This window comes from Alloprevotella rava (genome assembly GCF_014195585.1).
GTDB lineage: Bacteria > Bacteroidota > Bacteroidia > Bacteroidales > Bacteroidaceae > Alloprevotella > Alloprevotella rava.
In genome coordinates this window covers 1-230,686 of sequence record NZ_JACICA010000001.1, presented here as the reverse complement: position 1 = coordinate 230,686, position 230,686 = coordinate 1, and the positions used below count along the sequence as shown (strand labels likewise).

The window sequence follows — 230,686 nt, the reverse complement described above, 5'->3', positions numbered from 1 at the left end:
AGCGTTTTTGCAAACGTGCAATCTTCTGATTGACGCGGTGGCGCAGAGTTTCCAACGTACGCTCGGGATGATAATAGTCGAGTTGATAAATTTCGATGATATGATAAAAGTCGAGCATCGAAAATTCTTTATAACCGCCATAGCGATAACACCAGATGTTCCAAGCAAAGAGCGGCCAGATGATTTCGGAGTAGAGTTGTAGGAATGTTTCGAAGTCGAAGAGTCGCCGATCGTTGAGCGTTGCCATGACGCAGACATTATGGAGCGCGGGAGCATAGCACTGAAAATTCTCAATGGCATATACATAGGTATGGAACACATAAGGATTTTCGCAAACCTCCTTCGACACGAGCGTAGTTCCCTGCATGAGATAGTCATAATCTGCATCCACGCAAGCAATCATATATGCACCTAATTGTGGTCCCAACTCATTGGCGAGAACTTCCTTCTTACCCTTGCTCAGCTTAGTGCGCGAAGGGAGCATCACTTCAAAATAGTAACGCTCCGTTTCCAAAGGGCGCAGCAGCGTACTCCAAAAGAAGACATCGTCATAGCTTTCCACATAAACAACAATCTTCTTCCTTTCTTGCTTCGACTGCAAGCGATTCATCGCTTCTATATAAGCTGAATTCAAATTTTGGGATAATCTCCGAGCCATAGTAAGAGAGAATTAGTCAAGCGTAATATCACTGACCTCTGTCACGGCATCTTGCCAACCATCCATAATGACAGCGGGAGAATGAGTAGTGAGAACGATTTGCGCATTGGGGTTGAGTTCGCGAATAAGCCCAACGAGTCGTTTCTGCCATTCAAAGTGCAAACTGGCTTCTGGCTCATCCATGAAAAGAACGTAAGGCTGCTGATCCTCTGTCAAAGCCGTCAGAAGAATAACAAGAACTTGTTTCTCACCGCTTGAAAGAACATAAGGTTGCAGCACCTCTCCATACTGGGAGAACTGAAGTTCGTTGCTTTTTCGGTCTATTTTCTTCCCCGTTTCAGAGAAGAGATCATCAACGATGTCGAGAAAGCGCGTTTTGATACTTGCTGCATCCGTAGCTTTCTGCCGCGCTTCGGGGTCGCCACTGGTGAGAAGTTCAATCATGCGGTTTCCCACATTCACTTGATAGTCGAGGTAGCGCCGCTGAAGCAAATAGAGCTGCCAGTCGAGTTCTGTTGCCACATGAACATCCGTGAGTTGCTCCAGATGGTCGCTTTTAACCAACTGACGGTCGAAACTCCTGATAATATCATAACGAATACCCGTTGCATCAGAAGGTGCAAACTCCATTGTCAATCCCGTCGAGGTATCAGCCGGAGAGAGTTCGCCAGAAACAGGAAGTTCGCGCAGGTGCTGAATCAAACGATTCAGAATTGTACTCTTCCCTTCTCCGTTGCGTCCACTTAAGATATTAACATCGGGGTTTAGTTCCCAAAGAATGTGTTTGTGCCCAGACCAAAGACTCGGAATATCTATGCGACGAATATAGTTAGCATATTTCATAACTCAACATATTTATCAGTTGCAGCAAAGATACTGAGTTTCTGGCAGATAGGCAAATTAGTAAACATTCCAATACTTCCTTCGCTGCATCTCCTCCGTTTTTCTTAACAGTATTTTTCTCTTTCCTAACTTTTTTGCTTAAAAGTTGCAAAAACATTTATTTTTCCGTTTCTTTGCAAATATCATTATATTTAATGATTATACCGTGGATACACAGCTTTGAGCGTAACACTCTTAATCTTAGGAGAACCCACCTCGAAACTGCAAAACACATGTTCATTCTTAATTCTCATCACTAAATCTTAACTCGTATGGAAAATTCATTTCTGAGGCACTTGTTTCGAGGAGGCCTAATCCTTTCTGCCTTCATTGGTGCATCTGCTTGTCCCTTATCGCTCCATGCTGCCACAGTACGCAGTATTGAAGTAACAAACGAGAAAATTTCTGGCGTTGTTGTTGATGCTGAAACTGGGGAAGCGTTGCCAGGTGTTGCTGTTAGTGTAACAGGACGCACTGCGCGTGCCGTCACTGATGCTAAAGGACATTTCTCCATTGATGCTACAACTGGTGTCAACCTTCGTTTCAGTTTTATCGGTTATGAAACAGCTACAATGAAAGCTGTTAATGGCATGACGGTACAACTCCGCATCAAGGATAACAACCTTAACGAAGCTGTCGTTGTGGGATATGGAGTACAACGTCGTAACAGTATGACAGGCTCCATGCAAACTGTAAAAGGTGCCGACTTGACTAGCACTACAACCACACCTAATGTGGGCAATATGCTCGTGGGCAAAGTACCCGGTGTAGACGTTGTTCCTGGTTCAGGACAACCTGGTTCTATGGGGTCTATCATCATTCGCGGTAAATCGACTATCAATGGTAGCACCGACCCTCTTTGGGTGATTGATGGTGTTATTGTGGGTTCTGACCCAGGTGACATCAACCCTGACGATATACAGAGCTTCACTATTCTGAAAGATGCAGCCTCAACAGCAATCTATGGTAGCCAAGGCGCAAACGGCGTAATTGTTGTTACAACAAAACACGCAGCTATGGGCAATATTAAAATAGGCGTCACAGCTAAAACAGGTATCTCTGTACTCAACAATGGACACGTTCACATGATGAACGGGCAGGAACTATATGACTACTATTCTTCTTTCAGCAATGCTGCTGAAATTGCTTTCCCACGCTGGAATAATGATTTGCGCAACAGCAATTTCGATTGGTGGAAAGAAGCTACACACATAGGGTCTACCCAAGAGTATGGTCTCACCTTGAGCGGTGGTACAGAAAAAATGCGCAATTTCTTCAGCATCGCCACTTATAAAGAGAACGGAGCAGTGAGAGGTTACGACTACACACGCTTCAATCTCCGTTATAAATTGGAGTTCCGCCCCTACACATGGCTGACAATCAGACCTTCTTTTGATGGAAGCAAGACAAATATCGAAGATCGCCAGCGCGATGTCACGTCTATGTACTCCATGTTGCCTTGGGATAACCCTTATGATGAAAAAGGAAAACCTGTTAAGAACTATTCCGACACATGGGTCAACAGCAATTCCACAAACTATCTCTACGAATTGCAGTACAACTGGGCGAAGAGCAACGAGTATCGCTTTAATGGCAACATCGACTTCGATATTCGCCTTACAGATTGGTTGACATTCTCAAGTGTTAATAGCTATCGGTGGTTCACAGAAAAGGATAAATCTTACACCGATCCACGCACCTCTGGTGCAGAAGATATAGGACGTGTAAGCGAAAGCTCTTCTATCGGCGAACGTCGCTACACTAACCAACTCCTACGCTTCGACAAGAGTTTTGGACTTTGGGGTATCAATGCATTGTTAGGTTATGAATTCAACGATGGCAAATTCTCACCTTCAAGTTCTTCAGGAACAGGCATTATGAAAGGTTACTCCGAACTTGATGTCACCACAACTCCTGAAGCTGTGGGAGGAAACGACTACGAATGGGCCGTACAGAGCTATTTTCTCAACGCTAATGCTCAGTACGACAATAAATACATGGCTCAATTGAGTCTGCGTAGAGATGGCGCCAGCAATTTTGGAGCAAACAAGAAATATGGTAACTTCTACAGCATCAGTGCAGGTTGGGTTATCTCTCAAGAAAAATGGTTTACGCCGACATGGGTCGACTATATGAAGCTACGTGCTGCATACGGATCTGTTGGACAGCGCCCGCATACGCTCTTCCCGCAGTACAGCCTCTATAACATTGGCTCTAGCTACAACGGCACGCCTGGTGCGCTCCTCTCGCAAATTGGCAATCCAAACCTGACATGGGAAAAGACATTCACAACAGGTATCGGACTTGATTTGAACATCCTCAAATGTCTCCGTCTAACTTTCGACTATTATCACAAAAAGACGAACAACTTGCTCTATCAAGTTCCCATCAGCGGAGTTGTGGGCGTTACGAGCATTTGGAACAATATCGGTGAGATGACCAATAACGGCTTCGAGTTCTCTTTGGGTTGGGACATCATCAACCGTGACGATCTCTATTGGGGCTTCAACGCCAACTTTGGAACAAATAAGAATGAGATTAAAAAGCTTTACAGTGGTACCAGCCAAATCATTCTGAACGACAACCCCAGCACGGCAACGACACTGCTCAAACCGGGACTTAGCATTGACACCTATTATCTGCGCGAATGGGCAGGTGTAGACAAAGACAATGGGCGTCCCATGTGGTATAAGACAGATGACAACGGCAATCGCGTCATCACTCACAACTATGCAGAAGCAAATCCTGTCACGCTCAACAAGGATGCAAATCCCGACTTTTATGGTGGTTTCAGTTCAAACGCTCGCTGGAAGGGCTTTGATGCACAAATCGTATTCGGTTTCTCCGTTGGCGGATACCTCTACAACTACTCTCGTGAAGAATACGATTCTGATGGCGCTTATACCGACCGCAATCAGATGAGACTCAAAAAGGGCTGGAGCCGGTGGACAAAACCTGGCGAAAACGCTACACATCCCTTGGCTTCTTACAACAACGACACCAATTCCAACAAACGTTCTTCCCGCTATCTGGAAGATGCAAGCTTCTTGAAGTTGCGCAGCTTGAATATTGGCTACACTTGGAAGTTGCCACAATGGTCTATCGAAAGCCTACGCCTCTATTTCTCTGCCGAAAATCTTTTCACCATCACGAAATATTCAGGTGTTGACCCAGAGCTCCCCGCTAGCAACCTACGCGACAATTCTGGTGCGCGCTTTGCGTCACGCAGTATGAATGCGGGGCCTGCTGTTTATCCATCAGTGCGCCGCTTCTCTCTTGGCTTAAATATCAATTTCTAAAACATCACGTTGAAGTTGACAAAATATAGAACATTATGAAAAAGATCATATAATCTATGGCACTGATTACTGCCATCTGTTTCAACTCCTGTAACATAGACCGCTATCCTGCCAGCAGCATGGACGGCGATGAAGCCATTGGCAATATTGACGAGAATTTCCCCTCACTGCTCAAAGGTGCTTATGGCTACCTCAAAAACTGGTCGGACGTTATGCACCGCTGTGGCGAATATGCAGGCGACAATATGATGATTCGCGGTACTTCCACCGATGCTTTCTATGAGTTTATCTCTTTCTCCCGCACCCCTAACAACTATCGCTTACAGAGTTTTTGGGATCGCAGCTATAAAGTGATTGCTCAAACATCGAACCTCATCAAGGAAGTGCCCGAAGGAAAGAGTGATGAAATTGACACGCAATTAGGCGAGTGCTACTATCTCCGCGGTATGCTCTACTTCTATCTCTGCCGTGCATACGGCCGCCCCTATTATCAAAATCCAGAGCAGAATCTGGGCGTACCCATTGTCAATGGAACTCCCGACAATCCTGCAATGGCAACTCTGCCCGATCGCTCCACTGTGAAGGAGACTTACGAACAAGCCATCAGCGATCTCAAGAAAGCAGCCAGTCTCATGAAGAAAGACATTCATGGTGAGCAGGCTCACATCTATGCCAGCCGCGAAGCTGCTTGGGCCATGCTGAGTCGCATCTATCTCTACATGAGTGGTACGTACGAGAGCCCGAATCAGGAATACGCACGCGAGTGTATCACCTATTCGGACATGGTTATCAACTCCGGTAAGTTCAGTCTTCTCACTCGCGAGGAATATGGCAAGAGCAATACTCTTCTTCCAGAAAAAAACACTGAAGACATCTTTGTCATCAAGCGTATCGGATCAGAATTTCCAGGCTACGACTACTACTTCGGCATCGGTGGTATGTACGCCAACATTGGCGGTATGGGCTGGGGCGAGATGTACGCCAGTGCAAAATATCTGGATCTGCTCAACGAAACAGGGCAAAACGATTGGCACGAAGGAACCTACACCGACATCCGCGCTAAGTTTATCGAACCGCAATATACGGACAAAAAGACTCCTGTATTCCGCTTTATCAAAAATGTGTATAACAACGATGGAACGCAAACGAACTACAACTACGTTCAAATCCCTTACACGAAAAAAACAGGCGATACAGGCGATACTATCATATGCCAAGAAAATAATGAGCAGAGCTATACACTCACTCCCGTTGACCCCAGCCAACGCCTCTATAGCATTCAGTATTCCGACGGAAAGACCTATCAAGGTGTGCTCGACTACGAGATGAAGCTCAACCGTGTTTATCCTATGTTCTACATCGTCAAGTGTTCTCGCGAAGGCGGAGAAGAGAATCATCTCTATTCTCCCATCATCAGCCGTCTCGATGAGATTTATCTCAACCGCGCAGAAGCCAACGTGAAACTCGGAAATCTCGCTCAGGCTATGCAAGATATCAACACAATCCGCGGACGCAGCATCGTGGGAGGCGAATACAACGCATCGCAATTCACAGCTATAACGGCAAAGACATTAGTAGACAAAGAGCGTCAACTCGAACTGGCTTACGAAGCAGAACGCAGTTATGATGTATTCCGCAATGGAGGCACGCTGACGCGCCACTATCCAGGGCCACACCATCCTATGGTTGATATCCCAGCTACAGACTATCGCGTGGTATATTTCATCCCGCAAACAGCTATCGACAGCTACAAAGGTACGTTGACACAGAATCCTGCATCCAACTAACCCTCACCTTCATAAAAAAGGTAAAACATTATGGCTCGCAGCAAAGTGCTGCGAGCCATTTTTAGTATCGAAAAACAATAATGATGATATATATGGCTTCTACACTCCTACCAGAAAAAGCTTATTTTTATTGTCACGTTGTCACAGAGAAGAGAATCTATTGATAAACAAATATTTAAGTGCGTGACAACAAACTTTTTTCGTCATTTTGTTGTCACCCCGTTGTCACGCACATAATATCAATATTTTCAATCAGTTACAACTAAAATGTGACAACGTGACGACGTGACAACAAAAAACAAGATGTAGGAAGAAGAGAGCATCAGCATATATTTTCGCTTTATTGTAGGCGCTCGCAGCTACAATAAGGGAGTTGGCTGACGCAATAAGGATGTCAGCTGATAGGCTTATTGTATTTCCGAACACGATAAGGATATTTGCGATGGAGCATTTCAAAGTTTCAGAAAGGCTTCACTCTCTACCAGCCTGAATATGAAGGAAAAAGAATGAAGCTTCTGAAACTTTTTCTCAAACTCTGGGGCGTAGATATTGCAGGTAATAGGCGAATGAAGCTCTCTTCTGAAGACGTGTTTACACGTTTCTTGGTCATAAAGAGAGCAGAAAAAGAAACTCCTGCTTTGTTATTCAGGAAATTAGCCGTACTTTTGCACCGCTTTTCCGCATAGCCGCTGGCAGAGAACGAATGAACTGTATATGCTATGCTGGGACCGACAAACAATATTTAATTCCCAAATCAAAAATGGCAGATTTAATTAAAATTGCTGAAGAAGCTTTTGCTACGGGCATCCAGATGCCAACTTTCAAAGCTGGTGACACTGTAACTGTGGCATACAAAATTGTCGAGGGTAACAAGGAGCGTGTACAGTTGTACCGCGGCGTTGTTATCAAAATCGCAGGTCACGGTAACAAGAAGCGCTTTACAGTTCGCAAGATGAGCGGTACTGTAGGTGTTGAACGTATCTTCCCTATGGATAGCCCCGCTATCGAAAGCGTTGAGGTAAACAAAGTGGGTAAGGTTCGCCGTGCTAAGCTCTACTACCTGCGCAACCTCACTGGTAAGCGTGCTCGCATCCGTGAAAAGCGTACAGCTACGGTTAAGCAATAAGCCGCTTCTGCTTTTTTGCAAAGCAAGTAAAAAGAGACCATCCTTTCGAAGATGGTCTCTTTTTTTATTGTGGACAATATAGAAAACAAGCTCTTCTGCTTGTTCCCAAACCTTTTTCAATCCATGCTATATGTGTGAATACTACTGCCTTGAGCACTCGGCAAATAGTTGATCCCCCACCAACACACTTGGAGGAATATGAAACTGACAAGCAGCATAACAAAAGATGTGCGCAGATGGCGAGGATTGGACCGGCGAAAATGAATATAGATGAGGTAGCTAAACCATGTGATAGCCGCCCAAGTTTCTTTGGGGTCCCAACTCCAATAATGTCCCCATGCTTCTTTTGCCCACAAAGCGCCAAAAAGCATACCGATAGTCATAAAGGCTAAGCCAATATAGGAGAGATTATCGGTGAGTTCTATCTCTTTTTCCTCTACAGCAGAACGCTTGAAGAAAAGCAAATAGATACTCATCAAAGCAGCTGCTCCAAGAAGGGCGTAGGCAAACATGTAGATGATTACGTGAGGGGCAAACCACGGACTTTGCAGAGCAGGCATCAACGTCTTGTTGTGGATTTCTGGTTTGAAGAGATTGATACAGACAAAGACAGTGGAGAGCAATGTACTGAAAGCTAAAATCCACTTATACTTCCAACGACTATACACGATGAAACCTGCCAATGGGAGAAAGAAACTATACCAAAGACGCGTTTCTCCCATGGTGCGAAGCGGTGGACGCTCCAACGAAAACCACATGAGAGTGATGAAACTAAAGAAGATAATAAGGCCAATAGTCGTAAAGCTGTAAACCAACAAAGGACGCTTTTCTTTCCATGCGAAAAGCGCACCTGCCGCCCAGAAAAGTATGGCGGGAATAGCGAAACATATAAATGATGACCAGGACACGGTGTTTTAATGTGCTAATTAAGAAATGTGCTAATGTGCTAATTATTATTTGCGCCTACTCCCCATAACAAACATGAGAATCGCACCAAGGAGAAGGAGGGCTATACCCACATAAACATAAGGAAGCCAGGGATCACGAACGAGTTCGAAGACAGAATACCGACTCCATCGCCCGCGATCGTGGTCGTAATCGAGTTGATATATCTTCCATCCGCTGACGCTGAGTGGCTTATTAACATCTATCGTATCGCGGAGTTTACGCCCATCTTTCGTGTAAACCGTTACATCCGAAGCAAAGCGGCGCGGTTCAAGTTGCGGCATAGCAACAGCGGTTTTCGCATCGAGCGGGAGCACTTGCATGGGGAAATAGAAACTGCCACAACTCACCCAACCACTAATGCGATGATGGGTAGTAGGATTGATGACTTCCACCATAGCTGCAGGAATTGCACCGGCTGAGCCCCAAGCAACAGCTTTCAGTTTACTCCCTTCGGGTACAAGAGCTGCAAAAGGCAAATACTGCTTAACATGTATCTCCCAACCATTCAAACGGCCGTGAGCAAGACTATCTTCGAGACTCAGCACATCGGACTTTCCACGCGGAAGTGCATCTCCGCTTTTACTATCGATAACGATGAGCTTCGGCGGATATGTGTCCATGATAAAACTATTGAGTTGCACCGCAAAGTCGAGCTCATGAACGTTATTCTTATCATCGAGCCCACGCCATTCGGGAACTTCTGCTTCCAACTCCGCTCCCAATCGCAGGCGTTGCATATCCGCACTTCCGAGTGTCCCACAAGTGAGGACAAGGAAGAGTCCGAAATGTGACACAAGAAAGGGGACTCCTCGCCAAGTGAAATGGCTGATTTGTCGAAGAATAACAAGTCCAAGTATGTAAGTCATCCACATATATACGAGAACAAACGCCCAATGGCTCAACATCTTAGTGATTCCCAAAGGGTCAGAAGAGAAAGCTTCGAGCCCTACTTGCTTCGTTAATCCCATAATAAGCGTGAGCAGTGCAACCCAAACGATTGCTCCCACAGCCGCTTGGCTACTACTCATCCAACGCAGCACGTAGAAGCGGTTTCTTAAAAGCCAGCTACCCAGAATGAGTAATACCCAAAATACTAAAAAGATAAGATTGACGGGAAATGCAAACAAATCCCATTTAATCGGACCTATTGTAAACTGTAGCAATAGTCCCGTTAAAACAAGCCCGCCTCCAATAAATAGAGCTTCTTTAATTTTCCAAGGTTTTATCCACACGATATTTTAATGTGCTAATTTAGTAAATGTGCTAATGCGGGGCGACAAGGTCGCTTGAATGTGCTAATGTGGCTTGAATGTGCTAATATGCTAATGATCTAACGGGACACACGGTGTAACCCACATTAGCACATTGTCTCATTAGCACATTAGCACATTTTCTCACATTAGCACATTTCCTAATTATCACATTCTTTTAGTGAATTCTTCCCTTCGCCTTTGCTTCCTGAATCCATTTAGGAACAACGGTAGTGAGGAACTTCTTCTTGTCGCCATTCATCTTGGCCATATCCAAGCCGATGTACTCCTGCGCCTTGGCTTTCGTACTGATGTCTGGCATTGGAACTTCACCCGTGAAACCGTGCTTCGCCAAAACTTTTGAGATAGAGAAGCGAGCTTTGTGAGCAAAGTCGAGAGCCGAAGCAAGAATGCGCATCACTTCATCCGTTGCGTGGAATGAAGCACCATGGGAAGCCACTGCGTAGTCCCAACGCCACTGACCAGAACGAAGATCTTGCAGAGTTTCTTTCATTTCATTTTCCGTAGCACCCTTATCCCAAGCAAACTTCGCTTCAATGTGTGCTTTAGCCAACTCTGCTTCAACGCGGTCACGAATCTCATTAACTTTACGCTGATGCTCGTAGACATAGCCTTTCAATTTCTCAGCACTCTCGCGATGACATACCTGACAAGTGCGGTCTATATTAGCCAACGGACTTGTAATCTGATGATCCGAGAACTTAACGCCACCTTCTGCCTTATAAGGCATATGGCAGTCAGCACAGGACAAACCACGCTTACCATGCGTACCTTGCATAAAAAGCGTATAGCCCGGATGCTGCGCTTTCAGAATCGGAGCGCGACTCAAAGCGTGCGTATAATCTGTAAACTTAATCTTATCAAAATAGCGTTCTATATCTTCGACGCTGTTTCCCTCATCCATCGGAAAAACAAGATAACTCGTACCCTTCTGGAAATAGTATTCTTCATGACATTGTGCACAAACAAGCGAACGCATTTCTTGATGTGGACGCGTGTTGACATCTTCGCCGTTGTGAGTGCGTGCCCATGCCTCCTTCAAAGCAGGACGACTCACACAAAGATTCATCGTGACAGGGTCGTGACAATCGGAGCAACCGATAGAATTCATCATCTGACTACCATGTGCCGACCATGGTGCTTTATAGAAGTTTGCCACCCCCATTTCACGCATCAAGCGAGGAACATCTGGTCCCTTACATGTCCAACACGTTCCGGGTTGTTTCTCCCCCTTATCACCAGGTATCATCGGAGCACCAGTGCGCAAAATCTCGCGCATATCCTCAATAGCGTGCGAATGACCGCGCGGAGAATTATACTCCCAAGAGAAAGCGTATCCCGCCCAAAGAATCACCATATTGGGGCGCTGAGCCAAGACATCCTTTCGTTGACTCCCATTAAACTCACTTTCAAACGTAGTATCTGCTGTCATCTTCCACGTTTCATACTCACGCGGAAAATCAACTGCAAAAGAATCGTTGAGAGAAACAATACTGTCCTTCATCGGGAATCGGCGGTTGTTAAAAATACTTGCCACTTCGGCGCGACGCTCCATCAGCGACGCTGCCAGAAGTCCCAGACAGAAGACAATGAGCATGGCACCACCAAAGAGAGCCCAGCCTTGCCATGTTTTGAGTTTTCGCTGTTGTTCTGACATAATAATATGATTTTTTAGTTTTTACAAATAGAAAAAAATATTACCGTCCGCCAACGGTTTTATGAAGCCATTGCGGAGCTGTTGCAGGCGGATAAGGAACAATAGCATTGGGAGTGCTCGAAAGCCCCACCCGTCCATGCGGTGTTTCGCGGTGGCAATCCCAACAAGCTTTCCCCTCGTTACGCTGCGCCATCATGTAGTCGATACGCCCCGTATTCACCAGTTCGGTGTTCAACTGGGTATGACAACGTATACAGTTATCCATTATCACTTCCGCACTCGCTTCTTTGAGCATGATAACATCTTTCTCGCTTTTGGTCACAAAGGCAGCCACGTGTCCAATACCATCTTTCGCTTTGAAATAGTACTTTGCAAACACACTGCTGTGCGGAACATGACAATCGTTACACGTTGCAGTATGAGCATGCGAACTATGTGCCCATGTAGCATAATAAGGTGTCATCACATGACAGTTCATGCACGCTGCTGGGTCATCCCCCAAATACGTTGTAAAGCGGAGAGTATATAAAAACAGGCTTCCAAGTCCTGCTATGCAGCCGACAAGTAGAATCAAACCTACTTTCTCTGCACGTGAAAGACGACTCTTGAAATCGTTCCACAGGGCTTTCATCTTACAAAATAATCCCATATAAGAGTCTTAATAGTTGTTCCTTTTGCAAAGTTCAGTTTACATTTTTAATCCTGCAAAAGAAAAAGGAGCTTTTTTATACATCCTCATTAATTAGGAGACCATTTTTAAGTTTTTATAACTTTTTACGGGATGAAATAGTATTTCATCCATACTCCCGCAAGACATTTAAAGTTTTTTATCTCCGCTTCATACAATAACATAAACGGCAACTCCGCTAACTTTTGTTTGGAGCCCCCCCTCAGTCTCTCTCGTTTCACTCAAAGCAAAGCACCCTAAGATTTCATTTTCCTAACAGAAATCCTTATCTTCGTAGCACCAAACCCATGAAGACGACAATTTATAAAAGCTAAAGGAGCGTTACTTGACGCTTCTCGCTGCATATTCTCCTGCGCTAGGTGCAGGATCTTTACTAACCTAAATAAATTATCATGTATTTTTCAATTCTCCGAACTGTCGACGAGACAGGCCGACAATGCGTGTCCAAAATGGACTTCAACCAATTCGCACAACGCATTCAGCAACCAGCAAAGGCGCAACACATTGCGGCTTATCGCGAACGCTATCTTCTCCAACCCTCAGCTTTCAGCAGCAGTGATGGTGCCGATGTCGCTCAACTCGACTTAGGCTGTGCCGCTTTCGTACACCCCGCTTTTCTATTCTCGCGCAATCGCGACGGACTGATTAGTAGGAAACACTACAATGGTATTATAGTTCTCGAAACACTCCCCCTTGCGTCTACCGAAAAAGCCGAAAAAGTGCGGGAGGCGGTTAGCCAACAGCCGCAAACGCTCGCCGCCTTCTTAGGCATTGATGCACACAGTGTGAAGATTCTTATGCGTGCTACATTGCCCAATGGAGACTTACCGCAAGTTCCTAACGATATCCAAAGCTTCCATGCCCACGCATGGCAGTGGGGCGTACGCGTTTATGCACCGCTCGTGGAGCATTGCAGCGGTCGCCTTTCTCTCCGCAATGCGGCTCTCTCTCAGCAGCGTTTTCTCCTTTCTGCCGATGCTGCGGCCTTTTTCCGTACCGATGCCGTGCCGTTTATTCTCCAGCAGCCTCATCAGATGCCCCAACCACTCACGGAGACGCCCGATAGCAAGCGCCCAGCAACCGCCCAACTCTCTACACTCATGGCGCAACGTCGCTTCCATTTGCTCCTCAACGAACTCTTGCGCAAACAGGCAGATCACCTCTCCGACGAGCAGCTGCTTCCGCTTCTGGGCGAGGCTTGCTGCGCTGATGGCCTTGCGGAGGAGGAAACCATCCATCAAGCGCAGTGTTTCTTCCATCGCCTCGAACCGGACTATGTGCGCTGTGTGCTCCATAATGTCTACGATCGTTCGTGCACCCCGGCAAATACTATTGGGCTGAATCGCTTGCAGGAGATAGCTCTTCGCCTCGAAGAATTTATGCAACGACGCTACGAAGTGCGCTTCAACACCTTGTTGGGGCAACTTGAGTATCGCTGTCGCCATTCTTCGCAACCCCATTTCTGTCCCGTTGACGAACACGTGCAAAGCACTATGGAACTGGAGGCACAGAAAGAGGGAATCAATCTCCTCTCGCCCGACATGACGCGTTACCTCCGTGCTCGCCCACTGCATTTCAATTCTGTGCAGCACTACTTCGACCATTTGCCGCAATGGGACGGAAAAGAGCGCATCGCCCAACTAGCACAACGCATTCCGTGCAACAATCCACGTTGGTCGCAACTCTTCCGTCGCTGGCTGCTCGGCATGGTGGCTCATTGGCTTCATTTCGACGAACGCCACGGCAACCAGATTTCTCCACTGCTCGTAGGCCCACAGGGCTGTCATAAATCCACATTCTGCAATCAGCTCCTCCCGCCCGAACTGCGCATAGCTTACACCGACAGTCTTGATCTCACTAGCCGACGCGATGCTGCCCTCGCCCTCAACCGCTACTTGCTCATCAACATCGATGAGTTCGACCAATATCGCGAGTCGCAGCAAGCTCATATCAAATACTTGCTGCAAGCTCCCTCCATCAGTGTGCGCCGTCCTTATGCCACCACAGCCGTCACTCTCCCACGCTATGCTTCGTTCATCGGCACGAGTAACCGCACTGACCTCTTGACCGACCCAACAGGTAGTCGCCGCTTCATCTGTGTGAACATCACCGCGCCCATCGATGTAGAAACTCCCATCCACTACGAGCAACTCTATGCCGAACTTCTCCATGCGCTCTATCACCGCGAACGCTACTGGCTCGACACTTCGGAAGAAACCTACGTGCAAGAGCAAAACCAATCGTTCGAGCAACTCCCCTATGTGGTCCAACTCTTCCAAGCCTATTTTCGCCAGCCCACTCCCTCCGAAACTGGCGAATGGCTCACCCCTACCCACATCATCGAACGCCTCCAGAAGTATTCCCGCATAGCAATACCGATGGGGCAGATAAATAACTTTGGACGATATTTGCAAAAAATGAAGTTGGAAAATCGCCGCACGCGCACATCACGTTTATACTATGTAGTTGAAGGCTCTCCAGAGGTTTCATAATTTCGTTGTCACGTCGTCACGTTGTCACGCCTAGCAGATATTCACCTTATTTTCAGCATATTAAAAGCATTTTTCAAGTGTGACAACAAATTTCATCCAGTATTTTGTTGTCACACTTCAATATATGCTTCACAACACTGATAATCAATCACATAAAAACAAAGTGTGACAACGTGACGACGTGACAACAAAAAATTAAAACTACTGAAGAGTGACACTCTGCTCTGTACTGAAAAAGGTTGACAGTTCTGTTTGTTAAAATATCTTTTGGTTGACAGCTCCTGAAGTTTTATGGGAGGTTGTCATTGTTATTCCTAAATCTGTTTTAGGTTGACACTTGCCTTATGGTGGTAAAGATAAGGATTTTTAATTTATTTGGCTTTCTATTTTATTTGCGATGGCTGCTAGAGGTATGAAAAACACCGAGGGGGTGCTGTCGGCAGGGGGCGAGTAGCCCCCGAGAGACATTGTGCTATGCTGCTTGTTCTAATAAGCGTTTCATTTCTTCGAGAGGTGTCCTCATTTCTAAACTTTGATGGGGGCGTACTCGATTGTATATATCAACGGCTTTTTGCACGAGTTGCTTTACTTCCTCGAAGCTCTTTTCTTCTGTTTCAAAGAGCCATCCGTTCTTTACGGTGTTGTTGATTCTCTCTGCTAGGGCATTGTGTAGAGGGTCGCCTGTTTGAGTCATACTGGCTCTTATTCCGAGGTCTTTCAATAGCGCAATGTATTCATTGCAGCAATATTGAGTGCCTCGGTCGGAGTGGTGGATGAGCCCTGCTGGGTTGACATGGTTGACTCTATAGAAGTCGATAGCTTTCTTCATGGCTTCTATGGGGCCGTCTTTGGATAAGGTGGGATGGAGCTGCCAACCTACTATGACTCTTGAGGCGGCATCTGTTACCAGTGAGAGGTAGGCCCAACCTTGTTGAGTGGCAACATAGGTGATGTCGGCAACACAGAGTTGACCGAAATGGGTGGGCTTGAGTTTTGGGGTTGTATTAAGTAAGTCATCGAAAATGAAATAATTATGATTTGAAAAGGTTGTCCGAGGACGTTTGCGGTAGCGCTGACACAGGCCGTTGGAACGGAAGAGATTGTAGCATTGGTCGCGACCAATGGAGAACTTAGATTGGAACTTGCGACGACACAGTTCGTAGAGTTCGCGCATGCCTGCTTTGGGGAGGTCCTTGCGTAGCTCTGTGGCATATAGGACGATACTCGTTCCTAGGATTTCCTCTTCTTTTTCTTGATTTATATACTTGTAATAACCTTGTCTGCTTATGCCAAGATAATCGCAGAGAAAGGAGACATTACGCCGCGCGGACGTATCCTCTTCCTGGCTCTGAGACAAAGTATAGATTACTTGGCATCGCGTTTTTTTCGGATGGGGATATTAAACATTTTCTCCGCTAAATCTATCATGGTGGAGTTGGCCAAACATCGCAATTCGGATTCAGAAAGAGCCTTCTTAAGGCGCTTAATCTCTGCCTCATAGGCTTTGCGCTCTTTAGAGAGTTGAGACTGGAGTTCATCGACAGTATTCGGGATTTTTGTTTCTTTCATAAGTCGTTCGATTGTGGAGAGATCAGGAGTGCCATATTGCTTGCAAATATAGCGGAAGGTGGTATAAGGAACTCCACGACTACGTGAAAAATTTTTAGCGTCCATACCGCTTTGCAGGTAAGAACGCAACAACAGGACTTTCTCTGTTTCGCTGTACTTTAATCTTGACATAATCTTTTTTTGAGTTTATGAACTGTCAACTTATTTAGTACAGGACACTCTCTTCAGTAGTTTCTCTTTTTCTCCTTATTGTATTCTCCAACGCAATAAGGCTCTCAGCTCACTCCCTTATTGCATCAACCAGCGCAATAAGGAAAGTTTCCAGCGAGACATACCCACAACATTCTCCCACTATCCCCCAGCGGGAACACACCATGCGTAACTGCGAGTGATACCCGAAGGGCGAACCCGTGGATAGAGTGCTCTCGCTACTCTCCGACACCGGCGATGTCGCACAGCAGCCACAAAGACTTTCTCAACTACTTCTTTATCTCCTAAAGCAGAAAAGATACAACTAAAAATAAAAAGCAAGATATATTATGAAATAAAATAGCCCAATTCTTTATTCACATATCATAGAAGTTTATGATCTTCATTCCAAACTCTATATATCCTCAAACATATAACTTGATATTCTTAAGAAAACATTATACCTTTGTATAGTAATAAACAAATTCTTAATAATCATATGACTGAAACAGAGAATATTTTTAATGGAAATAATGATATTTATGCCTATCTTGATGAATGTGGTGGATATGGTTTTAAACAATACAATCAAGATTCTCCACTTTTCATTATTGTTGCTATAATTGTAAAAAGTTCAGATATAGAATTAATAGACAAGAAACTACAAGATATTAGAAATAAAGATTTTAATAACTCTGAAATCAAGTCTAATAACATAAAAGGGAATCATAAACGTAGAGCTAAAATTTTAGATAAAATAAAAGATTTACCCTTTAGTTTTTTCGCTTTTATTGCTGATAAACGAGCAATTTTTACAGATCATGGAATAACCAAAAGTAAAGCAACCTTCTATAAGTTTCTCAATGAAAAAGTGTATGAAGAACTACGCTCTACTTACCCATCTTTAAATATAATCACAGATGAAATTGGAAATAATGAGTATGTACGAGAATTTACGAACTACGTAAATTCAAACAGAAAACCTATAACACTTTTTGACAAAGAATTTTTCAAGGTTGTTAATAGTAAAACAACTAATGCTATCCAATTAGCAGATTTAATAGCTGGAACCTTATCATATATATATGATGATGAGAAAAAAAAGAAGGTTCCCAACAATATTCATTTTCTTAATATAATAAACACAAAAATAGCAAAAATAAGATTCTTCCCTCAAAGCTATGACAAGAGCCTCTTTGAACATGCAGAGGGATCACCAGACTATGATAGAAATATAGTACAAATAGTATATAGAAAAGCTATTGACTTCTGTAATAGAAACATAAATTCCAATAATGAAGATATTAAACGCCAAGTTTTTGTTTTGAACTATCTCCTATTCCGATATCAATACAACTCTTACAGAAAATATATTCAAACAAAAGAGCTAATGAGGGCAATGGAATTAAATAATTTCCCAAAAATCTCAGAACAAGTTTTTAGGAATAAGGTGATAGGAAAATTACGAGATAATGATGTAATTATTTCAAGTTCTACAAAGGGATATAAACTCCCTTCTTCAGAAAAAGAAATATGTAATTATTATCATCATGTCAATAGTGTTGTTATCCCAATGATTCATCGCTTAAATTTATGTAATGAATCTCTAAAAATGGCAGAAGGAAGCAAAATAGATTATTTAGACAAGACTAACTTTAAAGCTTTAAAAAAATTAACATCAGTATATAGAAACATCATTCACAAACCAGATCTTTAAATCAAAGACTCTTTTCCCAAAGATGAGCTAAAATAAGTAAAAAAAACACAGTCTCAAATAATAATGCCTATTTTACATGACATTTTGAAAAAGGACAGGAAATACATAAAAGAACAATAATCCTGCCTCCGCATAAGAAACAAGAGGAGAGTTTGGAAAATTCGGACGTTTACAGTAACTTCGCGGGATAACTTACAGATTATGTCGACAATAATTTTTCCTGCACCAATATATGGTCCTGTCCATAGCCGAAGGATGGGAATTTCTTTGGGCATCAATTTGATGCCGCACGATGGAAAAGTTTGCACGTTCGATTGTGTCTACTGCGAATGTGGCTTCAACAAGGATCGCGTTGCACAGTCCCAACGCCCCACACGGCAGGAAGTGCAGCGTGCGCTCGAAGAGCGTTTGGAGCAGATGCAGGCGGAAGGACAAGTGCCCGATGTGCTGACCTTTGCTGGTAACGGCGAACCTACCACCCACCCCGACTTTTTGGGTATCATAGAGGATACCATCGCGCTGCGCAACCGCTTTTGTCCGAAAGCAAAAGTGAGTGTGCTGAGTAATACCTCTTTGGCAGCTCGTCCCAACATCCACAAAGCACTCATGCTCGTGGATAACAATATCCTCAAACTCGATACGATCAACCTGGAGTATATACAACTCGTCGATCGTCCTTTGTATCCTTACAATGTTGAAAAGGTAATCGAATCGCTCAAGGCTTTTAATGGACACGTCATTGTGCAGACGATGTTCATGAAAGGAACAGTGGAAGGGAAGAATGTGGACAATACGGGCGATGAATACGTGTTGCCATGGCTGGAAGCAGTCAAAGAAATCAAGCCGCAGCAGGTGATGATTTACACCATCGACCGCGAAACGCCCAACCACAACTTACAGAAAGCTACCCATGAGGAATTGGATCGCATCGTGGCCATGATTGAGAAAGAGGGGATTCCTGCCACAGCTTCCTATTGAGAATCTTTCGCCCACAACTGATACGACAAGACATTGAAGTTTACAGACAACATCCACCAGCTCATTGTTCGCCATCATCTGCTTCATGATGGCGAGCGCATTTTGGTTGCCCTCAGTGGCGGGGCAGACTCTGTTGCTCTTCTGCTGGCGTTGCGCGACTTGGGCTATCGTGTGGAGGCGGCTCATTGTCATTTTCATTTGCGCGATGAAGAAGCCGACCGCGATGTCTCCTTTGTGGAGCAACTCTGTAAGCAATTAGATGTACCTCTCCATCGCACCGATTTCGACACAAAGGCGGTGGCGAAAGCGCAAAAAGTGAGTATCGAAATGGCGGCGCGGGATTTGCGCTACACATGGTTCCGAAAATTGCTCCGTGAGCGCGACATCCGCTTTGTGGCTGTTGCCCATCATCAAGAAGACAACACCGAAACACTCTTCCTCAACCTCCTACGCGGTGCTGGTTTGCAAGGACTGACGGGAATGTCCGTTCGCACAACGGATGTTATCCGGCCGCTCCTCGGCGTGACTCGACAAGAGATTGAGACTTACTTGAAAGAAAAAGGCGAAGCATTTGTTGTTGATAGCACAAATGCGGACACCTATTATAAGCGCAACAAATTGCGACAAGAGATACTCCCTTTGTTGCGCCAGATGAATCCATCGCTCGACCGCACCCTCGCGGAAACCATGCAGCGTATAGCCGAAGCCGACAACATCATGAGAGAACAGTTTGAAAAGTTCCGAAAAGAGAACGTGCGGGAAGAGCAGTTTGGCATCTCCGTTGGAGTTGCCCCCTTGTTAGAATCCCCCGCACCGCAAACATATCTTTTCCTCCTTATGAAGGAATACGGCTTCAGTTCTTCCCACATTTCCGACATTTTCTCCACGCTACCAGGCGAATCGGGCGTTTTCTTCACGAGCGCCACAGGGTGGGCCACTCTCCATCGGGGACGGCTCATGCTTTCGCCCATCATCGAAGCTGTCCCCTCTACTCCACTCTGCGAGGGCAAAACAGCATTACCTGCTGGGCGCACTTTGTCCGTAGAAAAATGCGCAACAGTAGAGATTAGCAGAGTTCCAGAAATTGCCACCCTTGATGCCGATAAAATCCAAGGGGAGTTGTTCATCCGCAGTCTCGAACCTGGCGACCGTTTCCACCCATACGGTATGAACGGAAGTAAACTTGTGAGCGATTACCTCACCGACCGTCACTATTCGCGCATACACAAACGCGCAGCCCTCATCGTCTGCGATGCCACCGGTCCTCTCTGGCTTGTTGGCGAACGCATCGACCGCCGCGCGGCCATATCGAAAACCACCTCCCGCTGCTTAAAACTCGTCCTTTTACACAAATAAGTGCAGAAAAGTGTGAATTTACTACACTTTTCTGCACTTATTTGTGTAAAACGGATATGAAAAGAAAATCACACACGCTACAAAATCTATGACTTCCTCTAAATCTCATCAAAGGAAATAGGAACCATTCTATTTCTCTTTTTTAGTTCTCCATAGTTCCTAATAGGGATAGAAAAAGGAAAGGATGAAAAAAGTGAGAAGCGTGAGTAGTAAGAAATAAGGAGGGATAAATTGCCTATGCAGCTTCTTATGTTTTTGACTTCCTGCAACGTAACGAAACATACAATAAGACAAACTCGCACTAACAAAGCCCACCATCGCGCCTGCCAGGAGGTCGCCAGGATAGTGTCGACCCAGATAGATGCGCGTATAGCACATCATCAGTGCCCACGCAAAGAGGAGCAGCGAGAGCGAACTTCGGCGAAACAAATAGTGAATGAAAAACGCAAAGCCGAAAGCATTGGCGGCGTGGGCAGAGGGGAAACCGTAAGCCCCACCCCGATCATTTGCCACTACATGAATGAACTGCGACAAGGGATTATCCAGATTGCATGGGCGCAAGCGATGAAAGATGGGACGCAGCAGCGTAGCCGTAATTTGATCGGCGAAAAATATCGTCAGAAATATAGCCACAAAGATTAGAGCCGAAACGCGCCACTTGAAATTGCGTAAAATCACGAAGACAAAAGCTGCGTAGAAAGGTAGCCATATCCACCGTGAGGAATAGAGCCACATAAAATTGTCCCAATACGGAGTGTGCCATCCGTTGAGAAAGAGCATCAACTGTGTGTCCAGATCTGTAAAGAAATCAAGCATCTTTGTTAGCGTTTAGCAATATCATCGTAGAGTTTTTGCAGAAAAGCTTTTGCCGGCTGCAAGTTCTGCCCTTTGCTCCGCCCAGTGTCGAGCATCACGCGGTGAGCTTGGTTGTCGTAGATAAGTTGGTTATCGGTGGTGACGAGGCCGAAAGCATCGGGCACAGCAAAGAAAGCGAAATGCGGAGCATGCGGATTGAAGAGATTCTTACTGAAGGCGAACTCTTTGTGCGACAAGCCCAACTGCGCCAAGAGCGTGGCGGCGATATCCTGCTGACCTCCAATAATATCTATGCGCTTCGGTTCTCGAACAGCTCCTCCTGTCAGGATGAGCGGAATACGATAGCGGTTGATGTCAAAATTGCTAATATGAGGGGGATAGCACCCGAGATGGTCGGGAACAAGGATAACGAGCGTATTCTTCCATGCGGGCAACGTTCGGAAGTTGCGAAGAAAATCTCCGATAACACTGTCAGTGTAGGCAAAGGCGTTGAGGCGCTCGTCGCTTAGGCGGTGGTACGGCACATCGAAAGGTTCGTGGCTACTGCTCGTTTGTACCACACGGAAGAAAGGCTCTTTCTGTGGATTTTCGCTGCGGAGTTCTTCCCACACCTTGCGGAAAAGCAAATGGTCATGGACGCCCCATTTCGAGAGACGGTCGCCCACGGGGAAATCTTGGTCGGAGACAATATCCGTAAAACCTTGCGCCACGAGATAAGAGCGCATTTTGGTGAAATCTGCATCACCGCCATAGTAGTATTTAGGACGATAACCCACTTTCAGAAGAGCGCCACAGATGGATGGGAGATGCGCCGTTTTGCTGGGATACTTCATGATGCTCATCGTAGGTTGAGCTGGATAGCCGCTCAAGATGCTAACCAGTCCGCGGTCGGTGCGGAAGCTATTGGCGTAGAAATTCGTAAAGAGAACTCCCGTTCGGGCTATCGAATCAAGATTGACCGCCACATTAGGCAGTCCGCCCGTTTCCTTCATGAGGTGGTTGGAGAAACTCTCCATCACAATGATCATCACATTGGGGCGTTGCATAGTTAGCAGGGAGTCGGAAAGTGCCATATCCGCTTCGGGCGGCTCTTGCATAGAGCGGAAGAGGCGCGTTGCCTCACGATCGTCCATGAAGCGGTATTGTTTCCCGAAATCCTCTTGTCCTACCAGTGATTCCATCAAACTAAAAAGCGGATTCACAGCGGCATGATTGAGAACAGGGTCGCCACTGTAGAAAACTTTTCCTACGTTCATCGTCGACGTTGTTATCCCACCGCGGATAGGGAGAAACAGAGCGGCTGTGAGAAGAAACAGAGCCAAGCTCTTCCAGGCTCTATTGTGAATTCTCTCAAACTGCGGCCAACGCTTCGGGCGAAGCAAGAAGAAATAGAATACGGCATAAATGGCGACACTGCAAAGAGCCATTAGCAACAAGCCGAGGAGCAAGAATCCAAAGCTCACACTGGCCACCGCCTCCTGCGGCGACGAGAAGAAATAGAACAACGGCGTTGAATCAAGTGGGAATCCCCAATAGCCATAGAGCACAAGATTCAAGATAAAAGCCATCCCTACGATAGTAGATACACAGCCAAAATAAGCCATCAACGTTCGCCGCGGCCACTGCTCTTTTCGCCAGAGCGTGGGGAGTAGCAGCAAAGCAGGAATGACGGAGAGATACCCTGCCATACTGAAATCAAGCGGGAGTCCGTGGTACATAATGCTCAACCAATCTGTTGCGCGGAGGTGCTGCACGTTTTGTCCATACACAAGGAGAAAGAAAGGTTTTTGCAGAACAAAACAAACGACCCATAGAAAGTAGACACCGAAAAATCGGCCTATCCTCGTTTTCATTACGTCTTTATTTTTCAGCAAAGTTAACAACAGATTCAATTTCCTGCAAAGAGTAGACTATAAAATTCGGTAAAACACAATAAGGACGAGCATTGCGGCAAAGCGTCTTTCCCGTTTAGAGAGAAAGAAAGCAGAGCCTGCAAAGCTCATCCTTATCTTATTGAAAATTCTATTTATACTGGTGTGGCTTAAAAACGACCGCTGGGGGACAGGACAGCCGGGCCAGGACCGCCACCGGGACGTCCACCGGGACCGGGACGTCCGCCAGGTCGTTCTTTACGCTCACTTTCGCGCTTAGCATCAGCATCTTTTGAAGAACTGCCACCTGGGAAGATGTTCAACTTATATATAAGGTGTACCATGAAATAAGAATTGATGGCATTGTTCCAAGAGTCGCTACGCAGCTGAGCATTGAGCACGCGGCTGATATTGCTTTGCTGCTGAAGGATGTCATAGAATTGCACGCTGAGTGTCAGATTCTTTTTCTTGAGAAAACTCTGACTGAGCTGAGCATTCCAAAGCAGTTCATTTGTATTCATGGAGCTTACCGAATATCCACGGCGACTGCTCATACGGATGTCCGTGGAGAGACTCATTCCCCAAGGTGCGTTGAAATTGGCCTCTGCTCCATAGCTGAATTGCCAAGTGTTGAGATTGCTTGACGTTTGGATGCTGTTGCGCGAGTGCTGATAGTTCAGCATACCGATAAAACCTGCATCAAAAAAGGAGGCGCGATAGTTGAGCCGCAAGTGCTCACCCATGCTCAAGGTCTTATTGACATTTTTCTGCGCATTGGCAGAATTGAACACATTATTATAATACGCAGTGTTGTGCTGACTACGCACGCCAGTGGTCTGCAAATAGGCCGCCACAAGACTGCGCGTGTGACCCGCACCACTCACGCGGCTCACATAGCCTACATCGTGATTGAAGTTGAAATTAGTGAATGCAGAGAGTGTCCAAACCTTGTCTTTACCAAAGCCGAAATTATACATACCATGTGCTCCCATACTCCAGATACCTGCTATGTTTTCGGGACGAGAATAGCGCACACCCGTGGCGTCATTGTAGACAACGCGCGTGGAGATGGCATTAGACGTTTGCGTGAAGTCGAAGCCGAAGAACATTCCTGCTTGCTGCTCTGGATTGTAGCCACGATACTGAACCTGCAACCAATTTACCCACGAGGGCTTCAAGCCGGGATTACCCATAGTAATGAGCAACGGATTGCTATCATCCACCACATCAAGCAGGTTCGTCATCGAAGGTTGAGATGCAGAGCCTCGGTAGTTGAACTCAAATTGATTGGTCTTGGAGAACTGGTAGCGGAAGCGCAATTGCGGGGAGATGTTGAACACCTTGCGCACCACGGTGGTGTCGATGTTCTGTCCGGGGCGTTCGTACGCCAATTTTGTGCGTTGTGGATTGAAACTTACGCCAGCATCGAAACGGACGATTTTATTGTTATAGCGCACACCCAGATTCACACTATTATTGAAATAACGATAGGTGGCATACTGTGAATTGTAGTCATCGCGCACTGCCTGCAGAACTTGAGCATCGGTGGGCAGTGTTCCCAGCGGCGGATAAGCCAGCGGGTTGCCCCATGTGAGCGAGTCGATCTCGTTCAGATTATAACGGCTGCGGTCGCTATCCTGATAACGGAAGGAGTATTCATAACGCACCTGCGCGTTCCAGTTTTTAGCAAACGGTTCGGAATAGCCAAAGCGCAAACCATAATTATAGTTTTTATTGGGCGTCCAACTATACTGATTGAGGAAGCTTGCGGCCTTGCCGTTATAGTATTGTATATCCGAGATGGAATAGGTACTACTGTGTCCCTTGCTGTAATTATAGTTGACACGGAAACTCACATTGCGACCATTGCTTCCTAAGCGACGAATGATGTTCATGCTTCCACCCACAGAATTATTAACGCTACTACCTTTCGAGAGCCGTTCGCTACGATTGACGGCAATACTGGTGAGGGCAGCGGCAGGATTGGTCGCAAAGATGCTATCCAGCGGCGAACCGCTCAAACCATAAGGGTCGCTCTTGAAAGTAGCACTCCGGCTTTTAGCACTGTTATGGCTGTCGCTATGCGAGAACGTGGGGCGGATATCTACATAAGTCATTGAGTCGGGATTCCACTCTAACTTCAATTCTCCACCAGCGTAAGTTGAGGACGAGAAGCTTCTGGAGAGGCTGTTCGCAAAGCTACTAGAAGAGCCACTCGTGAGGAATATCTCCGAATTGGTCTTAGCGAGAAGATCAACGCCCGTGTGGCTGTAGCGAACGTTTCCGCCCAGTTCCAAACGGCCTGCTTCGCGCTTTTTCTTACCATTCTCCCATTCGAAGTCCAGACCGAATATTTTGCTTGAAGTAAGTCCGTTACTTCTGCCAAAGCCACGCGGTCCGCCGAAGCCTTGGTCGCCAGTATTGTTGAGCGAACCGAAAAGAGAAATACGGCTGTTGTCGGAGAAGCGAGTGGCAAAGAATTTCTCAGCATAACGGTCCTTATTACCCCACCCCAAATCGGCATTAACAATCCACGACTCATTCAGCTCGCGCTTCGTCATGATGTCTAGCACGGTAGTTTCTTCACCATCGTCGATACCTGTTTGCTCTGTGTAGTCGCTTTTCTTGTCATACGCCTTCAGCTTACTGACCATCTCAGTAGGCAGATTCTTCATCGCCACCTTTGTGTCACCCTTGAAGAAGTCTTTACCGTTGACGAGAAAGCTTTTGACGGTTTTTCCGTTCCACTTAATCGTTCCGTCGTCGCTCACTTCCACGCCGGGCAACTGCTTAACGAGCGATTCGAGGGTGGAACCCGTTGGCGTGCGATAGGCCGAGGCGTTGAACATGGTTGTGTCGCCCACCTGCTGCATACGTGCGGCAGTACCAGTGACTACGGCCGACTGCAAGGTGTACTTGTCGCCTGCCAAACCTATGATGCCTAAATCAATAGAATCGTTGTTCTCCGTGAGCGTTACCATGCGGTCGGCTTTCGAATAGCCCACAAAGCTAACGCGCAAAATATACGCGCCAGGTTGTGCCACACGAAGTTTGAATGCACCGATGCTGTCGGTCATTGTCCCAATGATTTTCGTACTGTCAAGCTTCATCAGCGTAGCCGAAGCAAACTCAAGTTTGTTCATATTGCGCTCGTCCTCCACGCTACCCGTAATCACATATTTTTGGGCCAAAAGCGTTTGAGAGACGATGAGAGCGAGCAATGAAAAAAGAAGGCGTTTCATGCATTTACTTTCTCGTGAATAATCCTATTTCAATCATACAGACATAGTCCCCTCAAGGGCGATGTCACTTTCTTAGGACGAATGGTGAAGAAAAAGGTTTAATTGCGATTCCCATTTTTATAAAAACCATAATAAAGAAAACTCTAACTAATCTATCTATCCAACAAAAAAAGAGATGTTTTAGTTGTTGAAAATTTACAAGAAACATTTGGTGTTGAACAATTTTCTATGAATCTTTGTAGCGCTAATTATGATAAAGCATATAAAAGTATACTAATAATTATTATCATGCTATGTCATCTATACCTACAGTAGATAAGACACTTATCGGACAATTAGTAAAACATGTCTTAGTAGAAGTTCCAACTTTAGAAACTCCAGGAATTTGCTTTGGAATACAAAAGAATCTTTACGATACAACGTATCATACCCATCTTTACCAGAATGGACATGCTTATGGTCCGTCTCATACTGACACGAGTTGCTTTGACAAACTACGGAATTATGGTTTTTCTCATGCTGTCGTATATGAATCTACAACAGGGGAGTTCGTTTCCTATGAAGGTGTACCAGAGGACGGTGAGGTTACAGAAAAAAATAAGGATCGAAGTTTCCATTCAAATAGCGAAAGAAAAAAAGATATTAACAAATGCATAACATCTTGTTCATTTTAGCTGTTTTATTGAGTGTCCCATCATATGCCCAACAATGTATGAGAGGAGATAAAGGCTTATTGTTGTCTCTTCCCTCGCTGCAATATGTGTCACTGGATGAAATGCGTGCGTCCTTTTTCCATGCAGCTCCGCATTGGGAATCCATACGACCTCTTGATAAAGAGTTGAATTCTAAAAATAAATCGTGCGAGAAACTTATTGGGTGGCCTCTGGGGACAGTCATGTTTGTCAGTACTCCATCAACGAGTCTTCCTTCGGGAAACAAGCATATCAATGCAGATTGGTTCTTTCATCTACGAACGGAAGAAGAGCCTTATGATTTTTGTATGTCCAAATCAGATGCTTCGTTAATGAAGGAAGATACAAAGAGACTTGTCTCTGAACAAACAAAGTCAGATACAGCCAAAATTCCAGCTGTTTGGCTCAATGGTAAATTCTGCTTCATAACAAATCCTCTTCCATACTTTGGCTTTGTAGTCTCTAACGAATTCGGTTGTTTTGAGGTGGTAAAAGGACAACGGAAATATCAGGCTTTTAAAACATATAAAAGTGCGTACTTTACCAAGGCCAACGAATATGCACTTTTCAAGAATAATGTCTCCTTTGTTTTCGATGGTGGGATATATTGGAACATTAAGCGATTGTTTGCTCAATCGTGCGTGATGAGTGAAGAGTTAAATGCTAAAGGTCAGCATTACAAATTATCTTCAGACACCGCTGATTACAATCTGATTGCCTATGTTTCATCTACAGGAAATATCAGCCTAGATATTCTGACACCTGAAACTCTTTCAGACAATAATAAGAAAGATGTGGCTCTGCTTACTGACTACTTCACCCACTTACCAAAATGGACACTAACTCCCCTCTATGTATCTGACGGCAGGATTCTTTCTGGACGTTACTATCACATTCAAAAAAAAGGAACAACATGGCGAATTATGGACTATCTCGAGGCAGCCGTGCGCAAAAGAATCCGGATAGAATTATAGAGAACATATTAGATTCTTTCGAAATATGAAGTGATAAATAGATAAAACAATAAAAGGTACATGTTTTTGATATAAACAAGCGGAATTTATCAGCATCTCAAATTAGCAAATTGAAAGATGCATTGAAACAAAAAGGCTGCAAAGTCCTAGATGAAAATGGATGTATTCATGTTGAAATAACTTTATAATACCAAATGTATGAAATATAGTAAGATCTTATTATCCCTCTTTTTTTTACTTTCAGTGGGAGGAAAAGGGCAGCAGGTAGACTATGCTGCGTCTTTCTCGTTGCGCAACTTGGACACCACCCCCTGGATACAGCTCATTCCAGAAGATTTTGAGATGTCCTTCCAAATAAAAAATGGCAAAAAACAATGTGTGCTGAATATGACTACAGACGAGTTTGTTACAGCCAGAGAAGGATATATCGCTTATTTCTATCATGGAGAAACGGACAAGATTTTTTCTACGGACAGTGTTTTTCAATTGACCCTACAACCTGATTCGCGGAAAATACTTGATGTGCCTGCCAATGTTTCAAGCAAACAAAGTCATGCAAGTGATTGGAACAATTGGATAAGCAAAGGAGAATTAGAGCCTGTAACTTACAACGTCCGTTTGTTAAATGATGGTTATGGCATTCTCACTTCCTCTGTCGACACATCTGAGCGAGTCCTTGTGCCAACGACAACAAAAACAATCTTGAACAAGTATCCCATAAAGGTCTGGAAGCGTTTTTTCAATATTTTACGAGGATATTATAATGATTCTCCTGTTGATGAAATGTCTTTAATTAAAGCGAAAAGCACAAAATACGCTCGTCTTTTGTGCTCACTACTCCGTTCTCATCCTAATTTTCTCCCGGGATATTATGAGCTGCAAGCTATAGCAATGGACAAGGTTGACATGATAACTTATTTGAATAAGGGACTATCTATCTACCCTACCGATATACGCCTTTTAACTTTTAGAGCTTTGGCAGCAAAAGAAACTGGTGACAAGGAAAATGCAGAGTTTTTTTTCCGAAAGGCAGAGCGCTTGTGTAAAGAACATCTTAGCGTCCAGCCAAGAGATTGGAACACTCACATCCGACTTCTCTTCATCAACTATCAGTTGACGGCTGATAAAGAACAACTACGCTCACATGTCAATCTATTAAAAAAACAAATTCCCCATCTCACGAAGGATGAAGGAGAACGCATTGATGCCTTTTCGCAGATAATCAGCAAGTAAGAATTCTTTTTAATACCTCTTCAAACCCTTTTCTTTTTAATGGGATTTGAAGAGGTAACAGATGTTGGAATAAAGACCCGTGATGTGAGTTGTATCAACATGATTCTTGTAGGGAATATAATAGTAGAGATAAGTAATCATGAAAGTCTCATTGAAAAGGAAGGGTTCTATTATCAACTAGTTGCATCTCAAACCGGAAAGTTGAAGGAAGATTAATCTCTGCTCTTTTACGCCTCTTTCTTCTTCATAGCGCGCTGCGTTTGGAGGAGCACGCTAAGCACCACAAGGCCTATGCCCAAATAGAACGAAAAGTTCAGTTCGCGCCCTTCACCAAAGAAGATGAACGCCATGCAAATGGTGTAGATGGGTTCGAGGTTGTAGCTCAGTTCCACCGTAAAAGCGGGAAGCGTTTTGAGGGCGGCAATCTGCAAGAAATAAAGGGCAACGGTGCAGAACAAGGAGAGGCCGAAAATCCACATAAGATCCACCGTTTGCGGAAGCACGAAGAGCGTGGGCACATCCGTAAATGCCGCGAGATAGAGCGGAACAAGCAACGTGAGCACTACGAAACCGCCCATCATCTGATAAGCCAACGCATCACGCGAACGCACTTCTTGAGAGTATTTCTTGAGAAAAATAGCGGCCACTGCTGCCGTGAAAGCGGCCACACTACCTATGGCGATGCCCAAGCGGTAGCGGCTGTCAAGCGAGAAGATGCAAAGGAGACCGGCAACCGTGATGAGAGAATAGACAAGCTCACGAGGAGAGAATTTCTTATGGAAAACGAGCGGCTCGACAATGGCGGTGAAGAAGCCCACAAGGGCGTAGCACACCACACCAATGGAAACATTGGCATACTGAATACTGGCGTAGAACAGCACCCAGTGGATGCCCAACAAACCACCGCAAGCAGCCAACTGAAAAGCGCGCTTGAGAGGGATGCGCGGAAAACCGATGAACACGACCAAGATGAGTGTGGTTAGCATCATTCGCCACCACGACAACTGGGCAGCATCGAGCGACACCAACCTACCGAACAATCCAGTGAAACCTGCCAGCAGGACAGACATATGCAATTGCAAGAAAGCTTTTCCTTTCTCCGATAGCATCATAAGGGGCTATTTGTTAAGCGTTATATAATTTTTTCGGAGCAAAAGTAATAAAAAAATCTAAAGACTACACACGAGCTGCTGCGTGGGCAGTTCGCTTTTCGCATTGTCCTATTTTATCTCTATCTTTGTCCGTATGAAACGATTAGTAGTGTTGCTCTTTCTGCTCGGCAGCATCATCCCGATGACGGGCCAAACCATAGTGGAACTCCGAAAAGGAGCTACCACCGTGCGTTCCAAAAACCTTCACGACTACGATGTGCAGACAAAGGACGCGCGCCAAGAACGTGAGGATTCGCTCAAGTATGCCGACAATCTGAAGTGGGCATACAATTATCTGCATTCCGATTCGCTCAATGCAGCCGAACATCTCTTCCGCGAATGCTTGCGGCTTCGTCCGAAAGCACCAGGCAACAATATTTTGCGGCGCAGTTTGGGACAGATTGCACTTGCGCAAGGACGCTATCGCGAAGCCATAGAGACTTTCACCGAGGTGCTTCGCCTCAATCCGTCGGATCATGGGGCACGCATGGACAGGGCTACAACTTATCTGCAAGATAACAACCCGCAGGCGTGCATCACCGACTGCGATTTACTGATGCCAGCAGCACAGACCGACTCGCTGCAGGAGCGGCTCTACTTCTTGCGCGGAGCGGCTCATCTGCAAAACCGACAGTACAGCAATGCGCGCAACGATTTGGAAAAGGTGCTTTCGTTCAATCCTTCCAATACGAATGCGCCCATTCTTCTGGCTATGGCGCTCGAAAAGGAAGGGCGGCCGAAAGAGGCGCTCCAACGCATCAGCATCTATATCAATGCGCATCCCCAGGACCTCAACGCGCTGCTCTATCGCATCCATCTGGAGGAGGAACAGCAAAACGTTCCTGCGCTCCGCAACGACTACGACCAAGCGCTGCGCCTTGCGCCCGACAATCGCGAGCTCTATGTGGGGCGAGCTGGCGTACTGATTCTGCAAAAGGATTTTGGTGCGGCACGGAGCGACCTTGACAAGGCGGTGAATCTCGGTATGCCGCGCGCGGCGCTCCGTGAGCTTTACAAGCAATTGCAATAACATCCGTCGGTTTGTTTCATCTTTTTCTGACTGAATGAAGAAACTTTTTCTCACACTCCTACTCTTCCCTACCGTTTTCTCTCTCCTTTCGGCTCAGTCCGTAAAGGTGGAGAAGAAGGATTACCGCGCCGTGTGGCTCACAACGCTCATGGGGCTTGACTGGCCCAAGACGCGCGCCAACAACGCTGAGGGCATCACCCGCCAGAAGCAGGAACTCATCGACATCCTCGATCGGTTGCAGCAGGCAGGTATCAACACGGTACTTTTCCAAACTCGATTGCGCGGCACAACGGCTTACCCCTCGGATATAGAGCCGTGGGACGGAGCTTTCACAGGCACGCCGGGCAAGAGTCCCAACTACGATCCGCTGCGCTTTGCTCTTGACGAGGCGCACAAACGAGGAATGGAGCTCCACGCTTGGGTTGTGGCGTTCCCTGTTAATAAAGTGGCAGATATGAAACGACTGGGCAACCGCTCGCTACCGCGCCGCCATCCGGAGCTTTGTCAGCTCAGCAACGACCAGTACCTCATGGATCCCGGCGTACCGGCGACGGGCGACTACATTGCTTCTATCTGCCAAGAGATTGCACAAAACTATGACGTTGATGGGATTCATCTCGACTACATCCGTTATCCCGAAAACGGCATCCGTTTTAATGATGCGCAGACTTATAAACGCTACGGACAGGGGCTACCGCTCAATCCTTGGCGTACGGAAAACGTGACACGCGTGGTACGTAAGATTCGCCGCGCTTTAGATAGCGTCCGACCGGGTATAGTGCTGAGTTGCTCGCCCGTAGGAAAGTACGCAGACATGGCTCGGCAGAGTTCGCGGGGCTGGAATGCGCGCGATGCGGTGCATCAGGATGCGGTGGCATGGCTCAACGAGGGAACGATGGATGTACTCTTCCCGATGATGTACTTTGATGGGGATAATTTCTACCCCTTTGTGCTCGACTGGAAAGAGCGTGCTCAGCGCGGCGCGATTGTTCCGGGATTGGGGCTATACTGCTTGTCGGCGAACGAAAAGAACTGGCCACTCGTTGCGCTGCAACGGCAAATCAATTTCTTGCGCACGCAGCGTCTCAACGGCTTTTGCCTCTTCCGCAGCAAGTTTCTGACGGACAACGTAAAGGGCGTGTTCGACTGGCTCTCCCACAGCTACGACAACGACCCACTGCAAGCCATGGGTGGCATCTTCGAAACGCTTCGCCAACAAAAGAAATCGGCAGCTCTGTCTCCTTCGACGGATTGGCAAAAAGTGCCTCGCATCAACGTGGATGCAGAAGTTTTTGTCGTGGTGGACAATATGGGACGAGAAATACGTCGCTTCCGCCCCGACTCGGTATTTAGCACAGCCGATCTCCCGCACGGCTTTTACCAACTCCGTGCGCTCGGACGAAAAAAAGCCAACCATAAAATCATGGACTTTAGAAAATAACGAAAAGATGAAACACGCGCTTTTATTACTGGTATTATTCGGAAGCCTTTCTTATTCCGCCATGACCTCCAACGAACTCCTCCACCGCGACAAACTGACGCGGCGTGACAGTGCGGCTTTAGAACTCGTTCAACTTTGGAGTTACGCTCAAGGGGCGCATGATGTGCTTCTGCAAAGTCCCTCTCCAATGTTGGTCAATAATATGGCTGTGGCCGACTCCATTTGCTTCGACCGCGCCATCCAGTTCATTCGTCACTACGGCTACCCTACTCCCACTCTTTTGGGCAAATATGCGTGCCTGGAACAAACACAAGTGCTCATCCCTATACTGCTGCGCAACCGCGATCGCCTTGCAGCTCCCGACATCCGCGAACTGTTGCAAAACGAAGCGAAGGCGCACCGCCTCAGTCGCAAAGTGCTCAACACTTTATTAGAGGAATAAGGCACTGACTTTATAGAACAAAAACGGAAGACTTTACCCGCGGGGGATAGAAGTCTTCCGTTTCTTTATAACTCAACCCGACTGACGGGCAGAAGGGACTTAGGCAATGGTCAGAAGAACTGCGCCTTCGAGCACACTATCGCCTGCCTTAACAGCAATACCGCTAACAGTACCATCTGCCTCGGCCGCAATATTATTCTCCATCTTCATGGCTTCAAGAACGAGAACATTCTCGCCCTTCTTCACCTGCTGACCAACAGAAACGTTTATTTTCGTAACAACACCTGGCAGCGGAGCTTTCACAGGCGTACCTTCGCCAGCACCTGAAGGAGCGGCTTCAGTAGTAGCCGGAGCGGCAGCGACAGGAGCTGCTGGAGCTGCGGACGGAGCTGCAGTTGTTGTTACATCGGGCAGGTTGTCCTCAGCGAGCTGCGAGTTCTGCATCTCTACATCAAAGGGGATGCCGTTGACAACCACCTTGGCCAGCTGACCTTGAATCTCGTTAATGGTCACGTCATACTGCGCACCATTGACTTTATACTTATATTGCTTCATAAATTTATGATTCGTTACGGAATGAATGGTTAGAAAACTTCGCCAGTAGGCACTGCGGCATCATCGGAATTGGATGTGCTACCCACTGCTGGGCGCAACAAACCTACAGGATTACCCCAAGAGGAGCGATTATGCTGCAACGTGATGACATCTGGCTCGTCATCGTGGACAACTTCGATGTCATTCTCCAGCAGAGCCAGTGAGATGACAGCAGCATAGGCGGGCATTTCGTTTTCTGCCACCTGCGGATATTCTCCATCAACGAGGAAATCCGTAATCGTACTGTCTTCGCCACCTACACGGATGCAAAGTTCACGACCATTGATGTTATATTTGAACGTCTTCATTTTGAAAATGTGCTAAGAGGAACATACGAAAATGTGGAAATGGGAGAATCGCACAGAAGTACAACTTCGCCCACTCTCACATTTACACATTTTATAAAGGTATATTACCGTGCTTCTTCACAGGACGCGTTTCGCGCTTGTTCTTCAGCTGCGCCAAAGCGCGAATCACGCGGAAGCGAGTGTTACGTGGCTCGATGACATCGTCAACATAACCATATTCGGCAGCCTTATAAGGATTGGTGAAAAGCGTATTGTATTCTTTCTCCTTTTCTGCCAAGAAAGCCTTGGGATCTTCCTGTGCTTTGGCTTCTTTACCATTGAGAATGGCAACCGCACCAGAACCACCCATCACGGCAATCTCTGCGCTGGGCCAAGCATAGTTGAGATCGGCCTTGAGCTGCTTACAACCCATCACGATGTGGGAACCGCCGTAGCTCTTACGCAGTGTAACCGTCACCTTGGGCACTGTGGCTTCACCGTAAGCATAGAGCAATTTTGCACCGTGGTCAATAACGGCGTTGTACTCCTGGCCTGTACCGGGCAAGAAACCTGGCACGTCAACGAGACTAACAATAGGAATATTGAAACAGTCGCAGAAGCGCACGAAACGAGCTGCCTTACGGCTGGCATTGCAATCGAGAACGCCAGCGTAAACACTGGGCTGATTAGCCACAACGCCCACACTCTGACCGTTGAAACGAGCAAAACCTACGATGATATTACGGGCAAACTGGCTATGCACCTCCAAGAACTCGCCATTGTCGACAATCGCTGAGATAACCTTATACATATCATAGGCCATATTGGGATTGTCGGGGATAAGTTCGTTGAGCGAATCCTCTTTGCGGTCAATCGGATCGGTACATTCCTTCTCAGGAGCTTTCTCCATATTGTTCTGAGGAACATATTCGAGCAATTTGCGAATCAAAGCCGCAAATTCTTCTTCGGTCTTAGCTGTGAAATGAGCCACACCGCTAACACTGCTGTGAACACGAGCACCACCCAAATCTTCCTGGCTTACATCCTCGCCCGTCACTGTCTTTACCACTTTCGGGCCAGTAAGGAACATATAGCTAACGCCCTCCAACATCACAACAAAGTCGGTCAAAGCAGGGCTATATACAGCACCACCCGCACAAGGACCGCAGATACCGGAGATTTGAGGAATCACACCGCTCGCTTCGATATTGCGTTGGAAAATCTCGCCAAAGCCCGCCAGTGCGTTAATACCTTCCTGGATACGCGCACCGCCTGAATCGTTCAAACCGATGCAGGGGCAACCTTGCTTCATGGCCAGATCCATCACTTTGCATATCTTTTCTGCCATTGTGATTGATAGCGAACCGCCATTCACGGTGAAGTCTTGAGCAAAGACATAAACAAGGCGACCATTGATAGTACCCGAACCAGCCACTACACCGTCGCCCAAGAATTTCTTCTTCTCCATTCCGAAATCGGAACAGCGATGGAGTTTGAACATATCCAATTCTTCAAAAGAACCCTTATCGAGGAGCATATCGATACGTTCACGAGCCGTAGCCTTACCTTTGGCGTGCTGCTTGTCAATAGCAATCTCGCCTCCGCCCATGCGGGCTTTCTGACGCAGTTCGACGAGCTGCTTAATTTTTTTCATTTGTTCACTCATAGAGCTTTATTTTATGTTTTAGCTTACACCTTTATTATATATCTGTGCAAAAATACGATAAAGCCCGCAAAGCACAAAGAAACGCGCTTTTTTTTAGACTTTGACGATTCAGAGCATTGAGTTATCCAACATTTTTCAGCCATCTGTCGCCTCTTTTTCTTATTAGCGACTAATAATGAAGGCTGCGGGCAAAAATAAGAAAAGAGAAAGCATACAATTCTCTTTAGAAAGGGGCTAACACATCTATAATTGTAAACACAATTCTTATTTTAATACGACGAGAATGGCTTGAAATTAAAATTGAAATAGAGAGGTTATCGTATTTGTCCTACTGGTTTGACCTGCCCAATAAGGATGTCGAAAAATACAATAAGGATATTTTCAAACGCAATAAGGATGCCAGCTGACAGCCTTATTGTATTTTCAAACAGGATAAGGGAAAGTAGAGCCTTTCCTCAGTAAAAAAAACACTTTTTAGACTTATCAACCTACTCCCAAAGGCAATTTTTCACTAAATCTATAAAAGCTCACGTTCGCTCAAAGACATTTTTCAGCTAAAACAATAAAATCTCGCGCTAGATGAAGAAAACAGATTGTCAAATAATTCGGCAGTAAAACAAAACTCAACACCTTTTGCACAAAAAGTCGTAACTTTGCCGCAGAAAAGACTATGCTTATGACAGGAGAGAAGCAGAAACAATTCAACGCCTTGGGCGAACAGCCTGTAGGGAAACTTTTGATGCAATATGCCATACCGGCCATCGTTGCCATGGCGGCATCGTCCATTTACAATATCATCGATGGTATTTTCATTGGACAAGGTGTCGGCCCTGAGGCCATTATGGGATTGGCGCTAACAGGGCCTGTTATGCTGCTTACGGCTGCTTTTGGAGCTATGGTAGGCGTGGGTGGTTCGACGCTGATGTCTATTCGCCTGGGGCAGAAAGACTACAAAACGGCACAGGACATTCTGGGAAATGTGCTCTTCATGAACCTCACCATGGGGCTTTCGCTGGGATTTATCTTGCAGGTGTTCCTCACTCCCATCTTGCGCTTTTTCGGAGCGAGCGATGTGACGATTGGGCCCGCTCACGATTTTATGACTGTTATACTTGCAGGCAATGTTGTGACTCACATGTATTTGGGACTGAACGCTCTGCTTCGTTCCACCAACCGCCCGCAGAAAGCCATGATGGCAACTATCGGTACGGTGGTGTGTAACTGTTTACTTGCACCACTCTTCATTTTCGTGTTTCATTGGGGCATTCGTGGCGCAGCACTCGCCACAGTGTGCTCGCAGCTCATCATGCTGATGTGGCAGTTCCATCTCTTCGCTGACAAATCAAACCTCGTACATCTGGAACCAAAACTCCCCAACATTCGCTGGAACATTATCAAGAAATCACTTATCACGGGTCTACCGCAATTTTTGATAAATCTCTGCGCCTGCCTTGTGGCAATTCTCATCACCCGCAGCCTGACGCAATACGGTAACGAAACCAGCATTGGAGGCGATATAGCCGTAGGTGGATATGGCATTTCCAATCGCCTTGTACTTTTCATCGTCATGATTGTCATCGGCCTGAACCAAGGAATGCAGCCCATTGCAGGTTACAATTATGGTGCACAAAAATACGACCGTTTATTGGAAGTCCTCAAAAAGGCTATTATATTTGCAACATGTATCACCACAACGGGATGTTTGGCGTGCTTCATCTTTGCAACGCCATTGGCCACTCTCTTCGCAAAGGATTCGCCCGCCCTGATTCAGCAAGCAGCCCACACGCTGCGCATCATGGTGGCCACATTCCCGCTCGTCGGCATTCAGATTATGTCGGTGGCATTCTTCCAGAGTATCGGCTTCTCGGGAAAGAGCATATTCTTCGCTCTCACGCGCCAGCTCATCTTCCTCCTCCCGATGATTCTGATTTTGCCCCACATCTTCAGCAATCCCGTTAATGGTGTTATCTTCTCTCTCCCTGCTGCTGATATTTTGGCGTTCTTAATTGCCATCACGCTACAGGCGCAACAAGTGAGAAAACTCAAAAGACTGGTAAAATAAAAGAGCAAGAGAAGAAAGCAACGTTTCAGAAACTTCGCTACTCGGCTCGCTCAACTTATAACTAAAATTTATGGAACCATTTATCATCACTATCGGACGGCAACTTGGAGCTGGCGGCCGCGCCATCGGACATTTTCTGGCGAAAGAGTTCGACATGGACTACTATGATAAAGAAATCCTTGCCGTAGCGGCAAAAGAGAGTGGCTACTGCGAAGAAATCTTTGAGAAAAACGATGAAAAGAAAGGTTTCTTCGGTAATGCCTTCCGCTCCGTCATTCCTATGATTGGAACGGGCGAATACTACAACAATTCTATCTCAGAAGAGGCGCTCTTCCGCCTTCAGAGCGAAGCCATTCTTAAAGCTGCCAGCACGCGCAGTTGTGTTTTCATTGGCCGCGCTGCCGACTATATTCTGCGCGATAATCCGCGCTGCATCAACATCTTTCTCACGGCCAACTATGAAGACCGCATATCGCGCGTGATGGAACGCCACAACGTGGAGCGCAAAGCAGCTCGTCGCTTGCTCGAAAAGGGAGAAAGCGAACGTGCCGAGTTCTATAATTTCTATAGTTCGCGCACATGGGGCGAAGCCGACACATACCACCTTTGTCTCAACACCAGCGTTGTAGGTATTGAAAAAAGCGGCGAAATCATCAAGGAGTTCGTGAAAGCAAAGTTTGGGCTATGAAACGCATCGGTCTGCTTTCCGACACTCATTCTTATTGGGACGAACGCTACGAGAAGTATTTCGCCGATGTTGATGAAGTCTGGCACGCGGGCGATATTGGTTCTACAGAACTTGCCGAACGCTTTCAAGCCTTCAAGCCTTTCCGCGCCGTTTGTGGAAACTGCGACGGTGGCGACCTCAGACGCATGTTCCCCGACCTCTTGCGGTTCAAATGCGAAGCTGCCGATATCATGATAAAACACATCGGCGGCTACCCAGGCAACTACGATCGCTCCATCGTTGGGAGAATGTACACCAGTCCGCCCGACCTCTTCATCTCTGGACATAGCCACATTCTCAAAATCCTCTACGACAAAACGCTCCGCTGCCTACATATCAATCCCGGTGCAGCAGGCTTGCAAGGATGGCAAAAGGTGCGCACACTTGTCCGCTTCACCGTCGACGGAAAAGAATTTAAGGACTTAGAAGTGATTGAGTTGGGCGAAAAAAGAAAAGATAAATAGGTATAACTACAACCATAATAATTATGATTAAGAAAACGACATTTGCACTCTCGGTTATGCTCTTCATGGTAGCACAGAGTGCAGTAGCCGAAAACTATCCTACAAGTGAGGAGATGGAAGCTAGTAACAACAAACTAACGATGATAATGCTCATCTGGGTAGGCTTAGCATTCCTTGGATATTTCATCTACAGAACATTACCCATCATCAAAGCGCTCTTCGGAGTCATACGAGGCGGTTTCCGCATGGATAAAAAAACCACATTGAGCGAAGAGCAACAACGAAAAATCCTTTTAAGCGGAGTCTATTCAAAGCAAAAAGGCACTTACATGAATTCTCTCAAAACAGGTGGTAACTCTTGGAGTGATCGCGACTTACTCTCCACTGCTTACGGCATCTTTGATGGAGAATCGGCCAAAGCAAAACTCGACTATTTCAAGTTGGCAGGCTCGCGTCGCTTCTTCCCTTTTGTTGTCGAATCTTTGAAATTGAAAGACAAACAAGCCATTCAGCAATATCTCATTCAAAATTTAGAAAATGAAGAAGATGCCATCGACTGCTGGGAGCAGGTGCAAAACGCTTTTGAAGCTATGCCATCAATGATCAAAGAAGGCATCATCAAGGACGAAGCCGACTTTGCCCGCATCGGTCCCGACGCTTGGGATTCTGGTCGTTTGGTTTTTGTGGCTCGTTTGTGTCTCGAACAGAAATACATTACTGAAGCAGATGTTTGGCACTATGTTGATGCTGCCGATGACATTGCCCATCAGTCGCTCACATCCTGGGAAGACTACGGAAAAAGCTATATCATAGGCCGCTGTCTCTGGTGCGGCACAGCCAACTACTTTGCAGTGATGGCAGGTCACGCCAAAGAAATGTTCACAGACCCCAAGAGCCCCTGGCAACAAATTCCGTTCGCGGAATAACATTTTAATAATTAAAAATAGCTTTATGAAAAAGTACTTATTCTTACTCTTGGCAATGCTGCCAATGCTTTTTGTTTCTTGCTCATCCGATGATGACGAAACTGCATCTCTAAAAGGAACCACATGGGTATGTCCCGATGAAGGCGAAGGTGTTAGAACCTTAGTTTTTAATAAAACAGAATTCTTATACACTCTACAGAGCAAAGAAGAAACAGAATCTGTCAAAGGAACTTACACATACAATCCGCCCCTCATCACTCTTACATCAAAAGACCCAAAGACAAACAAGGAAGAGACGATGACGGGATCAATAAAGAATGACAAATTGTCGATTGGAGAAATTGTCTATACCAAGCAAAAGTAGAAAACAATAGTTTGAAATAAAAACCGTGCAAACCAAGTAATTCTTGATTACTCCAAGCACAAACAAATATTAGGCCGTAAGAAAAGAGAATCTTACGGCCTATATTGTTAGTAGGTGCGGAGACGTAGCCTCTACTCATCATCTGCACTTCAGCAACTCCACCTTCAAACAGATATCACCAACACTCAAACCAAGACAACCGAATCTCCACTCAATAAAGCGTTATAAATGAAGCTTTATTCAAACTATTCAAAGGGTTGAAGAATTTTTTGCGTAATAAAAAATAAAAATCAGAGGGAGATAGCGATAGTTCAGAAGCGATGGTAAAACATTCCGCAAAAGAGGGGCATATAAGCTATATGGATAACCCCAAAATATCCTTATTGCGTTGGGAAATACAATAAGGATGTCAGCTGACAGAATAAGGATGCCAGCTGGCGCGCTTATTGTGGCGAAGACAACAATAAGAAGGGTCGGAAGTACACGCGCTCACACTCCTCCTGAGAGTTTGTATTTCTGTTGTCACGTCGTCACGTTGTCACATTTTGAGTATAACCATTTGAAAATCTATCTATTATGCGCGTGACAGCAGTGTGACAACAAAAATTCATTGTCACACTGTTGTCACGCACTTAAGCACTTATATATCAACACCTTTCCTCCTGTGTGACAACGTGACAACAAAAAACAGAGTTTTTCTTGGGAGGAGGAGAAGAAAAAGCTTGTTACGCACCCACTGTCCCCGGCGGGGACACACCATGCGTAACCGCGGGTGATGCCCGAAGGGTGAACCCGTGGAGGTGAAGCTCTCCCATCCTCCGACACCGGCGGTGTCACACAGCATCCACCTCTAATCGTAAGGTTTTCTCCCTCTACGCTTGCAGTGCGACGCATCCTGCGTCGGACAGATGAGATGTGCCCAGAAAGGCGACTCACAGAATGCAGAAGACGAGAGAAAGGACAGCGAGGCAAGCAAAGAAAAGCATATTGCGAGAAGTCTTGCCAAGGATTTTGTTCAATTCGCGCCCACGATTGATACGCACCATCTCGCGCCAAGTAAGAAAATGCGGGAGTAGGTAAAGCATTGCGAGCGGGGCATATAGGCGACCATAGAAAGCAAGGGCGGAAAAGCACAACACACCGAAGACACCTTGCAACAAATAGAACCCACTGCCAAAACACCCACCAAGTACGGCTATCAAGGTGCGCTTGCCACAGGCGCGGTCCGTATCGCGGTCACGATAATTATTGAGCACGAGAAGCGTATCGGTAATCAGTCCCACCGCAGCACTGAGCCACCACACTTCGGGAATGAGCCTTCCTGTCAGCAAGAAATAAGTACCCGTTACGGGGACAAAGCCAAAAAAGACATAGACGAGGACATCGCCCAGTCCGCAGTAGCTCAGCAGCGTGGTATAAAGGAAAGCAAACACTAAACAAGCCAAGCCCACGAGCAGGAAATAGACCGTAACCAGCGAGAGATTGTCCGCCACAAAGGCCGAGGGACTTGTGATGAGCGAGGCGTAGAAAGTGGCCAAGCCCACAATAGTTGCGAGCACCAACATGAGAGCTATTCCGCGCTTCATCGAAGACGGACTTATCCAGCCCTGCGCGCAAGCGCGTTCAGGACCAAGGCGTTCTTCGCCATCCGTCCCCTTCAAGAAATCAAAAAGGTCATTGATAAAATTAGCTGCTATTTGCATCAACGCGGCAAAGAGCATACAGCCCAACGCGGCCAGAAGACGGAACGAGCCAGAGGCAAAAGCCAAAGCGGAGGAGGTGACAACGGGGATGAGCGCTGCCGAGAGCGTCTTTGGGCGCGCGGCCAATAGCCAAGCGCGAGCACTGTTCTTTCTAACTTGTTCCATAAGGGCAAAAATACTGAATAATTCTGGGAGGGACAAGAAGCCGCGCGAAAGCGAAGAAGCCGGACTTACTGGCGAATCCCAACGAGTCCGACTTCTACTGTTCTTTTTCTCTGCCCCTATTGCAGATACATCAGCAGTTGTTTGAGGCTTTTCTCATCTCTCCAACTCCAGAAGCGGTCGGCCATCAAGGTGCGGAAAGCCTGCTTCATTTCGGGGCGCACAAATTTCTTGACTTGCGTCTCGTTGGCGGGTATCTCCTTGCCCGACAGCCAAAAATAGTATTTTTCTTGCAAAGGATAGCCTACATCGGACTCCCGCTTGTCGCGGTCAAGTTCAAAGAAAGTGTTGACATTCACGCCCGAAGCGCTGGGAATGTCTAAATCAAAGAAACCCTCGCTATTGGAGCTATACGTTTCTTCTTTGAGGCGATTCATATCCACCGTAGTGACGCAAAGCAAATAGTTATAGCCCTGACGAGCCACTACACGCCCCATCTGATTATTCACTTTCTTATACTCCACAGTATCGAGCCGCAGTCCTAACACATTATTGAGATAGGCCTTATAAATCGTGTCCTTGCGAACAAAACAGAGAGAGGCATCTTTCAGAAAGATATTGACGCTATCATCTATGTGGCGATTGAACGTTTGGAGTATCCTACCTTTTTGGAAAGCTTCATTGAGAAAAACCGTCTTTGAGCGGCGCAACTCTTTCTGCTGCTGAGCAAAAGCTACAACAGTGACCAAAAAAAGAAGAAGGGAGAAACAGGTATGGCGCATAACTAAAAGGATTATGTGAAACAAGAATCGAGTAGGAAGAAAGGAGAAGGGTACATTTGCAAACTCAGAAATAGCAAATCAAAACCTTCTACTCCCCCTCGAAACTAACTGCTGCAAATATATAAAAATTGCGTCATTTCAGCAAAAAGGGAAAGAAAGCGGGAGGGTTTCCGCTAAAAATGTTTAACTTCGCCGCACTTAAAACTAAGTAACTCCTTACATATTTCTTTCTAACTTATGGAATGGTTAATTAAAATCATCAACAACCCTGTGCTGCCTGCGCATTTGGCACTCCTCTTTGCGCTGGTTATTTGGTTGGGTGTAAAGTTGGGCAAACTTAAACTGGGCGGAATTTCCCTCGGCGTAACCTTCGTGTTGTTCGTCGGAATCCTTGCCGGACACCTCTACCACACGTTTGTAGTGGCTCCCTCCAACGGAGAAATGGCAACAGCCATGGCCAACCAAACGCTCATCATCAATTTCATTAAAGAATTTGGTTTGGTGCTTTTTGTCTACTGCATTGGTCTGCAGGTGGGCCCTGGCTTCTTTGCCACATTCAAAAAAGGCGGGGTTGAGATGAATCTTCTCTCCACTGCACTGATTGTACTCAACATTGCTGTCATGCTGGCGCTCTATTTCATTTGGTTCTACTCCCCTGGAGATCCACTGAACAAAAAGAATCTCGCCATGATGACGGGTACTCTCTATGGTGCGGTTACTAACACGCCAGGTTTGGGTGCTGCCAACAACATCCTTCCTCGTTTGCTGGGCGGAAGTGCCGACTACGATCCAGGTTTCAACATAGGTAGTAGCTACGCTTGTGCCTACCCGCTAGCCGTTGTGGGTATCATCGGTGCCACCATCGCTATTCGCTACATCTGCAAAGTTAGTCTCGACAAAGAGGCCAAAGAATATGAACACGCCAACGAGGCAGATCCTTCTTCAGTTCCCGAACATTTCATTCTGCGCGTTACTAACAAAGCCGTAGTGGGCCATACGCTTCAAGAACTTCACAACTTTGTGAAGGGCGACTTCGTTTGCTCTCGTGCAAAGAAAGATGGCGAAATGTTCATTCCGAAAGAAAGTACTGTAATGGAAGAAGGAATGAAACTCTACATCGTTACTGCTACTTCAGACAAGGAAGCTATCATCGCCTTGATGGGTGAACTCCTCGACGAGGACTGGCAAAAAGAGACAGAAGGAGAGAAACGCTACATTTCACAACGACTCATCGTGTCAAAACCTGAAGTAAACGGTTTGACATTCCACGACTTGCATTTCTCTTCCCTTTATAATGTAAACGTGACACGCGTGACACGTGCTGGTATGACACTCTTTGCGCGCAGAAACTTCCGTCTGCAAATGGGTGACCATATCCGCGTGACGGGTACGGAGGAGAACATCAACCGCGTTCGCGAGATTGTGGGCGACACGCAAAAGCGTCTCGAAGCTCCCAATGTTGGAATGTTGTTCCTCGGCATTCTGCTCGGTATTTTCCTAGGACAGATACCTATTCCTATCCCCGGAATCAGCGAACCCGTAAAGCTCGGTCTGGCTGGTGGCCCGTTGGTGCTCGGTATCCTTATCGGAGCTTTCGGCTACAAGTTTAAGATCACGGCTTACACCACAAACAGTGCCAACTTGATGCTCCGCGAGGTGGGCCTCGTACTCTTCTTGGCTGGTGTGGGCGTTCAAGCGGGTGCTACATTCTGGAACACGGTCGCCAATGGTGGTTACCACTACGTTTGGATGGGTTTCCTCATCACGGTGATCCCAATTATGATTTGCGGTCTTTATGGACGCCTCAAGATGAAGTTGAACTACTTCACATTGATGGGTCTCATCGCTGGTACGAATACTGACCCCCCTGCTCTTGCATTTGCCAATCAAACGGCCAATAATGATGCGCCAGCAGTGGGCTACTCCACGGTTTATCCGCTCTCTATGTTCCTGCGAATCCTTACGGCTCAGCTCATTCTCTTGATACTCATTCCGCTCGTTTGATGCACACAAATAAAAGAGCAGTCCTCTGCGGACTGCTCTTTTTCTTTTCTACCCTATCAGACACTGTTCCATTTCCAACAGTGCCTTTTTTCTATCTGTACCTCCAGCGTAGCCCGTGAGCGAACCATCGGAAGCAATGACGCGGTGGCAAGGCACAATCAGCGATATGGGGTTTCGCCCTACTGCTCCACCAATGGCGCGCGCCGAAGTGTGGCAAGTAAGAGCCAACTGGGCGTAGGTAGTGGTGGCGCCATACGGAATTGCCAAGAGGTGTTGCCACACTTGTTGCTGAAAAGGAGTCCCCAACAGTCGCAGAGGTGGCACAAAATCGGGCCGGCTACCCGAAAAATAAATATCCAACCAATGGTGCACCTCGCGAAGTATAGAAGTCTCTTTCTCCACAACCTCCTCGCAGAGCGTTCTGCCGAAGTATTTCTGACTCTCAAACCAGAGTCCTATCAATGCGTCCTCACGGCTGGCCAACACGATACGCCCCAGTGGCGAATTGTAGGATTGAGTGTATGTCATATCAGATAATTTTCAATCAGAATACACACAAATGTAGGGAGAAATCCTTAAGAAGCATCGCTAAGTCCCTAAAATATGTCAATATCTCTGCACTACTGGGTGTTTTTCGTATCTTTGGCATACTTTTGTCTATAAGCCTCAGCAAACAATAAGTACTAACTAAAATAAATTCCGACACTTATGATTTGGATTATATTTGGCATCTTCGCCTTGATCAGCTATTTGGTTCAGTCGAACCTAAAATCGAAATTCAAGCAATACTCTCGTGTTCCCATCGCCAGCGGAATGACGGGCGCACAAGTAGCGGAGAAAATGCTACGCGATAACGGAATCTATGATGTGCGCGTTACGTCTGTTCCGGGGCAACTCACAGACCACTATAACCCTACCGACAAGACCGTGAACCTTAGCGATGGCGTTTATAATAGCTGCTCGGTTGCTGCCGCTGCCGTTGCAGCTCACGAATGTGGCCATGCTGTTCAGCACGAAAGAGCTTACGCTCCGCTACAACTCCGTTCTACCCTCGTGCCCGTGGTAAACTTTGCGTCGCAATGGGTGCAGTGGGTGCTTTTAGCAGGTGTTGTACTGGTCAACACAATGCCTGGAATCCTCTTGGGAGGTATTGCGCTCTTCGCGCTGACCACTCTGTTTAGCTTCATCACCCTCCCCGTTGAGATTGACGCCAGCCGACGCGCCACGCAATGGCTTGCAGGAGCGGGTATCACCAGTAGAGAAAACTATCCGATGGCTGTTAGCGCACTCCGCTCTGCTGCTTACACCTACGTTGTTGCAGCGCTCGGTTCGCTCGCCACACTCATTTATTACGTTCTCATCTATCTGGGCAACCGCGACTAAGAGATTCTGAAAAATTTCGTATAAAGAACGAGACACAACCACAAAGGCTCTCCTCTTGCTGGTTGTGTCTCGCTTTTTGTTTTTATTGCTGACCGCTTGCCCTATGCTTTTCAACAGCACACCAGAAGAGATGCACGCGTACGATAGAGCTAAGCGCAAATATCCTTATTGTATCACTGCTTTCTTACACCATAGCGCTTGAGCAGCTCATTTTTTCGTTCTTCAGGTGTTTGGCATCGGTATTTCATGTGCCAATCGTCCAGCTTGCTCTTGTATAAATAGCTCAGTTTCAAAACAACATCGAGCGTGGTGTCTGTAAGTTCTTTCACTTCCAGTAAGGTTTCTGACTCTTCTATCCCATAAGTTCCTCTACCTGTGGGATAAAAGTAATGGAATTTCACGAAAATGGTACCAAAAAAATTATCTATACGATAATTATCCAGGGATACCGATGCACTTCCACATAATCCTCCACCAGGAGAAAATACTAATGTATTCCCATCTGTAAGCGATATCCAACGCTGCTGTAGCTGCGTAAGGTTTACATAAGAATAGACCACACCTGGCAGAGCATCTGCCTGGACAATGAGGGCATAACGATCGCCAGGACGCAATGTGCCTATCCGGCTCATCATCTTCCACGGCTTTTTCAGAATGGTGAGCGAAATCGTGTCCCGCTGGTCGGTGACAAAAACAAGGGAGGTGTCCTGTTGGCTGATTAGCGTGGCATAACTGGAGTAGTCAGGGGCTATCCCGATAACAGCCTCTCTTTGCGAGAAGGCGGATGTTTCCAAACAGAAAAGAGCTGCTAAAAGAGCCGTGCGTAAAGAGTGTAACATAAATCTATCGGTTTTGAAATTTCGGCAAAAGTAATAAAAAAAGCAGTCCGACAAGCATTGCTTACATCGGACTGCAACATTTATGGAATAAGGATAATATTACTTCTTCGTACCTTCGTATTTACCGTTCAAAAGAGCTTTCATCATTTCGTACATACGGCCGAAAGAGAAATCAAAGTTGAGTTTCAGCTTCTTATTGGCGAACGTACCAGAGATTTTGCTATGATTGATGGCAGCACTCTTGCCGTTCATCATGCCAGCACCTTCAACAGGATCTGCCGCGAAAGAAGCAGTAGAACCATTGAGCGTCAACTTGACATTAGTAAGCTTCAGATTTGTCATCTTAGAAGCCGGACGACCAGAACTTGCAGGGCTACCCGTAATTTCAGCAAAGGTGATGTTCACCAAGTTGTTTCCAGCCTTTTCTACTTTCACTTCTGTATTATCAGTAGCATAAGGAGCATTACTCAAAGAAACGGTGAATACACCAGAGTAGGTACCACAAACATCTTCAGCCGTGAGGGGTTTGTCTTCATCCTTTGAGCAACTCGTAGCCATCAAGCAGAGGCCGAGTCCCAGAATGGAGAAAAATTTAGTTAGTTTCATAAAAATTTTAAGTTAAATTAAATTCGAGTGCAAAAGTAGAGAGTTTCCATTTTCCTTACAATACCCCTTTTTAGGTATAAAAGAAAGGAGCAAGCGCCGGCTACTTTCAACCGAGCGATTACTCCTTATTATCACAGGAATTAGGATTTTTACAATTCGAGACGCTCTTCGAGCTTGCTCTGTACGGTTGCATCGAGCACCGCAACGGCTGTAACATTGACGATGTCGCGCACGCTGCTTTCGAAGTCTGTAAAGTGGATAGGTTTGTTCAGTCCCATCTGAATAGGGCCTATCACTTCTCCATCGTCAGCCATATTGATAGCTTTCACCATCTTATAAGCCGAATTGGCCGCCGAGAGAGTTGGGAAAACAAGTGTGTTCACATCCTGCCCTTTGAGGCGCGTAAAGGGATATTTCTCATCGCGCAGCTGGCGGTCGAGGGCGAAGTTCACCTGCATTTCTCCATCAATGGCCAAGTCGGGGAATTCTTGCTGCATCCGACTCACTACATCGTGGACCACAGCAGGCTTACCTTCATTGTCCGAACCAAAGTTGGAATAACTCAACATGGCCATAATCGGAGTGCGGTTGAAGAAGCGCACCGTTGAAGCCGAGAGCTTGGCGAGGTCGTAGAGTGTTTCCGCATCAGGGTCGCGGTTGATGAGCGTGTCGGCAATAAAGAAGATGCCTTTTTTAGAGGAAATCAGGTGCATCGTACCGAAGTGCGAGTAGCCCTCCCGTATGCCAATCACTTCCTTTGCTACCTTGATCGTATTACTATATTTAGTGTATAATCCAGTAATGAAAGCGTCAGCGTCGCCAGTTTCCACCATCATCATGCCAAAGTAGTTGCGCTCATACATCTTGTCCATCGCTTCCTGCAAGGTGTATCCCTCTCGCTGCTTCTTTTCGGCCAACAGGCGAGCGTAGTGGTGGCGGCGGTCAATCTGCGAATCGTCGCGAAGATTCAGCAGCTGGCAACCCGTCAAATCGAGGTGGAGTTCAGTCGCTAAGGCTTTAATCTTAATTTCGTTACCCAAAAGGATAGGTTCGCAGAAGCCCTCCTCCTTTGCCTGCACTGCGGCCTGTAGCATAGTGGGGTGAGTGCCCTCGGCATAAACCACGCGCTTCGGGTGGAGCTTTGCCGCGGCATATAGATTCTGCGTGAATTTCGTTTCCTGCCCCATGAGTTCGCGCAACTGCTGACGATAAGCGCGCCAGTCGGAGATGTCCTTTCGTGCCACGCCACTATCGATAGCGGCCTTTGCCACCGCCATGCTCACCTCCGTAATGAGGCGCGGATCAACGGGCTTCGGAATAAAATAGTCAGGGCCAAAAGTGAAGTTGCGCACATGATAGGCACGATTCACAATATCGGGCACAGGACGACGAGCCAGTTCGGCAATGGCGCGCGCCGCAGCCATTTTCATTTCTTCGTTGATGGCCGTAGCAGCAACATCCAATGCACCGCGGAAAATATAGGGGAAACCAATCACATTATTAATCTGATTGGGATAGTCCGTGCGCCCCGTCGACATCAGCACATCGGGACGAGCCGCCTTGGCATCCTCGTAAGAAATCTCGGGCACAGGATTGGCCAGCGCAAAGATGATGGGGTTCTTCGCCATGGTGCGAACCATCTCTTGCGATACGATATTTCCTTTTGAAAGACCTACAAAAACATCAGCCCCTACCATTGCTTCGGCCAAGGAATGTACATCCGTGCGGGTGGTGGCAAACTCGCGCTTTTGTTCGGTGAGATTAGGGCGATCTGCCGTTATCACACCTTTAGAATCAAGCATCACGATATTTTCCTTACGCACGCCGAAAGCACAATAGAGACGGGAACAACTGATGGCGGCTGCTCCGGCACCGTTGACCACAACTTTCACATCCTCCATACGCTTTCCCGCCACATCCACGGCGTTTAGCATTCCGGCGGCCGAAATAATGGCCGTGCCGTGCTGGTCGTCGTGCATCACGGGAATATCGAGTTCATCCTTGAGTCGGCGTTCAATCTCGAAACACTCTGGTGCTTTGATGTCTTCCAAGTTGATACCGCCAAATGTCGGGGCGATGGCTTTGACTGCTTGTATAAACTTTTCGGGGTCTTTCTCGTCCACTTCTATATCGAAAGCATCCACGCCAGCGTAGATTTTGAAGAGGAGTGATTTTCCTTCCATTACGGGTTTGCCGCTCATAGCACCGATGTCGCCCAAACCGAGGACTGCTGTACCGTTACTGATCACGGCAACGAGGTTACCTTTGTTGGTATAGCGATAAACGTCGTGCGGATCTTTTTGTATCTCAAGACATGGCTCAGCCACGCCGGGCGAATAGGCCAGAGAGAGGTCGGTCTGTGTGCGATAAGGCTTTGTAGGAACAATCTCAATCTTGCCGGGCTTTCCCATAGCATGATAATGCAGGGCAGCTTCTTTAGTAATTTTCACCATACTTATCTGGTTTATTATTTATCATGTATCTCTATTTTGCAAAGATACATTTTTTCATCAGAAAGCACCTACTGACTAACAGGTGTACCAAAAGAAACCTCGTTTTTAGAATATTTTTTTACTGCCAAAAGTAAAGAAAGGCTAACACTTATAGACGAAGAGAAGTTTTTATCTTATTTTTGCAGACAACACATTTGGAAACATACATTTTTAAGATAGATATGAGAACAACAAATGATAAGGCGCTGCTGCGGGAGCGAGTGATTGATGCGGGGCAGGAACTGTTCCACAAAAACGGGATCCGCGCCGTCACGATGGACGATGTGGCGCATAAACTCCACATATCCAAGCGCACACTCTACCAACTTTTCGACACCAAAGAGAGTCTGCTCATTGCGTGCCAGCAAAAAGCGATGGCGGAGCACCAACAACAGATTAGAAATATCATGGCGGAGACGGACAATGTTATAGAAATCATTCTCTGCGACCTCCAACTCAATATGAAGGAGATTCAGAAATTTTCAAAAGAGTTTCTCAACGACATCCCCCTCTACGACAAACTGCGGGAGAACATACGGCAGCACCGAAAGGAGAACAAGGCCAACGCGCTTGAGTTTATCGAGCGCGGCATCAATCAGGGACTTTTCCGCCCCGAGATCAACGCAGAAATGGTCTATGAGGTGGGCGTGGTTATCATTGACCTCTTGGTGGAGAAAGGGTATTACAACACTGTTTCTCCCTTTGAAATGCTCTCCTCCTCCACAATCGCTTATCTCCGCGGTATTTCCACAGAAAAAGGCATTGAACAGCTCAACGAGTTTGTGAACAAATACAAATCAGAAGAATAAAGTTTTTTTGTGGATACTTAGCAGCGTCGGTCAACACACATAAGATGTCGACCGACGCTGTCGTTATTTCTCAATATTTATAAAAGCACAGCTTTGAGCGCGGGAATCACATGGGAGAGCGCATCAATGAGTTGCTGGCGTTCGATACCTTCAGCTTGCGCCACAAACAAGGTGTCGTAGCCCGCCACCGTACCTGCCACTTCGGGCAAATGATGGCTATCAATGTCGGCAGCAAGTCCTGCCGCATATCCCGGACGTGTGTGGAGAACGGCTAAAGTGCCCGAAAAGGTAATGCCTACAACGCCCGTATTCTGTAAGTATTCCGGTAAAGCCTCAATAGGTATCGGGCGGCGGTAGCCTTCTGTTTTGGGTAGGATCAACTGATAGCCGTCGGGCGTCTTTTGCCGCAAAGCGTGAAGCTTCTGCAAATCGCTCGACACCGTAGGCTGTGAAACCCTAAAGCCTGCGCGCGCCAATTCGCGCTGTATGTCAACTTGCGACCTCACCACTTTGTTGGAAAGGATAATCCTCAGAGCCTCCAACCGCGTTATTTTCTTTGCCATTTCTCTTATTACCTTTTCGAATAGCAAAGATAAAGCAAAGATTAGAATTGGGCAACATCCGATTTTCTCAATTCTCCCATTCATCCACCTTATCCTACTCGTCCGAAAAAACCGATAGCTGCGCCTCACATCCCGCAAGCAAAACCGCCCTATTCCTTGACAAAACAGTTTCTCAATCTAACGCACTAAAAGTTGGGAGAAAGCCAAAAATTGCACAAAAATATCAACTCCCACCTTTGAGGTTTGGAAAAACAACTCCATTTTGATGCTCAACAACATAAAAACAGCCACTTTCCTCATTAAAAGGCTCATATTTTTCCTTATTCTGTCGGCCGATACAATAAGGCTGTCAGCTGACAGCCTTATTGCGTTTAAAAATATCCTTATTGTATTCCTCGATAGCCTTATCGGACGGGCGATTCAGCAGAACGAATCTGCCGTCCGCCTTATTTCAAATTGGATTTCAAAGGATTCTCGGAGCCACAGATTAAGAAATTGCTTGACAACAAGCCGCAAAAGAATCGAAAGAACCGCATGCTTGGTCAGCGAGAAGAATGCAGGCAACAATAGCTTCATTCCATCGTTTTCCCCTCTTATTACTTTCTTCACGCAAGGGAGGAAGCTGCTCGCCGCTTGTATTGAACGGATATTCTTTGTAAATTTGTGGCTAATTTAGAAAATCAGAATAACAAATATACACTCGATGAAACATTACACATCAAAAGGACTTAGGCATTGCACAGCTTTGGCGCTCGCTCTACCGCTCATGGCGGGCGTTCCGGCTATGGCCTTCGTTCCTTCCTCTATGGTCACCATCAGTCAGACTGCAAACGTAATCAGCGGAGTGAACCAACTGAACACTACCACCTTTGAAGTGCGCTATCAGAACGGACAGGTGCTCACCATCGACTTCTACGGCGAAAACATCTTCCGCCTGTTCCAGGACAACAAGGGCGGAAAGATGCGCAACCCGCAAGCACAGCCGCCCGCACAAATCCTCGTGGACAATCCGAGAAAGAGCGTGGAGCACATCAACCTGACAAAGGACAACGGCTACTATATCATCGCGACGCCGAAAGTACAGCTCCGCCTGAACGCTACTTCGGGGCTTTTCTCCGTGCTCAATGGTGAGGGAACGGAAGTGGTGCGTGAGATAGCAGCTGCCGACCTCACCGACGCAAAAACCACCCTCACATTTGCCGCTCAACCCAACGAATACTTCTATGGCGGCGGCGTGCAAAATGGACGTTTCTCCCACAAGGGAAAGGCAATCGCCATCGAAAACACGAACAACTGGGTGGACGGCGGTGTGGCTTCCCCCACTCCTTTCTATTGGTCGACAAAGGGCTACGGCCTTTTGTGGCACACGTTCAAGCCAGGTCGCTACGACTTTGGGGCAGAAGATGCTAAAAAGGTGACGCTTTCCCACTCTGAGGACTATCTCGATGTTTTCCTCATGGTGAGTAAAGAGCCAACGTCCCTACTTTCCGATTTCTACCAGCTGACGGGAAATCCCGTACTGCTGCCGAAATTTGCTTTCTACCAAGGCCATCTCAACGCCTATAATCGCGATTACTGGACGGAGAATGCAAACGGCTTCATGGCTTATGAGGACGGCAAACGCTACAACGAGAGCCAGAAGGACAACGGAGGTATCAAAGAAAGTCTCAATGGCGAGAAAAACAATTATCAGTTTTCAGCTCGCGCCGCTATAGATCGCTATCTGCAAAACGATATGCCGCTCGGATGGTTCTTACCTAACGACGGCTACGGAGCAGGCTATGGTCAGACGGCTACACTTGATGGCAACATTGCCAACTTGAAAAGCTTTGGCGATTATGCGCGCTCAAAGGGCGTACAGATCGGTCTGTGGACACAAAGCGATCTCCACCCGAAAGACGGCATCGAAGCGCTGCTACAACGCGACATCAAGAAGGAAGTGGGCGTGGCAGGCGTCCGCGTCTTAAAGACTGACGTGGCTTGGGTAGGTGCCGGCTACAGCTTCGGCCTCAACGGTGTGGCCGATGTAGGCGAAATCATGCCGAAGTATGGCAACGATGCGCGCCCCTTTATCATCAGCCTCGATGGTTGGGCAGGTACGCAGCGCTACGCGGGAATCTGGTCGGGCGACCAAACGGGTGGCGACTGGGAGTATATTCGCTTCCACATCCCGACCTTCATCGGATCGGGGCTTTCTGGTCAGCCTAACATCACAAACGACATGGACGGTATCTTCGGCGGTAAGAACCTACCGGTGAATGTGCGCGACTTCCAATGGAAGACGTTCACGCCGATGGAGCTGAATATGGACGGTTGGGGCGCAAACCCGAAATATCCGATGGCGCTTGGCGAACCGGCCACTTCTATCAACCGCGCTTATCTGAAGCTCAAATCAATGCTGATGCCCTATACTTACAGCATCGCAGAGGAGGCTATTTACGGTAAGCCGATGGTTCGCGCACTTTTCCTCGACTATCCTAACGACTACACGCTCGGCACGAAGACGGAATACGAGTATCTCTACGGTCCGAGTTTCTTAGTAGCTCCTATCTATAAGGGCAGCAAAGCCGACAAGGAGGGCAACGATATACGCAACGGTATATACCTGCCCGAGGGAAAATGGGTGGACTACTACGACGGACAGATTTTCTTCGGCGGCCGCATTATCAACAACTACGATGCGCCGCTTTGGAAGCTCCCCGTCTTTGTGAAAGCGGGCGCTATCATCCCGATGACGAACCCCAACAACAATCCTTCTGAAATCCGCAAGGACTATCGCGCTTACGAGCTTTATCCCGATGGCGCAAACTGCTTTACAGAATACGACGACGACGGTGAGACGCAGGCTTATCTCAAGGGCGATGCTACGCATACCGACATCATGAGCAACTTGGTGAAGGATGTGCTCAAGGTAAAAGTGGAGAAAACTGTGGGCAACTATACAGGCTTTGAAGCTAACAAGGAAACGGAATTCTTCATCAATGCTACGCGTGCCCCCAAAAAGGTGGTGGCAAAAGTGGGCGGTAAGAGTGTGAAACTCACAAAGGTTACAAGTTTGCAGGCTTATGAGAACGGTCAGAACGTATTCTACTTCAATCCGAAACCCAATCTAAATCGTTTCGCCACACCAGGCTCTGATTTTGCGAAAAAGGAAATCACGAAGAATCCGCAGTTGCTCGTCAAAATTGGTAAGACTGATGTAACGAAGAATGCAGTGGAGCTGCAAGTGAAAGGTTACGAATTTGCGCCCGTCAGTGCTCTGCTGAAAACATCTGGCTCACTTTCTGCCCCCAACGTAACATTTACGGACGACAACGTAAAGACATACACGCTCACGCCTTCATGGGAGAAAGTGGAGAATGCAGACTACTACGAAATCGAGTATGACGGCCAACTCTACTCTACTATTACTGATCAGGAGCTTACCTTCGAGGGCTTGAAACCCGAAACTGACTACAGCTTTAAGGTGCGCGCTGTCAACAAGGAGGGCTTCTCCCCTTGGTGCACAGTGAAAGCTCGCACAAAGGCTGATCCTTATCAGTTCGCCGTGAAGAATATCATGGGACAGACCACTTGTGAGAACCAAGCCGGTATGGGTGTTAACAAACTCTTCGACTACGACCAACGCTCAACATGGCACTCAAAGTGGGGCAAAGGCGAGGCAGTGCCTTTCACGCTTACGCTGGATCTCCGCTCTGTGAATGAGCTCGACAAACTGGAGTATCTCCCACGCGAAGACGGCGGCAACGGTACGCTGACAAAGGGAACAATCTCTTCCTCCACAGACCGCCAAACGTGGTCGAAGCCTATTGACTTTACGTGGAACCGCGATGGAGCAACGAAGACCTTTGCTTTCGAAGGCAATCCATCAGCTCGCTACATCCGTTTGAATGTGACGGAAGCCGCTGGCAACTTCGCAAGCGGACGCCAAATGTATGTGTTCAAAGTTCCAGGTAGCGAAAGCATCTTGCAAGGCGACATCAACCATGACAAACGTATTGACGAGAACGACTTGACAAGTTACATGAACTACACAGGCCTGCGCCGCGGTGATGCTGACTTCGATTATGTGGGCAGTGGCGACATCAATAAGAATGGTCTTATTGACGCCTACGACATCTCTATTGTGACAACTCAGCTTGACGGAGGTGCGGCACAACGCGCCAGCGACAAGGTGAGCGGAAAGCTGCTCTTGACTGCCAACAAGAACACCTTTGCTGCTGGCGATGAGGTTCGCATCACGGTGAGCGGTAAGGATCTGAAATGTGTCAATGGTTTGAGCTTCGCGTTGCCTTATAGCACGAGTGATTTTGAATACCAAGGCATCGAACTTCTCAATATGAAGGACATGGTGAACCTCACTTACGACCGCTTACATACTAACGGTCAGAAGGAGCTATTCCCCTGCTTCGTGAACCGCGGTAACAACTTTTTGCTGGAAGACGGCAACCTATTCGTCATCAAGCTCAAAGCTAAGAAAGCAGGCAAGTTCAGCCTCAAAGCTAAGGACGGTCTTCTCGTAGATCGTAGCTTGGGCACTTGCAATGCCTTCTGAATCACGAAAGACTGAATACTTCCCAACAGCCACCAGTCCTTTATCGGCTGGTGGCTGTTTCCTTTTTGGCAGTACATCCATACAAAACGACCTACATACAGAATATGAAACACTCTATCTACCTGCTACTCCTGTTCTTCTGCCTCACGGCGTGCAACAGCAGCAATAGCAAACTCAAAACAATCATTGCACAGAGCCAATCAGCTTATCCCGAAGAAAGCAAGGACGGGACTACCATCTGCGAGGGCTTTTCGTTCGACGACAATGATAATCTCGTGATTTCTTACACCCTTCGAGAAAATCCCGACATCAATTATGTTGTTCCAAAACTCAAGGATGAACTTGTCAAGAAAAGTGCTATTGTTACCTTAAAGCTGGATGTTGCCAATAATGCTAATACGCTCGAAATTCTGGAACTGACAGCGAAAGAAAAGAAAAATCTTGTTCTCACCTACAAAGGCAACCTCACTCACAAAACCAAGCGCATTGCTCTCTCTACAAAAGAACTGGAAGAAATCATCCATTGCTCCGCCAACGCCAAAACGCTGATACGAGAATCCCTCAATGTGCAAGTGGAACAGCAAGCCTCCCGACTCCCACTACAATTGAGCGAAGGACTGGAATTCTCTTCTATAAAGATTGAAGAAAACAACATTGTTTATGACTACACCATGGATGACGCACTGGCGGAGAAATCTCCCATTGCAACTAATCCTTCTTCGGTGAAGCAGAATTTACTAAACGAAGTGGCCAATACCAATAAAACTTCAATGCTGGAACTTTTCCGCATGTGCATTGAAGCAGATTATGGATTTCTTATGCGTTTCACAACGGCTGTCTCGAAGAAAAAATATCAAATTAGTTTTACGCCCGAAGAACTTCAGAAAAATTATCAACAGCTTAGAGCCACTCTCATAGAGAAACAAACAGAATAATTTATTATCTTCGCTGTCCGAAAACCAACTCAAGGAAATGAATCACTATTTTCAACAAGAATACATACGCCACGGACATATCGAAGTGATCTGCGGTTCTATGTTCTCGGGCAAAACGGAAGAACTCATCCGCCGCCTGAAACGCGCCCAGTTTGCCCGTCAGAACGTGGAAATCTATAAGCCCACTATCGACACGCGTTATAGTGAGGAAAACGTAGTCTCTCACGATTCCAACTACATCAAATCAATGCCAGTGGATGCCCCAGAAAGTATTCTGCTGCTGGCTTCTGACGCCGAAGTAGTGGGCATCGACGAAGCGCAGTTCTTCGACGAAACGCTCGTGGACGTATGCAAGAAAATGGCCGATGCAGGCAAGCGCGTCATTGTGGCAGGGTTGGACATGGACTTCTTAGGCACTCCCTTCGGCCCGATGCCCGCACTGATGGCTATTGCCGAGGATGTCACGAAAGTTCACGCTATCTGCGTGCGTTGCGGCAATCTGGCACAGTTTAGCCACCGCATCGTGAAAGGCGAGAAGCAAGTGATGCTCGGCGAAAAGGACGAATACGAACCGCTCTGCCGCAATTGCTTCAACAAAGCCTTAAACGCTCATCACCATGAAGTGGAATAAACTCCAACAGCTCTATCGGCAAAACAAACATCATTTTTGGAAATACATCTTCTATCAGTCCGGCATCTTCCTATTCACCTTTGGGAGCGCGTTCGGACTGTTTTTCTTGATCGATTTCCTTTCTGAAAAAATGGGTTTCGGGCATCCTTCCTCGGACACAAGAATGCTCATTGTCATTGCTACTATGCTCCTTGCTCTCCTTATCTTTGTCATCATTTATCATCTTTTGGGAAAGGACAAAGACGAGGCGGAAAGCGAAAATCCGAAGCGGTGGTATCAGAATTTCTGGCTACAAATAATATGGTTCATCACTATCATATCTGTGGCCCTTGCTGCTTTCTTTTTCCTCGATAACTATTTAGAGAAACTCCCCCAAGAATGGGCTTGGATTTACATTGCGTGGAGGTATGGAAAAAGAGTTTTCCTTTTCGTCCTCGCCCTTATCATTTGGCTGCGTACCAAATGGAAGAAGAAACAGCTCAAAAAAACTCCCTCGGCTGACAAATAAATTCTACTATCTCCCACAGAAAACCATACACAAGAGCTTCAGAAATGAAGCTCTTTTTATTCTCCCACAACATTCGCCAATAAGAATTTCTGAAAAAGCTGAGTTAGTCGACCGCAGAAAATGCCTTTTTAGGGATAGAAAACTACTAAAAAGGGGCAGATGAAGCACAACGAAAAATATCCTTATTGCGTTTGGAAATACAATAAGGATGTCAGCTGACAGCCTTATTGTGTCAGCTGACGCAATAAGGATATTTATGGGTAAAAAGGAGGTAAATATTACCGCGCGTATCTCGCAGAATGGCTAAGGTCTACAAGGAGATTTCGCCCTTATAGGCGGCTTCGATTTCTAAGAAATAAACATCGTGGAGACCGCCGCCGGGACGATCGTTATACCAACGTTCGAGTTGCTCCTTATCAAGGAATTTCTCCGGTTCGAATTGTCCTTTGTACATCTTACGGCAAACAAGGGTCAGACGGGCTTGTTCGAAAGTCACCGCATCGTCGGTCAGCACAAGTGGCTTCAATCCTGTGGCTTCTGCCTTGTCGAGATCGCGCCCCGACTTACTCCCACAAACTTTATGGGCGGCGCGTCCTGCCTCGCCCAAGAAAGCAAGCGTTAGGCGATTCTGTTGCTCCACAAAATCGTGCGTGTAACGCTCGGGACGGATGAAAACGATGGCCACGTGCTTTCCCCAAAGTTCGCCAAGCGTGCCCCAGCTCACCGTCATCATGTTAAAGTCATCCAGAGTGCCCGCCGTGACGAGTCCCCACTCTTTGCCGATAAGTTCAAAAACGTTTTCCTTGCCTAATTCTGTAATGTCAATCTGTTGCATAGTCATTCTTATATATTAAAAGCACCCAGCCGCTCCGCAACGGGAACGGCTGGTGCAGGGAATATTATAAATCTTCGAGATAAATGAAGTCGCCACGATCCTTACGTTCCTCGATGAGTTTGTTAAACTTCATTCGCTTGTTACGATTGATGAAGCGACGGGCAAATACGTTCGGAATAGCCACGCCGAGGGTGATACAGAAAATCATCATAGAGGCCGACACGCCGTTGACCACTGCAGCAGTCATCGTCTGGTTGAGAGTTTCGTGGTCAACAGGCACTTGGATAAACGAATACAGCGCGCGGTACATCAGCACGCCCGGAACCATCGGGATGACACTCGAAATCGTGATCACGTGGTTAGGAGTGTGGAGCCAGTGTACTGCTTTCAGCGCTATCAGGCTCACGAGCGTAGCCCCAGCTAAGCTACCGATGACGCCGCCTAAGCCCAGCGAGAAAGAACAGTATTCATCGGGCTGCAGGCTTACGAAATTGCGCGTGCAAACCGCGATAACGGCGCCCAAAGCAGCCACCCAGAGCAGTCGCTTGGGGATGTTGAAAATCATACTAAAGCCCATGCCCGATATGGCCGCTGCAAGGGCATATTCCCAGTAGTTGTGGTGCGGCACCATTGGAATGCCCATAATGTCGGGCTTGAAGCCGAAGGTTAGCCCGCAGAACATGAGGGCGAAAGCAATGCCGAACGCCATTCCAACCATCATCATGGCCGTATTAGTTGCTCTGATGAGCCCCACCTGGTGGTTGCCTTCCATCATATCGTCTACAAAATTAATGAGCGGTACTCCCGGCACGATGAAGAGCGCACACGCCAAGAGCGGATGTAAAGGCGTGGATGTCCAAGCGGGCAAGAAGGTTGTGAGCCAAGCCGCCAAAGTGGAAACAAATGCGGCAATGGCGATGGACATGTATAGATTCACTCCAGCTTTGAGCAGGTAGTGGCGCGCGCGGAAACCGAGATAAGCACAAAGAGAAGCTAAGAGAAATGCAATCCAGTCGCAACCAAACTGTATGCAGAAGCCACCGCAGGCAAAAGCCGCACCAATAGCGGTGACGTGCGGACTATAGTTGCGGGGACGTTCCTTGATGGTGTTCAACTCCTCCTCAAACTGGTCGATGGAGTAGTCCTCGCGAACGGCGCGGAACGTGAGTTTGCTGATGGCTGAAATAGCTGTAAAGTTGATGCCATGCTTCTCGCAACGCTGAAACTTTGAGAAAGAATGTTCTGCATCGCTGAAATTCACCATCAGCATTTTATAGTCGATGTAGATATGAAGGTTCTCTTCGGGCAGTCCAAAGAAAGCTGCGGTTCGCTTCATGTTGCGTTTGATGCGGTCCGTATTGGCTGAACTTTCAACCAGTAGTTGTCCTGTACGAAGTAAAAGATCGAGTTTTCTACGTAAGTCCTGTACTGAATTACTATGAGTGTTTGCTTCCATTTATAAGTTATTGATTTTTCGGGGTGCAAAATTACAAAATTATCGGCAGACGATAGCCACCAGCACAAGGCTTTCCCTTATTGAGCGGCAGGAGAGAAACAAAAGAGGACTTATTGTAGCCACGGATGCGGTACTGCAACAAGTCCTCTTTTCTATGATTCTACGCAATGCGCCTTACTTGGCAGCACGCAAGCGCAACTTATAGTGCTGCGTCTTTTGTGCCACGCGATATTTCGGTAATGTATCCACATCGGCACCGCAGGAAGCGTTGCCCACACCGCGTGTGCAAGCATCGAGGTGCAATACCACGGCTGGATAACGTTGGAGTTCCCATGCATGAGCGGCATTCATCAGTTGCTCATCGGTATAATTCAGCGCAGAGAAACTCACTTCGCCTTCTGTTTCTACTCGAACGCCACGGCCTTTCTTATTGGTCAGCGTGAGTTCGCGGAGCAATTCGCGGCCACCCATAGACTGCGGCTTCATGTAGCGTTCTCCGCTGTTCTCCACCATCGTTGTGTAGCGCCCCATGAGGCTTCCGTCGCGGCGGTCGTTATAGTTCTCCCAAGGTCCAAGGGCGTAATAGTTCATGTGTTGGAAGGTGCTGTCGAGGTACACCACGATGCCAGCGCGGCGAAGGTTCGGCGTCTTCGGTTGGAGGGTTACATCGACATCTACAACGCCTTCGGAATAGAGCGTGTACTTCAGCGTCTGATCGCAGAGAGAGCCGTTGCGCGACACGATGATTTGAGGCGTGCCTTGAGCTGAGGTTTCGAGGCGCACCTCAGCCTTATCGGCCAGTCCATCGGACGTGTTGCCGAAGCGGTCGTTCTCAATCCAGCGGTGGTTATTGAAAAGGAAACTTCCGTCAGCACCTACCACTTCTGTAGTGCCGAGTTTAAGCGAACGGACAGCACCTGTCGTGCGATTGATTTCAATGGCCGACTGACCGCTCTGATAGCGCACTACATTACCTGGGAGTTCCGTGGCCGTGGGTGCTGCCGTTGAGTGGAGCGCAGGCAGAGAGCCGCGCGCAATCAAAGGAAATTGCTGGTGAGCTACCTCGTGTTCCTTAGCAGCATAACGCGTAGCAACAGCTTCTAGGATGTGGATCTGAAGAAGAACCTCATCGCCAGCAGCGGCTGCAGCACGAAGTTTCACTTTCTTAATAGGAAGCACCAATGTGAGGCTATCGCCGGGGAGCACATTGGGTAGCTTCATCGTTTTCGTACTCACAACATGGCCGTTCTTCATCACGTCGTAGCGCAGAACAAAGTTGTTGAGACTTGTGAAGTCGTAGTTATTATAGAGGCGTACTGCCACCGTGTTCTTATCCATATCCGTGCGCTGCTCTGCAAACTTTACATACTGAAAGGCAGCTTTCACTTCTTTGAGTTTCGCACTCTCTTGACGCGTAGCAGGCAGAATTCCGTTGCAACAGAAGTTGCCCTGATGAGGACCTGGATAGTCATAGCCCGTTGTGAGGCGGTAAATGCCTTTCTTCATTAGTTGCGGATTATAGATAGCTTGATCTACCCAATCCCATATACAGCCGCCGACGGTGGAGTTACTGCTTTCGATGACATTCCAATACTCGGTCAGATTGCCAACAGCATTACCCATGGCGTGGGCATATTCGCAGATAAACATAGGCTTATCAAGGTTGCTCGTATTCTCGTGCATCCAAGCCATACCTGGGTACATTTTAGAATAGAAATCAGAGAAACGAGAGCCACCATAAGGCTTGCCAGCGCGTGTTCCCTCGTAATGGATGGGACGACTGTCAAGCTCGCGAACTTTCTCGTAACATTCTTTGAAGTTTGCCCCGTTTCCGGCCTCATTACCGAGACTCCAGAAAATCACAGAAGGATGGTTGCGATCGCGACGAACCATTCGTTCGTCACGGTCTACAAAGGCGGGAATCCAACTGGGACGGTCGGAGATGCTCTGGTTTGCGTGGTCTTCCAGATCAGCTTCTTCCATAACATACATACCGTAGTAGTCGCACAGGAAAGAGAGGCGCGGAGAGTTGGGATAATGGCTTGTGCGGAGCGTATTGACATTGTTTTGCTTCATCAATAAGATGTCGCGCTCCATCTCCGACAAAGTGACAGCTCGTCCATGAGCTGGCGATGTGTCGTGACGGTTCACGCCTTTGAAGAAAACTTTCTTTCCGTTGATATAGACTTGCGAGTTAGCAACGCGAATATCGCGGAAACCGTATTTTGTACTGAAAGCCATCTCTTCGCGGTCGCCATCGAACTGCTGAATACGCACAGTGTAGAGGTTGGGGGTTTCAGCAGTCCACGCCACAAAGTGGGGCACGTGGATATTGAGGTTAGCTTCCGTCACATTGCCCGGCGTGAGAGCCACTTCAACACTTTTCTCACCCACCTGCTTACCTGCTGGATCGTAGAGTTTAACCACCAAGCGGCGTGAGCCTGAAACATTGTCGCGGTTATCGAGAGTCAGATTGACATTCAGCGCGGCGTCGGAGAAGTTCTCAAAGAATTTCGCCGTCAGAACGTGGTCGCGAATGGCGGCTTTGGGGACGTCGTAAACATATACGTCGCGGAAAATACCACTCATACGGAACATATCCTGACATTCGAGGTAGCTACCATCGCTCCAGCGGAAAACCTGCACGGCGAGGCGGTTGCGGCCGTCGGTGAGATACTTGCTGACGTCGAACTCAGCCACATTGTTACTTCCCTGGGTGTAGCCAACATATTGGCCGTTCACCCACACGAAAGCAGCCGAGTAGATACCATCGAAGTGGAGGAATGTTCTGCGATTCTTATAGTCGGCTGGAGAGTCGAAATAGGTCACGTAAGAACCCACGGGGTCTATCCCGTAGTTCTTACCGCCATCGTTGTAACCCGGACGGGCATTGATGAACGGCGGCGTATTGGAATGAGGATATTCAACGTTACAATAAATAGGTTTGTCATAGCCCTTCATCTCCCAGTTGGAGGGAACAGAGATAGTGTCCCACGCAGCTTCGTCGAAGCCTTTCTGCCAGAAATCCATGGGGCGTTGACTGGGCTCGGAAACAAAGTTGAACTTCCACACACCATTCAGCAAGCGGAAGTGGCTGTTTCTTTGCGGATAGAGCCAAGGACTGTTGTAGAAAGCCTTGTCTGCCAGCATTTCCGCCTCTGTTGCGTAGGGGAAATAAGTGGCCACGCCCTGTTCTTTATTGATGGCGAAGACGGTTTCGTCCTCCCATTCGTTTTGCTTGAACTTCGGCTTATCGGTCAGCTCAAAGCTAAACCACGCCTGCTGGTCTTTGGCATCGTATTTCACCATTTTGAGGCGGCCGTCAATAAGGGCGTACATTGTCCCCTTACCTTTTGCGCCAGCTGAGATAAGGCGGTAAGTATCTGTTTGCCCACTGACGGGTTCGAAGAAGAAGCGGGCGTTGCGCCATGTGCCGCGCTCGGCGGGCCACTGTAGCAGATAGTCGATAGCAGCATTATCGCCGCCATCGTCGAAGTTCTCGTCGTAGTAAGCATTCTGCACGGCGTATTCGCCAAGTCCCGCCATCGCGATGTTCCAATACTGACCGCGGTTGTTCGGATCGAGCTGTTCGCCAACGATGCGGGCATTGTTTTCGCCGCTGTTACCGTTGCCGAGCACCACGTTTGCACCTGCTACGCTGCGAATACGGAACGTCTGCGATTCGTCGAAACCTGCCACTTTCGATTTGCGGAACGAGAACACAACAACTCCCTCCGAAGCCTTGCTTTCTGCATCCGTCAAGCAGAGTTGTCCCTTGCGTCCAGCCATCGCCTTTTTGCCCTGTTTGTTAGTGGGCAACAGTGAAACGCCATGTTTAGCATCGGCGAGTTTCCAGAGTTGAGCTTCATCGGAACCATTGATTTCGGCAGCTTTCAGCAGGCCGTCTTCATCGGAGCGAATGGCCAAATGCCGAAAAGGATTGACCAAGCGGACACTACCACTCAATTCTTCCACTTGCCAATACTGCGAAGGATTGGCGGCATCAGCTTTTTGAACAACCACATTACCGTGGTTGTCGACAGAAACTACATCGGTGCCGTTCGCACCCACAAAGATTCCATAGAGTGCCCCTTTCTCGTAGCGCACTTGGGCTGTGAGCACATAAGCAAACAGCATAAATGCCAGCACGAGTAGAGCTTTCAACGTTACATTTTTTCGATTCATAGGGATTGTAGAATTTTGCACAAAAATAAATATAAAACTTGGGATTTACAAACCACGCCGAAAAGGGAAAACCAAGAAGAGTGACTTCTCCATCGGCTTTAGCAATCCACCCTACCAATATGAAAGCTACTCACATTCGTTGAAAACCTCGTCAGCAGTAGTCTATTGACGACCTCTTATGGACTCATTTTTCAGAGAAATCATTCCCGTTTTTTGTTCGTTTTATTTAACAACACGTTTTCTCATTCTAGAAAGAAATCTTACAGGAGGTGAACGAAAACAGGCAAAAAAAGGCGAAAAAAAGAGAGGTTATTCGTTTCAACCTCTCCTTTTTAGTACAAAATGGGAGGGAGAAGCAGCTTTTTCGCCTAAAATCATCGATCGGTAAGTACCGCAGATCCGTGTTTTTCCTTATTGTGTCGGTCGATACAATAAGGCTGTCAGCTGACATCCTTATTGCGTTTGAAAACTTCCTTATTGTATTTATGAAGAGCCTTATTGGACAGAGCAGAGCAGGAGGACTCGCCCAACGATCAACTTACTGCAAGTTGGATTTCAAACGATTCTCAGCGCCATAGACTGCGAATATTTTTGATAATATCAAAGTAAAAGAGAAGCGCATTAAGGGCGTTAAAGAATAGAGCGGGAAAGATGGAGCGCGGGTGTACTCCCATCCGTTTCCTACTCCTCACGGCGCTTGAACCGCTGCTTTGGCTTTGTCCATTTTTGCTGTTCCGTCATTTTTCTATACTTTTGCAATGATGAACACCCCTGCACTCGCCCTCGAAAAACTTACCACCGGCTATCGGTCGGGAAAGACCCTTCACCCCGTAGGTCAAAGACTCACGGGCGAAATCACCGCGGGCGAAATGACGGCACTTGTGGGGCGCAACGGCTGCGGGAAAAGCACGTTGCTCCGCACCTTGGCGGGGTTTCTCCCTCCCATTAGCGGATCGGTGCGCTGGCTCGGTCGAGAGCTAACAGAAATACGGCCGCGCGAGCTATCACGCCTGCTGAGCATCGTCCTTACCGACCGCCCCGATACGGGGTTTCTCACGGTGCGCGAGATTGTGGAAACGGGGCGTATGCCTTACACCAACTTGACGGGACGCCTCACGGCGGAGGACAGAGAGGTGGCCGACAAGGCGCTCTGCCTAACAGACACGGCCGACTTTGCGCGGCGCCGACTCACGAGCCTTTCCGATGGGGAGAGGCAGCGCGTGATGATTGCGAAAGCCCTCGCACAACAAACTCCGGTCATACTCCTCGATGAACCAACGGCATTTCTGGATTATCCGGGTAAGATCGAAATGCTCCAACTCCTCACACGATTAGCGCACGAAGAGCACAAAACGATTCTCATCTCCACCCACGACCTCGAACTCACTTTCCAAACGGCCGACCGCCTTTGGTTGCTCGGTTGCGAAGGTATTCAGCAAGGGGCTACCCGCGAGATGCTGAAGAGCAGAGTATTGGAAAAAGAGCTGAAGTATGCTCCGCGCGTTGTGGGTGCAGCGAGTGCTGACCAATAAGGTGCAGCAGTCATTTAATAAGAACATTCAACAACAAGATATAAAGGTTCTTGCCTTCCTCCTCTCCCTCGGAGCGGAACGTGGCAAGGTTATAGCGATGATAGTTTGTATTGCCGAAAAGCCGAGCGTAGCGCAAGACATTGCTCGCATATTGGGAGCTACGATTCGCAAGGATGGCTACATGGAAGGAAACGGTTACCAAGTGACGTGGACTTTCGGACATCTCTGCGAATTGAAGTACCCCGAGGATTACACCCCCACGTGGAAGCCTTGGAGCCTTGGGCAACTGCCCATGATACCGCAGCGTTTCGGCATCCGCCTAAAACACGAGAAAAGCATAGAGCACCAGTTTGCTGTCATTAAAGAATTGTTCGAGAAAGCCGACACCATTGTCAACTGCGGTGATGCCGGCCAAGAGGGTGAGCTCATCCAGCGATGGGTGCTCCAGCTCACGGGCGTAAAAAAAGACGTGCAACGGCTCTGGATATCAAGTATGACGGACGAGGCCATACGCGAAGGCTTCAACACGCTCAAGCCGCAAACCAACTACCAAAGCCTCTACGAAGCGGGACTATGCCGCGCCATCGGCGACTGGATTCTGGGAATGAATGCCACCCGCCTCTACACGCTGAAATATGGACGGCGCGAGCGTGGAGCAACTCCGCTCTCCATCGGTCGCGTACAAACGCCCACGTTGGCACTTATCGTCAATCGCCAACACGAGATCGACAATTTCACGCCCGAACCCTATTGGGTACTGACTACGGACTATCGCCAAACCACCTTTACTGCCATCACGGCCGATCCCAATGAGGACGAACAACCAGAGGACGGCAAGGGCGGCAAGAAGCCGGGAGCTGCGCGACGCGGCTTTACGAGCGAAGAAGAGGCACGCAACGCGCTGGAGAAAATCAAGGATGCGCCGTTCGAGGTGACGAATGTGGAACGAAAGAACGGCACCGAAGCTCCACCACGCCTCTTCGATTTGACCTCATTGCAGGTGGAATGCAACAAGAAGTTTGGCTATTCAGCCGACGAAACGCTGAAACTCGTACAGAGCCTTTATGAAAAGAAAGTGTCTACCTATCCGCGTGTGGACACTACCTATCTGCCCGACGACATCTATGGGCAGTGTAAGAACATTCTCAATGGCATTTCTGAAGCCTACGGCGAACTCTTGCAGCCGCTCCGTGGCGCACAACTCAAAAAGAGTAAGAAGGTGTTCGACTCATCGAAGGTGACGGACCACCACGCCATTATTCCTACCGGACAGAAGCCTAACAATCTAACGGACATTGAGCGTTCTGTTTTCGACCTCATCGCTCGCCGTTTCATCGCTGCATTCTATCCCGATTGCAAGTTTGCTACAACCACCGTTGAAGGCCAGGCTGCCGATGTACCGTTTAAGGTGAGTGGCAAGCAGATACTGGTGGCTGGTTGGCGCGATGTGTTTGCACGCGACAAGAAAGAGGACGATGATGACGCCAAGCAGGGCGATGACGAACGCACGCTGCCCGATTTCAAAAAGGGCGAACAAGGACCACACCAGCCAGGACTGACGCAAAAAATGACGCAGCCGCCGAAGCCCTACACCGAAGCTACACTGCTGCGCGCTATGGAAACGGCTGGACAGAAAGTGGATGATGACGAACTGCGCGATGCGCTCAAAGAAAATGGCATAGGTCGTCCGTCCACACGAGCCGCCATTATCGAAACACTCTTCCGCCGCAACTACATCCGCAAGACGCGCAAATCGCTCTTCCCTACACCCACGGGAACGGAACTCATCGGACTGATAAAAGAGGACTTACTCAAAAGTGCAGAACTCACCGGACGATGGGAGAAACTCTTGCGCGAAATAGAACGCCACGAGTATGAACCGGCAGAGTTCATCAACGGACTAAAAGAACAGATAGAACGAATCGTACACGACGTGCTTTGCGACAATAGTAACCGCCACGTGACGATGGAAATACCGGCTGAAACAACCAGCAAGAAAAGCTCACCAGCAACTACTGATACGGCGGCGAGCAAACCAAAGACGCCGCGCATCAGAGTGGGCAGCCAATGTCCCGAATGCGGTCAAGGAAAGGTTATCAAAGGCAAAACGGCTTACGGCTGCTCGCGCTGGAAAGAAGGGTGTACTTTTAGAAAACCGTTTAAGATATAAAAACATTGACGGCCTCTGTTATAGTAAAGAACAGAGGCCGCTTATTTACCAACAGCATACGCAAAAACTAAGACATATTTATGCAGAACTCCGCTATTGCCCCTTCTGTAGCCACTACTCCCGCATCGCTCCTCGCGCAGTGCCGCACCCACGAAGGCGGCATCCTCTTCGATTTCGACGGAACATTGGCCAACACGACACCAAGTATCGTTGCCACGTTGCGCGCCTCCTTCAAAGCGATGGGTCGCCCCGTTCCCGAGGAGGATGCTATGGTGAAAAGTATCGGCTTGCCGCTCAATCAAGCATTTTGCCGGTTGGGAGAATTTAGCAAAGAAGAGGCAGCTACGGCGGTGAGTATCTACGCCGAGCTTTTCATGACTCACGAGATTCCCACCATAGAGTTGTTTCCCGAGATAAAGACCACGCTGGAGCAACTCCATGAGCAAGGCGTCAGAATGGCGATTGTAACTTCGCGCAATCGGCACAGTCTCGAACTGATCCTTGAGCGGCACGACATCCAAAAGTATTTTGAAACCAACGTGACTTTCGACGACGGTATCACACCCAAGCCCGCGCCAGATATGGTATTGGCCCTCCTCGACAGGATGCACCTCGCGGCGGATTCCACCCTCGTAGTGGGCGACACCACCTTCGACATCGAGATGGGAAACCGCGCCGGTTGCCACACCTGCGCCGTGAGCTACGGCAATCACGACAGAGCGATGCTTCAAACGGCCCGCCCCGACTTTATCATCCACCATTTGGGTGAATTGCTCTAAGAAATGAAAGCAACGATCCATACCTAAAGCAGAGAAAAGGTATAAGTATGATTGTTTAGTTTGTATTTCTTGTGAAATGTTTATATTTTTGCAGATAATAGGAATAGAATACACTAAAGAAAAGAAATATGAAGAAGATACATTCTCTGCTGTTGATATTGGCAACATCCCTATTAGTGGGCTGCGGAACAACATCAACGGTACCTCTCACTGGGCGCAAACAGAACTTACTCGTTACTGATGCACAAGTGCTGGCGTTGAGTAATCAGCAGTACAAAGAATATATGAGCAAGGCCACGCCTTCCACCAATCAGCAGAACACAGAAATGGTGAAACGCGTCGGAAACAGACTGGCCACTGCTGTTCAAAACTATCTTATAAAGAATGGCCGCGCGGAGGAGATAAAGAACTACGCGTGGGAATTCAACCTCGTTCAGGATAAGAATGTCAATGCGTTCTGTATGCCTGGCGGAAAAATTGTAGTGTATGAAGGTCTGCTTCCGTACACCAAAGACGAAGCATCATTAGCCATTGTTTTGGGACACGAGATAGCCCACGCTGTGGCGCGCCATAGTGCCGAACAGATGTCGAAGCGCATAAAGGCGCAGTATGGTGCAACAGCATTTAGTGCCATCTTGGGCGCAACCACCAATAGCTCTTGGCAAGCGCTGGGCAACGAGGTTTTCGGATTCGGCGCCAATAGCGTGCTGCGCAAGTTCTCCCGCAATCACGAGAGCGAAGCCGACTACATGGGGCTTATCTTTGCTGCCATGGCTGGCTACGACCCCACAGTGGCTGTTGCCTTTTGGCAGCGCATGGCTGCCAGTGGTGGCAGTAAGCCCGCTGAGTTCTTCTCCGATCACCCCTCTGATGAGCATCGCATCTTAGCCATTCAGAAGGATTTGCCCGAAGCGTTGAAATACTATCAGCCACGGCAGCAGAGTTCTGTCCCTGCCGCTTCTGTGGCAACACCTCAACGCAGCCAAAACAAAGCTGGCTCAAAGAAGAAGAAGCCCGCCACAAAGAAACGTCGATAGACTTTTGGGACACTGATTCTTTCATTCCTCCCCTTTTTTCGTCCCTCGTCACGGACATCTTGTTCTTAAAAAAACTCTCATGCAATATAAGTGGAACTACGTGAAGCCATCGCCGGAAGCAGCGGCAGAAGCTGAAGAACTATCCCAACGTGCGGGAATTCATCCCGTCTTTGGGAAACTCCTCCTCGATCGTGGCATTCGGGAGCCACAAGAAGTAAAGCGTTTCTTCAAGCCCCAACTAACGGATCTCCACGACCCGTTTTTGATGAACGATATGCAGCGGGCTGTTGGCCGACTCAACGATGCTATGGCGCACAAGGAACGTATCATGATCTACGGCGATTATGATGTTGATGGCTGTACGGCTGTAGCACTCGTCTATAAATTCCTCCTCCAGTATTATGCCAATCTCGACTACTATATCCCCGATCGCTACGAAGAGGGATATGGCATTTCTAAAAAAGGTGTGGACTTCGCCTACGAAACGGGCGTGAAACTCATCATCGTGCTGGACTGCGGCATCAAAGCCGTTGAGGAAATTGCTTACGCCAAGGATTTGGGTATCGACTTCATCATCTGCGATCACCACGTGCCCGATGCAGTGCTGCCTCCCGCCGTTGCCATTCTGAATCCAAAGCGCACCGACAACCACTACCCTTACGACCACTTGAGCGGCTGCGGTGTAGGTTTCAAGCTGATGCAGGCATTCGCCGTTAGCAACGGTATCGAGTTCAACAAACTCATGGAGCTGCTCGACCTCTGCGCCGTATCCATTGCTTCCGATATTGTGCCCATCATGGGAGAGAACCGAATTTTGGCTTGGCATGGTCTGCGCCGTCTCAACTCCAATCCCTCCGTTGGTTTGCAAGCCATCATTGAGGTGTGCGGCCTGAGCGAGCGCGAACTAACGCTAAATGATATTATCTTCAAGATAGGGCCTCGCATCAATGCAAGCGGACGTATCCAGAACGGCAAAGAAGCTGTCAAACTCTTGGTAGAACAGGACTATTCGGCAGCTGTAGAGATGGCCGAGCGCATCAACCTCTTCAATGAGATGCGCAAGGACATAGACAAGCAAATGACGGAACAAGCCGTCAACCACGTTAAAGAAATGCCCGATCTCGAAGACCGCAAGAGCATCGTAGTCTTTAATAAAGAATGGCACAAAGGCGTTATCGGTATTGTGGCTTCACGCCTCACCGAACAGTACTATCGGCCCGTCGTGGTGCTCACGGAGAGTGAGGGCGTAGCCACTGGCTCGGCGCGCTCGGTATCGGGGTTCGATGTGTATGGAGCTGTGCGCAGTTGTGCCGACTTACTGGATAATTTCGGCGGTCATACTTACGCTGCGGGGCTTTCTATGCGCGTGGAGAACGTTCCCGAATTTGCTCGCCGATTTGAGGAATATGCTGAAAACCACATCCTCGACGAACAAATGGAAGCTACGCTTGAGGTGGATGCTGTGCTCGACTTTAGCGACATCACGTTCGACTTCTACCGCCAGTTGCGCAAGTTTGCTCCGTTCGGGCCTGATAATGCTCGCCCCACCTTTTGCACCCATCGTGTCTACGATTATGGCACAAGCAAGGTGGTGGGACGTGGGCAAGAACACATCAAGCTGGAACTTGTCGACAATAAGAGCAATACGGTGATGAATGGTATTGCTTTCGGACAGAGTAGTCAGGCGCGCTACATCAAGACGAAGCGCGCGTTCGACATCTGCTATTCCATCGAAGAGAATACGCACAAGCGGGGCGAGGTGCAGTTGCAGATTGTCGACATTAAACCTTGCGAATGAAAAAACAAATGCCTCCTTCTACCTCCCATTCTGAGAACGACACCCATCAACTCCCCGAATGGGCCAATGCCGCAGCAGCACCTCTTCCCTCAAAGGAAGATGAGGAGAGAGGCATACTCCCCTCGTCCAGTATTCCCCTACCCGACCACTTCCAAGAAACGCCTACCCATAGCATCCCCTCCCCCTCCGCTCAGGAGGAGAGAGAGCTGAGTTTGTCGTCTCCCTCCGCCATTCTCTCCCACTATTGGCACTACCCCGCCTTCCGCGGCATCCAGTTACCCATCATAGAGAGCATTCTATCTGGTCACGACACGCTGGGACTTATGCCCACGGGCGGCGGAAAGAGCATCACCTTCCAAGTGCCAGGACTGGCAATGGAGGGCACGTGCTTAGTGGTTTCGCCCCTTATTGCACTGATGAAAGACCAGGTGCAAAATCTGCGTCGGCGTGGCATCACAGCCGCCGCCATCTATACGGGACTTTCCCATGACGAAGTGCTCCAAGTGTTGGACAACGCCATTTTCAACGCCTATAAGTTTCTGTATGTTTCGCCCGAACGTATCGGTACGAAGCTCTTTCAGCAGAAACTTGCTCACATGCACATTTCCTTTATCACCGTTGACGAGGCCCACTGCATCTCCCAGTGGGGCTATGATTTCCGCCCCTCTTATCTCCAGATTGCCGAGGTGCGCAAATTGCTGCCCGATGCTCCCGTGCTGGCGCTTACGGCAACGGCCACTCCCGAGGTTGTCGACGACATCTGCGCCCAGTTGGCTTTCCGCCCCGACAGTGAAGTGCATCGCATGAGCTTTGCGCGAGATAATCTGGCGTATGTAGTGCGCCGCACCTCTGATAAATTCCAAGAACTCCTCCACATTCTCAACAGCGTCCCTGGTAGCGCCATCGTTTACGAACGCAGCCGAAAGGGCACAGCCGAAACGGCCAAAGCTCTCAATGAGACGGGCATCCGCGCGCTCTACTACCACGCGGGACTGACCAATGTGGATAAGGATGTGCGGCAGAAGGCTTGGCAGGACGACGACACGCGCGTCATGGTGGCTACCAACGCCTTCGGTATGGGTATCGACAAGCCCGATGTGCGCATAGTGGTTCACATGGATTTACCGGATTCCATCGAAGCCTATTTTCAAGAGGCGGGGCGAGCGGGACGCGATGGGAAAAAGGCGTATGCCGTACTCCTATATAACAATTCCGACCATGGCAAACTCTCGCGGCGCGTGCCCGAGACATTTCCCGAGAAAGACTATGTGCGGGAAGTGTATAATAAGTTGGCTTATTTCTTCCAACTGGCGGTGGGCGATGGCTTCAATGTGAGGTATGAATTCAATCTCGACAAGTTTTGCTTGCGTTTCCATTGTTTCCCTGTTCCCGTTGTCAGTGCCCTCAATCTCCTCATGCGGGCTGGCTATCTCCACTATGAGGAAGAGAGTGAGAGCACCTCGCGCGTTCAGATGCTCGTGAGTCGGGAGGAACTGTACCACGTTCGCGACTATCCCGAAGGTAACGATGTGCTCAAGGCTCTCCTGCGTGATTATAGCGGTCTTTTTTCCGATTATGTCAACATCGAGGAAAAACGCTTGGCGATGGATTCGGGGTGGTCGGAACATGAGGTGTATGAGATTCTGAAAGGGCTTACGCGCCGCCGCATTCTCCATTATATCCCGCGCAAGAAAACGCCCTATATCACTTTCCTACAACGCCGCGTGGAGGGAACGGAAGTTGTCCTCTCTCCCGAGGTCTACGATAAGCGCAAGACTGTCTACGAAACGCGCATCAATAGTATGCTCAACTATGCAGCTCATTCCGACACCTGCCGCAGCCGCTACCTGCTCCACTATTTCGGAGAAGCACAAACGACCGACTGCGCACAGTGTGACGTATGCCTTGAACGGGCAGAACTCCTCAAAGGTGCGCCCCATCTGGAGGCACACATCCTCAACATTCTTGCCGATCGCCGGCCCCATCGCCTTGCCGAACTGCAAGACACGCACTTCCGTGCTGAAGACCTCGCGGCGACTCTCGAACAACTCGTTGAGGAAGAACGCATTACTTACAGCAACGGCCGTTTCCGACTCAATGCGGAAGCACAATAGCACGCTCTCCAACGAAGATTTCAACTACAAATCATCCTCTAACCTTTTACGCCAGAAGCCACCCACAGCACCTACTTCTGCTCCGCCGTTTCCCCCTCACAGATATCCTTATTGCGTTTGGAAATACAATAAGGATGTCAGTTGATAGCCTTATTGCGTCAGCCGACACCCTTATTGCGTCAGGACATAGAATAAACCTATCCGCACACGCCCTTATTGTGTTCACACCCACTGCGATGTAACGTGTTCACCCACTGTCCCCGGCGGGGACACACCATGCGTAACCGCGGGTGATGCCCGAAGGGCGAACCCGTGGAGAAGTAACATAAAACCCTCCGACACCGGCGGTGTCGCACAGCACCCACCTCCCTCCTCCCAGGATTTTATTTTTTCGTTGTCACATCGTCACGTTGTCACACTTTGAGCATAACCGCCTGATAATGTATTTATTGCAGGTGTGACGACGCGTGACAACGGTGTGACAACAAAAAAAGTTGTTGTCACACGTATAAGTTCCTCTCTATCAACATCTTTCCCTCTTCTGTGACAACGTGACAACAAAAATTGAGTTTTTTCTTAGGAGGAGAGAGGGAGAATACTCCCTCGACGCTTTCGGTGCGACACTGCCGGTGTCGGAAGTTAGTGCAGCCACCTGTCCACGGGTTCTCCCTCACCATAGTTCGGGCATCACCCGCGGTTACGCATGGTGCGCCTCCGCCGGAGGCGTAAGATAGTCTGTATTACTGTGGTCGCGGTGGAATATATGACAAAAAATCTGCAACACCCAAAGGGGTATTGCAGATAGAGGGTTATTGTATAAGCTGCTATTTGCGGAGAATTGCGGAAGTTGGTAATGGCTATTTGCGGAGAATCTTCTGCGTAGTGCCATTGCTCATGCGAACGATGTTCAGCCCACGCTGCAATTCGTTGAGTCTTTTTCCGTTAGTAGAGTAAATCGCCTGGATGCTCGCATTGCCATCAGTGGTGGCCGTAGCAACTCCCGTACTTCCTTTCTTAATGAAATATCCAGTAGTGGGATTTGCCATTGAAACATCCACATTGTTTTCATTATAGGGTACTGCACCTTTGAGTTTCCTACAGCCATAGAACATTTCATCAGAAACTCCGCACGCCCAAGCGTCATTGCAATAGATGGTTTGCAGGGCGGCACAACCTTTAAACATATACATCATTGCCTTTACGTTCTTCGTGTCAAAGTGAGAAAGGTCGAGCTGAGAGAGTTTCTGACAATCAGAGAACATAGCACTCATCTCAGTTACCGCAGATGTATTGAAAATCAAAACATTAAGTTCAGTGAGGGCTGCACAAGAATTGAACATATCGGACATATCTTCCACGTTCTTTGTATCGAAGTGGGAGAGATTGAGCGTGGAGAGCTTTTCGCAACTTGCAAACATGGAAGACATCGTGGTTACAGCAGAAGTCTTGAAGCTCGAGAGATCGAGCGTGGAGAGGTTTCCACAATAGGAAAACATGGCGTTCATTGCGGTTACTTCCGAAGTGTTGAGATTCTCCAACCCTTTGATTTCTTCCAGATTAGAAAGGTTTAAGAACCAGCTCTCCGTGGTTGTGGGGCGACAGTCCTTAAACGAAGTATCAAAGACGACCTTGATCACCTTCGATTCTGGTTCGTTCCACGTTCCAGCCCAAGCAGGGTACGTGTTGTAATTTTCATCCTCTTTCGTTTCCTCAATTCCCCACACAATACCTGTACGAGAGGATTTATGGGTGTCGTAGTAGAACGTGAGAGTTGTCCCATCACTGCTTTTCTCCACATATGCTTCCTTGCTCTGTGCTTGAGCGGACAAAGGAAGAACGAATAGGGCGATAAAGCCAGCAAAGAACGCTGTGCTAATATGCTTGAGCTTTTGTTTCATCATAATTGTTTTCCCCTTCTAAGGGAGCCTCATTGAGAAGTTGGAATGTTGAAAGAAATTATTTTATTTGACCACTATAACACCGTTTTCCGTGGTTTGCAAACGAGGTTTGCTCTTCTGAACAACGGGTTGTTGCTTTTTCGATTTTGAATTTTTGCGACGAACGGGGGCAGATGCGGACCGCTTCACAACGCGAGAAGATTGGGAGTGTGACTGAACTTTGGGTGTTTCTTCACCATTTTCTGCCTTTGGCTTGTTGAATGGAACAAAAGTTCGCTCCATTCGGGAGTATTGAGGATCCTTGTCATCCTTAACAATTCGCTCATAATAGATGCCATCATCTCTCACTGTGGTATCAGCCACTACCCATCCGTTTTCGTAACGAGTACGTTTGGAGATTTTCCCATCTTTTGAGTATGTATAGTGCATCCCGTGGAACTCGTCATCATGATAAGTGGCGATGATATAGAGAGGCGGCTTGTCGTGGGAATTTTCTGGAGCGTAATATTTTATGAACTTACCTTCTCTCTTACCATTGCGATATTCGGTGATACTGCTCACAATGTTGTAGAAATTATAACGAATGAGTTTTCCTTCTTCTAATCCGTTCTTATAGTCGCACTCTTCAATCAGATCTCCCTCTTTAGTATAAACTTTCCAATGCCCTTCAAAATTTCCCGTTTTTTTGTCTTTGAATCCCGTGGCGCAGATTTGCCCATTAGGATATCGCTCTTCGAATTTCTTGATTTGGGCTTCAGCCGAAAGCGAGAGGAAAAGCAAGAAGAACAGAAATACTTGTTTCATTTTGTAGAGAGTTTATATTCGGTTGGGAAAACGTACAGATTCTGACATTTGCCGTCCGCTAAATCAAAGCTATAGCAATAGGCGTCGTTCGACTTATTCCGATAAGAGGTTTCCACTCGCACCCAGATTTTCTTATTATTACGGGCAGCAGGGCCTACTCTGAGACGTTCGTCGAGAGGCTTCGTCCAAACGATCTGACCATCAGTGCGGCGCAATTGGAACACGGTGTTGGCGTCCTCAGCTATCGTTGGCATATAACTTAGGAGAATGTAGCTGGCGTCTTGATAGACAATAGTAGTGTGGAAAGCCACAAAGGGATCGGAGATAGGTGCATAGTTGATAAGGCGATGGTCACTGTTCCATGTGTATTTCATATCGTCGGAGAAATAATAAGAGTCCTGCGGATCACCAAGGTGGAACTTAACATGTAATTTCCACAATCGGTTCTTCTTTTTATTCTCTGTACGCTGCAACCAATAGTAGACACTATCGCGCACTTCGCCTTGCAGCTCTGAAGGAGGTAGCGTTCTAGCATACTCGAAAGCTTCACCGGTGTAGAGTCGGTCGGTGCCTGGGAAATAGTAATAATTATCAGCCATATTGTTTGTGACCAAGAATCCCTCTCCTGCGTCTTCTTTGATAAATTTCACTTGCGACAATCCGGTGCTCATCGCAGTTTTCTTAGCAAAGAGAGATTTCGATACTTCTTTGAGCGTTAGAGAAACGGGGTCTACTTCATAAATATATCGCGACGAAACGATGATGTACCAACGGCCTACTTGGTGAAAATAGCGTATTTCATCAGCACTAAACGAAAAAGCGTTGAGCTTATCTGCATTGTCTTCAGAAATCAGCAGATGGTCGGAGAGAATCTTCCCTGACTGGGCATCACGGAAACCATAATAGTAGCCATTTACATATTTCCCTTTGTCCGAGCGACCATTGTCGTAACGACGGCGTGTGAGATAGAAAAAACACACGTTTTCTCCTCGCGACATAGGAAAGATATACTTATAATCTTCATCTACCTCCACCGCAGAAATTTCGTCCAAAAGAGAAGACGAGGATGGGGATGAGATGTTGCTGAAAAGTATAGAACCAAAAACAACTATGATGGTCACTATACTAACAGCTGCAATGGCAAATAGGTTTACCAGCTTTGAAGGGCCGTTGAAATTTGGAATAGGAGGCGGACTATAATCGTAGCGATGATTTACGTTGATATTTATATCATCGTCATCAATAAAAAATTCCGTCCCACAATTCTTACATCGAAAGCGCTTACTGTCCAACTGATCGTGCTTTTCACTTCCACAGTTGGGACATTTCACTGCTCGTATCTTTGTAGCCATTATATCGTTATGATTATGCTTTCTTTGAGTAATGTATAGTGAGATAAGTCAGCACACACTGTGCAGCCGTCAGAGCTACAAAGAGAATGACCCACCAGTTGTCCGTCAGACGAGTGGGAGCAAAGAAGCCACTAAAAAACTCCATTATGCCCACTACTAAAAAAATCATGCCTAGACTCAAGCGGTGAGTGCTCTCAGCTCCCATCTGGAACAAGATGCCTACCAGCAGAGCGTTCACAAGGATAGCTAAGCTCGTCATGAGCATATTGGCAAGTGGGTAGGCGGACAAGAGGAGTCCTGCAACTATATTAACAATCAGCGGAGCTACCGCTGCAACAATTACTTTCTTCATAATTGAGAGATGATTTCGTTTTTCTTTTTCTCGTATTCTTCGGCTGTAATGAGTTGTTCATCGAGCAGTTTTTTGAGTTTGCGCAATCGCTCTGTTGAATCGTCCGCTACTTGTGTCTTAAACACATCTTTCGCCAATTGAACACCAGCACCGAGTTGCAAACCAGCACCAGCCAATCCGCCTTCGTTGCGCGCAGCATCGCGAAGAGCTTCCAACTTCTGCATACTCACATAGTCGAGGTCGACCTCCGCAGCAGCTCTCTGTTCGGCCGTCATATTTGCAATACGTCCGATGCGCTCCATCGTGTCCTCATCGAAGGTGACAGAATTGACGCGAAAATCGGTTAGTTCCAACCCTAATTGTTCTAACTCTGTAGCCGTTCGTGCTTTCAATTCGTTCGATAAGTCCATCAAATGACTGTCTACTTCACGATAGGGATAAGCCTTTTCCGCTAAGAAAGAAGAGAGAGGGGCAACAATGCGCGACGACACTAACTCTTGTGCATCAGCAACACTATAATTGCTAATCGTACCCAACAACGTTGTAAACATACGCCCGGCATCGGCAATCTTGATAGAGAAATTACCACATGCCCCCAGCGTAACGGGCAATTTATAATCTGGTTCAATATATTTTACAGGAGAAGCCGTACCCCACAACACATTTACCACCTCTGCCGTACGGAAGAAATAGAAACGCATCTTGTGTTCACTCTCTGAGCGTTGCGCCAAATTGAGCAAAGACGTGATGAAGGGATGATTGGACGTTTCCATCGAGTAGACATCAGGCTCTGTCAGTACGCCCGACACTTTACCATCGTACACTACCACACAGCCCTGACCTGGAGCCACAATCAACTTACTCGCATTCTTAATTTCGTCCGTTGTTGTCTCCATCAGATGGAAGAGCAGCTGTCCGTCTTGCTCCTTCCATTCCACAACTGTTCGCAGTTGTCGCTTGAATAAATCTCTCAATCCCATATATAATTATCGTTTAATACAGCAACGTTCTCTTCATGAGTTATAAGATCCTGTTACTGTTTCATGTTGATGCAAAAGTAATGATTCACTCCGAAAATCACAAATTTCAACTTCATATCTATTATTTTTACGAAAACAAACATCAAAGCCTCAACCGCTATTGCTACAAAAATGCAGAAGTAAAGAAGATTCGCAGATAGCGGGGAGAGAGCTCTAAACTTTTCTATCTGCCATCTTTTCACTAATTTAGCCGACAAAATTTGAAACGATATGAAGAGAATCTTAATTTTCCTACTGACGCTGTGCGTTTCTGCTGTGATGCTGGCGAGTGTGCCAATGCCGAAGCGTGAGTTTCGCGGAGCTTGGATACAGATGATAAATGGACAGTTTCAGGGTATGAATCGCGACCAGATGCAAGCTAATCTTACGCATCAGTTGGACGTGCTTCAACGCTGCCATGTCAATACCATTATTTTCCAAGTGCGAGGTGAAGCCGATGCGATGTATCAGAGCAGTCTCGAACCTTGGACGCGTTTTCTCTCGGGGCAACAAGGCGTAGCACCGCAACCGCTGTGGGATCCCTTGGCGTGGATGGTGAACGAGTGTCACCGTCGTGGTATGGAACTCCATGCGTGGATCAATCCTTATCGGGCTAAGACAAAAACGACGAAGGAACTTGCAGCGAATCATCCTGCGCGCATTCATCCAGAACGGTTTATCAGCTACGATAATCAGCTGATTTTCAATCCAGGGCTGAAAGAGAATCGCGACTATATCTGCACGGTGGTGAAAGACATCGTGAGTCGCTACGACATTGACGGACTTCATATCGACGACTACTTTTACCCCTATCCAAACGGTACGCGTTTCGATGACGAGGCTACGTTCCACCAATACGGCAATGGCTTTACTGACTTGGGCGATTGGCGTCGCTTCAATGTGAACTTGCTCATCGAACAGCTTTATAAGACGATTCACGACACAAAGCCGTGGGTGAAGTTTGGCGTTTCGCCTTTTGGCATCTACCACAACGCGAAGAACGGCGGTGTGCCAGGTTCGGACACCAATGGTTTGCAAAACTACGACGACCTCTATGCTGATGTGCTCTATTGGATTAACCGCGGCTGGGTGGATTATAACGTTCCCCAAATCTATTGGGAGATTGGACACAAGGCGGCTGATTATGACAAACTCATCCGCTGGTGGAGCAAATATGCTTCGGGGCGTCCGCTCGTCATCGGACAGGATGTGGAGCGCACCGTGCGCGCTGCCGATCTTCAGAATCCTGCACAAAATCAGATGCCGGCTAAGTTTCAATTGCAGCGCACCTTGCCGGGAGTGAGCGGTTCGTGTTTGTGGTATAGTGCGGCAGTCGTGCGCAACGAGGGCAACTATGCTGGAGCATTGGAGCAATATTATCACCGCTACCCTGCTTTGCAACCGTTGATGCCGTGGATCGACAAAAAAGCGCCTGGGAAAGTGCGCCATCTGAGTGTTCGCAAAGCTCCCGATGGAAACTATCTCTTTTGGGAAGCACCCAAAGAGAAAAACGAGATGGGCAAGGCGCGCAACTATGTGGTGTATTGCTTTGCGCGCGGCGAGAAAGTGAATACAGAAGATGCTTCGCACATATTGGCTATCACGCCACACAATATTCTGAAGCTCCCCGTTGCGGATGGAAAAACCCGCTACACTTATGTAGTGACGGCTCTCAACCGCTTGCAGAACGAGAGCAAGGGGAAAAAGAAAAAGTATAAAAACTGAAAGAAAAACGGCAACGAAAAGCCCCTCCTTCCACCTCATTGGAGGGAGGGAACAACAGCCTTATGAGTGAGATAAATACTAAACCACAAAAACTAAAAACTTCTTCATCATGTTCCCTTCGAGAAATGGAGAAGCACTGTTTTTCATTATGAAAGTTCTAAAATTTGGCGGATCCTCTGTGGGCACTCCTGAGAGCATCCTCAACGTAAAAAATATAGTAGAAGCAACGGCGCGCCCAGCGGTGGTCGTTGTCAGTGCCCTGGGTGGCGTTACCGACCAACTTATTGCAGCGTCGTGCATGGCGGCAGCTGGCGATTCGGCCTATTCCGAAAGTGTCGATTCGCTGATGGAGCGCCACCACAAGATGGTAAACGCTGTTGTTGAACCGCGCCGCCGCCCGCAGTTGTTAGAGAATCTCGACCATCTGCTGACGGATCTCCGCAGTATCCTTCATGGTGTCTTCCTCATTCAGGATCTCACGCCGAAAACGGCCGATGCCATCGTGGCGTATGGAGAGCGCTTATCATCGCTCATCACGGCAGCTTTGTTGGATAATGCTTGTCATGTTGACAGCCTGGATGTGGTTTGCACCCGTGTACAAAACAGCAAAACGCTCGTAGATTTTGACCTGACCAATCGCCGGATTGTGGAGCAGTTCGGGAAGCATCCCGGACTCTTTGTTTGCGGCGGTTTCATTGCAAAAGATGCCGAAACGGGACGCATCACCAATCTCGGCCGCGGTGGTTCCGACTACACAGCATCTATCATCGCGGCAGCTCTCAATGCTGAAGCGTTGGAGATTTGGACGGATGTTGACGGATTTATGACAGCCGACCCGCGCGTCATCCCCACTGCCTACACCATTCCGCAGTTGTCCTACAACGAAGCAATGGAGTTGTGCAATTTTGGCGCAAAGGTGGTCTACCCTCCCACAATCTACCCCGTTTGCACGAAGAACATCCCCATCTACGTAAAAAACACCTTCCACCCCTCCCACGCTGGAAGTGTCATCAGCAGCGATATGTCGCTCACCGCCAATGGCGAATCCACATTCACAGCCCCCATCTGTGGTATCAGCTCCGTTAATCGCACGAGCGTTGTCACTGTGAGCGGCCCGACCATGGTGGGTGTCATCGGTGTAAACCGTCGCATCTTCGCCTGTCTGGCGCAGAACGGTATCAGCGTCTTCATGGTTGTGCAAACTTCTTCTGAAACGAGCACATCGCTCTGTATCACGCCGGAAGACGGACAGAAAGCGTGCAAGGTGCTCGATGCCGAATTTGCTGTTGAGATTGAGGACGGAGCGATGAACAAGGCGCAACTCGAAGAAGGACTGGCCACCGTGGCCGTTGTGGGCGAGAACATGAAGCGCACACCGGGCATCGCTGGGAAACTCTTCAGTGTGCTGGGGCGCAACGGTATCTCAGTCAGTGCCATCGGGCAAGGCTCGTTTGAAATGAACATCTCTTTTGTCATTCAGCAGGAGATGCTGAGCAAGGCACTCAATGTGCTCCACAACAGTTTCTTCCTTTCCGAATATCAGGATGTCAACGTTTTTGTTTGTGGTACGGGAAATGTGGGCGGAAGCCTCCTCCAGCAGATTGCAGCCCAGCGCGAACGCCTCATGAAGGAACGCCGCTTGCGCATCAACCTCGTGGGGGTCAGCGGTCGCAGTCATTCGGTGTATCATCCTGAGGGAATCAATGCTGCCCACTACGAGGAAGCCATGCAGAATGGCGAACCGGGCGGTATCAACCACATGGTGGAACGCATCGTTGAAATGAACAGTTTCAACTCTGTTTTTGTGGATTGCACGGCTTCTGAAAACGTGGCTCGACAGTATGAAACCTTGCTCAGTCACAACGTGAGCATCGTGGCAGCCAACAAAGCAGCGGCTTCGTCCGATTTCGGTCGCTACAAACTGCTGAAAGACACGGCTCGGGAGCGCGGAGTGAAATATCTCTTTGAAACCAACGTTGGAGCGGGGCTTCCTATCATCAACACCATCAACGACCTCACGGGGTCGGGCGACAAAGTGTTGCGCATCGAAGCCGTGGTGAGTGGCACACTCAATTTCGTGTTCAACGCGCTGAGTGCCGACATTCCTCTCTCAAAGGCGGTGCGCATGGCGCAGGAGCAGGGCTACAGCGAGCCCGATCCACGCGTCGATCTCTCGGGAAAAGATGTTATTCGCAAACTAACAATCCTTGCGCGCGAAAGTGGCTACCGCGTCAACATGGAAGACATCGAAGCGCACCTCTTCATCCCCAATTCGCTCTTCGAAGGTTCGCTCGAGGAGTTTTGGGAAAAACTGCCGGGACTCGATGCCGAATTTGAAGCGCGTCGTCAGCGCCTGGAAACCGAAGGCAAATGTCTGCGCTTCGTTGCCACTTGGGCCGACGGCAAAGGCGAGGTGGGCTTGCGCGAAATAGACCAAACGCATCCTTTCTACCATTTGGAGGGCTCTAACAATATCATCTCGCTCACCACAAGTCGCTACCACGACTATCCCATGCTCATCAAGGGCTACGGAGCTGGTGCGGAAGTAACTGCCGCAGGCGTCTTTGCCGACATCATGCGCTGCGCCAACTTTTAGCTGAAACTAAAAGGAGGTTGCATTTGAATCTACTCTTTCTCTCACCAGAGAAAAAGTTATTTTTTGTTGTCACGTTGTCACAGCAGCGTAAACATACTGATAGACAGTAGTTTAGGTGCGTGACAACAAAATTGAGAACAAAATTTGTTGTCACACCGTTGTCACGCATTTAATATGCTAATTTTCAAACTATTATATCTCTTTTGTGACAACATGACGATGTGACAACAAAAAATAACTCTTAGGCGGAGAGTGCCTCCAAGTACTCTCCGCTTTCCTTTTCTCTTTCTTCACCACAATAAGGGTGTCGGCTGACGCAATAAGGATATCAGCCAACAGCCTTATTGTATTTCTAAACGCAATAAAGATATTTGCTATAAGACTTATAGTACTTCTACTTACCTCTTCAAGCTTTTTCAAAACAATAGGTAAGAGATGGAATGGAATTGCATCGCATCTCTATCCCTTAGCAAATAGCAGCTATAATCCACCATGCATTCTCTCTCTTCAAAAAAACTATACTTAGAAAGTCTCTCTCCTGCAAGTTGGAAAGCTTTTGATGCGTTTCCAACTTGCAGGAGAGAGTTCATTAATAGTGCTAACCCCAATTTGGGTTATAGTGCTTATTTTTTCAAACGCAGGTCTACAAGAAAAGAAGAAGTATTTACTTACTGGTCAAGACTATCTCAAGTACTCAATGTCAACTTTTCTATCGTGCAAATGTAGCACACACTTTTCGACCTCTTCATTTTTAATATAAATGGTCAATCCATAATCTTGTCCATCAAAGTCAACCCACCCAAACGGAGACATTGCCTGAACAGGATATCCTCTCAGCACAATTTTATCTGCTGATTGACTGACAACTCGCATTGGTTTTGGAGACATCTGTACATTATTCTGCCAAATAGGAAGTACACCATCCATATTATAAATGGTAACGATATACCCTTCACCACCATTTACATTGTATCCACTACAACCATTTATATTTGGCTCTACCTTTACAGCACGACTAGCTCCTGCGGGATGAGGACCTGCAACAATTTCTCCATTCTCATATCTTAGATGATCGCTTGATTCAAAGAAAAAGTCTATTTCCATCTTCAAAGGTTTTTCATATTATTGATAGCCTGAGCTATGCTCATTGTAGGTAAACTACATAATGTTGAGATAAGCTTCCAAAGTGCCAGCTCCTTAGCATCTATCTCTCCATCTGCAACCATTAGCATAGCAAGATAAGAAGCTACATACTTCTTGCGTTCTTCATCCATTCCAGTTATCAAGGCCACCGCGTGACTCTCTTCAATTTCATCGGAAGATTCAATCAACAACTTCAAATGATCCTGCGGAACACCAAAGCGTATTAACTCAGTAGCCATTACAATCGTTTCAGAAGGATCTAACCTTCCATCTGCCATTACCACTAACTTTGCCATTTTAATAATAGCAGTCATTTCCTCGCCAGTAAAAGTCATAATATTTTCCTTTTGCCTACCCAGTCCCTCTCAGCTTTTAAATTAAATTATATAATATGCAGAAGCGTGGAACTGACTATGTCCACACTTTCAGCCTGAGGTCCTGAGAAAACCTAAACGAACGAATGTACAGATAGCAGTCCACGCCTATGCGTGAGAACCACTATGCAGCTCCTCGTTCGTTATTTGAAATTTCTCAGGTTTCAGGCCGAACAGATGCAAGCATAACGCTTCTTCTTTTTCCACAATGTTTTGGAGAGAGTTTCCTCTAACCATTTGCAAAAATAATGATAATTGGCATTTTTTACCACTTTTCCTCTGTTTTTCATACTCACGCCAACTTTTTTATTATAGTTCTGAATAAACAATGCTTAATTTCTATAAAATATTGATCCTTTTGAACCTTCATTTTTTGTATCTTCGCCACAAATCTTCACACTTATGAAATCTAAATTTCTTCTCCCATCTCTCAGTTTGCTGGCGATGGCTGCTGCGGCACAACACGCAGATCGGCCGAATGTATTACTCTTGGTGGCGGACGATTTGGGCTATGGCGATTTATCGTGCTATGGTGCAAAGCACGTTTCTACACCTGTTGTCGACAGTTTGGCAAGTCGCGGCGCTCGCTTCACGGATATGCACGCTTGTGCCAGTACATCCACTCCTTCGCGCTACTCCCTCTTGACGGGAAAATACCCTTTCCGCCGCGAAGGCACTGATGTAGCACCCGGTGATGCAGGGTTGATATTTTTACCCACAGAGTACACCTTAGCAGATCTCTTTAAGGAAGCGGGGTATCGCACGGCTGCCATCGGAAAATGGCACTTGGGATTAGGGGCTGAAACAGGAAAGCAGGATTGGAACGGTAAGCTCGATGTGACTCCTGCCGATATAGGTTTCGATTATCACTACCTGATGGCGGCCACAGCCGACCGCGTGCCGTGTGTGTTTATAGAACAAGGGCGCGTGGCCAACTATGATGCGTCAGCACCCATACAGGTGAGCTATCGGAAGAACTTCCCTGGTGAACCAACGGGGCGCACCCATCCCGAGATGCTCAAACTCCTGCCCAGCCATGGTCACGATATGTCCATCGTCAACGGCATCAGTCGCATAGGCTATATGAAAGGCGGCGGCAAAGCCCTTTGGCGCGACGAAGATATTGCCGACTCTATCGCTGCCCACGCCATCAATTTCATATCTCAAGAAACGGACAAACCTTTCTTCATGTACCTCTGTACCAATGACGTACACGTTCCGCGCTACCCTCACGAGCGCTTCCGCGGTAAGAGCTCGATGGGGCTGCGCGGCGAAGCCATTTTGCAGTTTGACGAAACTGTCCGACAAGTGGTGACGGCCTTGCGCGAGAAGGGATTGGACAAAAACACGCTCATCATCATCACGAGCGACAACGGCCCCGTGCTCGACGATGGTTACCGCGACGAGGCTTGGAAGCTGGCTGGCAGTCACAATCCGTCAGGTTCTTTCCGCGGAGGAAAATACAGTAGCTACGAGGGCGGTACTGCTGTTCCGTTCATTGTCTACTGGCCCAAACATGTCAAATCAGGTACAACGAGCAACGCACTCTCATCACATATCGACTTGGGAGCGTCGCTTGCGCAGCTAATTGGTGCAAAAGTTCCTCAAGGGGCTTTTCCCGACAGTCGACAACACCTGAGGCAGCTACTCGGCAAATCTCACCGCAATCGCAACTTCGTTGTTACGATGCCCAACAATCGCAGCGTTGACCTCCGCGTGGGCCGTTGGAAGTATATCCCTGCCAGTCGTGGCTATGCTGAAGCTTGGCAAACTCACATTGAAACGGGCTACCAACTCAAGCCGCAACTCTACGACCTGCGCCGCAGTCCCTACGAGGGGCAAGAACTCTCCTCTCGCTATCCGCGCCTGGCGCATCGCTTGCAAAAAGTGCTGAACAAGATTGTGAAGCAATAAAACGCCTATACCTCATCTAAGATGTCCCTCAAAGATATGAAAACGAAAATTCTCCTACTCCTACTGTTGTGCGGAAATTATCTCTTCGCACAGCAGCAAGTCTTGCTCGACTCTGTACCCTTCCTCTTGCGTGACCATATGTATGTAAATGTGGAGGGCGAACATGGTTATGTCTTTGACACGGGTGCTGGTCGGAATTTAGTGTTTGATGAATCCATTTCACAGCCGAATCAGATCACAACAAAACCTCTTCGAGTAATAGGTGTGGCTGGGGTGCAGGAATTGAAGCAGTTGCAGCAACCGTTCGACTTTGTACTGGGTAATAAGACTTTACATTTCCCCTTCGCCATACAGATGGATCTTCGCGCCATTTCAGGTTGTCATGCTAATGGTTTGCTGGGACTACGCGATTTGACGGAAAATAGATTGATGATCAATTTCCAGCACAGTTTTTTGAAAGAACTACCGCTTGATGCGCCCATCCCTGAAGGCTATGTGAAGCTCCCCTTGAGAGTGGAAAGCAATCTTCAAGTAAAGGTGTCGGGACAGATCGGGAAAAAGAACTTCAAGGGTTGGTTCGTCATCGACACAGGTTCAGGAACTGCCATTAGCTTCACAGCGGTAGCCACTCGCAAATTGGGCTTGGAGAAATTGGATCTCCCTAAAACTATTTATGACGTAATCCAAATGGGAATAGGCGACTCTCTCTCTTGGGCAATCCAACTACCAACGGCATTTATCAAACTGGGCGACACCTCTGTTGAGCATCTCTTTGCAGCGTGTTCTCCAGACGGGAAAGGAGGCTTGGGGAAAACACGAAAGTGGGGAATTATAGGTTTGGACTTATTGAAGAATTTCAACCTTATTATAGATGTTCCTCATCACTGCTTGTATGTAAAAGCCTTCAGGGAAGCCCCACTCAAGAAACCTACGTTTGGCGTTGGCGTGCGTAATCGTATCGACGTTTCTGATGCGTGGATTGCTGCATCTCTGGCGCGCAATGGTGTAGCCGCTCGTGCTGGTCTCTGTTTGGGCGATTCCATCATCGCCGTCAATGGTAAGAATGTGCGCGACTATCTTTGGGCTGACGAAGAAGCAGTCTTTCTCTCCGACACACTCAACCTTACGGTTCGCCCATACTGTCCAACTCCTGCTTCATCACTCCCCGCATTGAAACAGATACGCCTCATTCGCCCAAAGTTTTGAACGCATAAAAATATCCTTATTGCGCCAGCTGACACCCTTATTCTGTCAGCTGGCTTCTTTATTGTATTCGCAAACGCAATAAGGATAGCGGAAAATGATGGAACACTTCTCTCTTCCCTGATACCCTTATTTGTGTTGATACGACTATTAGTTCTATCTTTCTTCCCAAAAAGCATACGGAAATTGGGGAAGTTAGTAGGATTTTCGTAATTTCGCCTAATAAACGTAAAAAGCTCTATTTATGTCCGAGAATTCTGGAAAGGACTTGAAAATGTTTTATTCCATCTCCGAAGTTGCGGAGATGTTTGATGTGCAGCCCACACTGTTGCGCTATTGGGAGAAACATTTTCCGCAAATTGCTCCGAAACGGCTGAATCGCAATGTTCGCCAATATACGCAAGATGAAATCAATAAGATTCGGGTGGTATATAACCTGGTGAAGGTGCGCGGATTAAAACTCGATGCTGCTGCCAAGCTGATCAAGAAAAACCGCGGAGGAGAGGAGAAAAAAACTGAGGTGGTTACGCTCTTGCAGGACATTCGCGAGGAGTTGCTCACCATCAAAGACAAACTGAATCAACTGTAAGAGAGTTTTGAAATCGAAAACAGTGTATGTCTGTTCCCACTGTGGGGCAGACTCTCCCAAATGGATCGGTAGGTGTCCGGCTTGTGGAGAATGGAACACCTATAAAGAAATGACCATTCGACCGACGAGTGCTTCTTCGGCCGAATCAATTGCTGATACCGCGCTGGGGCGAGGGCTGAAGCGCAACAAGCCTATCCCTCTGGTGGAGGTTTCGGGAAAGGAACTTCCACGCTTGGATATGCACGATGCCGAATTGAATCGTGTGTTGGGTGGTGGTCTGGTGCCGGGTTCGTTAGTGCTTTTGGGTGGCGAACCAGGCATCGGCAAATCCACTCTTCTCTTACAAACTATCTTACACCTCCAAGAGCGTGTGCTCTATATCAGCGGAGAGGAAAGCGAGCAGCAAATCAAGTTGCGCGCCGACCGCTTGGGCATATCTCCCGCCAACATTTTGCTGCTCTGCGAAACGAATATGGAGCAGATTTTCACGCACATCAAAAACGTGGAGCCACAGCTCATTGTGGTTGACTCGATACAGACGATGACCACCGAGTCGCAGGAATCAGCAGCGGGGAGCGTGACGCAAATCCGCGAATGCGCCGCAGCTCTCCTCAAATATGCTAAAGAAAGCAGCGTCCCCGTGGTGCTGGTGGGTCACATCACGAAAGATGGCGCCATTGCCGGACCAAAGGTGCTCGAACATATTGTAGACACCGTTCTTCAGTTTGAAGGCGACCGCCACTACCTCTACCGCATTCTTCGCAGTATCAAAAACCGCTTTGGGAGTACTTCCGAACTCGGCATCTACGAGATGCGCACCGAGGGGTTGCGCCCCGTGGGGAATCCCTCCGAACTGCTGCTCACTCAAGCCAACGAGGGACTGAGCGGAGTGGCCATCTGTGCCGCCATCGAAGGCGTTCGCCCCTTCCTCATTGAGGTGCAAGCGCTTGTCAGCACGGCTGCATACGGCACTCCACAGCGGAGCGCGACGGGTTTCGACCTCCGCCGACTCAATATGTTGTTGGCAGTTTTGGAAAAACGCGTAGGGTTCAAACTCGGACAAAAGGACGTGTTTCTCAACATTGCCGGTGGTATCCGCGTGACCGATCCGGCGATCGACTTGAGCGTCATTGCCAGTGTGCTCAGTAGCAATGTGGACACCGCCATCGAACGTAGCGTTGCTATGGCAGGAGAAGTGGGACTGAGCGGTGAGATCCGCCCCGTCACACGTATTCAGCAGCGCATTGCCGAAGCTTCTAAACTCGGATTCCAGCAGTTCTTGTTGCCCGAACAGAGCATGAAAGGCATTGACATAAAAGCACCTGGCATCGAACTTGTGCCCGTCCGCACCGTCACGGAAGCCCTCCGCGCACTGTTTGGATAAGGATTTGAGCACAGACCTCTCGTGAGTTGAAGCAACTGAGAAAACCATTGTTCACGGTGCTTTTTCTCTTGTAAAATAGAAACCAAGTATGCAAAAACAAATACAACTACGCGTAACGCCCGATGTAGCTTTTCAGCCCAGCGTGTTGCGCGAATATGTGGCTCGCGAACTCGCTTGCGATGGGCGCACTATCAAGGCCGTTCACATTCGCAAGCGGAGCATCGATGCGCGCCAACGTTCTGTTTTCGTGAATCTTTCCCTCAATATATACATCAATGAAGAGCCGCCAGCTCTCGATTATGAGCAGGTGGCGTATAAAGATGTTTCTCACGCCGAGCGCGTCATTGTGGTGGGTGCAGGTCCTGGTGGACTCTTTGCCGCCTTGCGCCTCATCGAACTCGGATTACGCCCCGTGGTGCTCGAGCGCGGAAAAGATGTTCGCGAGCGGCGCAAAGATATTGCCCTCATCTCACGCGAGCACAAAGTGGATGCCGAGAGCAACTACTCCTTTGGAGAAGGCGGCGCAGGGGCTTATTCTGACGGGAAACTCTATACGCGCAGCAAGAAAAGAGGTAACTCCGATAAGATTCTCCGCGTTTTCTGCCAGTTTGGAGCATCTACCGATATTCTTGTCGATGCACATCCACACATTGGTACGGACAAGCTGCCGCGCGTGATAGAGAACATGCGCAATCAGATTATCGAAAGTGGCGGCGAAGTCCACTTCCAAACGCGTGTTGACGCTTTCCTCTTCGAGGGCGACAAAGTGGCGGGAGTACAGGCTGCAACGGGTGAGCACTTCCGCGGTCCGGTTATCTTAGCCACGGGGCATAGTGCGCGCGATGTTTATCGCTATCTCTACCAAGCGGGAGTGGAAGTGGAAGCCAAGGGGCTTGCCGTGGGCGTTCGTTTGGAACACCCCTCTCAGCTCATTGATAGCATTCAGTATCACAATCGCAACGGGCGCGGGCGTTTTCTCCCCGCTGCCGAATATAGCTTTGTCACTCAAGCCAATGGGCGCGGCGTTTACAGTTTCTGCATGTGCCCCGGCGGCTTTGTAGTGCCAGCAGCGAGTGGGCCAGAACAAATCGTGGTGAATGGTATGAGTCCGAGCAACCGCAATGGTGCATGGTCCAACTCGGGAATGGTGGTAGAAACTCGCCCTGAGGACATCGACGGCGAACTAGCTCCCTTCATGGCTGAAGCTATGCAAGACGAAGATTTCGCAGCGGCACACATCGACTTCTCTAATCCCGAAAATCCGCTACGCCTTATGTACTTCCAAGAAGCACTGGAAAAGGCGTGTTGGCTGCAAGGGCAACGGCGTCAAACGGCTCCAGCTCAGCGCATGGCCGATTTTGTGAACAACCGCCTTAGCTACGATCTCCCCAAATCGAGCTACGCTCCCGGCGTGGTTTCTTCACCGCTCCATTTCTGGATGCCGAAATTCATCAGCTCCCGCTTGCAAGAAGGCTTCCGTTATTTCGGTCAGCGCAGTCACGGCTTCCTCACCAACGAAGCCCTTGTCATCGCAGCCGAAACCCGCACCTCGAGCCCCGTTCGCATCCTGCGCAACCCCGAAAACCTGCAACACATTCGTATTGCGGGCCTCTTCCCCTGTAGCGAAGGAGCAGGCTATGCAGGAGGTATCGTGTCGGCCGGTGTCGATGGCGAGCGCTGCGCTGAAGCCGCAGCGGCCTATTTGGGGAAATAAGCAATTCTGCAACAGAAAAAAGCAAAGCGCGAGTCCCTAAAATCCACTAAAAGTTGCAATAAATCAGATAAAAGACGAACAATTTATACGGGAAAGTACTACCTTTGCGTCACGAAAATAGAATGATTACTAATTTTATCTACTATAAAACCACATGAAACCAACATTATTTCTTTTGGCTGCTGGCATGGGCAGTCGTTATGGTGGTCTGAAACAATTAGATGGTCTAGGCCCTCACGGCGAGACGATCATGGACTATAGCATCTACGACGCTATCAAAGCTGGCTTCGGCAAGCTCGTTTTCGTTATTCGTAAGGACTTCGAGGAGGATTTCCGCAAGGTGGTGCTTTCTAAGTATGAAGGCCACATCCCCTGCGAGGTTGTTTTCCAAAGTCTCGATAAGTTGCCCGAGGGCTTCACTGTTCCCGAGGGGCGTACAAAACCCTGGGGTACAAACCACGCAGTCATGATGGGTAAATCAGTTATCAACGAACCATTTGCTGTTATCAATTGCGACGACTTCTATGGTGCTGATGCTTTCCGCGTGATGGGCAAGTTCCTTTCCGAATTGCCCGAAAATTCTGAGAAGAAATACGCCATGGTAGGTTTCCGTGTTGGCAATACGCTCTCCGACTTGGGTACTGTATCTCGCGGCGTTTGTGAGAACGACGACAATAACCTCCTCACCAGCGTTGTAGAGCGCACAAAGATCCAACGCTTCGACGGCGTGGTGAAATATCTCGACGACAACGACGAGTGGGTAGCTATCGAGGACAACACCCCTGTATCAATGAACTTCTGGGGCTTCACTCCCGAATACTTCCAGTACTCCGACGAGATGTTTAAGGAATTCCTTTCCGACCCGAAGAATCAGGAAAACTTGAAGAGCGAATTCTTCATTCCCTTAATGGTTGACAAACTCATCCACAAGGACGGAGCAACTTGCGAAGTTCTCGACACTACCAGCAAATGGTTCGGCGTGACTTACAAGGAAGACCGCCCCGAAGTGGTTGCTAAACTTGCCAAATTACACGAAGAAGGCGTTTATCCCGAAAAGATGTTCTAAAAAGAACTCCATAATAACAGTATCAGAGAGCATATCCCCCATCGCGCGGATATGCTCTCTTTTTGCCTTAAATTGAGCTTTAGCAAACATTTTCATAAAACTTTATATTATACACATCTTGTGTGGTGAAAAAGAATTTTATGTAATCTTTTTTATTAAAAAAAAGAAAATGCATATTGATATTTCACTTATACATAAAAAAGATGTAGTTTTGCACACTTATTTCAAAGTGAGTTGAGAAAAGAAATTTTCTCATTAGTGATTTATAAGTAAGGAACATAACAAAATGAAAAAGAAGTACATTTCCCCTTGTTCTGAAATTTTATCAGTACAAACGGTACAATTATTTGCCACTTCAGTTAAACCAACAACCACCGACTCTTCTGAACCAGACTTTGATAATGAAAAGCCGATAGAGTGGGGTGAAATAGAATTTTAACTGAGAAGACAATCACAAGTATGAAGCATTTAACTCCATACGCAATTTCACATTACATTATGAATATTATATCAAGAAACTTATTTTCAATAGTATTTCTGTTGTTAGCAGGCATCCTCGTTGGCTGTTCGAGCAACGATCTTATGGATGCAGAAAAAGAAGATACCACAACAACCAAGGGAGTTAGTTTCATCTTGACTGAACCCGACTTCGGTGAAGAGCAAACAATGGGAAGCCGTAAGGCCAGAATGTGGGAAAATCCTACGGATACTACCGATTTGGGTGATGGTGTGTTGGGTGAAATAAGCCTATCAAAAGATCCTGGCTATGCCGTAACGCGAGCAGCAGCTCGTGCAGCCGCACCTGCTGCTCCTGCCATGAGTAACGGAAGTTACAAAGTTTTGGCCTATGATGCGTCTGGCACGCTTAAAGGAACTATCAATGCTACAGTTTCTAATGGAAAATTTTCAAAGAACGATCATATGATTCTCGAGCCAGGCACTTATACTTTTGTATGTCTTAACGAAAAGGTGGACTATTCAGGAGGTGTTATCAGTGTGTCGCAAGCTAATGCAGCAACAGCACGCATTGGACGCACAGTAAAGGCTATCAGTGGCCCTAAAGCAGAAGTTCCTTTCGTGATGAATCATGTGGGATTACGTGTGCGCGTAAGCATTGAAGCTATGGTGAATATTCCCAAGAATGTCAAAGCTAAAATCATTGATAATAGCGGGAATGCGCCTACTGTGGTGAACTATGATCCTGTAACGGGAACATACTCTGCAGGAGCAGTTGGGGCTTTGTCTGAATCCGATGATACATTTCCTGCCACTAACAACGGTTTCTTCCAAGAAAAATATGTCTCTACTCCTAAAGTGAAATCCTATCACTATCTTTTGCCAAGTGAAGGTTCAAATATTCAGTTGAAATTTACAAGTGGCGATAAAATTTATCATAAAGACTTGACAGGGCGGACAATAACCTCGTATAAGGGAGTCACGTTAGAACCTAATGGCACTTATCTGCTGAATGTGAAATTAACCAAGGTGTTCAAGTATGTTTTTGATGACGGTACTGTAGATTTTTTGCGAAATAAAGGAACGCGTACCCCCATTGCGTTGATTATTAGCGAAACCGATCGCTCGGCCATCTCGCTTCATGACGCCAACAATGGTGAGAAATCTATCTGGACTTTAAAAAGGAGTATATATAATAATCCTGAGGCAGAATACCCCAGTCAGCATGATCAGATTCCAGCAACTTCTCAAGGACTTCATTGGACATGGGATGCCAATGGTAGCAAGGACGGAGTCACTATTAAAGCCAATGAAAAAGATAAATGCCCCGCATTCTATCATGCAGCCCATTATGAGCCAGGTGTTAATGTGACTGGCTCTAATCTGAGTAAATGGTATCTCGGAGCAAACACCGATTGGAAAAATTTGTATCTCTATGTTGGTTTTGGGACAAATCTGACAGTAAATGCTAATAGTTCTGGGCAAGGCTGGTATATTCATGTCGTAAACAAGGCTTTTTCGGATGCAGGAGGAACAACGGTCAATGTTACGGATCCAGATCCAAGTGTAACAGTCAAAGCATATTGGTCAAGTACATATTATAGAGATTTCAATACCGGTATTCTAAATATCTTCAAAAATGGTTATACGGATGGCAACCATTCATTACACGATAATGATAAAAATTACATTCGCGCCTTTATTCATTATTGATAACTCTATAGTAAAGAAAACTCCCAGCAACTTAGAGAATTGCTGGGATTTTTATATCATTTCGTTCTGCATAAGCTTTGATTTGTGAAAGAATATGGGGTTCATCTCCGAATGGCGTTGGTGTTATCCTTTCTTCATACAATAAACCAAATATTCTCCTACCAATAAAAAGTTATTTTTTGTTGTCACGTTGTCACAGATTACGAAAACTATCTGATTGACAACCTCTTATAGGGTGTGACAACAAATTTTCATTCCCTTTTTGTTGTCACACCGTTGTCACACGTATAACACTATATATTTCAGCACTTTAACCGCAAAGTGTGACAACGTGACGACGTGACAACAAAAAAAGAACACGCGGGAGGAGCGTTTCCTCCTCTAAATTTCCACCATCCTACTTACAGCCTTCCCCACAATAAGCGCGCCAGCTCACACAATAAGGCTATCAGCTGACATCCTTATTCTATTCCCAAACACAATAAGGGTGTTCACGCTTATCTATACACGTATTCTCAGGAAGATTTTTAGTCTGTTTTATCATTTGAAAGAATCACCCAGTGACCTCTATCCCCACTACCTTCATACTTGACTTTATCTCTCATCTTTTCCAACTGTCGCTGAACCGTTTTAACACTGATGTGCTGCGATGCGGCGATCTCTTTTCGTGTTACTTTATCATTGTTTTTGATAGCCGCCAAAATTACTTCTTCTAACGATGGCTGATGAAGGACATTGTGAGGGACAGAATGAGGGACATTGTCCTCCACAACGGTCTTCGCTCTCAATGTAGCTTTCAGAATAAAGTCGTCCTGAATATATTTCGGTTCAGGTTGCCCTGCTTCCTGCATTTCACGATACATACGATCTACGCCCTCTCCAAACTCCTTCACAATTTTATAGTCGCGCAGATAAGCAGCAATCTTGGGATTGCGAGAAAAGTGGATATGACGAATATTATAGGTGCGCACAAGACCGGGTAGGAAGCCGGGACTTTCCACTGTAAAATGATCATCGAATAACTTGACTTGAATATCCGTGCCGTAGATGGAATAATCACGATGCGCCACAGCATTAACAATCAATTCTTGCCAACAATATTTTGGATACTCAGGAATAGTCACAAAGAGGCCCTTTGAGCCGAGGAAGGTGTATTCTTTGATCTGCGTCTGCACATAAGCAATAACCTTATTGATAATTTCTAATACAGTCCCTTCAAAGATCACATCCTTTACCACATTCATCTCTGTTCCTACTTTGGCTTCTGTGCCCTGATATCGAATAAAGCGCACATAAGAACGTGGAAAGAATTGCTGAGTATTTTTACCGAAGAGAAGAATAGCAGCACCACTCACTTTCTCTACACCATCACGGTTGGTCACGAACTCCTTATTTTCACGAAGAAAAGTGATAGCATCCTTGCTGTAGCCCAAGACCTTGATATAATCATTCACCTTAGCAAGGTCGATGTCCTCAATGGTTGCATTATAAACTGGCTCGTCCTCGTAATAGCGTCCACCTTTAGCATAGAGTAGCTGCATTCGTTGCTCAAAAGAAAGTTTCTTAGATTTATCGCCTACACGATAGAAAGCATCATCAGCTTGATTAGCGTGGAGTTTCATACTTTGATGAACGTGCATCAAAAGAATATGATTCGAGCGCCCATCTACATCTATGCAAGCCAAACGTTCGATCTCCACATCTATGGAAGGGACACAGAAATCAAATGGTGCACGCAACAATTCATTAATATGTTGTTCCATTCCGTCGATGCCCGTTACCTTCCCGTCATCTTCAATACCAACAGCAATATCTCCACCATCTGCATTAGCCATCGCCACGAGTATTACAGCCAACGATTTTGCATCAATCTTGGCACTCTTACGATCAAAGGTCTGCCCTTCAGGCTTTACTTGCAGTTCTTCTATCTTCTTAAGATTACCCATCATAGGACAAAAATACTATTTATTTTTGTTCTTCCCCCAAATATGTTAATACTTAAGCATATTATACATAAAAAGCCACCAATTCCTTATCGCTATAGTCTATATAAAGTAATACTACAAACATATACTACTGGGAATAATATCCGATATCTACTATTTTACTACCACTACATCCCATATCATTCCGAAGTAAGCACAAAAAAAGAGGGCATCGAGATTGTTCGATGTCCTCTTTCTTAAATTGTTAGTTACCTTAGCTTTAGGCTTCAGCTTGGGGTTCTACGGAAACAACGCTGCGGTCGCGATTACCACGACGGAAAACAACTACACCGTCTGCCAAAGCATACAGAGTGTCGTCCTTACCCTTAGCAACGTTCTTACCGGGATAGTGAACCGTACCGCGCTGGCGAACAAGAATGTTGCCTGCTACGCAAGTTTGGCCACCCCAAATCTTAACACCTAAACGCTTTGAAGCTGATTCGCGGCCGTTCTTAGAACTACCAACACCTTTTTTATGTGCCATTTCTTAAAATAATTTTAGGGGTTAAGCAATAACTTGTTTGATTACCAACTCAGTGAACTGATGACGATAGCCGTTGAGCTTGCGATAGCCCTTACGACGCTTCTTATGGAAAATAAGAACTTTGTCACCCTTAACGAGCTTGGAAGCTACTTCTGCAACTACCTTTGCGCCGTCAACAGTGGGAGCGCCTACAGTTACCGTGCCGTCTGCGTCTACCAGCAGCACCTTGTCAAATTCAACAGTTTGGCCGTCTTCTGCATTCTGCAAATGATTGACGAAGAGCTTCTTGCCCTCTTCTGCCTTGAACTGCTGACCGTTAATCTCTACGATTGCGTACATTATAAATTATTGTTTAAACGGATTTTTCCGGGAGGCGGAAGAATCTATCGAATGTCCACGCTGTTCGGCGCTGTGTGGTAGTGCGTCCCGTTATTTCTCTTTCGATTTTCTTCGCTTTTTCGGCCCCGTCGGACTCAATGCGGGTGCAAAAGTAGTACTTATTTACATAAAAACAAAATCTTTTGGCGCGGAAAATGCTTTTAATCAGCGAATTTCAACCATTTACTTTCAGCTTTTTCCTATAAAAATCCAGAAAATCTTTTCTCTTGCAACATCATCGCTCGTCTATTTTTGTGTGCTTTTCTCTTTCTTTTTTAGAATTTCCTGCAATTTTCATATCTTTGCTGCAAAGAAAGACTGATTCCCTATGAAAAAAATTCTGATGATGCTTTGGGCTGCTCTCTGCCTACAAGCTACAGCACAAACGGCGAAAGAAGTGCAGGCCGATTTCCAACAGCGCTTCAAAAATTCAGTTTGCACTCATCCGCAAGAGGCGCTGAAATTGGCGAAGACACCGCAAGAACGCGATGCGCTCCAGTTTTTGTATGCTTACATGGACTGGACCGACGTGACGGATTATACCCCACAGTTCATGCTGGATAATGCGCGCTTAGCCCTCCAAACTCGCACTGATTTTCCTTGGGGAAAACAGATTCCCGACCGTGAATGGCAGCATTTTGTTTTGCCTATTCGTGTCAACAACGAACATCTCGATTCATTCCGTATAAAAACCTACGAAGTGCTCCGAAAGCGTGTGCGCCACATGAATTGGCACGATGCGGCTCTCGAAGTGAACCATTGGTGCCATTCTGTGATGACCTATCGCCCTTCAGATGCTCGCACCTCCAGCCCACTGGCTTCCATGCGCACCACTACGGGGCGTTGCGGCGAGGAGAGTACGCTGGCGGTGAGTGCGCTTAGAGCTGTGGGCATACCGGCGCGCCAAGTGTACACCCCACGTTGGGCGCACACCGATGATAACCACGCATGGGTGGAGGCTTACGTTGATGGGAAATGGCAGTTTCTCGGAGCTTGCGAACCAGCTGCGGAATTGAACATTGCGTGGTTCAACCAGCCCGCAGCACGTGGTATGCTGATGAATACTACTGTCATGGGACGATACCAAGGCGAAGAACAAATCCTCCAACAATATCCGTTGCAAACCACTATCAACGTGACCAATAATTACGCGCCTGTTGAACGACGCAGCGTGCGCATTGTCGATGCTGAAGGGCGTAAAGTGCGCGATGCAAAAGTGCGCTTCGGCCTTTACAATTATGCTGAATTTTATACGCTCTATTCCACTCAGTCGGATGCTCGCGGTGAAGCCTCACTCATCTGCGGAAAGGGCGATCTCCTTGTTTGGGCAGCAAAGGACGGACGCTACGGTTTTGCCAAAGTTTCGCCGAATCAGGGTAAACACCCCACAGAGATACGCCTTACTCATAAAGCGGGCGATCGCTTTGAAATTGACTTAACGCTCACTCCTCCTCCCGTGAGCAACAACTATCCGAAAGTGTCGCCCGAAGCCGAAGCTCTCAACAATAAGCGATTGGCGCAAGAAGATGCTCAGCGCATGAAATGGCCTTCAGTCTGGCCAAACGAGAAGAAGGTGGAGGAAATAGGTGAAGTATTAAACTACGATGTAGCCCGCTTGCAGCCGCTCTTCAAAAAATCGGAGGGGAACTTCATGGCGCTCTACGATGTGCTTGAACATTTCAACCAAGAAAAGAATGTATGCGTATTGTCGAAGAATTTGACGCAAAAAGATCTTGTTCTGTACGTACTCGAAAGTTTAACAGACAAAGACTTGCGCGACTTTGATGAGCGGGTTATCATCAACCACATCGAACAAATCGAAAAGCAGCTGTCCACACCGAGCGCAATGAAAGTGGACGAAGAGGACTTCCAACGCAACTTATACTACGTGCTCTGCCCTCGCATCTCAACGGAAGAGCTCACGCCATGGCGCACAGAGCTGGCTCAGACAGTGGAAACGATCCGGACATTCACTCATACCGACGAACAAGTGGCGGCAATCATGCAGAAACTAAATAGCGTGAAGACCGACACCACACCCGCTTCACGCTTCATCCCTCAAGCTCCCGCCACAGTGCTTTCCTCACAACAAGCCTCAACCACTTCCAAAGGTATCTGCTTCGTGGCAATGTGCCGTACATTGGGCATTCCCGCTCGCCGTGATGAAGTGACGAGCAATTTCCAATATTGGGATGGAGAATGGAAAACAGTAGATTTCGGTCCAACGCAAACTGCTGCTAACTCTCAGTTGTCCAACCTTGCTCTCTCCTACTCTCCGCGTCGTTTCATGGAGAATCCTTCCTACTATTCCCACTTCTCTCTCTCACGCCTCGAAGACGGACTACCAAAGCTGCAAGGCTATGACGAGAACGCTACTTGGGCGGAAACTTTCAAAAAGGGCGTAGAAGTGGAGAGCGGCGACTATCTGCTCACCTCCGGCACACGTTTGGCCGATGGTAGTGTGCTCTGCCACATCAGTGTGTTTCCCGTAACGGCTGACACCACTGTGCAACTCGTCATGCGGGAGGATGCCAGCCAGGTAAGCGTCATCGGTTCGTTCAACGCTGAGAACATCTACCACGACCTTGAGGAAGCTAAGGAGAAGAGCGTTCTCTCCACCACTGGGCGCGGCTATTTCATCGTTGGATTACTCAAAGCCAACAATGAGCCGAGTACCCATATTCTCCACGATATTGAAGCCAGTCGTGCCGAGCTTGAGAGCTGGGGGCGCACCATTTTGATGCTCTTCCCCACGGCAGCAGAGTACGACTCCTTCATGAAACGTCGCAGCGAATTTCCTAACCTGCCGAAGAACCTCCGCTTTGGTATCGACAGCAAACAGCAAGTGGCCAACGATCTCTTTGGTAGCGGCCTGACGCAAAGCCCCGAACGCCCCGTCGTGATTATCGGCGACACGTTCAACCGCGTTGTATTCTTCAGCCAGGGCTACACCATCGGCATGGGGCAGCAACTCACAAAGACTATCGGTAAACTCTAACGCGACGCCTTTAACGGTGTAAAATTTCCACAAGCCCACTCCGCGAACACATTCTTCGCGTGAGTGGGCTTGCCTTGTTTTCTTCGGGCGTCAGTAAGGGTACAGAATAAGGAAAACAAGGTGTGGAACTTTGCGTTTCAGCCACTTTGCAGTATTTTTGCACCTTTAGAAAAAGAAAACTAATAAAAATACAGAATAATGACAGCAAACGAAATTCGCGAGTCGTACAAGAAATTCTTCGAAAGCAAGGGGCACACGATTGTACCTTCTGCTCCGATGGTTGTCAAGGACGACCCCACGCTGATGTTTACAAATGCCGGCATGAATCAATGGAAAGATATCATCCTCGGCACGCGTGAGCCAGAACCGCGCCGTCGTACAGACTCACAGAAGTGTCTGCGCGTGAGCGGCAAACACAATGACCTTGAAGAAGTGGGTCACGACACTTACCACCACACTATGTTTGAGATGCTCGGTAACTGGAGTTTTGGCGATTACTTCAAAGAGAAAGCGATCGACTATGCTTGGGAGTATCTCGTTGATGTTCTTCACCTCGACCCGAAAGATCTCTACGTCACCGTGTTTGAGGGATCTAAGGAAGAAGGCCTTGAGCGCGACGACGAAGCAGCCAGCTTCTGGGCTAAGCATGTTCCAGCCGACCATATCATCAACGGCAACAAGCACGACAACTTCTGGGAGATGGGCGACACAGGTCCCTGCGGTCCTTGCTCCGAAATCCATGTCGATTCCCGCTCAGCAGAAGAGAAAGCAAAAGTTCCAGGGCGTGAACTCGTTAATAAGGATGACCCTCAAGTTATCGAAATCTGGAACATCGTATTCATGCAGTACAACCGCAAAGCGGATGGCACTCTCGAACCACTTCCTATGCACGTCATCGATACGGGTATGGGCTTCGAACGCTTGGTGCGCATGCTGCAGGGTAAGAATTCCAACTACGACACCGATATTTTCCAACCCATCATCAAGAAAGAGGAACAGCTGTCCGGCTTTACTTACGGTAAGGAAGAGAATGTTGATGTGGCCATGCGTGTGGTTGCCGACCACCTCCGCGCTATCGCTTTCTCCATTGCTGACGGTCAGTTGCCCAGTAATGCGAAAGCGGGCTATGTCATTCGCCGCATTCTGCGCCGTGCAGTGCGCTACGCCTACACGTTCCTCAATCAGAAACAGGCATTCATCTATCAGCTCATCCCTACTTTCGTGAAAGAAATGGGCGGTGCTTATCCCGAACTCACTGCGCAGCAGGAGCTCATCACCCGCGTTATCAAGGAAGAGGAAGATAGCTTCCTCCGCACTTTGGCAACGGGTATCAACCTGCTCGACGGACTGATTCAGGAAACCAAGGCAGCTGGCAGCAATACGCTCGATGGTGCTAAGGCTTTCACGCTTTTCGACACTTACGGTTTCCCCTTCGACCTCACAGAACTCATCTGCGCTGAGCAGGGACTCAAGACGGACGAAGAAGGCTTCAATGCAGAGATGCAGAAGCAAAAAGAGCGCGCTCGCAATGCTGCGGCAGTGGAAACTGGCGACTGGGTGGTGATCCGCGAAGGTGAAGACAAGTTTGTGGGTTGGGACGAGACAGAAGCCGACTGCCATATCCTGCGCTACCGTAAAGTGCAGCAGAAGAAGCAGACCTACTACGAACTCGTACTCGACACTACTCCTTTCTACGCTGAGATGGGCGGCCAGGTGGGCGACAAAGGTATTCTTCGCAGTGCGAACGAAACAGTTCAGATTTTCGATACGAAGCGCGAGAACAACCTCCCCATTCATCTAACAAAACAACTGCCCGAAAATCCGGCAGCTGATTTCCGCGCAATAATCGACCTCGAAGCGCGCCGTGGTAGCGAAGCCAACCACACGGCCACTCACCTCATCGACCAAGCCCTCCGCGAGGTTCTCGGCAGCCATGTAGAACAAAAGGGTTCGCTCGTTACGCCCGACTATCTGCGCTTCGACTTCTCTCACTTTCAGAAGGTGACGCCGGAAGAATTGCGTAAGGTTGAACAGATTGTCAACCGTCGCATCCGTGAAGATATCCCCTTGCAGGATCATCGCAACGTACCTATGGAAGAAGCCAAGCGTATGGGCGCCATCGCTCTCTTTGGCGAGAAATATGGCGACGAAGTTCGTGTTGTACAGTTCGGCAACAGTGTAGAGTTCTGCGGCGGTTGCCATGCCAAGAGTACCGGTCGTCTCGGTTTGTTCCGCATCGTGAGCGAGAGCAGTGTAGCTGCTGGTGTTCGCCGCATCGAAGCTCTCACCGGTAAGGCAGCAGAAGAGAGTGTCTATATGCAACAAGACTTGCTGACGAGTTTGAAAGAACTCTTCAACAATGCTAAGGATCTCACGGCAGCTATTCAGAAAACCATCGAAGAAAACAGCGGACTGAAAGCTCAAGTAGAGGACTTCGTGAAGCAGAAGGTGCAGCAAATCAAAGCGAGCCTCATCGAACGCGCTGAAGATATCAACGGCGTCAAGGTGCTTAAGAGCGTACTCCCCATGAGTATTTCTCCCGACGCTGTCAAAGACTTGGCTTTCCAGGTGTCAGGACAATTGCCCGAGAAGATGCTCTGCGTGCTGGGTTCGAGCTATGAAGGCAAACCGCTTTTAACGGTAATGATCAGCAAAGACCTCGTGAAGGATAACGCCCTCAATGCGGGACAGATGGTGCGCGAAGCAGCCAAACTTATCCAAGGTGGCGGCGGCGGTGCTCCCCACTTTGCCACGGCAGGCGGTAAGGATGTTAACGGCCTTGAAGCTGCCGTTGAAAAAGTGCTTGAATTAGCCAATCTCTAAAACTGAGATACTCTATTATAGAAATCCCCTGCAAATTACTTGCAGGGGATTTTTCGTACATACATTCATCAAAATAGGCAGTGTCCCAAACAAAGCTTCCACTCTATTTGGGACACTGCCCTTTTTCTGATGCAAAAATAGCTGCATCATACATCTGTACCATGCCACAGAAAAGATATTTCAGAAAGATCGTCACTCATGCAAAAATAAGAGGCTCAAAGGTGGAATCAGATGAGGAAATGGAAATAGAAAAGTCCTGCCGAAGTACACAAAGGAAGGTCTTCGACAGGACGGATAAGGTGGAAGCGCAAGGGAGCAAAAGGAAAATGCCGGGTGCGCTAATGAGATTATTTCATGAGTTTTACCGTTTTAGAAATTCCGGAAGTCATGATGTCAAGGATATAAGTTCCTGCTGGCCAGGCAGCAGTGGAGAGAACAACTCGGTCTGTTCCTTTCGCCGTTCCCAACAGTCGACCATCCGACGTGTAGGCACGAATGCTGAGTGGGCTAGCTCCAGTCACTTCTATGCTTGTCGGCGTTGTCGTCACCTTCAGACCATTGGCGGAAGCCTCAGCAATACCGGTGGTTTTCTTTACCACAAACACCAAATTATGGTCGGCACGCACTGCGGCAAAGTGCACCGTTGCAACTGAATCCCTACCAGCATTGAGCGTTGTCTGAACACCGTCCTTCGTGTAGCCAGCAAGGCGGAAGCCGTCTTGAGCCACGGCCTTGACCGAAACAGTTTTTCCTGGTGCGACGGCAGCTACCAATTGCTCGCCGGCAGCTGTCACTCCAGCCTTAGGGGTGAACGTCACGTCAAGTCCTGTGGGGACAGTCACACTGATGAGGTATTTCTCAGTGAGTGCTGCAGAAGCATCGGCTGCTGCTTTCTCGTAATCGGCAGCTCCTACATAGAGGCTGGCAGCTGCCAATTCCAAACCAGCCGTACCGCCCAACTGAAGACGAGCTGGCGTGAGTATTTCCTCAGCATAAGCAGCATTATAGGCAGTGCCCTGCAAGTTGCCATCGATATAGACTTTCACCATGCCGTTTGCCTCGCGCACAGCAGTAATCTGATGGTTACGGCCATCGTTCACCACAGAGTCAGCGGCAAAGGTGGTATGTCCCACCTTGAAGACGGGTTTTCCATTCACGAGTTCCAACTTCCACGCTCCTGCCTGCTGTGCTATGACTGTATTGGCAGCAGTAGTACGGACGAGTGTAGAGAAAGTGAAAGCATCGCGCCCACCTATCGTTTTCTCACTCACCGCGGTATAGGACTTGTCCAAAGCAAGGAACTGAACGCCGGCGCGGAGGTCCGAACGCGTGGCTACGGTCTCTGCCTGCTGCAATTGTGCTGTAGAATCTATGCGGAGAACGAGACCTCCTGCATTATAGTAGAAGACAGGAGATACATCCTGAGAGAGAACATTGTTCCAATCCGAAAGATTCTGTGCCTTCAGCGTGTAAGCCTTATTATCTTGTAAAGCATTGGCAAAGGTGAGTGTCACGGTGCGATAATCGGCCGCTAAGGAAACCGCTGCGGGCTGACCAACGAGTGTTGCTCCATCATAGAGAGCAAAGGCAGAAGTTGTGGGGCGGACAGGTTCAGAGAACTGCGCCACCACTTTGCGAGCTTCCGTAGAGCGCACCGTGGCAAATGTTGCAGGGGTGGTATCGGCCGCACCAAAGCGGAGCACGAGAATCTCACCCGGACGGAGCGTCAGTTGCATATTCTGACCGTATGCGTAAGTCGTGGCAGCAGGTGTCCAAGTCAGTGCTGTCGCTGCACCCGGTGTGCCGCTATATTGCATAATCAGGCCGGCATGCAGATTATTTGCTGTTTCGGGAACTCCTACCGCTTTGTCGAACGTAAACGTGAAAGTCTTAGAAGTGTTTGACGGATTGCGGAACGAAACAATACCCTCCGCTTGTTGTCCTGTTGTAACGGGACGCCAGCAAGAGTAGCCGTAGATTTCGCCCGACTTCGGCGAGCGACCAAAGTAGACAGCATTGCGCAGTGTCTCGTAATTCTTGTCTATGAACGTGAGGGCTTCGGCATTGATAAGCCATTTGTTGCCTTCGTCCATCATGTTGTAAGAATAAAGCATTTCCCAGAACGCCGTACCACGTGTAGCCATCATGTAGAGGTAGGCGCGGAACTCATTGTCAGACATAGCGTTGGGACTCATACAGTCCGTCTTGCCGTAGATAGGATCGTGGTTGAATATGTGGCTCTGGGGAAATTGCAGACCGTTGGCATTGTAGAAATCGTAGTAGCGATCGTCGCGGTAGCTTAATTGCTTGTCGAGTTCACTATTGCGACCGCCCACTACAGCCCGTCCCATATCGTTGGAATTCTGCATCCACACACTGTTGCAGAACTGCAAAATCCACGGACTCGGATTGACGTAGCAAGTAAGATTGAGCCAAAGGTCGCTACCACGACCAGAGGCCTCAGCGTAAAGGTCGCGGAACACATCGTACCAACGCTCCCAATGCTCCGTAAAATAGTAGTTGCCATTTTTCCCGCCCGTGATATAACGGCCATTATTGCTGGGTTGCGGTTCTACCGTGGAGAAACCATCAAGTTTCCAATAATTAACCCCGTAATCCTTCTGACAGGTGAGGAAAAAGTCGCGCAGCTTGGAGACATAGACAGAGTCGCCCGTCACAGCATCCCCCGAACGCGTATTATACGTGCCGTTGCCGTGGGATTCAAGGAAATGTCCCCAACTTGCATTGAAATTGTAGCCACCACGCGGGCCGAGCCAAATACCAAAGTCGGAACCATAGCGGTGAGCTATCTGTGCTGCACCCTGAAGCCCCGTGGGGAATTTAGAATTGAATTCCCAGAAACCAGACACGTTGGAAGTAGTGCCGGAACGTTCCGTATCGCTGACGTTATAGTTGTTCCAACCATCATCCACAACATAGGAGTCCATCGGTCGGAGACCGTGCTGCGTGAAACCGCGTTCCATTCGTTTGAAACTGGTATTGATGCGCTCTTCCGTAATGGTCATCATCCAGTCGTACCAACTGTTGTACTGCATACGTACTTTAGTGGGGCGTGCTATCGTCTCAATGTAGGAGAAGAAGTCCTGACGGATCACTCCCACTTCGGAAACGGAGCGCGCAGCCCCTTCCACGTTAGGCCAAGTACGGAAAACGCCGTCTTTGGCAATGCTACTGAGCGATTTCCCGCTGTAGTAGCGCGAATATCCAAAGCCGTTGGAGATTTCGTTCTCAGCTTGCGGAAATTCCGACCCAAAGAAAAGACCATCGATATAGAAGGGCTGACCGAGACTCATCGTGTAGGCACTCATACCTCCCACACCGCCGGAACCTTCTGGGTGAGACCATCGCTGATTAGCTGCCACGCCCTCAACGCCCATATTCTCCATTTCGATATAGTCGATAGGCGTGGTGCGGGCTGCCTCGTCTGCAGCACTGATGAGGAGGTATTTATGCAGAAAATGGTCCTTCTCTTTCATTTCTACCACCATGCTGACATTCCACGTAGCACTGACACCATCTGCAGGGTTCACGTGCTGATAAGGTTTCATCTCAAAGACGAGACGCTTACCTCCGTCGATACTTTCTTCTCTGACATTGTCGAGGGTCATTTGAGAAGCGGAGAATGCCGTAGGGAGCGGAACGGCTACAGTGTCCGCAGAAAGATTAAACTCTGCACAACAGCCAAATTCGCGACCGTTGACGGCGCTGGTCTCTGTCAGACGCACATAGCGCGCCGTGATATCGCGACCGAGGTCTGTCCAAACCGTGGCCACCTCCGTATAGGCGAGTGTGCCTGTCTTGACTGTCTGCCAGTCGGAGCCATTGTCCGACACAGAGAATTCATAGCCTGCAATATTTCCATTGGAGCGCACTCCCTCAGAGCCAGAACGTGGCAGATAGCCAAAACTGCGGAATGTGGCAGCAGCCCCGAGGTCGATGGTTAGAGAATGAGGCAGAGCAGCAGAGCCTTGGCCTTGCTGACCGGAATAGAACGTATGCCACAGCGTTGCGGCATCGCCATCAATGGCCAAAGAGGGATCGCCCACCGTAGCACTTTCGTGACACCAGGAATCGGCCGTTGCCGTCCAACCCGTACGGGGAAGCTTTGTCATCTCAGTGGCGGCAGTCTGTGCTTCTGAAGACAGGCGGAATTCTCCGCAAGCGGCAAACTTCGCACCGTTCCAACTGCTCTTGATGATTACTTTAACGTAACGCGCCGTTATGTTGTGGCTAAAATTTGTCCAAATTTCCTTGAGACTGTAAGGCATCGTTCCCGAATAGACCGTAGTAAGAGCCGTGGGAGTATCGCCTGCTTGTATCTCTATTTCTTTTGCGTGTCCGTTGACCGATTTGTCTGCTTGACGCGTGGTATAGCCGAAACTGCGGAACGTTTGGCTACTACCGAGATCTACGAGAAACCAGTGGGGCATCTCTGCGAGCGAAGCGTCCGTATAGTTGGAATGCCAATAGGTGGCATCATTGCCGTCAATAATAGATGCGGGCGTTCCGCAGCCATTTTCGGGCGTAAAGCCATCGGCTGTCACTGTCCAGGCAGCGCGGTTAAGCAAACCGCCCACCTGCTTTTTCTGTGTGACAGGATTGAGCGAAAACTCTTCACTCCCCGCAGAGGGATTGAAAGTAGCAGTAGGCGCGGTGCGCTTATTGACCATTTTTCCAGGCCGAAGGTGTTGTCCTGAAATATTGAAATGACGTTCGAGATAAGCATTACTGATACTGACGTCCGTTGCCGTCCGCGTCACACTCACCTGCGCCTTCATTCCAACGGGCAGTAAGACACTGAACCCTAAGAATAAGGAAGGGATTAAAAGTTTCATGAAATGTAAAAAATTTGCTTTATAGGTAACGGGGCGCAAATTAAAAAAATAAAAAAGAAATACAAACTTTTGCAACAGAAATGACGGTTTTTGCGAAGAAAGGATTCAGCATCAGTTGTTCCCATATCGCAGCAAAACATTGCTGCCCCTATTCTTGACATTCGGTTTTTCAGCTATAGATGTGAAAAAGTCTTTCGTTTCTCCACGAAACTTTAGGGTACACTTCTGGAAAGCTTTTCCGACCGCTTTTTTCTTTATTATTCCCTCCAAAAAAGCAGAAAAGCCAGCAGTTTTCACAAAGAAGCGCACTTTCATCCTTATTCTGTCAACTGACACAATAAGGCTGTCAGCTGGCAGGCTTATTGCGTTTGAAAACTTCCTTATTGTATCCTAGAACATCTCGCGAAAAGTGGAAAATATCCCCATTTCATAATGCACCAAAACAGCGTTATTCCTGCCCGCAATCAAGCAAGCTGATTTTCGCGCCATTCTCGCGGCCGTAGAATAAGAACTTTATTTACAAAGAAAGGGACAGACGAAAAAATGCCACAAGGCTGTGAGAGAACACAGCTTGTGGCATTTGAGAATTGTTGGAGAAGCAGTAGAGCTCAGACGAGTCGGACTAGTCTGACGAGTCCGACTGGTCAGACTGGTCAGAGGAGTCAGATTAGGACGAGCCTCTCATATCACTTCACCAAGACCTTTTGGCCATTGATGAGATAAAGACCAGAATGTGTTGTGCTAACGCGGCGACCTTGGAGGTCATAGACGGAAGTTTCGCTGCGAGATGTAACGGTAGGCGTTTGCACACCGGTGTAAACGGACTGCAAGGCTGTGGGCAGATAGAAAGCCCAGTTGTTGCCGCCGCAGGCGCGGAAGTAGCCGTCGGGAACTGTCTTTGGCATCGTGGCTACGTTGCCGATACGACAAATCAAAGTGCCGTTTTTGCCTTCGGTACGGCTCTCGTAGTAGGTGTTGCTGCGCACTACCTCACAATTGCTCTGCGAGGTCACGCCAGCCACACGGCGAGCAGCAATCTGATTCTTGATAACCGTCTTATTACCCACCCAATGCGGCCAGAAGACGCAGGGCACGCCAGGAGCACTCAACAAAAAGGCATAAGCCTGCGCTACATTGCCCGTGTATTTGCTGCCGTCGCGGTAAGTATCATGGTTGTCAACAAAGGTAACCGCATAACGATTGGTTGAGCTGTTATGGATGAGACCAGCAGGGCGCGGCGTTGTGCCATTCTCTTTCCACGCCATATTGGCGTAGTTGTTCTTGGCCAAACCGTTGTTGAGTGCTGCATATTTCTGGGGAAAATCGAACGCCATGGACTTATAGCCCGTAGCAGCTAACCAAGCTTTGACGGCATCATAGCTACCATCCCAATACTCGCCCACGCTGAGCCAGGGTTGCGATGCGTCGTTGTAGATTCCTACATATTTTCCTTCGAAACCTTTCACGAAGTCGTAGCGCCAACCATCGTAGCCCATCTCGCCCTTCATCCAGTTGAGATAGGCCTTTACATCGTTCTGCACATTTGCCGAAGTGTGGTCGAGATCTCGCGCGCCACCCCAGTTTTCTCCCGTATCGTTAGCACCAGTAGCCATGCCATAGGTGGCGCGGAAAGTGGCCGCTCCAGCTTCCGTATTGACTTCATCGTTGCGACAAATGTCGGCCAGCGTAAGTTGGTAAGAGCCATACGCTCCGAAGTTGTCGGGCGAGAAGTTGGCCCAATCGGTATAGCCGGCGCGGTGGTTGATGACGATGTCGGCAATGACTCTTACGCCTTTGTTATGGAAGGCCGTGATCAGCGTTTTCAGATTGTCGGCCGTTCCCCAACAAGAGTTTTGGTCATTCCACACGCGCGGATGATAGCCTACATTTGACCCACCAACGGTATAGCCTCCCTCGGGATTGGCTGAAGGCGGCAGCCAAATGCCCGTGAAGTTTTGCCCGATTTCATCAACAGCAGGCAGCAGTTGTGCCCATCCTGTTTGCTGCTGCGAGTTCCAAAAGAATCCTTGCAACAGCACATCCTGACAATCGGCCGGCGCTTGTGCGCGCGCCGAACCGAGAAGCAGAGCGAAGAAGGAAAAGAGAAGTGTACGTTTCTTCATTGTGTCGTAGTTTTTAGTTAATGTTTGATTTCTTTCGCTAACGAACAGCAAATATAGAAAACTTGCTGTAATCGAAAATCCCCCACCCAAGAATCCCGGATGGGGGAAAGAATCAGTTATAACAATACATGCCGGAGTTTACTGTTTAGTAATCGTGCAATAGTAGTGGTTAGCAGTCTTGCGAGAGAGGTACAACTTAATGGTGTAAGTACCGGCAGCGACAGAAAGATTATCGCCATTCTGGATGAGATTATTGGCACTACCACCAAAGTTGATGTCCCAACTACCGTTAGCGCGGAACTTGAATGTTCCGGCTTTGAGCGTCGTCGTTATCGTCCAGCTCTCATCAGCTTCATTAAATGTCATGGCTTCGTCGCCGTCCCAACCTTTTGCTGTGGCATCACCAATGATGCCCCAAGTGGTAGGAATAGCTTCGAACTTAGCTGAAGAAACATCGGCTGTAATCTTGTAGTAGCCAGCAGTAGCCACCTTGATGTTTCCAGTGCCTTCGCCTGTGAAACCCGCAGGATAGCTTGTGAAGCTGCTCCAGTTGTATTCGCCATTGTCCCAATTGCGCTGCTTGGTGAACTTAAACTCTGATTTGAGATAAGCGAAACCTTCATAGACGCCATTGAAGTTGGCAGAATGCAAAGCAGGTGCAGAAGCCGGAGTCCAGCTATTGCCGGTACCTGGAGCATAGATATACTCAGAATAGTTGAGCGGAGCGATGGTCATGGTATAGTCCATCATGTTCAGCTTAATGGTGTAGTATTTTGCACCATCAGAAGCTCTCTGAAGGAAGCTACCGCCCTGAGCCACCATACCAGCCTCGAGACGAGTATCACCGTTTTCTGTGTCGGAGCCTAAAGCACCACTCCAGTTTTCAACAGCAGAGCCGTCGGCCTTCATGCAGGATGCCGGGACAATCTTAAACTGTGCATCAGCACGAGTACCATCAGCCTTGACAGGTGCAGGGACGGTCATTGTGAAGATAGGATCATCGTAGACGTCCTCGGTGCTGTGGTTGAACTTAACGGGTGTAGTCCAGTGAGAATTTGTGCCCACCAAGTAGTAAACGTCTTCAATGACGGGAGCTACGAGGGTAGCCGTTACGGTGATAGCCTTATCGAGACGGAAAGACGCTCCACCCATTGTGGTGTAGGCATAGACCGTTGTAGGAATCTCGCGTTTGTTGGGACGCTTGCCATAGAGCTTTTCAATAGCAGCCTTGAGGTCGGCAGCAGCCAGTTTACCATTCTTATCAGAATTGAGATAGACAGAATCGGTAGCCGCAGCGTTCTTCAAACAAACCTTATAAGTAGGTTCAGAGGCTTTCTCGGCCGTGAAAGTTGCCTTATAAATAGAGACAGAATCGGTCGTTACGTTGGCATAGTCGATAGCTGCAGCGGGCTCTATATTGAGCGCGGCAGAGAGCGCAGCCTCTTGGGCGTTCTGCTTCGGTTGTGCCCAGTCCGTATAATCATCGGAGCAACCAGCAAAGAGTAAAGCCAGCCCCATTGTAAACAGTACTTTTTTCATACTTATGCGTTTTTAGCTTTTTTGAACTGCGCGGTGCTGGCAGCGGAGCATTCCGCTTACCAGCCCTTGCAGCATACAAAACAATAATTACTTAGCCATGAACATATAGACACCTGTGATGTCGTTGAAGAAGACGCGATACTTACCAGCATCTACAGGGATGTTTGCTCCACCTTGAGCCCCTGCGCCGCGCGGGAAATCGTTACCGCCCCAGTTAGTTGACCAACTGCTATCAGTGAGGAACTTCGCCGTAGTCTTATCGGCAGAGGTATCAAGATCATAGAACCAGTCGTGGTTATTGCTGGATGCGCACGCAGTCATCGCCGTTGAAGTGCCCCAACCGTTGAAGTCGCCAGCAATGAGCATCTGCGGATAAGTGGAAACAGCCGGAGTATAAGGAACTACAGTCATGCTATAGTTTTCCGTATTGAGCGTAATCTTGTAGTAGCCATCTGAAGGAACACAGATATTGGAGGAACCACCGTCGTTATGAACAATGGTCAGAGCGCCATCAGAAGAACCCAATTGGTCATCCCAACTACCTGGAGTTTTCACTACTTTGAAGCCGGCAGTAGTGAGATAGCCAACGTATTCGATAATGCCCTTACCTGTCTTCGTATTGTAAGTCTGATCGGGAGCTACATACATCGGAATCATACTCGTTCCGACAGCGTCGGCACTATTGGTCCATTGACCATCACCAATACAAGCGCCGATGAGATACCAAAGTTCGGGATCGGCAGCCTTGAGCATCACGTAGTAAGGAGCAACATTGAGCTTCACAACATTGGAGTAGACCGTATCGGTTGTACCAGTGGATGTGGGGATATAGGACATCACGCGCACAAAGACATTCGCTTTGTTGGGAATATTTGTCTCATCCCAGCCGTTGAGTTGTTCAATGAGCTTGTCGAGTTCTTCAGCGGAGTATTTATACTTGCAATCGGTGAGCACACTTGAGAGGTTGGCATAGTCGGCCTTTTTAGCACCGGTTTGGTCGGCATCGGCCTGTTCTTGCGAAACTTTGAAACTATCGCCCTTAGATACTTGCACCATATAATGTGCCGCAACGGGGAAGCCACCAAAGTCGGGCTGTGACCAAGATAAAGAAAGCGAGTCGGTCGTTGATTTTAAATCCACAGTATAGCCGGCATAGTTTGGCGTGTTAAGCACAAATGTCTCCGGAATTTTCAGCGTAGGATTTGAATCATTATCGTCCGCACAAGCAGCGAAGAGGCAAACGCTGCAAAGAAGCAGCAATGCTGACTTAAAATATTTTTTCATAATGATTTCTTTATTAAAATGAAAAGTGGCGTGCTACAAGCCGCGGGGACGAGCCTTTTGGCTCATAGCACACTGACTTTATCTATCAATTATAACCATCGTTGTGTTTGAGGTTGGGGTTTGCATTCAAATCCTTCGTAGGAATATCGAAGAGATTGCGCGTGGCAGCAAAATTGCGACCAGCCTGCGTACCGCCCTTCCAAGACCAAACGTAAGAGGAGTTACCTCCATAGAGACCGAAACGAATCAAATCCATACGGCGACGGCCTTCAAAGAAGAATTCACGAGACCATTCGCTGATGATGTCGCTCAGATTGTAGAACGACTGCGTCTTAGCGTTGGCACGCGTGCGGAGAGCGTTGATGGCATTCGTTCCTTCGGTGGAAGTCTTACCTCCATTCAAACGAGCATCGGCTTCACCGTAAGTCAGATAAGCCTCAGCAACACGCATCAGGAAGAAGTCGGCATCGGGGAACTGAACGTTGCTCGCGCCAGCACCTGTAGTGGAGGATGAATAGAAGTTGGTGAACTTCGTCACAGAGAGACCCTTCTTGAAGTCCTTCGTAGTGTTCGACGTCACGTCCACCGTGCGGCCGTCGCCCCAGAAGAGTGCGCGGTCGTCCTTGGCAGCTGCGATGATGTCCTTTGTTGTTGAGAGCGGACAAGCACTGGCATTGCCATTGAAGAACTGTGCCACCAGATTGGGACGTGCACGATTACCAGCCCAAGCCAGCGTAGTACCATTAGTAGCCGCGCCGTCAACATTGGCTGCATAGGGGTGCATGGTGTTGTCGTAGGTAGATGCCATCAAGAAGAGAGAACATGCCCAGCTGGTAGTCAGCACACCATCTTGGAGTACGGGCAACACAGCTTCCTTAGCTGCACTGCTCTCGCCATTATCGCCCATGAAGAGCATCTGGTAGGCACTCCAGCCGTTGCGGCCTGTCATGTTCAATTTATAAGAAGAGTCCATGACTTTCTTGGCATATTCCTTTGCCTTTGCCCACTGTGCCGTTCCGGTGTAAACCTCTGCATTGAGGTAGAGGCGAGAAAGCAGCAGCCAGTTAGCAGCTTTATCGGGACGTCCATAACCTTCGTCGGTCGAGGTCTTTGCTTTAGCATCAGACAACTGCGGTTCGATTTCGAGAAGTTCTTTCTCAATGAAATCATACACCTGAGCACGCGTATAGCGCGGTGGTTTTACAGAAGTGACCGTGGTAGAGAACGGAATATTACCGAAGTTGTCCATCAAATAGTAATAGTAGAGGGCGCGGAGCCAACGTACTTCGGCCGTCATCTGCGCATTGTAGTTGCCGGCTTCAGCAAGATACTGGTTGCACATCGACACACCGAAATAAAGGCGATAATAGAAACCTTGGAGCATCGGGTTAGCACCATCATAAGCATTATTGGTAAAATCAGCGATACCGGGGTCGCCCCAAAGGCAAATGGCTTCATCAGTGGGCAACTCATTAGAATTGAAGAGCTGGCGAACAAATCCTGACGTACCGCCATCGATACGGTCAACGTCGCAATCATCGTCGGCACTACCATTACCGGATATACCCAAGTTGGCAAAACACTTATTAAAGAGTGCCTCAACATCCACCTTTGTATTCAGGTTCGGATCGATAGGCTTCACGTCCAAATCTCCGACGCAAGAGCTCATGCTCAATGTCAACGCAAAGGCTGACAGAGACAGCATAGTTTTGATATTTCTTTTCATAATCGAATTCCTTATTAAATTAGAAGTTGAGGTTCAGACCCAGCGTGAGGCTGAAAGGACGTGGATAAATGTCGCTGTCGATACCAGGTGTTGCCCCTAAACCAGTTTTGAAAACTTCGGGGTCGATACCTTTATACTTCGTAATGGTAAAGACGTTGGAAGCTGCCAAGTAGAGACGGCCGCCCAGACCAGAGTAGTTGCCCATACGGAAAAGGTTCGTGAAGTTATAGCCCAATGTGATGTTGTCGCACTTCAAAAAAGAACCGTTCTGAACAAAGTGGTCGGACAAAACAGCGTGTTCTTCGGTAGACGCCCAACCGCGGTTGATAGCTTCCTGCGGACGGTTGCTCAAGAACTTCGAAGAAGACCAAACAGCAGAAACGTCTGAGGTAGCAGCATCGTAGTTGTTGTAAACGTAGTTGCCAACATTAGCACGGAGCGTGAAGCTCAGATCCCATTCCTTATAGGAGAGACGGGAAGAGAGACCAAACGTCCAAGGAGCCATCGGGCTCTTGTAGAAATACTTGTCGGCTCCAGTGATTTGTCCGTCACCATTGCGGTCGACTACAACGCCCGAAATGGGCTTGCCGTCCTTGCCGTAAACCTGCTGATAAACGTAGTAGGAGAAGGCAGGCTTGCCAACGGTGTGTGCTTGGGCGGTAAAACCAGTTCCAGCAGAGATACCACCTGCTGGAACACAGTAGTTCTCGTCGCCACCGATAAGTTCTGTAATTTTGTTTTGGTTGTAAGTGGCGTTGAGGTTGATGTCCCAGAACCAGTCATCGGTCTGGATGGCTTTGTAGTCGAGAGCAAGTTCGAAACCTGTGTTCTTGAGCGAACCGATGTTCGTCATCACAGTGTTCTTAAAGTTAGTACCCGCTGCAACGTCTGCGCGATTGAGCAAGTCTGTTGTCTTGCGGTAATAGTAGTCGATAGATGCCGTCAAGCGGTTGTTGAGGAAACCTAAGTCTACACCTGCATTATAAGTAGTGGTAGTTTCCCACTTCAGATTAGGATCGTAAGCATCTGGACGGTTGAGTACGCCGTAAGGTTTACCATCGCGGCGCGTGATGGGATAGAAGCTGGACGTACCTTTATTGATACCGTAAACAGCGAAGTAATTATAGTCGCCGATACCTTCCTGCTGACCCGTCTGACCATAACCAAGGCGGAGCTTCAAATCGGAAATCTTTTCAACATTCGTCAAGAACGGTTCGTTCTTAGCCTTCCATGCGAAAGCGAAAGAGGGGAAGAGTGCCCAATGGTCTTTGAAACGAGAAGAACCATCATCGCGCAACGTTGCCGTGAAGAGATAACGATCTTTATAAGAATAGTTCGCACGACCGAAGAAGCTCACGAGATAGTTCTCTGTCTTGTAGTCGTAGGGAGAAAGATTGTAGATCGGAGCTTCGCCTGCAGCAATGAGTCCCTCTGCCACCTGTTTAGCCTGCAGAGTAGCGTAGTTAGGATTGGTAGTAGGATATTTGCCCCACGTCAAGGAATGCTGACTTCTCCAGAAGTGTTGCCATTCGTAACCAGCCATCACGTCGAAGTGGTGACTATCGTTGAGATCCTTATAGTACTGAGCGTAAGCATTGAAAGAGAGATTGCGCTTCAAAATCTTATCCCAGCCGTTGTAGCCATAATAGTAGGTCTGGCGACCGTCCTCTGAAGGATAACCAGCAGGCTTGATTGTAGTTTGTTTTCCTTGAGAAACATCAGCACCTAAGTTCATGTGAAGACGAAGGTCTTCAAAGCCATGCACCTTATAGTTGATTTCAGCATTACCAATGAAAGAACGGCTGCGCGCCTTATCGTCCATGAGCTTCAACAAAGCAACAGGATTGGCCGTAGCCAGATTGTTCCAAGCGTTAGGCCAAGTCGGATCGCCCAGAGAGGCACCCGTAGTGCGCCATTGGAAGTAGTTGTGGAAATTAGCCGCGTCGGCCGATTTTGTATCATAGATTGACTGCGTAGGATCCATCCAGAGCGCAGCACCTACAGCACTACCGTTGGCATATTGGCTTTCTGCGTACATGCCTTTAGCACTCAAGTTCATCGTGAGATGATCGTCAAGGAAAGATGGGGTCAGATTCAAGGCTGCCGTATAGCGGCGGAAATCAGAAGTCTTGAGAATACCTTGCTGATCGGTATAACCCAGAGAAACACGATAGGGCATCCACTTGAGTGAACCGGAGAGCGTCACATTGTGATCGTGACTCCAAGCCGTGCGATAAATCTCTTTCTGCCAGTCAGTATTGGCTGTGCCCAGAGCTTTTGCAGGCTCACTGGTTTCACCATAGTATTTCTTCACAAAAGCACGGAACTCATCGCCGTTCATCACTTTCAGGGTCTTTTTCTTCGTGCTCATCGTAACGCTACCTGCATAGGAGAGTTTCGGAGACTGACCGCGAGAACCTTTCTTCGTGGTGATGATGATAACACCGTTAGAACCACGGCTACCATAGATGGCCGTAGCAGAAGCATCCTTCAGGATGTTGAAACTTTCGATGTCCTGCGGATTCACCATAGAGAGCGGATTGGCAAGACCTTTCACACCTTGGTTATCCATAGCCACACCGTCAATCACAATCAGTGGGTCATTGCTGGCATTCAGTGACGAACCACCACGAATACGGATGGTAGCACCACCACCAGGAGTACCACCTGCGGAAGTAACGGAAACGCCAGCCACCTTACCTTGGATGAGGTCCTGCGGGTTAACAACGAGACCTTTGTTCTTGCTGTCTGGTTTGATGGATGTTACAGAGCCCGTCAAATCGGATTTCTTAGCCACACCATAACCGATGACAACGGCTTCGTTCAGCGTACTGTTGTCTTCAAGTACGACAGTCACCGTGGGAGCGGCTACTACCTCGGTCGACTTATAGCCAATGTAAGACACGCGGAGCTTGCTGCCCTGCTGAGCCTTAATGGTGAAGTTTCCGTCGGCATCTGTATTCGTAAGCGCCTTAGGACTCATAGAGGTCACACTGGCAAATACCACCGGATGACCATCAGTGTCCTGCACATGTCCCTTCACCGTAATGGTCTGTGCCACTACGTTGAGAGAGAGAAAGATTCCTGCCACCAACAGCAACAGAAATCTGAAGTTCAACTTCTTACTCATGTTTGTATTATTAGGTTATATAATTTAGATGAATTATTCTGCTTCGTGGTTCGCCGCAAGAACTGACAGTTCTGAAAGCTCTGCAGCCGAACACATATAGAGTTACTTTATTTTGCGATAATGCTAATGGCAAACCCGCCGCCAACGGCTGCGCGAAGTGTCAGCTTCGTCTTGTTAGTAATGGTTTTCTTTGTGATGGTATAAGCCGCAGGATTTTTGTCCCAACTGGCATTTTTGGCATCACAATAAATTGTAGCTTCATATTTCTTACCGGGCACAAGAAAAGAGAAGTCGAGGTTAGACGTATGGCCGTTATCGCCAGCTGTACAACCCACAAACCAATTTTCAGAGCCTTTGGCCTTACGAGCAATCGTGATGTAGTCGCCCGGTTCTGCCTCAAGATAGCGGCTCTCGTCCCAATCCACAGCCACATCCTTGATGAATTGGAATGCATCCATATGAGCCTGATAGTGTTCGGGTACATCAGCTGCCATTTGGAGCGGACTGTACATCGTCACATACAGTGCCAACTGTCGAGCCAGTGTGGAGCGGCAGTAGCTATGATTATCGGGGTTCAACTTGGAACAATCCATTTCGAAGATACCCGGTGTATAATCCATCGGCCCACCAATCAAGCGGGTAAAAGGCAGGATGGTTGTATGGTTTACAGAATTGCCGCCCATAGCTTCATACTCCGTGCCGCGGGCACTCTCATTGCCGATAAGATTGGGATAGGTACGACAAAGTCCTGTGGGGCGCGTAGCCTCATGGGCATTTATCATAATGCGATAGTCTGCTGCTTTCTGGAGTGCATAGAGGTAGTGGTTGTTCATCCATTGCCCGTAGTGGTGTTCGCCACGCGGCACAATGTTGCCCACATAACCACTCTTAACGGAATGATAACCATTTTCCACCATAAATTGATAAGCGGTGTCGATATAGCGCTCATAGTTGCGTGCGGAAGCGCTGGTTTCATGGTGCATAATCATTTCTACGCCGCGAGCTTTGGCGTATTCGTGGATAGCTTTCACGTCGAAATCGGGATACGGCGTAACGAAGTCGAAGACGTGATCTTTTTCGTGACCGTACCAGTCCTCCCAAGCTTCATTCCAACCCTCAACAAGGAGTCCTTGGAAACCATTGTCCGCCGCAAAATCGATATAGCGTTTCACATTGGCCGTATTGGCAGCATGACGACCATTGGGGCGTGCTTTTCCATAGTCGGTCTCGCCAATTTTCACGGAGGGAAAATCATCGGTATAAGCCCATGAGCTTTTTCCAGTAATCATCTCCCACCAAACACCCATATATTTAATAGGACGTATCCAGCTGGTGTCTTCCAGTTTGCAAGGTTCGTTCAGGTTCAGCGTGATGCGAGACGCCAAGATATCGGTGGCTTTCTCGCCTACAATGATTGTGCGCCAAGGCGAAGTGCAAGGTGCTTGCAAATAGCCTTTATCCCCGCGAGCATCGGGAGTGAGCCAACTCTCAAACAGCATTGTCTTATCGTCGAGATAGAGGTGCATCGTGGGATAGTTGATGCAGGCTGCCTCATGAAGATTGATATAAAGTCCGTCGGCAGTTTTGAGCTGGAGAGCTGTCTGAACTGCTGTAGGTCCGATAGGTGTCTGAGAGGAGTTGGGCGTAATAGCTGCGCGCATCTTCGCCCGAATCTCGCTCAACTTTGAAATAACGGTTTCGTATTCTTGCGTATCGTAGTCGCCAGGAATCCAAAAGGCGGTATGGTCGCCAGTCATGGCAAACTGCGAATGTTCTTCTTTCACCACAAAATAGGTCAGATTCTTCTGTTCGGGAAACTCATAGCGGAAGCCAAGACCATCGTCGAATAAGCGGAAACGCAAAACAATGAAACGATCATTCTTAGGTTGGTTGAGCGTCACCTCCAACTCATTATAATGATTGCGTATGGAAGATTCCTCTCCCCATACGGGTTTCCATGTTTCATCAAAGGTGGACGTGCGCGTACTGGCAATACTGAAACCTGTCATAAGGTCGGCCTTGCGGATCACCTCTTCAGAGGGTTTATTCACCATTACGCCGAAGTCCGTAGAGTTATTTGGATCTTCCTGCTTCAGTTCTAAACCAAGCTTGGAGGGTTTCACCACAGTTTTTCCCTTGAAGGTCAAATCATAGGTAGGACGACCTGAAGCATCGAGCGAGAAGTTCATTACAAACTTACCATTCGGCGAAATGAGTTGTTGGGCTTGCAATGGCAGAAGAGCCAAAGCGATAAATGCCAGAACCAGAAATGTACGTTTCATAAAAGTATTTTTTTACGCAATCTGTTATAAGCAGTAAAGAAGCAGATGTTCTAAACTTGCTACTACTTTATTGATTGCAAAGATACGATGAAAAAACATCCATTAACATAGAGAAACTCCCATTCGAAACATTTGTGAAGTATATAAAAACACTATTATACTCATTTTCTGATAGTTAACAAGTTTCGGCACAGTATATTTTATAAGTCGATTTATAAAGCAGAGTTTACAATTAAGCTCTAAAAAGAATAAAAACAATGGAGATATTTCAAGTTTTTTGTATCCTTACAGTGGACATAATAAAGAAAAACACCGTGTATATTGTCAGACTTTTTCACACCGGGTTGATATGCTTAAATAGCAATATCAAAACTATAAAGTTTCTCGTTTCTATTGCGCAAGAAAAAGATTGTATGTTTGATTATGAGAAAGAGAAATTTCAATAGTATAGAAAGGTTCATAATTACAATAAGGCTGTCAGCTGATAGCCTTATTGTGTCAGCTGGCTTCCTTATTGTAGCGAAAAATACAATAAGGAAAACCACAGCTCACAAAAGACGAACAAAAAACAACGTGGTCGCGCCTCTTCACAGAGACCCGACCACTTACCTTTAAAATTACCTATTGCTGATTACAGCCAATACACAAAAACTGCAATCAGAGAAACATTACCTATTGTATATGTGAAAAATCTAATATCATTTCGTCGCGGCTATCCAAATGGACTTTTCCATCGAGCATAACCTTCCGATCGTGTATCAAATCATAAGCCGACGTAGCGGGCAGTACTTGACTGAAGGGTGTGAGGTCTACTTCGCGTGGTTCGTCCATTCCGTTAACGAGCACCGTTACTACCTGCCCGTTGTGGATGCGACTATAAACGTACACTCCATCGCGAGGCGGGAAATGAATAAGCTGGCCCTGCCCTATTGCCTCGCTCGTCTTACGCCATTGCAGCAAGCGGCGCGTGAAATCGTAGTATTCCTGTTCGAGCGGAGTACGCTTAGCAGCATCGAAAGCTCTTACGGGGAAGTCTTGGCGAAGTGTGCCGTCGCCTTTCGACTTGTTACCCGACATGGCCACCTCCGTACCGTAGTAGAGTTGCGGAATACCGCGCAGCGTGAGCAAGAGTGTGAGTGCTTGGCGGTAGCGTTTGAAGTTCTGTGCTTTTTCGGAGGTGGAATTAAAACGATCTGTGTCGTGGTTTTCGAGGAATGTCATCAGGCGCATAGGGTCTGCAAACACAACGTCCTGTGTGAGATAGTCATAGATACGAGCCATGCCACTGTCCCATACGTTGGTCTCTTGGTCGCACACTTGGTTGAGCAGCGCCATCAAAGGAAAATCCATCACAGTGGGCAGTTCGGAATTGTCGTTCCCTGCCAGTTTGCTATCTTTCTGCCAGTAAGAAACACCTATATTATTGTTGATCCACGTTTCACCAACGATATTGAATCCCGGATACTGAGCATCGATTTCCTTACACCAGCGCGCCATGGCTTGTCGGTCAGCATAAGGGTATGTGTCCTGACGGATACCATCAATACCGGCATATTCAATCCAAAAGATGCTATTCTGTATGAGATAGTTCATAACATCGGGATTCCGCTGATTTAAGTCGGGCATAGATTCCACAAACCAGCCATCTTGTGCTAAAGCCATATCAGACTGTGAAACGTGGGGATCACTCACGGAAGCCGTACGGTAGGTGGTTTGAACGTAGCGAGATTTATTATTAAACCAGCTATCGTCGGGCCGATCTGTAAAAAGGAAGTTCTTAGAGCCACAGTGGTTGAAAACCATATCCTGCATCACTTTCAGCCCCTTATTGTGGGCAGCAGTCACCATATCGCGATACTCCTCATTCGAACCATAGCGCGGATCTATTTGGTAATAGTCGGTGATGGCATAACCATGATAAGAGAAATCCGGCATATCATTGATAAGTAGCGGGGTCATCCAAAGAGTAGTCACACCTAAATCAGAAAAATAATCGAGGTGTTGTCGAATACCTGCAATGTCGCCACCATGGCGCGCATCAGGATTCTTGGGATTACAATCTTGCTCAAGTAGCCCCTTAACTACGTTGTTGCGCGGATTACCATCACAGAAACGATCAGGCATCAAGAGATAGACAACATCGTGAGCGTCCCACGTTTGGCGGGATTGCATCGTCCGTTGCTTAAGCTCATAAGGCACTTTCGTAGTCTTACCGTTCTGTTTGAGTTCTATATTAAACTTCTGAGGTGCAGCTGTTGCCGTATTGACATATAATATAAGGTAGTTCGCATTCTCCGGGCGAACAACGCGATTAAGCGTTATGTCCTTTGAAGTCAGCGAAACTTCACTACTTCCTATCTGGCTACCATGAAGCAGTATCTGCAGTTCAGGATTATTCATGCCTGCCCACCAAAAACTGGGCTGCACTTTATCCAACACAGTCGCACAAATTCCTGCTATCGGAAATACCGCACAGCAAATAGCACCTAATATGTATCGTATTGTTTTCATCATTTTGTTTAACGTGTGTTTTCGGACGTTGCAAAGATATGTCTTTTCATAAGCCTTGACAACACAATAAAAACAAAATATAAGTTATCATTTTTATTATTCAATTATAAATCAAACTATTACTTTCCATAAATAGGCCATTTTTAGGAAGTCGTTTAAGAAAGAATTATGTTCATATTTGGCTCTTTTCTGAAATTTTCATATTTTTGAAGCGCTCAAATACAACTCTAAAACATGAAATCCTTACTCCTCTCTTTCAGCCTAATAATGCTTTGTATAGCTCCGGGATGGAGCACCAACAATTTCAGTAATGAAACAAAAGACATTTTTAGACAATTAGATAAGGCTATAACACAGAAAGAACAATACCAACAAGCGCTCGAAAAAAAGGCTACAGCATGGAAACGACAACTCCCACATGCCAGCGGCTACAAACGTATCAGTATATGCAAACGACTGGTGGAAGATGTTTACCTGCACACACAGTCCGACTCGGCTAATAAGTATGTCGACCAAATAGCCCATTCCATCGAAGCACAAACTGATATTAAGCTGCAAAACTACGTTTGCATGCAACGCGCCAACATCTTTGCTACAACTGGCATGTACAACGAGGCTCTGGAAACCCTTTCTCACTGTAACCACAAAGCATTCAATCATAGCGACCTGCTGGCCTATTATCATTTGCTACGCACAATCTACGGCTGGATGGAGGACTATGCTTCCAATGCTTCTATTGCACAAAAACTTCGCTTGATAAAAGCCACCTACCGCGACTCTATTCTGAAGCTCGAGCCAAAGGGAATAGGCCGCGACATCGTCATGGCAGATAAAGCCATTGATGAAGGTAATGCTCAATTGGCATTAGAGTTTTGTAACCCTAATCTGCATGGAAAAAATAAAGATAAAGCCTATTCTTACTATAACTTAGCTGAATACTATCGCTTGATTGGCAACAAAGACAAAGAGGCTTACTACTTGGCAAAAACGGCTATCATCGATTTAGAATCGGGTGTAACAGAATATGTTGCCTTGCCTAAACTGGCGGAATTGCTCTTTAAGGACGGTAGCATCGAACGGGCTTATAACTATCTGCTTTGCTCCATTGAGGATGCCAACTACTGCAAAGCACGCTTGCGTGCCATTGAGGCAACAAATATATTCCCGATCATCGAAAAAGCCTACAAAGAAATGAAGCATCGCCGACGACTGACGGAATACGCTCTTTTCTTCGGTTTATCTTTGCTAACTCTCCTATTGGCGTATGTCATCTACTCCTTACGAAGACAAATGCGAAGAAATGCTGAAACCCGCCGTCAATTGGCCGATACAAACCGACAACTCCAAAAAGCGAATGAAGCTGTACAGGAAACAAACAAAAACTTACTTTTAACCGACAAAGTGAAAGAGGAGTATATAGCCCGCTATCTGAGCCGTTGTCATGACTATATCGACAAACTTGACCAATATCGCCGCGACTTACTTAGAGTTGCAAAGAACGGACATAAAGAAGAATTGCTCAAACTCCTGAAATCGGAGACCATTGTTAGTGAAGAACAGAAAAACTTCTACACTGATTTCGATAATGCCTTTCTCACCCTTTTCCCCCATTTCATCGAGAATTTTAATGACCTTCTCGAACCTGAAGCACGCATCATTCCAAAGAAAAATGAACAACTAAATACAGAGCTACGTATCTTTGCTCTCATCCGTCTGGGTGTGACAGAAAGCACGCGCATTGCTCATTTTCTCAACTATTCGCTCGCCACGATCTATAACTATCGCAGCAAATACCGCAACAAAGCTCTTTGCGGAAAGGACGAATTTGAGAAACGAATAGAGGAGCTTTGATACTTAAAGAAAAGGGGAAGCAACTCTTCAAGAAAGTTTTTCTCTCCTCTCATAAGTTGACAAAATTAAACTTATGCAAGGAATAAAGAACCTAACACCCAAATCCCCAATAATGGTAAATCAGAGAGTGCAGAACTTTGTTCGTATGAAGATCATATTGGCTCTTGGCAGAAGGATTGAGCAAATCGGAAACATTACGGCGCGCAGTAATCCACGCTTCTACACGTTTTTTCATCGTGGATATTGTGTGTGAATTATTGAGCCGCTTAAGGTCAGACACACTACTAGGGGATAGATCAGATTCCCTTAGCATTTCCGCCGTGACATACGGACGACATAATGACATATAATAATAAAGAGAATCTACAGACATTCCTTCGTCCGCTTTCACTATCTCTTTGTCTGGGCTTGTAAACGTAACAACATCTTCCTTCAAACAAGCCATACGGATGTAGCTAAGATCCTGAAATAGGCCTGCACTAATGACCATAAAAATTGTGCCGTAACCGTTTTCAATAATACTAATCTCTATCGCAATATTATCAAACGTACGTAGCGAAGTCAGAAGAGTTTTCCAGACTTGATTTTCCCGTAACAAAGCTTGGCGAAGTTGTACAGAGTTACTACCAGAGCTATCAGCCAACACTGTCGACCCTTTTTGGGAAGCAAGTAATTTCCGAGACAAGTAGGCCGACTTACTATCCTGTTCCTTCGCTCTATTATAAGCCCAATCGGACATACCAGCTGTCGAGCTTTCCGGACACTCAACTGTATCTCTATAGACAGCTCCTAACTTCTCAAGAAACTTTTTGTCAATCGTCATTGCTTCCTCGGCAATACTATCTTCCGGAACATCTCCACAGCAACTCAGTTCTTCTGTCGAACGTACAACCTCACTTAAATTAGCTGCGAAAAGAAAACTGCTACTGAAAGTCAGCCAAACCAACACACAAAGTATCTTCTTCATAAGCCTTAATATCTCTAACGTTTTTATCTTTTTCTCTCTTGAGGCAAAGATAACATTAAGTCTTTCAATGCACCTATTCTTCCCACAAAAAGCTTCTTCTATGGCATAAGAAAACCACACAAACGAATTTACCCCTATTCGGTATTTAGAGGCAGATTCTCTGGATATTTGCAGGATTTTGTGCAGTCAGTGGAAAGACGCTATCTTTGCAGGGAATAACAGATTTAGGTGAATGGTTGTAAAGAATGTGTTTGAGCCGGAGACGGCGCAGGATTTTTGGAAGCAGATGGTGGCAGCTCATGGATTGGAGGATGCACAACAAAAATATCTCGAATTTGGGAAAATTTTCGGTCACTTTCTCCACCAACACACGACACAAGGCGCGGTGAAGTTGGTAGGAGCGTTCGCACAAACCGATTTTCTTCTGCGCGAACACGAGGTGCAACCATCACTGCGAAAAGCCGTCAACGAAGCACGCATACGCTTCCGGAAAGCCGGCAGCGGAGAACTCTCGATGGATGTACTCCGCGAAAACGCACCCTATGATTTCAAAGCCATTTGCTTATTTATCGGGCTGGTAGAAGGGACTCCCGTACCGCCAGAGGTGGAGAAACTATTTCCCACCAACCGCCCACAACGCACGCTGAAAGTACCCGAAGCGGAATACCTGCGCGTACTGGTCAGCAAGGTGGACAACGACAACATCTACGGGCAGATAGAGACAGAACCCTTAGAGGTTGTGATCTGCTACTCCCACGGCAACACCATTTACAACTTCGATTGGACTTACCTGCGACAGCAACTCCACTGCGGCTCGCAAATCAATATCATTCGCCCTCGCCTGTACGACGACATCCTATATCCCGAACTCATCATTGTAGAACCTGACTATCTGGTGGATATTTCAGCCATCGCGGCTTGCTTTGAAAGTTATGCCCACTCCCCGCTCATCTATCTGCTCAATAAGATTCGCCCGATGGAAACCACAGAAGCCATCTTGCTTGGTAATCTGGCGGGGCAGTTGCTCGATGAAGCCGTTCACAGCGAGGGAGAGGGACAGCCATACACCGAAAGTGTGCAACAATTCTTTAAGGGTAACGCCATCAACCTCCTTGCTGCCAATATTTCGCCCAACTTCCATGAGAACGCCATCAAGCAAAAACACAACATCCATAAGGCTATCAAAGCCGATATGCCGCAACAGCTGAAAGAATACCGACAGCGCGACGTGATGCTTGAGCCTTCTTTCTTCTCCGAAATGCTCGGTTTGCAAGGACGTATGGACTTCCTGCAGCTCGATCAAAAGGTGCTCATCGAGCAGAAGTCCGGCAAGGGCGGTTGGCCTCAGCCCGATCCCAATACGCCTGTTCACCAAGAGAAACACTACGTGCAAATGTTGCTCTACATGGCTCTACTGCGCTACAATTACCGCGAGCAGTACGACCGCAACAACCACCATCTCAGTGCCTTTCTCCTCTATTCGCGCTACCCCAACAGTTTGCTGGGAATGAGCTTTGCGCCCCAGCTCCTCTTTGAAGCCTTGAAAATCAGAAACGGCATAGCGTGCAACGAACTCCACTTTGCTGAAGGCGGACTGAAGGTGCTCGACACGCTGACGCCCGAACAGCTGAACGAACGTCAGGCGAGCGGCACGCTCTGGGAGCGCTACCAGCGTCCACAGATTGAAGCCCTGCTTCGCCCTATCCACAATGCCTCGCCGCTGGAGCGGATGTACTATTTCCGCTTCCTCACCTTCATCGCAAACGAGCACGTGCTCTCGAAGTTTGGCAACCGCACGAAAGAAAATTCCGGATTTGCTTCGGCCTGGCACGCTTCGCTCAACGAGAAACGGCAAGCGGGCAACATCTACGATCGTCTCCAACTGCTCTCCCCTTCCGTCAACGATTCTCCGCGCCCCGTCACGCGCCTCGTACTGGGTTTCAGCGAACATGCCGACAACGATATGTCGAATTTCCGCTTAAACGATGTCGTGGTGCTCTACCCTTACGAGCCAGAACAAGAGCCTGACCTGCGCCGCACAATGGTGTTCCGCTGCTCCATTGAGCAAGTGAGCGCCGACCGCATCACGCTCGTTTTACGCGCGCCACAAACGGATGCTAACGTCTTTCTCCGCGATGCGGACAAGCATTGGGCCATTGAGCACGACTTCATCGAATCGTCCTACAGTTCCCTCTATCGCGGAATGCACGCCTTTCTTTCTGCGCCACAAGAGCGGCGCGACTTGCTCCTCTTGCAGCGCGAACCCGCCATCGACACCTCGCTGCAACTCTGCGGCGACTACGAAAATTTCAACGAATTGGCTTTGCGCGTGAAGCAGGCACAAGATTTTTTCCTCATTATTGGCCCGCCGGGAACGGGCAAGACTTCTTTCGGACTCATGACGACGCTCCACGAAGCATTGCTCACGCCTGATGCTTCCATATTGCTCTTGTCGTACACGAACCGCGCGGTGGATGAGATTTGCAGCAAACTCGTGGATGAAAAGCTCAACTTCATCCGCATCGGTAACGAACTATCCTGCCCAGAGGTCTACCGCCCCTATCTCCTTTCTTCAGCCGTTGGCGAATGCTCCCGACTGGAGCAGGTGAAGGAACGCATCATGAGCGGGCGTATCTTTGTGGGCACTACCACGGCGCTCAACACAAGTCTGTCTCTCTTCCGCCTGAAGAGCTTTGATTTGGCCATCATCGACGAGGCTTCGCAGATTCTTGAGCCTCATCTGATGGGACTTCTATCGGCTGTGAAAGACAACGCCACGGCCATACGAAAATTTGTTTTCATAGGCGATCATAAGCAGTTGCCGGCCGTGGTGCAACAACATTCGGAAGAATCGCGCGTGCACGAATCTGCTCTCAACGACATCCTACTGACCGACTGCCGCCTCTCGCTTTTCGAACGCCTCCTCAAACGCTATCGTGAACGCCCCGAGGTGGTCTTTATGCTGAAACGTCAAGGCCGAATGCACCACGATATTGCTGATTTCCCCAACCGTGCTTTCTACGGTGGACAATTAACAGAAGTGCCTTTAGAGCATCAGCAACAACCGCTACCTGAAGCCGCGCCACACGCCGATTTCTTCAAAAAAATTTTTACTACACAGCGTATCGCATTTATTGCTGCACCTCAACCGCCAAAGTCGCCTTCCGATAAAGTAAATCAAACAGAAGCCGATTTGATTGCGGAAGCGGTGGTCAAAATCTATGAGCTGACGGGTAGCAGCTTCGATGTGGTACACACCGTAGGCATCATAGTGCCCTACCGCAACCAGATTGCCACCATCCGCAATACCCTCGACCGCTACGGCATCCCTGCGCTGCACGACATCACTATCGACACCGTGGAGCGCTACCAAGGAAGCCAGCGCGACTATATCCTCTACGGCTTCACCATTCAGCAATACTACCAACTGAACTTCCTCACCGACACCGTGTTTGAGGAAGACGGCGCACTGATTGACCGAAAACTAAACGTAGCCATGACGCGTGCCCGAAAACACCTCCTACTCTTCGGCAACCCCGACTTACTCACTGCCGTCCCCACTTTCAAGGAACTGCTGGAATACACACAAGCACACGGCGCATATTTCAATCCTTCGGCAGATCTGAGCGATTATAAAAATATATACTCCATATAATTTGCTTCTTTAGGAAACACTCGGTATTTTTGCAAAAATAACCGACCTAATATATGTTAATAGAAGGCGAAGAAAAGAAGATAGTCCATATTCTTGGAAACGATATTGAAAAGGCCAAACCTGGCACGCTTTTCTTTAATAATAGCTTCCCTGAATATAACGATGAATATGTGGGCAAAGTCTTGTCGGATTTTGTCCGCCAGGGAATACTACACAGATTATCTCGTGGCATATATCTAAAAGCGAAAGAAACTAAATTTGGCATTATTTATCCTACCACTGAGGATATTGCTATAGCAATTGCAGAAAGAGATAATGCAGAAATTCTCCCTACTGGGAGCACAGCTCTAAATATGTTGGGATTGTCGGAGCAAGTTACAATGACTCCTGTTTTTCTCACCAGTGGTTCTGCAAGAAAAATCAAATGTGGCAATAGAACTATAACTTTCAAAAGAGGAGTTCCCAAAAACTTTGCACTAAAAGGAAAGATGACACGTCTCTTAGTGCAAGCGATAAAAGCCATTGGCGAACGAAACTATAATGAAGAGTGGGAAAGAGCAATCAATGTGATATTGAATAAATACCCTGAGAAAGCCACCATGCCTGATGATCTAAAAGTCATGCCTACATGGATAAAAAAGAATATAATAAAAATTCTAAGCAAGAACACTCATGAGCCGCTGGCAAAACCATAGCATTGATGAGCAAATAGCAATGATACAATCTGTCGCCCAGGAACAGAATATTGAGGATAATGCAGTGGAGAAAGACTGGTGGGTGACGGTCATTCTCAAAGCCTTGTTCAATACTCCGTGTGGGAGATGGCTTCTTTTCAAAGGTGGAACCTCTTTAAGTAAAGGGTGGAATCTTATTAACCGGTTCAGTGAAGACATTGACATTTCTATTGATAGAACTTTCTTTGAGGATGTTCTTAATCTATCATTTGCAACGTGCAAGAACAATAATCAAGTAAAGAAATTAAGAAAAGCTTCACGGGATTATATTCATGGAACACTATCTGCAGAGCTTGATACTGAGCTTCACAAAATGGGAATTAAGGGATTTTCTATAGAAAATGAAACAACAATAGGAAATCCTCCAAAACCCATTGATCATGATAGTGACCCTACAGTAATCTTTGTTAATTACAAAAGCATTCTACCATCCAGCATGAGACTCATTGATGCAAGAGTTAAAATAGAACTTAGTTGTCTCTCTTTGTCTGAGCCTCATGAACAATGTAAAATAAAATCTCTCATCTTCGATAAATTTCCAGAAGAGGATGACGAAATAATCGCATCAATCAAAACCGTAAAACCATCAAGAACATTCTTGGAAAAAGCACTACTTCTCAGTGAGGAACTTCAAAAGGAAGAACCAAGATCCTTACGTATGTCCCGACATCTCTATGATTTAGATAGGTTGATGGATACAGAATTTGCTCAGAAGTCATTGAACGATGGAGAGCTTTACAAGGCCATAGTAGAACATCGTCGCCGTTTCTATCATTTGGGATATGTCGACTATGACAAAGATTATCCCACAAGTATTGATTTTATTCCCAAAAACGAAGTACTGAAAGCCTATCGATTGGATTATGAAACAAACATGGTGGACGGCTATATTTACGGAGAAGCAAAGTCTTTCGAAGACCTAATGAAAAGGATGGATGAATTACTCCAGAAATTCAGACAGGTTATCATTCATTAGTGAAAAACTTATTAACTTTGCCGCTGCAAAATGCATTTTAGGGGTGCCCAGACCGTTTGGTCGGCTGAGAATATACCCTTACGAACTGAACCGGACAATTCCGGCGTAGTCAAAAATCAAACAATCTCTATGATTAAGACTTACTTATTGGGCGGTGTCATGCTGATGACCGTCCCTTCTCTTGAGGCGCAAACCGCTTCCGACTCTTCACGCTATTACCTGGAAGCGGCACAGGTGGTTGGAACTCGCGCATCGAGCAGTACGCCCATGGCGTTCACCAACCTCTCCAAGAAAGCTCTGAGCGGTATCAACTTCGGACAGGACATCCCGTTCTTGCTGAGCTTAACTCCCAGCGTGACGATGAGTAGCGATGCCGGAACGGGTATTGGCTATACTTACCTGCGCATTCGCGGTACCGACCCCACGCGCATCAATGTGACCGCCAACGGAATTCCCTTGAACGATGCTGAATCCAACAGTATCTACTGGGTAAACATGGGCGACTTTGCTTCAACGCTCGGCTCCGTCCAGGTGCAACGCGGCGTGGGCACATCCACCAACGGCTCGGGAGCTTTCGGTGCTTCGGTGAATATGATGACAGAAGCCATCTACGATTATCCTTTCCTGCAAGTGGACGCTTCTGCGGGCTCTTTCGGAACACACAAAGAGAGTGTGCTCTTCGGCACAGGCATGATGCGCAAGCACTGGGCATTTAGCGGTCGACTTTCCAATATCGGCTCTGACGGTTACATCCGCCGAGCATCTTCGGACCTTAATTCGTACTTCTTCCAAGGAGGCTATTTTGCCGACAGAACCATCGTGAAATTCATCACCTTCAACGGTACGGAACGCACAGGCCACGCCTGGGACTATGCCACAAAGAGTCAGATGGAGAATTTGGGCAGAAACTACAACCCCTCTGGTAAATACAAAGATGCTGATGGCAAGACTGCTTTCTACAAGAATCAAATTGACAATTATCACCAGCAGCACTACCAGCTCATCTGGAACCAGGATCTGACGGAAATGTTCAATCTCAACCTTGCCTTACACTACACACACGGCAATGGCTACTATGAACAATACAAAACGAACCGCAAACTGGTGGAATATGGACTGCAACCTTTTATGCAGGACGTAGCGGACAAGAACGGGGTGGTAACGCCGACGCTCATGAAGAAGCAAGACCTCATTCGCCGCAAATACTCCTCGGCCGACTTCTACGGAACGGTTTTCTCTCTCAACTATGAGAACAAGAACGGACTGGAAGCCACTTTGGGCGGAGGTTGGAACAAATATGATGGTTTGCACTATGGTCATGTGCTCTGGGTGCGCAACTATCTCGGTGCGCTCAATCCGGAACAGCCTTACTATAAGAACTACGCCCACAAGCAGGACATGAATATTTATGGGCGCGTGAACTACAACTTCTGGCGTGGTCTCTCCATGTATGCCGATTTGCAGTATCGCTATGTTGACTACAAAATGTATGGGCCGAGCGACCAGCACAATGGTTCGGCTTTTGTGCCCTACAATGTGCATGCAAACTTTAGTTTCTTCAATCCGAAAGCGGGTATGCTCTGGCAAATCAATCCTCACCATGCTGTCTACGCTTCCTACGCTATGGCGCACAAAGAACCTACACGCAACGACTACGAACAGGCCATTTGGAGCACATACACGCCGAAGAGCGAACGACTCAACGACTTCGAGCTGGGTTATCGCTTTCAGAGCCACAACTTCAGTGCTGCGGCCAATCTCTACTATATGCTCTACAAGGACCAGTTCGTGCTAACGGGCGAACAAGACCAAAACGGCGAGAAAGTGGCGCGCAATGTGGGCAACAGCTACCGCCGCGGATTGGAACTGCAAGCTGCTTGGATGCCGACGAACTTCTTGCGCTGGGATGCCAACTTAACGTGGAGTCACAACCGCATTAAGGACTACAAGGTGGTGCTTGACGACACGGGCGAAACATTCAATCTGGGGAACACCCCCATTAGTTTCTCGCCCAATCTCATCTTCAACAACACGTTCTCGGCCAACTGGGCAGGATTCCGCGCCAGCTTGCAGAGCCAGTTTGTGGGAGAACAGTATATGACGAATACTGGTTTCAAAACCTTTGAGGCGGGCAACAAAGATGGCGACTTAACCATCGACAAATACTTCGTTTCAAACTTCGATTTGACTTATACTTTCCCGAAGATTCGCTTTGCCAAATCGCTCGCCATCGGCCTAACGATGTACAATATCTTCAATGAGAAATATGAGAGCAATGGTTCTGCCAACACGCAAGTGAAGAGCAACGGCCAAGGCGGAGCTATGGCCTATCAGGATGCAAAATGGAACAGCTATAGCGTATATAGCGCACAAGCTCCGGCCAACTTCCTCGTGCATTTGAGTATCAGATTTTAAGCAATAAAACTTTTACGGCTCTCTCCATGCACAGGAGAGAGCCGTAAACTTACATATATGGATATATTCTTACTTCTCGACATTGTCGGCACGTGTATCGGACTGATCTATTTGTGGCTCGAATACAACGCCAAGCGGTCGTTATGGATTGTGAGCATGATTATGCCCGCCATCGACATTTTTCTGTACTACGAAAAAGGCTTGTATGCCGATTTCGGAATGGCGATCTATTATTTGCTGATAGCCATCTACGGATGGATCGTTTGGAACTTTGGACAAACAAAGCAGCAATCGGCCGTGAACCACAAAAAGGCATACCGCCCTATCGTCAAGACTCCCACATGGCAAATACCGCTCCTCACGCTCGCCTTTGCAGGGATTTGGGCACTGCTTTATTTCGTTCTCACAAAGACCGACTCTACCGTCCCCGTTCTCGACAGTATGGCCAACGCGCTCTCTATCGTTGCCATGTGGATGCTGGCACGCAAATACTTGGAGCAGTGGCTCGTGTGGCTCGTGGTAGACGCCATCCTCTGCGGCTTGTATATCTACAAGGGAGTACCCTTCCATGGCGCACTCTATGGCTTCTACACCATCATAGCTATTTTGGGCTATCGAAAGTGGCAGCGAATGCTGAAAGCTTGAAGCCCTTAGCGGCGCTCCACCTAAAGTTCAAAAGCCAATACGCTTATCTCCCACCCAGATTTTCAAGGAAAAGCTTCAGCTGCTATATAAGCAACAAGCTATCCATATCATACAACTAAAAACTCTTGGGAAAGAAGAATAAGCACTACCTACTCCCGCCGCCAATATCCTTATTGCGTCTGAAAATACAATAAGGCTGTCAGCTCACATCCTTATTGCGTCAGCCCACACCCTTATTGTATTTTTGAGCGCAACAAATAAGGTCGCAACTAAAAGAAAACAAACTCCTCTCCAGAGTTTGTTTTTTCGTTGTCACGTCGTCACGTTGTCACACTTTGAGCATAACTAACTGAAAATGTAAGGATTGCAGGTGTGACAACGGTGTGACAATAAAAATTTTGTTGTCACGCCCACAAGCACCTGTCTATCAACATGTTTACTCCTGCGTGACAACGTGACAACAAAAAATGAGTTTTTTCTTGGTAGGAGTGATAATAGAAGCAACAGTTTCTATCCACTGTCCCCGGAGGGGACACACCATGCGTAACCGCGGGTAATGCCCGAACAACAGTGAGGGTGAACCCGTGGAGAAATGGATAATAGAATCCTCCGACACCGGAGGTGTCGCACAGCGCCCACTTTTGCTCATGTGATTCCCTCTACGCTTGCCGTGCGATGCTTCCAACAAAAATCCGCAATAACTCTAAGTAGGTATTGCGGATTTTTACTGTTCAATAATTTTTTTCGTGCTTTCTTATCCAAGTGCTTCGCTGAAGTTACTCGAACGGCTGACTCCAATAGCCATTGTAACGATAGTTACCACCACATGTAATATTGTTAATATGATCGAAGTATAGGTGGTATGCGAAGCCGCTACTTCCTGGATTGGCGCTGGATGTCCAATACCTACCAATAGAGGAAACATAATATAGCAAACCATTGGTAAAGTGTCCCAAGGCAGGTAGGTAGAAATACTTGCTCGCATCAGCGGAAGAAGGGAGAGTATTGGATGTATGCCACTGACCGCTGGTTGTCACGCCAATCCGCCAGTCTGTTCCGTCAGGAGCCGTATTAGCGTTAAAACCACTGATATAATCTTTCTTCTTAAGCCAAATACCACCTTTATATAAGTGGCTCATCAAACTCCATAACTGAACGCCGTCCCAACGGGGATCGCCCTTCGATGCGTACCACACCATTTCATTGATATTGGGGTAGGTCTGGAAAAGAGGTGTCGTTGCATCATTTTTTATACCATTGGCTGTAGCACTCTCGTTATACCACCGCGGATCGGTATTATTCTGAGCGTAGCTACCTGCCAGTTGAGTAGAAAGTATTGGTTGATTGCCACCTTTATTCCATTCGTGACCTTCCCAGTACTGCTTCTTAGCATCCCACATGTAATACCGACTACCGTCATAGTTACGCACTGTGAGATCGGCTGTAATATCATAAACCTTGTTTGCCTCAAAGTTCTTAGCGGACAAGATTTTGGTAACAGCACCCTCAATGTTAGTAACAGGGTCTTTCATATAGTAATCCACAGTGAGCGTATGCGTACCAGGAGCGATCACCATGTAAGCGGCATTGGTGGCCACACTCGTTACGGTGTTGCTCAGAGGGAATCCATTGGGAAGCGTTGTTCCCTGCGTAGTAAGGGTAATTTCAGTAGCAGCATTAGCCGTAGGCGCAGAGGAGAGACCGGACATCGAAAGGGTATAGTCGCCAGCAATAGCGTTGTCCGACTTTACTACGATTTTCGTAAGAAATACATTCTTGCCAAGCGCAGCATTGGTAACGCGGGGCAGGAAGCAAAGATAGGTAGCCTTGTGGTCTAGCATAAACTCGAAGTGGTCGCCCATACGAGTTGCCGTGGCTGTTCCGCAGTCGCCCGACACACCAATATGCTTAGCATTGTTGGGAGCGGTCTGTAGCTGAGCAGTAGAAATACTCACCTTGTTAGATGTAGCACCTGCTGATGCACCTGTGTAATACACTTCATAGCTGTTTTGAGCCGTATATGCACCAGGCACTTGGAAGCGCGCCCTGGGTTGAGTAGCAGAGATATTGGTCATAGTGCTTTTCTGCAGCGCATTGTTATCGTCCTTTACATAGATTTGATCTCCTGGTTCCCAGTAGAAGTCGCTTCCCGTGAGATATTGGTGACCACCCATAGAGGTTCGAGGGGTATACTTCATTAAGCGATTGGGAGACACACTGGAAAAAGCAGTCAGCGCTGAAGAATTATCTGTTTCTTTTCCTTCTGTGCGATCAATGTTTTCATCTCCAGCACAGCCTGCCATAAAGGACAGCATTCCTACAGTGAGGAGGTTTAGATAGATTTTGTTTACTTTCATTGTCTCTATTTGTTTATTATTTTGGTTTACTAAAGTTTTTTTACGCATGCTCGTTTTATCTCTATTCTACACTCAAAGAAAGAGAAAGAGCGGATGCTTAATCCCACAAACTGAAACTGCTAGACTGATTCCATTCTCTCCGAGTGTCGCCCATAGAACCGCCCGACTCACCGCTATTGTGACCATTGTTGCCACTATCGCCGAGATCGCCTCCTGAAGTAGAACCATTATGACCACCTTGGAATGAACCGCAGAGCGGCTGCTTCTCTGTGCTAATATGCAGCACATAGGACTCGGGCTTGGTGTAGCTCAGTTTTGCTATTTGTCCTTTGTTCATAATAAAAAAATTAAACTTGATATTTTACTAGTTAGTTCTGAATGATTTTTGCGGAAAATACTATTATTACGCTCTTATATTACCTTGCTTGGGGATACAAAAAAATAAGCAGAGGAAACTCTTGAGAGTCCTTCGCCTATAATTGCCCGCGAGCTTCTGCCGCGAGCGGTAATATAGAAAATACTAAATGAAGAGAATATAAGCGGAAGTACGCCTATACTATAAATACAGAGAGAGAGAGAGAGAGAGAGAGAGAGAGTATAAAATTATTTGAAACTGCCAAATAATTCAACACTTTTTTCGCAGAAAAACTTACATCCCACAGCTCTATATATGTATCTTTAGCGGATAAAGAAAGATGATGCAAATTCTTATAATTCTCTAATACGTTCATTCAATGGTAGTTATAGCCAGCCGCAAAAATACAGAAAGTTTTTCGGAAAGGCCAAATAAAAATACAAAAATATAAAAAGAGAGTATATAAGAATACAGATTCATCCCCGAATTGTACTGTTTTTTTATGAGTAAAATGACTCAAAGAGCACGCTTTTGTGTGGAAATTTGTTTTGTCAACTACAAAGATAAGAATAAAGGGGCTTACACACTTTTTTAGGACAGTATCAAGCAGAGCAAATAAAAGTAAGTTCTTCCCCTCGCTTTTGCATCATCTTTATGGGACGGAAAAAGCAAATAGAAAAAGCAGTTGCCACTCAAAGAGGAGTAGCAACTGCTTACATGATATTTATTCGTTTCCGCCTAGTGAGCGAAAGCAGAACTTATTTATTCGCCTTTGATAGCCACAATTCCAGGAAGAGCCTTACCTTCGATAGCCTCAAGCAGAGCACCACCACCAGTAGAAATATAGCTTACCTTGTCAGCCATACCGAACTTGTTGATACAAGCAACAGAGTCGCCACCACCAATGAGTGAGAAAGCACCATTTGCAGTAGCTTCAGCAATGGCATCAGCAATAGCGCGAGAGCCGTCAGTGAAGTTGTCGAATTCGAACACACCTGCAGGACCATTCCAAAGGATTGTCTTTGCGGTCTTAATGGCAGCAGCAAAAACCTCACGAGTTGCGGGACCAGCATCCATACCTTCCCATCCTTCGGGAATATCGTTGCTGGGGCAAATCTGAGTATTGGCATCGTTCTTAAAGTCGTCGCCAGCAATACAGTCTGTACCGAGAACTAGATTTACGCCTTTTTCTTTGGCTTGCTTCATCACGTTGAGCGCAACATCGAGTTTGTCGTCCTCACAAATGGACTTACCAATTTTTCCACCCATAGCCTTTGCGAAAGTATAAGTCATACCACCGCAGAGAATCAGGTTGTCAACCTTACCAAGAAGGTTTTCGATAATTCCAATCTTTGTGGAAACCTTAGAACCGCCCATAATGGCCGTGAAGGGGCGCTTGATGTCACTCAGAACAGCATCAACAGCTGCAACTTCCTTTTCCATCAGATAGCCGAGCATCTTGTGGTCAACATCGAAGTAGTCTGCAATAACAGCAGTAGAAGCGTGTTTGCGGTGAGCAGTACCGAAAGCGTCCATCACATAGTAGTCAGCATAAGATGCAAGGGTCTTTGCAAACTCCTTCTGGCGAGCCTTCATTTCTTTCTTAGCTTCGTCGTAAGCAGGATCAGCCTTGTCGATGCCTACTGGCTTACCTTCTTCCTCAGGATAGAAGCGGAGGTTCTCCAACAGGAGTACGTCGCCAGGCTGCAAAGCAGCAGCTGCTTCCTGAGCCTTTGCGCAGTCGGGAGCAAACTGAACAGGAGTGCCGAGAGCTGCACTAACGGCCTCTGTAATCTGACCGAGAGAGAATTTGGGGTTTACTTGGCCTTTGGGCTTGCCCATGTGGCTCATGATAATGAGTGCACCACCATCTGCCAATACTTTCTTCAGCGTGGGCAAAGCACCACGAATACGGGTATCGTCAGTGATCTTACCATTCTCGTCAAGAGGCACATTAAAGTCTACGCGAACGATGACTTTCTTACCTTTGAAATCGCAATTGTCGATTGTCATATTTGTTATATTTTAGATGAAAAGATTTGTGCGCGAAGATACTGCAAAACAATGAAACCACAAAACGCTTACTTCGCTTTCGCCTTGATGGGTCCTTTACAGAGATGTGATAGCCCACACTGCTCGCATTTTGGTCGCAAAGCCGTACAAGTGTATCGACCATGAAGAAGCAGCCAAAAATGACTATGTGCCACGTCCTCCTCTGGGATAAACTTACGCAAAGCCATCTCGACTTTATAGGGAGTATTAGCACTAGCTGGGACTAAGCCCAAACGATGAGCCACACGATAGATGTGCGTATCAACAGCTAGGGCAGCCTGACCAAAAGCGACAGCCAAAACCACATTGGCAGTTTTTCTACCTACGCCTGGAAGCTGTGTGAGTTGTTCCAATGTCTGAGGTACTTCCCCTTGAAACTTCTCCACTAACATTTTTGCAAGTTCCACCAAATGTTTGGCTTTAGCATTGGGATAGCTAACAGAACGAATATACTCAAAAATGGCTTCGGGAGTAGCTTGCGACATCTCAACGGGCGTTGGGAACGATTCAAAAAGAGCGGGGGTTACCATATTCACACGCTTGTCGGTACATTGTGCCGAGAGAACAGTAGCAACAAGCAGTTGAAACGGAGTTTGAAAATGCAACTCCGTTTCAACATTGCCGTGAATCGGGGCTAAATAAGCCAAGACTTCACGGAATAAATCAATTTTCCTCATTTATTTTTCCTCGAAATGCTGTAGGCGGGCGATATACTTTCCGATAATATCAAATTCGATATTAACTTTTGTGCCCTCCTCAATAGCGTGAAAGTTTGTATGCTCGTAAGTATAAGGAATAATACTTACCTGAAACGAATTATCGGTAGGGTTGCACACTGTCAGGCTTACACCATTGACTGTCACACTACCTTTGTCAACGCAAAAATAACCCCGACGAGCCATTTCTGGATTGGCAGCATATTCGAACGTAAAGAAATAGCTTCCATCCATATTCTCCACTTTTGTACAAACGGCCGTTTCGTCGACATGTCCTTGAACGATATGCCCATCTAGGCGACCGTTCATCATCATAGAACGTTCTACGTTGACTTCATCACCCACTTTAAGAACACCTAAATTGGAGCGCTTCAAAGTTTCGTCCATTGCCGTCACAACATACTGTTTCCCTTCTCTGCTCACCACAGTTAGACAAACACCATTATGGGCAACGCTTTGATCAATGCCTAATTCATCACCAAAAGAACATTCAAAAGTGAAATGGATATTTGTATTTTCACGCTCTATGCCTACGACACGCGCCGTAGTCTCTACAATACCACTAAACATAAACTTCTATTATTATTCTGCAGCTCTATAAAATCTATCTCTCTTACCTGTTTTCAAATCTTTAAAAACAAGACTATCATCGTCCATACTGAGAACCTGGACAAATGTACTATCGTCTAACACCAACTGCCCATTTACAATATGGAAAGCACGTGTAAACTCACGCACCTGAGTAACATTGATGGCTTGAGCCACTGAGGCTTCAGGAGTTCCTTTCTTATTTATAGTGACTGCCCAACGATCATTTTCATGGCTACCTTCATAGTCACCGAAGATATTATTGTTGCCACGATCCAAAGTAAGAACTGAACTCTGAGAGTCGGGCAAGAAAGCGAAAGTTTGGCCGCCCATCTCATCAATAGCTACCTTACCATAAAGAGTACTATCGGCTACAATAGTATCACTATCCTTTGCTTTGGATTTATCAGCCCCCTGCCCTGTCTTATTACCTACGCATCCCACAGCTGTTAGGAATGTGAGTGCTACAATATAAAAGAATGATTTCTGCATAAGTTTTTATAATTTTTCTGCTGCTAAATTACGCATTTTCCATAATACAGACAAAAATACGAAGTTTCTTTGCAAAAAACGACCGTAAATGTTTGTTGTTCAAAGAGGAAAGTGTAACTTCGCGCCCGACTCGAAAGAGCCACAAGTTCACATGTTTAACTATTTAATGGATGTGGGGCAACAGAAAGCAAACGACTTTCGGCCGCCATCCGCAAAACAACTACCAAAAAATTTATGGCAGATTTTAAAAATGTTCAGCCGCTCGACGGCTTTGATTGGGAATCATTCGAATCAGGTGCTGTAGCAGCAAGCCAGAGCAAGGAACAAGACGAGAAGGCCTACACTCAGACCCTCGGTAAGGTAAACGACAACGATGTTGTTGAAGGTAAGGTCATCTCTGTAAACAAGCGCGAAGTCGTTGTTAGCATCGGCTTCAAGAGTGATGGTATCGTTCCCGTGAGCGAATTCCGTTACAATCCCGATTTGAAAGTAGGTGACTCTGTTGAGGTTTACATCGAAAATCAAGAAGACAAGCGTGGCCAGTTGGTACTCTCTCACAAGAAGGCACGTCTGAGCAAAGCTTGGGATCGCGTTAATGCAGCTCTTGAAAACAAAGAAATTATCAAGGGTTACATCAAGTGCCGCACTAAGGGTGGTATGATTGTTGATGTATTTGGCATCGAAGCATTCCTTCCTGGTAGCCAGATCGACGTTAAACCCATCCGTGACTACGATGTATTCGTTGGTAAGACAATGGAATTCCAGGTTGTTAAGATCAACCAAGAATACCGCAACGTTGTAGTGAGCCACAAGGCTCTCATCGAGGCAGAACTCGAACAGCAGAAACAAGAAATCATCAGCAAGCTGCAAAAAGGTCAGGTACTCGAGGGTACTGTTAAGAACATCACCACTTATGGTGTATTCATCGACTTGGGCGGTGTTGATGGTCTCATCCACATCACAGACCTCTCTTGGGGTCGCGTAAACGATCCGCATGAGGTTGTTGAGCTCGACCAGAAGTTGAACGTTGTAATTCTTGACTTCGATGAAGAGAAGAAGCGTATCGCACTTGGCTTGAAGCAGCTCACTCCGCATCCATGGGATGCTCTTGATGCTGACCTCAAAGTTGGTGACAAGGTTCACGGCAAGGTTGTTGTTATGGCAGACTATGGTGCATTCGTTGAGATTGCTCCTGGTGTTGAAGGCCTTATACACGTTAGCGAAATGTCTTGGAGCCAGCACTTACGCAGTGCACAGGAATTCCTCAAAGTTGGTGATGAGGTTGACGCAGTTATCCTCACGCTCGACCGTCAGGAACGCAAGATGTCTCTCGGCATCAAGCAGCTCAAGGATGATCCTTGGAAGAATATCGAAGAGAAGTTCCCCGTTGGCAGCAAGCACACAGGTAAGGTTCGCAACTTCACAAACTTCGGTGTATTCGTTGAGCTCGAAGAAGGTGTTGACGGTCTCGTTCACATCTCTGACCTCAGCTGGACCAAGAAGGTTAAGCACCCCTCTGAATTCACACAGCTCGGTGCTGAAATGGATGTTGTTGTTCTCGAAATCGATAAGGACAGCCGCCGTCTGAGCCTCGGTCACAAGCAGCTCGAAAAGAATCCTTGGGACGTGTTCGAACAGACATACAGCGTTGGTAGCGTACATAAAGGCACTATCACTCAGCTCATGGACAAGGGCGCAGTTGTGTCTCTCGAAGATGGTGTTGAAGGTTTCGTAACTCCGAAGCACCTCCAGAAGGAAGATGGCAGCAAAGCTCAAGAAGGTGAAACTCTCGACTTCAAGGTGATCGAATTCAACAAGGACAGCAAGCGTGTAATCCTCTCTCACAGCCGTACTTTCGAAGAGGGCGCAGCAGAGGAACGTCGTCCACGTCGCGCCGCTGGTAAGAAGGAAACTGCGGCCGCAAACGTTCAGAACCAAGTTGCTACAAACAGCCTCGGTGATAACGATGCTCTCGCAGCTCTGAAAGCACAGATGGAAGGCAAGTAAAAACCTCCACTATATAAAATCTCTATTAAGTAGGTGTGCCTAGGAAGACACACCTACTTTTTTATTTAACAGTATATCATACCCATCTACCTTAAACTGATTCCAAGAAATGAGGCTAATAGCAAACTCCACAAGGCCTACACCCCATATGCTTTACCTTTTCTAGCGACGCGAATATAATCTTTCCACTACTGCGATTAAGTCCCCTACAGCCATTCGTCTTATGATATACTCTGGCACTTTTGATACAGTGTTAATATAAACTTGTAGCGCGACCTCTCTTATCTCGAAAACTATACTTGGCTCTATCAAGCAGAGCATCGTAAATAAAAGCATTACCTTTTCCATGCTTTTATTAGTTTGATCGATAAAAAATTCTGATTTATAACTTAATCCTAGTCAGAAATTGAATTCTTCGTCATTTATTACAATACAAGTATATACCCACAAATACATTTTAATATTAATCACTTTCACAAGGTATGAAAACAAAAATAGGATATCTATTTTTAGATATCCTATTTTGTGATTCCGACGGGATTCGAACCCATGACCCACGCTTTAGAAGAGCGTTGCTCTAATCCAACTGAGCTACGGAACCATTAGCGAGTACAAAAATAATAATTTTATCGTTGCCTACAAAATGATTCTGCAAATTTACGCATCCTCTGCTTCTGTTTCAGATATCGCAGAAATCTCAGTCGATACCGGCTCTTCATTCAATACTGCCTCTGGAGAATCTTCAACTAAATTCTCACCTACGAATTCAAATTGGAAACTAGAACCTTTGGCCGAGGGAAACTGGCTACGCATATCAATATCTTGGCGTCCCTTTAGATATTCCATCATTCTGCTGTAACATTCTTGACCATTATTAGCCTTAATAAAAGCCTCAAAAGGAGTATCTTGATACTGAAATTTATTAGTTCCAGGAATCAAGGTTACACGTTTAAAAGTAAGGGAGCAATGATACCAACCAAATTTCTGAGCAGTCAAGAGTGAAACTTTATAATCCTTACGATTCAGCACCTCTGCCTGAATAGGTGCAGGAATCACCTGTTGCTTGCGATTAGATTTAAATTCGTCCATCGTTTCAGCCGTTGTCTTTATTAAGATGAAATAAACGCGCGGACGAATCTTATAACGTTTTGGATACGGCATATCGCTTTCTACATAGCGATAAATGTCATCCACCAAATCTTGAGATATTATAAGATCGGGGATATTCTGAAGAAAATCTATTACTTCTTCAACGGAATGTACAAGAATATCTTGATCGAAAAACCTTGCGTAAATGTTCATTTTTTTCGGTTATAAGCAGAGCTGTCTAATATGTAAAAAAAAATCTATCATAACAAACTTGGCTTTACCCATGTAAGTTATAATAGAAACTTGAGCGGCAAACGGGGCTCGGACCCGCGACCTCAACCTTGGCAAGGTTGCGCTCTACCAACTGAGCTATTGCCGCAAAACTTTCAGTACTGAAACTGAAAGCATCTAGTGAAGAGGAGGAGACTCGAACTCCCACAACATAATGTCACTACCCCCTCAAAGTAGCGCGTCTACCAATTCCGCCACCTCTCCAAATAGATTCTCTGATGATCAACATGGGTAGTGCCCAGAACAGGACTCGAACCTGCACAACATTGCTGTCACTAGTACCTGAAACTAGCGCGTCTACCATTCCGCCACCTGGGCATAGCAGATCATCTGTTCAAAAAGTGAGCGGCAAACGGGGCTCGGACCCGCGACCTCAACCTTGGCAAGGTTGCGCTCTACCAACTGAGCTATTGCCGCATACATCTGCTTTTCAGCAGGCATTTCTCTTAAATGCGATGCAAAGTTACAACAATTTCTCAAACCTGCAAGAACTCTCACAAAAAAAACATGCAAAATGTGAAATGTTTTTCCAATTTTGTCGTATTTGAAACGTATACAAAGCAGTTTTCCGCAAAATATAGGAAACGGACAAGCTAACAGGAAGAACAAACCAAAAGACAATCCCGCAGCTAAACTCTCCTACTCCTATTATATTATATGTATTAGATATCATATGTAAAATCTCGCTCGATCAGTTAAATATTTATTTAAAATGCACCAATGTTTAAACTTTACCCTTGGAATCTTTACCTAAGAAAAGATAAAGTTTCTATTAACTCCATTCAAAAGATGTAACTTTGCAAGCAGAATTAAAAGTATCGAGATGTTGTTAAAGTTTTTTCTGTCATGCAGTAAGATAGGAGCTTTCACTTTGGGTGGAGGTTATGCCATGATTCCAATAATGGAGCAAGAATTTGTCGATAGACATCACTGGATGAATAAGCAAGAGTTTATGGATATTATGGTAGTAGCCCAAACTACTCCTGGAATCTTCAGCATAGACATGGCCAGTCATATCGGGTATAAACTAAAAGGTGGTTGGGGCGGTATTGTTGGAGCCATGGGTATTGCCCTTCCATCTATCATCACCATTACTTTGATAGCTATATTCTTTCAAAACTTCAAGGACAACATATATGTAAATAAATTTTTCTGTGGTGTGCGTCCTGCTGTAGTTGCGCTGATTGCCGCTCCTTGCTTTAAGATGGCAAAAACAGCGGACATAACATGGAGCACATCATGGATACCACTTGTAAGTTGCCTACTCATTTGGCTATTGGGCGTCTCCCCCATTTGGATTATTTTAGCTGCTGGCATTGGCGGTTATCTTTGGGGACAATACAATAAACGTAAAGAACAGAAGCCATGATATTTCTAAAACTCTTTTATGTCTTCACCAAGATAGGCATTTTCAACTTTGGCGGTGGCTATGCCATGTTGTCTCTTATTCAGAATGAAACAGTCGTCAAAAACCATTGGCTGACCAATGCTGAGTTCACAGATATTGTTGCTATTAGTCAAAGCACACCAGGCCCTATTGGAATCAATGCCGCTACGTATGTAGGCTACACTGCCGTTATCAACGCTGGCTATCCACATTGGGCAGCAGTTTGTAGTGCTGTAATGTGTTCTATTGCCGTGATGTGGCTTGCATTTATCCTTATGATCTGTGTCAGCAAATACTTAATTTCCCATAAAGACTCGCGGGAAGTAAAAGATGTGTTCAAGACTCTTCGCCCCACCATTGTTGGGCTTATTGCCGCAGCAGCACTCCTTTTGATGACACCAGACAATTTCGGTTCTCCGTCCAATAATCCCTATCTCTTTGGTTTGAGCATTATTATTTTTGCTGCAACTTTCTTTTTCACTAGATTCAAAAAAACAAATCCTATTCTCATCCTACTTATCTGCGGCATGATAGGATTAGCTTTCTATTAAGCGGCATTGCTGGACAAACAGAATAAAGAGAGAGGCGCGGAATCAATCCGTACCTCTCTTTTATTTATATCCAAATAGTTTATTGGGGACTATTTGATAACATCAAGTTCTTTGAACACCTTCGCCAAAATTTGCACACCACGTTCTACTTCCTCTATTGTATGATTCGCCATCAAAGCAAAGCGTACGAGAGTATCTTGCGGAGCACAAGCTGGAGGAATCACGGGGTTTATGAAAACACCTTCTTCAAAAGCCTTAGCTGTAACCATGAAGGTTTTTTCTACATCGCGCACGTAGAGAGGAATAATTGGAGACTGCGTATCGCCAATCTCAAAACCTTCCTCTCGGAAACGCTTCAGCGCATAGTTTGTCACCTCCCAAAGGTGTGCCAAACGCTCTGGCTCATTTTTAAGAATGCGAATGGCCTCACGTGCACAAGCTGTTGCAGCAGGAGTGGCAGAAGCGCTAAAGATATAGGTACGAGCATTGTGACGCAGCCAGTTAATGATCGTCTTGTTAGCAGCAATAAAGCCACCGATGCTAGCGAGCGACTTACTGAAAGTTCCCATAATTAGATCCACTTCATCCGTCAAGCCAAAGTAATCACATACACCGCGCCCATCACGACCAAAGACCCCCAAGCCATGAGCCTCATCTACCAATATAGTAGCATCGTACTTGTGCTTGAGTTTCACAATTTCAGGAAGATTACACAAGTCGCCTTCCATAGAGAACACACCATCCACAACAATGAGTTTCACAGACTTGGGTGAGCACTTCTGTAACTGGCGCTCCAAGTCTTCCATATCATTGTGTTTATACTTCAAGCAAGTTGCAAAACTCAAACGGCGACCATCAACGATTGAAGCATGGTCTCTATCATCACAAATGATATAGTCTTCACGCCCTACCAACTGAGGAATAACACCAGAGTTAACCGTAAAACCTGTAGCAAAGCACAGAGCCTCATCTTTACCAACATATTCAGCAAGTTCCTTTTCCAGCTGAACGTGAATATCTAATGTCCCATTCAGAAAACGGGAACCAGCGCAACCAGAACCATACTTACGCATAGCCTCTACGCCTGCTTCTATCACACGATCATCGCCAGTAAGACCTGTATATGCATTAGAGCCAAACATCAAGACTTTATGTCCGCCCATCTCGACTTCAGTACCCTGCTTGCCCTCAATCTCTCGGAAATAAGGATAGATCCCCTTTTCCATACACTCTTGAGGCAAAGTATACTTGGCTAATCTCTCGTCTAAAATACTCATATCAATTATTTGTGTATTTTTACTTTTTGATAATTTCGGGCGCAAAGATATGAATTTAATCTCTAATAGGTGGGACAACGACACATTTTTTTGATTTTTGGGCAATCTCTTTTCGCCCCCCAAAGTTAAGGTTTTGACTATCTTTCTTTTTCCACATATTATTTCTATCTTCGCGCCACGAATAAAAAAACATGATGAGTAAAAAGAGACTCCTATACATTATCAATCCCATTTCGGGAAACGGAAAGAAAGCCAATATCATTCAAGCCATCGAAAAGTACACGGACACAAGTACTTTCAATTACGAAATAAAAAAGACAGAATATGCAGGCCATGCAGCCGAACTTGCAAAAGCTGCGGCAGAAGCTGGCATAGAAGCTATTGTAGCTGTGGGGGGAGATGGCACAATCAACGAAGTGGCCCGCTCGATTGTTGGTACATCATCTGCGCTGGGCATCATTCCTTGTGGCTCAGGCAATGGACTTGCGCGCCACCTGCAAATACCTATGAATCCTGTAAATGCCATCAAGATCATCAATAAAAATGTAGTGCATTGCCTTGATTATGGCCTCATCAACAATCATCCTTTCTTCTGCACCTGTGGCGTTGGTTTCGATGCGGTCATCAGCAAACGCTTTGCTGAAAGTGGTCGTCGAGGCCCAATTACATATATAGAGAATGTATTAAAAGAAAGCCTAAGCTATAAGCCCGAAATATACACGATTGAGGATCTCTCCTCTACTTCTTCCGACAATCAGCCAAAAAAATATCAAGCATTCCTCATAGCTTGCGCCAATGCGTCCCAATATGGAAACAATGCTTACATAGCTCCACAAGCATCTATGAAAGATGGTTTGATGGACGTCATTATCATTGAACCGTTTAGCGCACTCGAAGCTCCACAAATAGCCGTTCAACTCTTCAACAAGAGTTTGCTAAAGAACAGCCATATCAAGATGTTCCAATCATCTCAAATTCGTATTTCGCGCTCCTCGGAAGGTGCTGCCCACTGCGACGGAGATCCCCTGTCAATAAGTAATACTATCGACGTAAAACTCGTTCCTCAGCAGTTCAACATCATCGTAAACCCCGAAGCGCATACTCCGAAGAAAAATCTTTTCCAACTGCTTATGGAAGATGTAGACGAATGGTGGATATGGCAACAAAGAGCCTTGAGGAAACAACGAGTGGGCATCAAGCGTCTCAACCGAAACATTCTCAACAAACTCAAAAAGTTATAAGTTTCTTTCGTTTGTTTATACAAAGAAAAGAGAGAACACTTTCCTCACTAAAGGCCACGAAGGAATCAATCTATTTCCTCGTGGCCTTTCATTTATTTTGTAAACACATTTCTTATTCTACTATCTCAAGAAAAGCTTAAAAGCCAAGATAGCTGCCAACAGATGAAATAAGAGGCAAGATTAAAGTAGCAATAAAATAGGGATTTTCACAGATTCGCAAGGGGTATCGAAAAATACAATAAGGGTATTTCCAAACGCAATAAGGAAGTCGGCGGATATCCTTATTGTATCCTCGGACAGAATAAAGAAAAATAGAAATTCCTAAACGCAAAAGCATGCGCAAAATGCACAATTTCTACACATCTTTTGATTTTGTCTCCATAAAATTGGGATACGCTGCAAAAAAAGTCATACAATTTTGCCCACATCCATCACTTTCCTCTGCTTCTTTCTGATAGTTTTCTCTAGAACAGGAAATAGGTTTATCAAATAAAACAAACAAATCCAGCTCAAGGATCATTCAAGAAAAAGGATAATTTAAAATCAAGAGAGCAAGTCGGAAAATTCCACCATATCGTCGCTTTTTGTTTACCAGTTATTTCTCTTATTCTTGCGCTTTGGCTGGGCTTGGTTCACCTTCTCTTTAGCTTGTTCTTCCGATTGTCGGACCAAGTTGAGGAGTTGTTGTACTTGCTGGTCGCTTTGCTGCTGTTGCTGATTGGAAGAGTGCTGGTTTTGAGAACTCTGTTGCTGTTTTTGCTGTTGCTTCTGCTGTTGGTTTTTATCCTGTTGTTTTTTGTTGTTCTGATTGTCCGAACCCTTATTTTTCTTGAGTTGCTTTTGGCAGAGAGCAAGGTTGTAGCGCGATTGTTCGTTATCGGGATTCTGACGCAAAGCATCTTTGTAGTTGTCTATGGCTTGCAGAAGAAATTGTTGCCACTGTTCGACAGGCGCAGTCAGGGCTGCCCGCTGATTGATATAGCCCATATTGTGGAAAGCCATGCTCTTGATGTAAGGATTCTTCTCGTAGCGAGTGGCCAACTTGAATTGTTGCATAGCTGCATCAGGATTTTTCTTAGCCATATAAGTGTCGCCAAGATTAAAATAGGCGCGCGCATTATTGGGCGACTGTAACAAAGCCTTGCGATAAGCCACCTCGGCAGCATCGTAACGCCCCGAACGAAACTCCCTATTCCCTATATGGATTTGCTTCCAATCCTCCGTTTGGGCATGAACTGAAACGGCACACATCAACAGCAAGGAAAATAAAAGTCCTTTTTTCATACTACTACTTCTTTCTAAAGATATGCAGACGGTCAATCCAGGGATTCTGCGTCTCAAACATAAAAAAATCCATTATCAATAAAAGCAAGACAATAAGCCCTATGGCCTGAAATTGCTCATTGTAGGCCGTTTCTGTGTCTTTTAGTGGGGCGTGCTGCATTTGATCGAGTTCATGTTGCAACTGCGTTTGGGCATTGCTCGTATTATCGATATGGAAATACAGTCCTTTACCTGCCTTCGACAGCTCCTTACACATTTCCTCATTTAGTCGTGTGATAACGGGTTGTCCGTTTTCATCTTGCAGCGGCCCTTCAGGCGTGGGAATCTGCGTTCCCTCTGTTGAACCAACTCCTAACACAAAAAGTTGTCGCCCCTCTTTAGCCACCTCCTGCGCAGCCTCAACTGCTCCGCCTTCATGGTCTTCGCCATCGGTGATTAAGATAATGGCTTTCCCTACATTCTTTGCATCTGTAAAACTCTTATCAGCTAAACGTATGGCCGCGCCTATATTTGTGCCTTGCGAGGTGACCATATTTGTGGAGATGGCGTTGAGAAAAACTTTTGCCGAAGCGTAATCTGTGGTGATAGGCAATTGCGGATAGGCTTCTCCTGCGAAAACACCCAGCGAAACCTTATCATTCTGCATCCTATCTATCATCGTGGAAACAAGCAGTTTTGCCCGTTCCAAACGATTGGGCTGCACGTCCTCAGAAAGCATCGAATTGGAAATATCAAGCATAAAGGCAACTTCAATACCTAATTTTTCCTTTGTGACTTGCCGTGCTCCCATCTGCGGACGCGCAAGCATCACTAAGCACAAGGCCAAAGCTGAGAGAAGCAAGGCAAACTTTGTCAGAGGTCGCCAAACAGAAATGCCAGGAACCAAAGACTTTAGCATTCTTCGACTGCCCCAACGCTGCTCTTTCTTGACACGTTGGAAAGAGGTGTATATATACAAGAGGACAAGTAGCGGCACGGCTATCAGTCCATATAAATATTCAGGATTTGCAAAATGAAACACGATACTTTCGCTTTTAAGTTTTACTCAGGAATACGCCTAAACCAAGTGATGCGCAATAAAACCTCCAGCAAGAGGCTCACGAAGGCAATGATAGCAAACAACTGGTAAGCTTCGTAGTGGCGATCATAGTTGGCAATTTTTAGTTTTGTTTTCTCCAGCTGATCTATATCGTTATAAATATCGCGAAGTTTTTGCTTGCTGCCAGCTTGGTAGAAAATACCTCCTGTTGACTGGGCTATCTCTTTTAGCGTTGACGGGTCTGAAGAAGTTTCAATCGGAGCAGTATAAGTTTCTCCGTTGGGCAACGTAGCAACGGCCTGCTGCATGGTACTGGAAGAGCCTAGAAGAATAGTGTAAACGCGGATTCCCAATTTCTTGGCCATTTCTGCAGCTGTTAGCGGGGATATATCGCCAGCATTATTTTCACCATCGGTCAAGAGTATGATGACTTTGCTGGGAGCTTTACTCTTCTCCAAATGAGCTGCAGCGGAAGCAATACCCATACCGATGGCTGTTCCTTCGCTAATGACGCCTTGCGCTTGAAGGTTACAACTCACATTCTGAAACATACCTAAAAGTGTTGCATGGTCAGTGGTGAGCGGACATTGCGTAAAAGCCTCTCCACCAAAGAGAGTCAAGCCTATATTATCGTTGGGACGATTATTGATAAACTCATAGGCCACTTGCTTTGCTGCCTCCATACGGTTAGGCTGCAAATCGGGCATGAGCATACTCGTGGAAATGTCCATCGTCATCATAATATCGATTCCCTCCGTTTCCTTGGTGCTCAGAGCTGTATTAGTCTGCGGTCGAGCAAGGGCTACAACCAATGCTATAAAAGCAATGATGCGAAGGAAAAACGGAACGTGCCGCAGTCGTATGCGCAAAGTTCGCGGCATATCGGTCATGAACTCCGTTGAAGAGAAAAGCAGCGATGGTTGCCTCCGCACGTGAAAGAGAAAGTGCCAAGCCACAAAGGGAATTAGCAACAGAAGTAAGAGAAAATATAATGGACTTTCAAAAGTCATTGTTCTATCGTTTTACTTAAGAGTTAATGGAGAATACAAACGTGGCACTTATCAAAGGAAGGTATTCACAATTTCTTCCAACAGATAAATCAACAAAGCTAAGGAAGCCAGGGACAAAAGAACCAAGCCTATATACATACCGATACGTATGCGCTGCTGCCTTTGCTCGCCGCCGATAACAACCATCTTCTTCTGAGCTGACGTCTCCACTTCGGATTGTTTGGTTTCATTGACATAGTTCACTGCCACAAGCAGGCCGTGTTTAGCTTCAGTAAAGGAACTTTCATATTTGGCAAACTTAACAAGGTCGGCTGTACTCAAAAGTTCTTGCAACTCCTGCAAACCTATCTTGTCGTTTGATGTGATCAAAGCGTTAATAATCTCTTGAGAAGTCATCTCACGTGCATTGATGCCGAAACGTTGCATAATGTACGTTCGTAAGATATTGGTGAGTTGTTCGTAATATTCCTTGTGAGATAAGACAGAGGAATCTACTTGCTGCTTCATCTTCTCCATTTCTTTCATTGCCACAAGGTGTGGCGCTTCGGGTTGCTCCACCGTTACAACTCGTGTAAGAGGGGCTTTGTTGGATAAACGCATGGCCAACATAACTACCAAGACCAGCATCACAATGAGCAGGAGCGAGAGAAGCCACAAATGCCAGGTCCAACTAAAGGGCATATCAACTGGATCAAAAGGGCCGTTGAAGCGATCGTAGTGAACGGTGTCTACAGGGATTGTACCTACCTTCAGCCCCACAGAATTGCGCGAGTGCACAGTGTCACCATTCACCATCACATAGGGAACGATATTGTAGAGCGAGGAATCAAAACTTGTCACTGTATAGCGGCGTTTTAGTTCTATACGCTTTCCCGCATTCAATAAAGTTGTATCTATCCGACTGCCTGCTAGCACCTCAACGCCAGGGGTCACTTCTTGTCCATTCCCAAACTCGGGAAATACCACACGCTGCGACTTTCCTGCCGTCACTTTCACTTGTATCTGCACCTGCTCTCCAATACGGATTTCAGCTGTATCAAGTTTTGATTCAACAACAACCTGCGCCATTGTGACAGAGGCTGCCACCCACGCAAGTAATAGTAGGATATTTCGAATAATAACAATTTTCATTCGCTCGTTATTTCTCATTTATGAAAGTTCCAATGCATCCTGCTTCTTTCTACCGACTTTGCATCAAACGCTTCAAACCTTCGATGTAGTCCTCATTGGTAGCCAACGATGCTAAACCTACGCCACTCTTTTTGAAAGTTTCTTCTAAATGTTTCTTTGCTTTCGTCCAATGACGCTCATACCATAGGCGCACTTTCTCACTGGAAGAATCCAACAATTCCACATGGCCCGTCTCAGCATCCGCCACTTGCAAGAGGCCCACATTGGGAAGCTGCACCAAACGATTGTCGTAAATTCTCACAGCCACTAAGTCGTGACGATGAGCTACCATTCGGAGTTGCTGACTATAATCTTTAGAATCTAAAAAATCGGAGAGTAGAAAAGCAATACTACGACGTGAAAGTGCACGCATAAGATGCTCTAAGCCAACACTAATATCAGTACGGCGCGACTGTGGCTTAAAGTTCAGTAGTTCTCGGATAATATAAAGTACGTGCTTGCGCCCTTTCTTTGGAGGAATGAAGAGTTCCACTTGATCAGAGAAAAAGATGGCTCCCACTTTATCGTTATTTTGTGCAGCAGAGAAAGCCAACGTTGCAGCGATTTCCGTGATCACGTCGCGTTGAGAACTCTCTCCCGAACCAAAAACAAGACTACCGCTCACGTCTATAAGCAACATAACAGTTAACTCTCGCTCTTCTTCATATACTTTAATATGAGGACGATTGGTACGCGCCGTTACATTCCAATCAATGTCTCGGACATCGTCTCCTGGCTGATATTCACGCACTTCAGCAAACGACATTCCTCTACCTTTGAAAGCCGACCGATATTCACCTGCAAATACATTATTTGTCAAAGCGCGAGTTTTAAGCTCTATGCGCTTTACTTTCTTCAATAATTCTTCTGTATCCACTATACCTCGTCTTGGGATTTTACTCTCTTCCTACTTTCATCTTATTATTTATATGCCGCAGTTTCTCAAATTTGTTCCTAAAAATGCCATTCCTGTTAAAGAAACTGTCTATAAAGAATTTAGGGCACTTCAACCTTATCAACAATAGCCTTGATAATGCCATCGGCTGTCATATCCTCGGCTTCGGCCTCATAGGTCAAACCTATGCGATGACGCAGAACATCATAGACAACCTCTCGCACATCTTCTGGCACTACATAGCCGCGGCGTTTCAGGAAGGCTGTAGTGCGCGCTGCCAAAGCCAAATTGATACTGGCGCGCGGAGAACCGCCGAAGCTGATATATTTCTTCAAGTCGGCCAAGCCATAATTCTTTGGATTTCTTGTAGCCATCACAATATCGGCCACATATTGTTCGATGCGTTCGTCCACATAAACCTGCTTTACAACCTCGCGGGCTTTTATTATGCCTTCCACATCAATAACAGCACGAACCTCTTCTGAATAATCCGCCTTGAGATGAGAGCGAACTATGGTCTTTTCTTCTTCCAGAGTGGGATAATCAACCAATGCCTTCAGCATAAAACGATCCACCTGGGCTTCAGGAAGTTCGTAAGTTCCTTCCTGCTCTATCGGATTCTGCGTGGCCAAAACCAAGAAAGGATTGGGCAAAGAATAAGAGGTGTCGCCAATCGTCACTTGGTGTTCTTGCATCGCTTCGAGTAGCGCACTCTGCACCTTTGCCGGAGCACGGTTGATCTCATCTGCTAAAACAAAATTCGCAAAGATGGGGCCTTTCTTTGTCTCAAAACGTTCATCGCGCTGACTATAGATAAGCGTACCTATAACATCAGAAGGCAAGAGATCGGGCGTAAACTGGATGCGACTAAAGCCTGCATCTATGAGTTTCGCCAGCGTCTTAATGGCTAAAGTTTTGGCAAGTCCTGGAGCACCTTCCAGAAGCACATGACCATTACTAAGCAAGCCAATGAGCAAAGAACGAACTAGATGTTTCTGCCCTATTATGACTTCCGACATTCCTTTTTCCAAATCTGTTACGAAGCCTGTTTGAGCCTCGATTTGCGCGTTTAATTCTCGAATATCTACTGATTCTGCCATATTAATAAGTCGATTTTATTTTGCAGACAAAAGTAGTCCTTTTCCCTTGAAGGCATCTATAAAAAGTGCAAAAAAGCAAGAAAGACGATATCTTCAAGACTAGCAAAGCAAACTTTTCTCTCCTTATTTCAACATTTAGAGAAGAAACTTATACGCTCAAAGTCGTGCTTTTTTAGACTCTCTCAAAAACACTCAAGAAGAATTACAATAAAATTGCACACAGCTACTTAAGTAAATCAAAGTTCTTTTCGCGCACTTTTGATTATTTATATTCTCTCAAACATCCTTATTGCGTTTGGGAATACAATAAGGCTATCAGCTGACATCCTTATTGCGTCAGCTGACGCCATTATTGTAGTTACGGCTGCAATATGGAAAGCGATATCAAGAAGCATCCTTCCCCTCTCCCGTTCTTATTTTTTTGTTGTCACGTCGTCATGTTGTCACACTTCAGCCATAACCAACTGAAAGCGTACACATTATGCGCGTGACAACGGTGTGACAACAAAAACTTTCATCGTCACACAATTAAAACATTGTATATCAACAATTTTACACACCTGTGACAACGTGACAACAAAATTCCACATTCCTTGGTAAGAGAGAGTACTAAAAAGACGGCAAGTGTTTATAGAGTATTCACTATTCTATATTTTCTTCGTACTTTTGGAAACTCTATCATAACAGACATGGAAGATTTCGTACACTTACACGTTCACACTCAATACTCTATTCTTGACGGACAATCCTCAATTTCTGCCCTCTTGAAAAAGGCTATGAAAGACGGAATGAGGGGAATGGCTATTACCGATCATGGAAACATGATGGGTATCAAGGATTTTTTCAACACTTCTAAGAAAGAAATCAAAAAAGCCAAAGACGAATTAGCTGCCGCTCAGGCAAAAATGGAAGCCCTTCAAGCGGGCATATACAAACGTCCAGAAGAAGATCCGAATGCAGGCATGTCTGACGAAGAGCTTCTGAAAAATATTGAAGCACAAATGCCTCTTTTGGAGCGCCGCGCTAATTTCAAGCCAATTTTTGGCTGTGAAATGTATGTAGCTCGACGTTCCATGACGCTAAAAGAAGGACGGCAAGACCAAGGTGGTAATCACTTGATAGTTTTAGCAAAAAACGAGAAAGGGTATCATAATCTTATCAAACTGGTTTCAAAATCTTGGGTGGATGGTTTCTATATGCGGCCGCGTACAGATCATGACGAATTGGAAAAACACCATGAAGGACTCATTATTTGTTCTGCTTGTATTGCTGGTGAAGTTCCATCAAAAGCTCTCCACGATGATTTTGAAGGTGCGGAACAAGCGGCTTTATGGTTTAAGAATATCTTTGGCGATGATTACTATCTTGAGCTTCAACGGCATGAAGTAAAAGATAAAACAATCAATGCAAATAAAGAAACTTTTAGTTTACAGCAACGAGCAAATAAAGCCCTTATAGACATTGCTCACAAACACAACATCAAACTTGTATGTACTAACGACGTACACTTTGTAGAAGAAGAGAACGCAGAGGCGCACGATCGCCTGATATGCCTTTCGACAGGCAGAGACCTAGACGATCCTAAAAGAATGATGTACACCAAGCAGGAGTGGTTTAAGACGCAACGGGAAATGAATGAGATTTTCTGTGATATTCCCGAAGCAATACAAAACACATGCGAGATTTGCGACAAGATAGAAACATATAGTATTGACCACTCTCCTATCATGCCAAACTTTGCCATTCCTGAAAGTTTTGGAACAGAAGAGGAATATCGCCAACGCTTAACAGAAGAAGACCTTTTCAAAGAATTTACTCGCGATGAGAACGGGAATGAGATCATGAGCGAGGAGGAGGGTCGTAAAAAAATTGAGAATCTTGGTGGATACGACAAACTCTACCGAATCAAGTTTGAAGCTGACTATCTTGCCAAAATATCCTACGAAGGAGCTATTGCACGATATGGCGAGCCCCTGAGTGATGTGGTAAAAGAACGCATCAACTTCGAATTGCACATAATGAAGACCATGGGATTTCCGGGTTACTTCCTCATTGTGCAAGACTATATCAATGCAGCACGCAAAGAATTGAATGTTAGCGTGGGACCAGGACGCGGTTCTGCCGCAGGAAGTTGCGTAGCCTATTGTTTGGGAATCACACAGCTTGACCCTATTGCCTACGACTTACTGTTTGAGCGTTTTCTCAACCCCGACCGTATATCTTTACCCGATATTGATGTTGACTTCGATGATGACGGTCGAGGCCGCGTGCTGGATTGGGTAACACAAAAATATGGAGAAGAAAAATGCGCACACATTATTACATACGGCACGATGGCTACAAAATTGGCTCTCAAGGACGTAGCCCGTGTGCAAAAGTTACCACTCGCCGAAAGTAACCGCCTCTGCAAACTCATCCCCGATAAACTCCCTGAAGGACCCGACGGGAAGTCGCCTAAGATGAACTTAGATAATTGCATAAAGGCTATTCCCGAACTTCGCGAAGCAGAGACATCTCCCAATCCGCTCATGCGTGACACGATTCGTTATGCCCGCATGCTAGAGGGCAATGTTCGCAACACGGGCGTACACGCCTGCGGATTTATCATCTGCCGTGATAAAATCAGCGATTGGGTACCTATATCTACGGCTGAAGACAAACAGACGGGAGAAAAACTTCATTGCACGCAGTACGAAGGTCGCGTCATTGAGGAAACAGGCCTCATTAAGATGGACTTCTTAGGGTTAAAAACCTTGACAATTATTAAGGACACCTTAGAGAATATTCACGATAGTCTTGGCATTGAGGTAGATATTGAAAAAATTCCTCTCGACGATGAAGAAACCTACGCACTCTTCAGCCGTGGGGAAACAATTGGTACGTTCCAGTTCGAGTCCCCAGGTATGCAAAAGTATCTACGTGAATTGCAGCCTAACTGTATAGGCGACCTTATTGCCATGAATGCGCTCTACCGTCCAGGACCTATTGCATATATTCCTTCATTCATTAAGCGTAAACACGGTGAAGAGCCTATTACTTACGACCTGCCTTGCATGGAGAAATACTTGAGGGATACTTATGGAATCACCGTTTATCAAGAACAGGTGATGTTGTTAAGTCGTGAAATTGCCGACTTCACCCGTGGAGAAAGCGATACGTTGCGCAAAGCTATGGGTAAGAAGCTCATCGATAAGCTAAACCATATGTACCCTAAATTTATCAAAGGCGGAACAAAGAAAGGTTATGAAGAAAAAACGCTGGAGAAAATTTGGAATGACTGGCGCGCCTTTGCTTCTTACGCTTTCAATAAGAGTCACGCAGCTTGCTATGCTTGGATAGCTTACCAAACGGGATACCTAAAAGCTCACTACCCTGCACAATTTATGGCAGGCGACATGAACTCGTGGTTAACTAATATCACTACACTCACGAAGTTGATGGACGAATGCAAACGCTTAGGAATCGACACCCTCGGTCCAGACATCAACGAATCGATGATGAAGTTCAGCGTCAATCATCATAGCAAAATTCGCTTCGGGCTCGCTGCAATTAAAGGTTGCGGAGAGGCGGCAATGAAAAATATTATTGCAGAACGAAAGGAAAACGGAGAATTCAAGGACATCTACGACTTTGTGGAGCGCATTGACCTTTCGAGTTGTAACAAGAAGAATATCGAAAACCTTGCAATAGCAGGAGCTTTCGACAGCTTTGGCATAGCTCGTGAACAGTTTGTTGAAAAAGGCGAGAATGGAGAAACATTTATTGATATCCTTGTTCGCTACGGCCAACAATTCCAGATGGAAAACAATACAGCGCAAAATTCTCTCTTTGGAGACTTCAATGCTATTGAAATCTCTAAGCCAATGATTCCTCAAGGCCTTCCAGAGTGGAGCAACTTAGAGAAACTTAACAAAGAGCGCGATCTTATTGGTATTTACATTTCAGGGCATCCTCTCGACAACTTCAAAGTCATCATTGAGAAGGTATGCACAACTAGAATGCCCGAATTAGAAGATGTCTCAGCGTTGGCTAAACGCGACATCACACTTGGAGGCATCGTTACCAATATACGAACGGGCTTCACTAAAAAAACAGGAAATCCCTATGGTTTTGTTACGATAGAAGACTATAGCGGTAGTGGCGAAATTGCATTCTGGGGTGAAGACTGGGCTCGCTGGAGTGGTTATATGAACATTGGTAATTCCGTATTCATCACGGCTTTTGTTGGAACAAAACGCTACAATCAAGATGAATATGAAGTACAAGTCCGAAAAGTAGAGTTCTTAGGTGACGTGAAAGATAAAATTATTCAACGCATCAATATAACTATTCACTTGAATCGCTTAGACCAAAGCACCGCTGCAGAACTTGCATCGATAATGAGTCGCGATGAAGGTCACACAGAAGTTATATTCCACGTTTACGACGATGAAACAAAGATGAACGTCCAACTGATGTCGCAAAGTTGCTTTGCACTTGTAGACACAGATCTTATTACTTTCCTAGAAGAAAGTCCGTGCCTAGAATATAAAATTGGATAAATGGCACTATCTTTGCGAAGCATATATCAAACTAAAATAAATATAATATGGAAAAAATCATCTCCGAACAAAATTTCGACGCAGAATTGGCGTCAAAGCAACCTCTTGTAGTAGACTTTTCAGCTACATGGTGTGGCCCTTGCAAAAAGGTAGCTCCAATCATGACCGAATTGGCAGAAGAATACGAAGGCCGTGTTACTGTTGGCAAAGCTGATGTTGAAGAATGTGCAGGATTGGCAGCTCGCTATGGTATAGCTAGCGTTCCAACGATCCTTTTCTTCAAAGATGGAGAACTTGTCGACCGCATGGTAGGCGCTGCTCCCAAAAGCAAGTTTGCTGAAAAGTTTGACACTCTCCTTTAAGTCATGGCAAGTTTTGAAGAAGAGCTCCTGCAAGACGAGCTCGACGACGCACAGACCGTTGCCTTTATTCAACAGCAAATACCACAGGAGTTGAAAGAGAAGTTCACCGAAGAACAACTCTACTACTTCCTTGATGTCATCACAGAATACTACGCAGAAAGTGGTATCCTCGATGCCGAGCCCGACAAAGATGGATTTATAAATATCGACGTTGAAGCCATTGCTGCTTACTTAGCAAAAACGGCAAAACGCGAACATATCGGCGATTTCTCTCCCGAAGATCTTATCTTCGTTGTAGAAGCAGAGATAGATAGTCACTCTATAGAAGAGTAAAAGCATATGTATTAAAAGACTGCAGTCCTATGGTTGTGATCTTTTTTATGTTGTCCTATAAATCCGTAATCCTATTGGTAATATCCCTAAAAAATCTCCCTTTTTAGGCGTTACAGATAAGACTCTTCTATCGCCTAAGTATTTTACGGACAGCTATAATAAAACTAACGGCAAGTTTACTCATTTGCAAACCTGCCGTTAGTTTATTTTTTAGTTAAAAAGATCTTCACCAGAGTCTTTTTCCTTTTTCACTTTCTGCGTACCAGTTTTTTGCGAAGAGATCACAGTACGGGAAGAACTACTTTGTACTTCCTCTGGTCGCGGCGTAACAGCAGGTTCTTCTAACGGTTCTCCACCTCCTCCCATCAAATCATCAGCGGAAGAGTCTAAACTATCTGACTGATGAGAAGAAAGAGAATCTGCAAGATTATCAGAAGGAGCTGAGAAATTAAAATCTCCACCATAAGTAGCAGGATCAACAACTTCAGGTGTTGGTGCATAACGCTGTCTGTACTTCTGCCCAAGCTCGGCATCTGCCAAAACTTTTTGCATAAAGAGCCCTACAATCGGCAGAGCTGTTCTACTCCCTTGTCCTAAAGCTCCAGTTCGGAAGTGTATGCAACGGTCTTCGGCTCCAACCCAAGCACCACAGACAAGTCCTGGCGTAACTCCAACGAACCATGCATCAGAGTGGTTATTCGAAGTACCTGTTTTTCCACCTGCATCTATCTTTTTATTCCACAAAGCACTACCTAAGTAGCTCTGAAAGGATTGTGACGTACCACCAGAATCTGTCATACCAGCCTCCAATATCTTTTGCATATAGAAAGCAGCCTTCCATGGAAGAGCTTGTACGGGCTTCGCTTCTGTCTCGTAGACTACATCACCATCTTGATTCACTATTTTTGTAACCAAAGTGGGTTCGATATAAGCACCATAATTGGCCACGGCACTATATGCTCCAACAATTTCTTCTAGCTTCACATCGCTTGCACCTAAAGTCAATGCAGGAGCATCATCTAAAGGAGATTTCACACCTAAATCTTGAGCGGTACGAATTATCTCTGGAATACCCACTTCCTGCCCTAAGCGTACAGCTACCGAATTTATACTTCGAGCAAAAGCCGCACGTATGGGCATATCAATGCCTGAAAAACGGCCATTAGCATTTGTGGGACGCCATACTGTATTTTCTTTTTTAACTTTATCGTAGACAGTCATCTCAATCATCTCATCTCGACGAGTATCGGCAGGCGTAAGACCTTGCTTCATTGCCGTAGCATACACGAAGAGCTTAAAAGTAGAACCAGGTTGACGCATGGATACTACTTTATCATACTGCCAAGTCTTATAATCAATATCGCCCACCCAAGCACGAACATAACCAGTCTGCGGCTCCATTGCCATAAAACCTGCGTGCATAAAACGGACCATATATTTCAAAGAGTCGACCGTTGACATGATTCGTTCTTCTGGACCATTATAAGTAAAGAGTTTTACCTTATGTGGCTTATTGAGAAAATAAGTTACAGAGTCTGGATCGTTGGGATAACGAGCCACCAACTGCTTATAGGTATTTTCTTTCTTCAAACGATCTTCTATAAAGTTCGGAATAATATTTCCGCGCTCATCACGCCAAGGATCTTGCCCACGCCAATGATTGTCGAAGTTGTTTTGCACAGTTTTCATTTGCTGCGTAACAGCTTCTTCCGCATATTTCTGCATACGCGTATCCAGCGTAGTATAGATCTTCAGACCATCTGTATAAGGATCCAGATCGGGACACTTTTCCTTAATATAGTCAGCTACGGCATCGCGGAAATAGAGAGCTTGCCCATCAAGAGCGCTTTCCACACTAAAGTCCAACTTCAAAGGAAGTTTTTTCAGCGAATCGGCTTCTTGACGCGATAAGAAGTTGTGAGTGTACATATTCTCCAACACCACATTGCGGCGTGACTTGCTTCGCTCAGGATTTGTACGAGGATTATAGGCCGTAGTAGCCTTCAGCATTCCCACAAGTACTGCGGCCTCTTCAGGCTTCAGTTTAGCGGGAGTTGTATTAAAGTAGGTCTTGGCAGCAGTCTTTATACCAAAAGCATTTGAGCCGAAATCAACAGTATTTGCATACATTCGGAGAATGTCTTGCTTAGAGTTGGTCATCTCAATCTCTGTTGCAATAATCATCTCCTTACTCTTCATAATGAGGATTCTAACACCAGGTATTTTACCCAGAAGACCTGTACCATATTCAGAGCGAACTTTAAACATATTCTTCACCAACTGCTGCGTGATTGTTGAGGCACCGCGAGCATTACCTCGGGTGGCATCTTTAGCAGCAGCCAGCATTCCTTGGAAGTCAACGCCGTGGTGCTTATAGAAGCGTTCGTCTTCGGTCGAGATCAAAGCTTTGAAGAATACAGGATTGATGTCCTTATACTCCACAGGCATACGATTTTCACTAAAAAACTTGCCGATAACTTTCCCATCAGCACTATAGATTTCAGAAGCCATTGCTGTTTTAGGATGCATAATCTCGTTCAGCGATGGTGACTTTCCAAAGAGCCAGAAAAGGTTGAAAATGACTGCGAAGATATAAAAGATGAGAAAGGCTATAAAAGAAGAAAGGGCCACAATGGTTTTCTTCCACCATGGCAGGCCTTTGTATAAGCTTTTATACCAGTTCCAAAATCCTTTTAACTTGCGATTACACCAACAAAAAGGACGAAGAAGGGTATCCAATAAAGACTTTTTAATTTCTGACATATTTCAATACTTATTGATATGCAAAAATACAGCAACAAAGCCATACCTGCAAAGATTTAGATTTTTTTATACGCCGCCACGGCATCGTGTAATCTATCAAAGATCGAGCTTTCTTCTGGATGAAACCAGCAGACACTTTCATCACGCTTGAACCACGTGAGTTGCTTTTTGGCATAAACACGTGTATTCTTACGCATTCTATCGAGAGCAAAGTCTAACTCCCATTCTCCATCTAAATAATTGAACAATTCTTTGTAGCCCACGGTATTCAATGAGTTACAATTACGAAAAGGGAGCACACGCCGCACTTCAGCCAAAAGCCCCTCATCCATCATTGCAGAGACACGGAGATTTATTCTATCGAACAATTCGGGGCGTGGGCGATTCAGCCCAACCTTTATAATATTGAAAGGACGCAGCTTCTTCTTTCCCGTACGAAAAGAGGTAAAAGTCTGCCCTGTTTGGTAACAAATCTCAAGGGCGTGCAACACACGCGCAGTATTTTTCCTATCCACGCATTCGTAATAAGCAGGATCAAGCAGGCGCAACTCGGACACCAAAGATTCTAAGCCTTCTGCTTCGTAACGAGAATGCACCATTTGGCGCGTTTCATCCGTCACCGTTGGAATGTCATCAATCCCATTGCAAACGGCATCAATATACATCATTGAGCCACCGCTCATCACGACAACCTCCTGCTGTTCAAAAAGCTGAGCAAGCAATTGAAGTGTATCGGCCTCGTATTGTGCAGCACTATAGTAATCCTCCAAACCAAGTGTACCAACAAAATAATGTTTTACACGAGCTAGCTGCTCGGGAGTGGGAGCGGCTGTACCTATAGGAATATCACGATAAAACTGGCGACTATCAGCACTAATAATGCAGGAACCGAACTGCTCTGCAATTTGCAAAGACAATTCGGTTTTTCCTACGCCCGTAGGCCCCAAAATGACGATAAGAGTTTTCAATAGGGCTGTCCGTCGCTTATTTCGAATCCCTCCAAATCGAGTTCATCATCATTGAATTGTGGACCTTCTGCACCAAAGAGTGCATCATCTTCTACCTCTCCTGCTCCAGCAGTAGCGGTTTTGGGAGCTGGCATAGAGAAGTCTAGCTCTGCTATTTGCTGCGGAGCAGTTCCTTTAGAACGTACAACTTTGGGGGCACTCAAATTCTTTCCTGGAATCTCTTCGCAAACCGTAGCATAGAGCATTCGGTCTGAAAAGGGATCGAACACGAACACGAGTCGTTGTCCTTCTTCTTCCAAGAACTCACTAAGGCGCGTGTTCTCCATGACATAAACATCCTCATCAGCACTAGATGCGCCCATGTCCTCACGCGTCACTTGCTGACCGCGTTCCCATTCTTCATCACACAGATAGAAGGATGTCATTTGATCGTCTGGATAATTGCAGGAAGCAAGAATCGCTTTATTCAAATCGAGGAAAGTTGCATCGCTGTCGATTTCAAACTCACGCAAGAAGCCTTCAACCTCGTCTGAGATAAATTTTATTTTTAATATCATACTTTATTAGCACTATTGAAAGGACTACCATTAGCCAGCAATAATACCACGCTGTGAACTGCTACAGAAATCTACGATATAGTCTATTTCCTTGCAGCCACCGAGGGTTTCACGCACTTCTTCGAGGCGTTCTTTCATCAATTTTTCACTATCGTAAATAATCTTATAAGCCTTATGCACCTTTTCGATAACTTCGGAAGAAAATCCTCTGCGACGAAGTCCCACAAGATTCAAACCACAATACTTTATAGGTTCTCGAGCGGCCATTGTGAATGGAGGTATGTCCTGACTAGTGCGAGAGCCTCCACCGACCATTACATAACTACCAATGCGACAGAACTGATGCACGAGAACATTTGCAGACAAGATGGCAAAGTCGTCAATGACAACCTCACCAGCAAGCTTTGTGGAATTTCCTATAATACAACCGCTGCCGACAAAGACATCATGAGCCACGTGCATTCCCTCCATCAGCAGGTTATTACTGCCTACTACGGTCTTGCCCTTCGCAGCAGTTCCACGGTTGATGGTAACATTTTCACGAATTGTATTATTGTCGCCAATTTCAGCAGTAGTTTCTTCACCGCGAAACTTCAAGTCTTGAGGAACAGCACCAAGTACTGCACCTGGGAAAACCACATTTCCATTTCCCATCCGCGTGCCGTAGAGCACAGTCACACTATTCATCAAGCGGTTATTATCGCCAATAACGACATTCTTATCAATAAAGCAGAAAGGACCAATTTCGCAGTTCTCTCCAATTTTAGCCTCGGGATCGACGTAAGCCAAAGGACTTATCTTATTTGCCATAGCTATTCAATGATTATTTGTTTTCAACAAGTTGAGCAGTAAAAGATGCTTCCATAACTGCAGTTTCGCCCACAAAGACAAAGCCATGCATAGATGCAATACCATGACGAATGGGCGCTGTCATACGCACTTTGAAAAGCAGCGTATCACCAGGTACAACCTTCTGACGGAATTTAACACCATCTATTTTCAAGAAGTAAGTACTACACTTCTCTGGATCCTTCATTGTGTTCAGCGTGAGCAATCCGCCGGCTTGAGCCAAGGCTTCGATTTGCAAAACGCCGGGCATAACAGGCTCTTTGGGGAAATGCCCTTGGAAGAAAGGCTCATTGCTTGTAACATTCTTAACCGCTACGATATAGTCGGAGCCCATTTCAATAACTTTGTCCACCAGCTGCATCGGATAGCGATGTGGAAGCAAAGCACGAACACGATTGATGTCCATCAATGGTGCTTGATTTGGGTCGTACTTTGGAGCTTGCACTTCGTGTTTGCGAATTTCACGACGCATCTGTCGTGCAAACTTATTATTGATGGTATGACCAGGTTTGGTGGCAATAATTCTACCTTTTAGCGGGCGACCAATCAGTGCCATATCGCCGATGATATCCAGCAATTTATGGCGTGCAGGCTCATTGCGCCACTCGAGCGGGCGGCGTTGGATGTAGCCCAGCTTCGTTGCATCACGATGATCCACATGTAGATTGTCGGCTAAGAGATCGAGCGCACCTTGCTCCATAGGTGTTTCATAGATAACAACAGCATTGTCCAAATCGCCACCTTTGATAAGCCCCATCTTGAGCAGAGGCTCTATTTCTCGAACGAAGACAAAGGTGCGAGCAGGTGCTATCTCCTTTCCGAAATCTTCCATATTGTCAAGCGTAGCAAACTGGCTACCAATAAACTCTGAGTCGAAAGAAATCATAGCCGTCAGAGAGAATTGCTCATCGGGAAGGATGATAATGCTAGAGCCTGTCTTATCATCGCGGAATTCTATCTTACGTTTAATAACGAAGAAATCTTTCTCTGCATTCTGTTCTTCAATACCCACCTTTTGAATATTGGCCATATAGATTTCTGCACTACCATCGAGGATAGGAAACTCTGGTCCGTTCACCGATATAAGGCAGTTGTCAATACCACTGGCATACAAGGCAGCCATGGCGTGCTCAATCGTGGAGCAACGAGCCTCGCCTTTCGCAATGACAGTACCACGAGATGTATCTACCACATTTTCGGCAATGGCTTCAATGAGTGGTTCTCCTGGTAAATCAATACGCTGAACTTTATATCCGAAATTCTCTGGAGCAGGATTGAACGTCACGGTCAGGTTCAAACCTGTGTGGAGTCCTTTTCCGAAAAGAGAAAAACTTCCTTTGAGAGTTTTTTGCTTAAACATAGTCTATACGTTTCATTTATTTTCGAAAGCACGCTTCAAGTCGTTCACGTCCTTCCACAATTCGGGGAGATTCTTAAATACTGCAGAGCAACGAGCAAACTGGCGAGCGTCCATTGCAGGAGACCCAATAATAACCTGGTCGGACTTACGCACTTTTCCAGCAATACCTGCTTGTGCTCCGCTACGAGTGCGGTCGGCAATCTCTATATGACCAGCAACGCCAACCTGTCCGCCAAACATACACCACTGACCTATCTTGGTTGAGCCAGCCACTCCTACTTGAGCCGACATCACTGTATTTTCTCCTATATCGCAATTATGAGCAATCTGAACGAGATTGTCGAGCTTCACGCCCTTGCGCACATAGGTTGAGCCCATAACGGCACGATCCACACAGGAATTAGCACCTATCTCTACATCATCTTCAACGATGGCATTGCCTATCTGAGGTATCTTCTCGTAGCCTCCTTCAATCGGAGCAAAGCCAAAACCATCAGAACCAATGCAGCAACCAGAATGAAGAATTACGCGGTTACCAACATGACAATCGTGATAAACAGAAACATTCGGATAGAGGATACAATTCTCCCCCACCGTTGCGCGTTCTTCAACAACTACTCCTGCATAAAGTTGCGTGCCATCACCGATAACAACATTCTCGCCCACATAAGCATGCGGACCTACATAAACATTCTTACCAATCTGTGCTGTTTCGGCCACACAAGCTTGCGGATGAATACCAACGCGCGGCTGCGACATCGTTTGCTGATACAATGTCAACAAACGTGCAACACAAGCACGTGCGTCTTCAACACGTATCAACGTGGCAGTAACAGGCTTAGATGGTTGAAAATCTTTATTAACTAATACGACACTAGCTTTCGTGTCGTAAAGATAGTGTTCATAGTGAATATCAGAGAGAAAAGTAATGGCACCTGGTACACCTTCCTCTATCTTTGCAAACGTAGTTACAACGGCCTTGGGATCTCCCTCAACCTGTCCTTGCAAATACGCTGCAATCTGCTCTGCATTAAATTCCATAGCGTGATTATAATCTTATAATATGCGAAGATAAAGGAAAGTAAACGAAAATGCAAAAAAGCTTCGCCTTTTCTCACTTCCCTAGCTGCATTTTCAGTGGCTTCTGTAAGATTTAAAAGAGCTAAAAGATAAACCGAATTTCAGTTGTTTATAAATCGCACTCCTTCCATTTTAATCCTTAAGCTACATTCTTTCGCTCGTGTCAAATTCATTCTCCAACATCACAACATAAACTTTAATGACACAACTTAAAAGCAAAAAGACGCTTTATTTTACAACGTACTTTTCCATTCTAGAAAAGGGAAAAATATGGAAAGCGTCAAAGAGGCAAAACAAAAAGACTAATAAAAGGTTAGCATTGGAAGATTTCTTATTCTTATGGCCAAATCTCATCGGAATCCATCGTATTTCCTAAAGGAAACGAAATACTACCCTTGGAAAAGCTCTGTTTTTCCTTATTCTATCAACTGACGCTATAAGGATGTCGCCCAACATCCTTATAGAATTTGAAAATTTCCTTATTGTATTTTCCCATCCGCCAATAAAAAACAGAAATAGAGCTATTTTTAGGAAGTGCAAGCCTGCGTTATTTTAGGGCATGTATCCTTTAGTTGATTTTCAAACGATTCTCAGGGTTATAGACTGCGATATTATTTGACACTTTTGCCTTTTTAGATATCCATAAAAAGAGGATGTAAATATAGAATATAAGAAGAGCGTACCTTAGTTAGATAGATACGCCCTTCAAAATTATGGATTAAAAGAGAATCTTATTCGTGTGGATTTCTTAAATACCAGTTACTCTGTGTCATCAGCGTATTATACAACGTGGTGTTGTAAACATTTGGCTGTTCATAGAGTTTGAGATTCGTACTACGACGAGCAATTTGCCATGCCATCCAGCTTGTACCATGAGTTGCTGTGAAACGACCAGAAGTGTCACTATTCTTATGACGAGCGAAACGGCAGAGGTCAGCAAAACGATAACCTTCAAAGCCTAACTCACGTGCACATTCATCAGAAATAAGGTCTTCAACAGCATCAATCTCCAGGGGATTGGCATCAGAAACACTAGGAGCTGTCACTTCTGTATAACTCCAACGCAATGTATCAAGATGTGTAGGACCTGTTGGAGCTAACGTAGAGAGCAACTTACGAGCATGGGCACGAACACCTGCCGACATATTGTTCATACGATTTGCTTCATCAAGAATACGTTGAGCCACAAGCACGAAATAAGTATTCTGCTTGTCTTGTTCCTTGTACAAGCCACCACCCAATTCATTTATACCAATATTCTTAGTGAATGGAGGTTCCGACAAACTGAAATCTGCAAAATCTGCATCAGCATGGAAGCGAACAAGTTCGTCAGCATCAATACCAATCATATCGCGCTCAACAGTTGTACTATCAATAACAGATGTTATATATTTAGTTCTTTCTGTATCATTATAGATTGTGTCTTTCTTCAGGCCAGGAATGCGTTGACCATTCAGACCACCACGAAGAATTGAGAACGCCAAATGAGGATAGCCACTACGATTGAGGGCTTCAGCCAAACGAAGATATACTTGATTAGTACGATAGAGATCGATTACATAGCGGAAAGAGAAGCTTGTAGGCCATGGATTTCCAGAAGAAGTGCTACCAAATTTCTGTATGAAGCGTATACGGCCACCTTCAGTAACCACTTCTGGTGCTGTTCCATAATAACGGGCATCACCATTATCCAGATGCTTAACATCCGTAATCACATCTGCAGTCTCCTCATAAAAAACATAGTCAAGATTTTTATTGATGGCGTTGAAACGCTGAGAAGGGCCAACTTGACGATGCTTATAATTTGCCTTCAGAGATATTTTACCACTAGTAGTTGTAGTCGAAGAAGAACTGGAAGACGAACTAGAAGAAGAACTAGAACTGGAAGAACTCTCATTCGTTGTGGTTGAGTTAGAAGAATGTATATCAAAGCCAAAAATAGCTGGGATACGCGTTAGAGTTGTACCAAAAGCAGTGTTAGCTGCTGAAGGAACTTCTGTAATAGAACGCTTAGAAACATTACTTGACTCAGAATAGAGACTAGTCCAATTTGAACTATATGGAATATAGTCTTCTGTGCTTCCCAAACGAAACTTTACAACTGATGCTCTGTAAGAGGCAGAAACAAGCGCTGCAGCATTCTTCAGATAGTCATAGTAATGTTTTGCTGCTTTAGAAAAATCAGACTTACTTGCACCACGAAGGAGATAGAGATCTCCTAAAACGAGGTCACCACGGAACAACATATTGGCATGCTGGATATTACCTGCACCAGTATTGAAAGAACCATAATTGGGAAGTCCATAGGATTTTTCATAAGCCAGGGCTTGTTCTAAGTCGGACTTCACAAGATCCAGAAGATTGTCAGCTGTTGCCCAAGCTTCAGGATTCTTTTCCCAACCAGTATTGGCACTACGAACAGGCTTTGTGATATAAGGAACACGACCATAGTTCTGCACCAACTGCATGTATGTCCATGCACGAATCAACATAACCTGTGCTGCTTCTTTACGCATATAATAGATGCTATTCTTAGAAGCCAAAGTATCTACTTTCGAGAGATAGAAATTACACTGGTTGATAACTTTATAATAAGCTGAACGATTTAACAACGCATTTTCTCCATCAGCAGAACGCTTGAAATTAGCAATGTCTGCAATAGAGTCAGAAGTAAACATCGTTGTATCCGCCAAATCGCCACGGAGCTCACCGAGCAAAGTGTTTTGCTCAACAACGTCCTGAACATTTGCAAGAATACCAAGGTAGAAGTTCACCGTATCTTTGCCGTTAAAATTCTCGGCATAACGATTCAAATCAGGGGTCAGCATATCTTCGCAGGACGTTGTTGTTGCACCAAGTCCCAAAAGTAAGGCGAAAAGACCTAAAATAGATTTTGCTTTCATTGTTGTGATATTTGTAGTTGACTGGCAATCTGTGCGAGAAAGATAGAGCAAAACTCTATACATTCTCCACAAATTGACAAATCTTTATACATTACAAGTTGATAGTTACGCCGAAATTAAAGCTACGACTTGAAGGCAGATAGCCAGCATCAACACCCTGATAAAGGACGCCATTGCCAACAGAAACTTCTGGGTCGGAGCCGAGGTATTTAGTAACCGTGAAGACATTGTTCACTTCGCCCCAAACAGAGAGTCCTTGCAACCAGCTCAAATTCAACGGCAGTTTGTAAGTAAGGCGAAGTTTCTTGAGCTTCAAGAAAGAACCATCTTCAATCCAACGATCAGAGAAACGCTCGTTATTAACCCACTCATCATTAGTGGAAGCCATGGGACGAGGAACATCTGTGACCTGACCTTCGTAACGCCAGCGATTGACAACGGCCGTAGTCTGATTCCAAATGTTATTTTGAGATTCAAGCTGAGAACGCTGGTAGTTGAAGATATCGTTACCTAAAGAATACTTGAAGATAACATCCAGCGTCAGTCCTTTCCAAGACAACGTAGTGTAGAGGTTTCCGTAAATTGTTGGGTTAGGATTACCAATTTCAACCATATCAGCTTCATTGATCCAACCATCACCATTCTGATCTACGAAATGCACATCACCAGCTTTGAAATTGCGATAAGGGCTAGATGCGATGCCGGTTGGATAACGAAGATAGCCATACTTACCTGCTTGAGCTGCCTGAGCATCAGTGCTAAAGACTCCTGCTGTTTTGTAGCCATAGAAGACACCAACAGAACGACCGACTGCAGAAAGTATATTCTTATTACCATAAACACTAGATAAAACTCCATGGAGAACCTGTGCAGATTCTTCAATGCGCTTACCATTAGCATCGAGAGGATAAGAAGTGATATAGTTCAAGTCCGAAGTTGGCAGCTTAGTTAATTCATTCTTGTAATGACCTATGGTGAAACCTGCTTGCCAACGCCAATCTTTATGATTGATTAGAACCGCATTAGTATTGAACTCAACGCCAGTATTCTTCAAAGCACCATCATTTGCCCACATTGTTCGAAGACCTGTAATGTCACTAACAGATTTCTGTGCCAAGAGATTAGAGGTCTTAGCGTAGAACCAGTTGAGTCCCAAAGACAATCTGTTATCAAACATATTAGTATTCAAACCCAAGTTGAGCTTGCGAGTCGTTTCCCACTGAATAGTAGGATTCTCGATATTAGCAAGAACAAGAGCTGTTGCACGATCAAGATACTTGCGATTGGCAAAATAAGTGCGGCTCGCATAGTAATCGACATCGTCATTACCACTTACTTCATAACCAGCTGTTAATTTCAGATAGTTAATGGCTTTTACGTTGAACCAATCTTCATTGGAAACAACCCAACCAGCCTGGAGTGAAGGGAAGAAGCCCCAACGAACACCTGCTAACTTAAGACCATCTTTCGCTTCCTTGCCGAAACGAGAGGAGGCATCCATTGCTACAATAGCATTCAGGAAATAGCGATTACGATAATTGTAACTACCATTTACATAATAGCTCAAATTATTCCAAGTGTCATTTGTACCACCATAATCTTTATATTGCAACGAATAAGACATATTAGGCATCTTATCATTATCGTTGTTATAACCAGAAACATGGCTATCACTATAAGAATAGGCAGAGTAGCGGAATCCACCTAAAATATCTACAGCGTGTGCACCAAACTGACGAGTCCAATTCACTTGGAAGTCATTGAACAAAGTAGTTTCTTTACCAAACTGTGAGCGCACGATGCTATAAACATCCCCCAAACCTTCTACCTCCATAGTGGGAGTGCCATTATAAGGCAAATAGTACTTCTCATTTGAACGGCTCAAAATGTAGCTAAAGCGGTTCTGAATAGTGAGGTACTTATTAACTTGATATTTAGGAGCGATATTCAGATTAAATTGAGTTTGTTCCTGATAATTCTTATTGTTTCCTTCACCATTGAGCAAAGTCCAATAAGGATTAACAAGTCCAGCAAAGCCATACTTGCTTGCAAAAGAGAAAGGATTATTGGTATCGTTATAATTTTTACCAGCATAAACCTTATCAGTATGACCAAGATACAGGCCTCCGTTCTTATAGCCTACAAAATAAGCATAGGGACTAATGAATGGAGACTGGATAAGGCCAAGAACATTCGGAGAAGAAATATGGCGTCGAGAATAATCTTCTGCCCAACCATTATCACGCAGGTTATATGCATTACGTGCATAACCTATATCTATAGAGGACGTAAGATTCTTTGTCAGCGTAACATCTGTATTGAAGCGAATGTTCAAACGATTAAAGTCATTCTTCTTCGCTGTAGCATTACTCTGAGTAAAACCCAGAGAAAGGTTATACATAGCGATATCATCACCGCCTTCTACACCAACCTTATAATTCTGAGTAAATGCTGTACTATAAAGATCCGACTGCCAATCCGTATTGTTATGATACATCGGATAGAACAAATAGTTAGGATCTTCATTCAAGAATGGAATATTCTGGCTAGAAGAGAGGCTCTTTGCATATTCCGTTGTACCTAAAAACTCAGAAACATAGCTACGATACTGATTACCATTCATCACAGGAATCTTATTGTGAACTGTTTCAAAGCCGCCATATGCACGAATCTTGATGCGAGTAACCATGCTATGACCACGACGCGTGGTAATCTTTATGACGCCATTAGCACCACGTGAACCATAAAAAGCTACACCATTCTTAATAGTTTCAACACTTTCAATATCCTCAGGGTCAATGATGTTGAAAATATTATTAACAAAGCCATCGTGAAGAGTCGCACGATTGTACTGCATATCTTGCACTACACCATCAATAACGACAAGCGGCTGCGTATTTGCATTCAGAGAGTTCAAGCCATTCATCAGCAAGAAAGCACCTTGTGCAGGCATACCACCACGATTAATTGCGCGAACATTTCCATTCAAATGATTTTCAATATCATTCTCGATCGTGATTGCACTTGAATTATCAAGGCTCATGCTAGCAGTATTGAAAATATCAGTGCCATCTCCATAGAGTGATTTTACAATACCATTATACAAAACTGCATCTTGCTTTTCAGCATCTTTGATACCCAATTGTACTGCATTATAGCCATCAAGGTTCACGTACAAAGCAGTTACGAATATAGGGACAGAAATAGTATAAGCACCATTTTCATCAGTCATCGTAGTGTAGAAGCGATTACTCAAAGCTTGCACACGAACACCTGCTAAAGGCTTTTTTGTTGCCGCATCGAAAATATGGCCAGAAACTTGTTTCATTTCATACTTCGGTGCCACGGTCTTAGCCTTGGCTGGAGCGACCTTTGTCTGAACCGCAACTGCGGTAGTGTCTGCCTCTTGAGCTGACAGCACGCATGTACCAGACAGCATGAAAAGGCATACACCTGCACGAATAACTCCCTGCATCATGTTAGTTCGTTTTATATTATTCATCTTAGACTTACTTTAGTATGTTAACAAGAATTATTATTCGCGAACGGGCTCGAGAATCACTTTGCTGATATTCAGGGATTTCGTTTTACCACGAGTCTGATTTCTACGAGAGAGCGTAAAACGCAGGCGTGGGAAAGAAACATAACCAGCAGGCAGATTTACATAGCACTTCGGGAACTCAAATGAATCAAAGAGAACATAACTCTGAATTGTATCATTGGAAATCGTAATGTTCTTTGCACTACCAATAGAACGATTAGTTACATCGTCAATGATATCACAATCGAACGTTGTGGTTTCCGTTATTTCTTGTCCTGTGGTACGATCGTACTGAATATTAGCAATGTTAGTACGGTTCGGAAGCATAATAGCACTGATTTTATACTTTGTACTATAAATATCATTCAAGATGATATCGACAGTCATGTTACCGTTTGATGCTTCAAAGCGACGATACATGTTGTTTTCAACACTACCCTTTACATTATCATTACGATTAGCAGGAGTCAATTCAACAAGCGTTCCTTGACGAGTTGTCAGAGCGGTTAAGTCATTTTGGGTTGTAGCTATGAAGAAACCATACTGCAATTTAATTTCGTTCTTAGAAACAAATGAATAAGCAGGATTTACATTATAGCTATTAACTGCATAGATGTAACCATTTGAAGCTTTGTAAGGAGACTGTCCATTAAAGATAGGATTGACACCACCTGGATTGGAATTATAATAAGTCACATTATTTGTAGACTTAATAGAATCTGCATGAGTAGCGTAATGATTCACCTGAGCTGAATCTGTCTGATTTGCAACAGGGAATTGACTAGTACTGAAGAATGCACTACTAATAAGCATATCCTTAGCACTATACGACTGCAGAGAGTCTGCATTCACACGAAGAGCATTATTGTCTGTTTTATCAAAAACACGACGCTCACTTGACCAATCGTACGCATAGCTACTTCCATACTTGAAAAGAGAACTAACAGAATTAAACGCCGTTTCAAAAGCAGCATCAGAAGGAAGAACTGCAATGTAGAGCGAGTCTTCATTTTTTACTCTTGCACCACAAGCGTCTAAAATCTTGTTAGTCTGGTAGTATACAGAATCAACATATACCATTTGGCCTTTTTCATTCATTGCTCCTTGAGTACTACCTGCTTCGAAGAACCTTTCCTTGTCAATATTAGGATCTTTCAAAGCTGTCCAAACCTTTGAGAAATTAGAGTTTGCAGCAAGATAGTCATAGATATTGTATGCAAAAGGAGAACGGCCATTTAATAGATGTAAAGAACCATTTGTAGACACGATATTACCTGCAGAAGCATCAACAGCTACGGAGTTAAAGAGATTCTTTGAAACCTCGTAAATACTCACTTTAGCATTCAACAGACGTACTTTTTGCTCACCAACATTAGATTCATTGCTAAAACGTGCAACATGATTAAGAACAAATTGGTTAGCTACATCATAATTAATTTGCCAAGCTTCGCGATTAGATTGTGAAGTCGGATCAGAAGACTGTGCCAACAATTGATCACGCTTGTTAAGTAGGTTCAAATAATAAGATGCATTATACGTACCATCTTTAGGTGCCCAAACAGTGAACGTCTGAGCCTGATTGAGAAGTTCACCCAGAGTCTGCTTTCCACTCTTGTCGTTAGCATTCTTCATGACATACGTACGACTCATAATCATGGCAAGAGAGTCTGTAGCACCATTGCTTTGTATATTTTCCCAAAGAGTCTTGGAAGAAGCTGCGCTACTTTTCACATCATAATGGTCATCGGAACATGCGGTTGTCCCCAAGAGGACAAGAGCACCCATAAAGCCATAACGAGCAAAATTTATAGATTTCATATTCTTTTCTGTTTTCAATCGGTTATTGGAATGAAAAGTGGGCAGTCTCCTAACATACAGAGACTAGCCACTTTCATATTTTTACCATGGATTCTCTGCAGCAGAACCATTATATACATTAGAGGGACAATACTCTATGTAGTCCAAGAAGAACTGAGAGTCCAACTTTTTGAGTGCAGATTTAAAACGTATATAGTAAGTTTTGCCTGATTCCATATATTGGATACCAATGATACGGCGTACGACGGGGCTCCCTTTACCATTGGGAAGAGAACGAGCCTTAGAAGCACCAGTACCATCGCTTGCGCCAAAGTATAAAGGAGCTTTCATATAGCCTTGAATACGCAGGTTTTTATCATTTTCCACATTGGTCTCAACGTCTGCTACGTCATCCTGCCAATTCAATTGAGGATTGGAGTTGTTATCAACAGGCTGACGAAGGTCAAGAGGCAAACCTGTTGGCTGCAAACGATAAGGATCTTCACCAAAATAAGGCTGAGCCATACCACGCAAAGGGTTCTGAGAAATACCAAGACGGATTTCGTAAGTACCTGACTTCGGAACTGGTGGGAGGCGCAGAGTAAAGTCGAAGAGACCTGCTGCCATAAATTCATCGCCTTGATAGTCCGTCCAATTCGTACCTCCACCCCAAGCAGCTGTAAGATAAGCGAACTTCGTACCAGAAGATTCGTTTGTAATTGCAGCAAAGTAACCTTTCGGGAAGAAGTGATAGTCAGTACCACGAATAGAATTAGACAACATTTCACTCAAGATTGTAGACAAATCCATACGCATACGTTCTCCACCCAAAGCATCAGCAACTTCTGTTGTCTTTAACAGTATACCATCAATAGGATAGTAAAAACCATTAAGCGCATTGTTATCGTACTGACCATTTGTTGCTGAAATCTTCACATTAAGACCTACACCTGGTGTATGGGCAATTGTAGAAACCTCAGAAAAGTCGCCATCAAAATCATCGTTATATTTAGAAACGCGATTCAAATATATTTCATGCTCTCCTGTAGGAACTTGAGTCACTTTCAAGATATCATGATATTTACCTACGGTACGATAGTAATCCCATACATCAACAGAATAAGTCAGACGCTGAGGATTTTTCATATCTGCACCATACTTATAACCATATTCACTCAAGTGTACCACCAACTTATTATAAGGTATACGACCTTCAACAAAGTGATAAGCAACAAAGCGATTAACTGGATTTTCAGGATTCTTCAGATCATCAACATTATTAGATCCATAAACAGGTTCAAGCTTGGCAAGAATAGCTTGTTTTACTTGATCCCAGTTTGTAATAGTTCCTTCAGAATTAGTAGTAACATTGATGCCCCACTCACGAGCATACACGTCATCTGTCTCTACAAATCCAGTAAAACCTAAATAACGCTTTTGCGGAATCAAAAGATCACGATAAACAGCAAAAGTAGTTCTAGGTTCTTTCTCTTCATGCTCGATATTCTCATACGAAGGATCACGATCTGCAGCCAAAGAATCAGCTAAACCTGTCTCCGCAAGAAGACGACCCATAATTCTCATATTGGGTGCTTGCTGAATCATCTCAGCTACAGTATTTGCAGATGGAGAGATTACACAATTCACAAGGTGCACGATACCATTAGAAACTTTCTGATTCTCCTTTATAACAGTAGATGTACCATTGATAACATACGGACTGTTACTTTGAGTAGAATCTTGATGACAAGAAAGCAAACGGTCATTAAGATTGGACAGTGTAAACGTACCAGAAGGTGGGAAATCTGGGGTTTCGTAAGCACCTTCCGAGCCATTATCAATCACGCAATTAAATGCAATCAGCTGGGCTTGTTCGTAAGTTAGAGAACTAACATCAGTTGAGCCGGTTAGAGATGAAACATACTTTTTAACAGCTGAATTTGTCGGAGCAAAAACTGTATAATTACCACGAGCTGATAACACTGCTGTCAAAGAAGAAGCATTGTCAGATCTACCAAGTTTCACTCGATCAAAGATAGCTTTGATATCAGACAGTGAGTCAGAAGCTACCAAATAATCCGTAACAGTCTTATCCTTAGCTATTGCAAAGTTTGAATCATCAATGTCTTCCTTGCAAGATTGCAGGGAAAAGGCAAAGGTACATAGCAACAATAAGCTGCAAAATCCTTTGATTCTAGATATTACAATATTCTTTTTCATATTTCCAATATTAATTCTTGCTATATCTATCCCAAACTGGATTTTGATTCAGTTTACCACCTGCAGGAACTCCATTGACTTTCATTTCATCAGAGAAAACAGGATTATAGAGTGAATAAAGCAATTTTAAACGGTTCTTGAGAGAAGTAGAGAGAGACATATTATCCGATAAAGACTTTGTCGGCTCGTTAGTAGCTTCAGCCTGGCGTACAATATCAAACCAGAATTTACCTTCACCAACAAATTCGCGTTGACGCTCCTGATAAACTAAAGTCAGCAAATTAGCTGCTGTCTTATCTTTACCATAATAGAGATTGAGCTTTGTACGATCCATATTGAGACGAGTACTCTTATATTCACTCTGCTCTGTTGCTGTAGCGGGCTTCAGACCTGGATTGTATCTGCCAAAAAGAGCATTAACCATATCAAAACCTTCGCAAAGATCTGCATTAACAATTCCTGAAGATGTAGCGGCCTTATCAGATTCTGCATGCTTGCGAGCAATAGCTTCCGCCTTCATCAACATAATATCTGAAAGACGATAAACAGGCCAATTGGCGTCAGAAGTTGAAGAAGTGCGGAAAGAATAGCTACCACCTTTACCCATTTCTTGCCAATTATCAGCTGCAACAGAACTTGCAAGATTCTTGATATATGGATAAACCGCATTAGCGGAGAATGATGTAACTTTGCTTATTTGCATGGTCTCTAGCATACGGAAGTCCGTACGTCCAAATCCTTTTGCAGACTCATTACTATTGACATTTGCAAACAAAGAATTAACAACAAATGCAGAAGTAGAAATACCTGATGAGGTATAGCTACTTAAGTACTTTCCATAAGCACCATTAACATTGTTCACTCCATCAAACTGAACTTCAAAAACACTCTCAGAAGAATTCTTATCACCAAAGATGCTATTATAGGCAACATCGGGAGTACCGCCCGTTACTTCTACAATACGAATCAAAGGATAAGGCTGAGTTTTTTCAATCGTAGATGCAGAAGTATTCTTCAGCAAATTCTCTTGATATTTTGCCTTCATATAATCAAGTACAGCATCGCAATGTTGGATAGCCTTATTAAAGCATTCCTGTGCCAAAGCATTAGTATAAGCGTCATTTATAACCATACCTTTCGCTGTGCGTGAAACTTTAAGAGTATCTGTTCCAACAATAGAGTCCGTGGTCACGTCAGAAACATTAACGATATGTCCATAGGGAGTATTTGTTGGCTTCTTTGTATAATTCTTAAGAAGGCAACCGCGCCAGAGATACATATCAGCAAGTAAAGCACGAATACCACGCTTTGTGAAACGCCCTTTATTGTCACTTTCTGAACCAAAATTATCAGCGGCATAATCTTTTACAACCTCTAAAGAGTCTATAAGATCGCCAAGAATAGCAACACCTGGAGTTGCAGGAATACGCGCTGCCATTGCTTGCTTATCTGTAGAGACAGGTTCAGAAACATAAGGTACGTCACGGAATGCACGAATCAAATAGAAATAGTACAAGGCACGAAGTGCTTCCATTTCAGCTTTGATAGGACGCCATTCACCAGAACCAAAACTAGGGTCTACACCTTTATTAACCATCTGCTGACCTCGAGAGAGAACAAGATTGCAATAATTGATACCAGTATAGAATGTTGCCCAAGAGAACATATTCTCTGAAGGCATAAGAACACCATCTTGCAAATGAAGCAGAGATGTGTTGTCTAACTTCATCAACTTAAAGTTATCTGAGCGAAGTTCTCCCCACAGCATAACACTTGGAGTAGTACGATTGAGTATCGTATAAGCACCTGCACGGACATTATTAAGGTCATTCTTATCCTCCCAGAATTTTTCTTCTGTAATCTGGTCGGTCGGATAGACGGTCAAGTAATCGTCACATGATTGCAATACTCCACCAAAGCAGAGAATTCCTGCTAAAGAGAGTAACTTGACATATATTTTATTCATTTTCATTGTCTTCTTCCAATTAGAAACCAAAGTTCAAACTAAAGGTAAAGGAGCGAGAGCGCGGAGTTTGTGAACTATCAGTACATGGGCTAAAGCCATAAGCCGAATGTTCAGGATCAACTCCTGAATACTTAGTCCAGAACAACAAATTGTTTCCAGAGAAAGCAAAACGAAGCGAACTCAAACCATACTTCTTCAATTGCTTAGCAGGAACTGAATAAGAAAGCTGGAAGTACTGGAAACGAAGGAAGTCACCAGGTTCAACATAGCGATCACTAATCAAAGCATTGTAAGATACGCCAATAGAAGAATTCATCGCACGTGGAATCTGAGTTACTTGACCATTCTTTCTCCAACGATGGTTTACAGATGCACTTTGATTGCGGTTTGTACGCATATCTTCAGCATACATACGTGCAAGATTGAGAATCTTATTACCGATACGGAAATTGAAGTTAGTCTTTAACTGCCAGTTACCATAAGTCAAGTCGATACCAAAACCTCCATTTACTTTCGGATTGGAACCACCTAGATATACAATATCTAATTGGTTGATTTCACCATCATGATTGATATCATCATAGATAACATCACCACCCTGGAACTGATAGTTAATACCACCATAGTTGTACATCATCGGCAACGGATTACCATTCTTATCGTAAATCACATTACCTTGAGCATCACGAGCAATAGGAGCTGTCTTACCTGAATTCTTCGCTGTATTGCGATTCGTTCCATCAGGGTTCTTAGTAGTATTGTCACTATAATAGTATTGGTTCTTATCGTCATTCAAGAAATAACCATTATGCGCATAGTCATATGCATAGATACCCTTATAACGATAACCATAAATACCACCTAAAGCATTACCAATCTGAACACGACGCAGTACTTGCTCATTCTTATAATTCACCTCTGTGTTATTACTTGCCAAAACGGAAGCATCCATTTGGGTGATAGTATTTATGTTCTGAGCAATATTGAAACGAAGTTTTGCACTAAACTTTCCAATCTTAAAGATGGGACGTGTAGTGAGGTAAAGTTCCCAGCCTTCATTCTTCATTGAACCCACATTAGCATAATCCAAATGAGCATAACCTGTTGAGGAAGGAACACTTACACCGCTATTAAGCAAATCCGTCGTTCTCTTATTATATATATTCAAATCAAACTGCAAAAGGTCTTCTAATAAATTCAAGTTGAAACCTAAGTTCCAAGACTTTGTCTTTTCCCACTTCAATTCAGTGAGGCGAAGATTAGAAGGAACAATTGCTGTTACACCATTATAAACACCTGCTGCTGAATACTTATTAAAGATTAGTCCCTCAGAACCTGGAGCATTACCAGTAATACCCCAACCTGGACGAAAAGCCAACATACTTACAACTTTCTTGAGAGGCTCAAAGAATTTCTCATTACTGATATTCCAACGACCTGACACACCTGGGAAGAATCCCCACTTACTGCCAGAACCAAAACGGGTGCTACCATCAGCACGCAACGTAATGTCAGCAGAATACTTAGATTCAACAGGAGAAGATCCATAAGCATAGTGGATAGAACTGATACCACTCATGGTGTGACCTTTACCAGTCGAAGTACTACTACCTGTTAGATAACCAGGAACAGTTGCATCAGTAATACCACCATTAATACCAGAATTACTAGAATTTTGGCGAGTACTATTACTTGAACCTACCTCGAAGCGTGCAAGAACTTGAAGGGAATGGTTGTTATTGTAGAAATAGGGTTTGAATACAAAAGAATGACGAGTCGTGAACTGAAGATTCTTGAAATCAGAATTAGAAGTCAAGTCAACACCATCAGACCATGCACGAGATGTCAGACTATGAGGATAATATGCATCACGAGTTTCAGTATAAGCATTCATATACACTTCACCCGTATAATTCAACTGAGTTTCATCATCAGCCTTACCCAAGAGCTTGTATTCCAAAGAGAATTGTGGGGTAATGGTGTAAGTAGACCATCTACGCCAAGCCTGATTTGCAATTGCAACAGGATTACCATTCCTCACCATATCGGCAAGATAGTAAGAAGAGCGGTTACTATTAGCAGCAACCAAACCTGCAGCACTTGCAGCAGGAGGCATGATGAAGTATTCACCGGTATTGTAATACTCACCTACTCCATCAGCAGTTTCACGATATTCGTTACGATAAACGGTCATATTAGGCATAGCCTGATATGCATAGTTCAAAAGATTATCGTCATAGTTCTTATCATTCTTCGTATATGTAAGACCAAAATCAGAAGTAAACTTAATACGGTCGCTCACCCAATAATCCAAAGCAAGACGCGTTGTGAAACGATCCAAAGCCTGCTTAATGATGGTACCGGTTTCGTGAACATAAGAACCAGAAATACGGAAGGTAGCTTTTTCACCACCACCTGCAACCGCGAGGTCAACACTGTGTGACTGGCCGAATTGTGTTACTTCCTTGAACCAATCAGTATTCTTATTATAATTACCATAATAAGCTGGATAGTTCTGGAGATACATAATTTCAGCAATACCAGAAGCATTATCGCTCTGAGTTGGGTTGAAGTAAGCTTCCTTCAGCATCATAGTGTAACCATCACCATTGAGCATCTTCATGCCCTCAGGCTGCCATGAGCCATTGAAGCGATAACCAACATTTACTTTGGTTTTACCGCGAGCACCACGACGAGTTACAATTTCAATCACACCATTAGAACCACGAGAACCCCAGATGGCTGTTGCTGCAGCATCCTTAAGGACATTGATACTTTGGATATCTTCAGGGCTAACCTGTAATAAAGTAGCAAACTGTTCTTGGTTTTCAAGATTAGAAAGATCAAGATCGCTCTTGTTATAATCCTCCATAATGTAACCATTCACAACAATCAGCGGTTCTTGAGAACCGTTAATTGAAGATACACCACGCAAACGCATGGATGTACCAGCACCAAGGTTACCAGAATTTGCAACAATGTCCAAACCTGCAATCTGACCCTGCAAAGCTTCACCAGCAGTCTCAAAAGAAAGACCTTCCATGTCGTCCATGTTAAGTGTCTGCTTAGCTACAGAGATTTCACGTTCAGGAATTGTCAAACCATTCGACTTCACACGACGTGGACTCGTTATAACTGCTTCCTTCAAGGTACTCTTATCCACAAGTTCTATACGGAAAGAACGTTGTGCTCCAATGGTTGTCACTTTAGTGACATAACCAATATAAGATACTTGAAGTCGGTTATTGGGATTCTTGATGGCCATTGAGAAATTACCATTTGCATCTGTCTGCGTTGCAGAAACGTTACGGTTATTGGCATCTTTCTCAATTACATTTGCCATAACAATAGCACCTTCTCCTTTACTCCATACATGACCAGTGATTCGGGTCTGTGCAAATGCAATAGAGGAGCAGAAACACAGAACGACGGTCAGTAGATACTTTATGTTATTCATAATACTATATTATTTGCGTGGTCTGTATTTTGCAACAAATCGTCTTGCACCGCCAGAAGTAGTCCAAGCACCATCATAACGGCCAGAGTTTAACTTCATGAAACTGAGGACTCCATCAATCTGATGAATAGCAGCATAAGAAGAAACCCTCACATAACGAGATTGCGTCATATTAGACGGAGCTCTATCAAAGTTCATATCACGAGCGACCAAATTGTAAGGCGCAACAACATGACGAGTATCTCCATTGAGGTCGGTCAATTCAATTGCATTTGTAGTTTGTTTCAAACCGATAGACATATACACATTTCTATCATTATCAATACAAGACGTTTGATATGTACCGCTATTAGTAGCATTGTCTACATAGAAAGCGTTATCTTGGAAATGATACTTCAAGAAGTTCACAAGACAAACGATCATAGCTTGTGCCTTAACTTTTGCGTCAGAACTTACAGCACCAGTTACAGCATCCGTATTTGCATCAAGGAAATTCTGGATAGAAGTCCAAGTAGGCAAACCATTAGCAATAGCTGCAGCCATTGCGGTATTAGTAGGAATGTAAATAGTATAACGATAGTTATTGAAGAAACGAACTAATTTTTCTCCATTTGCAGGGTGATTACCTGCATTGTCTTCAGCTACAAAGATACGATACTTATTCTGCTCGTTATTCCAAAGAGCTGTCTCATTAGCCTTTCCATTGATACTATCTTTGAAACCTGCCTTCTGAAGAAGTTCAGAATCAAAGAAATTACAAAGGTCATAGAATTGACTAAATTCTGAATGATCGCGCATAATAGCAAAAACCGAATTCATTGTAGGCTGCATCGGGCGATCGAGCAAGTAAGTCATACCATTACCATAACCATTCTTTTCAGAAGTCATGTCGAAACCTTCTGTAACAGTACTTACATTGTCGTTGTCTGCAGAAGCATCGCTATTCTGATCCAACTGCAAACCACCTTCAACCTTCATACCAAGGCCATTATTGCTTGCATCGCCAGCATTAGCTAAATAAATAGGAGCACCACTACGAGAGGTAAAGAAACGATTACCTGCATTCATTCCTCTTGTATCATTATTCTCATGAACAACAACATGCTGGTTAACCATTTCAATGAGCAACTCACGTTTTGTTGCACCATAGTCATTATTCGCATAGGAATTATCCAAGACGTCATTGGGCAATGACTGATAACGTCCTGTAACTTGTCCATCTACAGAAGCATCGCGATCCTTATCGGGATTGTACTTACGTGCGATAGCTTTGATGGGCAAGCGAGGAGAATTATCCGTTGCAGAAGTTGCGCCATACTCGAAAGTCCAATAACGACGATTGGAAGGAATACCACTTGACATAGACACAGGATCCACATAACCATACTTTGCAAGTCCGTCATCTGTCGGAACAAAGAAAGAGAAGCGGCTCTGCATTGCTTTCAAGTAAGTACTAAAATACTGCTTCAATGGTGCGCTTGTGTAAGAAGTACCATCAATATAGGGTTCGTCTGCACGCAACACCGAACGAATAACCTTTGTATTTGACTGAAGAATAGCTGGTGCAATTACAGCTGCATAGTCAGCAGGAGTAATAACAGTATTCATTATATATACTACACCATTATTAGCAAGAAGAGTCTTTTCAAACAAATTCTTGTAAGCAGCCTCACTGCCATAAGTTGTTGCTGGGAACATTTGATCCTGAGCATCATTCATAATGGTCAAGTACTTGCTAGGAACAGTCTCTGCATAAGAATCCTTCATCAAGTTGTTAACCAGTGCTTGAATTACACTCAGAGGAATCTGCTGAATATTGAAAAGCAAATTCTCTTCTGTATTTGTCTTCTTGCCATAACGGTTGATAAGCACACGACCACCACCATTGAGGAAGTATTCCTTCATCGCCTTATCACTAGGAACAAACATTGCAGCCATATCATTCTCTTTCTTAGTAGAAGAAGATATCGCGTACGTATTCCAAGCTGGATCGAAACCGAGTTTCGGGAAATCGCCAAGCGACTTACCCTTTGGGTCAAGAGCAATGGCTATATTACCTTGAGAGTTAGAAGAAATATAACGCTTCTGGAAAATAGAGTCACCATTTATATTATGGAGAGCAGAGTATGCATCCGTCAATGGACTAGTAAAATATGGTGCACTAAAACGATCCAACAAAGCATTGAAGTATTTCGTATCACCATTTGTACGAATCACCTCAGCCATATTTGGAGGAGTGACAAGAACTGAATCGAGAACGTGATAGTAACCATTCATACAAGTCACATCTTGTTCAATAACTCGACGGTTGTAGATATAGCTACGATTCTCTGTTTCAGGCCAACTTCCGCTTGGAAGGTTCAGAATAAAAGCTACATCATCATGCTTCACTTTCTTCTCGTTCATATTACCCTCTAGGAAGTGAGTCATCATTGGATTTGTAGCATCCACAGCCATATATATACCACCGCGGGCTTCTCTGCGGTAGTAGTTCCAATATTTAGTATCACCTGCATCCGTACCGGCGGCATCAGGTTCGTTAAGATTTTCAGGTAGCTGATACCATTTCCAATACGGCACTGTATCAGTAGCCGTTGCATTAGAAACTTGGCGCAAGCACAAGTTCTTACCATTATTCTCCGTATTGGAGAGTTTCTCCATCACATACGCATTATTCAACATAGAATTGTTGAGCAACACGCGCTTTTGGTTAGTTGAGAGCTGATCGTAGCTTCTAATCGGATTGCCACTAGCATCTGTCCAAGTTGTAGTTTGGAAGAAATGTTCATAGGCTTTGTCATCGGCCACAAAGAGCGTCAAGCTACCCGTCTTCGACAGCACATCCTTATACCCCAAATCGTCCACAAGACGAATTGTTGTCTTAAACGTTCTGTCGGTACGGCTATTCAACTCATCATATATACTTTCTCCAAGAAACGCAGGTTTCTTTTCGTCCAGATCATAATCATCCGAACAAGAGTAAGTAATACCGCAAGTTGAAAGCAAACACAACGCACCTAGCATTGCAGTTCCCAATCGATTAAATCGGTCCTTCATACCTTTAAGTAATTGATTATTTTGTAGTTATATTTGTTTCAGTGTTTACACACAATCATACGTTGGGGCAAAGATAATTTTTTCTTATCATTTGACATACATGTATTACAACTAATAAAACTCTGATTCATGTTTTTTAACAACTAGTAGAGATAAAAAAAGTTAACCCATACTTCATTTTAAGTACACATTAATAAAATAAAAGTTACGAGGAAACACGCTAAAACCTTCGTTAAAACTAAAAAACAATGAATTAGGTTTTTCCAAGCACTTAAATCTCCAACAATTAAAAAGTACTAGTAGGAATACAAGTACTTGAAAAATATTTTTAAAATACCTCAAAAAAAAGAGACTGAAAAGACAAACAAAAAAGCACGAAAAAAAGATGAAGCTAACAACAAAACTAGGAAAGCTCTAAACGTGCAACTCCTTCTACTTCTATCAACCAGCCTGGACGACAAACACGAGCCTCAACAATCAGCACTGGAAGGTGGGGATATTTTTCTTTCAAATACGCTGCAACCACAGAATAATCGGAGATATCACGCAAATAAACAATGGCATACTCCAAGTTAGACAAAGAAGCCTCTCCATTGTTCAGCAATTTTTCAATATTAAGAAAAAGACGCTCAGTCTGTGCTCGAACATCGCCTTCATAAACTACTTTCCCCTTATTATCAATACTGGCCGTACCTGACAACATCAAATATCTCTGCCCGTTTACATCTAAACTTGTGGCGCGTTCAAACGCTACGCCATATTCACGGGTTGGATTGAGATATTCAAGCGCTTGAAGATAACGAACATCTTTGCGCTGCAAACCATCAACAGACAAAAAGTCGGCACATACAATCGCCTCAGCATCGGCAGGATAGCCTCCAATACCCGTAGAGGCTATATAATGAGTATCTCCTGTTAGTCCTTCTTCAGCAAAAACTTTATTACGACCCACAACCACACCTTGGTAGTTCCTATCCACATCCCGAACATAGAACCACGTACGATGACAATTAGCTTCAAGCGTAAGCCCTTCTTCTTTCAAGAAATGTTGATGGCGGCGGAAGGTTTCAATCGTCTGTTCTTCTGAGGAAAGATTTCTTGCTTCAGACTCAGTAAAACGAACAGATTGGAACAGCATTTTCAACGAACCGATGCCCATCTTCATGCGTTCTGGCGTACCTATTTTTTTCACCTTTGAGTCAGTTGTTAAAACACAATGCAGAGCCACTTTCTCACCACTCAACAAAGGTTGTTCTATTACGCTAATAGCACCCGCAGTGAGTTGTTGCCAAAGAGGATGTTGATGAAGAACTTCCAACTGATTAGCTGCATCCGAAAGATAAATACGTGTAACCAATAGTTGGCTCAGAGCAAGTTTATCATTCTTCAACATATCAACGAGTTGAACACTGAGACTATTCAATTGTTCTTCAAGCCCTCCCCCTAGGCAGGGAGTTATAATTTTGAATATTAACATATCTCTTTCAAATACTTATTTACCAACATTTCCACCACCTGTGGCTTTACACCCCAACGTGGAGCTATAAGCAGTTCTTCTGGCGACTCCGAAACATAGCGCTCTAGTGCTACAGATGGTTTCAAACGCTTCAAGAAGCGTGCCACAAGCTGAGCATAACGTTCAGCAGTCATCAAGGAATAGTCCGCTTGATGGAGTATAAAATCTTTCGCCATAACTGTTCCTCGAAGAATCTGCAACTGATGAAGTTTGAGCACATCAATGGGCAATTCATTTAGCTGATCTGCTTGATCCACATCACGTTCTGGTGTAACAGTGGGAAGTCCCAAAATAAGATGCGCTCCCACCGTCAGTCCACGTTCAGCAATCGCTCTAATAGCTTGTTGCGTGCAGGCAAAGTCATGCCCTCTATTGATACGTTTTAGCACATCATCATAGGTACTTTCTACACCTATTTCAAGATGTACAAAAGTTTGTTTATTCAACGTTGCCAGATAATCCAGAACATCCAGATCCACACAGTCGGGACGCGTAGCTATCACAAGACCCACTACATCTGACGCGCTCAAAGCCTCCTCATAAAGTTGACGCAGACAACCTAAGGGAGCATATGTATTCGAATACGACTGAAAATAAGCCAAGTAACGCGTATCACTCTTCGTCTTATGAGAGAAAAAATTTTTTCCTTGCTGAATTTGTTCAGTCACACTCAAACGCGAATTACAGTACTTCGGACTATAACTATGATTGTTGCAATAAAAACACCCTCCTCTACCTGCTCGCCCATCACGATTAGGACACGTGAAGCCTGCATCGATAGCCAACTTTTGAACTGGCCCCGAAACATGACTCGATAGGAATTCAGAGAAAGAAGGATTATCCATAGGCGCGCAAAGGTAGCAAAATAATAGCTAAATAATAGATTTTGAACTAAAAGAAGAGATGTTTTGACAGCAAATAGAAGTTTAGAAGAAAGCAAGAATATCCTTATTGTGTTTGAAAATACAATAAGGATGTCAGCTGACAGAATAAGGCTATCAGCTGACGCGCTTATTGCATTTAAGGAGATGAAAATAAAAGAGGGATTTATGAGCAGAAACAACGCTCCTCCCGAGTATATTTTCTTGTTGTCACGTCGTCACGTTGTCACATTTGACACATAAAGTCTTGAAAATGTTTGCACTACAAGTGTGACAACGGTGTGACAACAAAACTAAGAATAGATTTTTGTTGTCACACCGAGTAAGTATCTATCAAAAAAAGTCGTTCCTTTCAACAAATAGCTATAACGCAGAACTTTTCAAAGCAAATCTTTATAGGCTTCTATTGCACGTTCTGCCGTCTTCATTGCTTCTTCCAAAGGAAAAGGAAGTTCTCCACCGCTGGCATTAAGGTGACCTCCGCCATTAAAAAACTCTTCCGACATTTTATTGCAAGGGAAATCATCAACACTGCGCAACGAAACCCGAACAACATCTTTCTCCGTATCCTCTCGAAGGCTGATACTCAGGCGCATACCTTTCACTTGTAGAGGCATATTTACTAATCCCTCTGCATCGCCACGAATGAAATGGAACTCTTTCATTTCGTTTCGCGTTAGAGTAAAGATACTCGCTTTATTATCAGCATAAAACTTCAATTTCTCATAAAGGATGTAGCCTTGTAAGCGCAAGCGATCCACAGAATAAGTATTGAAAACATTTCTATATATCTTATCTTTATCGATTCCTTTTTCCAATAACTTACTGATAATGGCATAGATTTCGGGATTATTTGAGTTATAAGTAAAACCTCCCGTGTCGGTCATCATACCACAATAAAGAGCGGAAGCTCCTTGCGATGTCATTGTTTCATATCCGCCCAACTGATAGATTAGGCGAAAGACAAGTTCGGAAGTAGAACTCAGCTCTGGATGAGAAATAATCGTTTGCGCACACGTAGTATCAGGAGACAAGTGGTGATCTATCATCAAACGCTCTGCCTTCGAATTGGCCACAACATCACCCATTTCCTGTAAACGATGTAACGAATTAAAGTCTAACATACAAATAAGGTCTGTACCTTCTATCAAACGGCGAGCAACATCACGCTTATGATCATAGAAAATCACCTTCTCGGAATTAGGGAGCCAACGGAGAAAATCGGGGAAAGGATTGGGCATTACAACAATAGCCGATTTACCTAATCCTTGCAAATATTCAGCCCATCCCAGCGCAGCACCTAAAGCGTCACCATCTGGACCTCTATGCCCCATAATCACGATTTTACGCGCATTTTGAAGTGTGCGCATCAAAGAGAATAAAGTAGTATTATCTAAAAGAGGTTTCATCAATAATTGTTCTAAAAAGATTTAGTTAAAGTTGAGATTAAGGCTATCATTTACAAGTACTTCAGCGCAGCCACCTCACTAACGGGGTCGGAAGACTTAAAGATAGCACTTCCAGCCACAAGAGCATCCGCTCCAGCTTCTTTTAGCTGCTTACCTGTAATTCTGTTTACACCTCCATCCAGTTCTATCAAAGCTTTTGAAGCTTTACGGTCTATAAGTTCACGCAACTGGCGTGTTTTCTGGAGACTGTTCTCTATAAATTTCTGTCCGCCAAAACCAGGATTGACACTCATAAGCATAACGAGGTCCAAATCTTTAATAATATCTTCAAGCAAACACACGGGAGTGTGCGGATTAAGGGTAACGCCTGCCATCATCCCCGCATCTTTGATTTGCTGAACTACACGATGAAGATGCACGCAAGCTTCATAGTGTACATTCATAATCTTAGCACCTAAAGCGGCCACTTGGCTCACAAATTTCTGTGGCTCTACAATCATCAAATGCACATCCAAAGGTTTCTTGGCTGCTTTGGCTATTGCTTCCATAACAGGAAAACCAAAAGAGATATTGGGCACAAAAACACCATCCATCACATCGAGATGAAACCAATCTGCTTCACTCGCATTCAGCATTTCTATGTCACGCTGCAGATTACCAAAATCCGCAGAAAGGAGAGAGGGAGATACGATCATATATCTAAATCTTTTAATGATACTTCTGAGCCATCATCAGGTAAGGAGATTGAATTATTTTCTCTAAGCTTCTGAATATAGGCAAGTTCGTTCAACGCAAAATCAGCATTTAATGGTTCATCCAACATTTTCTTATAAACGCGCTCAGCACTAGCCAAATCACCAAGCTCAACATGTACATAAGCCCAACGGCGGCGCAGAAAATTCATAAAACTCTCTTCTACACCCGTCATATGACCTACCCCGTCAGCATACTTCTCGCGAAGCTCTTTAATTAGAGTATTGATAACGTAGAGAGAACGAAAATCACGAGCATTTACTAATGTATCCACATAGGCAATACTAACACCTATATCTCGTAAATGAAAAATTCCGTCCAAATAATAATAAGCTTGTTCATATAGTTCTAACTCTGCATAAGAAGAACCTAAATAAAAGGCAGTTAGGAACAATGTGTTTTGGGCTGCCTCATCCTTGGGAAGCTGATACGTTAACATCTTGTTCCAAACGGGGGTCAGATACTCAATCACCTCATAATAACGTTCTTGACGAAAGCATTTTCTTCCCCAATAGACTTTCTGCGCAATATCTTCATTTTGCCACAATGCCAACATCTGCTGATCTTCAGTAAGCTCTTCTTGCTTGCCTGTAAATATCTTATCGATTGCATCTCGCCGCATATAAGCCAGTTCTTGCAAGCGTTGCTCATTATCTCCCTTATCATAAGCCAAATAGAAACTAGAAGATTTCAACGCTCCTGGCACTTCAAAGGCTCCAGCTTCTGCATTGACATCAGCAACAGCCGCCACGACATAAAGGCATTCTTGAGTTTCTTTATCTGCCTTAAGAACGATCGTAGCTATGCGCTGAGCGTCATTTCCTTTCTTTTCATACTTATATTTCACAATCAGAGTAACAACGTCGGTAATAAAAGAAGGCTTCCCTTCCTCTTTCTCAGCAACAAGAGAAGAAAGCAGATTGAAGTTTTTGATTTCTTCCACTGACGATAAAGTCCTAATGCTGTCTGTTACTATAGTAATATCAATTATTGAAGGCTGATTTATCTGAAAAACAGTAGCTAAAAGAGAAGAAACACTTATTGGCAGTTTTGCCCCAGACCGATAGTTAAACGATTCATTAGCAGTATTTTTTAATCTCTCGCCATCAACGATATGAAAAAGTTCTAGAGAATCCAACAGGGCATTTTCACGCGCATAGTTCAAATGATTCTTTTCTATATCGTAAGGCAGAGAAGACGTGCTATCTTTTTCTAGAACAGAAAACTCATTTGTAAAGATTCTTCGAACATCAAAGAACCCTTCCAGAAGAACCAAAAAAGCATCTTTTGTCCGCAGAAAATCATCGGTAAAAAAGAAAGGCGCAGAAACATGAACGATCATATTCTTCTTATCAGTACTATAAGCATAATAAACTGTATGACAAAGCACTATATTATTAACTCGATTACAAGTAACTCGCAATAAATCTATTTTCTCAGCAGATACTTCCGCGATACCTTGGAAGAAAAGAACAACCTCACCACCATGAGGAAAAATCCGCATAGCATAATGACCATTTTGGAAATTAAAGCGAAATTCTACGAGGTCATCCTTGCGTTTTTCTCGGGTGTACGTACAACCAATCGATTTCAAGAGATTCTCAGCGCATTTAGAACTGTCGGTTTTTAGGCTTTTTCCGTTCTTTTTTTGGAAAAAGGTTCTAATTTTCTCTTTTGAGGAGAAAAGTAGAACAATGACTACCAACAAGACACCAACAAGAACTGCTATTACATTTATAAAATCCATATAGGTTACACCTCCTTAAACATCATACAAATGTACCATAAAAATATGGAATCCTTATAATCCAGCAGAAATTATTATTTTTGCGCACCCTAATCATATCAAAACAAAACTATGTCCGTACGACAAATCCCCCTGGAAGACTTTTTTCGCAACAGCCCGCAAGCAGCGTTTCAATTATCCCCCGATGGAAAGAACCTCTCCTTCATGGCTCCCTACCAAGACCGGATGAACATTTTTGTTCGCAACTTGGATAAGGAAGAAGCCACGCAGCTGACTCACGAAACCGAGCGAAGCGTTGCTGGCTACTTTTGGGTGGACAATACGCGCATATTGTTTATGAAAGATGATGGTGGAGACGAGAATTACCACCTTTTCGGTGTAAATATTGATGGTTCTGACCTCCGCTGCTATACTCCTTTCGATGGGGTGCGTGTTAGAATTATTGATGATTTAGAAGATATTCCTGATCAAGTGCTTATTGGTATGAACAAGCGTAATCCTGAGGTTTTCGATCCTTATCGCCTTGATTTGAAAACGGGAGAACTTACGCAACTCGCTGAAAATCCGGGTAATTGGCAGGGATGGATGACCGATCACAATGGAGTTCTCCGTTCGGTAACGGCAATTGTGGACGGCGTAAATACTCAAATTCTCTACCGCGACCATGACGACGAAGATTTCCGTGCAGTACTGACCACAAATTTTAAGGAAAGCGTTGAATTCATGATATTTACGCCTGACAATAAGTATGTGTATGCTGCAACTAATTTAGGACGCGACAAATCTGTCTTAGTGCTGATGGATCCTGCAACGTGCGAAGAGATAGAAGTGCTTTATGAAAATCCTATCTACGACATCTCGTCCATCAGCTATTCCCGAAAGCGCAAAAAACTATTAGGTGTATTCTGTAGCGGTCACAAAGAGCCTGTGCGCCACTACTTTGATGAGGAAGAAAAGAACTTGAAAGAAAAAATGCGAAATTTCTTCCCGGGTCTCCACTGCGGCATGACTGATTGCGACAAGGCGGAAGAAAAGTATCTACTCTATGTAGGTAGTGATCGCAATAAAGGGGCGTATTACTACTACGACATTCATGAAGACCAGCCCAGAAAAATTGCCAATCTTTCACCATGGCTCAACGAGGAAGAAATGGTTGAAATGGAAGCAGTCAAATACACTACGCGCGACGGACTAGAACTGGAGGCTTACCTCAGCTTGCCAAAAAGCTTTGACAAAAAGAATCCTACTCCTCACCCCGTTATCATCAATCCACACGGAGGTCCTTGGGCGCGCGATTATTGGGGATTCGACTCCGTCGTTCAGTTTCTCTGCAATCGTGGGTATGCTGTTTTTAATATGAACTTCCGTGGATCAACGGGATATGGACGTAAGTTTCTAGAAGCCAGCTACAAAGAATGGGGACGAAAGATGCAAGATGACATTTCTGACGGCGTGGCTTATCTCATAAAAGAAGGTATTGCTGACCCAAAACGAGTAGCCATTTATGGTGCTTCGTATGGTGGTTATGCCGTTCTGGCAGGCCTCGCCTTTACGCCAGAGCTCTATTGCTGCGGTATAGACAACTGCGGCGTCTCTAATCTCTTCACTTTCATGAAGACGATTCCACCCTACTGGAAGCCAATGCTTGAAATGATGTATGAACAAGTGGGCAATCCCGAAACTGATCACGACTTGCTAGCGGCTGCTTCACCGGCACTCCATGCCGACAAAATACGCGTACCGCTCTTTATTGCTCAGGGGGCTAACGATCCACGCGTCAACAAAGCAGAGAGCGACCAAATGGTAGAAGCTCTTCGAAAGAATGGTGTAGAAGTAGAATACATGGTAAAAGAAAACGAAGGACATGGTTTTCACAACCAAGAAAACCGTTTTGATTTCTACCGTGGTATGGAAAAATTCCTCGCAAAACATCTATAAACCATCGCAAAAACGCTAGAATTATAGCTTTATTGTGTTATTTTTCACATTCAAGTATTGTTTTATACTATACATTTATTACATTTGCAAACGATAACTATAAAATTACTGCCTATCGAAACATCATTACTCCAAAATCAAAACATCTGAAAGTAATGACTACTCTCAATTTTCAGCCGGACGAAGTTCTTGTCGGCCTTTATGCACAAGGAAATAACGAGGCGTTTGATGTCCTATTGTCCCGCTATAAAGATAGGCTCTATTCCTATATAAATTATATTGTACGTAATGACGATGTTGCAGAAGATATCTTCCAAGAAACATTTGTCAAGGCCATTATAACCATACGTCAGAACAAATATCACGAAAGCGGTAAGTTCTACGCCTGGCTAACACGTATCGCCCACAACCTCATTATCGATCTCTTCCGTGTAGAGAATGCCAACTCTGTTATTTCTAATGATGAAGTGGAATACGACATTTTTAATAACGCAAGACTGGCAGACGCCTGCATCGAAAATAGCTTGGTAAACGACCAAATCCTAAACGATGTGCGGAATTTGATGAATCATCTTCCAGAAAATCAGCGGGACGTTGTTTATATGCGCTACTATAAGGAGCTTTCTTTTAAAGAGATTGCCGAACTTACGGGCGTTAGCATCAACACAGCTCTTGGACGGATGCGTTATGCTATCATGAATATGCGTCGCATGGCTGAAGAATACAACATCCAGCTCAACGCTATCTAAGCAGATATTATCCACACAGATTCATACAGACAGAGTTCCTCAGCAAGAAAGGAACTCTGTCTGTTTTTACTCTTCTGAAAGAAGAAAACACAGAAAAGCAGAAAATAAATCAAGACATACATACTAAAAACATAGGCTCTGCGTTTGAATAAATAGATGCGACGAAATCGCGTGAATAACGCAATCACGAACCGCACAAGAATAATTTATAAAGCAAGTTGCCTATGACTGACTCTTTACCACATCGCACTTCGCCACGCGAAGACACTCTAAAATTTCTTCGGGAATTTGCCCGCTTCTATCAGCCAGTGGCACTGCCCAAAAAGGACGACACGGACTCTACGATGGGTTCGTTCTCGACCCCCCTTTGTTAGTCAAACAATAAGCACACACCCTTTCTCGGACACTGTGTGCTTTTTCCATTTATAAAGCATTTATCAATGAAGAAAATTTTATTGCTCGGATCTGGCGAATTAGGCAAAGAATTTACAATTGCAGCCAAACGCTTGGGACAATATGTTATTGCGTGCGACAGTTACGCTGGAGCTCCAGCACAGCAAGTGGCCGATGAAGCGGAAGTATTCTCTATGCTCGACGGCGACGCTCTGGAGGCAGTCGTTCGCAAGCATCGCCCCGACATCATTGTTCCCGAAATCGAAGCCATTCGCACAGAACGGCTCTACGACTTCGAGCAACAAGGCATACAAGTTGTGCCGTCAGCTCGTGCTGTCAACTTCACGATGAATCGTAAGGCTATCCGCGATTTGGCAGCTAAAGAATTGGGCGTTAAGACTGCGCACTATTTCTATGCAAAGAACTACGAGGAGTTACAAGCGGCGGCCAACGAAATTGGTTTCCCATGTGTTATCAAACCCTTAATGTCGAGTTCTGGACACGGGCAGAGCCTTGTGAAACATCCCGACCAACTTCACGATGCGTGGACATCAGCCATAGAGGGAAGCCGAGGCGACATTCAGGAAGTTATCATTGAAAAATTTATCCGTTTCGACAGCGAAATCACGCTACTTACCGTCACTCAGAAAAATGGTCCTACACTCTTCTGCCCTCCCATTGGACATGTACAAGAACATGGCGACTATCGGGAAAGTTTCCAACCTGCAGCAACTACCCCCACTCAGTTGAAAAAAGCCGAGGAAATGGCGGCAAAAGTGACTGAAGCATTGACGGGTGCAGGTATTTGGGGCGTAGAATTCTTCTTGAAAGGCGATGAGGTTTACTTTTCAGAACTCTCTCCACGCCCCCACGATACGGGTATGGTTACACTTGCCAACACGCTCAACTTCAACGAATTCGAACTTCACCTACGCGCCGTCATTGGCTTACCCATCCCCTGCATCAAGCAAATGAGATATGGAGCAAGCGCAGTGATTCTCTCGCCCATAGAATCAGAAAAACAACCACAATATCGCGGATTGGAACAAACTTGTGAAGAGGATGCTGATATCCGCATATTTGGTAAACCCACAACAAGACTCCATCGCCGTATGGGTGTAGTAGTGGTGAATGGACCGACGGATACCGACTTAAATACCATCCGAGAAAAAGCCAAACGCTTGGCCAACTACGTTGAAGTTTACTAAGACAAACTACCCTTTATTGCTTTCTAGCAACAGAAGGCTACAGTTTTATACTCAAAAGTCTGCAACACATTTCCCAAAGGTTGCAGACTTTTTATTTATTTCTCTCTACTATTCCCACGAAGAAAAAGCCCTACTTACTGTCGTTTTATTTGATATTCCACTTTTCCAATCTAGAAATTAAACACACTCATTTTCCCTGAAGAAAGGTCGAAGCCAGCATCAAAAATCACAGTTGCAACCATTAGCTACCCTTTCACCAAAGAAAATAAGTGAAAAGAACTCCATTTTCAGATAAATTAAATGGAAAAAACAAGCCATAAAGGCATATTTTTCTTTATTCTGTCCGAAAATGCAATAAGGCTGCCAGCTGACAGTCTTATTGCGTTTGAAATTTTCCTTATTGTATTTTCAATTTCTCAAGGAGAAAATAAAATTTGTAGTATAGAAAATAAAATTTCCTCTTGAGAAATTTAAAATAGACCTATTTTAATGATGCCTCAAAACTGCGTTATTTTCGTCCGCAGGCCTTTGCGCTCGATTTCAAGCGATTCTCGGGGGTGTAGAATACGAAAAATTTTGACAAGTATAAAACCTTTAAGACACAGACTAAGAAGAAACACGAGCGAAGACAATAAAAGAGTTTTAGAACATCCTCCTACTCGCATTCTTCTCTACTCTCTTCCGTCTCCAGAGCATTCGCTACAGCCGAGCGGAACGACCAAAGTTCGGAAAGAGGGAGTGCCGTGTCTAAGAAGTTCGGGAAAGCTTCCATCAAATCCGTCAAGCGATTGAGTCGGCGGAGCGCAACAAGCAATATCTCATGGTGATCAAAAGCCAGCTTGGGCAGAGCGTCTATGGGAGTCCACTGAGCATCGGCGGCATCATCATCGGCCAGAACTTGTTCCATTGGAGCAAACGACATATAGGCCACCGTCACCACAGGACCGCGCGGATCTCTGTCAGGACGAGAGAAAACACCAAGTTCGACCAATGTCCCCACCTGCAAGTGAGTTTCTTCCTCCAATTCTCTGCGAGCGCAAGTAGGCAGATCCTCTTCGCCAACATTCAGAAAGCCTCCCGGAAAAGCCCAATGGGATTTATAAGGATCTGCTGCACGCTCCACGAGCAAGACGTATAATTTCTTATCGTGAAAACTAAACACTATGTTGTCGGCCGTCAAAGACGCACGCGGATACTTATAGGCATATTGAAACTCTTGTCCTGCGTGGACTTCACAATAAATATCTTTCATTTCTTTTCTCTTTTTGTAAAGCAAAATTAGTTTTTTCCAACCGAATAAAAGAAATATGTAGTTATCAAAACATTATCAGCTATTTTAGATTTTGAAGTTCCACCATTCAATACGCAGGAATCTGCTGATAAAACTTTAGGTTACAGTTGAATCTATAATTGAAAAGGCGTAATTTTGTAGCAATAAATTTTGGAACAAATATGATTAGTGCTAAAGACAAAGAGCAACTCGCTCAAAAAGGTATATCGGAAGAGAAACTTAACGAACAATTAAACTGTTTCAAAACTGGTTTTCCATATCTGAAACTTTATGCCGCAGCTGGTGTTGGAGAAGGTATTCTGAAACCTACGAAAGAAGAGCAACAGGCGTTTGCAGAAGCGTGGGACGAAGCAGCTAAGTCGCTCCACATTGTAAAGTTTGTGCCAGCCAGCGGAGCAGCTAGCCGAATGTTCAAAGACCTATTTTCGTTCAGCGAGGCCAGCTACGATGTTCCGACGACAGATTTTGAAAAGACTTTCTTCAATAATCTAGAGCATTACGCTTTCTTTAGCGCATTGGACGCACAGTGCAAGACGCTCCATAATAAAAACTGTGAAGAACTCCTGAAAGAAGGCGAATATAAAAAGATTGTCAACGCACTTCTTCATAAAGAAGGTCTCAACTATGGTCAACTTCCGAAAGGACTTTTGCTCTTCCATCGTTATGAAGATAGTGTTCGCACCCCCGCTGAGGAACATCTTGTGGAAGGCGCACTCTATGCCAAAGAAGCGGACGGCACTGTGAACGCACACTTCACCGTATCGCCAGAACATCGTCCTTTGTTCGAAGCACACATCCAAGAAAGTGTGCCGGCACTGGAAGAAAAATTCGGAGTGAAATATAACATCAGTTTTTCCGAACAAAAGAGTTCTACGGACACCGTTGCTGCTACACCGGACAACGAGCCTTTCCGCCAAGACGACGGAAGTCTGCTCTTCCGCCCTGCAGGACACGGTGCATTGATTGAGAATCTCAACGATATCACGGCAGATATTCTTTTCATCAAGAATATCGACAACGTAGTGCCTGATCGTCTCAAACCAGAAACAGTACACAATAAGAAATTGCTGGCTGGCGTTCTCGTTTCGCTGCAAAAGAAAACGTTCAAATACTTACATCTACTTGAAAGTGGGCAGTACAGCCCTACCGATTTGCACGAGATAAAACTTTTCCTCGAAAAGGAACTCTGCTGCAAGACTTTACTCCCATTAGACGGAAAAGCGTTGGCCGACTATCTCTACCAGAAACTGAACCGCCCAATACGTATTTGCGGCATGGTGCCCAATGTGGGCGAGCCTGGAGGCGGCCCATTCTTGGCTTATAACCAGGACGGCAGCATCTCCCTGCAAATTTTGGAGAGTAGCCAAATCAATATGGACGATGAGAAGACCAAAGCCATGTATGTCAAAGGCACACACTTCAACCCCGTAGATCTCGTTTGCGCTGTTAAAAACTACAAAGGCGAGAAGTTTAATCTGCCCGATTTTGTAGATAAGACAACAGGTTTTATCTCCCTCAAAAGCAAGAACGGCCGCGAGCTAAAAGCCCTTGAGCTTCCCGGACTTTGGAACGGAGCGATGAGCGATTGGAACACAGTGTTTGTAGAGGTCCCTCTCATCACTTTCAATCCCGTTAAGACGGTAAACGATTTAATTCGCGAGCAACATCAGTAATCCGCACAACAGAATGAACTCTTTTCTGAAACTTTTTGTCCTTTTCTTAAAAGAGGCTGGTTTTGCGCTAGGCAATGGTTATGCCGCCATCTCTCCCTTGCGCAAAAAGCTAACAGCCACAGCTTTGCTAACAGAAGAAGAATTTGACAACTCACTAGCCATTGCACAAGCCATGCCAGGCGTGTTTAGTCTCAATCTAGCTGTTTATTTGGGGCATAAGATATGCAGATGGAAAGGCAGTATAGCTGCAGCATTAGGAACACTCCTTCCTGCTTTTGCTATTTTGCTCATACTGACTATCTGCTTCAATGGAGTTCAAGACAACAAGCATCTTACTGCCTTTCTGAAAGGCCTACGCCCTGGTATCATCGCCTTTATCGTAGTTTCCGTTATCAGAATGCTAAAAAGCTCAGGTATCGCATTGGCCAATGTTTGGCTACTCATAGGTACGATAGCTTCCATTGTGTTCCTCGGTATTTCTCCTGCCTATATCATTATTGCTATTGTCCTTGCAGCAATCTTGTATGCCGTAACCATTCGGCCTAACGAATAAAACAGAAGTCTGAATCATGCTGCTTCTTTATCTCTCACTCTTTGTAAGCTTCTTCCTGACGGGCCTTCTAGCTTTTGGCGGTGCTCCCGTTCTGCCAGCTTTCATTGGCAATATCTTTATCTCACAACACGAATGGTTTAGCCCTAGCCAAGTTTCGAACTTGATAGCACTAAGTTTGATTACACCTGGCGATCTTGCCTTGAATGCAGCAACAGTAGGCGGATACACTACAGCAGCTTCAACTCTCACAACGGGATATAGCATATTGGGAAGTTTTATTGCCACGCTCGGCGTGACGCTCCCATCCTTTGTTAGCACAGGCATCTTCTGCCGCTTCAAAAGCCTATTAAAAGAGTTGGGAATTACACAAACTGTCATCAGCTGGCTCAAACCAGTCATTCCTGGAATAGCCCTATCAGGAGCCATCCTATTGATGATGCCCGATGCAAAAGGAGGAGATACGATTAGTAATTGGGAATTAGGAGTGTCTATTTTCCTCTTTATCTCTACGATTATCGGCAGTGCAAAATTCAACTTCAGCCCCATCTTTATGCTTTTGCTTTGCGGCATTGCGGGCTGGATACTTTTCTAAAACAAACACAAATCCCACAGCACTTTGGGTTAACATAACAACTATTCTAAGATGAGTTTCAACGTTCCTAAATCCGACAAAAAACGCGTGGTCATTGTCGGTGGCGGCTTTGGAGGCCTGCAGGTAGCCAATCGACTAAAACACTCCGACTTCCAAGTAGTGCTTATCGATCGTAATAACTATCACCAATTCCCGCCACTTATCTATCAGGTAGCTTCTGCGGGATTAGAACCCAGTTCTATTTCTTTTCCCTTCCGCAAAATATATCAACGCCGTAAGAACTTCTTTTTCCGCATGGCTACAGTGCGCTCTATCTTTCCAGAACAGAGGATTCTGCAAACTTCCATAGGCAAGATTAGTTACGACTACTTGATTTTTGCAGCGGGTACTACTACCAATTTCTTTGGTAATAAGGAAGTGGAAGAAGAGGCTATCCCCATGAAAAATGTAAGTGAGGCTATGGGACTGCGTAATGCTCTGCTCGAGAACTTCGAGCGTGCACTTACCTGCGCCAGTGAGCAAGAACGACAAGAACTGCTTAACGTTGTGATTGTGGGAGGTGGCGCCACGGGCGTCGAAGTTGCTGGAGCTTTGGCAGAGATGAAAAACTACATCTTGCCTAAAGATTATCCAGATATGGATAGCAGCTTGATGCAAATTTATCTTATCGAAGCAGGCAACCGCTTGCTGGCTGCAATGAACCCTAAAAATTCGAGCCATGCTGAACAATACCTCCGCGAGATGGGCGTTAACGTCATGCTCAATAAAATGGTCACGGGATACGAGAACCATCGTGTACAACTAAAAGATGGAAGCTCCATAGCTACACGCACCTTTATTTGGGTAAGTGGTGTAGCCGCTCAACCCGTAGGTAACTTAGGAACAGAGTTCTTAGGCAGAGGCGGACGTATTAAAGTGGACGAATACAACCGCGTAACGGGCCTGGACGGAGTCTTTGCCATTGGAGACCAATGTCTTATGACAGCAGACGAGGACTACCCTAACGGCCATCCGCAGTTGGCACAAGTAGCTATACAGCAGGGGCGCCTGCTTGCAAAGAACTTGCAACGCCTAGAGAAGAACAAAGAACTCAAAGCTTTCCACTATCGCAACCTCGGCGCCATGGCTACGGTTGGTCGCAATCGGGCAATTGCCGAATTTAGCAAGATTCGTATGCACGGCTTTGTGGCGTGGCTCATGTGGCTATTTGTACACCTCCGCTCCATTCTTGGCGTAAGAAATAAGATCATTGTTCTTTTCAACTGGATATGGAATTATGTCTCCTACTCGCAATCGCTTCGTATGATTGTGTATGCGCGGAAAGCCAAAGAAGTGCAAGAGCGCGAGAAACGTTTATCTTCACAGCACTGGGGAAAAGACTTACTCAGCGAGGGAGCAGACTAACACTTAAATTTAGGAACGAAGGACGAGATGCAAGGCAAAGTGTTTTGAAAAAGCAAACAGACTCTTCTCTTGCAGCTCGTCCTTTATTAACCCACACAACAACGTTAGGATAATGAAATTTCCTGCAAATAAGATATTGCGGAGACATATAAAGACAGGAGAAAAGAAAGAAAACCTGGCAAAACTCAAAGAACGCCTTAGAAAACGCTCCCAACAAATTGGAAGACTTTCTAAAAAGTCGCTGCGTCAGCAGGCAGCTTGGATTCGCCGTTTCAAATGGGGCATTCTTGCAGTACTCTTTGTTTCCTGCTTGGGAATAATATTTTTTCCTGCCTCTCTTGAAAATCAACTCTCAGGATTGGTACAAGTAGAACTCACCTGTACCAATCGCATCATATCTCAAAGCGGTGACACACTTTATTCTAATAAACTTTCTACAAAAGTCGTTGACGAATCGCTCTCTTTATCGGATTCCACAAACCAAGTAAAACTATTGGGAAACGGCTTTTTTATATCGAACGGTGGGCACGTTGTGACAGCCACTACAGCGCCTGCATCTATGGTTACAAAGAAAACGGACTGCACGCTGAGGCAGGAACTTCGCGAAGATAGCATTGCTCTCGAACTTCTGAGCAAGCAGCTCAAACGCAGCCACCGCGAATTTGATTATTATGCCCGCACGCACTCCGTCGTAGACGATGGCTACAACGATGTTATGGTTCTTCGCGAAAAAACAATCCTCCGACAGGCCAATACAGACTCGATGCTCTCGCGTGTAAAACGTATGCTCCACAGCAAGCCAAAGTCGCTCTCCTGCGAACTGCTGCAATCTTACACTGTCACTGTCACTTCGCCCACTGACAGCGGAAAAGTCATGGTTCGTCGCTATAAAGCCTCTCTTTGTCGAAGCAACGGAGACAGCCTCTCCCTCATCCAGATTGCAGGCAGGTCTCTACCTAAAAACACACGGCATTTCTCTCCCTAGTATTTTAATCCACAAAATTGTTTGCCGCTAACAAATCCCAAAATAGAACTCGGATTTCAACATACGAGAGGAAATGCAGAGATTTTGCCCGATGTTGCTCAAGCTAAAACCCATCATAGCTACTTCTGTAATACTTCCGCTGTTGTTAATCGTTGGGGACAACTTGTTGGGGTTAATTACGGAAGCAATTATGCAGACTTTGACAGTTTGCACAAACTCTTTTATGCTCACCATTCCTACATTGGCTGGCTCGTCTATAATGTTGTAAAATGGTTTCGTAGTCTTTTTGACAATCATTACTATTTCCAAAATGTTTCACTTAAAGTTCCCACGGCTTCTCCCCGCAACATCTTGGGCTGGAATACTGTGGGGAATCTATACCAAGAGGTTGTTCTAGGCAAACAGCATTATTCAGGCAGATACCTCCATCAGCAGCCTAACGGTGAGGGCACTATGATCTATGGTGATAGTTGTACTTATCAGGGACAATGGAAAAACGGCCTACGCGAAGGTTTCGGTACGCTCTACATCCCACAACGTGGAACATGGCAAGGACTCTGGCACGCAGACACGCTGCAAAATGGAACATTCCATAATAGCACACAAGAATATATAGGACAATTCAATCAGCATCTCGAATTTGAGGGAGAAGGAATACTCCGAACATTCAAATCGCCCTCCACTAGCAACCATCCAATGCCTTATGCCATTGATAGCACATATTATGCAGGTTCATGGAAGGCAGGAATGCGAAGTAATTTTGGTATTGCGATTGAGCCACAAAAGACTATTCACGCAGGAATTTGGAGGAACGATCATTTCCTTGGAGAACAAATGGTCTACACGGCTCATCGTGTCTACGGCATTGATATTTCTCGTTTCCAACACGACATCAAAAAGAAAACGTATAGTATCAACTGGTCCGACCTCCGCATCACAAGTCTTGGTAGCTTAAAGAGACGTATCAATGGAAATGCGAGCTACCCCGTTAGCTTTGTTTACATTAAAGCGACAGAAGGCAAAACGCTGCGCAACAAGTACTTCCATACCGATGCCATGCACGCTCGACAGCACGGAATTGCAGTAGGAGCTTACCACTTCTTCTCTACGCACACGTCTGCTGCAGAACAAGCAGCTTGGTTCCTAAAGTATGCGGCGCCACATCAAGGCGATCTTCCGCCAATGCTTGATGTCGAACCAACAGAAAAGCAAATTCGTGATATGGGCGGCGAAGACGTTTTATTCCGCGCCATGCTTTCATGGCTACATATCGTGGAACGCCACACAGGTACGCGCCCACTGATATACGTCGGCCAAATGTTTGTAAATCGTCACTTACCTAATGCCCCACAAGAACTACAAGATTATGATATTTGGATAGCACGCTATTCGGAATTCAAACCTTTCGTGCAACTACAATATTGGCAATTAACACCTGAAGGGCGCGTAAAAGGGATTCATGGCGATGTAGATATCAACGTGTTTAATGGGACGAAAGAAGACTTTCAGAAACTCCGCACTCTCAATGGAGTGAAACATAGCAAATAGATCTTTTCCAAAAGAAAAGAAAAGTAGCAGAGAAAGCGGAAGAAGAGATGAAGCATCAGAACAAAGTACAATTTCTTTACGCTTATGGAGCGTAAAAATTACTCTTCTAAAAACACAGAAAAGACCTATCAGAGAAAAAGTGAAAGAATTTATGACATCAGCAAAAACCACCTTTCTACAAAAAGAAAGCAAAAGCCGACAAACAGATTCAGAGGGGCGGAAGATACATGGCATTTTCACTTTCTTTGCAGTTCGCACATAAATCCATATATTTGCACCTGCTGGGCAAAAAACCTAGCGGGTGTGAGATTTCTCCACATCTTATCATTTATAAAATCGCATTTTCATAACAATGATTCCGCTTTTAGCGCTTTTATTCTTAGTAGTTTTCGCATCTTTCGCTTGCTCCATACTCGAAGCATCTTTACTATCCACCCCTATGTCTTTCGTAACCATGAAGGAAGACGAAGGCTCAAAAACGGCACGCCGCCTAAAGAAGTATAAGCAAGACATCGACAAACCCATCTCAGCAATCCTTACTATCAACACCATTGCAAACACCGCTGGCGCTGCTGGCGTGGGAGCTATGGCTGCCGCACAATTTGGCGACGCTGCTGTGGGCTGGTTTTCAGCTGGACTGACGGTGCTCATCCTTGTGTTTTCTGAAATCATCCCGAAGACTCTGGGTGCCACCTATTGGCGACACATCATTTTGCGCTTTACACCGCTCATTCATTTCCTTGTGATCATCACTTATCCTTTTGTTCTTTTGGCGGAACTTATCACCAATTTCATTCAGCCTGATGCTGCTCCCGCATCTGTTAGTCGCGAGGAGGTTTCGGCAATGGTTACCGTTGGAGCAGAGGAAGGTGTTTTTCAGCAGAAAGAGGACAAAATGCTGCAGAATATGCTGAAACTTTCAAAAGTTACTGCGCGCGAAATCATGACACCTTCTTCTGTCGTGGAAATGGCGGAAGAATCAATGACGCTTAAAGAATTTCGTGAACACGAGCAGTTCCAAACCTATTCGCGTATACCTGTATTCAAGGATAACGACGACTATATCACGGGCTACGTACTGCGCCAAACCATTCTCGAAAAGCTGTCAGAAGATAGGTTTAACATGAAGCTCGAAGAACTTGTCCGCCCTATCCTTTCTTTCCCCGAAAACGAGAGTGTCTCTGTCATTTGGGAAAAATTGTTGGCACAGAAAGAGCACATCTCTGTTATCATCGACGAATATGGCTGTTTGCGCGGTATTGTCACTATGGAAGACGTCATTGAGACTATGCTCGGCACTGAAATCGTTGACGAAAAGGACACTGTGACCGATATGCAAGAGTATGCGCGGGAACAATGGAAGGAACAGCAGCAACAGCAAGCCGACGAGAAAGAGGCATAAATTTCCCCGCTTATCCGCCTTCTTCTTTGGAAGGACAAAAGGGGCAAAATAAGCTTTCTATTTTTTAAATAAATTAGTTTCCACATAATTACAAAAATAAAACTCCTTGAAAAGTGCAAGACTTTTCAAGGAGTTTTGTTTGTATTACAGAGTAGGACTTGCATATTTTTCAACGCCTCCTCTTATTGTTTTTACTAAAATTAGGATTGAAAGAATGTGGTTTATCTTCACGCTCCTTTCGCTTCTTCCGCTGAGGTTTAGAAGCAGGCATAGATGCGCGTTCTGGTAGGCCGCCGTAGAGTTTCTGTATCAAATCGGGGCGGTTCATACGCCGCAATTCAGCCTGAATCTTTGCGCGCTCCTCTGGCTTATACCAGAAGAAAAACATACGTTGACGCAATTTCTGCTGTGGCGTTTGTGCGGAATAAACGGCTTCGAGTGTGTAAGGATGGTAGCCACTATACCACGTCTCGGTGCTTACTGTCATAGGAGTTGGCGTAAAGTCTTGAACCTGCTCCAAATGAAAATCCATCTCCTTGGTGAGTGCTGCCAATTCGGCCATATCCTCTTCCGTACAACCTGGATGAGAGGAAATGAAATATGGTATTATCTGCTGTTTAAGTCCTGCCTCTTTGTTGATTTTCTCAAAGATACGCTTGAATTCATAAAACAACTGGAAGCTCGGCTTACGCATGATGTGTAGCACACGGTCGGAAGTATGCTCTGGAGCCACTTTCAGACGACCGCTGACGTGTCGAAGGATGAGTTCTTTCGTGTATTCCTGCGCAGACTTATTGGCCTGTTCATCCTTGCTCTTATGGAGCAAGAGATCATAACGCACGCCACTACCGATAAAGCTTTTCTTCATACCGGGAAGTGCATCAACAGCGCGGTACACATCAAGCAGCTGAGTGTGGTCGGTATTGAGATTGGGGCATACAGCCGGACTGATACAAGATGGGCGCTTACAACGAGCGCATATATCGCGGTTGCGGCCTTGCATACCATACATATTGGCCGACGGCCCTCCCAAATCGCTCAGATAACCGCGAAAGTCGGGCATCTTCGTAACGGCTTTCACCTCGCGAATAATGCTCTCCTTGGAACGCGACATGATAAACTTGCCTTGATGGGCACTAATGGTGCAGAAAGCGCAGCCGCCAAAGCATCCGCGGTGGATGTTGACACTGAACTTTATCATCTCGTAAGCGGGAATACGCTTGCCGCGATATTTGGGGTGAGGCAAACGCGTATAAGGTAAGTCGAAACTATGGTCAATCTGCTCCGTTGTCAGTGGAGGATAAGGCGGATTGACAACAACATAATTCTTTCCTAAAGGTTGCAAGATGCGCTGCGCGTGAAGACGGTTACTCTCCTCCTCAATATGACGAAAATTCTCGGCATAATGCTTACGATTGCGCAAACAATCCTCATGACTGTGCAGCACTATATCGTCCTCCGTGATACCTCCTGGAACTTCGTTCTCTGAAACCATCGTAACGGTTTGAGAAACGGGGAATTTGCTAACGATATTCCGAAAATCGGCAGTTGCCACAAAGGCGTCGGGCTCGTGGTGCAACACTTTGTCCTCTAAAAGCTGGCAAAGTGCAACCATGGGGAGTTCTCCCATGCCGTAGATAATGAGGTCGCCCCCACTCTCCTTGAGAATGCAGGGTTTTAGGGTATCTTTCCAATAGTCGTAATGGGTAAGGCGACGAAGACTGGCTTCGATGCCTCCCAGCACTACTGGCACATCGGGATATATCTGTTTGAGAATTTGAGAATATACTATCGTTGGATATTCCGGGCGCATATCGTGACGACCATCAGGACTGTAAGCATCTTCCGAACGCAGGCGGCGGTTGGCGGTATACTTATTAACCATCGAGTCCATACAGCCGGGCGCAATCCCGAAAAAGAGACGTGGTCGTCCGAGCTTCTTAAAGTCGCGGAAATCACCATGCCAGTCGGGCTGCGGAACAATGGCCACACGGTAGCCTTCAGCTTCCAATATGCGGCCTATAACTGCTGCGCCAAACGAGGGATGATCGACATAAGCATCTCCACTAAAGAGGATAACATCTAAGTAGTCCCAGCCACGCTGACGGACTTCCTTCAACGTTGTTGGAAGAAAATCGGTCAGTTGTACCCTCTTTTCATTCTGTATATTTTGAAACATCTATTGCTATAAAGAAGAAGTCCACTTCTTTTCCTCGTATTTCTTAAAATTCTACGATTGTAATCCCCGCTCCACCAAACTGAACGTGCTCGTCATGAAAGGTTTTGACGCCGGGAACCGTATGAAGATATTGGCGGATGAGCATTCGGAGAGCACCAGTTCCCGTTCCGTGAAGAATACGTACTTGCGACTGCTCTAGGAGTATGGCATCGTCGATGAAATGAGATACCACATCGAGCGCTTCATCCCCGCGCATACCGCGTAGGTCTATCTCAGACTTGAAATTCAACTTCTTTTCGTAAACAGCATCCCGTGTCTGTTTCGACACAAAGGTGGAAACTTTCGAAATGTTATTGCTCTCGGACTTCATTGTTACTTCGAGGCGCGACAGAGGCACATTGGTGTGCATCATACCAAAGAGAACGCGCGCTTGCTTACCAGAGATCACTTCCACGTGTCCAACTGTTGTTTGACCTTTTAGGCGGACATAATCCCCCACCCTCACTTTCACGTGAGTTGAAACAGGCCTGGGCTGATCAGAAGCATTCTTTGACAGCGTGCTGACCAGCTGCTGTAGCGCAGAACCTTTCTTTTCAGACTTCCGCTGCTGCCGGCGTTTGATTTTCTCAATCTTTCGCGCTATGCGGTCTTCCTCTTCCATATCTTGTCGAAGAGTGTTTTTATATTCGTCCAATTGCTGGCGCACCTCGCGCGTTTTTTCTTTCTCGGCTTGAGCTTCTTTGATGGCGCGGATAGTGCTTTCGATTTTCGCATTACTCTGCTTGAGCAAATCCTGCGCTTCCTCTTTTGCTTTGGCCATCACTTGTTTTCGCTCCTGATTGAAATTCTGGAGTTCTTTTTCGTAGTTGGCCAGCGACGCCTGCAGCTGCTTCTCCTGCGTGTGTACTTTCTGGCGCTTGGTCTCCCAGTACATCTTATCGCGGGCTATGTCCTGGAGATATTTATCGGACATGACATAGTCCTTCCCTACCAAGTCGGCGGCATAGGCTATCACATCTTCGGGTAAACCTATCTTGCGGGCAATCTCTATGGCGAAACTGCTACCTGGATGGCCTATGCGCAACAAGAATAGCGGTTGCATCTGTGCACGGTCGTATAGCATAGCTCCATTCACAACGCTCTCCGTTGAATCTGCAAAGTGTTTCAGATTCTGGTAGTGGGTCGTGATGACGCCGTAAGTACCGTTTTCCACAAAGCGGTTGAGGATGGCTTCGGCCATAGCTCCACCTATTTGTGGCTCTGTACCGCCGCCGAACTCGTCAATCAAAAGCAGCGAATGAGGCCCTGCATTTTTCATCATGGCCTTCATACCGAGCAAATGACTGCTGTAAGTGGAGAGTTCGTTTTCAAGATCTTGCTCGTCACCAATGCTGATAAAAATATCCTGAAAAATACCCATCACGGAATTTTCGCGCATAGGTACGGGCATACCGCATTGTAGCATATACTGCAACAAACCAACAGTTTTCAGACAAACGGACTTACCGCCTGCATTAGGGCCAGAAATCAACAAAATATGTTGCTTTCCTTTGAGGGCGATATCAAGCGGTACCTGCTTACTACCATGGCGCTGCAAACTTTGCTGAAGCAGCGGATGAATGGCTTGCACCCAATCCATGTAGGGGTATTTGCGCACTTCGGGGATAACAGATTCAAATGTCGTTGAAAAACTCGCCAAGGCGCGCAGGAAGTCGATATGAGCCAAGAAGTGCAGACTTTGCAACATGGCAGGTGCACAAGGACGAATGTTGTTGGTCAATTCCTGTAAAATTCGAATGACTTCGCGCTTCTCTTGCGATTTCAATTCGCGAATGCGATTGTTTGCGTCTACAACTACTGATGGTTCTATGAAAACAGTCTTGCCCGTGGCACTCTCATCGTGTATAATACCCTTAATCTTTCGCTTGAGGGCAGGGGCAACAGGAATCACCAAACGCCCATCACGCAGCGTGGGCGCAACATCGCGATCAATATAGCCTTCATTCTGTGCCTCGGAGATGAGGGTGCGCAAACTATGGCTGATACCACGCGTTGTCACTTCTATTGAATGACGGGTTTGGAGTAATTCTGGAGAAGCCGTATCCTTGACTTTTCCGTATTTATTGAGCACTTCATCTATGCGCTTGACAATTTGCGGAAATGTCTCCACATTGGAAGCCATCTGAGTGAGTGCTGGGTATTCGGGTGTTTCGCCGTCGCCTTTTTTGCGAAAAAAATCAACTAAATCACTGACCGACTTGAGCGAACGTTTCAAATCGAAAAGCTCAAGTTCTTCCATGTGTGTGCGCTCTGGACGAATGCGCATCAAGGCCTGACGAACATCGAAAAAGTTTTCTTCGTAAATGTCGTCTTCCTCTTCAGAAAAACGTATGAAGTCGCGCACCTGTTCGAGCGCTTCTCTCACGTCTTCGTATCGGGACAGAAATTTGAGCTGACTATCGACCCATTCGGTGCCAAGCGTGGACATGCAACGCCCTTTAAGCAACGTCCGAATTTCGTCAAACCCGATTTTCTGTTCAAAATTTTCAGGGAAAATCATGCTTGTATTTATTTTTAGGCAAAGATACAAAATAGATACGAGATAAGGGAGAAGCGGAACAGATAGAAGCTTCAGGCAAACGAGGCAAAAGAAGACTTTATTTACTACCCTTTTATTTGACAACAACCTTCTCCTTTCTAGAGAAGAAAATCTCGAAAAAATCAGTCAAGAACCTAAGGAAAGAGACCCAAGAGGGCATATTTCTGGAAAATCATATCGCAGAAAGTGAGAAAAAGGTCCGATATGGACATTGCTTTCATAATTCCTGCGGTTTCCATGTACCGAAGAGACGTTTCTATCCTTATTCTGTCAGCTGATACAATAAGGATGTCAGCTGACATCCTTATTGCGTTTGAAAATATCCTTATTGTATTTACAATTTTGATAGAAAGAATTGCAAAAAGGCTTGTTTTTGTGGTGCGTAAAAAAGGCGTTATTTCCGTCCGCAGGTATTCGCGTTAGATTTCAAGCCACCCTCAGAGCTGTAAACTGCGAATTGGTTTGACTTTCAGTAATCTATTCATCAACAAAAAACCAGCCCTACCGAGAAGCTATTTTGAGAATAACATCCCGATAGGGCTGGCTATTTTGAGGAATACGATTTATTTAATCACCAAAGCGCGATCGATAGCATCCACTAAGGAAGCGTTGTGGGCTTGCGTCTTAGCATTAGCCACTGGCATACTCAGTTTTTTGCGTAGTTGCTTCAGTGTTGACAGCACAGCAGGGCGAGCATCATTAGAAAGACTTGCCGATTTGAAGAAGTCAATCAGATTCTGCACATAAAGCTTCTGCACATCACGCGTATATTGAGAAGGCGTACCGTTCTTGAAAATATAGTTTGTGAGGTCTTGCAAATACTCTGGAGCCTGGTATTCAGCATTCAGGCTATTGAGCAGAGAGGTGTTTACGAGCAGCATCATCGTGCGTGCAGCTATGCCGTATGTAGCGTTATTTACATCGGGGAAGAGACTCTGTACATAAGCTGGCTCACGGAACCAAGTAGGCTCTGTGATAACATTATCAGCAACAAACTTCAAGCATTCTTTCTGACGAGCCTTGCTGACATTGATATACACATTTCCACCATTGTCCACCGTACCATAATTCTTGTAGACACCACCTATATTGCGGATAACGTGCCCCATATAACGGAGGAATTGCCCCATCATTTGCTGGTACATTGACTTGAGATTTGTGGAATAAATATCGTTGCTCTGATAGGTCCATTCGGGCAACTGTGGCAACATACGTTTCAAGTTGCGAATACCATAATAAGAAGCCTTGATAGCATCATCGCCCAAGTCCTCAGTTTGGCAGCGGCTGTCGCGAGTAGTATTCGTTTCACCATCACCAAACCAAATGCGCGACTGAGCACTAATTTTAGAGTCGACACGAGCATTGGCATAAGCCTCTTTCGTCATCTTCTCGAGTTCATAATGGTCGCTATTGTCGTCAAAAGCATTCCACATCGGAGTATAGCCCCACTTGATAGCCCATATATCATAGTCGCCAATGCGCGGGAAGATTCCCGTGCGCGAAATTCCGTCTTCAGGTTGCGCTACATAGTTGAAACGAGCGTAGTCCATAATGGACGGTGTGTGGCCGTGAGCCTCAACGAATGCTTTGTTGCGAAGACTGTCGACAGGAACTGTGCTGCTTGAGCCGAAGTTGTGGCGAAGGCCAAGCGTGTGGCCCACTTCATGAGAAGAAACAAAGCGAATGAGCTCGCCCATTAGTTCGGTGTCGTATTTCATCTTGCGAGCAGCCTCATCAAGCGTTCCGGCTTGAATCATATACCAGTCGTGAACAAGCGTCATCACGTTGTGGTACCAGCAGATATGGCTTTCCAAAATTTCGCCTGAACGCGGATCGTGAACCTGAGGGCCGTAAGCGTTTTCTATCGGAGCTGCCAAATAGCGGATCACGCTGTAGCGTGCATCCTCCATACTCATCGTTTTGTCAGAATCAGGCCATTCTTTTGCAAGAATAGCATTTTTGAAACCAGCTGCCTCGAAGGCTTTCTGCCAATCCTCAACACCTTGAATCAAATACTTGCGCCATTGCTTCGGTGTGGCAGGGTCGATGTAGAAAGTAATAGGCTTCTTCGGCTCAACGAGTTCGCCGCGTTTCATCTTTTCCATATCAGCAGAATCTTTCGGTTCTAAACGCCAACGAGTGATAAAACGTTTCGGCTCTACACGCTGCTGATTGTCACTAAAATACACAAAATCGTCAGTGAAATAGCCCACGCGCGGATCGAACAAACGGCGCATCATCGGCTTCTTAGGAAGGAGAACAAAAGAGATGTTCAAACCGAAAGTTACCTTACCTGTAGCAGATGCTGCCATACTGCGCGGTTGCTGCGACATAAAGGTTCTAACCAAACGAATCTCAGTGTTCATAGGGAAAGTCTTGACACTTTCAACGTAGGAAAGTTGCGGCAAGAAACCCGTGAGGCCGAAATTCTGCTTGTAGTATTGAGGTACACTAAACGCTGCATTATCGTCGTTTAGCAAAGAGGTTACTTTGACTTTATACATACCCTTTGCATGGCTTTCTATTTTGAAAGCAGCCACAATAGGGTTGGTATTGCTGATAGTTACTGCACGATTGATAGCATCAATAGAATCAGCAGTATTCATCAAGATGTTTGAGCGCATCAAAAGCTTATCGCCAGGTGCTTTCTCAAAATAGATTGTCTGCTGATTCACTTGCTCACCAGCAAACTTACCAACATTGGCAGGAGCTTGCGTGAGGCGCACAGTGGTTAAGAACTCGCGGGACAAAAGACTATCAGCGATTTCAAAGAAATAGTCTTCACCTTGCTTTGTCACGGTGAACAGACCTTTCGTAGTCTCTGGTTTTGCAGCAGATGCCTGTTGTCCGCCTGCTGAAGCCGCTGTAGCAGAAGGCTTTGCAGACTGTTTTTTCTTCCGAGCAGTTGCTGGCATAGCAAGCAGCAGGCCGCAAAGAATTAATGGAAAAACATGTTTCATAGGTGTATAAAAAAGATTGATATTATATTTTGAGAATTTCTTTTTTGAAGAGTTCGTAAGAACCGTCCAAACGACTCAACTCATAGTCGCGCAAACGGAGGGAGAAAGTTCCCGGAAGTTCGCCAAGGGCAAAATAGGACTGCAAGATACTTGCCATATTATAGCTCAAGTTATCGCCGCGTTGCATTAGCTGAATACTATAGGTGCGCAAGAGCTTAGTGTCGTGCTCCACCTTTTTGAGCTGTTGGAACAATTCGTAATAACACGGCAACGTTCCTGCTGACAAGAGATAGAAAGCTTGCGCGGGTATGTCGTCAGAACAAAACAAATGCAGAAGTGAACGGACTTCTTCCACTGTGCGAACTACGGGCAAAAGAGTAAGCAAGAGTTTTCTACAATCTATCGGACTGGCCACTTCGGCAAACTTCTGTAATGTAAGAACATCGAGTTTGAACTGACCTGCAGAATAGAGCGTAATGGCAGCTTTGAGAAAGGTACCAAGATAGGCTTTTGAATTGGAAGAAACCAGAACAAGAAAAGAGTTCCAAAAAACAGTCTCGCTATTGGCCAACTCAGACAAGAGCTTCTCCCCGAGCAAGAAGCCTGCAGTTCGAAAGTCTTGATGGGACAGTCCCTCTAAAAAAGAACGCAATCCCTGAATATCGCCTGCGACCAGATAGGCTTGCAGACGACGTTCAAGGACTGGATTATGTCGCTTCAGTATGGACATTTTTATAAAAAATGGCTGTGGCAAATGACAAGAAGAAGTCATTTACCACGACCCTTATCTTATTTTCGAGTTAGTAAGACAACATTTTCCACATGCTGTGTGTGGGGGAACATATCTACAGGCTGTACCTTGACAACCTTATATTTTTCATCCAGCAATTGGAGATCGCGCGCCTGCGTAGCCGGATTGCAGCTGACATAAACGATGCGTTCTGGAGCAGCATTGAGAATCACATTGACAACATCTGCGTGCATTCCCGCGCGCGGTGGATCGGTGATAATCACATCAGGCCGACCGTATTGCTCAATGAAGTCATCGTTCAGAACATCCTTCATATCGCCCGCAAAAAAGAGCGTGTTGTCGAGTTTGTTTAAGGCTGCGTTCACTTTCGCGTCTTCAATAGCCTCTGGAACGTACTCAATCCCGATTACCTGCCGCGCCTGATGAGCCACAAAGTTGGCAATCGTTCCCGTACCCGTATAAAGATCGTAGACAAGTTCTTTACCAGTCAATCCAGCAAAGTTGCGCGCCACTTTATAAAGTTCATAGGCCTGTTCCGTATTCGTTTGATAGAAGCTCTTCGGTCCTACTTTGAAACGAAGATCCTCCATCGTTTCGTAGATATAGTCGTGGCCAGCGTAGATCTGAATGTCTAAGTCGCCAATCGTATCATTACATTTCTGATTGTCCACCCACAAGAGAGAAGAAACCTCAGGGAAGTTGACGTGTATCCACTCCATCAGTGCCATAGCCTTTGGCTGATCGTCGGCATCTTTCAAACAGAATTGCACGACTAACATCACCTCGCCCGTGACCGATGTGCGAATCATCATGTTGCGCAAAAGGCCTTCCTGCTTGCGGAGATCGAAGAATGTCAAGGCATTATCAAAAGCGTACTGGCGGATACCATTGCGCAAACGGTTGTTAATGTCTTCCATAAGCCAGCATTCGTCAATGTCGAGTATCTTATCAAAAGCTCCAGGGATATGAAAACCTGCGGCATTCATATTCTCGAATGTCTCACCCGAAGAAATCTGCTCTTTCGTCAACCATTTTTTATTGGAAAAGCCAAACTCCAATTTGTTGCGGTATTGCTTAATGTGCTTGCTGCCGAGTATCGGAGAAATCTCGGGAAGTTCCACTTTGCCAATACGGGTCAAGACATCTGTCACCTGCTGCTGTTTGTAGGTAAGTTGCTCCTCGTAGGGAAGAATCTCCCATTTGCAACCGCCACAAACACCATAGTGCTTGCAAAAAGGCTCGCAACGCTTCTCAGAATACTTATAAATTTTAACAGCTTCGGCTTCAGCATAAGAATGCTTCTTTCTCGTTAGCTGCAAGTCTACAACATCTCCAGGTACAACATAAGGAACAAAAATTACCATCCCATCAACGCGCGCTAAGGCTTTTCCCTCAGCTGCCACATCGGTTATTTCGATTTGCTCCAATAAAGGAAGCGGCTTTTTCTTTCGACTCATTAGTATATATGTAATCTATTGCAAAGATACACAATTATAGCGAAAACCACAGAATTGACTCCTGTTTGCAGAAAGATATAGTTCTATTGTCATCGTGTTTTGAAACCATCCGTTTGAGGATAAAGAGATTCACTCAGAGCATGGAATAAAGGCGCGTGACAAGTCGAGGAGCAGCAAACTCACTGCGCACTTTCTCTTCAACAACGGTATAACCGCGCTCAATTAGAATGGAAAATGCCTCAGCAGGCACGTTCACTTCGTAACAATCAGCCAGCAAAACACGATGGGTCAAGACGTGCTTCACACCTTCTGCCACCAAACGGTAGCGAGAATCCAAAGGCAGATCAGCAGAACGGACTACTTCATCGAATTCTACCTTGTGGTTAAACTCAAACAAAGGTGGTTCGTAGAGACCTTGCCAAATATCGCCCGCACCTCTACGATGCAAAAGAATTTTCCCCTCACATCGAATATAGAGATACACAAAATAACGCGTTTTTACTTCCGTTTTTTTTGACTTCACAGGAAGTTGATCAACAGAAGTTGTAGAGAAAGCCACACAAGTATTAGCCAACGGACAATCTGTACACTGAGGGCTCTGCGGAGTACACTGCAATGCGCCAAAATCCATAAGAGCTTGGTTGTAATCTCCCGGATGTTGCTCATCAAGCAGTTGTTGTGCCAACTCGCGAAAGACTCTTTTTCCCATTGTTGTATCTATAGGGGTGAAAATCCCAAAATGGCGTGCCAATACGCGGTAAACATTTCCATCGACAACGGCTGTAGGCAATCCGAAAGCAAAGGAAGAAATGGCAGCCGCCGTGTAATCTCCTACCCCTTTTAGTGTGCGAATTTCTTCATAGGTTGTAGGAAAATGTCCGAGAGCCGCAATTGTTTTTGCTGCTGCATGAAGATTTCGCGCACGGGAGTAATAGCCCAGTCCCTGCCACTGCTGCATCACTTCATCCTCACTGGCGGCAGCTAAAACAAAGACATCGGGGAAGCGCTCTAAGAAACGCAAATAATAGTCATACCCCTGCACCACTCGCGTTTGTTGCAAGATGATTTCAGAAATCCAAATGCGATAAGGGTCTTTCGTGTCGCGCCACGGCAAAGAGCGTTTGTGCTCCTCATACCACTTCAGCAACACGCTGGCAAACTTCGAGGAGAAAAGAAACGAGTTACCAAGCAATGCCTCGCAACTCGTATCAGATTTCTCGTATGTTTTGGTCTGTCTGTCTAACGACTCATTTTTTATACGGCCTTTTTTCAATCGTGGAATAATTTAATGCGTTGTTCTTCGCTTAGTTTACAAATCAGCAGTGTACCATTGCGCTCGGCAACAACATAGCCATCCAAGCCTTGTACTACTACTTTCTTCAACTTCTCAGCATGCACCACGCAGTTGAAACTATCGTAGAAATTTATGTCCTGTCCTATTCCGGCATTGCCATATCGGTCCTTCTGGCTATTGTCACGAAGAGACGTCCATGTGCCGAGGTCGCTCCAACCGAACGAAGCTGGACAGACAAAGATTTCTTCTGCCTTTTCCAAAATGGCATAGTCCACACTGATATTCTCAAGCGACGGATAGAGTTCATTGATACGTTCTTGTTCTTCTGCCGTGTCGTAAACAGGAGTTAAACGTTCGAAGGCTTTCGACATATCGGGCTCGTAAACGCGGAAAGCATTGATAATTGTAGATACGCTCCAGATGAAGATTCCTGAATTCCACAAATAGTTATCATGCTTCACATATTCCTCAGCCAGTTCGAGATTGGGTTTTTCTTTAAAAGAGTCGACACGGAAAATATCCTTTTTCCTACTGGAAGAGAAGGTCAAATCAGCCTTGATATAGCCGTATCCCGTTTCGGGGCGCGTAGGGCGCATCCCGAGGGTTACTATGGCGTCGGTCTCAGCCGAAAACTCCATAGCATTCTCTACGATGCTGCGGAAAGTTGAGGAATCGAGCACCACATGGTCGCTAGGCGTTACCACAATATTAGCACGCGGATCGCGCTTCTTGATTTTGTAGGATACATAGCAAATGCACGGAGCAGTGTTGCGGCGACACGGCTCGAAAAGCACATTTGCGACAGGCACTTCGGGTAATTGCTCAGCAATAGTTGCTTTGTACTTTTCCGAGGTAACAATCCAGATGTTCTCCATCGGTACTATGTCCTTAAATCTATCAACTGTCAGCTGGATCAAAGTCTTGCCACAGCCCAACACATCCAAGAATTGCTTTGGAACAGCCTCACTACTCAGCGGCCAAAAGCGGCTACCAACGCCGCCTGCCATAATGACTAAATGATTCATCGGTTTCTCTACTTATCTTCTTGAGTGGTTCCTTCTATATATATACGCACCAAACTATTTGAAGCATTGGAACGAACCGTCACAGGTTTCTTAAATGGACCTGCATACGTATTCTTACCATCATAAGTAACCTTCACTTCACCTTTCTTGCCTGGCTCTATGGGTTGCTTAGTGAAATCGGCCACGGTGCACCCGCAACTGCTAAACGCTTGCTGAATCACCAGCGGTTTGTCACCCGTATTCGTAAAAGAGAACGTAACCGTCTGCGGTTTGGATATAGAAAAAGTTCCAAAGTTATGCGTTGTCTTATCGAACTTAATCACAGCCTGCGCATTCAGGCTTTGGAATACGGCTGCCAAAAGTATTGAAAATAAGAATAAAACTTTCTTCATAATCTCAATTTTAATTTGGTATAGGAAGCGAAGATAGGAATTTATCTTAATAATAAGGTTATTTAGCATTATAAATCACACTTTTTCAGACGTAATACACTATATTTGCTCCAGAATCCACATAATTATGCCCATAACTTCTCTACCCATTTCTACTCTTGACAGCCCCGACAGAGTGATTCTTGGTATCGATCCTGGTACCAACTTTCTTGGCTATGGCATTATTCGAAAGCAGGGGCGCAAAGTGGAAATGCTGGCTATGGGCATTATTGATCTTCACAAAGTGGCAGATATCTATCTGAAACTAGGTCGTATCTATGAGCGCATACAAGGTATTATAGATTCCTACCTACCCGATGAGCTGGCCATCGAAGCTCCTTTTTTTGGAAAGAATGTGCAAAGTATGCTCAAACTTGGGCGAGCACAAGGCGTTGCCATTGCAGCGGCCATGAGTCGGCAGATACCGATCTACGAATATGCCCCACTAAAAATTAAGCAGGCCATCACGGGCAACGGGCAGGCTTCAAAGGAGCAAGTGGCTGAGATGATGAAGCGTATGCTCCATCTGCGCGATGAACAGATGCTCTCCTATCTCGACGCCACTGATGCACTCGCCGCCGCATATTGCCACTATTTGCAGTCGGGCCATGAAAATCGCACCGAAGGAGCTCCTCGCTCGTGGAAATCATTTGTCAATCACAATCAAAATCGAGTGAGTTCTGGTCTTACTGGCCCACAGCAACGATTGGCTGCAGCTTTGGCAAAAACTAATAAGAAAGTCTGATTAACTACTATGTTGAAAAAATCACTAATTTTTCTCTTTCTTCTCAGCATTGTTGCAACCGCAAAAGCCCAGGAAGTGTACAATTACGTACTGAATAATGCCACCCACACTGTTCAGTCACCCACAAGTGGTTTTACGCAAACACGCATCGCACAATTCAAGCAAACGGCATTGATATATCTGCGCAAGAAAGCCCTGGAAACTATGCCCGAAGTGACGGATCAGTTTCTGAACACACAGGCCTATTATATGTCCGAATTTATCACCCTCTTCTTCGATGAAATCCTCAAGAGCAAAAAGCAGGACAGCGAGAAGAAGAAAGCCAAGATTATGCTGTTTATGGATGCCAGCAAGAGCAACCCGCTCTTCGATGATACGGACACAGAAACAACCGACTCCTACATCTTGGAAGGTAACCAGCTCACGCCTTTCTCCCTCAACACCGACTGGCCACGAGCTTACGCTGCTGCAAAAGACAACATATAAATAAATACTCCAACCCTATAGACAAATAGCCTTATTGCGTTCAAAAAATACAATAAGGCTATTTTTTTATACAATAAGGCTGTCAGCTGACATCCTTATTGCGTCAGCCGACACAATAAGGAAATTCTCAACCTTCTGCATTACTGCTTTTTTCCTTTATCATACTCTCGAAGAATAGACACAAAGATGCAGAAAGCTGAAACTATGATAAAGAAAATACGCTTCTTTATACGGAAAAACACATCAAAAGTGATGCTCTTTCCAATGATTTATACATTTCATTGCCATTATTTTTCTAAAAAACACATCAAGATAAAATTTAAAGAACCTGTCAGTAATAATCACTTAATAGTCAATAGATTTAAACTCAAATATGTCCGATTTTGACAGGTACGTAAAATGAAAAAAGTCCGATTTTGACAGAAATTTTGTCCGATAATGATAATTATACCAATGAATATACCCATAATTTTGCCTCATAAGTCAAGGAATAAAAAAAGGTATCATGGCGGAACGGACTAAAAATAAACCTACGCCAAAACAAAGGCGGAGTATGCAGTATTCGGAAGATATTTTCCAACTGTTCGAAACCATTCATGAGTTGATTAGCTTTGAATTTGACCAGCGTGGACTAATAAAGGAGAAAAAACCTCCTAAAAATAAACCTCCTATTATGAAAGAGAAGCCCCCCGAAAAGAAGTAGCCCATTTATGGCAGTAGATCACAAATATCTTTTATCGCTTAAAACGATACTTACTACAAAAGAAGCATTTACTAACCTCAACGCCCCAGCCTCCGATACGGCGTTGCTCCTGGAAGGAGTTGTAACGGGAGGCACCTTGAACCTCATGAACAACCGACAAACCAAACCGCTCATCCCGCCGCTCAGCGGCAGATGGACAAAGATGGGGCTCAGTGTTCTGTTTTTCTCAACGCTATCCGTCAGTGCATTAGCACAGACGAACGATGGAAAGAGAACACTGCCTCCACAGAATCAAAACAGTGAGCTTCGCACCCGCACCTGGAGCATCTATGCCGAAGGCGGATTGTCATGGTCCACAGATGTATGGTATCAGAACATCAACGCTAAAAAAAGCTATAATCAATCTCCCGCAGTAGGAGGTGGCGTTGACTTTACGATTCGTCCTTGGGTGCGCGTAGGAGCTGAATATCTTTGGTCGCGCTATCGCCGGGAGCAACGCTTCTCCAAGCTTGATCCCACAACGATGCCCATTAAGGCGTATGGCAACTATCTGATGAACTACCACAACGCAAAGTTGGGCGTTGGTTTCAACGCTATGGAACTTTGGCCGCGCCGCCGCGCACAGTGGTTCAACATTTGGATTAGTACGGGAATCGGTTATACAACAGCCAAGGGCAATGAGCACGGCATCTTCTTTAGCAATACCAAGACACAAGGTGGACAGACTACGCCTATCGGAGAAGGTACAAGCATCAGCAACGATTCCGAAGTGACCATCACAGGCAATGTTCGCACAACGAACCGCCACGAGAACTTCGACAACTTCTACATTCCTGCAAGCTTACACTTCGAGGCAGATGTAACTCGCCGCTTCACCATTGGACTAAAAGGAGAAATGGACTGGCTCATCAAGCGCAAGGACATAGCTCCGAAGAATCTCATCGCAGGCCTTGCCACTGTTCGCTACAATTTCGTACCGAGCCGAGCAAAGGGACTGAAGACTTTCTACGACGGGGAAATCTCTTCACTCAACAATCGTATCAACGAGCTTCGACAAACTACTGCAGTCGAACGAGAACGAGCTGCCCGCGAGGCTGCAGAACGCCAGCGTTTGGAACGCGAAAATGCAGAATTGCAACGCAAACTCTCTGAGTGCAAGAATAAAGCCCCAGAACACATAGTCAAGGTAGAAGAAATCTCCCACTTTGTGCAGTTTGCAAACGATTCTTTCAAAATGAGCCGTGAAGAAGCCTATCGTCTGAAAATGTTTGCCCAGAGCGTGAAAGGACAGAAACTCGCCCTTGTGGCTGAAGCCAGTACGCCAGGACAAGCTGACTACAACCAACGCCTCTCTGAGAAACGATTGGAACAGGTGATCAAAGCACTCGTCAAAGAAGGCATTGCAAAAGCAGACATCACCCCTCAAATTGCCATCGGCGAGCGCGACGGAAAACCCACAGCCGAAGGAAGAAGGGTTACAATCAAAGTAGAAAAGTAAGTCCCAAAGATTTTATTGAATAAACATTTAAATCAAAGTAATATGAAACGTATTCAATCCATTATGTTTGCCATCACAATGCTGTTGGCAACGCCGGCTATCTTCACAGCATGTCAGGAAGATGCCCCTGAAATAAACTACACGATGAATGTGTCGGTCATCAACGACTTCACCAAGGTGGTGGAGGCCATCAACAACGGCTTCCTAAAGAACGAGGAGGCCATCAAGAAGCTCACCGAAACTATCGATAAGATGAACACTGATCAGAAGACCAAGTTGCAAGCCATCATCGATGTACTCACCTCCGTGAACGCCACGCTCGAGACCAAGCTCACGGCCATCGAGGCAGCCATGAAGGCGCAGACCCTCACCCTCGAGAGCAAGCTCACCCTCTTGGAGACAGCCATCAAGAACCAGACCCTCAAACAGGAGGAAATGGCAGACAAACTCATCACAGCTATCAACAACTTGCAAGGCAGCATGGAGACGAAGGTAGAAGCCATCACCGAGGCTATCAACAACGTGAACACCACGCTCCAGAGCAAACTCGCCCTCATTGAGGCGGCCATTAAGGCGCAGACTCTCTCGCTCGAGGCCAAACTCGATCTCATCGAAGCAGCCATCAAGGCGTTGCCCGACTACAGCTCGCAGCTTGCCGCTATCAAGACGGCCATCGAAAACCTGCCCGACTACGGCGACAAGCTCGCTGCCATCGAGGCCGCCATCAAGGCGATGCCGAACTACAGCGACAAGTTCGACGCCGTGACGACCGCACTTAATGCGATGAAAGCGCAGATTGAGGCACTCGGCACGGGACAGGCCAGCATCGTCGAAGCTATCAACAACACGACAGCCGCCATCAACGCTCTTATAGCAGCCGTGAACAGTGGCAACACCAGTGCTGCCGCAGCCCTTGCACAGATTATTCAGAAACTCAAAGAACTAAAAAACAAAATTGGAGGCGGTGTGGGAACACCTCTTGAAATCTTTAATGATATCGAGTTAAATGATATTATAGGTAAAGAGGCAGCAATGGACTATATACATGTAAAACCTACGGATTTAGATGCAAATAAGCTATTGGTTTACAAAACCAGAGATGGCCGATATGGAAAAATGTATGTATTGGAATATAAGATAGAAGGAACTTATCCATCTATGACCTTCAGTGCTGTTACTTACAATGCGGATGGCACTGTGTATAAGAGCGTTAATAGTCTGAAGGTAGGGAGTTATACTCGTGTAGACCTTGATGATATGAGAACTTGCAAGATAGGCAGTGAAGACGAATGGCTTGCTGGAGGGGATTTTGTCCTAACACAGGGAAGTTCAATCTTTTATAGTGATGATTCATATGATAGCAATGCTAAATTCTGCTTCTATGTACCTTAAAGCTTCTTTTCCCTGAGTTAAAATATTAAATCTCCTCCCATCCGTAATGATGGGAGGAGATTTTTCATTAAAGGAATAAACCAGTAGCTATTTGATTTTATCCTATATTCAGCTGCTACTCACCCCAAAAGTCGAGATATTGACGAGCAACTTTTAGATGGTCGTGATAGCGACGAATGTATTCACGGCTATCAGATTTTAACTGAAGAATATCAGCTTTTCGCTCCATTAAAAGACAGAGTTGGCGATAAACATCGTCTTCATTGGGCTGTACATTAACAATGGGTTTCAAATCTGTATCACCAAGAATGGCATAGTTTTCAGGTTCAGCTCCGCCCACAATGATCATACCATGCGACATGGCTTCAAGGGCATTCATTGCAGGCGTATAGGAATAAAGCTGATCAAGCAAAACATCTGAGCTGTTGAAAAGACGGATGTATTCGTCAAAAGGAACAGACTCGACACGCACTATTTCCATATCATTAGGATAACGCTGAGCTACACGCTCTAATGCACGCAACATAATATCCGTACCTTTGTAGACACTACGCGACTTTTGAATACCAATGAAAAAACGAAGAGGCTGATGAACACTTAAAGGGGATTCATCCACACGAATAGGGAAAGGGATGAATCGGAGTTTGTCAGCAAATTCGCGCCGATAGCTGGCATAGTACTCATATAAGCCTGCAATAATACCATCACAATCGGTCGCAATTTGACGATTAAGAAGGCCTTTAGTCCCATAAAGCCAATCGCGAATCCAAACGTTGTTATCAGAATTGTGGCGCAGTTGGTTGCCAAAATTAAAATCACTATAACGGAAAGTCTTACAATCGAGACAGGCACGAACGTAGTAATGGTCCATACCAAAAGCTCCCATAAAAACTTTCTTATTATATCGCCGCAAATCTTGATAGAATGGCAGAATACGCTCTCCTCTAAGTGGTAAGAATACAGGATTGATGAGTTGGACAACATCATAATCCCTGAACTTGCGGCATTTCCACTGGAGTTCAAAATAATAGCGCAAACTGCTCCAACGAGAGAGGGATGGACGACGAAGGTCGATATCGCGCGGATAGTTTTTCCAACCATCACCATCGGAAGCCACCGTTACATCATGGCCTAGTTCGCGCAATCCCGCAGCCAGCGTAGCGTGTACGTTGCTATAATCACCTAAGAGGAGTATGCGCATAAATCCTTATGTGTCTTGCAGTAATAAAAAAAAGAAAACAACAAGAGGGATTTTGCGCCCAGTCCTGTTGCTCTCTTTATAGTAAAAATCTTACTCAGCAGCTTCTTCTGCTGGCTTCATATTTGTATAAACCGTCTGAACGTCGTCGAAATCTTCAAGTTTCTCTACCATCTTATCAATGGTTTCACGCTCTTCAGGGGTTATTTCTTTCAGGTCATTGGGGATATAGGTAAATTCAGCACCTATCACTTCGAAACCTGCTTCTTCAAGATGTTTTTGAATTTCGCCGAAGCTCTTCGGATCACCATAAATAGTGATGCTGTCCTCTTCAGGGTCTTCATCGAATTCGTCCTCTACACCATAGTCAATAAGGTCGAGGATGAGTTCGTCCATATCAAGTCCTTCTTTACGCTTGATGGTGAAAACGGCCTTATGATCGAAGAGGAAAGCCAAAGAACCCATTGTGCCAAGGTTGCCATTAAACTTATTGAAGACACTGCGAACATCGCCCACTGTGCGAGTGGTGTTGTCGGTCAGCGTATCAACGAAGATGGCAACACCATGAGGGCCATAGCCTTCGTAGGTCATTGTCTTGTAGTCGCTCTGGTCTTTACCCATTGCGTTCTTAATGGCGCGCTCGATATTGTCCTTCGGCATATTCTCGCGCTTCGCGTTAGCGATGATAGCACGCAATGTAGGATTGTTTTCAGGTTCTGGGCCACCCGCCTTTACAGCAATAGCAATCTGCTTGCCGATTTTTGTAAACGTACGAGCCATATGGCCCCATCTCTTCATCTTAGATGCCTTACGATATTCAAATGCTCTTCCCATGGGAATCTATATTTTTTGTTATTTTTATTTTTGAAGTTTGAATTCTAGAGAATGTCTTTTGTGGCATAATACTCACACAACTGATAGCTCCAGTGCTGTTATTACTTATCTCAATTTAGCGTCTAACTGCTTCTGCAAACTCGTGATAATCTTATTCATGACAGCATCGACTTGCTTATCGTTCATCGTCTTCGTCTCGTCTTGCAAAGTGAAATTAACAGCATAGCTCTTCTTGCCTTCCTCAAGATTCTTTCCTTCATAAACATCGAAGAGGGTTACTTTCTTTAGCAATTTCTTATCTGCCTTATAAGCAATATCTTCAATCTGTTTGAACTGAACTTCCTTATTGACAAGCAGAGCAAGGTCACGGCTAACAGCTGGGTATTTGCTAATCTCTGTGAATTCGACTTTATTCTTGCGAGTCTTCTTCATCAGCTCTTTCCAATTGAGGTCGGCAAAGTAGACTTCATTCTCTAAACCTTGCGCGGCAGTAAGTTTCTTTGCAACAATACCGAACTCAAGTAACACCTTTCCGTTGCGGTCTGCCACTTGCAGGCTCTTGCTGAAAATATCAGCAGTACCATCTTGAATGAGCAAGCCTCCAAGTTGAACACCAAGACGCTGAAGAATACCCACGACATAGGCTTTCATTTCGTAAATACTAGAAGGCTCATTAGGATGTGCCCAGCTGCCTTCCACATGATTACCAGTCAGCCAAAGTCCTAAATGACACTCTTCTGAATAGGCTGCCATATGATTCTTTTCTGCTAGTTTTTCAAGTTCTCCTCCATCTTGGAAATCTTTTGCATTGGTGGTTTGATTCTCTCCTTCTGTAAACTGCTTGCGATGACTGGCATCGAAAGCGTAGACATTACCCAACTCAAAGAAACGAAGATTGGCGGCACGGCGATTCACATTGCGAGAAAGACTTTCTAAACCGCCGAAAAGCAAAGTCTGGCGCATTACGTTCAAATCTGAGCTCAAAGGATTGATGATATGAACCAAATGCTCTTTGGGATAACTCTTCAACTCATTATAATAAGCTTCTTTGGTAAGAGAATTATTCATAATCTCATTGAAGCCTTGGCCTATGAGCTGCTGAGCGATAAGCTTCTGCAACTTGTTACTACGATCAGCTTCACCTTCTACAGTCAGGCAAGAGTTCATAGTAGAGGGTATCTCAATGTTATTATAGCCATAAATACGCAGAATCTCTTCTACAACATCGCAAGGACGTTGCACATCAACACGATAAGCAGGAACGTGGAGTGTGAGTTCTGTTTCGCTTTCGGCTACAATCTCCATTTCCAAATTGGTAACGATCTCTTTGACCACTTCTCGCGGAAGTTCTTTGCCAACCAAATCATTAACATACTGGAAGTTTAAGACTACAGGGAAATACTTTGGAAGTTCGCTAGCCTCCACATCTTTAATTTCCATGCTAATAGAACCTCCAGCCAATTCCTTTGCAAGGAGAGCTGCTGCCTTCAGTGCATAAATTTGTCCATTGGGATCGATGCCACGCTCAAAACGAAAACTAGCATCAGTGCTTAAACCATGACGGCGAGCACTCTTTCGAATCCAGGTAGGATTGAAATAAGCACTTTCAAACAACACGTTCTTAGTTGTGGCATAAGTACCACTACCTTTACCGCCAAAAACACCGGCAATGCACATGGGCTCTTTTGTATTGCAGATGGCAAGGTCACGATCAGACAAAGTATGTTCTTCTCCATCAAGCGTAACAAAAGGAGTTCCTTCTGGCATTGATTTGATAATGACTTGCTGCCCTTCAACCATATCTGCATCAAAACAGTGAAGAGGCTGCCCGTAAGCCATCATTATATAATTTGTGATATCTACGATATTGTTAATAGGACGAAGGCCTATTGTTGTCAACTTCTTTTGCAGCCACTCAGGACTTTCCTTGACAACGCAGTCTTTTACTGTTACCGCACAATATCGTGGACAAGCTTCTGTATTTTCAACTTTAATATCAATAGTCAAATCTTCATTGTCTGTTGCAAAAGCATCAACATTGGGACGATGAAGACTTGTATTATAACCATTACGCTTTAGCCAAGCATAAAGGTCGCGAGCAACACCATAATGAGATGCCGCATCAATCCGATTTGCCGTCAAATCAACCTCAAGCAGAAAATCACTCTCCAAGTTAAAATACTCGGCAGCAGGAGTTCCAACTTTTGTATCTTCAGGCAAAACAATAATTCCATCATGACTTGTACCTACTCCTATCTCATCTTCAGCACAAATCATTCCGAAAGAATCTAAACCACGCAGTTTAGACTTCTTAATGATAAACTCTTTATCTCCATCATAAAGTTTAGCTCCTAAAGTGGCAACGATAACTTTCTGTCCAGCTGCAACATTGGCAGCCCCACAAACAATTTGGATAGGTTCTTCTTGCCCTAAGTCAACAGAACATACGTGCATATGATCTGAATTAGGATGTGGCTCACAAGAAAGAATATGGCCTACGACCAAACCTTTTAAACCGCCACGAATAGATTGTACTTCTTCAACACTGCCAACTTCCAAACCTATAGAAGTTAATGCAGCAGATAATTCTTCAGCCGAAAGATCAAAGTCGACATATTCCTTCAGCCATTTATAACTTACATTCATACGAATAAATTTGCTTTCATGAAATTGCCCAAAGGCAATGACTGGGACTTTGTATAGTCGAACGCAAAAATAATAGAAATAGGATGAAAAGCAAAGAAGAATGAAAGCTAACTGCCCTTAGCATACAGAGAGAGAAGGAAGAATCGTGATAAAAAGGACATAACAATGGCTATTCCTTCAATCTTCTCTCGCTCTCTTTATCTTTCCTCTAGCAGCCTCCACCACACTCAGATAAGTTCTATTCCCCTCGCAACTACGCAAGCCATAGATGAGCAGCTACCGTCAATCCCTTCTCCAAACACAAAAAAGACTCCCATCAGATTATTACTCTGATAGGAGTCTCTCTTATTGAAAAAAGGCGGCGACCTACTCTCCCGTCTTATGGACAGTACCATCGGCGCGACCGGGCTTAACTTCTCTGTTCGGAATGGTAAGAGGTGGAACCCCGGTGCTATAACCACCTAAATAAATCTGACAACATTGCACAATCATAACAAGAAACTTTTATAAAGTATCCCTGTACAGAAGTATGTCCGTATCTGAACACTTCTGAACGTTACTACACAAAAGTACCTCTTCAGTATAGCTGACTCTGGAGGACTAGAAGTTTCGGGCTATTAGTAATGCTCGGCTTTGCCATTGCTGACTTT

160 protein-coding genes, 5 tRNA genes, 1 rRNA gene and 1 riboswitch (1 of these 167 cut by a window edge) are annotated in these 230,686 nt (G+C 45.7%); of the genes, 72 read left to right on the top strand and 94 right to left on the bottom strand.

Features of this window, described 5'->3' with window-relative positions:
- Window positions 1-658, bottom strand: the 5' portion of a protein-coding gene (locus FHS60_RS00830; RefSeq protein WP_183693715.1) for a DUF4435 domain-containing protein. Its footprint begins 359 nt before the window's first position; 658 of the gene's 1,017 nt are visible here — the first part of the coding sequence; it begins with the start codon at window positions 656-658; its stop codon lies off the left edge, out of view.
- Window positions 659-670: 12 nt separating this feature from the next.
- Window positions 671-1,501: an AAA family ATPase gene (locus FHS60_RS00825; protein WP_183693711.1), complete on the bottom strand. Its 831-nt coding sequence runs from the start codon at window positions 1,499-1,501 to the stop codon at window positions 671-673.
- A 311-nt stretch (window positions 1,502-1,812) separates the two neighbouring features.
- Between FHS60_RS00825 and FHS60_RS00820 the strand changes: the two genes are divergently transcribed.
- The 4 genes from FHS60_RS00820 (at window position 1,813) to rplS (ending at window position 7,752) form a co-directional block, all read left to right on the top strand.
- Window positions 1,813-4,839 carry a SusC/RagA family TonB-linked outer membrane protein gene (locus tag FHS60_RS00820; protein WP_183693708.1) on the top strand — a complete coding sequence of 1,009 codons (3,027 nt, stop codon included), beginning with the start codon at window positions 1,813-1,815 and terminating at the stop codon, window positions 4,837-4,839.
- A 56-nt stretch (window positions 4,840-4,895) separates the two neighbouring features.
- Window positions 4,896-6,626 carry a RagB/SusD family nutrient uptake outer membrane protein gene (locus FHS60_RS00815; protein WP_183693705.1) on the top strand — a complete coding sequence of 577 codons (1,731 nt, stop codon included), beginning with the start codon at window positions 4,896-4,898 and terminating at the stop codon, window positions 6,624-6,626.
- A gap of 506 nt (window positions 6,627-7,132) precedes the next feature.
- Complete coding sequence (locus tag FHS60_RS00810; RefSeq protein ID WP_183693702.1) at window positions 7,133-7,312, top strand: hypothetical protein; 180 nt, start codon at window positions 7,133-7,135, stop codon at window positions 7,310-7,312.
- Between the two features lie 74 nt (window positions 7,313-7,386).
- Window positions 7,387-7,752 (top strand): 50S ribosomal protein L19, encoded by a 366-nt coding sequence (rplS, locus tag FHS60_RS00805; RefSeq protein ID WP_183693699.1) that lies wholly within the window; start codon window positions 7,387-7,389, stop codon window positions 7,750-7,752.
- Window positions 7,753-7,868: 116 nt separating this feature from the next.
- Here the strand turns inward: rplS and ccsA are convergent, their stop codons facing one another.
- The 4 genes from ccsA to nrfH form a co-directional block, all read right to left on the bottom strand.
- Window positions 7,869-8,660 carry a cytochrome c biogenesis protein CcsA gene (ccsA, locus tag FHS60_RS00800; protein WP_183693696.1) on the bottom strand — a complete coding sequence of 264 codons (792 nt, stop codon included), beginning with the start codon at window positions 8,658-8,660 and terminating at the stop codon, window positions 7,869-7,871.
- A 45-nt stretch (window positions 8,661-8,705) separates the two neighbouring features.
- On the bottom strand, window positions 8,706-9,827 hold the full coding sequence (locus FHS60_RS00795) for a cytochrome c biogenesis ResB family protein (protein WP_183693693.1): 1,122 nt from the start codon (window positions 9,825-9,827) through the stop codon (window positions 8,706-8,708).
- A 301-nt stretch (window positions 9,828-10,128) separates the two neighbouring features.
- Complete coding sequence (gene nrfA / locus FHS60_RS00790; RefSeq protein WP_183693691.1) at window positions 10,129-11,628, bottom strand: ammonia-forming cytochrome c nitrite reductase; 1,500 nt, start codon at window positions 11,626-11,628, stop codon at window positions 10,129-10,131.
- Window positions 11,629-11,668: 40 nt separating this feature from the next.
- A complete protein-coding gene (gene nrfH, locus FHS60_RS00785; protein ID WP_420837962.1) occupies window positions 11,669-12,277 on the bottom strand; it encodes a cytochrome c nitrite reductase small subunit in 609 nt (202 codons plus the stop codon).
- A gap of 431 nt (window positions 12,278-12,708) precedes the next feature.
- Here nrfH and FHS60_RS00780 point away from each other — a divergent pair, with 431 nt between their 5' ends.
- Window positions 12,709-14,808 carry a VapE domain-containing protein gene (locus FHS60_RS00780; RefSeq protein ID WP_183693689.1) on the top strand — a complete coding sequence of 700 codons (2,100 nt, stop codon included), beginning with the start codon at window positions 12,709-12,711 and terminating at the stop codon, window positions 14,806-14,808.
- Between the two features lie 472 nt (window positions 14,809-15,280).
- Here the strand turns inward: FHS60_RS00780 and FHS60_RS00775 are convergent, their stop codons facing one another.
- On the bottom strand, window positions 15,281-16,165 hold the full coding sequence (locus FHS60_RS00775; protein ID WP_183693687.1) for an IS3 family transposase: 885 nt from the start codon (window positions 16,163-16,165) through the stop codon (window positions 15,281-15,283).
- A gap of 8 nt (window positions 16,166-16,173) precedes the next feature.
- On the bottom strand, window positions 16,174-16,548 hold the full coding sequence (locus tag FHS60_RS00770) for a transposase (RefSeq protein ID WP_183693682.1): 375 nt from the start codon (window positions 16,546-16,548) through the stop codon (window positions 16,174-16,176).
- 517 nt (window positions 16,549-17,065) lie between these two features.
- Here FHS60_RS00770 and FHS60_RS00765 point away from each other — a divergent pair.
- From FHS60_RS00765 to tilS, 3 genes are all read left to right on the top strand, one after another.
- The gene (locus FHS60_RS00765) at window positions 17,066-18,283 is read left to right on the top strand and encodes a DUF3800 domain-containing protein (protein WP_183693679.1); all 1,218 of its coding nucleotides are present in this window, start codon (window positions 17,066-17,068) and stop codon (window positions 18,281-18,283) included.
- 201 nt (window positions 18,284-18,484) lie between these two features.
- Complete coding sequence (locus FHS60_RS00760; RefSeq protein WP_183693676.1) at window positions 18,485-19,261, top strand: radical SAM protein; 777 nt, start codon at window positions 18,485-18,487, stop codon at window positions 19,259-19,261.
- A gap of 33 nt (window positions 19,262-19,294) precedes the next feature.
- Window positions 19,295-20,617, top strand: coding sequence for a tRNA lysidine(34) synthetase TilS (tilS, locus tag FHS60_RS00755; RefSeq protein ID WP_183693673.1), 1,323 nt, complete (start codon window positions 19,295-19,297; stop codon window positions 20,615-20,617).
- A gap of 159 nt (window positions 20,618-20,776) precedes the next feature.
- On the opposite strand, the gene FHS60_RS00750 is transcribed toward tilS, so the two are convergent.
- The 3 genes from FHS60_RS00750 to FHS60_RS00740 form a co-directional block, all read right to left on the bottom strand.
- The gene (locus FHS60_RS00750) at window positions 20,777-21,433 is read right to left on the bottom strand and encodes a phosphatase PAP2 family protein (protein ID WP_183693670.1); all 657 of its coding nucleotides are present in this window, start codon (window positions 21,431-21,433) and stop codon (window positions 20,777-20,779) included.
- Between the two features lie 5 nt (window positions 21,434-21,438).
- The gene (locus FHS60_RS00745; RefSeq protein ID WP_183693667.1) at window positions 21,439-23,286 is read right to left on the bottom strand and encodes an LTA synthase family protein; all 1,848 of its coding nucleotides are present in this window, start codon (window positions 23,284-23,286) and stop codon (window positions 21,439-21,441) included.
- A gap of 188 nt (window positions 23,287-23,474) precedes the next feature.
- The gene (locus tag FHS60_RS00740) at window positions 23,475-26,546 is read right to left on the bottom strand and encodes an outer membrane beta-barrel protein (RefSeq protein WP_183693664.1); all 3,072 of its coding nucleotides are present in this window, start codon (window positions 26,544-26,546) and stop codon (window positions 23,475-23,477) included.
- A gap of 649 nt (window positions 26,547-27,195) precedes the next feature.
- On the opposite strand from FHS60_RS00740, the gene FHS60_RS00735 reads away from it, so the two are divergent.
- Together FHS60_RS00735 and FHS60_RS00730 are read left to right on the top strand one after the other, a co-directional pair.
- Window positions 27,196-28,212 (top strand): DUF5030 domain-containing protein, encoded by a 1,017-nt coding sequence (locus FHS60_RS00735; RefSeq protein ID WP_183693661.1) that lies wholly within the window; start codon window positions 27,196-27,198, stop codon window positions 28,210-28,212.
- Between the two features lie 198 nt (window positions 28,213-28,410).
- The gene (locus FHS60_RS00730) at window positions 28,411-29,445 is read left to right on the top strand and encodes a tetratricopeptide repeat protein (RefSeq protein ID WP_183693658.1); all 1,035 of its coding nucleotides are present in this window, start codon (window positions 28,411-28,413) and stop codon (window positions 29,443-29,445) included.
- 227 nt (window positions 29,446-29,672) lie between these two features.
- Here the strand turns inward: FHS60_RS00730 and FHS60_RS00725 are convergent, their stop codons facing one another.
- The gene (locus FHS60_RS00725) at window positions 29,673-30,557 is read right to left on the bottom strand and encodes a DMT family transporter (protein ID WP_183693655.1); all 885 of its coding nucleotides are present in this window, start codon (window positions 30,555-30,557) and stop codon (window positions 29,673-29,675) included.
- 133 nt (window positions 30,558-30,690) lie between these two features.
- Between FHS60_RS00725 and FHS60_RS00720 the strand changes: the two genes are divergently transcribed.
- The 3 genes from FHS60_RS00720 to FHS60_RS00710 are packed head-to-tail and all read left to right on the top strand — an operon-like array spanning window position 30,691 to window position 33,509.
- Window positions 30,691-31,626 carry a tetratricopeptide repeat protein gene (locus tag FHS60_RS00720; RefSeq protein ID WP_183693652.1) on the top strand — a complete coding sequence of 312 codons (936 nt, stop codon included), beginning with the start codon at window positions 30,691-30,693 and terminating at the stop codon, window positions 31,624-31,626.
- 34 nt (window positions 31,627-31,660) lie between these two features.
- Window positions 31,661-33,067 (top strand): glycoside hydrolase family 10-like protein, encoded by a 1,407-nt coding sequence (locus FHS60_RS00715; RefSeq protein WP_183693649.1) that lies wholly within the window; start codon window positions 31,661-31,663, stop codon window positions 33,065-33,067.
- 7 nt (window positions 33,068-33,074) lie between these two features.
- Window positions 33,075-33,509, top strand: coding sequence for a hypothetical protein (locus FHS60_RS00710; protein WP_183693645.1), 435 nt, complete (start codon window positions 33,075-33,077; stop codon window positions 33,507-33,509).
- A gap of 99 nt (window positions 33,510-33,608) precedes the next feature.
- Here the strand turns inward: FHS60_RS00710 and FHS60_RS00705 are convergent, their stop codons facing one another.
- From FHS60_RS00705 to FHS60_RS00695, 3 genes are all read right to left on the bottom strand, one after another.
- On the bottom strand, window positions 33,609-34,064 hold the full coding sequence (locus FHS60_RS00705) for a biotin/lipoyl-containing protein (RefSeq protein WP_183693642.1): 456 nt from the start codon (window positions 34,062-34,064) through the stop codon (window positions 33,609-33,611).
- A gap of 29 nt (window positions 34,065-34,093) precedes the next feature.
- Window positions 34,094-34,411 (bottom strand): hypothetical protein, encoded by a 318-nt coding sequence (locus FHS60_RS00700; protein ID WP_009347264.1) that lies wholly within the window; start codon window positions 34,409-34,411, stop codon window positions 34,094-34,096.
- 91 nt (window positions 34,412-34,502) lie between these two features.
- Window positions 34,503-36,056, bottom strand: a complete 1,554-nt coding sequence (locus FHS60_RS00695; protein ID WP_183693637.1) for an acyl-CoA carboxylase subunit beta — start codon at window positions 36,054-36,056, stop codon at window positions 34,503-34,505.
- A 676-nt stretch (window positions 36,057-36,732) separates the two neighbouring features.
- On the opposite strand from FHS60_RS00695, the gene FHS60_RS00690 reads away from it, so the two are divergent.
- The 5 genes from FHS60_RS00690 to FHS60_RS00670 all read left to right on the top strand — a co-directional run bounded on the left by FHS60_RS00690 (window position 36,733) and on the right by FHS60_RS00670 (window position 40,599).
- Complete coding sequence (locus tag FHS60_RS00690) at window positions 36,733-38,118, top strand: MATE family efflux transporter (RefSeq protein WP_244957383.1); 1,386 nt, start codon at window positions 36,733-36,735, stop codon at window positions 38,116-38,118.
- Window positions 38,119-38,188: 70 nt separating this feature from the next.
- The gene (locus FHS60_RS00685) at window positions 38,189-38,806 is read left to right on the top strand and encodes a cytidylate kinase-like family protein (protein WP_183693630.1); all 618 of its coding nucleotides are present in this window, start codon (window positions 38,189-38,191) and stop codon (window positions 38,804-38,806) included.
- Window positions 38,803-39,309 carry a metallophosphoesterase family protein gene (locus FHS60_RS00680; RefSeq protein ID WP_183693628.1) on the top strand — a complete coding sequence of 169 codons (507 nt, stop codon included), beginning with the start codon at window positions 38,803-38,805 and terminating at the stop codon, window positions 39,307-39,309. The genes FHS60_RS00685 and FHS60_RS00680 overlap by 4 nt, the downstream gene beginning before the upstream one ends.
- A gap of 23 nt (window positions 39,310-39,332) precedes the next feature.
- Window positions 39,333-40,235 carry a DUF1266 domain-containing protein gene (locus FHS60_RS00675; RefSeq protein ID WP_183693625.1) on the top strand — a complete coding sequence of 301 codons (903 nt, stop codon included), beginning with the start codon at window positions 39,333-39,335 and terminating at the stop codon, window positions 40,233-40,235.
- 25 nt (window positions 40,236-40,260) lie between these two features.
- Window positions 40,261-40,599 carry a hypothetical protein gene (locus tag FHS60_RS00670; RefSeq protein WP_183693622.1) on the top strand — a complete coding sequence of 113 codons (339 nt, stop codon included), beginning with the start codon at window positions 40,261-40,263 and terminating at the stop codon, window positions 40,597-40,599.
- A 932-nt stretch (window positions 40,600-41,531) separates the two neighbouring features.
- Here the strand turns inward: FHS60_RS00670 and menA are convergent.
- Window positions 41,532-42,467 carry a 1,4-dihydroxy-2-naphthoate octaprenyltransferase gene (gene menA, locus FHS60_RS00665; protein ID WP_183693619.1) on the bottom strand — a complete coding sequence of 312 codons (936 nt, stop codon included), beginning with the start codon at window positions 42,465-42,467 and terminating at the stop codon, window positions 41,532-41,534.
- A 116-nt stretch (window positions 42,468-42,583) separates the two neighbouring features.
- Window positions 42,584-43,246 (bottom strand): hypothetical protein, encoded by a 663-nt coding sequence (locus FHS60_RS00660; RefSeq protein WP_183693615.1) that lies wholly within the window; start codon window positions 43,244-43,246, stop codon window positions 42,584-42,586.
- Window positions 43,247-43,483: 237 nt separating this feature from the next.
- Between FHS60_RS00660 and FHS60_RS00655 the strand changes: the two genes are divergently transcribed.
- A complete protein-coding gene (locus FHS60_RS00655) occupies window positions 43,484-45,250 on the top strand; it encodes a putative transporter (RefSeq protein ID WP_183693613.1) in 1,767 nt (588 codons plus the stop codon).
- 48 nt (window positions 45,251-45,298) lie between these two features.
- Here FHS60_RS00655 and FHS60_RS00650 read toward each other — a convergent pair whose 3' ends face one another.
- Window positions 45,299-45,778 (bottom strand): methylated-DNA--[protein]-cysteine S-methyltransferase, encoded by a 480-nt coding sequence (locus tag FHS60_RS00650; protein WP_183693610.1) that lies wholly within the window; start codon window positions 45,776-45,778, stop codon window positions 45,299-45,301.
- 180 nt (window positions 45,779-45,958) lie between these two features.
- Between FHS60_RS00650 and FHS60_RS00645 the strand changes: the two genes are divergently transcribed.
- Window positions 45,959-46,633: a zinc metallopeptidase gene (locus FHS60_RS00645; RefSeq protein ID WP_183693606.1), complete on the top strand. Its 675-nt coding sequence runs from the start codon at window positions 45,959-45,961 to the stop codon at window positions 46,631-46,633.
- Window positions 46,634-46,806: 173 nt separating this feature from the next.
- Here the strand turns inward: FHS60_RS00645 and FHS60_RS00640 are convergent, their stop codons facing one another.
- From FHS60_RS00640 to FHS60_RS00630, 3 genes are all read right to left on the bottom strand, one after another.
- Window positions 46,807-47,472: a hypothetical protein gene (locus FHS60_RS00640; protein WP_183693603.1), complete on the bottom strand. Its 666-nt coding sequence runs from the start codon at window positions 47,470-47,472 to the stop codon at window positions 46,807-46,809.
- Between the two features lie 99 nt (window positions 47,473-47,571).
- A complete protein-coding gene (locus tag FHS60_RS00635; RefSeq protein WP_183693600.1) occupies window positions 47,572-48,078 on the bottom strand; it encodes a calycin-like domain-containing protein in 507 nt (168 codons plus the stop codon).
- 149 nt (window positions 48,079-48,227) lie between these two features.
- Window positions 48,228-50,531, bottom strand: a complete 2,304-nt coding sequence (locus FHS60_RS00630; RefSeq protein WP_183693597.1) for an NADP-dependent malic enzyme — start codon at window positions 50,529-50,531, stop codon at window positions 48,228-48,230.
- Between the two features lie 221 nt (window positions 50,532-50,752).
- On the opposite strand from FHS60_RS00630, the gene FHS60_RS00625 reads away from it, so the two are divergent.
- Window positions 50,753-51,379, top strand: a complete 627-nt coding sequence (locus tag FHS60_RS00625) for a TetR/AcrR family transcriptional regulator (protein WP_183693594.1) — start codon at window positions 50,753-50,755, stop codon at window positions 51,377-51,379.
- A gap of 77 nt (window positions 51,380-51,456) precedes the next feature.
- Here FHS60_RS00625 and FHS60_RS00620 read toward each other — a convergent pair whose 3' ends face one another.
- On the bottom strand, window positions 51,457-51,942 hold the full coding sequence (locus tag FHS60_RS00620; protein WP_183693591.1) for an arginine repressor: 486 nt from the start codon (window positions 51,940-51,942) through the stop codon (window positions 51,457-51,459).
- A 703-nt stretch (window positions 51,943-52,645) separates the two neighbouring features.
- Between FHS60_RS00620 and FHS60_RS00615 the strand changes: the two genes are divergently transcribed.
- From FHS60_RS00615 to FHS60_RS00600, 4 genes are all read left to right on the top strand, one after another.
- Window positions 52,646-56,497, top strand: coding sequence for a TIM-barrel domain-containing protein (locus FHS60_RS00615; RefSeq protein WP_183693588.1), 3,852 nt, complete (start codon window positions 52,646-52,648; stop codon window positions 56,495-56,497).
- Window positions 56,498-56,601: 104 nt separating this feature from the next.
- Window positions 56,602-57,432 carry a hypothetical protein gene (locus FHS60_RS00610; protein ID WP_183693585.1) on the top strand — a complete coding sequence of 277 codons (831 nt, stop codon included), beginning with the start codon at window positions 56,602-56,604 and terminating at the stop codon, window positions 57,430-57,432.
- Window positions 57,433-57,469: 37 nt separating this feature from the next.
- Entirely contained in the window at window positions 57,470-58,063 is a 594-nt protein-coding gene (locus FHS60_RS00605; RefSeq protein ID WP_183693582.1) for a thymidine kinase, read from the top strand.
- A complete protein-coding gene (locus FHS60_RS00600) occupies window positions 58,050-58,571 on the top strand; it encodes a hypothetical protein (RefSeq protein WP_183693579.1) in 522 nt (173 codons plus the stop codon). The genes FHS60_RS00605 and FHS60_RS00600 overlap by 14 nt, the downstream gene beginning before the upstream one ends.
- A 310-nt stretch (window positions 58,572-58,881) precedes the next feature.
- Here FHS60_RS00600 and FHS60_RS00595 read toward each other — a convergent pair whose 3' ends face one another.
- From FHS60_RS00595 to FHS60_RS00585, 3 genes are all read right to left on the bottom strand, one after another.
- A complete protein-coding gene (locus FHS60_RS00595) occupies window positions 58,882-59,406 on the bottom strand; it encodes a flavin reductase (protein ID WP_183693576.1) in 525 nt (174 codons plus the stop codon).
- A gap of 64 nt (window positions 59,407-59,470) precedes the next feature.
- A complete protein-coding gene (locus tag FHS60_RS00590) occupies window positions 59,471-60,862 on the bottom strand; it encodes a threonine/serine exporter family protein (protein WP_183693573.1) in 1,392 nt (463 codons plus the stop codon).
- 174 nt (window positions 60,863-61,036) lie between these two features.
- Window positions 61,037-65,047, bottom strand: a complete 4,011-nt coding sequence (locus FHS60_RS00585; RefSeq protein WP_183693570.1) for a glycoside hydrolase family 2 TIM barrel-domain containing protein — start codon at window positions 65,045-65,047, stop codon at window positions 61,037-61,039.
- Between the two features lie 761 nt (window positions 65,048-65,808).
- Here FHS60_RS00585 and FHS60_RS00580 point away from each other — a divergent pair.
- The 6 genes from FHS60_RS00580 (at window position 65,809) to FHS60_RS00555 (ending at window position 74,477) form a co-directional block, all read left to right on the top strand.
- Window positions 65,809-66,579, top strand: coding sequence for an ABC transporter ATP-binding protein (locus FHS60_RS00580; RefSeq protein ID WP_183693567.1), 771 nt, complete (start codon window positions 65,809-65,811; stop codon window positions 66,577-66,579).
- 97 nt (window positions 66,580-66,676) lie between these two features.
- Complete coding sequence (locus FHS60_RS00575) at window positions 66,677-68,749, top strand: DNA topoisomerase 3 (RefSeq protein ID WP_183694319.1); 2,073 nt, start codon at window positions 66,677-66,679, stop codon at window positions 68,747-68,749.
- Between the two features lie 80 nt (window positions 68,750-68,829).
- Window positions 68,830-69,528 (top strand): HAD family hydrolase, encoded by a 699-nt coding sequence (locus tag FHS60_RS00570; protein ID WP_183693564.1) that lies wholly within the window; start codon window positions 68,830-68,832, stop codon window positions 69,526-69,528.
- A gap of 128 nt (window positions 69,529-69,656) precedes the next feature.
- Window positions 69,657-70,565 (top strand): M48 family metallopeptidase, encoded by a 909-nt coding sequence (locus tag FHS60_RS00565; RefSeq protein WP_183693561.1) that lies wholly within the window; start codon window positions 69,657-69,659, stop codon window positions 70,563-70,565.
- Window positions 70,566-70,644: 79 nt separating this feature from the next.
- On the top strand, window positions 70,645-72,363 hold the full coding sequence (gene recJ / locus FHS60_RS00560) for a single-stranded-DNA-specific exonuclease RecJ (RefSeq protein WP_183693558.1): 1,719 nt from the start codon (window positions 70,645-70,647) through the stop codon (window positions 72,361-72,363).
- The gene (locus tag FHS60_RS00555; RefSeq protein ID WP_183693555.1) at window positions 72,360-74,477 is read left to right on the top strand and encodes a RecQ family ATP-dependent DNA helicase; all 2,118 of its coding nucleotides are present in this window, start codon (window positions 72,360-72,362) and stop codon (window positions 74,475-74,477) included. Before recJ ends, FHS60_RS00555 begins: the two co-directional genes overlap by 4 nt.
- Before the next feature lie 857 nt (window positions 74,478-75,334).
- On the opposite strand, the gene FHS60_RS00550 is transcribed toward FHS60_RS00555, so the two are convergent.
- The 5 genes from FHS60_RS00550 to FHS60_RS00530 are packed head-to-tail and all read right to left on the bottom strand — an operon-like array spanning window position 75,335 to window position 79,863.
- Window positions 75,335-76,378, bottom strand: a complete 1,044-nt coding sequence (locus FHS60_RS00550; protein ID WP_183693552.1) for a BspA family leucine-rich repeat surface protein — start codon at window positions 76,376-76,378, stop codon at window positions 75,335-75,337.
- A gap of 60 nt (window positions 76,379-76,438) precedes the next feature.
- Entirely contained in the window at window positions 76,439-77,179 is a 741-nt protein-coding gene (locus FHS60_RS00545) for a toxin-antitoxin system YwqK family antitoxin (RefSeq protein WP_183693550.1), read from the bottom strand.
- Window positions 77,176-78,531: a hypothetical protein gene (locus FHS60_RS00540; RefSeq protein ID WP_183693547.1), complete on the bottom strand. Its 1,356-nt coding sequence runs from the start codon at window positions 78,529-78,531 to the stop codon at window positions 77,176-77,178. Before FHS60_RS00540 ends, FHS60_RS00545 begins: the two co-directional genes overlap by 4 nt.
- 13 nt (window positions 78,532-78,544) lie before the next feature.
- Complete coding sequence (locus FHS60_RS00535) at window positions 78,545-78,883, bottom strand: transporter (RefSeq protein ID WP_183693544.1); 339 nt, start codon at window positions 78,881-78,883, stop codon at window positions 78,545-78,547.
- A complete protein-coding gene (locus FHS60_RS00530) occupies window positions 78,880-79,863 on the bottom strand; it encodes an SPFH domain-containing protein (RefSeq protein WP_183693541.1) in 984 nt (327 codons plus the stop codon). Before FHS60_RS00530 ends, FHS60_RS00535 begins: the two co-directional genes overlap by 4 nt.
- Before the next feature lie 270 nt (window positions 79,864-80,133).
- Between FHS60_RS00530 and FHS60_RS00525 the strand changes: the two genes are divergently transcribed.
- A complete protein-coding gene (locus FHS60_RS00525) occupies window positions 80,134-81,627 on the top strand; it encodes a glycoside hydrolase family 10-like protein (RefSeq protein ID WP_183693538.1) in 1,494 nt (497 codons plus the stop codon).
- Between the two features lie 148 nt (window positions 81,628-81,775).
- Window positions 81,776-84,223, top strand: coding sequence for a bifunctional aspartate kinase/homoserine dehydrogenase I (gene thrA / locus FHS60_RS00520; protein ID WP_183693535.1), 2,448 nt, complete (start codon window positions 81,776-81,778; stop codon window positions 84,221-84,223).
- 681 nt (window positions 84,224-84,904) lie between these two features.
- On the opposite strand, the gene FHS60_RS00515 is transcribed toward thrA, so the two are convergent.
- Together FHS60_RS00515 and FHS60_RS00510 are read right to left on the bottom strand one after the other, a co-directional pair.
- Window positions 84,905-85,327 (bottom strand): hypothetical protein, encoded by a 423-nt coding sequence (locus FHS60_RS00515; protein ID WP_183693532.1) that lies wholly within the window; start codon window positions 85,325-85,327, stop codon window positions 84,905-84,907.
- Window positions 85,328-85,329: 2 nt separating this feature from the next.
- A complete protein-coding gene (locus tag FHS60_RS00510; protein ID WP_183693529.1) occupies window positions 85,330-85,701 on the bottom strand; it encodes a TerB family tellurite resistance protein in 372 nt (123 codons plus the stop codon).
- 441 nt (window positions 85,702-86,142) lie between these two features.
- Here FHS60_RS00510 and FHS60_RS00505 point away from each other — a divergent pair, with 441 nt between their 5' ends.
- The 8 genes from FHS60_RS00505 (at window position 86,143) to FHS60_RS00470 (ending at window position 95,779) form a co-directional block, all read left to right on the top strand.
- Window positions 86,143-87,654 carry a sulfatase-like hydrolase/transferase gene (locus tag FHS60_RS00505; RefSeq protein ID WP_183693526.1) on the top strand — a complete coding sequence of 504 codons (1,512 nt, stop codon included), beginning with the start codon at window positions 86,143-86,145 and terminating at the stop codon, window positions 87,652-87,654.
- Window positions 87,655-87,690: 36 nt separating this feature from the next.
- Window positions 87,691-88,860 carry a PDZ domain-containing protein gene (locus tag FHS60_RS00500; protein WP_183693523.1) on the top strand — a complete coding sequence of 390 codons (1,170 nt, stop codon included), beginning with the start codon at window positions 87,691-87,693 and terminating at the stop codon, window positions 88,858-88,860.
- 241 nt (window positions 88,861-89,101) lie between these two features.
- Window positions 89,102-89,446: a MerR family transcriptional regulator gene (locus FHS60_RS00495; RefSeq protein WP_183693520.1), complete on the top strand. Its 345-nt coding sequence runs from the start codon at window positions 89,102-89,104 to the stop codon at window positions 89,444-89,446.
- A 7-nt stretch (window positions 89,447-89,453) separates the two neighbouring features.
- Window positions 89,454-90,830, top strand: coding sequence for a DNA repair protein RadA (gene radA / locus FHS60_RS00490; RefSeq protein ID WP_183693517.1), 1,377 nt, complete (start codon window positions 89,454-89,456; stop codon window positions 90,828-90,830).
- Window positions 90,831-90,918: 88 nt separating this feature from the next.
- Window positions 90,919-92,544 carry an NAD(P)/FAD-dependent oxidoreductase gene (locus tag FHS60_RS00485; protein WP_183693514.1) on the top strand — a complete coding sequence of 542 codons (1,626 nt, stop codon included), beginning with the start codon at window positions 90,919-90,921 and terminating at the stop codon, window positions 92,542-92,544.
- A 154-nt stretch (window positions 92,545-92,698) separates the two neighbouring features.
- Window positions 92,699-93,610, top strand: a complete 912-nt coding sequence (locus FHS60_RS00480; protein WP_183693512.1) for a glycosyltransferase family protein — start codon at window positions 92,699-92,701, stop codon at window positions 93,608-93,610.
- A gap of 286 nt (window positions 93,611-93,896) precedes the next feature.
- Window positions 93,897-94,049, top strand: coding sequence for a hypothetical protein (locus FHS60_RS00475; protein WP_009348334.1), 153 nt, complete (start codon window positions 93,897-93,899; stop codon window positions 94,047-94,049).
- A 59-nt stretch (window positions 94,050-94,108) separates the two neighbouring features.
- Entirely contained in the window at window positions 94,109-95,779 is a 1,671-nt protein-coding gene (locus FHS60_RS00470) for a hypothetical protein (protein ID WP_183693509.1), read from the top strand.
- A 527-nt stretch (window positions 95,780-96,306) separates the two neighbouring features.
- Here FHS60_RS00470 and FHS60_RS00465 read toward each other — a convergent pair.
- The 3 genes from FHS60_RS00465 to rplU form a co-directional block, all read right to left on the bottom strand.
- Window positions 96,307-97,728 (bottom strand): RNA-binding domain-containing protein, encoded by a 1,422-nt coding sequence (locus tag FHS60_RS00465; protein ID WP_183693506.1) that lies wholly within the window; start codon window positions 97,726-97,728, stop codon window positions 96,307-96,309.
- Window positions 97,729-97,984: 256 nt separating this feature from the next.
- The gene (rpmA, locus tag FHS60_RS00460) at window positions 97,985-98,248 is read right to left on the bottom strand and encodes a 50S ribosomal protein L27 (RefSeq protein ID WP_183693503.1); all 264 of its coding nucleotides are present in this window, start codon (window positions 98,246-98,248) and stop codon (window positions 97,985-97,987) included.
- 21 nt (window positions 98,249-98,269) lie between these two features.
- The gene (gene rplU, locus FHS60_RS00455) at window positions 98,270-98,587 is read right to left on the bottom strand and encodes a 50S ribosomal protein L21 (RefSeq protein WP_009348338.1); all 318 of its coding nucleotides are present in this window, start codon (window positions 98,585-98,587) and stop codon (window positions 98,270-98,272) included.
- A 367-nt stretch (window positions 98,588-98,954) separates the two neighbouring features.
- Here rplU and FHS60_RS00450 point away from each other — a divergent pair, with 367 nt between their 5' ends.
- Window positions 98,955-101,624: a transglutaminase family protein gene (locus tag FHS60_RS00450; protein WP_183693500.1), complete on the top strand. Its 2,670-nt coding sequence runs from the start codon at window positions 98,955-98,957 to the stop codon at window positions 101,622-101,624.
- A gap of 195 nt (window positions 101,625-101,819) precedes the next feature.
- A complete protein-coding gene (alaS, locus tag FHS60_RS00445) occupies window positions 101,820-104,447 on the top strand; it encodes an alanine--tRNA ligase (protein ID WP_183694316.1) in 2,628 nt (875 codons plus the stop codon).
- 347 nt (window positions 104,448-104,794) lie between these two features.
- On the opposite strand, the gene FHS60_RS00440 is transcribed toward alaS, so the two are convergent.
- From FHS60_RS00440 to FHS60_RS00405, 8 genes are all read right to left on the bottom strand, one after another.
- Entirely contained in the window at window positions 104,795-109,303 is a 4,509-nt protein-coding gene (locus tag FHS60_RS00440; RefSeq protein WP_183693497.1) for a discoidin domain-containing protein, read from the bottom strand.
- Window positions 109,304-109,989: 686 nt separating this feature from the next.
- Window positions 109,990-111,426 (bottom strand): alpha-amylase family glycosyl hydrolase, encoded by a 1,437-nt coding sequence (locus FHS60_RS00435; RefSeq protein ID WP_183693494.1) that lies wholly within the window; start codon window positions 111,424-111,426, stop codon window positions 109,990-109,992.
- Between the two features lie 138 nt (window positions 111,427-111,564).
- The gene (locus FHS60_RS00430) at window positions 111,565-112,965 is read right to left on the bottom strand and encodes an Outer membrane protein SusF domain-containing protein (protein WP_183693491.1); all 1,401 of its coding nucleotides are present in this window, start codon (window positions 112,963-112,965) and stop codon (window positions 111,565-111,567) included.
- Window positions 112,966-113,052: 87 nt separating this feature from the next.
- Window positions 113,053-114,249, bottom strand: a complete 1,197-nt coding sequence (locus FHS60_RS00425; protein WP_183693488.1) for a SusE domain-containing protein — start codon at window positions 114,247-114,249, stop codon at window positions 113,053-113,055.
- 85 nt (window positions 114,250-114,334) lie between these two features.
- Complete coding sequence (locus FHS60_RS00420) at window positions 114,335-115,975, bottom strand: RagB/SusD family nutrient uptake outer membrane protein (RefSeq protein ID WP_183693485.1); 1,641 nt, start codon at window positions 115,973-115,975, stop codon at window positions 114,335-114,337.
- A gap of 19 nt (window positions 115,976-115,994) precedes the next feature.
- Window positions 115,995-119,105, bottom strand: coding sequence for a SusC/RagA family TonB-linked outer membrane protein (locus FHS60_RS00415; RefSeq protein ID WP_183693482.1), 3,111 nt, complete (start codon window positions 119,103-119,105; stop codon window positions 115,995-115,997).
- A gap of 107 nt (window positions 119,106-119,212) precedes the next feature.
- Window positions 119,213-121,387, bottom strand: coding sequence for a glycoside hydrolase family 97 protein (locus FHS60_RS00410; RefSeq protein ID WP_183693479.1), 2,175 nt, complete (start codon window positions 121,385-121,387; stop codon window positions 119,213-119,215).
- A gap of 672 nt (window positions 121,388-122,059) precedes the next feature.
- The gene (locus tag FHS60_RS00405) at window positions 122,060-123,901 is read right to left on the bottom strand and encodes a glycoside hydrolase family 13 protein (RefSeq protein ID WP_183693476.1); all 1,842 of its coding nucleotides are present in this window, start codon (window positions 123,899-123,901) and stop codon (window positions 122,060-122,062) included.
- 231 nt (window positions 123,902-124,132) lie between these two features.
- Between FHS60_RS00405 and FHS60_RS00400 the strand changes: the two genes are divergently transcribed.
- Window positions 124,133-125,749 (top strand): DUF6377 domain-containing protein, encoded by a 1,617-nt coding sequence (locus tag FHS60_RS00400; protein ID WP_183693473.1) that lies wholly within the window; start codon window positions 124,133-124,135, stop codon window positions 125,747-125,749.
- A gap of 91 nt (window positions 125,750-125,840) precedes the next feature.
- Here FHS60_RS00400 and FHS60_RS00395 read toward each other — a convergent pair whose 3' ends face one another.
- Complete coding sequence (locus FHS60_RS00395; protein WP_183693470.1) at window positions 125,841-126,716, bottom strand: hypothetical protein; 876 nt, start codon at window positions 126,714-126,716, stop codon at window positions 125,841-125,843.
- A 232-nt stretch (window positions 126,717-126,948) separates the two neighbouring features.
- Here FHS60_RS00395 and FHS60_RS00390 point away from each other — a divergent pair, with 232 nt between their 5' ends.
- From FHS60_RS00390 to pnuC, 5 genes are all read left to right on the top strand, one after another.
- Entirely contained in the window at window positions 126,949-130,371 is a 3,423-nt protein-coding gene (locus FHS60_RS00390) for an ATP-dependent helicase (protein WP_183693467.1), read from the top strand.
- Between the two features lie 53 nt (window positions 130,372-130,424).
- The gene (locus tag FHS60_RS00385) at window positions 130,425-131,066 is read left to right on the top strand and encodes a DUF6088 family protein (protein ID WP_183693464.1); all 642 of its coding nucleotides are present in this window, start codon (window positions 130,425-130,427) and stop codon (window positions 131,064-131,066) included.
- Window positions 131,044-132,081 carry a nucleotidyl transferase AbiEii/AbiGii toxin family protein gene (locus FHS60_RS00380; protein ID WP_183693461.1) on the top strand — a complete coding sequence of 346 codons (1,038 nt, stop codon included), beginning with the start codon at window positions 131,044-131,046 and terminating at the stop codon, window positions 132,079-132,081. The genes FHS60_RS00385 and FHS60_RS00380 overlap by 23 nt, the downstream gene beginning before the upstream one ends.
- A gap of 29 nt (window positions 132,082-132,110) precedes the next feature.
- A riboswitch (TPP riboswitch) is annotated at window positions 132,111-132,210 on the top strand.
- Window positions 132,211-134,496 carry a TonB-dependent receptor gene (locus FHS60_RS00375; RefSeq protein WP_183693459.1) on the top strand — a complete coding sequence of 762 codons (2,286 nt, stop codon included), beginning with the start codon at window positions 132,211-132,213 and terminating at the stop codon, window positions 134,494-134,496.
- A gap of 57 nt (window positions 134,497-134,553) precedes the next feature.
- The gene (gene pnuC, locus FHS60_RS00370; protein ID WP_183693457.1) at window positions 134,554-135,141 is read left to right on the top strand and encodes a nicotinamide riboside transporter PnuC; all 588 of its coding nucleotides are present in this window, start codon (window positions 134,554-134,556) and stop codon (window positions 135,139-135,141) included.
- A gap of 776 nt (window positions 135,142-135,917) precedes the next feature.
- Here the strand turns inward: pnuC and FHS60_RS00365 are convergent.
- The 6 genes from FHS60_RS00365 to FHS60_RS00340 all read right to left on the bottom strand — a co-directional run bounded on the left by FHS60_RS00365 (window position 135,918) and on the right by FHS60_RS00340 (window position 141,701).
- Complete coding sequence (locus FHS60_RS00365) at window positions 135,918-137,498, bottom strand: hypothetical protein (protein WP_244957382.1); 1,581 nt, start codon at window positions 137,496-137,498, stop codon at window positions 135,918-135,920.
- Window positions 137,499-137,595: 97 nt separating this feature from the next.
- Window positions 137,596-137,835: a hypothetical protein gene (locus FHS60_RS00360; RefSeq protein WP_183693451.1), complete on the bottom strand. Its 240-nt coding sequence runs from the start codon at window positions 137,833-137,835 to the stop codon at window positions 137,596-137,598.
- Window positions 137,836-138,615: 780 nt separating this feature from the next.
- Complete coding sequence (locus FHS60_RS00355) at window positions 138,616-139,866, bottom strand: phosphoglycerate kinase (protein ID WP_183693448.1); 1,251 nt, start codon at window positions 139,864-139,866, stop codon at window positions 138,616-138,618.
- Window positions 139,867-139,934: 68 nt separating this feature from the next.
- Entirely contained in the window at window positions 139,935-140,582 is a 648-nt protein-coding gene (gene nth, locus FHS60_RS00350) for an endonuclease III (RefSeq protein WP_009348218.1), read from the bottom strand.
- On the bottom strand, window positions 140,583-141,191 hold the full coding sequence (locus FHS60_RS00345; protein WP_183693445.1) for a riboflavin synthase: 609 nt from the start codon (window positions 141,189-141,191) through the stop codon (window positions 140,583-140,585). It lies immediately after the preceding gene.
- Between the two features lie 12 nt (window positions 141,192-141,203).
- Window positions 141,204-141,701: a hypothetical protein gene (locus tag FHS60_RS00340; RefSeq protein ID WP_009348221.1), complete on the bottom strand. Its 498-nt coding sequence runs from the start codon at window positions 141,699-141,701 to the stop codon at window positions 141,204-141,206.
- Between the two features lie 234 nt (window positions 141,702-141,935).
- On the opposite strand from FHS60_RS00340, the gene rpsA reads away from it, so the two are divergent.
- Complete coding sequence (rpsA, locus tag FHS60_RS00335; protein WP_183693441.1) at window positions 141,936-143,708, top strand: 30S ribosomal protein S1; 1,773 nt, start codon at window positions 141,936-141,938, stop codon at window positions 143,706-143,708.
- A 526-nt stretch (window positions 143,709-144,234) separates the two neighbouring features.
- Here the strand turns inward: rpsA and FHS60_RS00330 are convergent.
- The 6 genes from FHS60_RS00330 to FHS60_RS00305 all read right to left on the bottom strand — a co-directional run bounded on the left by FHS60_RS00330 (window position 144,235) and on the right by FHS60_RS00305 (window position 145,505).
- Window positions 144,235-144,309: transfer RNA gene (locus tag FHS60_RS00330), tRNA-Arg, on the bottom strand.
- 56 nt (window positions 144,310-144,365) lie between these two features.
- Complete coding sequence (locus tag FHS60_RS00325; protein ID WP_183693438.1) at window positions 144,366-145,010, bottom strand: hypothetical protein; 645 nt, start codon at window positions 145,008-145,010, stop codon at window positions 144,366-144,368.
- A gap of 93 nt (window positions 145,011-145,103) precedes the next feature.
- Window positions 145,104-145,176 (bottom strand) — tRNA-Gly (locus FHS60_RS00320).
- 33 nt (window positions 145,177-145,209) lie between these two features.
- A tRNA-Leu gene (locus FHS60_RS00315) sits at window positions 145,210-145,292 on the bottom strand.
- Between the two features lie 31 nt (window positions 145,293-145,323).
- Window positions 145,324-145,406: transfer RNA gene (locus FHS60_RS00310), tRNA-Leu, on the bottom strand.
- A gap of 26 nt (window positions 145,407-145,432) precedes the next feature.
- Window positions 145,433-145,505: transfer RNA gene (locus FHS60_RS00305), tRNA-Gly, on the bottom strand.
- Between the two features lie 406 nt (window positions 145,506-145,911).
- Between FHS60_RS00305 and FHS60_RS00300 the strand changes: the two genes are divergently transcribed.
- Both FHS60_RS00300 and FHS60_RS00295 read left to right on the top strand, forming a co-directional pair.
- Window positions 145,912-146,457 carry a chromate transporter gene (locus FHS60_RS00300; RefSeq protein WP_183693435.1) on the top strand — a complete coding sequence of 182 codons (546 nt, stop codon included), beginning with the start codon at window positions 145,912-145,914 and terminating at the stop codon, window positions 146,455-146,457.
- The gene (locus tag FHS60_RS00295) at window positions 146,454-147,026 is read left to right on the top strand and encodes a chromate transporter (protein ID WP_183693432.1); all 573 of its coding nucleotides are present in this window, start codon (window positions 146,454-146,456) and stop codon (window positions 147,024-147,026) included. The genes FHS60_RS00300 and FHS60_RS00295 overlap by 4 nt, the downstream gene beginning before the upstream one ends.
- A gap of 89 nt (window positions 147,027-147,115) precedes the next feature.
- On the opposite strand, the gene spt is transcribed toward FHS60_RS00295, so the two are convergent.
- Window positions 147,116-148,303 (bottom strand): serine palmitoyltransferase, encoded by a 1,188-nt coding sequence (gene spt / locus FHS60_RS00290; protein WP_009348225.1) that lies wholly within the window; start codon window positions 148,301-148,303, stop codon window positions 147,116-147,118.
- A 194-nt stretch (window positions 148,304-148,497) separates the two neighbouring features.
- Here spt and FHS60_RS00285 point away from each other — a divergent pair, with 194 nt between their 5' ends.
- The gene (locus tag FHS60_RS00285) at window positions 148,498-149,544 is read left to right on the top strand and encodes a diacylglycerol/lipid kinase family protein (protein WP_183694313.1); all 1,047 of its coding nucleotides are present in this window, start codon (window positions 148,498-148,500) and stop codon (window positions 149,542-149,544) included.
- Between the two features lie 588 nt (window positions 149,545-150,132).
- On the opposite strand, the gene FHS60_RS00280 is transcribed toward FHS60_RS00285, so the two are convergent.
- From FHS60_RS00280 to FHS60_RS00255, 6 genes are all read right to left on the bottom strand, one after another.
- Window positions 150,133-150,828, bottom strand: a complete 696-nt coding sequence (locus FHS60_RS00280; RefSeq protein ID WP_183693429.1) for a tetratricopeptide repeat protein — start codon at window positions 150,826-150,828, stop codon at window positions 150,133-150,135.
- Between the two features lie 4 nt (window positions 150,829-150,832).
- Window positions 150,833-151,849 (bottom strand): VWA domain-containing protein, encoded by a 1,017-nt coding sequence (locus FHS60_RS00275; RefSeq protein WP_183693426.1) that lies wholly within the window; start codon window positions 151,847-151,849, stop codon window positions 150,833-150,835.
- Window positions 151,850-151,869: 20 nt separating this feature from the next.
- A complete protein-coding gene (locus FHS60_RS00270) occupies window positions 151,870-152,877 on the bottom strand; it encodes a vWA domain-containing protein (RefSeq protein WP_183693423.1) in 1,008 nt (335 codons plus the stop codon).
- A 51-nt stretch (window positions 152,878-152,928) separates the two neighbouring features.
- Complete coding sequence (locus FHS60_RS00265; RefSeq protein ID WP_183693420.1) at window positions 152,929-154,008, bottom strand: hypothetical protein; 1,080 nt, start codon at window positions 154,006-154,008, stop codon at window positions 152,929-152,931.
- 49 nt (window positions 154,009-154,057) lie between these two features.
- Window positions 154,058-154,924: a DUF58 domain-containing protein gene (locus tag FHS60_RS00260; protein WP_183693415.1), complete on the bottom strand. Its 867-nt coding sequence runs from the start codon at window positions 154,922-154,924 to the stop codon at window positions 154,058-154,060.
- A gap of 119 nt (window positions 154,925-155,043) precedes the next feature.
- The gene (locus FHS60_RS00255) at window positions 155,044-156,042 is read right to left on the bottom strand and encodes an AAA family ATPase (RefSeq protein ID WP_183693412.1); all 999 of its coding nucleotides are present in this window, start codon (window positions 156,040-156,042) and stop codon (window positions 155,044-155,046) included.
- Window positions 156,043-156,731: 689 nt separating this feature from the next.
- On the opposite strand from FHS60_RS00255, the gene dnaE reads away from it, so the two are divergent.
- From dnaE to FHS60_RS00240, 3 genes are read left to right on the top strand one after another with little or no spacing between them, the layout of a single operon-like run.
- Window positions 156,732-160,583, top strand: coding sequence for a DNA polymerase III subunit alpha (gene dnaE, locus FHS60_RS00250; protein ID WP_183693409.1), 3,852 nt, complete (start codon window positions 156,732-156,734; stop codon window positions 160,581-160,583).
- A 47-nt stretch (window positions 160,584-160,630) separates the two neighbouring features.
- Window positions 160,631-160,945 carry a thioredoxin gene (gene trxA / locus FHS60_RS00245; RefSeq protein WP_183693406.1) on the top strand — a complete coding sequence of 105 codons (315 nt, stop codon included), beginning with the start codon at window positions 160,631-160,633 and terminating at the stop codon, window positions 160,943-160,945.
- A gap of 3 nt (window positions 160,946-160,948) precedes the next feature.
- Window positions 160,949-161,278, top strand: coding sequence for a hypothetical protein (locus FHS60_RS00240; protein WP_183693403.1), 330 nt, complete (start codon window positions 160,949-160,951; stop codon window positions 161,276-161,278).
- A gap of 210 nt (window positions 161,279-161,488) precedes the next feature.
- Here the strand turns inward: FHS60_RS00240 and FHS60_RS00235 are convergent, their stop codons facing one another.
- The 18 genes from FHS60_RS00235 to FHS60_RS00150 all read right to left on the bottom strand — a co-directional run bounded on the left by FHS60_RS00235 (window position 161,489) and on the right by FHS60_RS00150 (window position 194,102).
- A complete protein-coding gene (locus FHS60_RS00235; protein WP_183693400.1) occupies window positions 161,489-164,041 on the bottom strand; it encodes a transglycosylase domain-containing protein in 2,553 nt (850 codons plus the stop codon).
- A gap of 56 nt (window positions 164,042-164,097) precedes the next feature.
- Window positions 164,098-165,009 (bottom strand): tRNA (adenosine(37)-N6)-dimethylallyltransferase MiaA, encoded by a 912-nt coding sequence (gene miaA / locus FHS60_RS00230; protein ID WP_183693396.1) that lies wholly within the window; start codon window positions 165,007-165,009, stop codon window positions 164,098-164,100.
- On the bottom strand, window positions 165,006-165,566 hold the full coding sequence (locus FHS60_RS00225; RefSeq protein WP_183693393.1) for an IS1096 element passenger TnpR family protein: 561 nt from the start codon (window positions 165,564-165,566) through the stop codon (window positions 165,006-165,008). The genes miaA and FHS60_RS00225 overlap by 4 nt, the downstream gene beginning before the upstream one ends.
- A 30-nt stretch (window positions 165,567-165,596) precedes the next feature.
- Window positions 165,597-166,376, bottom strand: coding sequence for an acyl-ACP--UDP-N-acetylglucosamine O-acyltransferase (lpxA, locus tag FHS60_RS00220; RefSeq protein ID WP_009348247.1), 780 nt, complete (start codon window positions 166,374-166,376; stop codon window positions 165,597-165,599).
- A gap of 13 nt (window positions 166,377-166,389) precedes the next feature.
- Window positions 166,390-167,775, bottom strand: coding sequence for a bifunctional UDP-3-O-[3-hydroxymyristoyl] N-acetylglucosamine deacetylase/3-hydroxyacyl-ACP dehydratase (locus FHS60_RS00215; protein ID WP_009348248.1), 1,386 nt, complete (start codon window positions 167,773-167,775; stop codon window positions 166,390-166,392).
- Between the two features lie 12 nt (window positions 167,776-167,787).
- Entirely contained in the window at window positions 167,788-168,816 is a 1,029-nt protein-coding gene (gene lpxD, locus FHS60_RS00210) for a UDP-3-O-(3-hydroxymyristoyl)glucosamine N-acyltransferase (RefSeq protein ID WP_183693390.1), read from the bottom strand.
- 770 nt (window positions 168,817-169,586) lie between these two features.
- Window positions 169,587-171,758 carry a RagB/SusD family nutrient uptake outer membrane protein gene (locus tag FHS60_RS00205; protein ID WP_183693387.1) on the bottom strand — a complete coding sequence of 724 codons (2,172 nt, stop codon included), beginning with the start codon at window positions 171,756-171,758 and terminating at the stop codon, window positions 169,587-169,589.
- Between the two features lie 91 nt (window positions 171,759-171,849).
- Window positions 171,850-175,260 (bottom strand): SusC/RagA family TonB-linked outer membrane protein, encoded by a 3,411-nt coding sequence (locus FHS60_RS00200; protein ID WP_244957381.1) that lies wholly within the window; start codon window positions 175,258-175,260, stop codon window positions 171,850-171,852.
- A 33-nt stretch (window positions 175,261-175,293) separates the two neighbouring features.
- Complete coding sequence (locus tag FHS60_RS00195; RefSeq protein ID WP_183693385.1) at window positions 175,294-177,117, bottom strand: hypothetical protein; 1,824 nt, start codon at window positions 177,115-177,117, stop codon at window positions 175,294-175,296.
- 81 nt (window positions 177,118-177,198) lie between these two features.
- Complete coding sequence (locus FHS60_RS00190) at window positions 177,199-179,121, bottom strand: fasciclin domain-containing protein (protein ID WP_183693382.1); 1,923 nt, start codon at window positions 179,119-179,121, stop codon at window positions 177,199-177,201.
- Window positions 179,122-179,326: 205 nt separating this feature from the next.
- Window positions 179,327-181,282 (bottom strand): RagB/SusD family nutrient uptake outer membrane protein, encoded by a 1,956-nt coding sequence (locus FHS60_RS00185; protein ID WP_183693379.1) that lies wholly within the window; start codon window positions 181,280-181,282, stop codon window positions 179,327-179,329.
- A 19-nt stretch (window positions 181,283-181,301) separates the two neighbouring features.
- Window positions 181,302-184,739: a SusC/RagA family TonB-linked outer membrane protein gene (locus FHS60_RS00180; protein ID WP_183693376.1), complete on the bottom strand. Its 3,438-nt coding sequence runs from the start codon at window positions 184,737-184,739 to the stop codon at window positions 181,302-181,304.
- A gap of 9 nt (window positions 184,740-184,748) precedes the next feature.
- Entirely contained in the window at window positions 184,749-187,796 is a 3,048-nt protein-coding gene (locus FHS60_RS00175; protein ID WP_183693373.1) for a hypothetical protein, read from the bottom strand.
- A 403-nt stretch (window positions 187,797-188,199) separates the two neighbouring features.
- The gene (locus tag FHS60_RS00170; RefSeq protein ID WP_183693370.1) at window positions 188,200-189,273 is read right to left on the bottom strand and encodes a Rid family hydrolase; all 1,074 of its coding nucleotides are present in this window, start codon (window positions 189,271-189,273) and stop codon (window positions 188,200-188,202) included.
- Window positions 189,267-190,157, bottom strand: coding sequence for a tRNA modification radical SAM protein MnmL/YtqA (gene mnmL, locus FHS60_RS00165; protein ID WP_183693367.1), 891 nt, complete (start codon window positions 190,155-190,157; stop codon window positions 189,267-189,269). Before mnmL ends, FHS60_RS00170 begins: the two co-directional genes overlap by 7 nt.
- 416 nt (window positions 190,158-190,573) lie before the next feature.
- The gene (locus FHS60_RS00160; RefSeq protein WP_183693364.1) at window positions 190,574-191,602 is read right to left on the bottom strand and encodes a DHH family phosphoesterase; all 1,029 of its coding nucleotides are present in this window, start codon (window positions 191,600-191,602) and stop codon (window positions 190,574-190,576) included.
- Window positions 191,603-191,652: 50 nt separating this feature from the next.
- Complete coding sequence (gene rpe / locus FHS60_RS00155; protein WP_183693360.1) at window positions 191,653-192,297, bottom strand: ribulose-phosphate 3-epimerase; 645 nt, start codon at window positions 192,295-192,297, stop codon at window positions 191,653-191,655.
- A complete protein-coding gene (locus tag FHS60_RS00150; protein WP_183693357.1) occupies window positions 192,294-194,102 on the bottom strand; it encodes a hypothetical protein in 1,809 nt (602 codons plus the stop codon). Before FHS60_RS00150 ends, rpe begins: the two co-directional genes overlap by 4 nt.
- A gap of 111 nt (window positions 194,103-194,213) precedes the next feature.
- On the opposite strand from FHS60_RS00150, the gene FHS60_RS00145 reads away from it, so the two are divergent.
- The 4 genes from FHS60_RS00145 to purT all read left to right on the top strand — a co-directional run bounded on the left by FHS60_RS00145 (window position 194,214) and on the right by purT (window position 198,390).
- A complete protein-coding gene (locus FHS60_RS00145; protein WP_183693354.1) occupies window positions 194,214-196,040 on the top strand; it encodes a S9 family peptidase in 1,827 nt (608 codons plus the stop codon).
- A gap of 155 nt (window positions 196,041-196,195) precedes the next feature.
- Window positions 196,196-196,789, top strand: coding sequence for an RNA polymerase sigma factor (locus tag FHS60_RS00140; protein ID WP_183693351.1), 594 nt, complete (start codon window positions 196,196-196,198; stop codon window positions 196,787-196,789).
- Window positions 196,790-197,013: 224 nt separating this feature from the next.
- Window positions 197,014-197,163 (top strand): hypothetical protein, encoded by a 150-nt coding sequence (locus FHS60_RS00135; protein WP_183693348.1) that lies wholly within the window; start codon window positions 197,014-197,016, stop codon window positions 197,161-197,163.
- Window positions 197,164-197,229: 66 nt separating this feature from the next.
- On the top strand, window positions 197,230-198,390 hold the full coding sequence (gene purT, locus FHS60_RS00130) for a formate-dependent phosphoribosylglycinamide formyltransferase (protein WP_183693345.1): 1,161 nt from the start codon (window positions 197,230-197,232) through the stop codon (window positions 198,388-198,390).
- Between the two features lie 655 nt (window positions 198,391-199,045).
- Here the strand turns inward: purT and FHS60_RS00125 are convergent.
- The gene (locus FHS60_RS00125) at window positions 199,046-199,642 is read right to left on the bottom strand and encodes an NUDIX domain-containing protein (protein WP_183693342.1); all 597 of its coding nucleotides are present in this window, start codon (window positions 199,640-199,642) and stop codon (window positions 199,046-199,048) included.
- Between the two features lie 200 nt (window positions 199,643-199,842).
- On the opposite strand from FHS60_RS00125, the gene FHS60_RS00120 reads away from it, so the two are divergent.
- The 7 genes from FHS60_RS00120 (at window position 199,843) to FHS60_RS00090 (ending at window position 207,838) form a co-directional block, all read left to right on the top strand.
- Complete coding sequence (locus FHS60_RS00120; RefSeq protein ID WP_183693339.1) at window positions 199,843-201,354, top strand: DUF4301 family protein; 1,512 nt, start codon at window positions 199,843-199,845, stop codon at window positions 201,352-201,354.
- A gap of 13 nt (window positions 201,355-201,367) precedes the next feature.
- Complete coding sequence (locus FHS60_RS00115) at window positions 201,368-201,907, top strand: chromate transporter (RefSeq protein WP_183693336.1); 540 nt, start codon at window positions 201,368-201,370, stop codon at window positions 201,905-201,907.
- 16 nt (window positions 201,908-201,923) lie between these two features.
- On the top strand, window positions 201,924-202,499 hold the full coding sequence (locus tag FHS60_RS00110; protein ID WP_183693333.1) for a chromate transporter: 576 nt from the start codon (window positions 201,924-201,926) through the stop codon (window positions 202,497-202,499).
- Between the two features lie 51 nt (window positions 202,500-202,550).
- Window positions 202,551-203,903: an NAD(P)/FAD-dependent oxidoreductase gene (locus FHS60_RS00105; RefSeq protein ID WP_183693330.1), complete on the top strand. Its 1,353-nt coding sequence runs from the start codon at window positions 202,551-202,553 to the stop codon at window positions 203,901-203,903.
- Between the two features lie 112 nt (window positions 203,904-204,015).
- Window positions 204,016-204,888: a hypothetical protein gene (locus tag FHS60_RS00100; protein ID WP_183693327.1), complete on the top strand. Its 873-nt coding sequence runs from the start codon at window positions 204,016-204,018 to the stop codon at window positions 204,886-204,888.
- 21 nt (window positions 204,889-204,909) lie between these two features.
- Window positions 204,910-206,436 (top strand): GH25 family lysozyme, encoded by a 1,527-nt coding sequence (locus FHS60_RS00095; protein ID WP_244957379.1) that lies wholly within the window; start codon window positions 204,910-204,912, stop codon window positions 206,434-206,436.
- Between the two features lie 352 nt (window positions 206,437-206,788).
- Entirely contained in the window at window positions 206,789-207,838 is a 1,050-nt protein-coding gene (locus FHS60_RS00090; RefSeq protein WP_183693324.1) for a CNNM domain-containing protein, read from the top strand.
- 169 nt (window positions 207,839-208,007) lie between these two features.
- On the opposite strand, the gene FHS60_RS00085 is transcribed toward FHS60_RS00090, so the two are convergent.
- The 8 genes from FHS60_RS00085 to FHS60_RS00050 all read right to left on the bottom strand — a co-directional run bounded on the left by FHS60_RS00085 (window position 208,008) and on the right by FHS60_RS00050 (window position 220,495).
- Window positions 208,008-210,017 carry a YgiQ family radical SAM protein gene (locus FHS60_RS00085; RefSeq protein WP_183693309.1) on the bottom strand — a complete coding sequence of 670 codons (2,010 nt, stop codon included), beginning with the start codon at window positions 210,015-210,017 and terminating at the stop codon, window positions 208,008-208,010.
- Window positions 210,018-210,060: 43 nt separating this feature from the next.
- Window positions 210,061-212,577 (bottom strand): endonuclease MutS2, encoded by a 2,517-nt coding sequence (locus FHS60_RS00080; RefSeq protein WP_183693305.1) that lies wholly within the window; start codon window positions 212,575-212,577, stop codon window positions 210,061-210,063.
- Window positions 212,578-213,179: 602 nt separating this feature from the next.
- Window positions 213,180-215,576: a zinc-dependent metalloprotease gene (locus FHS60_RS00075; RefSeq protein WP_183693303.1), complete on the bottom strand. Its 2,397-nt coding sequence runs from the start codon at window positions 215,574-215,576 to the stop codon at window positions 213,180-213,182.
- Window positions 215,577-215,598: 22 nt separating this feature from the next.
- Window positions 215,599-216,306, bottom strand: a complete 708-nt coding sequence (locus FHS60_RS00070; RefSeq protein WP_183693300.1) for a hypothetical protein — start codon at window positions 216,304-216,306, stop codon at window positions 215,599-215,601.
- A 59-nt stretch (window positions 216,307-216,365) separates the two neighbouring features.
- On the bottom strand, window positions 216,366-217,784 hold the full coding sequence (rlmD, locus tag FHS60_RS00065; RefSeq protein WP_183693297.1) for a 23S rRNA (uracil(1939)-C(5))-methyltransferase RlmD: 1,419 nt from the start codon (window positions 217,782-217,784) through the stop codon (window positions 216,366-216,368).
- 133 nt (window positions 217,785-217,917) lie between these two features.
- Complete coding sequence (gene mutY / locus FHS60_RS00060; RefSeq protein WP_183694304.1) at window positions 217,918-218,934, bottom strand: A/G-specific adenine glycosylase; 1,017 nt, start codon at window positions 218,932-218,934, stop codon at window positions 217,918-217,920.
- 119 nt (window positions 218,935-219,053) lie between these two features.
- The gene (locus FHS60_RS00055) at window positions 219,054-220,103 is read right to left on the bottom strand and encodes a mannose-1-phosphate guanylyltransferase (RefSeq protein WP_183693295.1); all 1,050 of its coding nucleotides are present in this window, start codon (window positions 220,101-220,103) and stop codon (window positions 219,054-219,056) included.
- An 8-nt stretch (window positions 220,104-220,111) separates the two neighbouring features.
- Window positions 220,112-220,495, bottom strand: a complete 384-nt coding sequence (locus tag FHS60_RS00050) for a DUF1573 domain-containing protein (protein WP_183693292.1) — start codon at window positions 220,493-220,495, stop codon at window positions 220,112-220,114.
- A gap of 127 nt (window positions 220,496-220,622) precedes the next feature.
- Here FHS60_RS00050 and ruvC point away from each other — a divergent pair, with 127 nt between their 5' ends.
- The 5 genes from ruvC to FHS60_RS00025 all read left to right on the top strand — a co-directional run bounded on the left by ruvC (window position 220,623) and on the right by FHS60_RS00025 (window position 225,358).
- Entirely contained in the window at window positions 220,623-221,279 is a 657-nt protein-coding gene (ruvC, locus tag FHS60_RS00045) for a crossover junction endodeoxyribonuclease RuvC (RefSeq protein WP_183693289.1), read from the top strand.
- Between the two features lie 9 nt (window positions 221,280-221,288).
- On the top strand, window positions 221,289-221,765 hold the full coding sequence (locus FHS60_RS00040; RefSeq protein WP_183693286.1) for a hypothetical protein: 477 nt from the start codon (window positions 221,289-221,291) through the stop codon (window positions 221,763-221,765).
- 505 nt (window positions 221,766-222,270) lie between these two features.
- On the top strand, window positions 222,271-222,468 hold the full coding sequence (locus FHS60_RS00035; protein WP_183693283.1) for a hypothetical protein: 198 nt from the start codon (window positions 222,271-222,273) through the stop codon (window positions 222,466-222,468).
- Between the two features lie 7 nt (window positions 222,469-222,475).
- Window positions 222,476-223,966 carry a hypothetical protein gene (locus tag FHS60_RS00030; RefSeq protein WP_244957378.1) on the top strand — a complete coding sequence of 497 codons (1,491 nt, stop codon included), beginning with the start codon at window positions 222,476-222,478 and terminating at the stop codon, window positions 223,964-223,966.
- Between the two features lie 42 nt (window positions 223,967-224,008).
- Complete coding sequence (locus FHS60_RS00025) at window positions 224,009-225,358, top strand: coiled-coil domain-containing protein (protein WP_244957377.1); 1,350 nt, start codon at window positions 224,009-224,011, stop codon at window positions 225,356-225,358.
- A gap of 115 nt (window positions 225,359-225,473) precedes the next feature.
- Here the strand turns inward: FHS60_RS00025 and FHS60_RS00020 are convergent, their stop codons facing one another.
- From FHS60_RS00020 to rrf, 4 genes are all read right to left on the bottom strand, one after another.
- On the bottom strand, window positions 225,474-226,559 hold the full coding sequence (locus tag FHS60_RS00020) for a glycosyltransferase family protein (RefSeq protein WP_183693280.1): 1,086 nt from the start codon (window positions 226,557-226,559) through the stop codon (window positions 225,474-225,476).
- A gap of 90 nt (window positions 226,560-226,649) precedes the next feature.
- Window positions 226,650-227,390: a YebC/PmpR family DNA-binding transcriptional regulator gene (locus FHS60_RS00015; RefSeq protein WP_183693277.1), complete on the bottom strand. Its 741-nt coding sequence runs from the start codon at window positions 227,388-227,390 to the stop codon at window positions 226,650-226,652.
- Between the two features lie 105 nt (window positions 227,391-227,495).
- Complete coding sequence (pheT, locus tag FHS60_RS00010; RefSeq protein ID WP_183693274.1) at window positions 227,496-230,036, bottom strand: phenylalanine--tRNA ligase subunit beta; 2,541 nt, start codon at window positions 230,034-230,036, stop codon at window positions 227,496-227,498.
- Window positions 230,037-230,389: 353 nt separating this feature from the next.
- Window positions 230,390-230,501: ribosomal RNA gene (rrf, locus tag FHS60_RS00005) — 5S ribosomal RNA — on the bottom strand.
- Window positions 230,502-230,686 lie beyond the last annotated feature (185 nt).

Bases quoted from the DNA above. Each gene is read 5' to 3' on its own strand.
- FHS60_RS00400 (WP_183693473.1), top strand. From the start codon at position 124,133: ATGAAATCCTTACTCCTCTCTTTCAGCCTAATAATGCTTTGTATAGCT.
- FHS60_RS00760 (WP_183693676.1), top strand. From the start codon at position 18,485: ATGTCGACAATAATTTTTCCTGCACCAATATATGGTCCTGTCCATAGC.
- FHS60_RS00410 (WP_183693479.1), bottom strand. From the start codon at position 121,387: ATGAAACGTACATTTCTGGTTCTGGCATTTATCGCTTTGGCTCTTCTG.
- FHS60_RS00295 (WP_183693432.1), top strand. From the start codon at position 146,454: ATGATATTTCTAAAACTCTTTTATGTCTTCACCAAGATAGGCATTTTC.
- FHS60_RS00375 (WP_183693459.1), top strand. From the start codon at position 132,211: ATGATTAAGACTTACTTATTGGGCGGTGTCATGCTGATGACCGTCCCT.
- rplS (WP_183693699.1), top strand. From the start codon at position 7,387: ATGGCAGATTTAATTAAAATTGCTGAAGAAGCTTTTGCTACGGGCATC.
- FHS60_RS00395 (WP_183693470.1), bottom strand. From the start codon at position 126,716: ATGAAGAAGATACTTTGTGTGTTGGTTTGGCTGACTTTCAGTAGCAGT.
- FHS60_RS00725 (WP_183693655.1), bottom strand. From the start codon at position 30,557: ATGATGCTATCGGAGAAAGGAAAAGCTTTCTTGCAATTGCATATGTCT.
- nrfH (WP_420837962.1), bottom strand. From the start codon at position 12,277: ATGGGATTATTTTGTAAGATGAAAGCCCTGTGGAACGATTTCAAGAGT.
- mnmL (WP_183693367.1), bottom strand. From the start codon at position 190,157: ATGGATAATCCTTCTTTCTCTGAATTCCTATCGAGTCATGTTTCGGGG.
- FHS60_RS00035 (WP_183693283.1), top strand. From the start codon at position 222,271: ATGGCGGAACGGACTAAAAATAAACCTACGCCAAAACAAAGGCGGAGT.
- FHS60_RS00175 (WP_183693373.1), bottom strand. From the start codon at position 187,796: ATGAAGGACCGATTTAATCGATTGGGAACTGCAATGCTAGGTGCGTTG.
- lpxA (WP_009348247.1), bottom strand. From the start codon at position 166,376: ATGGCAAATAAGATAAGTCCTTTGGCTTACGTCGATCCCGAGGCTAAA.
- pnuC (WP_183693457.1), top strand. From the start codon at position 134,554: ATGGATATATTCTTACTTCTCGACATTGTCGGCACGTGTATCGGACTG.
- FHS60_RS00570 (WP_183693564.1), top strand. From the start codon at position 68,830: ATGCAGAACTCCGCTATTGCCCCTTCTGTAGCCACTACTCCCGCATCG.
- FHS60_RS00615 (WP_183693588.1), top strand. From the start codon at position 52,646: ATGAAACATTACACATCAAAAGGACTTAGGCATTGCACAGCTTTGGCG.
- FHS60_RS00820 (WP_183693708.1), top strand. From the start codon at position 1,813: ATGGAAAATTCATTTCTGAGGCACTTGTTTCGAGGAGGCCTAATCCTT.
- FHS60_RS00525 (WP_183693538.1), top strand. From the start codon at position 80,134: ATGAAGAGAATCTTAATTTTCCTACTGACGCTGTGCGTTTCTGCTGTG.
- FHS60_RS00545 (WP_183693550.1), bottom strand. From the start codon at position 77,179: ATGAAACAAGTATTTCTGTTCTTCTTGCTTTTCCTCTCGCTTTCGGCT.
- FHS60_RS00450 (WP_183693500.1), top strand. From the start codon at position 98,955: ATGAAAAAAATTCTGATGATGCTTTGGGCTGCTCTCTGCCTACAAGCT.
- rpsA (WP_183693441.1), top strand. From the start codon at position 141,936: ATGGCAGATTTTAAAAATGTTCAGCCGCTCGACGGCTTTGATTGGGAA.
- FHS60_RS00040 (WP_183693286.1), top strand. From the start codon at position 221,289: ATGTTGAAAAAATCACTAATTTTTCTCTTTCTTCTCAGCATTGTTGCA.
- FHS60_RS00110 (WP_183693333.1), top strand. From the start codon at position 201,924: ATGCTGCTTCTTTATCTCTCACTCTTTGTAAGCTTCTTCCTGACGGGC.
- rpe (WP_183693360.1), bottom strand. From the start codon at position 192,297: ATGATCGTATCTCCCTCTCTCCTTTCTGCGGATTTTGGTAATCTGCAG.
- FHS60_RS00355 (WP_183693448.1), bottom strand. From the start codon at position 139,866: ATGACAATCGACAATTGCGATTTCAAAGGTAAGAAAGTCATCGTTCGC.
- FHS60_RS00470 (WP_183693509.1), top strand. From the start codon at position 94,109: ATGAATATTATATCAAGAAACTTATTTTCAATAGTATTTCTGTTGTTA.
- ruvC (WP_183693289.1), top strand. From the start codon at position 220,623: ATGCCCATAACTTCTCTACCCATTTCTACTCTTGACAGCCCCGACAGA.
- FHS60_RS00280 (WP_183693429.1), bottom strand. From the start codon at position 150,828: ATGAAAAAAGGACTTTTATTTTCCTTGCTGTTGATGTGTGCCGTTTCA.
- FHS60_RS00160 (WP_183693364.1), bottom strand. From the start codon at position 191,602: ATGAAACCTCTTTTAGATAATACTACTTTATTCTCTTTGATGCGCACA.
- FHS60_RS00680 (WP_183693628.1), top strand. From the start codon at position 38,803: ATGAAACGCATCGGTCTGCTTTCCGACACTCATTCTTATTGGGACGAA.
- FHS60_RS00740 (WP_183693664.1), bottom strand. From the start codon at position 26,546: ATGAAACGCCTTCTTTTTTCATTGCTCGCTCTCATCGTCTCTCAAACG.
- FHS60_RS00135 (WP_183693348.1), top strand. From the start codon at position 197,014: ATGACTGACTCTTTACCACATCGCACTTCGCCACGCGAAGACACTCTA.
- FHS60_RS00530 (WP_183693541.1), bottom strand. From the start codon at position 79,863: ATGGGATTGAGAGATTTATTCAAGCGACAACTGCGAACAGTTGTGGAA.
- FHS60_RS00440 (WP_183693497.1), bottom strand. From the start codon at position 109,303: ATGAAACTTTTAATCCCTTCCTTATTCTTAGGGTTCAGTGTCTTACTG.
- menA (WP_183693619.1), bottom strand. From the start codon at position 42,467: ATGGAACAAGTTAGAAAGAACAGTGCTCGCGCTTGGCTATTGGCCGCG.
- FHS60_RS00150 (WP_183693357.1), bottom strand. From the start codon at position 194,102: ATGGATTTTATAAATGTAATAGCAGTTCTTGTTGGTGTCTTGTTGGTA.
- FHS60_RS00070 (WP_183693300.1), bottom strand. From the start codon at position 216,306: ATGTCCATACTGAAGCGACATAATCCAGTCCTTGAACGTCGTCTGCAA.
- FHS60_RS00510 (WP_183693529.1), bottom strand. From the start codon at position 85,701: ATGACTTTTACTGGCGAGGAAATGACTGCTATTATTAAAATGGCAAAG.
- FHS60_RS00620 (WP_183693591.1), bottom strand. From the start codon at position 51,942: ATGGCAAAGAAAATAACGCGGTTGGAGGCTCTGAGGATTATCCTTTCC.
- FHS60_RS00205 (WP_183693387.1), bottom strand. From the start codon at position 171,758: ATGAAAGCAAAATCTATTTTAGGTCTTTTCGCCTTACTTTTGGGACTT.
- FHS60_RS00025 (WP_244957377.1), top strand. From the start codon at position 224,009: ATGAAACGTATTCAATCCATTATGTTTGCCATCACAATGCTGTTGGCA.
- FHS60_RS00625 (WP_183693594.1), top strand. From the start codon at position 50,753: ATGAGAACAACAAATGATAAGGCGCTGCTGCGGGAGCGAGTGATTGAT.
- FHS60_RS00425 (WP_183693488.1), bottom strand. From the start codon at position 114,249: ATGAAAAAATATTTTAAGTCAGCATTGCTGCTTCTTTGCAGCGTTTGC.
- FHS60_RS00020 (WP_183693280.1), bottom strand. From the start codon at position 226,559: ATGCGCATACTCCTCTTAGGTGATTATAGCAACGTACACGCTACGCTG.
- FHS60_RS00080 (WP_183693305.1), bottom strand. From the start codon at position 212,577: ATGATTTTCCCTGAAAATTTTGAACAGAAAATCGGGTTTGACGAAATT.
- FHS60_RS00185 (WP_183693379.1), bottom strand. From the start codon at position 181,282: ATGAATAAAATATATGTCAAGTTACTCTCTTTAGCAGGAATTCTCTGC.
- FHS60_RS00535 (WP_183693544.1), bottom strand. From the start codon at position 78,883: ATGAAGAAAGTAATTGTTGCAGCGGTAGCTCCGCTGATTGTTAATATA.
- spt (WP_009348225.1), bottom strand. From the start codon at position 148,303: ATGAGTATTTTAGACGAGAGATTAGCCAAGTATACTTTGCCTCAAGAG.
- FHS60_RS00345 (WP_183693445.1), bottom strand. From the start codon at position 141,191: ATGTTTAGTGGTATTGTAGAGACTACGGCGCGTGTCGTAGGCATAGAG.
- FHS60_RS00745 (WP_183693667.1), bottom strand. From the start codon at position 23,286: ATGAAAACGAGGATAGGCCGATTTTTCGGTGTCTACTTTCTATGGGTC.
- FHS60_RS00730 (WP_183693658.1), top strand. From the start codon at position 28,411: ATGAAATATAGTAAGATCTTATTATCCCTCTTTTTTTTACTTTCAGTG.
- FHS60_RS00600 (WP_183693579.1), top strand. From the start codon at position 58,050: ATGAAGTGGAATAAACTCCAACAGCTCTATCGGCAAAACAAACATCAT.
- FHS60_RS00770 (WP_183693682.1), bottom strand. From the start codon at position 16,548: ATGTCAAGATTAAAGTACAGCGAAACAGAGAAAGTCCTGTTGTTGCGT.
- FHS60_RS00435 (WP_183693494.1), bottom strand. From the start codon at position 111,426: ATGAAGAAACGTACACTTCTCTTTTCCTTCTTCGCTCTGCTTCTCGGT.
- FHS60_RS00670 (WP_183693622.1), top strand. From the start codon at position 40,261: ATGAAAAAGTACTTATTCTTACTCTTGGCAATGCTGCCAATGCTTTTT.
- FHS60_RS00505 (WP_183693526.1), top strand. From the start codon at position 86,143: ATGAAATCTAAATTTCTTCTCCCATCTCTCAGTTTGCTGGCGATGGCT.
- FHS60_RS00645 (WP_183693606.1), top strand. From the start codon at position 45,959: ATGATTTGGATTATATTTGGCATCTTCGCCTTGATCAGCTATTTGGTT.
- FHS60_RS00635 (WP_183693600.1), bottom strand. From the start codon at position 48,078: ATGAAACTAACTAAATTTTTCTCCATTCTGGGACTCGGCCTCTGCTTG.
- FHS60_RS00100 (WP_183693327.1), top strand. From the start codon at position 204,016: ATGAAATTTCCTGCAAATAAGATATTGCGGAGACATATAAAGACAGGA.
- FHS60_RS00235 (WP_183693400.1), bottom strand. From the start codon at position 164,041: ATGTCAGAAATTAAAAAGTCTTTATTGGATACCCTTCTTCGTCCTTTT.
- FHS60_RS00515 (WP_183693532.1), bottom strand. From the start codon at position 85,327: ATGGAAATAGACTTTTTCTTTGAATCAAGCGATCATCTAAGATATGAG.
- nth (WP_009348218.1), bottom strand. From the start codon at position 140,582: ATGAGGAAAATTGATTTATTCCGTGAAGTCTTGGCTTATTTAGCCCCG.
- FHS60_RS00655 (WP_183693613.1), top strand. From the start codon at position 43,484: ATGGAATGGTTAATTAAAATCATCAACAACCCTGTGCTGCCTGCGCAT.
- FHS60_RS00590 (WP_183693573.1), bottom strand. From the start codon at position 60,862: ATGGAAGCAAACACTCATAGTAATTCAGTACAGGACTTACGTAGAAAA.
- FHS60_RS00550 (WP_183693552.1), bottom strand. From the start codon at position 76,378: ATGATGAAACAAAAGCTCAAGCATATTAGCACAGCGTTCTTTGCTGGC.
- FHS60_RS00115 (WP_183693336.1), top strand. From the start codon at position 201,368: ATGAACTCTTTTCTGAAACTTTTTGTCCTTTTCTTAAAAGAGGCTGGT.
- lpxD (WP_183693390.1), bottom strand. From the start codon at position 168,816: ATGGAATTTAATGCAGAGCAGATTGCAGCGTATTTGCAAGGACAGGTT.
- FHS60_RS00650 (WP_183693610.1), bottom strand. From the start codon at position 45,778: ATGACATACACTCAATCCTACAATTCGCCACTGGGGCGTATCGTGTTG.
- FHS60_RS00180 (WP_183693376.1), bottom strand. From the start codon at position 184,739: ATGAATAACATAAAGTATCTACTGACCGTCGTTCTGTGTTTCTGCTCC.
- FHS60_RS00125 (WP_183693342.1), bottom strand. From the start codon at position 199,642: ATGAAAGATATTTATTGTGAAGTCCACGCAGGACAAGAGTTTCAATAT.
- FHS60_RS00085 (WP_183693309.1), bottom strand. From the start codon at position 210,017: ATGTTTCAAAATATACAGAATGAAAAGAGGGTACAACTGACCGATTTT.
- FHS60_RS00090 (WP_183693324.1), top strand. From the start codon at position 206,789: ATGATTCCGCTTTTAGCGCTTTTATTCTTAGTAGTTTTCGCATCTTTC.
- FHS60_RS00580 (WP_183693567.1), top strand. From the start codon at position 65,809: ATGAACACCCCTGCACTCGCCCTCGAAAAACTTACCACCGGCTATCGG.
- FHS60_RS00365 (WP_244957382.1), bottom strand. From the start codon at position 137,498: ATGAAAGTAAACAAAATCTATCTAAACCTCCTCACTGTAGGAATGCTG.
- FHS60_RS00750 (WP_183693670.1), bottom strand. From the start codon at position 21,433: ATGCTTGATTTCTTTACAGATCTGGACACACAGTTGATGCTCTTTCTC.
- nrfA (WP_183693691.1), bottom strand. From the start codon at position 11,628: ATGTCAGAACAACAGCGAAAACTCAAAACATGGCAAGGCTGGGCTCTC.
- FHS60_RS00105 (WP_183693330.1), top strand. From the start codon at position 202,551: ATGAGTTTCAACGTTCCTAAATCCGACAAAAAACGCGTGGTCATTGTC.
- FHS60_RS00630 (WP_183693597.1), bottom strand. From the start codon at position 50,531: ATGGTGAAAATTACTAAAGAAGCTGCCCTGCATTATCATGCTATGGGA.
- FHS60_RS00385 (WP_183693464.1), top strand. From the start codon at position 130,425: ATGTTAATAGAAGGCGAAGAAAAGAAGATAGTCCATATTCTTGGAAAC.
- FHS60_RS00495 (WP_183693520.1), top strand. From the start codon at position 89,102: ATGTCCGAGAATTCTGGAAAGGACTTGAAAATGTTTTATTCCATCTCC.
- FHS60_RS00540 (WP_183693547.1), bottom strand. From the start codon at position 78,531: ATGGCTACAAAGATACGAGCAGTGAAATGTCCCAACTGTGGAAGTGAA.
- FHS60_RS00480 (WP_183693512.1), top strand. From the start codon at position 92,699: ATGAAACCAACATTATTTCTTTTGGCTGCTGGCATGGGCAGTCGTTAT.
- FHS60_RS00390 (WP_183693467.1), top strand. From the start codon at position 126,949: ATGGTTGTAAAGAATGTGTTTGAGCCGGAGACGGCGCAGGATTTTTGG.
- FHS60_RS00710 (WP_183693645.1), top strand. From the start codon at position 33,075: ATGAAACACGCGCTTTTATTACTGGTATTATTCGGAAGCCTTTCTTAT.
- FHS60_RS00735 (WP_183693661.1), top strand. From the start codon at position 27,196: ATGCATAACATCTTGTTCATTTTAGCTGTTTTATTGAGTGTCCCATCA.
- FHS60_RS00695 (WP_183693637.1), bottom strand. From the start codon at position 36,056: ATGAGTGAACAAATGAAAAAAATTAAGCAGCTCGTCGAACTGCGTCAG.
- purT (WP_183693345.1), top strand. From the start codon at position 197,230: ATGAAGAAAATTTTATTGCTCGGATCTGGCGAATTAGGCAAAGAATTT.
- FHS60_RS00145 (WP_183693354.1), top strand. From the start codon at position 194,214: ATGTCCGTACGACAAATCCCCCTGGAAGACTTTTTTCGCAACAGCCCG.
- FHS60_RS00140 (WP_183693351.1), top strand. From the start codon at position 196,196: ATGACTACTCTCAATTTTCAGCCGGACGAAGTTCTTGTCGGCCTTTAT.
- FHS60_RS00415 (WP_183693482.1), bottom strand. From the start codon at position 119,105: ATGAGTAAGAAGTTGAACTTCAGATTTCTGTTGCTGTTGGTGGCAGGA.
- pheT (WP_183693274.1), bottom strand. From the start codon at position 230,036: ATGAATGTAAGTTATAAATGGCTGAAGGAATATGTCGACTTTGATCTT.
- FHS60_RS00075 (WP_183693303.1), bottom strand. From the start codon at position 215,576: ATGAAACATGTTTTTCCATTAATTCTTTGCGGCCTGCTGCTTGCTATG.
- FHS60_RS00360 (WP_183693451.1), bottom strand. From the start codon at position 137,835: ATGAACAAAGGACAAATAGCAAAACTGAGCTACACCAAGCCCGAGTCC.
- FHS60_RS00715 (WP_183693649.1), top strand. From the start codon at position 31,661: ATGAAGAAACTTTTTCTCACACTCCTACTCTTCCCTACCGTTTTCTCT.
- FHS60_RS00720 (WP_183693652.1), top strand. From the start codon at position 30,691: ATGAAACGATTAGTAGTGTTGCTCTTTCTGCTCGGCAGCATCATCCCG.
- FHS60_RS00030 (WP_244957378.1), top strand. From the start codon at position 222,476: ATGGCAGTAGATCACAAATATCTTTTATCGCTTAAAACGATACTTACT.
- FHS60_RS00575 (WP_183694319.1), top strand. From the start codon at position 66,677: ATGATAGTTTGTATTGCCGAAAAGCCGAGCGTAGCGCAAGACATTGCT.
- FHS60_RS00565 (WP_183693561.1), top strand. From the start codon at position 69,657: ATGAAGAAGATACATTCTCTGCTGTTGATATTGGCAACATCCCTATTA.
- FHS60_RS00325 (WP_183693438.1), bottom strand. From the start codon at position 145,010: ATGAACATTTACGCAAGGTTTTTCGATCAAGATATTCTTGTACATTCC.
- FHS60_RS00595 (WP_183693576.1), bottom strand. From the start codon at position 59,406: ATGCAACAGATTGACATTACAGAATTAGGCAAGGAAAACGTTTTTGAA.
- FHS60_RS00285 (WP_183694313.1), top strand. From the start codon at position 148,498: ATGAGTAAAAAGAGACTCCTATACATTATCAATCCCATTTCGGGAAAC.
- FHS60_RS00430 (WP_183693491.1), bottom strand. From the start codon at position 112,965: ATGAAAAAAGTACTGTTTACAATGGGGCTGGCTTTACTCTTTGCTGGT.
- rplU (WP_009348338.1), bottom strand. From the start codon at position 98,587: ATGTACGCAATCGTAGAGATTAACGGTCAGCAGTTCAAGGCAGAAGAG.
- FHS60_RS00300 (WP_183693435.1), top strand. From the start codon at position 145,912: ATGTTGTTAAAGTTTTTTCTGTCATGCAGTAAGATAGGAGCTTTCACT.
- FHS60_RS00200 (WP_244957381.1), bottom strand. From the start codon at position 175,260: ATGAATAATATAAAACGAACTAACATGATGCAGGGAGTTATTCGTGCA.
- thrA (WP_183693535.1), top strand. From the start codon at position 81,776: ATGAAAGTTCTAAAATTTGGCGGATCCTCTGTGGGCACTCCTGAGAGC.
- FHS60_RS00675 (WP_183693625.1), top strand. From the start codon at position 39,333: ATGATTAAGAAAACGACATTTGCACTCTCGGTTATGCTCTTCATGGTA.
- FHS60_RS00475 (WP_009348334.1), top strand. From the start codon at position 93,897: ATGAAAAAGAAGTACATTTCCCCTTGTTCTGAAATTTTATCAGTACAA.
- FHS60_RS00815 (WP_183693705.1), top strand. From the start codon at position 4,896: ATGGCACTGATTACTGCCATCTGTTTCAACTCCTGTAACATAGACCGC.
- trxA (WP_183693406.1), top strand. From the start codon at position 160,631: ATGGAAAAAATCATCTCCGAACAAAATTTCGACGCAGAATTGGCGTCA.
- FHS60_RS00055 (WP_183693295.1), bottom strand. From the start codon at position 220,103: ATGAATCATTTAGTCATTATGGCAGGCGGCGTTGGTAGCCGCTTTTGG.
- FHS60_RS00500 (WP_183693523.1), top strand. From the start codon at position 87,691: ATGAAAACGAAAATTCTCCTACTCCTACTGTTGTGCGGAAATTATCTC.
- FHS60_RS00585 (WP_183693570.1), bottom strand. From the start codon at position 65,047: ATGAATCGAAAAAATGTAACGTTGAAAGCTCTACTCGTGCTGGCATTT.
- FHS60_RS00225 (WP_183693393.1), bottom strand. From the start codon at position 165,566: ATGATATTAAAAATAAAATTTATCTCAGACGAGGTTGAAGGCTTCTTG.
- FHS60_RS00825 (WP_183693711.1), bottom strand. From the start codon at position 1,501: ATGAAATATGCTAACTATATTCGTCGCATAGATATTCCGAGTCTTTGG.
- FHS60_RS00215 (WP_009348248.1), bottom strand. From the start codon at position 167,775: ATGTTTAAGCAAAAAACTCTCAAAGGAAGTTTTTCTCTTTTCGGAAAA.
- FHS60_RS00605 (WP_183693582.1), top strand. From the start codon at position 57,470: ATGAATCACTATTTTCAACAAGAATACATACGCCACGGACATATCGAA.
- FHS60_RS00255 (WP_183693412.1), bottom strand. From the start codon at position 156,042: ATGGCAGAATCAGTAGATATTCGAGAATTAAACGCGCAAATCGAGGCT.
- FHS60_RS00420 (WP_183693485.1), bottom strand. From the start codon at position 115,975: ATGAAAAGAAATATCAAAACTATGCTGTCTCTGTCAGCCTTTGCGTTG.
- FHS60_RS00240 (WP_183693403.1), top strand. From the start codon at position 160,949: ATGGCAAGTTTTGAAGAAGAGCTCCTGCAAGACGAGCTCGACGACGCA.
- recJ (WP_183693558.1), top strand. From the start codon at position 70,645: ATGCAATATAAGTGGAACTACGTGAAGCCATCGCCGGAAGCAGCGGCA.
- FHS60_RS00270 (WP_183693423.1), bottom strand. From the start codon at position 152,877: ATGACTTTTGAAAGTCCATTATATTTTCTCTTACTTCTGTTGCTAATT.
- FHS60_RS00685 (WP_183693630.1), top strand. From the start codon at position 38,189: ATGGAACCATTTATCATCACTATCGGACGGCAACTTGGAGCTGGCGGC.
- FHS60_RS00015 (WP_183693277.1), bottom strand. From the start codon at position 227,390: ATGGGAAGAGCATTTGAATATCGTAAGGCATCTAAGATGAAGAGATGG.
- FHS60_RS00485 (WP_183693514.1), top strand. From the start codon at position 90,919: ATGCAAAAACAAATACAACTACGCGTAACGCCCGATGTAGCTTTTCAG.
- rlmD (WP_183693297.1), bottom strand. From the start codon at position 217,784: ATGAGTCGAAAGAAAAAGCCGCTTCCTTTATTGGAGCAAATCGAAATA.
- FHS60_RS00265 (WP_183693420.1), bottom strand. From the start codon at position 154,008: ATGAAAATTGTTATTATTCGAAATATCCTACTATTACTTGCGTGGGTG.
- FHS60_RS00780 (WP_183693689.1), top strand. From the start codon at position 12,709: ATGTATTTTTCAATTCTCCGAACTGTCGACGAGACAGGCCGACAATGC.
- dnaE (WP_183693409.1), top strand. From the start codon at position 156,732: ATGGAAGATTTCGTACACTTACACGTTCACACTCAATACTCTATTCTT.
- FHS60_RS00405 (WP_183693476.1), bottom strand. From the start codon at position 123,901: ATGATGAAAACAATACGATACATATTAGGTGCTATTTGCTGTGCGGTA.
- FHS60_RS00640 (WP_183693603.1), bottom strand. From the start codon at position 47,472: ATGTTACACTCTTTACGCACGGCTCTTTTAGCAGCTCTTTTCTGTTTG.
- FHS60_RS00380 (WP_183693461.1), top strand. From the start codon at position 131,044: ATGAGCCGCTGGCAAAACCATAGCATTGATGAGCAAATAGCAATGATA.
- FHS60_RS00690 (WP_244957383.1), top strand. From the start codon at position 36,733: ATGACAGGAGAGAAGCAGAAACAATTCAACGCCTTGGGCGAACAGCCT.
- FHS60_RS00465 (WP_183693506.1), bottom strand. From the start codon at position 97,728: ATGATGGGTAATCTTAAGAAGATAGAAGAACTGCAAGTAAAGCCTGAA.
- FHS60_RS00765 (WP_183693679.1), top strand. From the start codon at position 17,066: ATGACTGAAACAGAGAATATTTTTAATGGAAATAATGATATTTATGCC.
- rpmA (WP_183693503.1), bottom strand. From the start codon at position 98,248: ATGGCACATAAAAAAGGTGTTGGTAGTTCTAAGAACGGCCGCGAATCA.
- FHS60_RS00120 (WP_183693339.1), top strand. From the start codon at position 199,843: ATGATTAGTGCTAAAGACAAAGAGCAACTCGCTCAAAAAGGTATATCG.
- FHS60_RS00700 (WP_009347264.1), bottom strand. From the start codon at position 34,411: ATGAAGACGTTCAAATATAACATCAATGGTCGTGAACTTTGCATCCGT.
- FHS60_RS00170 (WP_183693370.1), bottom strand. From the start codon at position 189,273: ATGTTAATATTCAAAATTATAACTCCCTGCCTAGGGGGAGGGCTTGAA.
- FHS60_RS00340 (WP_009348221.1), bottom strand. From the start codon at position 141,701: ATGCAGAAATCATTCTTTTATATTGTAGCACTCACATTCCTAACAGCT.
- FHS60_RS00660 (WP_183693615.1), bottom strand. From the start codon at position 43,246: ATGCGCCATACCTGTTTCTCCCTTCTTCTTTTTTTGGTCACTGTTGTA.
- FHS60_RS00810 (WP_183693702.1), top strand. From the start codon at position 7,133: ATGAAGCTTCTGAAACTTTTTCTCAAACTCTGGGGCGTAGATATTGCA.
- FHS60_RS00610 (WP_183693585.1), top strand. From the start codon at position 56,602: ATGAAACACTCTATCTACCTGCTACTCCTGTTCTTCTGCCTCACGGCG.
- FHS60_RS00555 (WP_183693555.1), top strand. From the start codon at position 72,360: ATGAAAAAACAAATGCCTCCTTCTACCTCCCATTCTGAGAACGACACC.
- FHS60_RS00050 (WP_183693292.1), bottom strand. From the start codon at position 220,495: ATGAAGAAAGTTTTATTCTTATTTTCAATACTTTTGGCAGCCGTATTC.
- FHS60_RS00705 (WP_183693642.1), bottom strand. From the start codon at position 34,064: ATGAAGCAATATAAGTATAAAGTCAATGGTGCGCAGTATGACGTGACC.
- FHS60_RS00195 (WP_183693385.1), bottom strand. From the start codon at position 177,117: ATGAAATCTATAAATTTTGCTCGTTATGGCTTTATGGGTGCTCTTGTC.